At 66.3% G+C, this 226,727-nt stretch carries 212 protein-coding genes, 3 tRNA genes, 1 pseudogene and 1 riboswitch (1 of these 217 running past the window's edge); of the genes and pseudogenes, 100 read left to right on the forward strand and 116 right to left on the reverse strand.

Annotated features, from left to right (window positions below; genetic code table 11):
• Positions 1-220: 220 nt before the first annotated feature.
• Positions 221-297, forward strand: a tRNA-Met gene (locus tag EDE12_RS06200).
• Positions 298-772: 475 nt separating this feature from the next.
• Here EDE12_RS06200 and EDE12_RS06205 read toward each other — a convergent pair.
• The 6 genes from EDE12_RS06205 to sppA all read right to left on the reverse strand — a co-directional run bounded on the left by EDE12_RS06205 (position 773) and on the right by sppA (position 7,001).
• Positions 773-2,221, reverse strand: a complete 1,449-nt coding sequence (locus tag EDE12_RS06205) for a DUF1501 domain-containing protein (RefSeq protein ID WP_198029861.1) — start codon at positions 2,219-2,221, stop codon at positions 773-775.
• 38 nt (positions 2,222-2,259) lie between these two features.
• Positions 2,260-4,575 carry a DUF1549 and DUF1553 domain-containing protein gene (locus EDE12_RS06210; protein ID WP_026597802.1) on the reverse strand — a complete coding sequence of 772 codons (2,316 nt, stop codon included), beginning with the start codon at positions 4,573-4,575 and terminating at the stop codon, positions 2,260-2,262.
• Between the two features lie 574 nt (positions 4,576-5,149).
• Positions 5,150-5,225, reverse strand: a tRNA-Thr gene (locus tag EDE12_RS06215).
• Positions 5,226-5,308: 83 nt separating this feature from the next.
• Positions 5,309-5,659 (reverse strand): LapA family protein, encoded by a 351-nt coding sequence (locus tag EDE12_RS06220; protein ID WP_024878761.1) that lies wholly within the window; start codon positions 5,657-5,659, stop codon positions 5,309-5,311.
• 36 nt (positions 5,660-5,695) lie between these two features.
• On the reverse strand, positions 5,696-5,983 hold the full coding sequence (gene ihfB, locus EDE12_RS06225; protein WP_018264144.1) for an integration host factor subunit beta: 288 nt from the start codon (positions 5,981-5,983) through the stop codon (positions 5,696-5,698).
• 43 nt (positions 5,984-6,026) lie between these two features.
• Complete coding sequence (gene sppA, locus EDE12_RS06230) at positions 6,027-7,001, reverse strand: signal peptide peptidase SppA (protein WP_026597803.1); 975 nt, start codon at positions 6,999-7,001, stop codon at positions 6,027-6,029.
• Between the two features lie 185 nt (positions 7,002-7,186).
• Here sppA and EDE12_RS06235 point away from each other — a divergent pair, with 185 nt between their 5' ends.
• Positions 7,187-7,765 carry a hypothetical protein gene (locus EDE12_RS06235; protein WP_026597804.1) on the forward strand — a complete coding sequence of 193 codons (579 nt, stop codon included), beginning with the start codon at positions 7,187-7,189 and terminating at the stop codon, positions 7,763-7,765.
• 59 nt (positions 7,766-7,824) lie between these two features.
• Here EDE12_RS06235 and EDE12_RS06240 read toward each other — a convergent pair whose 3' ends face one another.
• Positions 7,825-8,667: a folate-binding protein YgfZ gene (locus tag EDE12_RS06240; protein WP_026597805.1), complete on the reverse strand. Its 843-nt coding sequence runs from the start codon at positions 8,665-8,667 to the stop codon at positions 7,825-7,827.
• Positions 8,668-8,850: 183 nt separating this feature from the next.
• Here EDE12_RS06240 and EDE12_RS06245 point away from each other — a divergent pair, with 183 nt between their 5' ends.
• Together EDE12_RS06245 and EDE12_RS06250 are read left to right on the forward strand one after the other, a co-directional pair.
• A complete protein-coding gene (locus EDE12_RS06245) occupies positions 8,851-10,176 on the forward strand; it encodes a dihydroorotase (protein ID WP_026597806.1) in 1,326 nt (441 codons plus the stop codon).
• Between the two features lie 30 nt (positions 10,177-10,206).
• Positions 10,207-10,839: an FMN-binding negative transcriptional regulator gene (locus EDE12_RS06250; protein WP_026597807.1), complete on the forward strand. Its 633-nt coding sequence runs from the start codon at positions 10,207-10,209 to the stop codon at positions 10,837-10,839.
• Positions 10,840-10,843: 4 nt separating this feature from the next.
• On the opposite strand, the gene EDE12_RS06255 is transcribed toward EDE12_RS06250, so the two are convergent.
• The gene (locus tag EDE12_RS06255; RefSeq protein WP_036290187.1) at positions 10,844-12,019 is read right to left on the reverse strand and encodes a lytic murein transglycosylase; all 1,176 of its coding nucleotides are present in this window, start codon (positions 12,017-12,019) and stop codon (positions 10,844-10,846) included.
• A gap of 166 nt (positions 12,020-12,185) precedes the next feature.
• Between EDE12_RS06255 and EDE12_RS06260 the strand changes: the two genes are divergently transcribed.
• Positions 12,186-12,659 carry a hypothetical protein gene (locus EDE12_RS06260; protein ID WP_026597809.1) on the forward strand — a complete coding sequence of 158 codons (474 nt, stop codon included), beginning with the start codon at positions 12,186-12,188 and terminating at the stop codon, positions 12,657-12,659.
• 215 nt (positions 12,660-12,874) lie between these two features.
• Here the strand turns inward: EDE12_RS06260 and dxs are convergent, their stop codons facing one another.
• Entirely contained in the window at positions 12,875-14,806 is a 1,932-nt protein-coding gene (gene dxs, locus EDE12_RS06265; protein WP_024878770.1) for a 1-deoxy-D-xylulose-5-phosphate synthase, read from the reverse strand.
• A 328-nt stretch (positions 14,807-15,134) separates the two neighbouring features.
• On the opposite strand from dxs, the gene EDE12_RS06270 reads away from it, so the two are divergent.
• Positions 15,135-16,397: a GNAT family N-acetyltransferase gene (locus EDE12_RS06270; protein WP_024878771.1), complete on the forward strand. Its 1,263-nt coding sequence runs from the start codon at positions 15,135-15,137 to the stop codon at positions 16,395-16,397.
• 18 nt (positions 16,398-16,415) lie between these two features.
• On the opposite strand, the gene EDE12_RS06275 is transcribed toward EDE12_RS06270, so the two are convergent.
• Positions 16,416-17,534 (reverse strand): M48 family metallopeptidase, encoded by a 1,119-nt coding sequence (locus EDE12_RS06275; RefSeq protein ID WP_024878772.1) that lies wholly within the window; start codon positions 17,532-17,534, stop codon positions 16,416-16,418.
• Position 17,535: 1 nt separating this feature from the next.
• Entirely contained in the window at positions 17,536-18,804 is a 1,269-nt protein-coding gene (locus EDE12_RS06280; protein ID WP_026597810.1) for a DUF898 family protein, read from the reverse strand.
• A gap of 150 nt (positions 18,805-18,954) precedes the next feature.
• Here EDE12_RS06280 and EDE12_RS06285 point away from each other — a divergent pair, with 150 nt between their 5' ends.
• Positions 18,955-19,647 carry an SDR family oxidoreductase gene (locus EDE12_RS06285; RefSeq protein ID WP_026597811.1) on the forward strand — a complete coding sequence of 231 codons (693 nt, stop codon included), beginning with the start codon at positions 18,955-18,957 and terminating at the stop codon, positions 19,645-19,647.
• A gap of 3 nt (positions 19,648-19,650) precedes the next feature.
• Here EDE12_RS06285 and EDE12_RS06290 read toward each other — a convergent pair whose 3' ends face one another.
• Positions 19,651-20,919: an alpha/beta hydrolase gene (locus tag EDE12_RS06290; protein ID WP_024878775.1), complete on the reverse strand. Its 1,269-nt coding sequence runs from the start codon at positions 20,917-20,919 to the stop codon at positions 19,651-19,653.
• 186 nt (positions 20,920-21,105) lie between these two features.
• Between EDE12_RS06290 and EDE12_RS06295 the strand changes: the two genes are divergently transcribed.
• Positions 21,106-23,427, forward strand: coding sequence for a transporter substrate-binding protein (locus tag EDE12_RS06295; protein WP_051592336.1), 2,322 nt, complete (start codon positions 21,106-21,108; stop codon positions 23,425-23,427).
• Between the two features lie 115 nt (positions 23,428-23,542).
• On the opposite strand, the gene EDE12_RS06300 is transcribed toward EDE12_RS06295, so the two are convergent.
• Positions 23,543-23,935 (reverse strand): HU family DNA-binding protein, encoded by a 393-nt coding sequence (locus EDE12_RS06300; protein WP_024878777.1) that lies wholly within the window; start codon positions 23,933-23,935, stop codon positions 23,543-23,545.
• A gap of 132 nt (positions 23,936-24,067) precedes the next feature.
• Entirely contained in the window at positions 24,068-24,607 is a 540-nt protein-coding gene (gene fae, locus EDE12_RS06305; RefSeq protein WP_024878778.1) for a formaldehyde-activating enzyme, read from the reverse strand.
• A gap of 146 nt (positions 24,608-24,753) precedes the next feature.
• On the opposite strand from fae, the gene EDE12_RS06310 reads away from it, so the two are divergent.
• From EDE12_RS06310 to EDE12_RS06320, 3 genes are all read left to right on the forward strand, one after another.
• Positions 24,754-26,142, forward strand: a complete 1,389-nt coding sequence (locus EDE12_RS06310; RefSeq protein WP_026597812.1) for a sorbosone dehydrogenase family protein — start codon at positions 24,754-24,756, stop codon at positions 26,140-26,142.
• Between the two features lie 488 nt (positions 26,143-26,630).
• Positions 26,631-28,724, forward strand: a complete 2,094-nt coding sequence (locus tag EDE12_RS06315) for a carbon starvation CstA family protein (RefSeq protein WP_026597813.1) — start codon at positions 26,631-26,633, stop codon at positions 28,722-28,724.
• Positions 28,690-28,917: a YbdD/YjiX family protein gene (locus EDE12_RS06320; protein ID WP_036290197.1), complete on the forward strand. Its 228-nt coding sequence runs from the start codon at positions 28,690-28,692 to the stop codon at positions 28,915-28,917. The genes EDE12_RS06315 and EDE12_RS06320 overlap by 35 nt, the downstream gene beginning before the upstream one ends.
• Before the next feature lie 36 nt (positions 28,918-28,953).
• Here EDE12_RS06320 and EDE12_RS06325 read toward each other — a convergent pair whose 3' ends face one another.
• On the reverse strand, positions 28,954-29,244 hold the full coding sequence (locus tag EDE12_RS06325) for a hypothetical protein (RefSeq protein WP_024878782.1): 291 nt from the start codon (positions 29,242-29,244) through the stop codon (positions 28,954-28,956).
• 218 nt (positions 29,245-29,462) lie between these two features.
• Between EDE12_RS06325 and EDE12_RS06330 the strand changes: the two genes are divergently transcribed.
• Positions 29,463-30,305 carry a uracil-DNA glycosylase gene (locus EDE12_RS06330; RefSeq protein WP_026597815.1) on the forward strand — a complete coding sequence of 281 codons (843 nt, stop codon included), beginning with the start codon at positions 29,463-29,465 and terminating at the stop codon, positions 30,303-30,305.
• Here the strand turns inward: EDE12_RS06330 and ispG are convergent, their stop codons facing one another.
• The 6 genes from ispG to EDE12_RS06360 form a co-directional block, all read right to left on the reverse strand.
• Positions 30,306-31,601, reverse strand: coding sequence for a flavodoxin-dependent (E)-4-hydroxy-3-methylbut-2-enyl-diphosphate synthase (gene ispG / locus EDE12_RS06335; protein ID WP_024878784.1), 1,296 nt, complete (start codon positions 31,599-31,601; stop codon positions 30,306-30,308).
• 190 nt (positions 31,602-31,791) lie between these two features.
• Positions 31,792-32,721: an SDR family NAD(P)-dependent oxidoreductase gene (locus EDE12_RS06340; RefSeq protein WP_051592337.1), complete on the reverse strand. Its 930-nt coding sequence runs from the start codon at positions 32,719-32,721 to the stop codon at positions 31,792-31,794.
• A complete protein-coding gene (locus EDE12_RS06345) occupies positions 32,718-33,458 on the reverse strand; it encodes an N-acetylmuramoyl-L-alanine amidase (RefSeq protein ID WP_026597816.1) in 741 nt (246 codons plus the stop codon). Before EDE12_RS06345 ends, EDE12_RS06340 begins: the two co-directional genes overlap by 4 nt.
• A gap of 54 nt (positions 33,459-33,512) precedes the next feature.
• Positions 33,513-36,041 carry a cation-translocating P-type ATPase gene (locus EDE12_RS06350; RefSeq protein WP_026597817.1) on the reverse strand — a complete coding sequence of 843 codons (2,529 nt, stop codon included), beginning with the start codon at positions 36,039-36,041 and terminating at the stop codon, positions 33,513-33,515.
• A gap of 123 nt (positions 36,042-36,164) precedes the next feature.
• Entirely contained in the window at positions 36,165-37,547 is a 1,383-nt protein-coding gene (locus EDE12_RS06355; RefSeq protein WP_036290341.1) for a M20/M25/M40 family metallo-hydrolase, read from the reverse strand.
• 266 nt (positions 37,548-37,813) lie between these two features.
• Positions 37,814-38,458 carry a DUF2268 domain-containing putative Zn-dependent protease gene (locus tag EDE12_RS06360; RefSeq protein ID WP_083967479.1) on the reverse strand — a complete coding sequence of 215 codons (645 nt, stop codon included), beginning with the start codon at positions 38,456-38,458 and terminating at the stop codon, positions 37,814-37,816.
• Between the two features lie 398 nt (positions 38,459-38,856).
• Here EDE12_RS06360 and EDE12_RS06365 point away from each other — a divergent pair, with 398 nt between their 5' ends.
• From EDE12_RS06365 to EDE12_RS06380, 4 genes are all read left to right on the forward strand, one after another.
• Positions 38,857-39,453 carry a LemA family protein gene (locus EDE12_RS06365; RefSeq protein WP_026597819.1) on the forward strand — a complete coding sequence of 199 codons (597 nt, stop codon included), beginning with the start codon at positions 38,857-38,859 and terminating at the stop codon, positions 39,451-39,453.
• A gap of 79 nt (positions 39,454-39,532) precedes the next feature.
• Positions 39,533-40,324, forward strand: a complete 792-nt coding sequence (locus EDE12_RS06370; protein WP_026597820.1) for a TPM domain-containing protein — start codon at positions 39,533-39,535, stop codon at positions 40,322-40,324.
• The gene (locus tag EDE12_RS06375; protein WP_024878792.1) at positions 40,324-40,929 is read left to right on the forward strand and encodes a TPM domain-containing protein; all 606 of its coding nucleotides are present in this window, start codon (positions 40,324-40,326) and stop codon (positions 40,927-40,929) included. Before EDE12_RS06370 ends, EDE12_RS06375 begins: the two co-directional genes overlap by 1 nt.
• A gap of 599 nt (positions 40,930-41,528) precedes the next feature.
• Positions 41,529-43,094, forward strand: a complete 1,566-nt coding sequence (locus EDE12_RS06380) for a L,D-transpeptidase family protein (RefSeq protein WP_245275702.1) — start codon at positions 41,529-41,531, stop codon at positions 43,092-43,094.
• Positions 43,095-43,179: 85 nt separating this feature from the next.
• On the opposite strand, the gene EDE12_RS06385 is transcribed toward EDE12_RS06380, so the two are convergent.
• The 3 genes from EDE12_RS06385 to EDE12_RS06395 are packed head-to-tail and all read right to left on the reverse strand — an operon-like array spanning position 43,180 to position 48,782.
• Entirely contained in the window at positions 43,180-44,508 is a 1,329-nt protein-coding gene (locus tag EDE12_RS06385) for a TolC family protein (RefSeq protein WP_024878794.1), read from the reverse strand.
• Positions 44,505-47,645, reverse strand: a complete 3,141-nt coding sequence (locus tag EDE12_RS06390; protein WP_024878795.1) for a CusA/CzcA family heavy metal efflux RND transporter — start codon at positions 47,643-47,645, stop codon at positions 44,505-44,507. The genes EDE12_RS06385 and EDE12_RS06390 overlap by 4 nt, the downstream gene beginning before the upstream one ends.
• A gap of 12 nt (positions 47,646-47,657) precedes the next feature.
• The gene (locus EDE12_RS06395; RefSeq protein WP_024878796.1) at positions 47,658-48,782 is read right to left on the reverse strand and encodes an efflux RND transporter periplasmic adaptor subunit; all 1,125 of its coding nucleotides are present in this window, start codon (positions 48,780-48,782) and stop codon (positions 47,658-47,660) included.
• Between the two features lie 132 nt (positions 48,783-48,914).
• Between EDE12_RS06395 and EDE12_RS06400 the strand changes: the two genes are divergently transcribed.
• The gene (locus EDE12_RS06400) at positions 48,915-49,577 is read left to right on the forward strand and encodes a response regulator transcription factor (protein ID WP_024878797.1); all 663 of its coding nucleotides are present in this window, start codon (positions 48,915-48,917) and stop codon (positions 49,575-49,577) included.
• Entirely contained in the window at positions 49,574-50,926 is a 1,353-nt protein-coding gene (locus EDE12_RS06405; protein WP_026597823.1) for an ATP-binding protein, read from the forward strand. The genes EDE12_RS06400 and EDE12_RS06405 overlap by 4 nt, the downstream gene beginning before the upstream one ends.
• 7 nt (positions 50,927-50,933) lie before the next feature.
• On the opposite strand, the gene EDE12_RS06410 is transcribed toward EDE12_RS06405, so the two are convergent.
• The 7 genes from EDE12_RS06410 to EDE12_RS06440 form a co-directional block, all read right to left on the reverse strand.
• Entirely contained in the window at positions 50,934-52,190 is a 1,257-nt protein-coding gene (locus tag EDE12_RS06410; RefSeq protein ID WP_026597824.1) for an Hsp70 family protein, read from the reverse strand.
• Between the two features lie 529 nt (positions 52,191-52,719).
• Positions 52,720-53,097: a 6-carboxytetrahydropterin synthase gene (locus EDE12_RS06415; protein WP_024878801.1), complete on the reverse strand. Its 378-nt coding sequence runs from the start codon at positions 53,095-53,097 to the stop codon at positions 52,720-52,722.
• The gene (gene queE / locus EDE12_RS06420) at positions 53,094-53,726 is read right to left on the reverse strand and encodes a 7-carboxy-7-deazaguanine synthase (RefSeq protein ID WP_024878802.1); all 633 of its coding nucleotides are present in this window, start codon (positions 53,724-53,726) and stop codon (positions 53,094-53,096) included. Before queE ends, EDE12_RS06415 begins: the two co-directional genes overlap by 4 nt.
• Positions 53,727-53,812: 86 nt before the next feature.
• Positions 53,813-54,007, reverse strand: a complete 195-nt coding sequence (locus EDE12_RS06425) for a hypothetical protein (RefSeq protein ID WP_024878803.1) — start codon at positions 54,005-54,007, stop codon at positions 53,813-53,815.
• 60 nt (positions 54,008-54,067) lie between these two features.
• Entirely contained in the window at positions 54,068-54,433 is a 366-nt protein-coding gene (locus EDE12_RS06430; protein ID WP_036290201.1) for a cytochrome c, read from the reverse strand.
• Positions 54,434-54,574: 141 nt separating this feature from the next.
• Entirely contained in the window at positions 54,575-56,053 is a 1,479-nt protein-coding gene (locus EDE12_RS06435; protein WP_026597825.1) for a HAMP domain-containing sensor histidine kinase, read from the reverse strand.
• The gene (locus EDE12_RS06440; RefSeq protein ID WP_051465375.1) at positions 56,050-56,793 is read right to left on the reverse strand and encodes a response regulator; all 744 of its coding nucleotides are present in this window, start codon (positions 56,791-56,793) and stop codon (positions 56,050-56,052) included. Before EDE12_RS06440 ends, EDE12_RS06435 begins: the two co-directional genes overlap by 4 nt.
• Positions 56,794-57,048: 255 nt before the next feature.
• Here EDE12_RS06440 and EDE12_RS06445 point away from each other — a divergent pair, with 255 nt between their 5' ends.
• Entirely contained in the window at positions 57,049-58,425 is a 1,377-nt protein-coding gene (locus EDE12_RS06445) for a glycosyltransferase family 1 protein (RefSeq protein WP_051592339.1), read from the forward strand.
• A 119-nt stretch (positions 58,426-58,544) separates the two neighbouring features.
• Positions 58,545-59,807, forward strand: coding sequence for an MFS transporter (locus EDE12_RS06450; RefSeq protein WP_084768403.1), 1,263 nt, complete (start codon positions 58,545-58,547; stop codon positions 59,805-59,807).
• 78 nt (positions 59,808-59,885) lie between these two features.
• Here the strand turns inward: EDE12_RS06450 and EDE12_RS06455 are convergent, their stop codons facing one another.
• The 4 genes from EDE12_RS06455 to EDE12_RS06470 form a co-directional block, all read right to left on the reverse strand.
• Entirely contained in the window at positions 59,886-60,812 is a 927-nt protein-coding gene (locus tag EDE12_RS06455) for a DUF6492 family protein (RefSeq protein ID WP_024878810.1), read from the reverse strand.
• Between the two features lie 94 nt (positions 60,813-60,906).
• Positions 60,907-62,196: an O-antigen ligase gene (locus tag EDE12_RS06460; protein ID WP_026597826.1), complete on the reverse strand. Its 1,290-nt coding sequence runs from the start codon at positions 62,194-62,196 to the stop codon at positions 60,907-60,909.
• Entirely contained in the window at positions 62,193-63,161 is a 969-nt protein-coding gene (locus EDE12_RS06465; RefSeq protein ID WP_051592341.1) for a glycosyltransferase family 2 protein, read from the reverse strand. The genes EDE12_RS06460 and EDE12_RS06465 overlap by 4 nt, the downstream gene beginning before the upstream one ends.
• Positions 63,158-64,957, reverse strand: coding sequence for a hypothetical protein (locus EDE12_RS06470; protein ID WP_026597828.1), 1,800 nt, complete (start codon positions 64,955-64,957; stop codon positions 63,158-63,160). Before EDE12_RS06470 ends, EDE12_RS06465 begins: the two co-directional genes overlap by 4 nt.
• 270 nt (positions 64,958-65,227) lie before the next feature.
• Here EDE12_RS06470 and EDE12_RS06475 point away from each other — a divergent pair, with 270 nt between their 5' ends.
• Positions 65,228-66,673, forward strand: a complete 1,446-nt coding sequence (locus tag EDE12_RS06475) for a polysaccharide biosynthesis C-terminal domain-containing protein (RefSeq protein WP_026597829.1) — start codon at positions 65,228-65,230, stop codon at positions 66,671-66,673.
• A 3-nt stretch (positions 66,674-66,676) separates the two neighbouring features.
• Here EDE12_RS06475 and EDE12_RS22080 read toward each other — a convergent pair whose 3' ends face one another.
• A complete protein-coding gene (locus tag EDE12_RS22080) occupies positions 66,677-67,045 on the reverse strand; it encodes a hypothetical protein (protein ID WP_198029862.1) in 369 nt (122 codons plus the stop codon).
• Between the two features lie 192 nt (positions 67,046-67,237).
• Positions 67,238-69,421: a TonB-dependent receptor gene (locus tag EDE12_RS06480; RefSeq protein WP_026597831.1), complete on the reverse strand. Its 2,184-nt coding sequence runs from the start codon at positions 69,419-69,421 to the stop codon at positions 67,238-67,240.
• Between the two features lie 202 nt (positions 69,422-69,623).
• On the opposite strand from EDE12_RS06480, the gene ykgO reads away from it, so the two are divergent.
• Entirely contained in the window at positions 69,624-69,749 is a 126-nt protein-coding gene (gene ykgO, locus EDE12_RS06485; protein ID WP_024878816.1) for a type B 50S ribosomal protein L36, read from the forward strand.
• 64 nt (positions 69,750-69,813) lie between these two features.
• On the opposite strand, the gene EDE12_RS06490 is transcribed toward ykgO, so the two are convergent.
• Positions 69,814-70,746 carry a histone deacetylase family protein gene (locus tag EDE12_RS06490; protein ID WP_024878817.1) on the reverse strand — a complete coding sequence of 311 codons (933 nt, stop codon included), beginning with the start codon at positions 70,744-70,746 and terminating at the stop codon, positions 69,814-69,816.
• A gap of 241 nt (positions 70,747-70,987) precedes the next feature.
• On the opposite strand from EDE12_RS06490, the gene EDE12_RS06495 reads away from it, so the two are divergent.
• Positions 70,988-71,602: a L,D-transpeptidase gene (locus tag EDE12_RS06495; RefSeq protein ID WP_024878818.1), complete on the forward strand. Its 615-nt coding sequence runs from the start codon at positions 70,988-70,990 to the stop codon at positions 71,600-71,602.
• A 47-nt stretch (positions 71,603-71,649) separates the two neighbouring features.
• Here EDE12_RS06495 and ribB read toward each other — a convergent pair whose 3' ends face one another.
• The 13 genes from ribB to EDE12_RS06560 all read right to left on the reverse strand — a co-directional run bounded on the left by ribB (position 71,650) and on the right by EDE12_RS06560 (position 85,420).
• Positions 71,650-72,729 carry a 3,4-dihydroxy-2-butanone-4-phosphate synthase gene (gene ribB / locus EDE12_RS06500; RefSeq protein WP_024878819.1) on the reverse strand — a complete coding sequence of 360 codons (1,080 nt, stop codon included), beginning with the start codon at positions 72,727-72,729 and terminating at the stop codon, positions 71,650-71,652.
• A gap of 275 nt (positions 72,730-73,004) precedes the next feature.
• On the reverse strand, positions 73,005-74,036 hold the full coding sequence (mmoC, locus tag EDE12_RS06505; RefSeq protein WP_026597832.1) for an aromatic/alkene monooxygenase hydroxylase FAD-binding subunit MmoC: 1,032 nt from the start codon (positions 74,034-74,036) through the stop codon (positions 73,005-73,007).
• Positions 74,037-74,052: 16 nt separating this feature from the next.
• Positions 74,053-74,388 (reverse strand): soluble methane monooxygenase-binding protein MmoD, encoded by a 336-nt coding sequence (mmoD, locus tag EDE12_RS06510; protein ID WP_024878821.1) that lies wholly within the window; start codon positions 74,386-74,388, stop codon positions 74,053-74,055.
• A gap of 79 nt (positions 74,389-74,467) precedes the next feature.
• Positions 74,468-74,977 carry an aromatic/alkene monooxygenase hydroxylase subunit gamma gene (gene mmoZ, locus EDE12_RS06515; protein ID WP_024878822.1) on the reverse strand — a complete coding sequence of 170 codons (510 nt, stop codon included), beginning with the start codon at positions 74,975-74,977 and terminating at the stop codon, positions 74,468-74,470.
• Between the two features lie 25 nt (positions 74,978-75,002).
• Positions 75,003-75,419, reverse strand: coding sequence for a methane monooxygenase regulator MmoB (gene mmoB / locus EDE12_RS06520; protein WP_024878823.1), 417 nt, complete (start codon positions 75,417-75,419; stop codon positions 75,003-75,005).
• Positions 75,420-75,432: 13 nt separating this feature from the next.
• Complete coding sequence (gene mmoY, locus EDE12_RS06525; RefSeq protein ID WP_024878824.1) at positions 75,433-76,620, reverse strand: aromatic/alkene monooxygenase hydroxylase subunit beta; 1,188 nt, start codon at positions 76,618-76,620, stop codon at positions 75,433-75,435.
• A 136-nt stretch (positions 76,621-76,756) separates the two neighbouring features.
• Positions 76,757-78,337, reverse strand: coding sequence for an aromatic/alkene monooxygenase hydroxylase subunit alpha (mmoX, locus tag EDE12_RS06530; RefSeq protein WP_024878825.1), 1,581 nt, complete (start codon positions 78,335-78,337; stop codon positions 76,757-76,759).
• A 362-nt stretch (positions 78,338-78,699) separates the two neighbouring features.
• Positions 78,700-80,382 carry a molecular chaperone GroEL gene (locus EDE12_RS06535; RefSeq protein WP_026597833.1) on the reverse strand — a complete coding sequence of 561 codons (1,683 nt, stop codon included), beginning with the start codon at positions 80,380-80,382 and terminating at the stop codon, positions 78,700-78,702.
• Positions 80,383-80,437: 55 nt separating this feature from the next.
• Positions 80,438-80,773 (reverse strand): hypothetical protein, encoded by a 336-nt coding sequence (locus EDE12_RS06540; protein ID WP_024878828.1) that lies wholly within the window; start codon positions 80,771-80,773, stop codon positions 80,438-80,440.
• A gap of 4 nt (positions 80,774-80,777) precedes the next feature.
• Positions 80,778-82,853: a sigma 54-interacting transcriptional regulator gene (locus tag EDE12_RS06545; RefSeq protein ID WP_245275703.1), complete on the reverse strand. Its 2,076-nt coding sequence runs from the start codon at positions 82,851-82,853 to the stop codon at positions 80,778-80,780.
• A gap of 143 nt (positions 82,854-82,996) precedes the next feature.
• Positions 82,997-83,539: a DUF1097 domain-containing protein gene (locus EDE12_RS06550; RefSeq protein WP_026597835.1), complete on the reverse strand. Its 543-nt coding sequence runs from the start codon at positions 83,537-83,539 to the stop codon at positions 82,997-82,999.
• A 107-nt stretch (positions 83,540-83,646) separates the two neighbouring features.
• A complete protein-coding gene (locus EDE12_RS06555; protein ID WP_024878831.1) occupies positions 83,647-83,988 on the reverse strand; it encodes a hypothetical protein in 342 nt (113 codons plus the stop codon).
• Between the two features lie 106 nt (positions 83,989-84,094).
• Positions 84,095-85,420 (reverse strand): SCO family protein, encoded by a 1,326-nt coding sequence (locus EDE12_RS06560; protein ID WP_051592342.1) that lies wholly within the window; start codon positions 85,418-85,420, stop codon positions 84,095-84,097.
• A 399-nt stretch (positions 85,421-85,819) separates the two neighbouring features.
• On the opposite strand from EDE12_RS06560, the gene EDE12_RS21775 reads away from it, so the two are divergent.
• Both EDE12_RS21775 and EDE12_RS06570 read left to right on the forward strand, forming a co-directional pair.
• Positions 85,820-86,275, forward strand: coding sequence for a copper chaperone PCu(A)C (locus EDE12_RS21775; protein WP_024878833.1), 456 nt, complete (start codon positions 85,820-85,822; stop codon positions 86,273-86,275).
• A 484-nt stretch (positions 86,276-86,759) separates the two neighbouring features.
• Complete coding sequence (locus EDE12_RS06570) at positions 86,760-90,848, forward strand: Pls/PosA family non-ribosomal peptide synthetase (protein ID WP_026597836.1); 4,089 nt, start codon at positions 86,760-86,762, stop codon at positions 90,846-90,848.
• 23 nt (positions 90,849-90,871) lie between these two features.
• Here the strand turns inward: EDE12_RS06570 and EDE12_RS06575 are convergent, their stop codons facing one another.
• From EDE12_RS06575 to EDE12_RS06590, 4 genes are read right to left on the reverse strand one after another with little or no spacing between them, the layout of a single operon-like run.
• A complete protein-coding gene (locus EDE12_RS06575) occupies positions 90,872-91,225 on the reverse strand; it encodes a cupin domain-containing protein (protein ID WP_198029863.1) in 354 nt (117 codons plus the stop codon).
• 13 nt (positions 91,226-91,238) lie between these two features.
• Positions 91,239-91,736 (reverse strand): DinB family protein, encoded by a 498-nt coding sequence (locus EDE12_RS06580; protein WP_026597838.1) that lies wholly within the window; start codon positions 91,734-91,736, stop codon positions 91,239-91,241.
• Positions 91,733-92,059: a type II toxin-antitoxin system RelE/ParE family toxin gene (locus EDE12_RS06585; RefSeq protein WP_026597839.1), complete on the reverse strand. Its 327-nt coding sequence runs from the start codon at positions 92,057-92,059 to the stop codon at positions 91,733-91,735. Before EDE12_RS06585 ends, EDE12_RS06580 begins: the two co-directional genes overlap by 4 nt.
• Positions 92,056-92,295, reverse strand: coding sequence for a ribbon-helix-helix protein, CopG family (locus tag EDE12_RS06590; RefSeq protein ID WP_026597840.1), 240 nt, complete (start codon positions 92,293-92,295; stop codon positions 92,056-92,058). The genes EDE12_RS06585 and EDE12_RS06590 overlap by 4 nt, the downstream gene beginning before the upstream one ends.
• 155 nt (positions 92,296-92,450) lie before the next feature.
• Here EDE12_RS06590 and aroC point away from each other — a divergent pair, with 155 nt between their 5' ends.
• The 3 genes from aroC (at position 92,451) to EDE12_RS06605 (ending at position 95,060) form a co-directional block, all read left to right on the forward strand.
• On the forward strand, positions 92,451-93,539 hold the full coding sequence (gene aroC / locus EDE12_RS06595) for a chorismate synthase (protein WP_026597841.1): 1,089 nt from the start codon (positions 92,451-92,453) through the stop codon (positions 93,537-93,539).
• A 3-nt stretch (positions 93,540-93,542) separates the two neighbouring features.
• A complete protein-coding gene (locus EDE12_RS06600; protein WP_026597842.1) occupies positions 93,543-94,583 on the forward strand; it encodes a histone deacetylase family protein in 1,041 nt (346 codons plus the stop codon).
• A gap of 165 nt (positions 94,584-94,748) precedes the next feature.
• A complete protein-coding gene (locus tag EDE12_RS06605) occupies positions 94,749-95,060 on the forward strand; it encodes a hypothetical protein (protein WP_026597843.1) in 312 nt (103 codons plus the stop codon).
• Between the two features lie 10 nt (positions 95,061-95,070).
• Here EDE12_RS06605 and EDE12_RS06610 read toward each other — a convergent pair whose 3' ends face one another.
• The 3 genes from EDE12_RS06610 to EDE12_RS06620 are packed head-to-tail and all read right to left on the reverse strand — an operon-like array spanning position 95,071 to position 98,785.
• Positions 95,071-95,823, reverse strand: coding sequence for a phosphodiester glycosidase family protein (locus tag EDE12_RS06610; protein WP_024878839.1), 753 nt, complete (start codon positions 95,821-95,823; stop codon positions 95,071-95,073).
• 38 nt (positions 95,824-95,861) lie between these two features.
• Positions 95,862-96,431: a GNAT family N-acetyltransferase gene (locus tag EDE12_RS06615; protein ID WP_026597844.1), complete on the reverse strand. Its 570-nt coding sequence runs from the start codon at positions 96,429-96,431 to the stop codon at positions 95,862-95,864.
• On the reverse strand, positions 96,428-98,785 hold the full coding sequence (locus EDE12_RS06620) for an Orn/Lys/Arg decarboxylase N-terminal domain-containing protein (RefSeq protein WP_026597845.1): 2,358 nt from the start codon (positions 98,783-98,785) through the stop codon (positions 96,428-96,430). The genes EDE12_RS06615 and EDE12_RS06620 overlap by 4 nt, the downstream gene beginning before the upstream one ends.
• Before the next feature lie 217 nt (positions 98,786-99,002).
• Between EDE12_RS06620 and EDE12_RS06625 the strand changes: the two genes are divergently transcribed.
• Positions 99,003-99,983 (forward strand): LLM class flavin-dependent oxidoreductase, encoded by a 981-nt coding sequence (locus EDE12_RS06625; RefSeq protein WP_026597846.1) that lies wholly within the window; start codon positions 99,003-99,005, stop codon positions 99,981-99,983.
• 16 nt (positions 99,984-99,999) lie between these two features.
• Here the strand turns inward: EDE12_RS06625 and EDE12_RS06630 are convergent, their stop codons facing one another.
• From EDE12_RS06630 to EDE12_RS06640, 3 genes are read right to left on the reverse strand one after another with little or no spacing between them, the layout of a single operon-like run.
• Positions 100,000-101,616, reverse strand: a complete 1,617-nt coding sequence (locus tag EDE12_RS06630; protein WP_245511928.1) for a response regulator — start codon at positions 101,614-101,616, stop codon at positions 100,000-100,002.
• Entirely contained in the window at positions 101,616-102,446 is an 831-nt protein-coding gene (locus EDE12_RS06635) for a CheR family methyltransferase (protein WP_026597848.1), read from the reverse strand. Before EDE12_RS06635 ends, EDE12_RS06630 begins: the two co-directional genes overlap by 1 nt.
• Positions 102,443-105,850, reverse strand: coding sequence for a response regulator (locus EDE12_RS06640; protein ID WP_024878845.1), 3,408 nt, complete (start codon positions 105,848-105,850; stop codon positions 102,443-102,445). Before EDE12_RS06640 ends, EDE12_RS06635 begins: the two co-directional genes overlap by 4 nt.
• A gap of 367 nt (positions 105,851-106,217) precedes the next feature.
• On the opposite strand from EDE12_RS06640, the gene EDE12_RS06645 reads away from it, so the two are divergent.
• From EDE12_RS06645 to EDE12_RS06675, 7 genes are read left to right on the forward strand one after another with little or no spacing between them, the layout of a single operon-like run.
• Positions 106,218-107,210: an AAA family ATPase gene (locus EDE12_RS06645; RefSeq protein ID WP_024878846.1), complete on the forward strand. Its 993-nt coding sequence runs from the start codon at positions 106,218-106,220 to the stop codon at positions 107,208-107,210.
• The gene (locus EDE12_RS06650) at positions 107,207-108,115 is read left to right on the forward strand and encodes a DUF58 domain-containing protein (RefSeq protein ID WP_024878847.1); all 909 of its coding nucleotides are present in this window, start codon (positions 107,207-107,209) and stop codon (positions 108,113-108,115) included. Before EDE12_RS06645 ends, EDE12_RS06650 begins: the two co-directional genes overlap by 4 nt.
• A complete protein-coding gene (locus EDE12_RS06655) occupies positions 108,108-108,557 on the forward strand; it encodes a DUF4381 family protein (RefSeq protein WP_026597850.1) in 450 nt (149 codons plus the stop codon). The genes EDE12_RS06650 and EDE12_RS06655 overlap by 8 nt, the downstream gene beginning before the upstream one ends.
• Positions 108,554-109,513, forward strand: a complete 960-nt coding sequence (locus tag EDE12_RS06660; RefSeq protein ID WP_026597851.1) for a VWA domain-containing protein — start codon at positions 108,554-108,556, stop codon at positions 109,511-109,513. Before EDE12_RS06655 ends, EDE12_RS06660 begins: the two co-directional genes overlap by 4 nt.
• Positions 109,510-110,421, forward strand: coding sequence for a vWA domain-containing protein (locus EDE12_RS06665; protein ID WP_026597852.1), 912 nt, complete (start codon positions 109,510-109,512; stop codon positions 110,419-110,421). Before EDE12_RS06660 ends, EDE12_RS06665 begins: the two co-directional genes overlap by 4 nt.
• Positions 110,418-111,293, forward strand: coding sequence for a tetratricopeptide repeat protein (locus EDE12_RS06670; RefSeq protein ID WP_026597853.1), 876 nt, complete (start codon positions 110,418-110,420; stop codon positions 111,291-111,293). Before EDE12_RS06665 ends, EDE12_RS06670 begins: the two co-directional genes overlap by 4 nt.
• Positions 111,293-112,510: a BatD family protein gene (locus EDE12_RS06675; protein WP_051592343.1), complete on the forward strand. Its 1,218-nt coding sequence runs from the start codon at positions 111,293-111,295 to the stop codon at positions 112,508-112,510. The genes EDE12_RS06670 and EDE12_RS06675 overlap by 1 nt, the downstream gene beginning before the upstream one ends.
• A gap of 23 nt (positions 112,511-112,533) precedes the next feature.
• On the opposite strand, the gene EDE12_RS06680 is transcribed toward EDE12_RS06675, so the two are convergent.
• From EDE12_RS06680 to EDE12_RS06690, 3 genes are read right to left on the reverse strand one after another with little or no spacing between them, the layout of a single operon-like run.
• Positions 112,534-112,857, reverse strand: coding sequence for a plastocyanin/azurin family copper-binding protein (locus tag EDE12_RS06680; protein ID WP_026597854.1), 324 nt, complete (start codon positions 112,855-112,857; stop codon positions 112,534-112,536).
• Positions 112,854-113,561: a DUF1345 domain-containing protein gene (locus EDE12_RS06685; protein WP_036290362.1), complete on the reverse strand. Its 708-nt coding sequence runs from the start codon at positions 113,559-113,561 to the stop codon at positions 112,854-112,856. Before EDE12_RS06685 ends, EDE12_RS06680 begins: the two co-directional genes overlap by 4 nt.
• Positions 113,562-113,569: 8 nt before the next feature.
• The gene (locus EDE12_RS06690) at positions 113,570-114,526 is read right to left on the reverse strand and encodes a polyprenyl synthetase family protein (protein WP_051592374.1); all 957 of its coding nucleotides are present in this window, start codon (positions 114,524-114,526) and stop codon (positions 113,570-113,572) included.
• Between the two features lie 121 nt (positions 114,527-114,647).
• Here EDE12_RS06690 and EDE12_RS06695 point away from each other — a divergent pair, with 121 nt between their 5' ends.
• The gene (locus EDE12_RS06695) at positions 114,648-115,730 is read left to right on the forward strand and encodes an alkene reductase (RefSeq protein WP_026597857.1); all 1,083 of its coding nucleotides are present in this window, start codon (positions 114,648-114,650) and stop codon (positions 115,728-115,730) included.
• Between the two features lie 46 nt (positions 115,731-115,776).
• Here EDE12_RS06695 and EDE12_RS06700 read toward each other — a convergent pair whose 3' ends face one another.
• From EDE12_RS06700 to EDE12_RS06715, 4 genes are all read right to left on the reverse strand, one after another.
• Positions 115,777-116,073: a hypothetical protein gene (locus EDE12_RS06700; RefSeq protein ID WP_134188016.1), complete on the reverse strand. Its 297-nt coding sequence runs from the start codon at positions 116,071-116,073 to the stop codon at positions 115,777-115,779.
• Between the two features lie 127 nt (positions 116,074-116,200).
• The gene (locus tag EDE12_RS06705) at positions 116,201-116,794 is read right to left on the reverse strand and encodes a hypothetical protein (RefSeq protein WP_198029864.1); all 594 of its coding nucleotides are present in this window, start codon (positions 116,792-116,794) and stop codon (positions 116,201-116,203) included.
• Complete coding sequence (locus tag EDE12_RS06710; RefSeq protein WP_026597860.1) at positions 116,791-117,363, reverse strand: DUF1214 domain-containing protein; 573 nt, start codon at positions 117,361-117,363, stop codon at positions 116,791-116,793. Before EDE12_RS06710 ends, EDE12_RS06705 begins: the two co-directional genes overlap by 4 nt.
• Positions 117,364-117,373: 10 nt before the next feature.
• Positions 117,374-119,566, reverse strand: a complete 2,193-nt coding sequence (locus EDE12_RS06715; RefSeq protein WP_024878860.1) for a PBP1A family penicillin-binding protein — start codon at positions 119,564-119,566, stop codon at positions 117,374-117,376.
• Positions 119,567-119,720: 154 nt separating this feature from the next.
• Between EDE12_RS06715 and EDE12_RS06720 the strand changes: the two genes are divergently transcribed.
• The 31 genes and pseudogenes from EDE12_RS06720 to EDE12_RS06860 all read left to right on the forward strand — a co-directional run bounded on the left by EDE12_RS06720 (position 119,721) and on the right by EDE12_RS06860 (position 142,808).
• Entirely contained in the window at positions 119,721-120,218 is a 498-nt protein-coding gene (locus EDE12_RS06720; RefSeq protein ID WP_024878861.1) for a YcgN family cysteine cluster protein, read from the forward strand.
• 121 nt (positions 120,219-120,339) lie between these two features.
• Positions 120,340-120,750, forward strand: coding sequence for a hypothetical protein (locus tag EDE12_RS06725; protein ID WP_024878862.1), 411 nt, complete (start codon positions 120,340-120,342; stop codon positions 120,748-120,750).
• Between the two features lie 65 nt (positions 120,751-120,815).
• Positions 120,816-121,358 (forward strand): hypothetical protein, encoded by a 543-nt coding sequence (locus EDE12_RS06730; RefSeq protein ID WP_084768405.1) that lies wholly within the window; start codon positions 120,816-120,818, stop codon positions 121,356-121,358.
• Positions 121,342-122,640, forward strand: a complete 1,299-nt coding sequence (locus EDE12_RS06735) for a terminase family protein (RefSeq protein ID WP_051465498.1) — start codon at positions 121,342-121,344, stop codon at positions 122,638-122,640. The genes EDE12_RS06730 and EDE12_RS06735 overlap by 17 nt, the downstream gene beginning before the upstream one ends.
• Before the next feature lie 45 nt (positions 122,641-122,685).
• Complete coding sequence (locus EDE12_RS06740; RefSeq protein ID WP_024878864.1) at positions 122,686-124,428, forward strand: phage portal protein; 1,743 nt, start codon at positions 122,686-122,688, stop codon at positions 124,426-124,428.
• A 138-nt stretch (positions 124,429-124,566) separates the two neighbouring features.
• Positions 124,567-124,722 (forward strand): hypothetical protein, encoded by a 156-nt coding sequence (locus EDE12_RS21780; protein ID WP_157096231.1) that lies wholly within the window; start codon positions 124,567-124,569, stop codon positions 124,720-124,722.
• 43 nt (positions 124,723-124,765) lie between these two features.
• Positions 124,766-125,224 (forward strand): RNase A-like domain-containing protein, encoded by a 459-nt coding sequence (locus tag EDE12_RS06745; protein ID WP_134188017.1) that lies wholly within the window; start codon positions 124,766-124,768, stop codon positions 125,222-125,224.
• A gap of 190 nt (positions 125,225-125,414) precedes the next feature.
• Positions 125,415-125,744 (forward strand): annotated as a pseudogene (locus tag EDE12_RS06750) (phage portal protein); the annotation flags it as partial.
• A 136-nt stretch (positions 125,745-125,880) separates the two neighbouring features.
• Positions 125,881-126,066 carry a hypothetical protein gene (locus tag EDE12_RS06755; protein ID WP_024878868.1) on the forward strand — a complete coding sequence of 62 codons (186 nt, stop codon included), beginning with the start codon at positions 125,881-125,883 and terminating at the stop codon, positions 126,064-126,066.
• Complete coding sequence (locus tag EDE12_RS21785) at positions 126,067-126,240, forward strand: hypothetical protein (protein WP_157198924.1); 174 nt, start codon at positions 126,067-126,069, stop codon at positions 126,238-126,240. It begins immediately after the preceding gene.
• Positions 126,240-126,857: an HK97 family phage prohead protease gene (locus tag EDE12_RS06760; RefSeq protein WP_024878869.1), complete on the forward strand. Its 618-nt coding sequence runs from the start codon at positions 126,240-126,242 to the stop codon at positions 126,855-126,857. Before EDE12_RS21785 ends, EDE12_RS06760 begins: the two co-directional genes overlap by 1 nt.
• Before the next feature lie 124 nt (positions 126,858-126,981).
• Positions 126,982-128,211, forward strand: a complete 1,230-nt coding sequence (locus tag EDE12_RS06765) for a phage major capsid protein (RefSeq protein ID WP_026597865.1) — start codon at positions 126,982-126,984, stop codon at positions 128,209-128,211.
• 85 nt (positions 128,212-128,296) lie between these two features.
• Positions 128,297-128,878 (forward strand): head-tail connector protein, encoded by a 582-nt coding sequence (locus EDE12_RS06770; RefSeq protein WP_026597866.1) that lies wholly within the window; start codon positions 128,297-128,299, stop codon positions 128,876-128,878.
• On the forward strand, positions 128,875-129,201 hold the full coding sequence (locus EDE12_RS06775; RefSeq protein ID WP_024878872.1) for a phage head closure protein: 327 nt from the start codon (positions 128,875-128,877) through the stop codon (positions 129,199-129,201). Before EDE12_RS06770 ends, EDE12_RS06775 begins: the two co-directional genes overlap by 4 nt.
• Positions 129,202-129,211: 10 nt before the next feature.
• On the forward strand, positions 129,212-129,622 hold the full coding sequence (locus EDE12_RS06780) for a DUF3168 domain-containing protein (protein ID WP_024878873.1): 411 nt from the start codon (positions 129,212-129,214) through the stop codon (positions 129,620-129,622).
• Positions 129,623-129,647: 25 nt separating this feature from the next.
• Positions 129,648-130,058: a phage major tail protein, TP901-1 family gene (locus EDE12_RS06785; protein ID WP_026597867.1), complete on the forward strand. Its 411-nt coding sequence runs from the start codon at positions 129,648-129,650 to the stop codon at positions 130,056-130,058.
• Positions 130,059-130,068: 10 nt separating this feature from the next.
• Entirely contained in the window at positions 130,069-130,419 is a 351-nt protein-coding gene (locus EDE12_RS06790) for a gene transfer agent family protein (protein WP_026597868.1), read from the forward strand.
• A complete protein-coding gene (locus EDE12_RS06795; RefSeq protein ID WP_256388643.1) occupies positions 130,416-130,619 on the forward strand; it encodes a rcc01693 family protein in 204 nt (67 codons plus the stop codon). Before EDE12_RS06790 ends, EDE12_RS06795 begins: the two co-directional genes overlap by 4 nt.
• The gene (locus tag EDE12_RS06800) at positions 130,616-131,203 is read left to right on the forward strand and encodes a phage tail tape measure protein (protein WP_026597869.1); all 588 of its coding nucleotides are present in this window, start codon (positions 130,616-130,618) and stop codon (positions 131,201-131,203) included. Before EDE12_RS06795 ends, EDE12_RS06800 begins: the two co-directional genes overlap by 4 nt.
• Positions 131,204-131,213: 10 nt before the next feature.
• Complete coding sequence (locus tag EDE12_RS06805) at positions 131,214-131,852, forward strand: DUF2460 domain-containing protein (RefSeq protein WP_026597870.1); 639 nt, start codon at positions 131,214-131,216, stop codon at positions 131,850-131,852.
• A gap of 15 nt (positions 131,853-131,867) precedes the next feature.
• Entirely contained in the window at positions 131,868-132,758 is an 891-nt protein-coding gene (locus EDE12_RS06810) for a DUF2163 domain-containing protein (RefSeq protein WP_026597871.1), read from the forward strand.
• Positions 132,755-133,192 (forward strand): NlpC/P60 family protein, encoded by a 438-nt coding sequence (locus EDE12_RS06815; protein ID WP_026597872.1) that lies wholly within the window; start codon positions 132,755-132,757, stop codon positions 133,190-133,192. Before EDE12_RS06810 ends, EDE12_RS06815 begins: the two co-directional genes overlap by 4 nt.
• A gap of 15 nt (positions 133,193-133,207) precedes the next feature.
• Positions 133,208-137,074, forward strand: a complete 3,867-nt coding sequence (locus tag EDE12_RS06820; protein ID WP_026597873.1) for a glycoside hydrolase/phage tail family protein — start codon at positions 133,208-133,210, stop codon at positions 137,072-137,074.
• A gap of 6 nt (positions 137,075-137,080) precedes the next feature.
• Positions 137,081-138,490 (forward strand): DUF2793 domain-containing protein, encoded by a 1,410-nt coding sequence (locus tag EDE12_RS06825; protein ID WP_051592344.1) that lies wholly within the window; start codon positions 137,081-137,083, stop codon positions 138,488-138,490.
• 16 nt (positions 138,491-138,506) lie between these two features.
• Positions 138,507-139,031, forward strand: a complete 525-nt coding sequence (locus EDE12_RS06830) for a DUF4376 domain-containing protein (RefSeq protein ID WP_166671831.1) — start codon at positions 138,507-138,509, stop codon at positions 139,029-139,031.
• A 41-nt stretch (positions 139,032-139,072) separates the two neighbouring features.
• Positions 139,073-139,531: a M15 family metallopeptidase gene (locus tag EDE12_RS06835; RefSeq protein ID WP_051592346.1), complete on the forward strand. Its 459-nt coding sequence runs from the start codon at positions 139,073-139,075 to the stop codon at positions 139,529-139,531.
• 59 nt (positions 139,532-139,590) lie between these two features.
• Positions 139,591-139,788 carry a hypothetical protein gene (locus EDE12_RS06840; RefSeq protein WP_026597875.1) on the forward strand — a complete coding sequence of 66 codons (198 nt, stop codon included), beginning with the start codon at positions 139,591-139,593 and terminating at the stop codon, positions 139,786-139,788.
• Between the two features lie 127 nt (positions 139,789-139,915).
• Positions 139,916-140,242 carry a PepSY domain-containing protein gene (locus EDE12_RS06845; RefSeq protein WP_036290211.1) on the forward strand — a complete coding sequence of 109 codons (327 nt, stop codon included), beginning with the start codon at positions 139,916-139,918 and terminating at the stop codon, positions 140,240-140,242.
• Between the two features lie 32 nt (positions 140,243-140,274).
• Positions 140,275-140,949, forward strand: coding sequence for a response regulator transcription factor (locus tag EDE12_RS06850; protein ID WP_024878886.1), 675 nt, complete (start codon positions 140,275-140,277; stop codon positions 140,947-140,949).
• Between the two features lie 7 nt (positions 140,950-140,956).
• Complete coding sequence (locus EDE12_RS06855) at positions 140,957-142,339, forward strand: sensor histidine kinase (protein ID WP_026597877.1); 1,383 nt, start codon at positions 140,957-140,959, stop codon at positions 142,337-142,339.
• 55 nt (positions 142,340-142,394) lie between these two features.
• Positions 142,395-142,808: a lipoprotein gene (locus tag EDE12_RS06860; protein WP_026597878.1), complete on the forward strand. Its 414-nt coding sequence runs from the start codon at positions 142,395-142,397 to the stop codon at positions 142,806-142,808.
• Positions 142,809-142,813: 5 nt separating this feature from the next.
• Here the strand turns inward: EDE12_RS06860 and EDE12_RS06865 are convergent, their stop codons facing one another.
• Positions 142,814-143,977: an acyl-CoA dehydrogenase family protein gene (locus EDE12_RS06865; protein WP_026597879.1), complete on the reverse strand. Its 1,164-nt coding sequence runs from the start codon at positions 143,975-143,977 to the stop codon at positions 142,814-142,816.
• A gap of 39 nt (positions 143,978-144,016) precedes the next feature.
• Positions 144,017-144,102 (reverse strand) — tRNA-Leu (locus EDE12_RS06870).
• A 143-nt stretch (positions 144,103-144,245) separates the two neighbouring features.
• Between EDE12_RS06870 and EDE12_RS06875 the strand changes: the two genes are divergently transcribed.
• Positions 144,246-146,183, forward strand: a complete 1,938-nt coding sequence (locus tag EDE12_RS06875) for a hypothetical protein (RefSeq protein WP_026597880.1) — start codon at positions 144,246-144,248, stop codon at positions 146,181-146,183.
• A 7-nt stretch (positions 146,184-146,190) separates the two neighbouring features.
• Here EDE12_RS06875 and gpt read toward each other — a convergent pair whose 3' ends face one another.
• Complete coding sequence (gene gpt / locus EDE12_RS06880) at positions 146,191-146,676, reverse strand: xanthine phosphoribosyltransferase (protein ID WP_018264318.1); 486 nt, start codon at positions 146,674-146,676, stop codon at positions 146,191-146,193.
• Positions 146,677-146,695: 19 nt separating this feature from the next.
• Complete coding sequence (locus EDE12_RS06885) at positions 146,696-147,448, reverse strand: molybdopterin-binding protein (RefSeq protein WP_026597881.1); 753 nt, start codon at positions 147,446-147,448, stop codon at positions 146,696-146,698.
• 162 nt (positions 147,449-147,610) lie between these two features.
• On the opposite strand from EDE12_RS06885, the gene map reads away from it, so the two are divergent.
• Together map and radC are read left to right on the forward strand one after the other, a co-directional pair.
• On the forward strand, positions 147,611-148,477 hold the full coding sequence (gene map, locus EDE12_RS06890; protein WP_024878892.1) for a type I methionyl aminopeptidase: 867 nt from the start codon (positions 147,611-147,613) through the stop codon (positions 148,475-148,477).
• Positions 148,474-149,214 (forward strand): DNA repair protein RadC, encoded by a 741-nt coding sequence (gene radC / locus EDE12_RS06895; RefSeq protein WP_024878893.1) that lies wholly within the window; start codon positions 148,474-148,476, stop codon positions 149,212-149,214. Before map ends, radC begins: the two co-directional genes overlap by 4 nt.
• Before the next feature lie 9 nt (positions 149,215-149,223).
• On the opposite strand, the gene cobO is transcribed toward radC, so the two are convergent.
• Positions 149,224-149,853 (reverse strand): cob(I)yrinic acid a,c-diamide adenosyltransferase, encoded by a 630-nt coding sequence (gene cobO / locus EDE12_RS06900; protein WP_024878894.1) that lies wholly within the window; start codon positions 149,851-149,853, stop codon positions 149,224-149,226.
• A 41-nt stretch (positions 149,854-149,894) separates the two neighbouring features.
• Positions 149,895-150,090, forward strand: a riboswitch (cobalamin riboswitch).
• Positions 150,091-150,120: 30 nt separating this feature from the next.
• Between cobO and EDE12_RS06905 the strand changes: the two genes are divergently transcribed.
• From EDE12_RS06905 to EDE12_RS06960, 12 genes are read left to right on the forward strand one after another with little or no spacing between them, the layout of a single operon-like run.
• Entirely contained in the window at positions 150,121-150,306 is a 186-nt protein-coding gene (locus EDE12_RS06905; protein ID WP_024878895.1) for a CbtB-domain containing protein, read from the forward strand.
• A 7-nt stretch (positions 150,307-150,313) separates the two neighbouring features.
• Positions 150,314-151,021 carry a CbtA family protein gene (locus EDE12_RS06910; RefSeq protein ID WP_026597882.1) on the forward strand — a complete coding sequence of 236 codons (708 nt, stop codon included), beginning with the start codon at positions 150,314-150,316 and terminating at the stop codon, positions 151,019-151,021.
• Positions 151,018-152,052, forward strand: coding sequence for a cobalamin biosynthesis protein CobW (gene cobW, locus EDE12_RS06915; RefSeq protein ID WP_026597883.1), 1,035 nt, complete (start codon positions 151,018-151,020; stop codon positions 152,050-152,052). The genes EDE12_RS06910 and cobW overlap by 4 nt, the downstream gene beginning before the upstream one ends.
• A gap of 9 nt (positions 152,053-152,061) precedes the next feature.
• Positions 152,062-155,385, forward strand: a complete 3,324-nt coding sequence (gene cobN, locus EDE12_RS06920) for a cobaltochelatase subunit CobN (RefSeq protein ID WP_134188018.1) — start codon at positions 152,062-152,064, stop codon at positions 155,383-155,385.
• Positions 155,382-156,668: a precorrin-3B synthase gene (cobG, locus tag EDE12_RS06925; protein WP_051592347.1), complete on the forward strand. Its 1,287-nt coding sequence runs from the start codon at positions 155,382-155,384 to the stop codon at positions 156,666-156,668. Before cobN ends, cobG begins: the two co-directional genes overlap by 4 nt.
• The gene (locus EDE12_RS06930; protein ID WP_024878900.1) at positions 156,668-157,300 is read left to right on the forward strand and encodes a precorrin-8X methylmutase; all 633 of its coding nucleotides are present in this window, start codon (positions 156,668-156,670) and stop codon (positions 157,298-157,300) included. Before cobG ends, EDE12_RS06930 begins: the two co-directional genes overlap by 1 nt.
• Positions 157,297-158,070, forward strand: coding sequence for a precorrin-2 C(20)-methyltransferase (locus EDE12_RS06935; protein WP_051592348.1), 774 nt, complete (start codon positions 157,297-157,299; stop codon positions 158,068-158,070). The genes EDE12_RS06930 and EDE12_RS06935 overlap by 4 nt, the downstream gene beginning before the upstream one ends.
• Entirely contained in the window at positions 158,067-158,834 is a 768-nt protein-coding gene (gene cobJ, locus EDE12_RS06940; RefSeq protein ID WP_026597885.1) for a precorrin-3B C(17)-methyltransferase, read from the forward strand. Before EDE12_RS06935 ends, cobJ begins: the two co-directional genes overlap by 4 nt.
• Positions 158,831-160,039, forward strand: a complete 1,209-nt coding sequence (locus EDE12_RS06945; RefSeq protein WP_026597886.1) for a bifunctional cobalt-precorrin-7 (C(5))-methyltransferase/cobalt-precorrin-6B (C(15))-methyltransferase — start codon at positions 158,831-158,833, stop codon at positions 160,037-160,039. Before cobJ ends, EDE12_RS06945 begins: the two co-directional genes overlap by 4 nt.
• Entirely contained in the window at positions 160,036-160,578 is a 543-nt protein-coding gene (locus EDE12_RS06950; RefSeq protein ID WP_245275704.1) for a cobalamin biosynthesis protein, read from the forward strand. Before EDE12_RS06945 ends, EDE12_RS06950 begins: the two co-directional genes overlap by 4 nt.
• On the forward strand, positions 160,575-161,342 hold the full coding sequence (cobM, locus tag EDE12_RS06955) for a precorrin-4 C(11)-methyltransferase (RefSeq protein ID WP_026597888.1): 768 nt from the start codon (positions 160,575-160,577) through the stop codon (positions 161,340-161,342). The genes EDE12_RS06950 and cobM overlap by 4 nt, the downstream gene beginning before the upstream one ends.
• The gene (locus tag EDE12_RS06960) at positions 161,339-162,664 is read left to right on the forward strand and encodes a cobyrinate a,c-diamide synthase (RefSeq protein ID WP_026597889.1); all 1,326 of its coding nucleotides are present in this window, start codon (positions 161,339-161,341) and stop codon (positions 162,662-162,664) included. Before cobM ends, EDE12_RS06960 begins: the two co-directional genes overlap by 4 nt.
• Positions 162,665-162,952: 288 nt before the next feature.
• Here the strand turns inward: EDE12_RS06960 and EDE12_RS06965 are convergent, their stop codons facing one another.
• Both EDE12_RS06965 and EDE12_RS06970 read right to left on the reverse strand, forming a co-directional pair.
• Complete coding sequence (locus EDE12_RS06965) at positions 162,953-164,494, reverse strand: murein L,D-transpeptidase family protein (RefSeq protein ID WP_026597890.1); 1,542 nt, start codon at positions 164,492-164,494, stop codon at positions 162,953-162,955.
• Positions 164,495-164,743: 249 nt separating this feature from the next.
• The gene (locus tag EDE12_RS06970) at positions 164,744-165,697 is read right to left on the reverse strand and encodes an acetyl-CoA carboxylase carboxyltransferase subunit alpha (RefSeq protein WP_024878908.1); all 954 of its coding nucleotides are present in this window, start codon (positions 165,695-165,697) and stop codon (positions 164,744-164,746) included.
• A 398-nt stretch (positions 165,698-166,095) separates the two neighbouring features.
• Between EDE12_RS06970 and EDE12_RS06975 the strand changes: the two genes are divergently transcribed.
• Both EDE12_RS06975 and EDE12_RS06980 read left to right on the forward strand, forming a co-directional pair.
• Positions 166,096-168,195: an ABC transporter ATP-binding protein/permease gene (locus EDE12_RS06975; protein WP_024878909.1), complete on the forward strand. Its 2,100-nt coding sequence runs from the start codon at positions 166,096-166,098 to the stop codon at positions 168,193-168,195.
• Positions 168,192-168,893 (forward strand): RlmE family RNA methyltransferase, encoded by a 702-nt coding sequence (locus tag EDE12_RS06980; protein ID WP_024878910.1) that lies wholly within the window; start codon positions 168,192-168,194, stop codon positions 168,891-168,893. Before EDE12_RS06975 ends, EDE12_RS06980 begins: the two co-directional genes overlap by 4 nt.
• Positions 168,894-169,007: 114 nt before the next feature.
• Here the strand turns inward: EDE12_RS06980 and EDE12_RS06985 are convergent, their stop codons facing one another.
• From EDE12_RS06985 to EDE12_RS06995, 3 genes are all read right to left on the reverse strand, one after another.
• The gene (locus tag EDE12_RS06985) at positions 169,008-170,426 is read right to left on the reverse strand and encodes an MDR family MFS transporter (RefSeq protein WP_024878911.1); all 1,419 of its coding nucleotides are present in this window, start codon (positions 170,424-170,426) and stop codon (positions 169,008-169,010) included.
• A 156-nt stretch (positions 170,427-170,582) separates the two neighbouring features.
• Positions 170,583-170,798, reverse strand: coding sequence for a hypothetical protein (locus EDE12_RS06990; RefSeq protein WP_134188019.1), 216 nt, complete (start codon positions 170,796-170,798; stop codon positions 170,583-170,585).
• A 139-nt stretch (positions 170,799-170,937) separates the two neighbouring features.
• Positions 170,938-172,263: an Nramp family divalent metal transporter gene (locus tag EDE12_RS06995; protein ID WP_024878913.1), complete on the reverse strand. Its 1,326-nt coding sequence runs from the start codon at positions 172,261-172,263 to the stop codon at positions 170,938-170,940.
• A gap of 475 nt (positions 172,264-172,738) precedes the next feature.
• Between EDE12_RS06995 and EDE12_RS07000 the strand changes: the two genes are divergently transcribed.
• Positions 172,739-173,620: a tetratricopeptide repeat protein gene (locus EDE12_RS07000; protein WP_024878914.1), complete on the forward strand. Its 882-nt coding sequence runs from the start codon at positions 172,739-172,741 to the stop codon at positions 173,618-173,620.
• A gap of 236 nt (positions 173,621-173,856) precedes the next feature.
• On the forward strand, positions 173,857-174,039 hold the full coding sequence (locus EDE12_RS07005; protein WP_024878915.1) for a hypothetical protein: 183 nt from the start codon (positions 173,857-173,859) through the stop codon (positions 174,037-174,039).
• 228 nt (positions 174,040-174,267) lie between these two features.
• Here the strand turns inward: EDE12_RS07005 and serA are convergent, their stop codons facing one another.
• The 7 genes from serA to gmd all read right to left on the reverse strand — a co-directional run bounded on the left by serA (position 174,268) and on the right by gmd (position 182,416).
• Positions 174,268-175,854 carry a phosphoglycerate dehydrogenase gene (gene serA / locus EDE12_RS07010; protein WP_026597892.1) on the reverse strand — a complete coding sequence of 529 codons (1,587 nt, stop codon included), beginning with the start codon at positions 175,852-175,854 and terminating at the stop codon, positions 174,268-174,270.
• 102 nt (positions 175,855-175,956) lie between these two features.
• Positions 175,957-177,129, reverse strand: a complete 1,173-nt coding sequence (locus EDE12_RS07015; RefSeq protein WP_026597893.1) for a phosphoserine transaminase — start codon at positions 177,127-177,129, stop codon at positions 175,957-175,959.
• Between the two features lie 194 nt (positions 177,130-177,323).
• On the reverse strand, positions 177,324-178,172 hold the full coding sequence (locus EDE12_RS07020) for an outer membrane beta-barrel protein (protein ID WP_024878918.1): 849 nt from the start codon (positions 178,170-178,172) through the stop codon (positions 177,324-177,326).
• A 137-nt stretch (positions 178,173-178,309) separates the two neighbouring features.
• Entirely contained in the window at positions 178,310-178,858 is a 549-nt protein-coding gene (locus EDE12_RS07025) for a hypothetical protein (protein ID WP_024878919.1), read from the reverse strand.
• A gap of 170 nt (positions 178,859-179,028) precedes the next feature.
• A complete protein-coding gene (locus EDE12_RS07030; RefSeq protein WP_245275705.1) occupies positions 179,029-180,438 on the reverse strand; it encodes a glycosyltransferase family 1 protein in 1,410 nt (469 codons plus the stop codon).
• Positions 180,435-181,430 (reverse strand): NAD-dependent epimerase/dehydratase family protein, encoded by a 996-nt coding sequence (locus tag EDE12_RS07035; RefSeq protein ID WP_026597895.1) that lies wholly within the window; start codon positions 181,428-181,430, stop codon positions 180,435-180,437. Before EDE12_RS07035 ends, EDE12_RS07030 begins: the two co-directional genes overlap by 4 nt.
• Entirely contained in the window at positions 181,427-182,416 is a 990-nt protein-coding gene (gene gmd / locus EDE12_RS07040) for a GDP-mannose 4,6-dehydratase (protein WP_026597896.1), read from the reverse strand. The genes EDE12_RS07035 and gmd overlap by 4 nt, the downstream gene beginning before the upstream one ends.
• A 245-nt stretch (positions 182,417-182,661) precedes the next feature.
• On the opposite strand from gmd, the gene EDE12_RS07045 reads away from it, so the two are divergent.
• Together EDE12_RS07045 and EDE12_RS07050 are read left to right on the forward strand one after the other, a co-directional pair.
• Positions 182,662-183,954, forward strand: a complete 1,293-nt coding sequence (locus tag EDE12_RS07045) for a glutamate-5-semialdehyde dehydrogenase (protein ID WP_026597897.1) — start codon at positions 182,662-182,664, stop codon at positions 183,952-183,954.
• A gap of 217 nt (positions 183,955-184,171) precedes the next feature.
• The gene (locus tag EDE12_RS07050; protein ID WP_036290214.1) at positions 184,172-184,807 is read left to right on the forward strand and encodes a nicotinate-nucleotide adenylyltransferase; all 636 of its coding nucleotides are present in this window, start codon (positions 184,172-184,174) and stop codon (positions 184,805-184,807) included.
• On the opposite strand, the gene EDE12_RS07055 is transcribed toward EDE12_RS07050, so the two are convergent.
• A complete protein-coding gene (locus EDE12_RS07055) occupies positions 184,760-185,023 on the reverse strand; it encodes a hypothetical protein (protein ID WP_026597898.1) in 264 nt (87 codons plus the stop codon). The genes EDE12_RS07050 and EDE12_RS07055 overlap by 48 nt on opposite strands.
• A gap of 183 nt (positions 185,024-185,206) precedes the next feature.
• On the opposite strand from EDE12_RS07055, the gene EDE12_RS07060 reads away from it, so the two are divergent.
• The gene (locus EDE12_RS07060) at positions 185,207-186,634 is read left to right on the forward strand and encodes a hypothetical protein (RefSeq protein ID WP_026597899.1); all 1,428 of its coding nucleotides are present in this window, start codon (positions 185,207-185,209) and stop codon (positions 186,632-186,634) included.
• Here the strand turns inward: EDE12_RS07060 and rimO are convergent.
• Positions 186,616-187,974, reverse strand: a complete 1,359-nt coding sequence (gene rimO / locus EDE12_RS07065; protein WP_026597900.1) for a 30S ribosomal protein S12 methylthiotransferase RimO — start codon at positions 187,972-187,974, stop codon at positions 186,616-186,618. The two genes, EDE12_RS07060 and rimO, sit on opposite strands and share 19 nt — an antisense overlap.
• A 211-nt stretch (positions 187,975-188,185) precedes the next feature.
• On the opposite strand from rimO, the gene EDE12_RS07070 reads away from it, so the two are divergent.
• Positions 188,186-189,163 carry a beta-ketoacyl-ACP synthase III gene (locus tag EDE12_RS07070; protein WP_024878928.1) on the forward strand — a complete coding sequence of 326 codons (978 nt, stop codon included), beginning with the start codon at positions 188,186-188,188 and terminating at the stop codon, positions 189,161-189,163.
• A 7-nt stretch (positions 189,164-189,170) separates the two neighbouring features.
• Here EDE12_RS07070 and EDE12_RS07075 read toward each other — a convergent pair whose 3' ends face one another.
• The 12 genes from EDE12_RS07075 to EDE12_RS07130 form a co-directional block, all read right to left on the reverse strand.
• Entirely contained in the window at positions 189,171-190,946 is a 1,776-nt protein-coding gene (locus EDE12_RS07075; RefSeq protein ID WP_026597901.1) for an FAD-dependent oxidoreductase, read from the reverse strand.
• A gap of 31 nt (positions 190,947-190,977) precedes the next feature.
• Complete coding sequence (locus EDE12_RS07080) at positions 190,978-191,265, reverse strand: hypothetical protein (RefSeq protein ID WP_134188020.1); 288 nt, start codon at positions 191,263-191,265, stop codon at positions 190,978-190,980.
• An 11-nt stretch (positions 191,266-191,276) separates the two neighbouring features.
• Entirely contained in the window at positions 191,277-193,700 is a 2,424-nt protein-coding gene (gene pheT / locus EDE12_RS07085; protein ID WP_026597902.1) for a phenylalanine--tRNA ligase subunit beta, read from the reverse strand.
• 26 nt (positions 193,701-193,726) lie between these two features.
• On the reverse strand, positions 193,727-193,996 hold the full coding sequence (locus EDE12_RS07090; RefSeq protein WP_051592349.1) for a DUF2442 domain-containing protein: 270 nt from the start codon (positions 193,994-193,996) through the stop codon (positions 193,727-193,729).
• Entirely contained in the window at positions 193,977-194,213 is a 237-nt protein-coding gene (locus EDE12_RS07095) for a DUF4160 domain-containing protein (RefSeq protein WP_026597904.1), read from the reverse strand. Before EDE12_RS07095 ends, EDE12_RS07090 begins: the two co-directional genes overlap by 20 nt.
• Positions 194,214-194,216: 3 nt before the next feature.
• Positions 194,217-195,299, reverse strand: a complete 1,083-nt coding sequence (pheS, locus tag EDE12_RS07100; protein WP_026597905.1) for a phenylalanine--tRNA ligase subunit alpha — start codon at positions 195,297-195,299, stop codon at positions 194,217-194,219.
• Between the two features lie 160 nt (positions 195,300-195,459).
• Positions 195,460-196,587 carry an alpha-amylase gene (locus tag EDE12_RS07105; RefSeq protein WP_026597906.1) on the reverse strand — a complete coding sequence of 376 codons (1,128 nt, stop codon included), beginning with the start codon at positions 196,585-196,587 and terminating at the stop codon, positions 195,460-195,462.
• Between the two features lie 319 nt (positions 196,588-196,906).
• Complete coding sequence (locus EDE12_RS07110) at positions 196,907-198,091, reverse strand: acetate/propionate family kinase (protein WP_036290219.1); 1,185 nt, start codon at positions 198,089-198,091, stop codon at positions 196,907-196,909.
• Entirely contained in the window at positions 198,088-199,044 is a 957-nt protein-coding gene (locus tag EDE12_RS07115) for a bifunctional enoyl-CoA hydratase/phosphate acetyltransferase (protein WP_026597908.1), read from the reverse strand. The genes EDE12_RS07110 and EDE12_RS07115 overlap by 4 nt, the downstream gene beginning before the upstream one ends.
• A gap of 34 nt (positions 199,045-199,078) precedes the next feature.
• On the reverse strand, positions 199,079-199,522 hold the full coding sequence (locus EDE12_RS07120; protein ID WP_024878936.1) for an ArsC/Spx/MgsR family protein: 444 nt from the start codon (positions 199,520-199,522) through the stop codon (positions 199,079-199,081).
• Between the two features lie 281 nt (positions 199,523-199,803).
• The gene (locus EDE12_RS07125) at positions 199,804-200,580 is read right to left on the reverse strand and encodes a SprT family zinc-dependent metalloprotease (RefSeq protein ID WP_024878937.1); all 777 of its coding nucleotides are present in this window, start codon (positions 200,578-200,580) and stop codon (positions 199,804-199,806) included.
• A gap of 118 nt (positions 200,581-200,698) precedes the next feature.
• Positions 200,699-201,325 (reverse strand): SCO family protein, encoded by a 627-nt coding sequence (locus tag EDE12_RS07130; protein ID WP_026597909.1) that lies wholly within the window; start codon positions 201,323-201,325, stop codon positions 200,699-200,701.
• Between the two features lie 329 nt (positions 201,326-201,654).
• On the opposite strand from EDE12_RS07130, the gene EDE12_RS07135 reads away from it, so the two are divergent.
• A complete protein-coding gene (locus EDE12_RS07135) occupies positions 201,655-203,202 on the forward strand; it encodes a helicase HerA-like domain-containing protein (protein WP_026597910.1) in 1,548 nt (515 codons plus the stop codon).
• Positions 203,203-203,268: 66 nt separating this feature from the next.
• Here the strand turns inward: EDE12_RS07135 and EDE12_RS07140 are convergent, their stop codons facing one another.
• The 3 genes from EDE12_RS07140 to EDE12_RS07150 are packed head-to-tail and all read right to left on the reverse strand — an operon-like array spanning position 203,269 to position 204,620.
• Positions 203,269-203,517, reverse strand: coding sequence for a type II toxin-antitoxin system prevent-host-death family antitoxin (locus tag EDE12_RS07140; protein WP_026597911.1), 249 nt, complete (start codon positions 203,515-203,517; stop codon positions 203,269-203,271).
• A 26-nt stretch (positions 203,518-203,543) separates the two neighbouring features.
• Positions 203,544-204,032, reverse strand: coding sequence for a hypothetical protein (locus tag EDE12_RS07145; protein WP_026597912.1), 489 nt, complete (start codon positions 204,030-204,032; stop codon positions 203,544-203,546).
• A 15-nt stretch (positions 204,033-204,047) separates the two neighbouring features.
• A complete protein-coding gene (locus EDE12_RS07150) occupies positions 204,048-204,620 on the reverse strand; it encodes an HNH endonuclease (protein WP_026597913.1) in 573 nt (190 codons plus the stop codon).
• 326 nt (positions 204,621-204,946) lie between these two features.
• Here EDE12_RS07150 and EDE12_RS07155 point away from each other — a divergent pair, with 326 nt between their 5' ends.
• Positions 204,947-206,446 (forward strand): exopolysaccharide biosynthesis polyprenyl glycosylphosphotransferase, encoded by a 1,500-nt coding sequence (locus EDE12_RS07155; RefSeq protein ID WP_026597914.1) that lies wholly within the window; start codon positions 204,947-204,949, stop codon positions 206,444-206,446.
• 136 nt (positions 206,447-206,582) lie between these two features.
• Here EDE12_RS07155 and EDE12_RS07160 read toward each other — a convergent pair whose 3' ends face one another.
• From EDE12_RS07160 to EDE12_RS07180, 5 genes are all read right to left on the reverse strand, one after another.
• Positions 206,583-206,888 (reverse strand): hypothetical protein, encoded by a 306-nt coding sequence (locus EDE12_RS07160; RefSeq protein ID WP_024878944.1) that lies wholly within the window; start codon positions 206,886-206,888, stop codon positions 206,583-206,585.
• 43 nt (positions 206,889-206,931) lie between these two features.
• Positions 206,932-210,705 (reverse strand): AAA family ATPase, encoded by a 3,774-nt coding sequence (locus EDE12_RS07165; protein ID WP_134188021.1) that lies wholly within the window; start codon positions 210,703-210,705, stop codon positions 206,932-206,934.
• The gene (locus EDE12_RS07170; protein WP_026597915.1) at positions 210,705-211,928 is read right to left on the reverse strand and encodes an exonuclease SbcCD subunit D C-terminal domain-containing protein; all 1,224 of its coding nucleotides are present in this window, start codon (positions 211,926-211,928) and stop codon (positions 210,705-210,707) included. Before EDE12_RS07170 ends, EDE12_RS07165 begins: the two co-directional genes overlap by 1 nt.
• A 63-nt stretch (positions 211,929-211,991) precedes the next feature.
• Entirely contained in the window at positions 211,992-212,444 is a 453-nt protein-coding gene (locus EDE12_RS07175) for a cupin domain-containing protein (protein WP_024878947.1), read from the reverse strand.
• 10 nt (positions 212,445-212,454) lie between these two features.
• Positions 212,455-214,170 (reverse strand): OFA family MFS transporter, encoded by a 1,716-nt coding sequence (locus tag EDE12_RS07180; RefSeq protein ID WP_026597916.1) that lies wholly within the window; start codon positions 214,168-214,170, stop codon positions 212,455-212,457.
• Between the two features lie 107 nt (positions 214,171-214,277).
• Between EDE12_RS07180 and EDE12_RS07185 the strand changes: the two genes are divergently transcribed.
• From EDE12_RS07185 to EDE12_RS07210, 6 genes are all read left to right on the forward strand, one after another.
• Positions 214,278-214,511 carry a hypothetical protein gene (locus tag EDE12_RS07185; protein ID WP_026597917.1) on the forward strand — a complete coding sequence of 78 codons (234 nt, stop codon included), beginning with the start codon at positions 214,278-214,280 and terminating at the stop codon, positions 214,509-214,511.
• 69 nt (positions 214,512-214,580) lie between these two features.
• A complete protein-coding gene (locus EDE12_RS07190) occupies positions 214,581-215,579 on the forward strand; it encodes an LLM class flavin-dependent oxidoreductase (protein ID WP_026597918.1) in 999 nt (332 codons plus the stop codon).
• Between the two features lie 119 nt (positions 215,580-215,698).
• Positions 215,699-216,352 carry a DUF433 domain-containing protein gene (locus EDE12_RS07195; protein WP_026597919.1) on the forward strand — a complete coding sequence of 218 codons (654 nt, stop codon included), beginning with the start codon at positions 215,699-215,701 and terminating at the stop codon, positions 216,350-216,352.
• The gene (locus EDE12_RS07200) at positions 216,349-216,747 is read left to right on the forward strand and encodes a DUF5615 family PIN-like protein (protein WP_134188022.1); all 399 of its coding nucleotides are present in this window, start codon (positions 216,349-216,351) and stop codon (positions 216,745-216,747) included. The genes EDE12_RS07195 and EDE12_RS07200 overlap by 4 nt, the downstream gene beginning before the upstream one ends.
• A gap of 160 nt (positions 216,748-216,907) precedes the next feature.
• Positions 216,908-217,612 carry a transcriptional repressor LexA gene (gene lexA / locus EDE12_RS07205; protein WP_018264383.1) on the forward strand — a complete coding sequence of 235 codons (705 nt, stop codon included), beginning with the start codon at positions 216,908-216,910 and terminating at the stop codon, positions 217,610-217,612.
• A 242-nt stretch (positions 217,613-217,854) separates the two neighbouring features.
• Positions 217,855-219,735: an AsmA family protein gene (locus EDE12_RS07210; protein ID WP_245275706.1), complete on the forward strand. Its 1,881-nt coding sequence runs from the start codon at positions 217,855-217,857 to the stop codon at positions 219,733-219,735.
• Positions 219,736-219,745: 10 nt separating this feature from the next.
• Here EDE12_RS07210 and EDE12_RS07215 read toward each other — a convergent pair whose 3' ends face one another.
• The 8 genes from EDE12_RS07215 to xth all read right to left on the reverse strand — a co-directional run bounded on the left by EDE12_RS07215 (position 219,746) and on the right by xth (position 225,567).
• Positions 219,746-220,273, reverse strand: a complete 528-nt coding sequence (locus EDE12_RS07215; RefSeq protein WP_036290227.1) for a GNAT family N-acetyltransferase — start codon at positions 220,271-220,273, stop codon at positions 219,746-219,748.
• The gene (locus EDE12_RS07220; protein ID WP_026597923.1) at positions 220,266-220,556 is read right to left on the reverse strand and encodes a DUF1778 domain-containing protein; all 291 of its coding nucleotides are present in this window, start codon (positions 220,554-220,556) and stop codon (positions 220,266-220,268) included. Before EDE12_RS07220 ends, EDE12_RS07215 begins: the two co-directional genes overlap by 8 nt.
• A 48-nt stretch (positions 220,557-220,604) precedes the next feature.
• On the reverse strand, positions 220,605-221,399 hold the full coding sequence (locus EDE12_RS07225) for an ABC transporter permease subunit (protein WP_026597924.1): 795 nt from the start codon (positions 221,397-221,399) through the stop codon (positions 220,605-220,607).
• Positions 221,396-222,313, reverse strand: coding sequence for an ABC transporter permease subunit (locus EDE12_RS07230; protein WP_084768364.1), 918 nt, complete (start codon positions 222,311-222,313; stop codon positions 221,396-221,398). The genes EDE12_RS07225 and EDE12_RS07230 overlap by 4 nt, the downstream gene beginning before the upstream one ends.
• Entirely contained in the window at positions 222,310-223,368 is a 1,059-nt protein-coding gene (locus EDE12_RS07235; protein WP_026597926.1) for an ABC transporter ATP-binding protein, read from the reverse strand. Before EDE12_RS07235 ends, EDE12_RS07230 begins: the two co-directional genes overlap by 4 nt.
• Before the next feature lie 15 nt (positions 223,369-223,383).
• The gene (locus EDE12_RS07240) at positions 223,384-224,094 is read right to left on the reverse strand and encodes a class I SAM-dependent methyltransferase (RefSeq protein ID WP_026597927.1); all 711 of its coding nucleotides are present in this window, start codon (positions 224,092-224,094) and stop codon (positions 223,384-223,386) included.
• Entirely contained in the window at positions 224,076-224,543 is a 468-nt protein-coding gene (locus EDE12_RS07245) for a DNA polymerase III subunit chi (protein ID WP_026597928.1), read from the reverse strand. Before EDE12_RS07245 ends, EDE12_RS07240 begins: the two co-directional genes overlap by 19 nt.
• 247 nt (positions 224,544-224,790) lie before the next feature.
• A complete protein-coding gene (gene xth, locus EDE12_RS07250; protein WP_026597929.1) occupies positions 224,791-225,567 on the reverse strand; it encodes an exodeoxyribonuclease III in 777 nt (258 codons plus the stop codon).
• Positions 225,568-225,689: 122 nt separating this feature from the next.
• Between xth and EDE12_RS07255 the strand changes: the two genes are divergently transcribed.
• Positions 225,690-226,307 (forward strand): HAD family phosphatase, encoded by a 618-nt coding sequence (locus EDE12_RS07255; protein ID WP_026597930.1) that lies wholly within the window; start codon positions 225,690-225,692, stop codon positions 226,305-226,307.
• A 9-nt stretch (positions 226,308-226,316) separates the two neighbouring features.
• On the opposite strand, the gene pyrF is transcribed toward EDE12_RS07255, so the two are convergent.
• Positions 226,317-226,727: the 3' portion of an orotidine-5'-phosphate decarboxylase gene (gene pyrF, locus EDE12_RS07260; protein WP_026597931.1), read on the reverse strand. 306 nt of this gene lie beyond the right edge of the window; only the last 411 of its 717 coding nucleotides appear in the window; the start codon falls outside the window, past its right edge; it ends in the stop codon at positions 226,317-226,319.

Genomic DNA, 226,727 nt, shown 5'->3' on the forward strand with positions numbered 1-226,727 from the left:
CATCCCGAACTCGGCCGTCAAACGCTTCAGCGCCAATGGTACTATGTCTCAAGACCTGGGAGAGTAGGTCGTCGCCAGGCCTGCAAAGGGCAAAAAGTTTCCTTATCTACGATGCGCGAATGGGGAGTAGCGAAGAGCGAGTAGACGGTTTCTATTCGCCTTTCGCTACTCCCCTTTCTCGTCTTCGAGCCCTCTCCCACAAGAGGGCCGTCGTCCTTGGCGCGGGGTGGAGCAGCCCGGTAGCTCGTCAGGCTCATAACCTGAAGGTCACAGGTTCAAATCCTGTCCCCGCAACCAAGAACTCCTAAATAAGCAAAGCTGAGCACGCCTTCCCGAGCGCGCCGCGGAATGCTGCGGCGCTCGTTGTGGCCATGAGGCGTCCTCCCTCTCGTCTGCCGGCGATCGCGTCCTTGCCCTCCTCATTCACTGTCCGAAGGGTTGCTGCGCTCGCGAGCACAGCAGCTTCGCCCTCGTCTTGTGCTTCAATGATAGGGGCCGCTGAAGGCGTGCCGCTGCGGGATGGCGCCGCAGGCACGAAGATAATGCTCAACCTCGGCCGAAGGGTCGGAAGGAATCGTGAGCATTTGCCTCGATGATTCGCCGAAACGCTGTTGTCGACGCCTGGGCGATCGAACGGGCCGCCGCCACAGACTTCCACGCGTTCCCCGTATCTCACGACTCGCGCCGTTCTTACGCGGGCCATTGACGCGGGAAACAATGACGCCCGCCCCTGGTTCTGGGGCGGGCGCATTTTTCCGTCGAAGGGCGATCGTCAGGCGAGGAGATCGCCGACCACCTTGCCATAGACCACCGTCGGACGCTCGGCGCGGCCGGCGCGCAGATAGACCGTTTTCAGATGATCGAGGCCGAGCAGCTGCAGCACGGTCGCATGCAGATCATAGGTGTCGACCGGATTCTCGACGGTCTTCAGGCCGATCTCATCGGTGGCGCCATAGGTGAGGCCGTGCTTCAAGCCGCCGCCCGCGAGCCACTGCGTATAGCCCCAGGGGTTATGATCGCGGCCGTCGCCGCTCTGGCCATAGGAGGTGCGGCCGAATTCCGACGTCCAAACGATCAGCGTCTCGTCCAGCAGCCCGCGCGACGCGAGATCGGCCAGCAGGCCGGCGATCGGCTTGTCGATCGCCCGGGTGTTGGCGCCGTGATTCTCCTCGAGCTTGCGATGCGCGTCCCAGTTCTTATTGTCGTCGCTGATGCCGTCGACGGAGCCAGAGACGACCTGGATGAAACGCACGCCGCGCTCGACCAGACGACGCGCGCGCAGCAGCGCCGTGCCGTAGTCCTTGGTGGCGTCATTATCGAGACCATAGAGCGCCTTGGTGGCCGCCGTCTCCTTGGAGAGATCGACGGCTTCCGGCGCCGAGGTCTCCATGCGATAGGCGAGCTCATAGGAGCGCGTGCGCGCCTGCAGCTCGGTGTCGGACGGCTGCTCGCCGGACTTGTGCTCATTGAGCTTGCGCAGCAGATCGAGATTGTCGCGCTGCTGAGCCGCGGCGATCAGCTCCGGCTTGTCGAGATTGAGGATCGGCGACGCGCCGGGACGGAAGGCCGTTCCCTGATAGACCGCCGGCAGGAAGCCGGAGCTCCAATTCACCGAGCCGCCGCGCGGCTCGCGCTTGCCGCTATAGAGCACGACATAGGGCGGCAGATCGGGATTGGCGGAGCCGAGCGCATAGGTGATCCAGGCGCCGAGCGACGGACGGCCGGGCGTGACGTCGCCGGTGTTGAGCTTCAGGATCGATATGTCATGCGTCGCGCCGACAGTGACGCTCGACTTGACGAAGGTGATCTTGTCGGCGTGCTGCGCGAGGTTGGGCAGCAGGTCCGAGAACCACGCGCCGCTCTGGCCATATTGCTTCCATGTGCGCTTGGAGGCGAAGAGCTTGCCGGCGCCGCCGGAGGTGGTGACCTGGAGCCCTTTCAGGAAGGACTCGGGAACCTCCTGGCCGGCGAGGCGCACCAGCTCGGGCTTATAGTCATAGAGATCGAGCGTGCTCGGCGCGCCGTCCATATGCAACCAGATTACCGATTTCACCTTGGGAGCGAAATGCGGAGCCTTCTTCGTCAGTGGATCGACGAAGGTCGCCGCCGCCTGGGCGAGCGGAACCGAGAACACGCCGCCGCCCGGCATGAAGCCGTTCAGCGCCACACCGCCGAGGCCATACCCGGCGTTGAACAGCCATTCTCGACGCGTCTTGCTCATGATGACGTTCCTTTTCTTCCAGATGATCGATGCGATTGTCAGAAGCGGTAGATGAACTCATTGGAATTCGCGACCGTATGCACGAGGTCGACGAAGGCGGACGCGCGGATCGGATTGGTCGTGCTCACGTCTTTTCCGGTCGGCACGGCGATCGAGAATTTGCCGTCGGAGGGCTTGGCTCCGATGAGCTTCTCATGCTCGTCGAGAAAGGCCTGGAGCAGCGATTTCTCGTATGCGTCGGGGCTGCGTGAGAACAGGATCTGATAGAGCCGTTCCAAGCGCGCGCCCTCGTCGGCGCCGGCCTCGCGAATGACGCGGCCGGCGAGCGCCTGCGACCATTGGAAGACGAGATCATTATTGACGAGCGTCAGCGCTTGCAGCGGCGTCGTGGTGACGTCGCGCTTGCTGTGCGCCTGCTGTGGATTGTTGAGGTCGAAGGTCTCGAGCAGCGGATAGGGAACGCTCCGCCGCGCGAAAATATAGAGGCTGCGCCGATTGATCTCGTGCGGATCATTGGACGCCTCCCAAGCCGGGCCGACATTGAGATTGGCCGGCAGCGGCGGATACACCGCCGGACCGCCGATCGCGCCCTCGAGACGGCCGGACGCCTGCAGGAAGGAATCGCGAATCTGCTCGGCGTCGAGCCGCTTGCGCGGGAAGACGGCGAGCAGCTTATTCTCCGGATCGACGGCGGCGACATCGTCACGATGCGCGGAAGATTGCCGATAGGCGCTCGACAAGAGAATCTCGCGGTGCAGCTTTTTGATGCTCCAGCCGCCGTCGACGAAGCTATTGGCGAGATAGTCGAGCAGCTCTGGATTGGTCGGCTTGTCGCCGGCCTTGCCGAAATCGCTGACCGTGCCGACGATGCCCTTGCCGAAATATTCGTTCCAGACGCGATTCACGAAAACGCGCGCGGTCAAGGGATTGCTCGGGCTGGTGAGCCAATTGGCGAGCGCCGTCCGGCGGCCGGAGGAGGCGGCCGTCGGCGTGATCGCAGGGGTCTCGCCATTGGCGAAAGCCTCGGGGAAGGCCGGCTGCACCTCGTCGAGCGGACGTTCGTGATTGCCGCCGAAGTAGACATAGGTGGGCGGAGAATCGGAATGTCCGAGCTCGGTCGCTGCGGTGAATGTGTCTGCGCCGCGCGTCGGCTTGAGCTTCTCGAATTTCTTCAGCTCTTCCGTCAGCTTTTGATATTCGGCCCATTTCGCCACCGCCTCGGGCGTATGGTCGGGGCTCTGCGCATCATTGGCGATGTCGCGCAGATAATTGGCCAGCGCCGGCTGATCGGTGACAACATCCGCCCGATAATTGACCCAACGGTCGAGCGCGTTCCACTCGGATTTCGGCTTGAAGATCGAGGCGCGCGCGTCGGGATTGTAGCGCTCCTTGTAGAAGCTGGAGGCCTTGTCGCGAATCTGCGCGATGATCGCCTTCTGCTTGTCCAGAATATCCTTGGCCGCAGTCTCGTATTTGGCGAGCGCCTTCTCATAGGCGATCTCCTGCTCGCCCTTGGCGGCGGGGATTTTTTCGTCGAAGGCCGTATTGGCGAAAAAGGCCTGCAGCGAGAAATAATCTTTCTGCGTGATCTTGTCGGACTTGTGATTGTGGCAGCGCGCGCAGCCGACCGTCGTGCCGAGGATCGCCGTTCCGATCGTGTCGGTGATGTCGGTCGTGATCTGATATTTGCGGCCGATGAGGTCGCGCGCATTGGGATTATCGGTGTAGCTCGCCAGGAAGCCGGTGGCGACCAGCGCTTTCTGATCGCCGGGCGCGATTTCGTCCGCGGCGATCTGCTCCTGAATGAAGCGCGAATAGGGCTTGTCCTCATTGAAGGACTGGACGACGTAATCGCGATAGCGGAAGAAATTGGGGCGCGTCACATCATTCTGAAAGCCCGCGCTATCCGCATAGCGCGCGAGGTCCAGCCAACGGCGCGCCTGCCGCTCGCCATAGCGCGGTGAGGCCAGCAGCTGATCGATGAGCTTCTCATAAGCGTCGGGCGAGGCGTCGTTGACGAAAGCGGCGACATCCTCTGGTTCGGGAATGAGGCCCGAGACGTCCAGCGTTGCGCGGCGAATGAAAGCCGTGCGGTCTGCGTCCTGCGACGGGGAGAGCTTCGCCGCTTCGATCTTCGCGAGAAGGAAAGAGTCGATCGGCGAGCGCACCCATGCTTTGCGTTCCACCTCCGGGATCGCCGGACGCTGCACTGGCTGATAGGCCCAGTGCGGACGCGACGCGCCGCTCGAACGCGCCGGACCCGCCGCAGGCGCGACATCCGCCGCGATGGCGATCGTCGCCGTGGACGCGCCGAGCATCAGCGCCAACAACACATGCTTCAGTGGTTTTTTCATTTCGTCACCCCCAACGGCAATTCGTCTCGGCGATGTGGTCCCGACAGACGCCTCGGACCAACGGCCGGCGAGGGGATCGAGCCCTCGATTGGCCGGATACATATTCCTACTAGGATGATATGTTTTTAACAAGCGCTGAATATCAAAAATGTGCAATTACGTGACTGTCAAAATAGCCTCGTCGATAAGCTCCTATAAAACCCACCGGAAAGCACGGGTGTCTTCTGTCTGCGGCCGATGCGTCGTCATCTCGATCGAGATGTGAGCGCGCTTCGGAGGCGATGTCATCCCTCTCGCTCGACAGCCGCCGGTGATGAGCTGCGCGCGTGATCGCCTGGAGCAGGATGCGGCAGAGAAAATCCTCCGATCTCGACCAGTGTGCGGCAGGCCGGGGACGCGCGACGACCACGGATTCGCGAATCACGCGATAATGACGGCGTCGATTCGACGGCGATCGCGACGATCTTCTCGATCAAGGGAGGTCCGCGACGCGCCTGAGCCGGCTATCACGGGGCTCTCGGGCCGGGACAGGTATTTTCGAGGGGATGGCGCGAGGCTCGAAGCCTGGAAATATTGGTGCCGCAAGAGGGATTCGAACCCCCGACCCCATCATTACGAATGATGTGCTCTACCAGCTGAGCTATTGCGGCATTCCCTGGACGGGCCGTGGCTCGTCCGAGGCGTTCCTCTTAGCGGCGCCGAATGGGTTTTTCAAGCGCCTCGGGCTTGTTCGTCAAAGGTCGTTGCGCGAAGAGCGGTTAGGGGCGGGCGAAAGGCTCGCCAGCGCCTGGCCGCGCAGCTGATCCGCCTCGGAACGGGCCTTTTTGGCGTCGGCGCGCGCGGCCTTGGCGGCGCGGCGATAGCGGCCATGCGCCACCCAGGACGACAGGCCGCCCGCCAGCACGCCCAGCGCGATCGCCGCCAGAACCACGAGATAGAGCGGCGCCTCGAAAGACGGCCCGCTCTCGCCCGCGCCCGGAAACGGGTCGAGGAAAATCTTCACCGGCCCGCGATTCGCCACCGCGAAATATAAGAACACCAGCGCCAGCGGAACAAAGACGAGAATGCGCAGAACCGATCTCATGTCACCTTCCTACTTCGTCCGCTGCCCTATCGAAGGTCAGCCGTGGGCGTCGTTCAGCCGCTCGCGCATTTCCTTGCCCGTCTTGAAGAAGGGCACGGATTTCTCCTCCACCGAGACTTGCTCGCCGGTGCGCGGATTGCGACCCGTTCGGGCCTCTCGCCGTTTCACGGAAAAGGCGCCGAAGCCGCGCAGCTCGACCCGGTCGCCGCGCGCGAGCGCCAGTGTGATCTCGTCGAGAATCGTGCTGACGATCGTCTCGACGTCGCGCTGATAGAGATGTCCATTGCGGGCGGCAATTCTTTGGATGAGTTCGGATTTGATCATGCGACGTTCCAGTTCTACCGACGTGACCGCATCGATCGGAGCCTCAATCGGGCATGGGAGCGTGCCAAATCGCAACCATACCGTCAAGCAGCCCCTGCTGCGCGAGAAGGCCGGCGCGCTCCAGCGCGTCGGCGAAGGCCGAAAGTCCCAGCGTCCGCGACATGGGCGCCATCGAATCGACGAGGCCGAGCTTTTCCAGCGTGCTCTTTTCTTTCCAGTCGCGCACCGGCAGCTTCTTGGCGACGCCCTTATTGGCTTCCAGCCATTCGATCGCCTCGCGCTCGCCGCCGAGCTTGTCGATGAGCTTCAGCGGCAGGCTCTGGCGGCCGGTGAAGACGCGGCCGTCCGAGACCTTGGCGAGCTCCTCGTCGGTGAGCTTGCGGCGGTCCTTCACCAGCTGCTTGAACCAGTCGTAGGAATCGGTGACGAGCGCGGCGATGGCCTCGCGCGCGGCGTCGCTGGTCGGCTCCAGCCCATTGGGCGCGGCCTTCAGCGGGGAGGATTTCACCTCCTCCACCTTCACGCCCACCGTGTCGAGCAGGCGCGAGACATTGGGGAATTGGAACAGCACGCCGATCGAGCCGACGATCGAATTGCCTTGCGCGAAAATCTCGTCGGAGGCGATGGCGGCGATATAGGCGCCGGAGGCGGCGAGCGTCCCGACGACGGCGACCATGGGCTTTTTCTCGGCGAGGCGGCGCAGCTCGTCATGGAGCTTCTCGGAGCCGGTCGTGGTGCCGCCGGGGCTGTCGATATTCAGCAGCACGGCGCTCGCATGTGATTCGCCGATCGATTTGATGAGATCGAGCGTCGCCTTGTCGCCAGTGATGAGGCCGCTGATCGACAGGCGGGCGATATGGGGCGACAGCTTGGCGGCCGGGCTCGGCCCGCCCTCGCCGAATCGCGCAAAGGCCGCGAGGCCGGCGAGGGCGACGGCGATCACGGCCAGAACGCGCCAATAGCCGAGCTTGCGGCGAAGGCGGCGACGATCGATCAGATATTCATTGGGAAGCGACATGCCGGGGCTCGGGCTCGACAGAAAGGGGCGCGACGGGCGCGAGACTAGCCTGTTTCGCGCCGCGAGGGAATCGCCGGGAGGGAAACGGCCGCGCGCATTCGCACGGCTCTATCGTTCGAATTGCAAAATCGCATAAAAAATTGCAGTTTCTCCGCAGATCGGAAGCCTCGGGGAGCATAGGGAAATTGGTCTCGCCTCGCCTTTGTTCGCGTCTCGCTGTCGTGCTCGCCCTCGCCGGCGCCGCTTTTTCCGCCCCTGCGGCGAAGGCGGCCGGCTGGCATTATTATGATCCCGAGTGCCCCGTGGCGCTCGGCGACGGCAAGGCGATGAAATTCGTCGCCATGCAGCCCAAGAAGAACATAGATCGCGTCTGCGACGTGCTTCCCGACACCGGCGCGACGGTGATCGCGCTGGACGCGCCGGACGCCGAGCTGCGCGAGATGAATTGGGATATTCGGGTCGTTCGGGATGTCGAAGGCGATGGCGAGCCGGCCGAGAGCGACACTGTGCTGCGCGTGCCATTGCAGAAGTTTCGCAATGGCATGGTCAATTTCGACGTCAATATTCAGACGGCGGGCAAATATGCGCTCTACGCCCGGCTGTCGAGCGACGATGGCGCGAAGGCGTTCGTCGGCCGCCACCATTTCACCGTGGGGCTGATCGACAATACGGAATTCTATGCCTACGTCTTTTTCGGCCTGCTGGTGGCGGGCGTCGGCGGACGTTTCGGCTATGTCGCGATGAAGAAGAGGCAGGCCGCCTGACGGCGGCGGGCGCTTCTACCTCTCCCTGGAGGGGAGGGTGGATGCGCCCCTGTCGCCTCTCAGCCTTCCACCACGGTGAATTCCAGCGGCACGCCATTGGCGAGCGGCGTGGAGCCGCCGGCCTTGGCGTCGGCCAGCCGGTCGAGACGGATCAGCGCCAGACCTTCGCCGCCCACGGCCGAGCCGGTGACGCCGATTTCCACCTCGCCGGCCTTGATCGTCGTGCCCGGCGCCGGGGCCGCGCCCTCGGCGTGGAAAGTCGCGACGCGCTTCCGCACCGGGCCGCGATGCTTCATGCGCGAGACCACCTCCTGGCCGAGGAAGCAGCCTTTCTTGAAATCGACGCCGGCGAGGCGATCCATATTCGCCTCATGCGGGAAGGCGTCGCCATAGACGAAATCGAGGCCGCCCTCGGGCGCGGCGGCGGCGATGCGCTTGGCGTCATAGGCGTCGCGCGGCGCGGTGGCGAGCGTTCCGGCGATCTCGCGCGTGACGAGGCCGCGCCAGCCGAGGCTTTCCGCGCGGGGGTCCGCCGCGAGGGCGATGGCGTCGATCGCCGGCTTGGCGGTCGCCTCCGGGAAGGCGACGCTGGCGTAATCGGCGCTGCGGTCGGTGATCGTCACGGCGGCGCGCAGCTTGTAGAATTTCAGACGGTCGAGCAGCGTCTCCACCATATTGGACGCGCAATCGAGCAGCAGCACGAGCCCTTCCTCGCCGACGCGGGCGAAGATGAAGAAATCGACGATGATCTTGCCCTGCGGCGTGAGCAGCGCCGCAAAGCGCAGCTCGCCCGCCTCGATGGTCTTCACATTCTGCGTGAGAATGCCGTGCAAATATTTGGCGGCGTCGGGGCCTGCGACCTCGACGACGCCTCGATCCGAGAGAAGTGTGGCGCTGGTCATTGTCCGATGTGCTCCAAATGAGGTCGGCGAACCGACAGGCTGCTCTCGCCGCCAAGCTCTTCTCCCAGCGCGGAGCGGGTTCCGGCCCGCGCCAATCTGCGCTAGATCGTCTCGAGAGGGCGACGCCCCGTTCGCGTCGAAATTTCCACAGTCCGGGCGACACCTGCAAGCGAGGCGCCAGCCATGCCCAAGACCTATGACATGATTCTCGCCGGCGGGACGCTCGTCAATCAGGATGGCGTCGCTCCGCGCGACGTCGGGCTGCGCGACGGCAAGATCGCCGAGATCGGCGATCTTTCGCAAGCCTCCGCCGGCGAGCGGATCGATTGCGCGGGCCTTCACATATTGCCGGGCGTCATCGACACGCAGGTGCATTTTCGCGAGCCCGGCCCCACCCATAAGGAAGATTTGGAGACCGGAACGCGCGCCGCCGTCCTCGGCGGCGTCGTGGCGGTTTTCGAAATGCCCAACACCAAGCCGCTGACCACCGGCGCCGCCGAGCTCGCGGACAAGGTGGCGCGCGCCTCGGGCCGCGCCCATTGCGATTTCGCCTTTTGGGTCGGCGGCACGCATGAGAATGCGAAGGATATCCCCGAGCTCGAGCGCCTGCCCGGCGCGGCGGGCATAAAAGTGTTCATGGGCTCGTCCACCGGCTCCCTGCTGGTCGCCGACGACGCCGGCGTCGGCGAGATTCTCTCCAAGACGCGCCGCCGCGCCGCTTTCCACAGCGAGGACGAATATCGCCTGGAGGAGCGCAAGCCGCTGCGCATTCCGGGCGATCCGACCTCGCATCCGGTCTGGCGCGACGAGATCACCGCGCTGCGTTCCACCGAGCGGCTGCTGCGCATCGCCCGTGAGAAGGGCGCGCTGGTGCATGTGCTGCATATATCGACGGCCGAGGAGATCGAATTTCTCGCCAGTCACAAGGATATCGCCAGCGTCGAGGCGACGCCGCATCATCTCACCCTCGATGCGCAAGACTATTTGCGGCTCGGCACGCTGGTGCAGATGAATCCGCCGGTGCGTGACGCGCGCCATCGCGAGGGGATTTGGCGGGGCGTGACGCAGGGGATCGTCGATGTGCTCGGCTCCGACCATGCGCCGCATACGCTCGAGGAGAAGGCCAAGCCCTATCCAGAGAGTCCGTCCGGCATGACCGGTGTGCAGACTCTGGTGCCGACGATGCTGGACCATGTGAACGCCGGCCGGCTCACTCTGCAGCGCTTCGTGGACCTCACCAGCGCCGGGCCGGCGCGGCTGTTCGGCCTCGCCGGCAAAGGCCGCGTCGCCGTGGGCTATGACGCCGATCTGACCGTCGTCGATCTGAAGCGCCGCGAGACCATCCGCAATGACTGGATCGCCTCGCGCTGCGGCTGGACGCCCTATGACGGCGTGGAGGTCACGGGCTGGCCGGTGGGCGCGATCATTCGCGGCGCGCGGGTGATGTGGGAGGGCGAGCTGGTCTCGCCCTCGCGCGGCGCGCCGATACGGTTTCAGCAGGCGTTGTGACTGGCGGCAGTTCTTTGTCGAGAACGTGAAATGTATCTGCCAGACCTATTCCACGAGCAGCATTTCGAGACGATCGCCGCCCTTATCGACGCGCATCCGCTCGGCGCGCTCACGCGGATCGTGAATGGCGTGATCGTCGCCGATCACATTCCGTTTCTCTTCGACGCTGAGGCCAATGTGCTGCGCGCGCATGTCGCGCGCGCCAATCCGCTGTGGCGGGATTTCGATCCCGCCAGCGAGGCGCTGGCGATCTTCACCGGCCTCGACCATTATGTGACGCCCTCCTGGTATGCGACGAAGCGCGAGACCGGAAAGGTCGTGCCGACATGGAATTACGAGGCGGTCCATGTCTATGGCCGCCTGCGCGCGATCGAGGATGCGAATTGGATTCGCGCTTTGCTGCGCGATTTGACGGCGCGTCACGAATCGGCGCGGCCCGCGCCCTGGGCGCTCGAGGATGCGCCGGATGCTTTTATCGATGCGATCATGACAGCGATCGTCGGGATAGAGCTGTCGATCACGCGCATAGAGGCGAAGCGCAAGCTCAGCCAGAATCGCAACGCCGCCGATCGCGCCGGCGTGGTCGCTGGGCTCGAGGCGGAGGGCGGCGAGGCCGCCGGGCGAATGGCGAAGGCGATAGAGGCGCTGGATCGGAAGGCCTGAGGCTTCAGCGTCCCCGCAGCGCGTCCAGCGTCTTCTTGCCCGCCCGGCCATCCGCCTTCAGCCCCGCGCGGCCCTGGAAGTCGGCGATGGCTTCCTTCGTCTTGGTTCCGATCACGCCGTCCGGCTCGCCCACGGCATAGCCCTGGCGGTTGAGCAGCGCCTGCATCTCGCGGCGCTCGGCGCGGGAGAGGCCCGGATCGTCGGTCGGCCAGGGCGCTTGAATGCCCGGTCGCCCGCGCAGCTGGTCCGACAGCACGGCGATCGCCAGCGCGTAAGATTCGGCGGCGTTGTAGGAATAGATGGCGTCGAAATTGTGCGTCACCAGAAAGGCCGGGCCGTTGCGGCCGGCGGGCAGCAGCAGAGCCGCTTGGCCTTCGCCCAATCCGCCGCCGTCGAGCCGCGTGATCCCGCGCGACGCCCAGGCCGACATTGGCTGCCTTGTCGTGCGGCCGGAGGGACCGCTATAGCCCGAAGGCACATTCACCTCGAAGCCCCAGCGCAGACCCGGCCGCCAGCCGGCCTTGCGCAGGAAATTCGCCGTGCTGCCGAGCGAATCGGCTGCCGAGCTGGCGATGTTGCGCCGACCGTCGCCGTCGAGATCGACCGCCGTGGAGAGGAAGGTGGAGGGCATGAATTGCGTATGGCCGAAGGCGCCGGCCCAGGAGCCGTTGAACTCCTCCGGCGCAATGTCGCCGCTCTGCAAAATCTTCAGCGCGGCGATGAACTCGCCTTTGAAATAGTCGTTGCGGCGCGGCGCCTCGCAGACGAGCGTCGCCAGCGATTGCACCACGCTGCGCTTGCCGAAATTCTTGCCGAAATCCGATTCGACGCCCCAGACCGCGACCACCGTCGCCGGATCGACGCCGTAACGCTGCTCCGCCGCATGCAGGGCGGAGGCGTGGCGCTGCATCATGGCGCGGCCTTCCTCGACGCGCTCCTCATCGACGAGGCCTGCGATATAATCCCAGATCGGCGTCTTGAACTCGGGCTGCTTGTCCATGAAGCTCGGCGCGTCATTGGGCTCGAGCCCATTGGTCGCGCTGTCGATGACGCGCTGCGAGACGCCGGCGCCGGCCGCCGCATGGCGCAGGCCGGCGAGGCAGGAGGCGAAATCGGCCCGCGCTGGCGCGGCGCAGAGGAGAAGGGCGATGACCGCCGGGAGCTTATGCGTGATCTTCATGATCGGATGCTAGGAACCTATGGTTACTGCTTCGTTGCCGCGATCGTCCGTTTCGGTTCATTTCGGCGCGGAGATCGGCTAATTTGAGGCCCAAGCCCGCGGGGAGACGGGCGGCGACAGCGCCCGGCCCGAATTCGGCGCGACACCAGACAAAAAGAGGAACCCCATGCTTTCGAGACTGCTCGCGCTGACGCTCGCCATCGCGCCGCTCACCATCGACCACGCCGCCGCCATCTGCTGGTTCGGCTGTCCCGATCCGACCGAAGCCAATGCGCGGCAGATTTTCGACAATCTGCTGAAGCAGCGCTTCGACAAGCCCGGAAAAATCCTCTCCTTCAAGCAGACGATGACCGAGCGTCTGGAGATGCATGCGACCGGCGAGAAGGGATTCGAGCTGTTCTTCAACGCCTCGGTGCAGTTTCCCGACGGCGCCAATCTCGAATGCAAGCCGGATGACGCCGGCAAGTTTCCGGAGGGCTGCTCGCCGAGCAAGCATTATGTGACCGCGCCGCGCAATAGCGATCCCAAGGGCAAGCAATATATCGCCCCCGGCGAGACGATCGTTTTCGATGAGGAATATCGCTTCTACGCCGACGGCGACGGCTGGAAGGGTCCCGACGGCGTGGTCTACAAGCAGTAGAAAAAGTGCGGAAATCTCCTTCTCCCACTCGTGGGAGAAGGTGGCCCCGCGATGCGGGGTCGGATGAGGGCGCGTCCAGAAGGGGCGGAGGACTTCATCGACTCTGATTGCGACGAGATTTCAGGCGTCCTGATGGACCCTCATCCGACCCGGCTTCGCCGGGCCACCTTCTCCCGCGCGCGGGAGAAGGACGTCGCGCCGTCAGATTCGGCGGATCACGCGATCAGCGCGCGGGCGGCGCCGCGCTCGTCGCCGAGCGCCTCCAGGGCCTTGGCCACTATGGCGCGGGCGTCGAGGCCGGCGCGGGCGAGCATCACGTCCTGCTTGTCATGGTCGATATAGAGATCGGGCAGGATCATAGAGCGGAATTTGAACGTCCCGCGCGCGCCGTCCAGCGCGCCATGCTCCGACAGGACTTGGAACGCCTGCGAGCCGAAGCCGCCGATCGAGCCTTCCTCGATCGTGATGAGGACCTCGTGATTGGCCGCGAGGCGCAGCAGCAGATCGCGGTCGATCGGCTTGGCGAAGCGGGCGTCCGCGACCGTTGTCGAAATGCCGCGGCCGGTCAGCTCCTTGGCCGCCGTCAGCGCATCGGCGAGCCGCGTGCCGAGCGAGAGGATCGCCACTTTCGAGCCTTCGCGGATCACGCGGCCGCGGCCGATCTCCAGTACCTCGCCACGCTGAGGCAGCTCGACGCCGACGCCCTCGCCGCGCGGATAGCGGAAAGCGATCGGGCCTTCGTCGAAGGCGGCGGAGGTCGCCACCATATGGACCAGCTCGGCCTCGTCCGAAGGCGACATGATCACCATGCCGGGCAGGCAGGCGAGATAGGCGATGTCGAAAGCGCCCGCGTGAGTGGGGCCGTCGGCGCCGACGAGGCCGGCGCGGTCGATTGCGAAACGCACCGGCAGATGCTGGATCGCGACATCATGCACAAGCTGGTCGTAGCCGCGCTGCAAGAAGGTGGAATAGAGCGCGCAGAAGGGCTTATAGCCCTCGCAGGCGAGGCCGGCGGCGAAGGTCACGGCATGCTGCTCGGCGATGGCCACGTCGAACATTCGGTCCGGGAAGGCCTTCTCGAACAGGTCGAGGCCGGTGCCGGCCGGCATTGCGGCAGTGATGGCGACGATCTTGTCGTCGCGCTCGGCCTCCGCCACCAGGGTCTTGGCGAAGACGCTGGTGTAGGAGGGCGCGTTGGCCTTGGGCTTGTCCTGCGCGCCGGTCAGCACGTCGAAACGATTGACGCCGTGATAGCGGTCCGCCGCGGCCTCGGCCGGGCCATAGCCCTTGCCCTTTTGGGTAACGACATGAACCAGCACCGGGCCGTCGTCCTTGTCGCGCACATTGGTCAGCACAGGCAGGAGATGCTCGAGATTATGTCCGTCGATCGGCCCGACGTAATAGAAGCCGAGCTCCTCGAACATCGTCCCGCCGCCGGTGATGAAGCTGCGGGAGAATTCCTCCGCCTTGCGCGCTTTCTCATAGAGGAAATGCGGCAGATGGCGGGCGAGCTGCTTGGCCGTCTCGCGCAAGGTGCGGAAGGCGCCGCCGGAAACGAGCCGGGCGAGATAGGCCGACATGGCGCCGGTCGGCGGCGCGATCGACATGTCATTGTCGTTGAGAATGACGATGAGGCGGGAGTCGAGCGCGCCGGCGTTGTTCATCGCCTCATAGGCCATGCCCGCCGAAATGGCGCTGTCGCCGATCACCGCGACGACGTGATTGGCGCCGCCGGAGAGATCGCGCGCCACCGCCATGCCGAGGCCGGCCGAGATAGAGGTGGAGGAATGGCCGGCGCCAAAGGCGTCGTATTCGCTCTCGGCGCGCTTGGTGAAGCCGGCGAGCCCCTTGCCCTGGCGCAGCGTGCGAATGCGCTCGCGGCGGCCGGTCAGAATCTTGTGCGGATAGGTCTGATGGCCGACGTCCCAGACGATCTTGTCGTTCGGCGTATCGAAGACGTAATGCAGCGCGACGGTGAGCTCGACGACGCCGAGCCCGGCGCCCAAATGCCCGCCGGTGACGGAAACCGCGTCTATGGTCTCGCGGCGCAATTCATCGGCCAGCTGGCGGAGCTGGCCGGGCTGCAGCTTGCGCAGATCCTGCGGCGTTTCGATCCGGTCGAGAAGGGGGGTCTTCGAAGTCGTCAAAGCGCCTACTCTGGTCTGGACGGGCCGAGGGACTCGACCGCAGGTGATCTCATATAGCGGGTCCGCCACATCCGGCAAATGCCGGACCTCGGCAGTGTCACTCTGGCACGGGAGGAAGCGCGCGCGCAACCACGCAGCAGCACGGTCTCTCTTCCGATCCCTTTGTTCCCCAAATATTTATCTCTCATGTGACAAATTTCCCACAGGCTCGGAGCGGCGGCGACCCGCTTCGGTGGCCTCGCTCTTGAAACGTCCGGCGCAGTCGACGTGATTCGTCTCGCAATGGCGTCGGACCTGGGCGAAACTGACAAGCGACGAGGGGCGAATCATGGCCACCACGCCATTTTGGATCAATAGGACGGCGTTTCTGGGCAGCCTTCCCGGCCCTTCGAGAGCCTCCGAGCAGAGCGCGGCTCGCCGCGAAGGCGTCATGACGAACGGTTCGCTGGAGACGGAGGCGCTCGGAGTCGAGCGGATGAGCGAGCATGTTCGCGATTGGGCCGAGCTCGTGTCGCGCGCCATCGAGCCCAATGGGTTTTTGGAGCCCGGCTTCGCGCTGCCGGCGGCGCGGCATTTTCCGGCGAAATCGCGTCCGGTCTTCGTCACCGTGTGGCGGCAGGCGGGCGCGCAGGGGGGCGCGCGGCGGCTGGTCGCGCTGTTTCCCATCGTCGCGCCCGGCTTCTCGCTCGGCGCGGCGACGGCGCGCGGCTGGCTGCACAAGCAGGCCGCGCTGGCGACCCCGCTGCTCGATCGCGAATGCGCGGAGGAGGCGGCCGCCGCCATTCTCGACTGGTTCGCCGGCAGCCGCTTCGGCGCGGGCGCAGTGCTCATTCCCAAGACGCCGATGAGCGGGCCGGTCTTCGCCGCCTTCACCCGCGCCGCGCGCGCCACCGGGCGCGACTGGCGCGTGCTCGATCGGCATGAGCGCGCCGCTCTGCTCGCCGGAGGCGATCCGGAGGAGGTGTGGACGCGCACCTCCTCGCGCAAGGCGCTGAGCGAGATGCGCCGCCGCCGCCGTCGGCTGGAGGAGGCCGGCGAGCTGAAGCGCGTCATCTATTCGACGCCGGCCGACATTCCCCGCGCAACGGAGGATTTTCTCGCGCTCGAGGCCAGCGGCTGGAAGGCCGAGCGCGGCGCGCTGCTCGGCCATCCCTCGCTCGCCACTTTCGTGCGCAGCGCGACCCGTCTGCTGGCGCGCGAGGGCAAGATTCGCATTCACAGCCTCGAGCTCGCCGGCAAGCCGATCGCCATGGGCGTCGTCATCGAGAGCGGCGCGCGCTCCTATTTCTGGAAGATCGCCTATGACGAGAGCCTGCGCGCCCAGGCGCCCGGCGTGCAGCTCGTCTACGCCATCACCGAGACGCAATCGGAGCGCGCCGATATGGCGATCACCGATTCTTGCGCCATCCCTGGCCATTATATGATCGAGCGCTGCTGGCCCGATCGTCTCGTCGTCTGCGATCTGATGGTGCAGGCGAAGACCGACGGCGTCACGCAATTCGCCGAGGCGCACGCCAAGGAAGTCTGGCGGCGGCGTCTGCGCGAGGCGGCGAAGACGCTCTATCACCGCGTGCTGAACCGCAAGCGGTGAGCGGCCGCGCGCCGTGTCTCACGGCGTGATCGCGTCTTTCGTCTCGCTCGCCTCTTGCTTGCAGATCGCCTTCAGCGCCGCCCAATTCTCGGCGTCGAGCAGCGGCGGCCCGCGCTCGCCTTTGTCGGCGGCGGCGAGCGCCGCGAGGCGATCGGCGGTCAGCGGATGATCGTGCAGCAGGCCGAAGGCGCCATTCTCCGAGCCGGAGATGCGCGTCAGCAGATTGCCGAGCGGCTTGGCCGGGCGTCCGAGCCGCGCCATCAGATCGGCGGCGAAGGAGTCGGCCTGCGCCTCCGCCTCGCGCGAATGGGCGGCGCCGATCAGCGCCTTGCTGGCGAAGACCAGCGCGCCGGCGCCGGTCATATCGCCGAACAGCAGGCCGATGAGATAGGAGGTTCCGCCCGTGGTGATGAGCTTGCGCATGGAGTCGCGATGTTTGAGATGGCCGATCTCATGGGCGACGACGCCGGCGACCTCGTCCGGCGTCTCCGCGCGGGTCAGCAATCCCGAGAACACATAGATCTTGCCGCCGGGCAACGCGAGCGCATTGGGAATGGCGGATCGCAGCACTTCTATGCGCGCTGGCTCCTCCAGCGCGGCGGCCGATTGCAGCCGCTCGGACAATCGCGTGAGCGCCCCGGCGCCTTTCGCGCCGCCGCAGGGCTCGGCGGAAAAGATGCTGCGCAATTGCGCCTCCGCCGCCTCGCCGATCCGCCGCTCGAAGGAATAAGGCACGAGCGGCGCGATGCGATCGGCCGCGAATGGAATGCCGAACCAGATCAGCGCGACGAAGCTCGTCGTCGCGGCCAGCGACCAATAGACGATCGCGCGATTTGCGCCGGGGCGCGTCTTGCCGCTGAGAAAGGGGCAGCGCGCGATGATCTCATCGTGGAGGCGCGGATCGTGCAATTCCAGCCGCGCCAGCTCGCCCGCCGCCGTCTCGCGCCGCAGGGCGAAGATCGGCGAGTCGATGCGGCGAATATCGTCATAGGGCCAGGACGCGAGCGTCGCGCCATTCTGGACGATCTCCAACGTCGCGCCGAAGCGCAGCGCGACGCGCCGCTTGCGGCTGCTCCAGCCGTCGAAGAATATGACGGCCTCGTCGTCCAGGGCTTCCGGCTGCGGCTCCGCGCTCATGTCAGAAGCCGACGATGTCGAGACTATCGGCGAAACCCTCGCCGATCGCGCTCGGCGCGACGCTGGCGCGCGTCGCGACATCCTCGGCGGCCTCGAGGCCGTGAACGCGCACGGAGCTCGCCACGATCTTCCAGACGCGCTGCGTGAGAAAGATGCGCGAGGCGACGCCGATCGCGAGAAAGGTCGCGACATAGACGCCGATCCAGGCGGTCATTGTCCCAATGGGAATATGCGGCGCCGCTCCCGGGGCGACGGCGCCCTGAAAGCCGGTGATCCTGGCCGCCACGATCGCGAGAACGATTGCGACGAGGGTCACGCCGACGACGATGGCGAACAGAGCGTAGTAATTCGTCAGCAGCTTTGTCGTCTCGAGCTTGCTCTCGAGGCGAATTCCGCCGAGGCGCAGCCCGCCGAGCCACCAACGCCATTGCGCGCCTTTGAAGGCGGCGTAGAGCGACGGATACAGGAGAAAGGCGACGATGACGCCGAGGGTGACGAGCAGCCCCGTCGCATTGGAATTGTTCACCATGGTGCGGCCGCTTCCATCGCCCGCGGACACGCCGGCGTGCTGGGACGAGCGGGCGAGGAGGTAGAGGAGAATCGGATAGGCCAGCGAGACCGTCCAGATCCACCAGCCGCGCTTGAAGAAATCGCCGCCGCGGCCGACGAAGTCGCCCTCCAGCGCGCCATAATAGGTGTGGCGCATCTTATAGCGCTCGAGCGCCGCCTCTGCCCAGGGCAGGGCGAGGCCGAGCGTGAGCGCGATCAGTAGTCCCCAGCCGATGGCGCGGAACATATAGGCGAGGCCGGAGCCACCCATGCCGAAACGCAGGCCGCGCCAGCCGCTGCGGTTGAGCCGATAGCGCCGCGCGCGATAGATGGCGAACTGGCCGAAGGCTACGAAGAACAGGCCCAGCGGCAGCGAGGCGAAAGCCTTTTGCCGCTCCGCCTCGAAGCCGACGACGATATAGGCGATATAGACGGGCGCGAGAATGGCGAGCGCGAAGAAGAAGCCGAACAAAAGCTCGCGCGCCGTGCCGACATATTCCAGCGCATCGCCGCCGATGACCGTGCTCGACCAGAGATAGCGGCGCATATTTGTGGCGAGCCAGAAGCGATAGAAGCCCGCCGTCACCAGCTCCAGCAGCGCGCCGCGCGTGACCAGGCGGCGAAATGCGCCATTGTCGCCGGTAAAGAGGACCGGGACCGGCGCCGCCTCAGTAGGAGAGCGTGCGGCGACGTGATCGTCCGCGAAGGAAATGTCGCTCATGACGCGATCCGCCTTTCGCAATGTTTTCGTTATGTAACCGCCCTACAGTATAAGCTGGATGAGGCGACGGCAAGCTTCGATCGGGGCCGATGCGCGTTATATTCGCATGTCGGCGATATTCCCATGTTGGGATGAGGAGAGGAGCGGCCGATGGCGGAGCATTGGTTTATTTCGGGCGCCAATAGGGGCATTGGCCATGGGCTGGCGACGCTGCTCGCCGCCCGCGGCGACGATGTCGACGCTTCCGTGCGCAGCGACGAGGCGCGCGAGCGGCTGCAGCATGATGTGGCGCGTCATCGCGCGCGCTTTGCGATCCAAGTCTTCGACCAGCGTGACGAGGCGGGGATTCGCGCCGCCGCGCGCGAGTTGGCGGAGCCGCTCGATGTGCTCGTCTGCAACGCCGGCGCCTATGGGCCGCAGACGCAATCGACATTGGACATGGATTTTCCTGGCGCGCTCGATCTCTTCGACATCAACACGCTGGGGCCGCTGCGGCTCGTTCAGGCCGTTCTGCCGCTGATGCTGAGCGCCGACAATCCGCGCATCGCGCTGATGTCGAGCGGGCTCGGCTCCATGGCGATGGAGGGCTCCACCAACATCGCCTATCGCGCCGCCAAAGCGGCGCTGAACAAGATCGCCCAAGGTCTCGCCCATGATCTGAAGCGCGAGAAGGTCACGGTCGTCGCGCTCAGTCCCGGCTGGGTGCGCACCGATATGGGCGGGAAGAACGCCGATCTCTCCGTCGAGGAGAGCGCGGGCGGAATCATAAGGACGCTCGATGCGCTGACCAGTGCGGATACGGGCCGCTTCCTCGATTATCGCGGCCTCGACGTTCCTTGGTAGCTGTCAATGCAGCGGGCGTGAGACGACATCGGCTCCGGCGGAGGCGGTGTCGCTCATCTGCTCGCCGAGACGCTGCAGCTGATCGCCGAGATTTTCGCGGGTGCGCGGATCGATGACGGCGAAGGGCGTCGAGACCGCGACGCTCGCCGCCGTCCCCACGGTCGAGGCTGCGCCGGTCGCCACCTGGCCCAGGCGCTCGCCCACGCCATTCTGATTGTCGGCGAGCGTCTGGCCCTCCGCCAGCCGCGCGCCGATGGAGCGCACGATCTCCGGCGATTGCGCGAATGTGCCATGGCCGAGCGGGTCGGCGGATTTCACTGTCGAGAGATCGACGACCTTGAAGCGCCGCTCCTCCAGAGCGTCCTTGAACGGCTCGCGCTCGGGATCGATGCCGCCGAGCCGCACCTTGTCGCCCCACACGCGGCGGGAAGCGGCCAGCGCCTCATCCTCGCGCGAGACGAAGAGCGTGAAGATGGCGCGACGCTCGTCGATCTCGGCGATCTGCCGCGAGAACACGTCGTAATCGACGTCGGGCGCGGCCAGCATCACATTTTTGATCTTGGATGGGAGGCCGCGGTCGCGGATCGCCATTTGGCGCAGCGCTTCCAGCGTCACCCAATTGCCCATGGAATGCGCCAGTATCGAGATCTCGCCGACGGACGGGTCCTTGGCGAGCATATGCAGCACATGCTCCAGCGCGTCGCGCGAATAGCTCGCGCTCTCATGGTCATAGCCATAGTCGAGCAGCTTGCCGCGCGAGGGCCAGGTGAACAGCACCGGCAGCGCGCTCGTGCCGGAATCATGGACGATCTGCGCGAGGCGATAGACCGCCTCGGCGAATAGCGTGTTGAAGCCGTGGACGAAGACCAGAGCTTGACGCTTGGGCGTCTTGACGATGCGCGCGTCGAAGCGGCGCGCCGCCTCCTGCTGGCCGAGCAGATCGGCGCGGAGGGTGACGAATTCGCGGGAGGGGTCGCCCGGCAAAGAGTCGGGCCATTGCACCTCGCCGATCTGGCGCGCGCCGTCCGGCGGAATGGAGATGGCGATATCGGCGAAGGCGAGGCCTTTGCCACGCTCGCCGGTGAAGAGATCTCCCGGCTCTGCGCCGCGATCGCTGCGCGTGGTGGCGACCAGCAATTCGACGCGGCTCGTCCCCGCCGTTTGCGGCTGCGGGGTCAGCACGCCATGGGGGCGCCCGCCGCAGCCGCCCGTCGCGAGGGCGAGGCAGAGGGCGAACGACGGAAGACGAACGCGTTTCGAAAAGCGGCTCATTCGGCAAAGCTCCCGATCCCACCCGGGAATAAACCGCCGGCCGAGGCGAGTCACGCGCTTCCATTCCCCATCCGAGGAGCGGCGGCGACGATCGATCGGGAAAGATAGGACATCGAAAGGTGTTGGTAACCGTTGTGTAGCGAGATTACGTGCAAATTTTCAAACTCATAGCGAAGTGTGCGATCCATGGCGGACAGCTCGGCCGGGAAACTTCCTTGCGCCTATCTCCTCGCGGCGACTCTCGCCGCTTGCTTCACACCCCTGGTCCTCGGCTGGGCCGGCGGCGATCCGCTGCTCTGCTGGGCCGCGGCGGCGCTCGCCGCTTTCGCGGCGGCGAGCGCGATCGAGCGCCGCCTCTCGGCGCAGATCGCAGGCTTGGAGAAAATCGCCGCGGGTGATCGCTACGCGCCTTTTCCGCCCGCGAGCGGACGTTCGGCGGCGCGGCTCCGCGGCGTCGCGGAGGAGCTGCGTCGCGCTTTGATCGCCGCCGACGCTTTCGCCGTCGCCGAGCGCAGCCGCGCGGCGGAGCAGTCGATTCGCGAGGCCGGCCGAGCCTTCTTCCTGCGGCGGCTGAGCCAAATCGCGGAGGCGACGGAAGATGCGCTCACCGTCGCCGACGCCGGCGTGCGGTCGGCGGCGGGCGACTGCGCCGCCTGCAATGGCGATATGCTCCGCCGCCGTCTCTCCGATGCGGCCGTCGCCGCCGCCACTGCGGCGGAAGATGTCGACGGACTGGCGCTGGCGGCGCGGGACGCCATCATCGGCCTCGTCGCGCGCTCCTCGCTCCAGGTGACGGCGGCGCGCCGGGCGGCCGATCGCAGCGCCGCCGATCTCACGCGCGCGGAAGAAATCGTGCGCGGTCTCGCCGCCGCCGCCGGCCGCATCGGCGCAGTGAGCAAGCTCATCCAGTCGATCGCCGGCCAGACCTCGCTGCTCGCGCTCAATGCGACCATAGAGGCGGCGCGCGCCGGCGAGAGCGGGCGCGGCTTCGCCGTGGTGGCGAGCGAGGTGAAAACGCTCGCCAATCAAACCTCGCGCGCGGCCGCCGAAATCGAGACGCAGATCGACTCCATACGTTTCGCGGTGGAGGAGACGGTCGGCGCCATCGCCGAAGTGTCGACGAGCGTCGAGGCGGTCGCCGGCGTCAATCGCGACCTCGCCGACACTCTGAGCCGGGAGGCGGCCGATCTCGAAGGCATAGGAGCGCGTGCGTCCCTCGTCGCCCGCGGCGTTGGCGAGCCGCTGCCGGATGTCGGCGGCGCCGTCGCGCAGGCGCATTCCGCCGGCCGCTCGGCGCTCGCCGCTGCCGAGACGCTGCTCGACAGCTCGAAGAGCCTCGTTTGCGCTGTCGATCGCTATTTCGCCGATCTCGACAATGGCGCGATCCGCATCGGAATATTGCATTCGCTCTCCGGCACGATGACGAGCAGCGAGCGGCCGCTGCAGGAGCTGCTGACGATGCTGGTCGAGCGCTGCAATGCGCAGGGCGGCCTCCTCGGACGCCCGCTCGAGGCGGTGATCCTCGATCCGCGCTCCGATCCCGCCCTCTACGCCGAGCAGGCGCGCCTTCTCTTGGAGGAGCGCGGCGTCGCGGCGATCTTCGGCTGCTGGACCTCCGCCTCGCGCAAAGCCGTGCTTCCGGTGGTCGAAAAGGCCAAGGGCCTGCTCTTCTATCCGAGCCAATATGAGGGCGAGGAGCGTTCGCCCAATATCGTCTACTCTGGCGGCACGCCGAGCCAGACGGCGATCCCCGCCGTGGACTTTCTGAAAGGCCTCGGCGCGCGGCGCTTTCTGCTCATCGGCAATGACGACGTCTATCCGCGCGTCACCAACGTCATTCTGCGCGCCTATCTCGCCGCGCATGGCGCGGATGCGTCCGATATCGCCGAAATCTATGCGCCGTCCGGCCTCGAGGATTGGCGCGCCATCGCCAGAGACGCGCGTCGCTTCGCCGCCCGGTCCGGCGCGGCGATCGTCTCGACGGTGAGCGGCGACGCCAATCTGCGCTTTTTCGGCGCGCTCGGCGATGTCGCCTTCGCGCCGACCTTGTCGCTGTCGATCGGCGAGGCGGAGCTGCCGGCGCTCGCTCATTGCGATATCGACGGGCTCTATGTCGCCTGGAATTACCTCCAGGCGATCGACCGCCCGGAGAATCACCGCTTCGTCGAGCAATGGCGGCGCTATAAGAACGCGCCCGACGCCACGACCAATGACGCGATGGAGGCGAGCTATCTCGGCTTCGAGCTATGGCGCGCGGCGGTCGCCGCTGCGGGCTCCGTCGATGTCGCGGCGGTGCGCCGCGCGCTGCCGCTGCATGCGCTCCGCGCGCCGAGCGGCTTCTCCCTGAGGCTGGACGCCGAGACGCAGCATCTGCACAAGCCGGCTTTCATCGGCCGGGTCGCGCGCGGAGGCATCGCTCCGGTCTTCGTCGGGGATGGGCTGATCGCGCCGCAGCCCTGGAGCCCTTGGCTCACCAAGAACCGCGCCGGAAAGGCGCGCGCCGCGTGACCGCGCGAGATCGCGCGCCGCCGGAAAACGAAACGAGCCCGAAGGCTCGCGGTGCGAGGCCGTAGCCTCGGACCGCGAGCCTTCGGGCTCGCTCTAAGAAGCCCTCGAGGAAAGATCAGGGCGTGGCGGCCGTCTTCAGCTTGGAGAGGGCGCGGATTTTCACGCGCACGCTCGCCGGCTTGGCGGCGGCCTTGACCATCTCGCCCGTGGCGGGATTGCGCACCAGAGTGCCGGCCTTGCGCGCCGGAACCTTGCGCAGCGACACTTTCAGCAGGCCGGGCAGGGTGAACTCGCCGACGCCGCGCGGATGCACGGAGCCGAGGAACACCTCCTCGAGCGTGGCGTAGACCGCAGCGGCGGTCTTGCGCGGAAGCTCGTTCTGCTCGGCGAGCAGATTGATCAGAGCGGACTTGGTCAGGCTCTCCTTCACAGGACGAACCGCAGCGGCTTCGGGCTTCTTGGCCTTCTTGGCCACCGCCGCAGGCTTCTCGCTCTTCGCCTTGGCCATCGCAAATCTCCCTCGAACCGAAAAGAGACGCGTCGCATCGGACGCGCCATGTGAGGATTCGTTTGCTAACGCTTCGAGAAGTGATTCGCAATCGGCGCGATGCTCGATTTTTGCAATGCCGGCTGCGCAAAATCACTCGTCGAACACGCCCTCCAGCGCATAATGCGTCACCGTCTTGCGGTTGGCGATGAGCTCGTCGATCGTCGGCTCGCCCTTCAAAGCGCGGGAAATCGCCAGCTTCGTCGCCTCGTAATTGGTGCGATAGAGATCGCGCCGATCGAGATTGGGATCGGTGGCGCAACGCGGATCGAGCCAGATCATGATGATCATGACCAGATCATTCACCTGATCTTTCGGAATGATTCCTTCCGAAACCGCATCGACGATGGCGTCGCCGGTCGCCGCCTGCACGACGCCGCCGAGCAGCTCGACGTAATCATTGGAGCGCACCGTCATCTTGGTCGTCATCATGGTGGCGGGGCGCACCTGCTGATTGAGATCGCGAATGACGAACATGCGCGGATGGCCCGCGACCTGTCCCGTCATGGAGGCGAAAGCCGTCCCCACCGGGCCTTTCACGCTGCCGATCATGACTTCGGGCATGGCGTCGGTATATTGCCCGTCCGCCGCCAGAACCGTCGCTTCGCCCGTGGCCAGCCAGATCTCGCTCATATGGTTTTTCCTTCTCTTTCGTCGGAGGCGGTCGAATAGCACCGGCAGTCCGCCGCAGGAAGGGGCGCGCGTCGACGCCTTTAATTCTATCTTCTAAATGTGATTATCGCGCGCTAGACTGCGGCTCTGTTTCGAGAGAGGCCGCAATGAAGAGTTTCGCCCCGTCACTTCTCCTCGCCGGCGCTGTCGCCGGCCTCGCCTTCGCCGGTCACGTCTTTGCGCAATCGGAGGCGGCGCGCCGCCTCGTCGGTCCCGCCGCCTTCAGCGATTGGCGACAGGACGCGCCGGGAAGCTGGCGCAAGATCACCGTGCAGGATTTGCCCGCGCCGCTGGCCAGCGAGCCGACCGCCGCGCGCTCGCAAGTGGTCGCGCGGCCTGACGGCGCCGCGCCCAAGACGCTCGCGGGCTTTTCGGCGGAGATATTCGCCTCCGGCCTCCAAGGCCCGCGCGTCATTCGCCATGCGCCCAATGGCGATATTTTCGTCACCGAGAGCGTCGGCGGCCGGCTCCGCGTCTTTCGTCTCCAGGATGGGAAGATCGCGCCGGCCTCGTCCCATGTCTTCGCCTCGGAACTCGAGCGTCCCTATGGGATAGCCTTCTATCCGCCGGGGCCGGAGCCGCGCTTCGTCTATGTCGGCACGCCGACGAAAGTGCTGCGCTTCCCTTATAAGAACGGCGATCTCGCCGCCTCCGGCCCCGCCGAGACGATCGCGACCCTGCCCGGCGCCGATGGCGGCCATTGGACGCGCGATCTCGTCTTCTCGCGCGACGGCAAGACGCTCTATGTGTCCGTCGGCTCCAAGACCAATGTCGCCGAAGGCCATCCGCGCCCTTCCGCGCAGGAGGTCGCGCAGCTCGAGGCGGCGCATGGGCAGGGCGCGAGCGCCGGCGCCGAATTCGAGCGCGCGACAGTGCTCGCCATAGACCCGGAAGGTAAGAGCCGGCGCAATGTCGCCAATGGGCTGCGCAATTGCTCCGGCCTGCAATTGCGGCCGGGGACCGACGATCTGTGGTGCGTCGTCAATGAGCGCGACATGCTCGGCGACGATCTGCCGCCCGATTACGCCACGCGCGTGAAGGAGGGAGCCTTCTACGGCTGGCCCTGGCACTACATCGGCGCGCATGAGGACCCCCGCCACGCCGGCGAGCGTCCCGATCTCTCGAGCAAGATCACCGTTCCCGATGTGCTGTTCCAGCCGCATTCGGCCCCGCTCGGCATCGCCTTCTACGACGGCGGCCAGTTCCCGGCGGAGTATAAGGGCGACGCTTTCGTCGCTCTGCACGGCTCCTGGAACCGCGCCAAGCGCACCGGCTACAAGATCGTGCGCCTCTCTTTCAAGGATGGCGTCCCGACCGGCGAGTATCAGGATTTTCTCACCGGCTTCGTCGTGGACGACACGCGCGTCTGGGGCCGCCCCGTCGATGTCGCCGTGGCGCGCGACGGCTCGCTGCTGGTGAGCGAGGACGGCAATGGGACGATCTGGCGCGTGTCCTATAGCGGCGCGGCCGCGCCTGTGCAGACCTCGGGAAATTGAGCCCCGAGAAGGCCGCGCCCGTTTCGACGCGTTGTCAGTGCTGGGCGCGTTCCTTGTGCTGGGGCTGGGCGCGCGCCCGCGCTTCCGCGGGCATGCTGGTCCGATCGATGTAACCGGGCTGGTATTCGCCGCACCAATCCTCCGCAGTCACGAGGGGCCATGCCGTGTCCATGGTTCCCTCATGGCCGCGCATGGGCAGTGGGGCGTTGCGGCGGCATTGGTTGTCCGGCTGGCGCCAAAAACGACAATCTCCGCAGTGCATAAGCGCGTCTCCTGTGCAGAATTCGTCGCCCGAGCCATTCAATCTGCGGACCTTCAAAAGGTTCCAAACGAGCGGCGTGTCCCGATGACGCGTCCCGCCGCCGAGAGAGGGCGGCGCGCGACCCTCGCGGCTGGACGCGGCGGGCGCCTTTGGCCTATTTCATGGGAAAAATGCCGGGTGACGATCTCGTCCCCAGGCTTTTCCTGGAAACGCCGAGGCTCGCGCTATGTCCCTCCCACTCGTCACGCCGGGCCGCAAGCTCGGCTCCATCGCCCTTTGGACCGCAATCGTCGCGCTCGGCGTTTTCTCGCTCTTCACTCTGGCGATGGCGCGGGGCGAGACCGTCAACGCAATGTGGCTGGTGGCGGCGGCGATCTGCGTCTATCTCGTCGCATATCGCTTCTATTCGCTGTTCATCGCGGAGCGCGCGCTCGGCCTCGATCCGCAGCGCAAGACGCCGGCGCATCGCCACAATGACGGGCTCGATTATGTGCCGACCGACAAATATGTGCTGTTCGGCCATCATTTCGCGGCCATAGCCGGGGCGGGGCCGCTGGTCGGCCCGGTGCTGGCGGCGCAAATGGGCTATCTGCCCGGCACGCTCTGGCTGCTCACCGGCGTCGTCTTCGCCGGCGCGGTGCAGGATTTCGTCGTGCTGTTCATCTCGACGCGGCGCGACGGGCGCTCGCTCGGAGATCTCATCAAGACGGAGCTCGGCCCGGCCGCCGGAATCGTCGCCATGGTCGGCATTCTCACCATCATGGTCATATTGCTCGCCGTGCTGGCGCTCATCGTCGTCAAGGCGCTGGCGGACAGCCCCTGGGGCTTCTTCACGGTCTTCGCCACTCTGCCCATCGCCGTGCTGATGGGCGTCTATGGCCGCTATTTGCGTCCCGGCCGTATTTTCGAAATGTCGGTGATCGGCTTCGTCCTGCTGATCGGCTCCATTGCGCTCGGCCGCACTGTCGCCGAGACGCCGGCGCTCGCCGCGCTCTTCACCTTCAAAGGCGAGGCGCTCGCCTTCATGCTCATCGGCTATGGTTTCGTCGCCTCTGTGCTGCCGGTGTGGTTCCTGCTCGCGCCGCGCGACTATCTCTCCACCTTTCTGAAGATCGGCACCATCGCCTCGCTCGCGCTCGGCATTTTCTATGTGGCGCCCGAGCTGAAAATGCCGGCGGTCAGCCGCTTCATCGACGGAACCGGCCCGGTCTTCGCGGGCAGCGTCTTTCCCTTCCTGTTCATCACCCTCGCCTGCGGCGCCATCTCGGGCTTTCACGCCCTCGTCTCCTCCGGCACCACGCCCAAGATGATCGGCGACGAGGCGCAGATCCGCTTCATCGGCTATGGCGCGATGCTGATGGAGTCTTTTGTGGCCATAATGGCGCTGGTCGCCGCCACCGTGCTCGATCCGGGCGTCTATTTCGCCATGAACAGCGCGCCCGCCGTCATCGGCTCCACGGTCGACACGGCGGCGCAGACCATCTCGTCCTGGGGCTTCGTCATCACGCCGGAGGCGCTGAGCCAGGCGGCGGCCGAGGTCGGCGAGAAGACGGTGCTCTCGCGCGCGGGCGGCGCGCCGACGCTCGCCGTCGGCATGGCGAAAATCCTGTCGGGGGCGATCGGCGGCTCCTCGATGACCGCCTTCTGGTATCATTTCGCCATTCTGTTCGAGGCGCTGTTCATCCTCACCACTGTGGACGCCGGCACGCGGGTCGCGCGCTTCATGATTCAGGATCTCGTCGGAACCTTCTGGCCGCGCTTCAAGCATACGCGCGCCTGGATTCCCAATTTCGGCGCAACGGGGCTCGCCGTCGCCGGCTGGGGCTGGTTCCTCTATCAGGGCGTCATCGATCCTCTCGGCGGCATCAACACGCTCTGGCCCATGTTCGGCATCGCCAATCAAATGCTGGCGGCCATAGCGCTCACGCTCTGCACAGTGGTGCTGTTCCGCATGAAGCGGGAGCGTTACGCCTTCATCGCAGCGGCGCCGGCGGCCTGGCTCTATATCTGCACGCTGACGGCGGGCGCGGAGAAGATTTTCCATCCCGATCCGAAGATCGGCTTCCTCGCCCATGCGTCGCGCTATTCGGCCGCGGCGGCGGAGGGCAGACTGCTCGCGCCGGCCAAGACCGCCGCCGAGATGAGCCGCATCATCTTCAACGATTATGTGAATACGACGCTCTGCGCCATCTTCATCGCGCTCGTATTGTCGATGCTGTTCTTCGGCCTGCGGGCGATCGGCGAGGCGCGGCGCGCGACCAGCGTCACCACCAGGGAGACGAGCGATGAGCTGCACGATCTGCGGATTGCCCGCGCTTGATCTCGCCAAGCTCGGGCGGAAGCTGCGCGACGGCGCGCGGCTGATGATCGGGCAGGGGGATTATGAGGCCTATCTCGCGCATCGGCGCGCCAATCATCCGGACGAGCCGACGATGACGCACGAGGAGTTCTTCCTCGAGCGTCAGGCCAGCCGTTTCGGCGAAGGCGGCCGGCGCGCGATGCGCTGCTGCTAGAGTGTTTTTCGGTTCGGATCGAGTCGCGGAAAGATTTCAGCACTCGGCCCGGCCGAGCGCCCGAAAAGTGAGCAGCGCGGCGGCTTCCGAAGTGTTCAGCGCATAGGCCATATAGAGAAATCCGAGACGCGTGATCCGCGTCTCGCGGATTTTTTCGACCAGCTCCGCCGTCTCGACGGGCGCGAGCGAGGCGAACTCTTGCAGTATATCTTCCGCCGCATGGCGGAATCTCTCGCGCTCGCTGAGCGTAGCTCCATCCCAAAGTTTCGGATTGGACCCGAATTTCGCGAACAGCGATTTCGCGACGGTTTCGATCAGGTCGATCATGTGAGTTCTCTATGTGAACAGTGATTTTTGAACGCTGTTTCCACCCTCGGCACATTCTTGATTTTGTTCCAGCCTATTGCGGAGCCGCTGCGTCGCGAAGCTCGATAATCTACGCATTCGCGCGCGGGGAGGGGCGAGACGCGCAGCCCCGCCTCGGGGGCGCGCCTCACGTCTCGCGCGCCTTCACCTTTTCGCGCTTCTGCTCTAAGCTCGCGGCCATGTCCGCTGACGCCGATCTTTCCTTGGAGACGGGGCTCGCCGCGCTCGTCGATTGGTATGTGTCGATCGGCGTCGACATAGCGATCGACGAGACGCCGCATGACCGTTTCGCCGAGAGCGCCGCGCCGCCGCCGGCCCGCGCCGTCGCGCCTCCGTCCATAGTCGCGCCCACACCCGCGCCCGCGCGTCGGGCCGAGCCGCCGGCGCGGGAGACTCGCTCCCTGCGCTCCGCCGCTCCCGTCTCTACCGAGGAGGCCGCCCGCGCCGCCCGCGACGCTGCGGGCGCGGCGCGGACGATCGAGGAATTGCAGGAGCGGCTCGCGGGTTTCGACGGCTGCGCGCTGAAGGCGACGGCCGGGCATTTTCTCTTCTCGGCCGGCGCGCCCAGCGCGCCTCTCATGGTTCTGGATTTCTCGCCCGGCGAGGAGGAGGAGCGCGGCGGCGCGGCTTTCGTCGGGCCGGAGGCGCGGCTGCTCGACAATATGCTGCGCGCGATTCGGCGTGACCGCTCCAGCGCCTATCTCGCCTATGCGACCCCTTGGCGTCCGCCCGGCGCGCGCGAGCTCAGCCCCGTGGAGATTGCGGCGCTGCTGCCCTTCCTGCGCCGCCATGTGGAGCTGGCCGCCCCGCGCGCTCTGCTGATCCTCGGCGATTTCGCCGCCCGCGCCGCGCTCGGCTCGCCGGATGTCGCGCGCTATCGCAACGCTTGGTTCGATTATGATTGCGGCGTCGGGACTGTGCGCGCGCTGCTCGCGCCATCGCTCGCCAGCCTGCTCAGGACGCCGGCGATGAAGCGCCGCGCCTGGCGCGATCTGCGCGCGGTGGCGGCGGCGCTCGGCTGATTATTCCGCCGCTTCGCCCTTGTCGGCGCCGCCGAAACGGCCGGCGACATAATCCTCGACGATGCGGGTGAATTCTTCCGCTATGCCCTCGCCGCGCAAGGTCATCGCCTTCTTGCCGTCGATGAAGACCGGCGCCGTCGGCGCCTCGCCCGTGCCGGGAAGTGAAATGCCGATGTCGGCGTGCTTGGACTCGCCCGGCCCGTTGACGATGCAGCCCATCACCGCGACATTCAGCGTCTCGACGCCCGGATAATCCTGCCGCCAGACGGCCATTCGGTCGCGAATATGCGACTGAATATCGCGCGCCAGCTCCTGAAACACGGTGGAGGTGGTGCGGCCGCAGCCGGGGCAGGCGGCGACCAGCGGCACGAAGGTGCGAAAGCCCATCGTCTGCAAAATCTCTTGCGCGACGCGCACCTCATTGGCGCGGTCGCCGCCGGGCTCCGGCGTCAGCGACACGCGGATCGTGTCGCCAATGCCGTCCTGCAGCAGCACGCCCAGCGCCGCCGCCGAGGCGACGACGCCCTTGGAGCCCATGCCCGCCTCGGTGAGGCCGAGATGCAGCGCATAATCGCTGCGCAGCGCCAGCATGCGATAGACGGCGATGAGGTCCTGCACGGCGGAGACCTTGGCCGAGATGACGATCTTGTCGCGCGAGAGGCCGATCTCCTCGGCGCGCTCGGCGGAGATCAGCGCCGAGCGGGCCAGCGCCTCGCGCGTCACCGCGCGCATGTCGAGCGGCGCAGCGGAATTGGCGTTGATGTCCATCAAATGGGTCAGCAGCTCCTGGTCGAGCGAGCCCCAATTGGCGCCGATGCGCACCGCCTTGCCATGCTTTATGGCCAGCTCGACGATCGCGCCGAATTGCCGGTCTTTCTTCTCCTTGAAGCCGACATTGCCGGGATTGATGCGATATTTTTCGAGCGCTTCGCCGCAGGCCGGATGATCGGCGAGCAGCTTGTGGCCGATGTAATGGAAATCGCCGATCAGCGGGACGTCGATATTCTTCTGCGCGAGACGATCGCGAATATGCGGCACGGCGGCGGCGGCCTCGTCGCGATCGACGGTGATGCGCACCAGCTCCGAGCCGGCGCGGACCAGCGATTCGATCTGCGCGACCGTGGAGTCGACATCGGCCGTGTCGGTATTGGTCATGGACTGGACGACGATTGGGGCGCCGCCGCCGATCGTCACCGCGCGCGGCCCCCGGCCGATCGTCACCGCCGCCGTCCTATGGCGCGGCGCCGGCTCGGCGGAGATGGGGTCGGGAAGGCGGGTCTCGATTTCGTCGGTCATCGTCGGTCTTGTCCCCTCGATGGGATTTGGCCCTTGGTGGGCCGGAACGCGTCTCGCGTCAAGCTGGCGGCAAAGCGATAGGTCGGCAGCCGACTCCTCGTGGGAGCGGGAGCTTCCACCTCCCCCTGGAGGGGGGAGGTCGAGCGCCGCAGGCGCTCGGGAGGGTGTGACGCGCCGAGTCTCGCGAGCTTCACCCCACCCCGTCCGGCTTCGCCGGCCGACCCTCCCCCTGAAGGGGAGGGTGGAACGCCTCGGCCGGCGGCAGCAGCCCCATGCGCTTGGCGAGGATGCGGTCCACCAGCCGCGCCGGCAGCAGGCGCGGCAGCAGCCAATCCAATAGATAGTTCGGCACGACGCGAATGCGCGCCGGGGGCCGCTTCTCGGTCAGCGCGCGCAGCACGGCGGTGGCGACGCGCTCCGGCGGCGGCCCGAGCCGGCCCTTCTCCACCGCCCATTTCTGCAGCCTGCGGGCGGAGGGGCCGTAGACGGTGGAATCATAGCGGCCGAAATCGGCGCTCTCCGCCTTGTCCCATATGGGCGTGGCGATCACGCCCGGCTCTATGACCACCACATCGACGCCGAAAATCATCAGCTCGCGCCGCAGCGCGTCGGAGGCGCCTTCGAGCGCATGTTTGGAGGCCGCATAGGCGCCGAGAAAGGGCGAGGCGAAGCTGCCCGCCACCGAGCTCATATTCACGATGCGGCCGGGCGGGCCGCGGCGCTTTTCCGGGCGCGCGCCGAGCAATGGCGCGAAAGCCTGGGTGACGGCGATCTGGCCGATCACATTGATCTCGAGCTGAAGGCGGACCTCCTCTATCGGCTGATAGAGAAGCGGCGCCGGAAACGCCGCGCCGGCGTTGTTCACGAGCCCGGCGAGGCTCGCGCCCTCGAGCCGCCACTCGGTCTCCCGCGCCGCCTGCGCCACTGCGGCGGCGTCGGTCACGTCGAAGAGGAGCGGAGTGAAGCTCGCCGCGCCGAAGCGCGCTCGCAGCCGCGCGCTGTCGGCCGGGTTGCGCACGCTGCCGAAGACATGGAAGCCCTGCGCCGTCAGCGCCTCCACCAGCGCATAGCCTATGCCGGTGGAGACGCCGGTGACGACGACGAATTTTTTCTCGCTCATGCGCCCGCTCCCGCTAGCGCATGCAAGGTCGCTATGGTGGAGGAATCGGCGCGGCCGTCGACCAGGGCGGGGCGGAAATGCCGCTGAAAGGCGGCGACCACGCCGGCGCAGGCTTGGTCGTAATCGCCGGTGACGTCGATCTTATAGCCGTAATCGGCCAGCGCCTGCTGCAATCGCCTCACCGCGTCGCCGCGCGCGCCGGTCTCCAGCGCAGCGCCGCCTGTGATGGCGGCGGGCTCGACATAATGGCCGACGCCCAGCTCGGCCAGCGTCTTCCAGGGGAAGAACTCGCCGGGGTCGATCTTGCGGCCGATGGCGATGTCCGAATGGGCGAGCACGCGCCGCGGCGCTATGCCCTGCCGCGCGCAAATATCGCGGCACAGCGCCGCCACCGCCTCGATCTGGCGGTCCGGGAAGGGGCGCGGATCGTCATGGCCGGGATGGACGATCTCTATGCCGATGGAGGCGGAGTTCAGATCGGTCTCGCCGGCCCAAAAGCTGCTGCCGGCGTGCCAGGCGCGGCGCGCCTCCGGCACGAGCTGCAGAATGGTCCCGTCCTCATCAATGAAATAATGCGAGGAGACTTGGCTCTCGACGCTGGTGAGCAGCGCCAGGGCCGAGGCCGCCGTCGGCATGCCGGTGTAATGCAGGATCAGCGCGGAGATGGGCGTCAGCCGCTCATTGTGATTGGGCGAGGGACGGAAATCGGCGGCGTGCGGCGTGTCGGGTGAGGGCATTGCGATTCCGGTGAGCTGCCGCTTCTCTGAGAGAAGCTGCGTCGGCCGCGAGGATCATCGTCCTCGGCGTCTGCGAACGGCCTTGTATACTCCCGACCAGCCGCCGGCGACCAGCGCCGTCGCGACGACATAGGCGAGCGCCTTCGGTTCCGGCGTCGCGAAGCGGAACAGCTCCGCCGCCGCAGGAAGATAGACGATCAGCGCGAGCGCGAGCGTCGTGATCGTCGCTATGATCCAGAAGGCGACGCGCCGCTTGTCGAAAAGAGCGGTTCCCGGTCCGGCGGCGGAGGCGAAGGCCATGGACAGATTGCCGATGACGAGGCCGACGAAGACCAGCGCGCGCGTCTCCCCTTCGCTCTCGCCGGCCCGCATCGAGACGAAATAGACGCAGAGCAGCGCCGCGAGCAGAACCGCGCCGTCGAGAAAGCCGGCGCCGATCTGGCGCAGGCCGAACAAAGGCTCGGCGGGAGAGCGCGGCGGCTCCTCCATCATATGGCGTTCGGCTGGCTCGCCCTCGAAGACGAGCGCGCAAATCGGATCGATGATGAGCTCCAGCGCCACCACATGTACGGGATAGAACACAGGCGGCAGCAGGAACAAAATGGGCGTGAGCGCGAGGCCCGCGATGGGCACATGGATCGCCGTCACGAAGATCAGCGCCTTGCGCAGATTGGCGAAGATGCGCCGCCCGCTGCGCACGCCCGCGACGATGGAGGCGAAACGATCGTCGAGCAGCACGATCGAAGCCGCCTCGCGCGCGACATCGGTTCCGCGCTGGCCCATGGCGACGCCGACATGCGCCGCGCGCAGAGCCGGGCCGTCGTTGACGCCGTCGCCGGTCATGGCCACGATATGGCCGTTGCGTTTGAATGCCTCCACCAGAGCGAGCTTCTGCTCCGGGCGGATGCGCGCGAAGACGCGCGTGGTCTCGACGGCTTCATCCAGCGCGGCGTCGTTCAAGGCGGCGATCTCGGCGCCGCTCAGCGCGCCGGCCTGCGCCTCTATTCCGGCCTGACGCGCTATGGCGAGCGCCGTCGCCGGATAATCGCCGGTGATCATCACCACATGAATTCCGGCGCGCGCCGCCAGCGCGACGGCTTCGGGGACATCCTCGCGCAGCGGGTCGAGAAAGCCGACGAGCCCGTCGAGCGCGAAAACGCCCGAGCCGGGGGCGTCCTCGCGCGGCAATGGCCCTTGATGTGTGGCGACGGCGAGAACGCGCAGCCCATGCGCCGCCATTGTCGCGACCTCGGCGGTCAGAAGGCGCAGCGCGTCGGCGTCCAGGCGGCAGAGGCCGGCGATCGCCTCCGGCGCGCCTTTGGCGAAGGAGGCGAGGCCTTCGTCGGCTGCGCGCCATGTCTGCACGAAGGCGAGCGTCTCCGGCCGCAGCGGAAAGCTGCGCGTGATCGCCGCGCTCGCGGGCGGATCGCTGGCGAGGCGATGCAAAGCGCGATCCATCGGATCGGAGGGATCGGCGGCGCTGGCGCGCAAAGCGGCGTCCAGCAATGGCGCGATCTCGTCGGGCATTGCGGCTTCGCCCGGCCGCCACATGTCCGCGCCGCGCAGGAAAAACGCCGCCTCCATGCGGTTTTGCGTCAGCGTGCCGGTCTTGTCGACGCAGAGCACGTCCGTCGCGCCCAGCGTCTCGATGACGGCCGAGCGGCGCGCCAGCACATTGCGCCGCGCCAGACGATAGGAGCCGAGCGCCAGAAACACCGCCAGCACCATGGGGAATTCTTCCGGCGTCAGCGATATGGCGAGTGTGATTCCCGTCAGCCCCGCTTGAATCCAGTCGCCGAAGGCGAGGCCATAGGCGAGCGCCACGAGAAGGCAGAAGCCTATGCCCAGCGCGCCGAAGATCGCGACGACGCGGCCGGTGCTCTTTTGCAGCGGCGTCTCCTCCGGCTCGATCGATTCGAGCGAGCGGCCGATGCGGCCGAGCCGCGTCGCGCGTCCGGTGCGCGTCGCCAGCATCGCGCCTTGTCCGAGCGTCACCAGCGTGCCGGCGAAGAGAAAGGGCGCCTCCTCGCCGGGCTCGGGATCGACCAGCGGGTCCACCAGCGTCGCGGGCGCTTTCCAGACCGGCGCCGATTCGCCGGTCAGCGCCGATTCGTCCACTGAGAGGACGTCGCCGCGCAGCAGCGCGCCATCGGCCGGCGCGCGCTCGCCCTCGCCGACGAGCACAATGTCGCCGGGGACGATCTCGCGCGCCGGAATGCGCTGCTCGCCTTCGGCGCGCAGCACGCGGGCGCTGGGCGCCGCGAGGCTGCGCAGAGCCGCGAGCGCATTCTCGTTGCGCGTCTCCTGCGCCACCACCAGACCGATGGAGAGAAAGGCGCCCGCTGTGAGCAGCAGGCCTTCATGAATATCGCCGAGCGCGAGATAGAGCAGCGCCGCGACGATGAGCAGCGCGAACATGGGCTCGCGCAATGCGGCGAAAGCGATCAGCAGCCAGGAGCGGCGCGCGGGCTGCTCCAGCTCATTGGGGCCGAAATGCGCGAGGCGCGCCGTCGCCTCGCGCTCCGACAGCGGCGCGAAATCGCTCGCCGGCCGGGGCTCTGGTCGTGATGCGCGGAGCCCCATTCGATCCCCCTCCCTTTCATCGGGGCGTCATCGCGAGGAGCGCAGCGACGAAGCGATCCAGGGGCCGCCCTACGGCTGAAGGATCGCTTCGCGTCGCTCGCGATGACGGCCCGTCGCCGGATGTCACGCCGCCAGAGCGGCGAGGACGCGGACCCAGGAGCGGGAGCCCTTCTTGAAAGAACTATAGGCGTATTTTTCGTTTGGAGAATGAATGCGGTCGTCCTCGAGCGCAAAGCCGATCATCAGCGTGTCCATGCCGAGATCGCGCTTGAAGGCGCCGACGATCGGGATGGAGCCGCCGCAGCCGACCAGCGCCGCCTCCTTGTCCCATTCCTCCTGCAAGGCCCGCCGCGCCCGCGTGAGCGCCTCCGAGCCGAAGGGCAATTGCAAGGCGCGCGAGGCGCCATGGGGAACGAATTCCGCGCGCACGTCCACGGGCAGGCGCTCGCGCACGAAGGCGCGGAATGAACTCAGCACCTTCTCCGGGTCTTGCGTCCCGACGAGGCGGAAGGAGATTTTCGCGCTCGCCTGCGCCGGCAGCACGGTCTTGGCGCCCGGCCCGGTATAGCCGCCGATGATTCCATTCACGTCGCAGGTCGGGCGCGACCACACTTGCTCGATGACGCTGCGGCCGCGCTCGCCGGCCGGGCGCGCGACGCCGACGCTCTTTAAAAACGCCGTCTCGTCGAACTCCAGCCCGCGCCATTGCGCGGCGATCTCCTCGGGCAGCTCGGCGACGCCGTCGTAAAAGCCCGGCAGCGTGACGCGGCCTTCGGCGTCATGGAGATCGCCGATGATCTTGGCGAGCACATGGATCGGATTGATGACCGGCCCGCCGAATATGCCCGAATGCAGATCGCGATCGGAGGCTTTGAGGATCACCTCCTCCTGCGCCAGGCCGCGCAGCATTGTGGTGATGGCGGGCGTTTTGGCGTTCCACATGCCGGTATCGCAGACGAGCGCCAGCGCCGGCTCGGACAGCTCCTCGCGATTGGCGGCGAAGAAATCCGGCAGGGAGGGGGAGCCGGTCTCCTCCTCGCCCTCGAAGAGGAAAGTAATATGGCAGGGGAGGCCGCCATTGCGCTGAAAGGCGCGGCAGGCCTCGAGGAAGGTCATCAGCTGGCCCTTGTCGTCCGAGGCGCCGCGGGCGACGATCTCCTCGCCCTTGTCCCCTTGCACGAGCCGCGGATCGAAAGGATCGCTGATCCAGAGCTCGAGCGGGTCCGGCGGCTGCACGTCATAATGGCCATAGAACAGCACATGCGGCGCGTCCGGCCGCTTGGCCTTGGCGTGGCCGACGACGATCGGATGCCCGGGCGTGTCGCGCACGCTCGCCTCATAGCCGAGCTCGCGCAACTGGCCGGCGAGCCAGTCGGCGGCGCGGCGGCATTCGGAAGCGAAGGCCGGATCGGTGGAGACCGATTTGATGCGCAGAAAATCGAAGAGGCGATCCGTGGCCGCGGGCAGATCGGCGTCCAAGGATTGGAGAACGGTTTCCGTCGACATGAAAGGGGCTCCGCTGCGGGTCGCGCGCATTTTCGGGGCGCGCGCGAGTCGCGATGAAAACTGCAAGCTGGTCTCGAAGCTAGTGCGAATGGAGCGTCATGAAAAGAGCGGCGGCTGCTCGGCTGGATTCATCGCTTCCGTAGGCGACGGCTTGGATCGAAATGCCCCGCGGTGCGCCACAGCATTAGGAGCGGATTTCATCGGGAAGAGCTGGTCGCTGCGTCGGACCGACATGCGAGCCGGACTGTGGCGACTCCCGATTCCTGTCAGATTTTCGTCAGGCTGTCGAAAAACGCTCGCGCCTCCGCTTTGGCCAAATTTGAAGCCTTGCGGTCCACCCGCTCCTCCATGAACCGGGAGACGAGTTGAAAGCCCAGTGAATATCCAAGCCACCGAGGCAATTCGCCAACACCGAAAAACCAACCACTGTGGCTATAATCTTTGCGGTCCCAATCTCGCGCCGCAAAGGGAACATGACGGCGGATTTCTCGGATATCGAGTTGTTCCCATGGTTCAGGCGCGCCAGCCCAGACTTCTCGAGCGAAATGGCCCGCCAGACCCTCTGATACCAATGCTTCCCCCAATGATGACCCGTAACCTGGTCCCTCCCAGCGAGCCGCATGATGAAGCTCATGGGCGAACATTCGCTCAAATGATCCTTCTGAGTTTGCAGAAAGGGCAGGATTATCAGGATCAACAGTGATGAAGATCACTCCCGGCCCCGGCGAATACCCGAGAATTCCTTTCTCGGGAATGACCTGCTTTCCCGTCTGCACAATAACATCGATGGGGCCAATCGGCATAAGGGCGACAGCCCTATCGTGGCTCTCTTTTAGAGAAGCCGTAAGCCAATTGCGAAGGTTTGTAAGTGCGCCGCGGGCATCAAGGAAATGGAGATTCAGTGATGACATGCTTCCGTCCTCAGCCGAGGGGATTATTCGGCCGCAATATCGGCTTCGACTATGCTCCGGAAGCGCACAACGGCGAGCGCCCGGTTTGAGGGCCGGGTGGTCTCCGTCAGCCCAAGATCTACACAGATGCGCTCGAGCGAAAAAGGACCACAGAGCGACGAAGGTCACGATAGACTATGTGAATTTTCATGCAAGGCTTCATAGCGAAGGCCCTGAATTCCCGTGGCTCCGTTCGAGCGCTAGAGAAGGTCCCATAAGGGTCATCAAGCCGAAACCCAAACCGACCCACCACTCGTCCCCTTCCGGCGCCGCCCGCACTTCCCAAGCCCTCATGTGCAGCCTAAGTAATGGGCGCGCTCCGTTCGGTGGGGCGGATGCCGTCATGAGGAGACTTTCGGATGAATTTTTCCTTCCGCTGGCCGTCTCTGCTGGCCGCTCTCTTCCTCGCTCTCTCGCTATCGGGTTGCGGCTACAACACGATTCCGACGCAGGAGGAGGAAGCCAAGGCCAAATGGGCCGAGGTGGAGGCGCAATATCAGCGCCGCGCCGATCTCATCCCCAATCTCGTCGCCACCGTGCAGGGCTACGCCAAGCATGAGAAGGACGTGCTCATCGCGGTGACGGAGGCGCGCGCTCACGCCTCGCAGGCCAAGGTCGATGTCTCGCAGCTCACCGATCCGGAAAAATTGAAGCAGTTCCAGGAGGCGCAGGCGCAGCTCTCCGGCGCGCTGGGGCGTCTGCTCGCCGTCAGCGAGGCCTATCCGGATTTGAAATCCAACACCAACTTCCTGGCCTTGCAATCGCAGCTCGAGGGCACTGAGAACCGCATCAATGTGGCGCGGCGCGATTACATTCAGGCGGCGCGGGAGTTCAACACTTCGTTGCGCACCTTCCCGACGCTGCTCTGGGCCAAGACCGTCTTCGCCGGAACCAAGCCGCTCGCCGAATTCACCGCCAACGCCGGCGCGGAGCAGGCGCCCACGGTGAAGTTCTAGAATCGTTTTTCACGGGAGATCGCCGCTGATGCCGTCGCTTCCTTCGTGGCCTTCGCGTCGCCGCGGCTTTTTCGCCACGATGCGAGGGACACGAAGCCTCGCTCTGCTGGTCTTTCTCCTCCTGCCGGCTCTCGCTTTCGCGGCGTTCGATTTTCCCGCGCTCACCGGCCGCGTCGTCGACGACGCCCATATTATTCCGCCGGCCGCGCGGCAGGCGGTCGAGACGAAATCGAAAGAGCTGGAGGAGAAGTCCGGCATTCAGCTCGTCGTCGCCACAGTGCCGTCGCTGCAGGACACGGATATAGAGACTTTCGCCAATGGCCTGTTCCGCTTCTGGAAGCTCGGCGAGGCGAAGGTCAATAATGGCGTGCTGTTCCTCATCGCGCCCAATGAGCGCAAGATGCGCATAGAGGTCGGCTATGGGCTCGAGGGGACGCTCACCGACGCGCTCTCCAAGGTCATCATCGCGACAGCGGTGACGCCCAAGTTCAAGACCGGCGATTTCGGCGCCGGAATCGAGCGCGGCGTCGATGGAATCGTCGAGGTGCTGAGCGGTGATTCCGCCGAATGGGAGAAGCGCGTGAAAGTGCGCGCCGAGCATTCCGAGCCGGGCTTCGACGAGATCGTGCCCTTCATCATCTTCCTGCTCTTCATGTTCGTCTTCTTCTCCATGCTCGCCAACGCCCGCGGCGGCGGGCGGCGCATCTATCGCGGCGGGCGCGGGCCGATCATCTATTTCCCGCCGTCGAACGACAGCTGGTCCGGCGGCTCCTCTTGGGGCGGCGGCGGCTCCTCTTGGGGCGATGGCGGCGGCGGATTTTCAGGCGGCGGCGGCTCGTCGGGCGGCGGCGGCGCCTCGGGGGATTGGTGATGCCGATTTCAGATGCGGATAAAGAGCGCATAGCGGAGGCGATCGCCGCCGCAGAGCGGCGCACGGCGGGGGAGATCGTCTGCGTCTTGGCGCGCCGCTCCTCCGATTACGCCTATGTGCCGCCGTTGCTGGCGGCGCTCATCGCGCTCATCGCGCCCTGGCCGCTGGTCTTCTTCACCGAGCTCGGCGTGCGGCTCATTCTGGCCATTCAGATTCTCGTCTTCATCGGCGCGGCGCTGCTGTTCTCGCTGCCGCCCTTGCGGCTCGCGCTGACGCCGCGCTTCGTCAAGCGCGAGCGCGCCCATCGCGCGGCGATCGAGCAATTTTTCACGCGCGGCGTTTCGGCGACCAGGGATCGCACCGGCGTGCTGATCTTCGTCTCGCTCGGCGAGCGTTATGCGCGCATCGTCGCGGATGAGGGGATAGCGGCGAAAATTCCTCAGGAGGATTGGCGCGCGGCGCTCGATCTCCTGCTCGCGCGCGTGCGCGAGGGGCGCGTCGCCGATGGTTTCGTCGATGCGATCGGCGAATGCGCGCGGCTCTTGTCGAAACATGTGCCGCCCGGCGGCCATGAGGAGCTGCCGGACAGGATCTACGTGATTTGAAAAATCCCGGAGACGCCGGGGGGCGCTCCGGGAAGTCGCGCGAGGAGAAGGCTCTCAGCCGATCAGCCGGGTGAGCTGGTGAAGGACGACGATGAAGAAGGCGAGCGCGCCGACGATGCCGGCGACGGCTTTGAAGAGCTCCGCATTGCTGTGCATGACGATTCTCCCTCAGTGCAATTTTTTTTTGTGACGACGACGTAGCGCATCGTCGTGGAGAAAATTGCGCCGCGCTTTCATCGCCGACAATTGCGCGCGCCTGCGGCAGAATGGCGCGAAGCGCTCGAGCAAATTGAATTTGCGGCGGAAAGCGCGGCGGCTACAAAAGGTCGCGCCCAGCTAATTGCGAGACGGGCGCGCGATAGCCGCAACTCGACTCCGTCGCCGCCGCGTCGTTAATGGAACGGCAATCTTTGTGGCGGCGGGGCGCGGAAGCTTATTCCAAGCATTAACCCGTTTACGTTAATATACGTAAAGCGCGAGTCGAGAGCGGCGCGCGTGAGCATTGGTGAGCGGATCGTGCGCGTGAAAGCGTGGCGCCGCCCGGTGGCGTGAGGCAGAAGAGCATGGTGTTCCGCGGCAGTTTCGCGCGTGCGTCCGTTTTGGCGTTCGCAGTCGGGCTCGGTTCGTCCTCCGGCGCCGCCGCCGAGCCGCGCGCGCCTTTCCGCGCGCCGCTCACCGTCGCGCCGCCGCCGCTGGTGCGGCAGCTCGAGGTCTCCTGGCTGCGCATGGAAGAGCCGCCGGCCGACATCTTCGCGCCGCCGACGACATCGGCGCTGCTTCCTATCGTCAACTCCACTGCGCTCGCCGTGCTTCCCGTCGTTGGCGGCTTCGATGTCGCCGAGGCGCTGCTCAGCGAGGAGCAGCGGGCTTTCGCGCTCGCGCTCGACTCATGGGCCGGCGCCGCACGCGGACTAGAGCAGCGCGCGCGTCGCAAGGCGGTCGCCGCCTTTTATGCGCAGCGCGCCTATAAGCCGCTGTGGCGCGAGGGCGGCGCCTGGCGCGCCTCGGCGCCCGCCGCGATAGAGCGGCTGAGCCGCGCGCGCGACGATGGTCTCGATCTGCGCGGCCTGGCCTATCCTTCCGAGACGAAGCTCGGCGGCGATGCGGATGAGCTCGCATTGTCGGAGGCCGTCGTCGCCTATGCGGCTCAGGCCTCCGGCGGGCGCATCGATCCGCGGCGTCTGTCGCGTCTCATCGGCGCGCATCCCGCTCTGCCGGACACCGGCGCCGTGATCGCGACGATCGCCGCCGCAGGATCGCGCGCGGGCGATTTGCTGCAAGACTATAATCCGCCGCATGAAGGCTATCGCGCGCTGCGGGGAAAGCTCGTGGAGCTGCGCAGCGCCGGCCTGCCGGAGCTCGACAGGCGTTTCGCCGAGGCCGCGCATTCGGTCGCGCATGACGCGGCCCCGGGCCGCGAGGCGCCGAGCGCGCCGCCGCGCCGCTCCAATGCGCAGGTGGAGGCGGAGATCATCGCCAATATGGAGCGCTGGCGCTGGCTGCCGCGCGAGCTCGGCGAGAGCCGCATAGAGGTGAACATCCCCGATTTCGAGCTGGCTCTCGTCCGCGACGGACATGTCACGCATCGCGCCCGCGTCATCGTGGGCAAGGAGGGCACGCCGACGCCGCTGTTCTCCGACAAAATGCAGTTCATCATCGTCAATCCCTATTGGAACGTGCCGCCGTCGATTCTGACGAAAGAGATGCTGCCCAAATTCGGCGGCGACCTCGGCGCCATCGCCGCGCGCGGCTTTGAGGTGATCACCCGCAAGGGGCAGACTTTCGTGCGGCAGAAGCCGGGCGAATCCAACGCGCTCGGGCGCATCAAATTCATGTTCCCGAACGACTTCTCCGTCTATCTGCACGACACGCCCAATCATGCGCTGTTCGCTTCGGCGCATCGCGCTCTGAGCCATGGCTGCGTTCGCGTGGATCAGCCCTTCCGCCTCGCCGAGGCGGTGCTGGGGCCGGGCAGCGGCTGGCCGGAGGAGCGCGTGCGCAAGCTCATCGGCGGCAATGAGCGCTACATAAATCTCGCACGGCCGCTGCCGATCCACATCGAATATTTCACGGCTTTCGTGGACGAGTCGGGACGCCTGCAATTGCGCGGCGATCTCTACGGCTATTCCGCCAAGGTGCGTCAGGCGCTGGGGCTCGAGGGGTAAGCGGTTTTATGGGTTGCGAGCCTGAAGGCTCGCGGTCCGAAGCGTTTCCCTGAACCGCGAGCCTTCAGGCTCGCCTTCCTTGCCTTCACAGAGTCGGCGCGTAGCCGAAGGCTTGATTCAAGCGTGACAATGCGACGCCGAGATCGATGGCCGCGCTCGCCCGCGCGCGCTGCGCGTCGAGCTGCAATTGGCGCACGCGATAGAGATCGAAAGCGTTGATCTCGCCGAGCCGGAAGGAGCGCCGCGCGAGATCGAACTGCTCGCTGGCGACCGAAAGGCGCTTGGCCGAGAGGCCGTCCGCGCGTCGCGCTGCGGCGACGGCGGCGCGGGCGGCGTTGATCTCCGCGGCGACGAACCTCTGCGCGCGGCCGAATTCGGCGTTGGCGCGATCGAATTCCGCCTGCGCCTCGGCGATGCGCGGAATATTGCGGCCGGGCGTCGGCAGCGGAATGCGAAAGCGCACGCCGACAGTATTATTGTTGGAGCGGATCGGATCTTCGGTGGCGGGCTCCGTGCCTTGCTCATTGCGGCCGAAGATGGCGATCTCCGGATTGTCGATGAAGCCCGTCTCGATCAGTCGCATCTGCGCCTGCGCCTTGGCGAGCGCGGCGATCGGCGCGCGCAGCGCGGGATGATCCTCCGGCGGGCGCGCCGGCAATGGCGCCTCCAGCGTTCCATCCGGCGTGGAGCCGTCGGTCAGCACCTCATAGGCGGCGCGCGCGGCCTTGGCGGCGGCGTCGGTCTGCGCGACTTCCGTCTCGGCGGCGAGCGTCTCATTGCGCGCGAGCAATTCGTCCTGCGCGGCGTTTTCGCCCAGCTCGACGCGCCGCTTCATGTCATTGCCGATATCGCGCGCCGTCGCCAGACGATCGCGCGCGATGGCTGCGTCTTTCGCCGTGCGCTGCGCCGTCCACCAGGCGTCGCGCACCAGCGCCGCGACATCGAGCCGGCGCAGCGCCAGACGCTCGACGATCTCGGCGACGCCGGCGGTGACATTGAGCTCATAGGCCTCGCGTTCGCCCGGCAGCCAGATCGGCATGCCGATCTCGAGCTCGGATTCGCGATAGCCCTGCACATTGCCTTTGACGCGCTCCTGCCGCGAGCCGCCGAAATAGGGCGAGCCGGGCGTGAAGGAATTGGCCTGGGCGTAGCGTGAGGCCACGGCGCGGCGTTGCGCTTCCAGCGCGGCGCTCTGCGCATCTATGCCGATCGCCTGATCGAGATGACGCGTGAGCACGAGGCCGAAGGGCTTGCCCGGCGGCTTCTGCTTTGGTTTCTGCTTCGCCTTCGCTTCTATGCCCGGCGGCAGCGGCGAGACGGTGAGCTTGGGCTGCGTCTGCGCGGCCGCGCTCGCGGCGAGGAGAAGGACGAGCGTGGTCGAAAGAAGCGGAGGAATGCAGCGCATGGTTTTCATCGACGCTGAATCCGCCAGCGGGAGTCCGGCGCCGTGGTCGTGGCGGGCTGCGTCGCGGCGCGCTTGCGCAGCAGACGCTTGAAGTCGAAGCGATCGTAGAGAATGGGCAAGAGCAGCAGCGTGAGCGCGGTGGCGGTGACGAGGCCGCCGATGACGACGATGGCGAGCGGCCGTTGGATTTCCGCGCCCGGACCCTTGGCGAAGAGGAAGGGCGCGAGGCCGAGCGCGGCGATGGTTGCGGTGAGCAGCACCGGGCGCATGCGGCGCCGGGCGCCTTCGCGCACCGCGTCATGCACGGCGCGGCCCTCGGCGACCAGCTTGTTGATATAGGAGATCAGCACGACGCCATTGAGCACGGCGATGCCGATGAGCGCGATGAAGCCGACGGAAGCGGGCACGGAGAGGAACTCGCCGGAGAGCCAAAGGCCGATGACGCCGCCGATCGCCGCGAAAGGCACGTTGCAGAAGACCAGCGCCGCCTGCGACATGGAGCCGAAGGTGAGATAGAGCAGCAGGAAGATGAGCCCCAGCGCCAGCGGCACGACGATGGCGAGCCGCGCCGAGGCGCGCTGCTGATTCTCGAACTGCCCGCCCCAGACCAGCTCATAGCCCGGCGGCGTATGCACCTCCTTGGCGACTGCGGCCTTGGCCTCGTCGACGAAGCCGACGAGATCGCGTCCCGTGACATTGGAGAGCACGGTGGCGTAGCGCCGCGCCTCCTCGCGAATGACCTGTATAGGGCCGTTCTCTGCGCGTATGTCGGCGAGCTGCGACAATTCCACCACCTTGCCGTCGCCGGAAACAACCGGCACGCGTGCGAAATCCACCGGCGAGCGGCGCGACACAGGGTCGCCGCGAATGACCAGCGGCGTGCGCACCGGGCCTTCGAGCACGAGGCCGACCTGCGTGCCGTCCACCCATACGCGCAATCCGTCCTGAATTTCGCTGGCGTTGAGGCCGAGGCGACCGGCGGCCAGGCGATCGATGCGCGCGGTGAGATAGCGCATCCCGTCATTCTGTAGCGCGAAGACGTCGCGGGAGCCGTCGATCTTGCGCAATGTTCCGGCGATCTCGCGCGCGAGGCGGTTCAATTCGTCTATGTCGTCGCCGAAGACTTTCACCACCACATCGCCGCGCGCGCCGATGATCATCTCCTGCACGCGCATGTCGATCGGCTGCGAGAAGGCGTAGGAAATGCCGGGGAAGCTGTCGAGCACCTGGCGCATCTCGCCGAGCAGCCAGGCCATGTTCGGCTCGCGCCATTTGTCCATCGGCGCGAGCGTCAGGAACATGTCGGTCTCATTGAGGCCGACGGGGTCGATGCCGAGCTCGTCGGCGCCGGCTCGCGCCATCACGCCCTTGATCTCCGGCACGCGCGCCATCAGCGCGCGCTCTATGCGCATATCGGTCTCGGCGGTCATGTCGACGCTGATGGTCGGATGCTTGCGCACGGTGATGACGGGCGTGCCCTCGTCCATCACCGGCATGAAGGTCTGGCCGATGTGGTTGGAGGCGAGCAGCGCCAGAGCGAGGCCGATGGTCACGGCCGCGCCGACGACCATGGGCCGGCGCAGCGCACGCTCCAGCAGCGGATCGTAGAAGGCGGAGATTTTGCGCACCAGCCAGGGCTCGTCGCTGCCGCCGGCGCGCAGCAGAGTGGCGGCGAGCGCCGGCACCACTGTGAGCGAGAGTATGAGCGCCGAGCCCATGGCGAAGGCGATGGTGAGCGCGACCGGCGCGAACAGCCGCCCCTCGAGCCCCTCGAGCGAGAGCAGCGGCAAAAAGACGGTGATGATGATGACCGCGCCGGAAACGAGCGGGCCGGCGACCTCGCGCGTCGACTCATAGGTGATGCGGACGCGGTCTTGCAGGTCGGCCTTTTCCATCCCGGCGAGGCGATGCTCGACATTCTCGACGACGACGACGGCGCAATCGACCAATATCCCGATGGCGATGGCGAGGCCGCCGAGCGACATAATGTTGGCCGAGAGCCCATAGAGCCGCATGATCGCGAAAGTGGAGAGCGCGGCGAGCGGCAGGATCAGCGAGACGACCAGCGCCGCGCGCAGATTGCCGAGGAAAAGGAACAGCAGAATGACGACGAGGACGATGGCCTCGATCAGCACCTTCTGCACCGTCCACACGGCTTTGGAGATGAGCTCGCTGCGATCGTAGAAGATATCGACCTTCACGCCTTCCGGCAGGCGCGGCTTCAGCTCCTCGAGCTTGGCCTTGACGCCGGAGACGACCGTGCTGGCGTCGGCGCCGCGAAGGCCCAGCACCAGCGCCCATACGGCCTCGTCCTCGCCATTGCGCGTGGTGACGCCATTGCGGGCCAGCGCGCCATTGCGCACCTCCGCCACATCGCCGACGCGCACGATTCCGGTCGACCGCGCGGCGACGACCACCGAGCGTATGTCGTCGAGCGTGCGCAGCCGTCCCTCGGCGCGCACCAGCAGCGCCTCCTCGCCATCGCGCACGCGGCCGGCGCCGTCGTTGCGGTTGTTCTCCTCGAGCGCGTCCTTCAGCATCTTCACGGTGATGCCGCGCGCCGCCATGGCGGAGGGCGAAGGCGCGACCTCGAAAGTGCGCACGAAGCCGCCGAGCACATTGACGTCGGCGACGCCGAGCAGGCCGCGCAATGCGGGGCGAATGGTCCAATCGACGAGGCTGCGCTGCTCTGTCGGCGTGAGGCCGCCGCCGACGAGGGTGAACATCAGCATTTCGGCGAGCGGGGTGACAATGGGCGCGAGCCCGCCCGAGGCGCCCGCCGGCAGCTGATCGGCGACCGAGGCGAGGCGCTCGTTCACTTGCGTGCGCGCCCAGAAAATATCCGTGCCCTCGCCGAACTCGAAAGTGAGCAGCGCCACGGAATAGCGCGTCGTCGAGCGCATGCGCACGAGATTGGGAATGCCGCGCGCGGCGATCTCGATCGGCGCGGTGACGCGGTTCTCCAGCTCCTCCGGCGTCAGGCCGGGCGCGCGCATGGAGACCAGCACCTGCACCGGCGCGACGTCCGGAAAAGCGTCGATCGGCAGCTTGGAATAGGCGTGCGCGCCCCAGGCGGCGAGAGCGATCGCCGCGAGAAAGACCAGGAGCCGCTGGCCCAGCGCCGCTTGGATGAGTTTATCGAGCATGTCGCGTTTCGCTCACTTAGCGCTCGGGTCTTTCGCCGCAAGCTCGGCGAGCAGCGTCAGCATGCCTCGCGTGGCCACCTGATCGGCGACGGCGAGCGGTCCTTGGATCGACGCATATTGCGGCGTCTCCGAGACGAGATTGACCGGCACGGCGCGGAAACCATCCGCAGAGCGCAGAAATACCCAGTCTTTGTCGCGGAAATGGACCACGGCGTCGGCCGGCACGCGCCAGAGCGTCCCGCCGGTTCCTTTGATGCGCAGAATAGCCTGCACCGCCTGTCCGGGGCGAACCGGCGATTTGCCGGGCGAGAATTCCGCGACCGCGGTGATGGATTGCGTCGCCGGATCGGCGGTCCGGCCGATGCGGATCAGCTTTCCCTCGACGCCATGGCTCGGCAGCACGACCTTATCCGTGCGGTCGAGCCCGGCGGCGCGGCCGATGGGAACTTGCAGATTGACCCAAATGGGATCGAGCCGCGCGATGGTGACGAGCGGCGCCGAGGCCATCAGGCGATCGCCGACCGTCGCATGCCGCGCCAGAATGACGCCGGACATGGGCGCGCGCACGGTGAGCGCCGCGCCCATCTTGCGCTCCTTGCGCAGCGATTCGATCGCCTGCTCGCTCATGCCGTCCAGCGCCAGCAATTGGCCGCGCTCGTCCAGCACGGAGCGCGCCTGCGCGGCTTCCGCGCGCGTGACCAGAAGGCGGCGCTCGGCGATGATGCGCTCTTTGTGCAGCTGCTCGTCGCGGCGCAGCTTCTCACTGGCGAGCGCGGCGTCGGCGGCGGCCTGCAGAAAGGCGCGCTGCGCCTCGATCAGCTCGGAGCTTTTGAGGGTCGCGATCGGATCGCCGGCTTTCACCTCCTCGTCCGGCGAGACCAGCAGAGTCTCGACGAGGCCGGCGGCGGGCGTCGCCACCATGCGCAATTGCTGCGGCGGAACCGTCACTGTTCCGGGAACGACGAGCTCGTCGGAGCCGGAGCTTTTCTCCACCGGCTTCGTTTCTATGCCGGCGGCTTGAATGTCCTGCTCGCGAAGCGGGATGGAGACCTCGTCGGCGGCGCGGGCCACGCTCGCGAGGAGCGCGCCGGCCATTCCGACGATGACGGCAAGATGCTGAAACTTTTGTATGTTCATTCCGCCTGGAACCGGTCTTTGCGTCGGCGCGCAATTTCGCTTATCGAAGCTGACGAAAAGCTGACGAGCTCGAACTCGACGCTGACGCGACGATCGAAGTTCGAGCGGAGCATAGCACCGCAGCCCCTGCTCATGCGAATTTTGCTGGTGGAAGACGACGAGCGCATTTCCCGCGACGTAGCGAAAGCTCTGCGCGCGGCGGGCTATGTCGTGGATATCGTGGCCAATGGCGAGGAGGCTTGGTTTCTCGGCGATACGGAAAATTTCGCCGCCGTCATTCTCGATCTCGGCCTGCCGGGGCTCGACGGGCTCGCCGTGCTGGAGCGCTGGCGCGAGCAGGGCCGCCGCATGCCGGTCCTGGCCTTGAGCGCGCGCGGCTCCTGGAGCGAGCGCGTCGCCGGCATAGACGCAGGCGCCGATGATTATCTGCCCAAGCCTTTCCAGCCGGAGGAATTGCTGGCGCGGCTGCGCTCCGTCATTCGCCGCTCGGCCGGCCACGCCTCCTCGGTGACGCGCAATGGCGCGCTCTCGCTCGACGAGCGCAGCATGACCATCAAGATCGACGACGCCGCGGTCGAGCTGACGGCGATTGAATATCGTCTCGTCGCCTATCTTCTGCATCGGCGCGGGCAGGTGGTTCCGCAATCGGACCTCGCCGAGCATGTCTATGGCCATGACCAGCAGAGCTCCAACGCCGTGGAAGTGCTGATCGGCCGCGTGCGCAAGAAGCTCGGCGCGCAGGCGATCGAGACCAAGCGCGGCTTCGGCTATCTGATGCCCGATCTCGACCGATGAGAACGCGCTCGCTGCGCCTGCGGCTGTTTCTCTTCGGAGCCGCCGCCATCGCCGGCGCGCTGGCGCTCGCCGGCTTCGTGCTGGTGCTGCTGTTCGAGCATCATGTCGAGCGCACGATGGACGACGACATAGAGACCTATGTCCGTCAGCTCGTCTCCGATCTCGCGGTCGATTCCGATGGACGTCTGCGCGTCATCACCGCGACGCCGGACCCGCGTTTCGCGCGCTTTCGCTCGGGCTTCTATTGGCAGGTGGCGGGCGGCGACAGCCGCGATGTCGAGCGCTCCGCCTCGCTCGGCGAGGAGGCGCTGGAAATCTCCGGCCGCTGCGAGAGCGGCGAGCGCATCGCCTATCATCGTCTGCGCGGGCCTTGGGGCAATGCGCTGCTCGGCGGCGAGCGTTGCGTCGCGCTCGGCGGGGCGGCGGCGTCGCGCCTGCGCGTGCTGGTGGCGCTCGATCTCTCCGGCGTCGCCCGCGCGCGGGACGCTTTTGCGGCGGAGCTGTTCGCCGCGCTCCTTCTCATCGCGATCGGCCTTGCCTTCGCCACCTGGATTCAGGTCGGGCTCGGCCTCGCGCCGCTCGCGGGGCTCGGCGTTGCGGTGAGCGAGATCGCCAAGGGGCGTCGGCGCCGGCTCGATTCGCCGGCGCCGCCGGAGGTGTGGCCGCTCATCGACGAGGTGAACGGATTGCTCGACGAGCGCGACAAGGAAATAGAGCGGGCGCGCAATCGCGCCGCCGATCTCGCCCATGGCTTGAAGACGCCGCTCACCGCGCTCGCCGCCGACGCCCGGCTCTTGCGCGAGAAGGGCGAGACCGAGATCGCTCGCTCGCTCGATCGCATCGGCGACGCCATGCATCGCCATGTCGCGCGCGAGCTGGCGCGGGCGCGCAGCCGCGGCGTCGCGCGCGGCGGCGAGCCGACGCCGGTCGCCGAAGTGGTGGACGCGCTGGCGCGCACGCTCGCCTCGGCGGGGACCGAGGCGCGTTTCGAAATGCGCATCGCGCCCAAGGCGCGCATCGCCGTCGATCGCGTCGATCTGATGGAGATTCTCGGCAATCTGATGGAGAACGCGGCCCGCCACGCGCGCGAGCGCATTCGCATCTCTTTCGGGGGCGGGCTTTTTATCGTCGAGGATGACGGGCCGGGACTGCCGGAGGGCAGCGAGGCGCTGATCCGCCGTCGCGGCGGTCGTCTCGACGAGACCGGCGGCGCCGGCCTCGGTCTCGCCATCGTGCAGGACGTTCTCGACGCCTATGGCGCCGATATGCGCTTCTCGCGCTCGGCGCTCGGCGGGCTGCGCGTGGAGGTGGATTTATCCGGCGCCGCCGAATTTCCTGTGGCGGGTTGAGCGTGGCTCAGCCGAATTTCAATCCCGAATCGATCGTCAGCCCGACGCCGACGCTGGCGAATTTGTCGCCGCGCACGATCTTGGCCTGCGGCGTATGCACGAGACAGGCGCGCTCGATCGCCGGAATGAACGTGCTGCCGCCGGTGAAGAACACCGTATCGACTTCCGCGGCCTTTATGCCTGCCGCTTTCAGGCAGCGCGCGACGCAATCGGTGAGCTTGCGGCATTCATTGGCGATGGTCTCCTCGAACAGCGCGCGCGACGTCTCTATCAGCAGCGCCTCGTCCAGATAGGCGAGGTCGATCGCCGCGGTCGCCGCCTCGGAGAGGATGATCTTCGCCTCCTCCACATCGCCCGCGACGCGATGGCCGGCGCGATCGTCTATGGCCTTGATGAATCGCTCGACCTTCTCCGGCTCGGCGGCGATGGCGCGCAACTGCTTCAGCTCCTCGAGGCTCTTGTTATTATAGAGGAAGGCGATGCGATGCCATTGCGCGAGATCGTGGAAATAGCCATTGGGCAGATCGAGCTCGGGACGTTTCCTCTGCCGCGTCTGATAGCCGAACAAGGGCATGACCTGCTTGAGGCTCAGCCGATAGTCGAGATCGGTGCCGCCGACATGGACGCCGGCATTGGCGAGAATATCGTCCTTGCGGTCGATCTTGCGCCGATTCTTCGGCGAGACCTTCACAATGGAGAAATCGGAGGTGCCGCCGCCAATGTCGGCGATCAGCGCGATCTCCTCCCGCTCGATGCGCCGCTCGTAATCGAGCGCGGCGGCGATCGGCTCATATTGGAAGAGCACGTCCTTGAAGCCCTGCGCGCGGGCGGCCGCGGCGAGCTGCTCCTGCGCGGTGCGATCGGCGGCTTCGTCATCGTCGACGAAGAAGACCGGGCGGCCGAGCACGGCGTTCTCGATCGGCGCTCCGGCGTTCAGCTCGGTCTTGTCCTTCAAATGGCGCAGAAAGCTGCCCAATATCGCCGTGAAGGCGACGCGCTTGCCGCCGGCGGCGGTGGTTTCGTGAATGAGCGAGCCGCCCAAAATGCTCTTGATGGCGCGAAACAGCCGGCCGTTCTCGCGGTCGATATAGAGCGAGATGGCGGAGCGGCCGAAGCCGAGCTTGCCGCCATAGGCGGGGTAGAAAATCGCGCTCGGCAGCGAGACGCTGTCGCCCTCGAGCGGCACGAGCCTCGGCTCGCCCTCGGCCATATAGCCGACGGAGGAGTTGGAGGTTCCAAAATCGATCCCGCAAGCGAGGCTCACGCGATTGTCTCCTTTATAGTCGCCGCGCCAGCGCAGAGCGAAAAACGCGCCGCCGCGCCGACGAAGGTCGGTCGGATGACGGAGCTATGGGGGTTGTCGGCTTTGAGGCGCGGCCGCGGGGAGGGCTGCCGTCCAAATCTGGCGCGGAAACTGCAATTTTTCGCGCGGATTTGCAAATGGGCGGGGCGAGATCCGATCCCCCGGCGTCTTGGCCGGGCTTGTCCCGGCCACCCACGCCAGGACGCCGCGGCGGCTTGAAAATTCGGCGTGACGCGGAAGCAGCTGCCAGGGACGAATCCGTCGATGGCAGGCGCTTTCATTTGGCTTTGTCAACCGCTTGGCGTGGATGGCCGGGACAAGCCCGGCCAAGACGGCTGCACCGTTTCGCGATGCATGAATCCGATAGTCCTCGAAGGGGGGGCGCGCGAATGCGCTCGGGAGGGGGTGACGCCCCGAGTCTTTGCCGTTGCACCCCACCCCGGACCGCTTCGCGATCGGACCCTCCCCCTGAAGGGAAGGGTGGGCGCCCTCACTGCTTCTTCAGCACGCAGCCTTCATTGCAGGTGTCGCGGAAAATGCCGACCTCGTGGATCGCCGGCAGCGAGGGCTCGAGGTCCTTCCATATATAGACGCAGAGATTTTCGAGCGTCGGCTTGCCGAGGCCTTCCAGCTCATTGAGGAAGGAATGGTCCAGACGCTCGCGCAGCTGCTGCAGCCGCGCGCCGAGCTTGCCGAGATCCATGACCCATTCGTCGCCGTCCTGGCGCGGGCCGCGCAAAGTCACCCGCACGCGGAAGGAATGCCCGTGCAGATTGCGGTATTTCCCGCCGGTCGGGTGGTCCGGATCGTAGAGGGCGTGCGCCGCCTCGAAGCAGAACTCCCGATAGACTTCGAACAGAACCGTCATTTCACCCCGATGGCCTTATGCGTCTGATGCGAGAACCGCCAGCGCGGATGCGCGAGGCAATAGTCGATCGCCGCTTTCGTATTGCGCAAACTCTCCGGCCCGTCCATGGGCTGGAGCAGGAAATGGTCGAAGGCGAGCCCTTCGAACAGCTCCGGCTCGGCGCCTTTTTGCGGATAGACGAGCTTGAGCTCGTCGCCCCTGGTCTGGACCAGCGGCGCGCCCGCCTTGGGGCTGACGCAGATCCAGTCGACCGCTGGCGGGACGGGAATCGTCCCATTGGTCTCGATCGCGATCTCGAAACCCTCGGCGTGGAGCGCATCGAGCAGCGCGGGGTCGATTTGCAACATCGGCTCGCCGCCGGTCAAGACGACGAAACGCCGCTCGCGGTTTTCGCCCCAGAGACTCGCCAAATGGGCGGCGAGAGCCTCGGCATCTACGAATTTGCCGCCATTCTCGCCATCGACGCCGACGAAATCCGTGTCGCAGAAGCGGCAGTCGGCGGCGTTCCGGTCGGCCTCGCGGCCGCTCCAGAGGTTGCAGCCGGCAAAACGGCAGAAGACGGCGGCCCGCCCGGAATGGCGGCCCTCCCCCTGCAGCGTCTTGAAGGCTTCCTTGACCGCATAGGCCATGGTTTCGGGTCCCGTGGAGCGATCGGGACTGATTAGGGCCTCGCGCGGCGGGGGTCCAGCGGGGCGAAATTTTTCAAGCGTCGGGATCAGAGGGCGAAGCGCTTCACCTCGTCGGCGTCGATGGCTCCGCCTTCCGCCTCGGCCGCGGCCAGTTCGGCGCGCAGCTCGGATAGCTTGATGCGATCGACGGCGTAACGGATCGCCTCTTCCGCGCTCGCGAAGCGGCCGGCCGCCAGCGCGGCTTCCACCTGGGCGGCGTCGGGAGTCAATTCGACCTTCATGAGCGGCTCCGGCCGAGGATCATGGCGCAGAGCCTATCATGGAAGGCGCGCTCTGTCGCTTCACCCGTTCTTCGGCCGCTCATAGCGGTCTATGCCCGGCTCGGGCGCGCGCGGGCGTGGGTCGAGGCTGCGGATATAGGAGACGATATCGTCGATCTCCCGCCGCGACAGATGCATGTCCGGCATTTTGGGATGCGGATCGACGAGGAAATTGGCCAGAGCCTTTGCGTCTGTCCGGCGCTGGGCGACGTCGGCGAACGAGGGCGCGTCGGCGTTGGCGGTCTTTTGGGCGCTGGTCACCACATGGCAGGCGGAGCACCAGCGCTCGGCGATGCGCTTGCCATGGGCGGCGTCGGCGGCGTCGGCCGGCGCGCAAAAAACCGCGAGCAGGGCCAGCGACGGAAAGAGGTGGCGCGAGAGTTTCATGCGGGGCTCCTCCTCGGCTCGTCGCGAGAGCGGGCGCGTCGCCCGACTCGCAGAAGAACCATGAGACCACGAATCCGCGCCGCCGAGAATCGCGGGTCGCGCCGAGGGGCCGCGACCAGACAGCGCAGGCGCAGGCGCCGATCAGGCCGCCCCGGCCTCGGCTTTCTCGGCCGGCCGCAGCGTCACCCTGGCGACGAGGCCATGCGGCTCGCGATCGAGCAGCCGCAGGGAGCCGCCGGCCTCCTCGACCAGGGCGCGCACGATGGAGAGACCGAGGCCGAAGCCGGCGTGCTCGTTGAGATTGCGCCCTGGCCGGCCGCGCACGAAGGGCTCGACGACCTCGGCCTTTTCCGCGTCGGGAATGCCCGGACCATCGTCGGAGACGTCGATCTGGACGCCGTCATCGGCGGCGCGCGCGACGGCGATCACGACGCGCCGTCCATGGGTGACGGCGTTCTCGACGAGATTGGCGAAGACGCGTTGCAGATCGACGAGCGAGCCGATCACCATGCGCCGCCCGTCGCCCTCATAGGCGACCTCATGGCCGAGATCGGCGAATTGATCGGCCACCGTTTGCAGAACGCTGTCGAGATCGACGATCTCCTGCGTATGGCGATAGCGCTCCTCGCGCAGGAAGAGGAGGTTTTTGTAGAGCATCGAATCCATGAGATCGACGTCATGCAGCATTTTGGCGCGCAAGGTCTCGTCGTCGATGAATTCGGCGCGCAGCCGCATGCGGGTGATGATGGTGCGCAGATCATGGCTGATCGCCGCCAAAACGCGCGAGCGCGCCGCGATCATCGAATAGATGCGCGCCTGCATGCGGTTGAGCGAGCGCGTGAGGTCGCGCACCTCCTGCGGGCCTTTTTCCACCAGCAGCTCGCTCTCGCCCGACTCGCTCGGGAATTTCTCGGCCCGGCGGGCGAGCTCGACGAGCGGCGCGACGACGGCGCTCGACGTCCAAAGCGTCAATATGGCGGCGCAGATGAGGAAGAAGAACGCCGAGCCCAGCCATATGCCCATGGGGGGCGGCAGATCGGGCGTGGACGTCGGACCGCCCTGCGGCTGCGGAGGCGGCGGGCCTCCCGGCTGCGCGCGTGAAAAATCGCCCGGCGGCGGTCCGCGCGGGCCGCCGTCGCCGAAATTCTCCCGTCGCGATTCGCGCGAAATCGGGGTGAGCGTCAGATAGCCGCCCTTGCGTAGCGCTATGGCGAGGCGACGGCCGTCGGGCGCGATCCCGAAGATCTCCGCGTCGGGCCACAGCCGCCCGCGCAGCGAAATCGGCGACGGATCGCTGCGGGCGGCCTGCGCCGCGGGCGGACGCTCGGCCGTGAGGCTCGGTCGCATTCCGTGGGAGAAATCGTCGAAAACGGCGAGGAGCCGCTCGCGGTCGGCGACGGTCGCGAGATCGAAGGCCCAGGCGAGCGCGGCGGCCGTCTCTACGGAAGCGACATGCGATCGCGGCGGCGCCCGTTCCTCGCGAGCGCCGCCGCGCTCATCGTGGAAGAAATGCACCGCGATCGTCACGCAGGCGTGAAACAGCACGATGGAGGCGAGCACCAGAATGGCGATCTGCCCGGCGAGATGATCGGGCCGCAGCGCGCGCCAAAATCGTCTCACGCGCGCACCACCTGCGGCGTGAACAAATAGCCTTCCGAGCGGATGGTCTGAATATAGCGCGGGTTCTTCGGGTCGCTCTCCATCTTCTGCCGCAGCCGGCTGATGAGCACGTCTATGCTGCGCTGGAAGGGACCGGCGGTCGGACCATGCGTCAGATCGATGAGCTGGTCGCGCGTCAGCACGCGATTGGGCCGCTCGCACAGCGCATAGAGCAGATCGAATTCGGCGCTGGTGAGCGCCACCTTGGTGCCCGCGGGCGTCGTCACCTGATGCGCCATTATGTCGACGCGCCAACCCTCGAAGAGATAATAGCGCGAGCTCGTCTCGTCGCGGCTGGCGAAGGCGGCGCGCGCGCGGCGCAGCACGGAGCGGATGCGCGCGAGCAACTCCCGCGGGTTGAAGGGCTTCACCAGATAATCGTCGGCGCCCATCTCGAGCCCGAGAATGCGGTCGACATCCTCGCCCTGCGCGGTGACGATGACGATCGGCAGATTGCGGTCGGCGCGCAGCCGGCGGCAGATGGAGAGGCCGTTCTCGCCCGGCAGATTGAGATCGAGGATCACGAGATCGAACTCGCGCTTGGCGAGCGCCGTGTCCATCGTCGCGCCATCGGCGACGACGGCGACGTCGATCTGATGGGTCTGCAGATAGCGAGAGATCAATTCGCCGATTTCGGCGTCGTCCTCGACAAGGAGGATCGCGTCTGTCTTCGTCACGTCGAGCGCACCAGCGGGAATCATGCGGCGGCGTTTCCGTCGCGGAGTCGAGACCTATCCCGTCAATGTGTCTCGATCGTTTCCAGGTCGACGAGATTGCGGACGCGAGCAAGGCGTTTTTTCGCCCTTTTCGAGACGCCGCGCGCCTCCGTTCGGACACCCGCCGCGAAAAACCGGAAAAACTGCGGAAAAGCCGGCGCGCGACAGTGTGGATCGCGCCGCGCCCCTGCTGCGTCTTCCATGCGGGGCGCCGGCGAGCGTGGAGTCGAGGAGGGTCGAATGGATCAGGCGTCTCGCATCGCCGCTTATCTGGCGAGGGAAGCTCTCGAGGATTTTCGAGACCGCACGACCTATGAGCTCGATCCGGTGAGCCGCTTTCTCTATGTCAGAGCCAAGGAGTTCTATTGGACGCTCACGCGGCTCGCAGGCCTCGCGCATCTGCATGACGGCGCGTATCGGCGCCCTGCGCGGAGAGCGGAGCCGAGAGCCCCTCTCACGGATTTCGCCGCGCCGATGAAACGGCCGCGCGTGCTCGTCGATATGACGGCGACGCACCGCTACGGGCTCGAGACGGGCATACAGCGCGTGGTGCGGGAGATCGCGCGCTGGGCGGTCGCCAGCGGCGCCGGCCTTCCCGTCGTCATAGAGGAGGGACGGCTCGTCTCCTATTACAGCCATGCCGCTCTGCCGCCGCAGGTGGAGATCGCGCCGGGTGACAAGCTTCTGATGCTCGACGCGAGCTTTCACGACGTCGACGAATATGCGCCGATCATGCGCCGCGTCTCGGCCGAGGGCGGGCAGAACGTGCTCGGCCTCTATGATCTCATTCCGCTGCTTTATCCGGGCGCGATCAGCCCGGGACTCTATCTCGATTTTCGGCGCTGGTTCGACACGATGGTTCCGAGCTGCGACGCGATCGTCTGCATCTCGCAGAGCACGGCGCAATCGCTCGTCGGCTATTTGCGCGCCCATTCCTATCCCGCGGATGCGCTGCGGCGCGTCGGCTGGTGGCGGCTCGGCGCGGATTTCGCCGCGACGGAGGCCGCGCCCGGCCGCAAGGCGGCGTCCATTGCGGCGACCCGTGCGCCGCTCTTTCTGAGCGTCGGCACGCTGGAGCCGCGCAAAGCCTATCCAATCGCGCTCGAAGCCTTCGAGCGGCTGTGGCGCTCTGGAGTCGATGCGCGCTATGTCATCGTCGGCCGCGTCGGCTGGCAGGGGCGGATGCTCGCGCGCCGCATTCGCGACCATGAGGAATATGGCCGGCGGCTCTTCTGGCTCGATGACGCCGACGACGCCTCTCTGCGTCATCTCTACGCGCAGGCGCATGGGCTGGTCTCGGCCTCGATCGCGGAAGGCTTCGGACTGCCGCTGGCGGAGGCGGCCTTTCACGGGCTCCCGGTCATCGCCAGCGACATTCCCGCGCATCGCGAGATCGCCGACCAAGGCGCGACCTTCTTCCCGCCGCTCGACGCGGCTGCGCTCTCCATGCGGCTTCGCGAGGCGCTGATGCGGAACTGGTCGACGCAGAACCACGAGGCGCGGATCGTCACCTGGCGCGAGTCGACGCAGGAGCTGTTGGGCATGATCCGCGCCGACGCCTTTCAATGGCGCTTCGAGCGCGGCGGCTTCCGCGCCGATGCGCGGATTTGCGTCTGAGCCGGCGCCGGCCCATAGTCTCTCGCGACGTGTCGTGAGAGGCGAGGGCGGTTTTGCCGGAGACGAGCGAGGGGCCGACGGGGGGCGAAGACGAGAGCCTCGCCGGGGCCGCGCGCCGACTGAAGGCGATCATCATCGGCTCGCTCGGCAATCTCGTCGAATGGTATGATTTCTACGTCTATTCCGCTTTCTCGCTCTATTTCGCCAATTCCTTCTTTCCGGGCGACGATCCGGTCGCGCAAATGCTGTCGAGCGCCGGCGTCTTCGCCCTCGGCTTCTTCATGCGGCCGATCGGCGGCGCATTGTTCGGCGAGATCGGCGATCGTTTCGGGCGCCGGCGCGCGCTGACGCTATCCGTTCTCTTGATGTGCCTCGGCTCGCTCATCGTCGCCGCCACGCCCGGCTATGCGACCATAGGCGCGGCGGCGCCGGCGCTGCTCCTCTTCGCGCGGCTGCTGCAAGGCCTCAGCCTCGGCGGTGAATATGGGTCGTCGGCCACTTATCTCTGCGAGATGGCCGCCTCGCGCCATCGCGGATTCTATTCGAGCTTTCAATATGTCACGCTCATCGGCGGGCAGCTGACGGCGCTGCTGGTGCTGCTCGTCCTGCAAAATCTCGTCTTCACGCCGGAGGAATTGCGCGCCTATGGCTGGCGCATTCCTTTCGCGATCGGCGCAGGGCTGGCGCTGTTCGCGCTGCTCATGCGGCGCGATCTCGAGGAGACGCAGGCGTTCACTTCCGAGGCGTCGCCGCGGCGCCGCAGTTCCTTGCGCGCGCTCGCCTCTTATCCGCGCGAGGCGGCGACCGTGGTCGGGCTGACCATGGGCGGCACGCTCGCCTTCTATGTCTACACCACCTACATTCAGAAATTCCTGAAGCTTTCTGCAGGTTTGAGCGATGCGCAGACGACGTGGATCAGCGCCGGCTCGCTCGTCTTCGCCATGGCGCTGCAGCCGGCCTATGGCGCTTTGTCCGATCGCGTGGGACGGCGTCCGCTGCTCATCGCCTTCGGCATGCTGGGGACGCTCTTCACTGTGCCGCTGATGACGGCGATCCAGACCGCGCGCAATCCATGGACGGCCTTCGCGCTGGTGCTGGCGGGTTGGCTCATCGTCGGCGCCTATACGTCGATCAATGCGCTGGTGAAGGCGGAGCTGTTTCCGGCCTCGGTGCGGGTGACGGGCGTCGCCGTGCCTTATGCGATCGCGGTCTCGCTGTTCGGCGGCACGGCCGAATATGTCGCGCTCTGGTTCAAGAGCGAGGGGCGCGAGAGCTGGTTTTATTATTATATCAGCGCGGCGATCTTCTGCTCGCTGATCGTCTATGCGCTGATGCCGGAGACGCGCTCCGCCTCGCGTATCGACGCGGAGCGCGCCCGCTGACAATCTCCTTCTCCCCGCCTTGCGGGGAGAAGGAAGGCGGCGGAGGCTGCGCGAAGCGATAATCCGACCGATCGCCTATCAGGCGGCGGCGCCGCCGGCGAGTCGCGGCGCGAAGGGCGAAGCGGCCGCGGGAAGGGCGAGGCCGGCCGCCTCTCGAATGGCCTGCACAGGCGTGCGCGAGAAGGATTCGACGCAGAGCGCGATCTTCGATGTCGAGGCGCCGTCGAGCAGTGTGGCGAGGCCGGCGCGATCGAGCGGCTCCTCGTCCCAATAGGCGACGGCGAGGCTCTGCGGCACGATCTCATGCGCCGCCATCAGCCGCGGCGAATGGCGCACGAACTGCCCATAGAGCAGATATTCGGAGAAGGCGCGCGTGCGGCACAGCGCCAAGAACCAATCGACGCCGGTGGCGTCCTCGATCGCGCGCGTCATCGCGCGCACGGCGTCCTTGTCCCAGACGATGAGATTGCCGATGTGATCGTCGGCCGGAAAGCTGCTCGGCGGCAGGCCCAGAAGCCGGTCGCCATTGGCGATCCATTTGGCGTGCAGCGGCGCATCGGCGGAGATCGCCCCGCGCGCGATATAGAGCGGCGAGCGGGCGCCGCCGGCATAGGCGCCGATATCGAAACGGCGGATGATCACATTGTCGGAATCGACGATGCAGAAGCGCTGTTCCGGCAATTGCAGCACGGCGGCGATCTTCAGCATCTGCTGAATGTGCCAGCCATGCACAGGCCGCGAGCGGAAGGACCACCACACGCGTCGCCCGTTGCGCATCAGAAAGGGCGGCACCAGCCGCAGCCAGCGCGGCAGAAAGCGCGAGCAGGGCAGGATAACGCGGCGCGGGCCGGCGAATTCCGCGAACAGCTCCATATCGTCGTCATTGACGATGACATAGTGCCGCTCATAGCCGGTGAGGCGGCGGTCGATGCTCTCGCAGAGCAGAGCGAAGCGCTCGCGGTCGGCGCGATGGGTGGGCGTGATGAGCGCGATCGGTCGTTCCATAGGCATTCCCCCGATGACATTGGAGCAGGCCACCGCCGTGCCAAATTGGGACAGTCGTCCGGTTTCTCGCATGAGGACGCAAAGCCCGGGCCGGTCAGCCGCGAATCTTGAATTCGGCGAGAAAGCGAATGCCGAAGAGGGCGAAGAGCATGCCGATCCAGCCAGGATTGGCGCGATCGAACAGAAAGCTCTCGAGCGAGTTGAGATAGAGGCTGAACATCCAAATCTGCAGGAAAAGCAATGACACCGCCGGCTCGTCGCCGCGCGCGCAGACGCGACGAACGTCGCGCGCCGGCTGCACGATCAGCGCCGCGAAGGCGAAGGCCAGTCCCGGCAGGCCCATGGCCAGCACTGTGTCGAGATAGCCATTATGGGCATGGGCCGCGTTGCCGGCCCAGATCGTCGTGTCCTCGCCGCCGAAGCGCAGCGCCGCAGTGGCCCAGAATCCGCCGAGCCCATGTCCGAAGATCGGCGTCTCGCCGGCCTTGGGAATGGCGAAGGTCCAAATATCGGTGCGGCCGGTGAAGGAGGCGTCGAGCGGCAGCGCCGCGGCGATCGCGCCGAGCTGCGGGAAGAGAATGGAGCCTATGCCGAAGAAATTCAGCAGCGCCAGCGGCGAGAAGACGATGATCGACCACAGGACCACATTGCGCGTGCGCTCGGCGAGCAGCGAGAGCAAGATCGTCGTGATGCAGATCGCGGTCGAGCTCTTGCCGCCCGAGCAGAGCACGAAGACGAGCGAGAGGACGAAGATCGCCCAGCCCTCGGCCGTGCGGCCGGCGCGCAGCACGAAAATGCCGATGAAGGTCAGCATGGAGAAAACGGCGCTGGCGACATTCTTATGGCCGAACACGCCGCGCCAATCGCCGGCGAGCTGCGGCTCGCCGATGTCGGTCGCCTGATGGATCGTGTAATGCGGCAGGAAGACGAGGCCGAAATAGGAGAGGCCGACGATGATGAGCGCGACGATGCTCAATAGCTTGGCGAGATCGTCGCGGCCGCGCGGCAATAGGAAGAGCGAGAGGCAGCAGGTCCCGACGCAGCCGAACATCACCACGCGCTTCAGCGAGTTGGATATCTCGTGTGAGGTGACGAGCGTCACGCCGATCCAGCCGGCCAGCGCGATATTGGTGGGCGTGGCGAGCGCGGCGAGCGCCGGCCGATCGGTCCGCCAAATATAGAAGAAGGACGCCGCCGCCATCAGGCCGAAGGCGGCGTAGAGCTGAAAGTCGCGGCCTTCCGCCAGCTCCAGCGTCTCGGGCGAAGCGAGATCGGCGAAAGGCGAGAAGGTGATCCAGCCGACGAGCAGAATGGCGCAGAACAGGATTCCGCGGCCGTCGATCTCATCCAGCCCCCCGGCCGAGGAGGCGCTCATATCCGTCATGAGGAATAGCGATAGGGCTGCGGCATCGCGCCGACCGAGGCCAGCAGCCGGCCGACGGCAATGCCGATCGGATGCGTGGCGGCGAGCGGATGCTTGGAGTCTCGCAGCATGCGCAGCGCGCGTTGCAGCGAGACCGGGCCGAGCGCGAAATTCTTGGCGATGAGCAGCAGGCGCTGACGCAGGCTGTGCGCCGCGAGCCGATCGATGCTGTAATTGATCGCGCCCGTGGCGAGGCTACGGCGCAGCACCCAGCCGAGCGCGAGCCGGCCCGGCGTCACCTGCTCATAGATCTGCGCCTCCTGGCGCCAGAAGAAGGTGAAGCCGGCGCGGCGGCAGCGCGTGAAGAATTCCGTGTCGCCGCCGCCGAGAAAATTGAATCTCGTATCGAGCGTTGGCTCGGCGAGCCCGTCGAATACCTCGCGCCGCAGCAGGCAATTGCCGGTGCCATAGATGATCGGCACCGGGCCGGTCTCGCCGAAGGCGGGCCAGAACACCGGATGATCGCGGTAGGCGGGCTTCGCCTCCTCCGGGAAGATGGGCGTCACCGGGCCGCCGACGATATCGGCGCCCTGGCGCGCGCTGGCGACCATCTCCTCCAGCCATTGCGGCTCGGCGCGCTCGTCATCGTCGATCATCAAGAAATATTTGGCCGCGGGATAGCGCTCCCGCGCGAGGCGAAAGGCCGCGTTGATCGCATGGACATTGCCTTGGCGCGGCTCCACCGCGGCGAGACCGGAGAGGCGGCCGTCGCGAAAGAAGGATTGCGCCACATCGAGGCCGACTGGCGCGGCCGCGTCATTGTCCACGACGACGACGGCGAAGGCGACTTGCGTCGTCTGCGCTTCGATCGACTCCAGCGTCGTCCGAAGCATTTCGGGACGGCGGAAGGTCGGAATGCAGACGACTGCCTCGACGTGAGAGGCGTCGCCGATTGATTCGAGGAGAGGTCGAGAAATTTGTGTCATTCCAGATTCGTCATCAGGGTGAAGGCGCCGAGCGTCGCCATGGTCAGAGCGCTCGCCATCGCTCTGTGATTGTCGCGGCCGGGATCCGCGTCGCGGGCGGCCGCCTGGAGAAAAAAACTCATCTTCTCCAGCAGCGCCTCTCGCGAGAGCGCGGAAGAGAGCGCGTGATCGGCGCCGTCGATGACGTCGATCTCGACATTGGGGAGATGTCTCAGGAAACGCGCGTCCGGCCCGAAGCAGACGTCCATCACCTCTCTGCCGACGTCATGGTCGCCATGCAGCATGAGGATGCGAACGCCGCGCGCCGCCAGCTTCGAGAAATTGGCTCGCGCCTCGCGCGCCTTGCCATGCGCGAGGCCGAGGCGTTGCGCGAGCGCTCCAGCCAGGGCCGAAGCCTTGCGGCGGAGCAGAGCGGAAGCGATATCGACGAGCTTGCCGAGCGACACCTCGCCATTGGCGACGCGCGCCCAAGCGCGGGCGCTCATCGCCTTGCTGACGTATGTGTGTGTCGCCGCAAAGCCCATCTCGAGCAGCTTCTCGCGCTCTTCGTCCTCGACCTTGCCGAAGACCTGGAGATTGGCGAGCGCGAGGGTCTTCACGCGCGCATCGGCGAGGGCGGCGTAGAGCGCGAGCGCCGCGCCGCTGCACACGCCATAGAGCGTCACATTCTCGAGCCCGCGCATTTCGAGAAAGTCCAGCGCGGCCGAGACATCCTCCGCGCGCGCCGCGTCATAGAGAGCGGCGCGCGGCCCGTTTTCGACGACGGCGGAATCGCCTATGCCGAGCGTGTCCATGCGCAGCGAGGCGAAGCCGAGACGCGTCAGAGCGCGGGCGAAATCGACAGTGGAGCGGCCGCAGCCGATATGGTGATTGGCGCCGGTGTCGAGCATCAGCACGGTCATCTTGGGCTTGCCGCGCGGCAGGCACAGCACGCCGGCGAGCTGTCGATGCTCGCCGAACACGACGCCCCGCTCGATGAAATGCTCTGTGGCGAGCGCGCCTTGCGGCGGCCGAGCGGTCAGCGCCGCGCCAGCGCCCTCGCTGGCGAAGGCGACGACGGCGTCGAGATCCTCGAGCGGCGGCGGCGCCGGCATGGGCGCCGGCGTCAGCGCGCGATAGTCGAGCAGCGCGCGCGTCTCGACAGCGGCGCCGAGCGATTGGAGCCGCTGCAGATAGTCCGGCGCCGGCTTCGTCGCCGGATCGTGCAGCACCAGCACGCGCTGGGCCGGCGCTGCCTCGAGCCGCGTCAGATCGATGCGCTTCACCGCCGCCGCCATGGGCTGGTTGATTGTGAATCCTTCGAGATGAATATCGTCGCCGCTCGTCGCCGCGGCGATGCTCGCCTCCGGCGTCGCGCCGCTCGCCGCCAGAACGCGCGCCATCATCTTGAGCTCGCGCAGATAGGAGGAGCCCTTCACCACGGGCGCGATCTGCGCCAGGCGCTCGACGCCGCCGACCTCGGCCGCGAGCGTCGCGCCGAGACGCAGGCCGACCAGCGCCACCTCGCGCACGCCGATCACCTCGCGCATCCAGCGCACAGCTAAGCGAATCTGCTCGCGCCAGGCGTCGACGATCGCCGGATCGGCAGGATCGCCGAGGGAATCGCCCTCGCCCGGATAATCGAAGCGCAGAGTGGGGAGGCCCGCCGCCGCCAGACGATCGGCGAGCACACGCCAGGACTGATGCGCGCAGAGACCTTCATAGCCGATGGAGGCGCACATGACGACGCCGCGGTCGCCGTCCGCGTGATGCAGCCAGCCGAAGCTCTCGCCGATCGTCACCGGAGTGGAATTCATATCCTCGACTCGCTCACGCTCACGCATAATCACACCACGCTCAGTTTAAGGCTTTGTTCCGGGGGCCGCGATCTCTTCTCGAGCTCAGGCTTTCGACTCGGTTTCAAATCGGCGCAAAAAACGCCAGCCCGCCGTAAAGAAGAAGAAACCATGCCAGCGCGCATCCCGCCGCCCGCTGGCATGAATCTTCGAGATTTTTGCACGCCGGCCGAATGTGCGTCCCAGAATGGCGCAGCGGCTCCCCGCTAAAGGACAAGGACAGCAGCGCCCATGCTCGCCAGGCAGACCGTCGTCTATTTCGCGGCCAATGTGTTCTCCGCAATCTTCGGCCTGCTCAACACGATCGTGTTCACGCGCGTCTTCGCCGTCGCGGCCTATGGCGATTATCTGCTGGGCTTCGCCTTCGCCACGCTTCTCGCCACTCTGCTCTCGAGCGCGTTGAAGCTCGCCATATTGCGCGAGCAGGCGAAGGGCGACGGCGCCGATATTCGCGGCGCGATCCTCGCCGCAATGGCGTTGCTCGCGCCGGCCGCTCCCTTGTTCTTTTTCGTGGCGCGGATGACGGGCCTCGCCGCGCCGGTCTCGGCGGCCGCCGTTATGCTGGCCTTCGCCGTCACTCTCTATGAGACGAGCCAGGAATCGCTGCGCGCGGCGCAGAAGGCGGTCGATTATCTGCGCGGCACGGTCTATCGCGCGCTGCTGGTCTCAGCGCTCGGCGTCGCTGTCGCTTTCGCGAGCGCCAGCGGAGCGGCGCTGCTGGTCTCATCTTCCATTGCGCTGGTCGCGGCGACGGCGCTGTTCTGGCGCGCTTCCTGGGGCGACGCCCGGCCGAAGCTCGATCGCGCGCGCCTCGTCGAGATGGCCAAGGCCGGCCTGCCTTTCACCTTCTCCATGTCGCTGATGGCGCTGGCGAGCGTCGCCGATCGCTTTCTGCTCGCCGAGCTTTCCGGCATTGCCGACGCCGGCCGGTACGGCGCCAGCGTCGATCTCGTGCGGCAGGCGCTCATCATTCCGGCGATCAGCGTTTCTACCGCCTTCGTCCCCATGGCCGTGCGGCTGCTGGCCGAGCGTGGCGAGGCGGAGGCGCGTCGCCATCTCGAGAAATCAATGGAGCTGCTGCTCGCCGTGGCGCTGCCGGCCTGCGTCGGCTTCGCGCTCGTCTCGCCGCAGATCGCCGATCTCGTGCTCGGGCCAGAGTTTCGCGAGACCGGGAGCTGGGCCATGCCCATTCTGGCGATGGCGGTGGTGTTCCAGATTCTGACGCAGCAATATCTGCATACGAGCTTTCTGCTCTCCAACCGCAACAGCTTCTATCTGATCAATACGGGCTCGATCCTCGCCTTCAATCTCATCGTCTCGGCGCTGCTGATCTATCGCTTCGGCCTCGCCGGCGCGGTGTGGGGGCGGCTCGCAGCCGAAATCTTCGGCTGCGCGCAAGCCTATGCGCTGAGCCGCGCCGCTTTCGCCATGCCGCTGCCGTTCGGCCGGCTCGCGCTCGTCGGCGCTGCGACGGCGGTGATGGCGGCCACAGTCCACATGCTTTCGGCGAAGGTCTCGGCGCTGCCGCCGGCGCTCGCGCTCATCCTATTGGTGGGCGCTGGCGTCGCCGCCTATGCGCCGATCGCTCTCGCCTTCGATCTCGCGGAAGCGCGCGCGCTCATCGGCGGCGTGGCGCGGCGCCTCGGCGCGCGCGCCTGTCGAAGCGAAGCCGCTTAGCCCTCACCAATTATAATAGGGGCGGGCGCAGACATTCACCCAGCCGCCACGGCGCGGCGACCATCGATAGCAACGGCTATAGCTGCTGCGGCCGCTGTAGTAGTGCGGTTGTCCCCAGCCGCCCCCGCCGCCATGAGCCCAGCCTCCTCCGCCATGGCCCCCGCCGCCGTGGCCCCAGCCACCGCCGCCGTGTCCAAAGCCGCCTCCACCGTGTCCGCCCCCTCCTCCGCCATGTCCAAAGCCGCCGCCGCCATGTCCTCCTCCGCCTCCGCCGTGTCCGTTGAAGCCATGCGCGGCGTCTGAAAAGAGAAGAGCCGGGCTCGCCGCGAGCGCCATCGTCGTCGCCAGAGCGAGAATGTTCCGCTTGTTCATGGCTGTCTCCTTTCGCTCGGGCATTCGCTTTCGTCGACGCCGAGGTCCGAGCGAGCGCAAGAGTGAAGAGACGGCTTACAGTAGGAAGGCCGTATCGGCTGGGAAGAAGGAAAGCGAAAAATTTGTCCGCGAGGTCGCGCAGCTCTCGCCTCCGCGCCGAGACCTCGCGAGCAGAGCTCGAGAGAGCGCCGGCTAGAACACGAAATTCGCGAACAGCCGCACATTGGCGCCGGGCATCGGAACCTCGTCCTTCTTATAGGAGACGCTGTTGCGTATGTCGGCGTTCAGAAGATTGTCGCCGACGATTCCGACGCTCATCTCGCGCGCGGGGAACTCGCCCTTGGGCAGCGTGACCCTATAGCTGATCTCGGCTTTCAGCAGATTATAGCCCTTGGTCGGCGTCTCGGCGATCGTCGCTACGTTGTTTTGCGCGAAAGCGTGCAGATAGCTGACGCGCGCCAGCCAATTGGAGTCGCGCCAGAAAACGCCGCCGCCCGCGCGCACGGGCGGAATGCGCGGCACATTCGTCCCATCCGAGAATGTCGCGCGCACCACATCGAATTTATTTTCGACGCCGAGGATTCCGCCGGCGATCTGCAGCGCGTCCCATTGGCTCTGGAATTCGCCGCCGCGGAAATTGGCGTCGCGCTGCGAATAGAGCGCCTGATTGAGAGGGCCGCCGGCGCCGGCCGGCGAGCAGCTGTCGAAATCATCCGCGCAAGTCTCGCCGGAGAGGCGGCGATAGATGAAGCCGTCGAAATGCGTGTAGAAAAACGTTGCCTCGAAGCGGAAAGGCCCTTTGGCGCGGCGCAGGCCGACCTCCACCGTGTTCGCCGCTTCTATTCCGAGCAGCGGATTGCCGATGTCGAAAGTTCCCGTCGCGTCATGGACGCCGTGCGAGAACAATTCCGGCCCCCGCGGCGCGCGCTCGACATGCTGCGCCGTCACGCTCCCGACTGTGTCGAAAGGCAGATCGTGCAGCAGGCCGACGGCGATGCTCTTGGGCGTGAAATGCCGATCATATTGGAAGGAGGTCGTCGGATCGAGGAAGAGATCGGGCGTCTGGCCCGTGGTCTCGACGCTCTCGATGCGGCCGGCGACCTGCAGGCGCAGCGCTTGGGTGAGCTGGAATTCGTTGAACAGATAGAAGGCGATGCTGTGCGAGTCGGTGGGATCGAACAGATTGCCGCCGGCGCCGGGCGCGGTGAGCCGCTGATGCGCGCCCTGCACGCCGAATGCGGTGGTGAGCTTGGCGAAGCGCAGATCGAAGGGCGCGAGCTGCGCCTCGATCCGCGCCTCCTGCTCCTGATTGGTGAAGGTCTGCTGTATGCCCTCGGCGCCGCCCTCGAGACCGATTTCGTGATGATTGTAATCGCTCGCGCCGGCCCAGAGGCGAATGGCCTCGATGAAGGAGGCGGGCGGCCGATATTCGCCTTTCACCGCCACTTTCGTCTGCCGCAGCTGGATGCGCGTGCGGCTCTCCGTCGAATCCATGCCGGGGATGCGATAGACGCTCTCGAATTGCGTGACCGAGGCGCCGAAAAAGCCGCGATCGAAGATGTAGGAGCCGCCGGCCGACCAGCCGCCGGAGCGCATGAAGGAATTGGGCTGGCGTCCGAAGACCAGCGGCGCCGGATCGGTCGGCGCGAGATAAGGGTAGGAGGGAATTGCGTAATTGCTCGTGCGGCGGCCGTGGGCGTCGGCGTGCAGAGCAAAATTGCCCTGGCCGACGTCGACCAGCGCCGCCTGTTCCAGCCCGGCGTCGACCGTCGAGACCGCGCTGCGCGTCTCCAGCCGCGTGCAGGGGCCGGGGAGAGTCTCGTCGCCGCGGCAGGGCAGGGCCTCGGGAATGCGGTTGTTGGTGGCGTTGACGACGCCGCCGATCGCCTGCGAGCCCCAGCGTAATGTGGCCGGGCCGCGCACCACCTCGACGCGATCGGCGCCGAGCGGATCGAGCGGCACGCCATGATCCTCGCCGAGCTCGGAGACGCCGCTGGAGCCGAGGCCGTTCTCTTGAATGCGGACGCGATGCGCGTCGAGGCCGCGCACGATCGGCCGGCTGGCGGCGCCGGGCGCGAAGCTGGAGCCGGTGATGCCCGGCTTGTCGAAGAGGAGATCGCCGAGCGTCGCGCCGCCGGAGCGGCGAATCTCGTCCGAATCGACGACCGTCACAGTGGCGAATTGATCCGCGACTATGGGGAGAACGCCTCGCGTCTCTGGCGCGGCGGGCTGCGCCGTCGTCGGCGCGCGCCGAATCGGGCTCGGCGCGGCGATGTCGATCTCGGGAAGCGTCTCCTGCGCGCCCGCCGGGCCGGAGCCGAGCGCCGCCAAGAGAATTCCGCCCGATAGAGTGAGGCGGATAGAAGAGTTTTCCATGTATCTCGTCCCCGAGAGCATATGTTATAACATAACGTCGATAATGCGCCGGGAGCTCGGCCATTGTCAATCTGCTGCGCTGCGGCGCGCGACGAATAGGCGCGGAGGGCTTGATCGCGGAGCCGAAATCGGGCATAGGCTGCGCCCACGAGGCGCTGGGCGGTGATCCCGGCTACATGTAATTTTGCCCGGGGATCGACCGATGAAAGTCCGCAATTCGCTGAAGTCTCTACGTGCGCGTCACCGCGACAACCAGCTCGTGCGCCGCAAAGGCCGCGTCTATGTCATCAATAAGGTGCAGAAGCGCTTCAAGGCCCGCCAGGGCTGACGAACCGCCCGCTTCGCCCTGAATTTACCGACGCGTCGCCCTCGAGCGGCGCGTTTTTCGTTTCTCAGGCGCCCATCAGCGCCAGAATATGCGCCGCCGCCGAGCGGCCGAGCGCCGTGAGGTCGTAGCCGCCCTCGAGCAGAGAGACGACGCGCCCATCGGCGCTACGTAGCGAGGCGTCGATGATGCGCTTGGTCGCCTCGCTATAGTCGCGCTCGGTAAAGCGCAGGCCGCCGAGCGGATCGTCCCTGTGGCCGTCGAAGCCGGCCGAGATCAGCACCAGATCGGGCGCGAAATCTTTGAGCCGCGGCAGGATGCGCGTCGTCAGCGCCTCGACGAAATCATCGCCCGTCGCCCCCGCGAAGAGCGGGGCGTTGACGATCTGGTCGAACTCGCCGGTCTCGCTCGTCGCCCCCGTGCCGGGATAATAAGGCGCCTGATGGGTGGAGCAGAACAGAACCTGCCGATCCGCCCAGAACACTTCCTGCGTCCCATTGCCGTGATGAACGTCGAAATCGACGATGGCGACGCGCTCCGCGGCATGGGCGGCGATCGCATGGCGCGCGGCGATGGCGACATTGTTGAAAATGCAGAAGCCCATGGGCGTGGTCGGCCCGGCGTGATGGCCGGGCGGGCGCACGCAGACGAAGGCGCTGTCCGCCGCCCCTTTCATCACTTCGTCCACGGCCGCAGTCGCGCCGCCGGCCGCATGAAACGCCGCCTCGAGCGAATCGGGACACATCAGCGTGTCGGGATCGAGCGCGACGAGCCCCTCGCGCGGCGCGGCTTTCTCGATCGCGCGCAAATGGCTCTCGGGATGGACGCGCAGCAGGGCCGCGCGCTGGGCGGCGGGCGCCGAGACGCGGATGAGATGCTGGAACCGCTCGGCCTCGAGCTCGCGCTCTATGGCGCGCAGCCGCTCGGGCTGCTCGGGATGGCCCGCGCCCATATTATGCGCGAGGCCGCTCTCATGTGTGAAGAACAGGGTCCTCGTCATGGCCAGCCGCTCTCGACTCTCGCTAAAGAAGTCGCCTTGCCAAAGAAGTCGGCGCCCTTGTAGCACGCCGCCGCGCCGGGAGGGCGCCGGAAAAATTCTCAAAAAAGCGCATCGGACCGTCCGCCGCCGTTGCGTTGCGGCAACAGGTCGGGAATTATTGCGAACCGATGTTTCCGTTCAGTAAGTTTATGGTAAGCAAATTCCTAAATAGATGCTTCGGGCGTTGAGAAAGGGCGCGTTCATGGATTCGAGGCAGGGTTTCGTCGCGGTCGTTCTCGCTGTCTCGCTCGCTGGCTGTAACGCCGCGTTCGGGCCGCGCTTGCCAGATCCGCAGCTCAGCGGACGCGACGCACAATTCATGGCTCTGGTGCCCACGGCGGATGTCGGCGCGGCCTATGAGCGATATCTCGTGGACTTCAAGACGAGCGAGGCGCCGGGGTCCATCGTCGTCGATACGAAGAATAAATTCCTCTATCTCGTGGAGGCGAACGGCAAGGCGATCCGCTATGGCGTCGCCACCGGGCAGGAAGCCTATGGCTGGACCGGCCGCGCTGTGATCGGCGGCATGCAGGAATGGCCGCGCTGGATTCCGCCCAAGGACATGCTGGAGCGTTGGCCGCATCTGCAGCCGACGGCGGACGCCGGCGGCCTGCCCGGCGGCCCGGACAATCCGCTCGGCGCCCGCGCTCTCTATCTCTTCGAGAATGGCAAGGACACGCTCTACCGCATTCACGGCACCAATGAGCCGGAGAAGATCGGCCAGAGCGTCTCCTCCGGCTGCATCCGCATGCGCGACATAGACGCGATCGACCTCTACAGCCGCGTCAAGGTCGGCGCGAATGTCGTGGTGATCTGAGGGCTTTCTTCTCCCTCTCCCCGCGAGTGGGGAGAGGGGTTTTTCCGTCAGTCCAGCGGCTCCACCGCCACGATCTCTATGCCGAAGCCCGAGAGGCCCACATAGGTGCGCGGCTTGGGCTTAGAGGTGCGCAAGCGGATCGAGGTGACGCCCAGATCCTTCAAAATCTGCGCGCCGAGGCCGACGTCCAGCCATTGCGCCGTGCGCGCCTCCTCCGAGCTGCTGTCCGAGACGACCGGATTGACCGGAACGCCGGCGGCGCCGTCGCGCAGATAGACCAGCACGCCGCGTCCTTCCGCCGCGAAACGCTCCATGGTGCGGCGGATCGCATCCGCGCCGCCGAACACGTCGGCGATGATATCGGCGCGATGCAGCCGCGCCGGCACGCCTTTGCCGTCGCCGATCTGCCCGACGACGAAGGCGAAATGCTGCACCGGATCGAAGGCGCTGACATAGGCGTAGCAGGTGGCCTCGCCGGCGAAGGTTTTGACCGGAAAGCTGGCGACGCGCTCCACCAGCTTCTCGCGCGCCTGGCGATGGGCGATGAGATCGGCGGTGGAGATCATCTTCAGCCCATGGGCCGCGGCGAAATCGACGATCTGCTTGCCGGCCATCACCGTGCCGTCGTCATTGGCGAGCTCGCAAATGACGCCCACCGGCGGCAGGCCGGCGAGACGGCAGAGATCGACGGCCGCCTCCGTATGGCCGGAGCGCATCAGCACGCCGCCGTCCTTGGCGATGAGCGGGAAGACATGGCCGGGCCGCACGAAATCATGCGGGCCGCGATTGCCATTGGCGAGCGCGCGCACCGTATTGCAGCGCTGCTCGGCGGAAATGCCGGTGGTGAGCCCCTCGCGCGCGTCCACGCTGACGGTGAAGGCGGTGCCGAGCGGCGCGTCATTGGCGGCGACCATGGGCGCGAGATGCAGCCGCCGCGCCTCCTCCAGCGTCAGCGGCGCGCAGACGATGCCGCAGCAATGGCGGATGATGAAGGCCATTTTTTCAGGCGTGCAGAGCGAGGCGGCGATGATGAGGTCGCCCTCGTTCTCGCGGTCGTCGTCATCGGTTACGACGACGATCTCGCCGCGCCCGATCGCCTCTATGGCCTCGGTGACGGAATGGGACAAGACGGGCTCCGCTGTTCCCGGCGCATTGGGCCGGCGCGGCTGTTCTACTCCCGCGCCCCAGCGGATTCAAACTTTAGCGCGCTTTCCGATCGAACGGAATCGTTCGATCGATCAGAATTCGCGCCCAACGAGAGAAGCCAGAGCGCTATCCGATCCAATTGGATCGGATAGCGCTCTGGCGAGCGCGAACAAAAAACTGCCCGAGTCGCCCCGGGCAGAAAAGTCGGGAGCCCCGCCCGGCGAGCGCGGCCGAGCGAAGATCGTTCGGCGGCGGCTCAGCCGCTCGCCAGGAATTTCTCGAGGTAGACCTGCTCCTTGGGCACGCCCGCCGTCGCCGCGGCGTCGAAGGCCGCCTCGATCATGCCGGGCGGGCCGCACAGATAAATGTCCGGCTTGCCGCGCAGCTTCTCGAGCTCGGCGCGCATGAGATCGATGACCGTTCCCTTGGCGACGCCATTCGCCTCGCTCGCATTGACGACCGCGACCTGCACATCGAGGCTGGGCATGGCGTTCTGCAGCGCCTTCAGCTCCTCGACATAGAAGAGCTCCTCATAATTGGTGACGCCGAAGAACAAGGTCGCCGGTTGCTGGTCGCTCTCCTTCTTCAGCTGCCGGATCATCGACAGCACCGGCGACAGTCCCGTGCCGCCGGCGACGAAGAAGCGCGGCCGCTCGCTCTTGTGCAGCATGAAGGAGCCCGCCGGTCCGCGCAGCGCGACGCGCAGGCCGACCTTGGCCTGCGTCTGCAGGAATTTCGAGAAGGCGCCGTCCGGCAGCAGGCGAATGAAGAATTCGAGCCGACCATCTTCCGCGACCGAAGCCATGGAATAGGAGCGGCGCGTGTGCGTGCCCGGAATTTCTATGTCGACGAATTGCCCGGGCGCAAAGTTCAGCGCGATCGGCGCCGCGCCATCGGCGGTCAAAGGCTGCAGCACGAGCCGCACGACATTTGACGACACGCGATCGCATTCGACGATCTCGGCCAGCCAATTGGTCTGGATCGCCTCGAAGGAGATGCGATCATAGGTGTAAGGCACGATCAGATGCAGATCGCTGCGCGGGAAGGTGCGGCACAAAAGAACCTTGCCGTCCTCCTCCTCGTCCGGCGGCAGCGCCTGCACCTTGACGTCGATGAGCTCGTAATCGCCATCCGTGCAATCGGCCTTACAGGTCGCGCAGCCGCCGGCGCGGCAGGAAGAAAGAAGAATCACGCTTTGACGAAGCCCTGCCGAAATGACGTCCTCGCTCGGTCCGCATTCGAAGGAGCAGGTTTCTCCGTCCTCTGTCTCGATGACGATCTGATACATACGTCTTCCGCCCTTGCTACTCTGGCTGCGCCAGCTCGTTTTTCGTTGTCTCGTTGCGATCATCGATCGGGATCGGCGTGCCGAGCGACTGCAGCAGACGCTTGATCTCCGCGCTATTGTCGCCGGGCCGCGCCGCCGCCTCGTCCTGCCGCTGGAAGAAGCGGAGCACATGGGAGACCGCCTCACGCGCCGAATCCAACGACAGCGAGCAGCCTTCCTGGACGAACTCGCCGTCGCGCAAAATCTCCCAGCGCCACATGTAATCGAGGTCCATCGTATAGGCGGCGTAGCGTGAATCTGCGTGAATCAGAATCCGCTGCTCTTCCGCCGCTTGTTCCGCGCACTGCGCCATGGCCTTCTCTCCATTGTCGCGAAGGCGTTCGGGCGGAGGGCCGCCCGAACGTTCGATCTCTGCTTTGTGAAGGAAGCCGTCAGGCCTGCAGATGCAGGACCTTGACGCCGCGCTCCTTGCGCAGACCCTCGAGAGGAGTCGCGTAATAGTCGGTGTTGCGCAGCTCCATGAGAATGGTGCCGAGCGCCGCATCGGTGCGCAGGAACACATTCACCGGCAGAACCGGCGGCTTGTAGAGCTGGCGGAACTCGACATGAATGCGCTCCGCCGCATATTTGCTCTCGGCGGCCTTCATCTTGGCGATCCAGGTCGCTTCCACCGCAGCGGCGTCCTCGCCGGTCGTCGCCTTGGTGACGAGATCCGCGACGGAGAGCTTCTCGGTCTTGAGCACCGAGAGACGCTCCTCGATCTTGCGCTCGATATATTGATAATCGACGTCGAGATCGTAGCTCTTGCGGAACGGCGAGGAATTGGCGACGCGGAAGTCCTGAATGAACTTCGTCGCCTGGTCCACACTGTTCAGCTTGGCGATCTTTCCTTCCCACTCGGTGCGAGTGGAGTTCTCGTGGATCGGTTCTCTCTTCGCCATTGTGGCAATCCTTATCGTCAGCCGATCAAATATCGGTCAGGGCGCGATCGAGGCCCATGAGCTCCGAGGTGATGGTGAATTTCGTGCCGAGCGTGTAGGCGCGGCCGACGGTCGACGACACATTGATGAGAAGGTCGTAGACCGAGAATGGCTTGCCGAGCAGATCGGCGGCTTCGGCGGCGTCGATCTCGATCGCGCCATCGGCCTTGATCCACCAGAAGCCCGCCTTGTCCTCGACGACGATCGACGGATTCTTCGCCTTGCCGCCTTTGAGGATGATATCCTCGATGATGGCGTCGATCTCGTCGCTCTTCATCAGCACCAGAACCACGGCGTTGGACTCGTGGACGACCTGATTCTCCTCGGCGAAGAACTCGTCCGCGAAGGCCTTGCCGGACTTCTGCATGATGCCGGCGTTGTAATTGTTATGTGCGCTGGACATAGGTGCGTTTCCTTTAGTTCTTGTAGCCGGCGAGAACGGCGTCGACCTTCTGGTCCACGTCGATCTTGAAGCCGATCTTGTCGGCGTAATCGACCTTCCAATCGCCGAAGACGCGCTGCAGCGCTTCCGAGACGCCCGCGCGATCCGTCGCGCCCGCGACCTTCTCGACCTTGGCGTAGATGCCGACGAAATCCTTCAGCGCCGTGACGGAACGCGCGAGATAATGCTCGGTCCAGGCGTTGAGGAAGGTGCGGTTATGCGCGCCGAACTCCGGATCATTCGCCAGGCTGTAGACGAAGAGATCTTCGATCGCTCCGCGCGTGATCTGGAAATAGGTCTGCGACTGCGCCGTGAAGAAGGGCGTCAGCGTGTCGCCATAGACCGTCGCCAGTCGCTGGAAGAACTCGCGACGGGCGAACTGGCCGAAGGTCGCGTCATAGACGGCGTGACCCGCCCAGAGGATCTCGTTCCAATCCTGAATGCCCTGCCAGATCTCTTCCACCGCGCCGCGCGCGCCGGCGTAGATCGGATCGGTGGTCCAGATCTTCTTCGGCACGTCCGTCGAAGCGTCGAAGCCGGGCACGAGCTTGGCGATGAACAGACGCTCCATCTGGATCATCTGCGCATTGTCCACCTTGTCGAGAGCCGCGAAGATGGCCGACTGGCGGATCGTGTCCGAGAGCGAGTCGCGGCCGACCGACGAATGGGCGTTGAACAGGCCATATTCGTTGTAGAGCAGCGCGCCGTAATATTTGTTGAGGATCTCATCGCGCCAATAAGCGTCGACGGTGCGGATCGAGCCCTCGGAAGAATAAGCCGCCAGGAAGCGCTGCGTGTAGCGCGCCTCTTCCGACTTGTCCTTCACATAAGGAGCGTGCCAGCGACGGGCCGGATCGCGATGGCGATACCAGTCGGTCGTGCGCAGCTCGGTGCTCTCATTGCCCCAGGACGGACGGCCGCCGTGGAACTTCTGAGTCCAATCGCCCCAATCGAGGCCGCCGGCGATCCAGTCAGGATTGGGCTGCGCATAGCAGGACAGCTGCTCATATTCCGACAGGCGCTTCCAGCGCGGCTGGATGAAGTAGTGATATTTGCGCTGCGTGTCGAGCGCGTGATCCGGAATCGCGGCGGCGATGATCGCGGCGCGTTCCGGGTCGGTGAGACCTCGCTTCGTAACCTGAGAGCTCTGAGGCTGTGACATTTCAGACGTCCTCCACCTAAGGGATTTTTCGTGGTTCGTGCTTGTCGACGGACGCACGTCGCCCGCCGAGGACCCGGCGCGCGCGAAGCGCGCCGGGAGCCCGTTACAATTCGACGCGAGAGGCGCCGATTGCAGATCAGAATTTGGCGAGCGGATCGGGGAAGACGCAGCCCGCGCGCTTGATGTCCTCGAGCGTCCAGAGGTTGTCGCCGCGCACGTGAGGCTGGGCGATCAGCGTCTTGCCGTCGGAGCGAACGCCATGACCCTCGGCGATCACCTCGGACAATTCGCGGCCCTCATACTGCTCGAAGATGCTGTGGCACTCGTAGCGCTCCGGCTCCGACAGCCACATACGCTCACCCCAATCATCCGTGAGCGAATGCTTCTTGCCGTTGTACTCGTGCACGCGCAGCGAGCCGGAGCCCTTGGCGAGCGACGGAATGAACGGCACCTGCGAGACGCGGTCGATGTAGACGTCGTGACCGTTCTGCAGCAGCCAGGCGTAGGGGATGAACCCGCTCTTGGGATCCTCGTAGCCGAGCTTCTTCCACTCATTGTAGATCTTGCCGTAGTGATCGGCCCAACCCGGGTAGTTCGCCTCGAACCACTCCTGATCCTCCTCGTCCGGCAGAGCCAGACGCGCGAAGCCGAGCGGCCACAGCGCGTAAGCAGCGAGGGCGAGATCGTGATGGGCCCAATAGGCGTCCGTCTTGGCGTCGCGCAGCGAGCGGGGGCTCTCCACGCCATACTTGCCGAGGCGACCGATCCAGATTCCACCCCAATCCTCGTAGACCCAACGGTTCCAGGTCTTCACCCACGGCTCGACCTTGAACTTGGAGCCATACTCGAACAGATAGCCGAGAGCAGGCGTGAAATACTTCTGCTGCGTCCAGAAGGCGTTGTTCAGATCGGTGTTGAGATATTTCGCCGCCGCCGGATCATTGGCGATGGACACCACCGTCTGATAGCCGTTCGCCATATGGCGCAGCTCGTCGGTCTCCACCGACAGGAAGACCGTCGGCGTGATCTCGTCGCCATTGGCCGAGGCCCATTCGGTGACGGCGACGATCAGCGGATTGGTGAAGCAGGCTTCGCCGACCAGCTGCAGATTGACCGAGCATTCCACGGCGTCGCCGGAGATGAAGCCGTCGGCGAAGACGCGCTTCATGCCCTTCCACAGCGGGCCGATCGCGCGGGTGCGACGGGCGTCATTGTGGCCGGCCGGATCGTGATAATGCTTGGAGTAATAGTGGTTGATGAAAGCGCACTGATGCGTGTGACGAATTTCGTCGAGCACCTGAGCGAGATAGCCGTTCTTCTGCTCGGCGGCGGTGGCGCTGTCCCACAGCATGGCCGAAGCGGCGATGGCGTTATACTCGCCGACCTCGAGGAAGTTCGAGATCACCTTCATGGTCTCGCCCCAGCGGGGATGCACCTTGTTGCCGGCGCCGAGACGGGTCAGACCATCGAGCAGAGTGCCGAACTGGCGCTCGTCCTTGGCCGCCTCCATGCGGGCGTATTCCTTGGCGATGACCTTGAACTGCTCCTTGGTCTGGTTCGCCATGTGATATTTGGTGGCGTATTTGGTGCGGTTTTCCTTGAAGTCCCAGTTGAAGCTCTGCAGCCACTTGTGAACCTCCTGCGGCTCGACGCCGACCGGAGCGCGGTTGACCTTCAGAGCATCGGTCGCCGCTTTTGTCGCGAGACTGATCGCCATGCTTTTCCTCCTCACAGACTTTTTGTTTCTCGGATTCGCCGCCTTATTGACGGTCGACAAATCCGAATGTGTGCGCCGCTTTCCAAACTTTCGAAGTGGAAAATGTCGATGTCGTCGGCAATTCATCTATTGCGAAAGCGACGACATTTATTGTTATGGCAAGCCCTGTGCCACTGATGGTGATTTTGCTGAATCGTAGCGTTTGCAAGGGATTCGAAAGGATCGTGAAAGTCATATGACGTGAGCGCGGCGATATTCGAAGGCGTCGCTCGATACAGCTGTCAAATTAGCATACGCACGAATTTCATCGCCTGTTTCGATCGCCGCGATCGTTAAAGAGATCGCGGCGATCGAGCGCGCATTCAGGCGCGCGGATCTTCGCGCGTTTCGGCTGCGCGGCGCGCATCGAATCCGAATGTCGGATCGCTCACCGGAATATGAGTCACAGCGCATTCCACCGTCATCAGCGACGCCGCTGTCGCGACTGCATTGCGCAATGCGAGACGCGTGACGCGCACGGGATCGATGACGCCTGCGGCGAAGAGATCGCCGCAGGCGCCGCTGCGCATATCCATTCCCCAGAAATCATCATTGGATCGCCGCAGCTCGAACAAGAATTCATCGGCGTCGACGCCGGCGTTCGCCGCTATGCGCCTGATCGGCTCGTCGAGCGCCGCGCGCACGATGGCGACGCCGTGGCTCTGATCGAGATTTTCACCACGCAGCTCTGCGAGAGCGGCGCGCGCGCGATAGAGCCCGACGCCGCCGCCGGCGACGACGCCATCGCTTTGCGCGGCGCGCGCGGAATTGAGCGCGTTCTCGATTCTCTGCATGCGCTCCTTGATGAGAACGTCGGACAAGCCGCCGGCGCGTATCGTCGCCATCCTGCCCGACAAGGCTTTTATGCGCGTCTGCAGATTTTCCAGCTCATGACGCTTGCCGCTCGGCGAGCCTTTGGAGGCGTCGCCTTCGACGATCCAATCGGCCTGACGTTTCGCCGAGGCGAGACGATCGGCGATGACGTTCGGATCGCCTTCGCCGCCGATGACGAGCGTGTCGTCCTCGCGCACGACGACGCGTCGCGCGCGGCCGAGATGCTCCATCGTGACATTGGAAATATCTTCGCCGAAGGCTTCCATGATCGCGCGGCCGCCGGTGATCGCGGCGAGATCGAGAAGATATTCATAGCGGCTGTCGCCATAGCCCGGCCCCTTCACGGCGATGGAGCAGAGATTCTTGCGAATGTGATTGAGCAAGAGTCCGGGAAGCGCTTCCTCCATTATGTTTTCGGCGACGACGAGCAGGCTGCCGCCGCTTCGACGCACCAGCTCCAGCGCAGGCACCAGCTCGGAAAATTCGTTGATGACGCGATCATAGACGAGAATGTAAGGGTTCTCGAGCTCGGCGACTTTGCGCGCGCTGTCGGTCATGAAATAGGGCGAGCGATAGCCCTGTTCCCAACGCATGCCTTCGACGGATTCGATGTCGTCGGCGACGCCATGGCCGAGCTCGACATCGACGACGCCGCCTTCGCCCGCGAGCGCTAGCGCCTGCGCGACGATCGCGCCTATGCCTTCATCGCCGCCGGCGGCGAGCGTCGCGACATGGGCGAGCGAACGCTGGTCGTTGCAACGCCGCGCGCGGCGCAGGAGATCGGCCTCGACAGCGCGCGCGGCGCGCTCCATGCCAAGGGTAATGTCACGCGGATTCATGCCGGCGGCGAGCGCTTTGCGCGTTTCGGCGGCGACGCGGCGCGTCAGCACGACAGAGGTCGTCGTTCCATCGCCGGCCTCTTTGGCGACAGTCGTCGCCATTTGACGCACGAGATTTATGCCGACGCTCTCCGTGCGTCCGGCGGCTTCCACCGCTTGCGCCACAGTGGCGCCGTCCTTGGTCGCGACCGGCGGCAGGCCGGAGGCGCGATGCTCGATGACGACATTGCGGCCGCAGGGGCCGAGCGTCACGCCGACAGCGTCGGCGAGAAAGTCGACTCCATCGAGCAGGCGCTTGCGAACGGGGTCGCCGAAGCGAATATTTCTGGCCACGACTCTGATCCTCCACTGGTGCGGCGCTCCGCCGCGGCGCCGCGCGCGTTTCCTTTTATTTTTTGTTCGGCTTGTCGAAAACCGTTATGTCTATGTCCTCGCGCCCGGCGTTGAGCGTCATGGCGCTGCGTCCCGCCGCCACGCGGCGCGCGCGATTGCGCTCGATGCGTATCCACACGGAGATCAAGCGGCGATCGTCGAAATCGAGCGTGCGCCGTATTTCCTCTATGTCGACAGGCTCGAACTCACGGCGCAGATAGGCTTGCAGCTCCTGCGCGCGCTCGTCGCCGACGACCTCCTGCAGACGCTCGGCCTCCTGCTCGAGCTCGCGCATGGAAGCGTCGAGCGCGCGCGCCGTTTCTTCTAAAAATGCGCGATCTTCCGGTTTCATCGCGTCACCTCTTGCAGACGATTCGCCGATCGCTTCGCAGGCCGTAGCGCGCCATCTTGTGGTAGAGCGTCGCTCTCGTGATGCCGAGGCTGCGCGCGGCTTTGGCGATATTGCCCTTTGCGGAGGCGAGCGCGTGCCGCACGGCGCGCGCCTCCCAATCGGAGAGGTCGAATCCCGCCTCGCTTTCGACGGCTTCGTCGATGATCGCGGCGGGCGGCGGCGCGCCGCCGACGTTGCGATTGTCGAAGTCGAGCTCTTGAATGAAGTCGATCGGAAGATCGTCGATCTCTATGAGCGGTCCCTTGGCGACGGCGATGCTGGAGCGCAGCACATTGCGCGCCTCGCGTATGTTTCCGGGCCATGGATGCTTGAAGAAAATGCGCCACACCTCATCGCAGAAGCGCAGCTCCTCGGGGGCGGCCAGCGCCTCGCGCTCGAGACGGAACAGCTGCGCCAATAGCCCGAGCCGATCGGGCCGCTCGCGCAGTGGCGGCAGCCACAGCTGCACGCCATTGAGCCGATAATAGAGATCGCGACGAAACGTCCCCTTCTGCACCATCTCCTGCAGGCTGCGATTGGTGGCGGCGACGACGCGCACATCGACGCGGATCGGCTTGCTGGAGCCGATCGGCACCACCTCGCTCGAATCGAGCACGCGCAGCAGCGTCGCTTGCAGATCGGCGGCCATGTCGCCGATCTCGTCGAGGAACAATATGCCCTTGTCCGCCTCGACGAATTTGCCGGCCTTGCCCTTGGCGCGCGCGCCGGTGAAGCTGCCGCCCTCATAGCCGAACAATTCGCTCTCGATCAGCTCGCGCGGAATGGCGGCGCAATTTATGGCGACGAGCGGGCGCTCCTTGCGCGGACCGCCGGCGTGCAGGCGGCGCACGAGATGATCCTTGCCGACGCCGGACTCGCCGGTGATGAGGATCGGGATATTGCGCTCCTGCAAGCCGGAGGCTTTGCGCAGCGCCGCCTCCAGCACATTGTCGCTCCAATCGGCGCGTGCCTCGGGCGTGCGCGGCGCGGCGTCGGCGCGGTCGGGCGCGCGGCGCGGCGACGTCGAATAGCTTTCTCGCTTGGGACAGCGATGCGCTTCGGCGAAGACCGAAAATTGGTTGCGCGGATCGTTGAGGGGAATGAGACATGCGCTCTCATGCGCCGCGACCAGCGCGGGAGGATCGACGCCGAGCGCAGTCGCCGCGCGCTGGCCGATGAGCGCGGAATGGTCGGAGCGAAGCGTCTCGACGCCGGCGCGATCGACGCCGTGAATAATTCCGTCGGCGCCGATGAAGATGCGGCCCTCGTCGGCGAAGCGCGGCTCCGCATCGCGGGTCGCGCGCAGGCGCAGCAGATAGCCGTCGGAGGCGATGCGGTCGAAGAGGCTCGCCTCCAGCAGAAGGCGGGCGATCTCGAGAAAGCCGAGGGCGAGCTTGGCGGCGTCGCGACGGTCGGAGACCATGCCGAGGATCGCGCAGAGGCTGCCGTCGGGCGCCGTGATGGGGCAGCCGGCGGTGGCGAAGCGATGCAGCGCGCCGTTGAAATGCTCCTTGCCGTCGAAGGCGATCGGCGTGCGCAAGAGGCTCGCCGTGCCGACGCCGTTATTGCCGAGGCTGGCCTCGCTCCAATCGGCGCCGATGCGCGCCATTTGCGCGGCGCCGGACGTTATGCGGGAGCCCGAGTCGAGCAGCTGCACGAGGGCGCCGGCGGGATCGGCGAGCAGCAGCGCGACATTGGTCTCGTCGAGCAGCGCGCGCAGCTCGTAGACGAGCGCCGAAAGCCGGCCGGCGACGCCGCCGACCGAATTGCGCCAAGCGTCGAGCTCCGTCGCGTCGCGATCGTCGCGGCGTTGGCGCGGGGCGAATTCTGCGCCGGGGGGCAAAGCGTGGTCGTCCACGCAGCGCGCCCAGGCCTCGGCGACCTGTGGGCGCACCCAATCGGCGCCGGCGGGGGCTTGCCCCGTCTGCTTCATCCAATCCCAGGCGACGCCGGGACGGTCGACTCCATAGAAGCCGGTCTCCTCGGCGCTGCGCATCTCTATGACAGAGGCGGCGGCATGGCCGAGCAAGGGGGATCTCATCGCCATATCGCTCAAAAGCGATCCTCCCGAATTTTTTTGCGTGTCAGGGCATGGCGCGTCGTGCCGACGTGTCCGCTCATGCGAGGGCGCTCGCTCGCGCTGCGCGCGGGCGAGCATTCGACGTCGCGCTTCTGGCGGCGTGGTCAGCCGCGCGCGGCGGAGGGCGCTTTCTGGCCGGGCAGAGGCAGCTTCGACAGCGCTTCGGCGAGCTGCTCCGCCGCATAGCCGAGGATCGCGCCGGCGATCAGCGACAGGGCCGCCAGCAGAGCGGGATTGGTCGGAGCGAGCGCGGCGAGCTCGTCGGCGCGCGTCGTCGCCAGCAGCGTCGCATAGGCGGCGAGCGAGACGGGCCATTCGGCGAGCGCCGGCAGCTTGGCGGAGAGCACGAGAGCAACGAGCGTGACCGCCACAGCGATCGCCGTCCATGCCGGGGCGCCGATCGCCTCGCCATAGGGAAGATGGTTGGCGGCGAGAAGCGCCACAGCGGCGAGAGCGACGCCGAGCAGATTATACGGGACCGATTTTTTCAGCCCTTCGAGCTTGCCGCCCAAATGCGCGTAGCCGGCCCAGCCGATGAGCGCGGCGAAGAGCTGCGCGCCATAGGGAGCGGCGGGACCGAGAGCCAGAAAAGCGGCGATACCGCCGAGAGCGCCGACGCTCACGGCCCTGAAATATGCGATGCTCATGACAATAGCCTCCAGCTGCGCGCGCGATCGTATGATCGGCGCAGTTCGCGTGAATCCCTCGACGGCGCTTTGCCGCCATCGATCTTCAAAAAGGAGAGTGGGGGAGTTCAGGCGAGAGGCGCTGGAGGCGCGCGTGGAAACAGAGGCCGCAGCTCGGGCGCGGCGGCGACCGCGTCGATGACATAGATCGGCGCCGGCGTGTCGGAAGATATTTCGAGCGGGAGGATAACGACGAGGACGATCTCGCGCTCGACATCTATCGCCGAGCTGCAATGAAGAATGCAGCAAGGGCCGATATGATGATTCTCGCTCGGAGCGGTATCGCTTTTGGCTGCGTCGGCCTTGAAGGACGCGCAGACCACGCCGGAGGATTGCGCGCTATTGGCGGTCGCTCCCGAGGCGAAGCCGACGCCGACGGTCTGCAGTAGGAACAGCAGCGCTGCGACCATGCCGAGGGTCGCTCGCTCGACTCTGGAATGTGTCCGGCCCGGGATTTTCAAGGCAAAGTGCTCTGCAGCGTTCGGAACGCGAAGGTACGAGCGGCGCAGGAAAGCGTCAAGCGACGCTCCTTGTCGCGCATGCGGCATGTTGTCGCGAGCCTCGCGCAAGCTTTCGTTCACGCTGAATGATGCGGCGGGAGCGGCCGCGCCGCTGCGGAGCGCTTTGGCGGCGAATGAAATCTTTCAGCGTTTTCGCGGCTTCGTCGCCACGTTCGGTGAAGGAGGCGACGCTGGACATGAGGCCGTCGCGATCGATGAGATAGACGAGCGTCGTGTGATCGATCGTGTAATCGCCGCCCTCCAGCGGCGCCTTGCGGCGATAGACGCGAAACGCCTGCGCCGCGCGGTCTGTCTCCTCCGGTCCGCCGCGCAAGGCGGTGATGCGTCGCGGGAAGGAGGAGACGAAATCAGCGAGAGTCTCGCGTGTGTCGCGTTCGGGATCGAGCGTCGCGAAGAGAATGTCGAAGCCGGCGCCGGAAGGGTCCGCCTCATTGGCCGCGCGCGCGACCTCGAGCATGGTGGTCGGGCAGACTTCTGGACATCGCGTGAAGCCGAAGAAAATGGCGTAGGGCCGTCCGAGCAACGTCTTTTCATCGACGATATCGCCATTGGTCGCGGTGAGACGGAAGGACGGCGCATAGGCGCGCGCCGGGGCTTCGTTGCGATGCGGGGCGACGCGCGGCGCCGCGGCGCTCGCGAGAACGATGACGGCTGCCGTCGCGATCCACCATCGCCGCGAGCGCAGAGCGGCGGGAATGCGCCTTTCGCCGCCCGGCGCGGCGCGGACGCTCGCCGGGCGGCTGGGACGAGCGGAGCTCTCGGGCGGGATGGAGACCGAGACGCCGCTCGAGCGGCGCGAGCCGCGTCGGCGAATGAAACGACGAAAGCGCGCCGCGAGCCGCATGCCGGCGCCGGGCGCGCGGCGCAGCGCCTCTGCGAATGTGGTGCGGATGCGCGGCTCGACCGCCATGCCGCGCAGGCCGGCGGCGAGGCTCTCGACGGCGCTCTCCTTTTCCGCCGGCGTCGAATGACGCCCGATCTCGAGCCGGCGTCCCGCCGTGGTGATCTCGACATGCGTGCAGCGACGCGCGCGATCGAGGCGCCGCTCTATGACCAGCTCCTCCGCTTTGATGCGTCGCTGATCGACGAGCCGGCCGCGACTGTAATGCGCGACGCGGACGACGCCATTCTCGATCGTCACGCGCTCGATGATCTCGCCGCGCTCGGCCGGCGCGCTTCCGAGGACGAGGCGGCAAAAAGCCGCGAGGCCGTTCGCCGCGTCGATCGCGAGCCGAGCGAGCCTGTGCGGCGCAACGACGGTCGTCGCGGCTTCGACGTCGGGAGAGGCGGATCGCGGCGTCATCGGCGCGTTCTTCGTCACGCAAGGCGCTCCATCTCGCGGCTGCGGGCGCCGCGTCGTCTTATCGAAAACAGCAATTGCGCATATAGGTCAACGTGAAGGCGAATGTTGCGCATGCGACCGGACGTCGCGTGCAGAAAGTGAACGGACATGCGTTCGATCGTGATCGTCGCGATGCGCGCGAAATCGATACGACTGTGCAGCGGTCATTTCGCGGATTCGCGCGCAGACTCGCCGCGCGCGCGTATTTCGCGCTATGTGTGTCGGCTCTGGTGTCTCTCGCAGCGCTGGCGCAAAAGTTGCGCACGGGGCGCCGAGGGGCAAGTTCAACGATCGGCTCGAGACATGATCATCGGCTCGCCGCGGCGGCGCGACCTTTCGACCTCCAAGCGATTCCGGACGTTCAAGCGATTCCGGACGTTGCGGAGGCATTGCGCTCTATGGGCGCTCTCGCTTCCGCTGGCTCTTTTCGCGACGGCCACGCTCGCGGCGCCGGCCGCGGCCGCGATAGAGGTGGAGCGCGCCTGGTGCGCGACGCCGCCCAAAGGGGTGAAGATCGGCGCCTGCTATCTGGCCTTGCGCAACGAGGGCAAGACGGAGGACCGGCTGCTGGGCGTGGAGGCGGACGCCGCCGCTCGCGTCGAGATGCATGTGACGAAGATCGCCGATGGCGTCGGGCGCATGCGCCCGCTCGCGGACGGCGTCGCTCTGCCGGCCGAGTCGGTCGTCGATTTCCACGAGAAGGGCTATCACCTTATGCTGGTGGATCTGCGCGGTCCGCTCGCGGAAGGCGAGACCGTGCGCGGCACGCTGCGTTTCGAGCGCGCCGGCGCGCAGCCCGTCCTCTTTCATGTCGAGCGGCCGGGCGCGCCTTGATTTCGCCGGGGCGGCGTAGGATTGCGACGCACCGTCCGACGGAGGCCGGGATGGTCGAATCGCGAGGCGCCCCTATTTCCACTCATGGTGAGGATCGCGGGGCGAAGACCCGGCGGAGGCGGCCGGCCGAAGCGGCCGGCTTTGCCGCGCCCAGTCCCTGCGCTGATCGAGGCCGCCGGTTTGCTCGAGAGCCGTCTGCATGGAAATTGATGAAAATCGAAGTTTTCGCCGTCGTGGCGCGCGGAGGAGGGGCTCGGCCCATTTCTCGCCGAGACGTAAATGGCTGTTCGCCGAGGCGATCTCTTATTGTAACCAGTCCGTCATGAATATGACGCAGAAAGGCCCGTCGTTCGCTCGGCCGGTCTTTTCGGCAACAAATTCCCTCCCATAGTGGGTTCATCCCGCATTCAGCCTGGATGCGGGATAGGATCGTCCTTCGCTCTCATGCTAGATGAGCGCGGATTTCCCGCGGATATGTCACGCGATGAATGAGTTGAACCCCAGTTTCGCCAATAGCGCGCCCCTCGACGGCGCGCCGATCGCCGAGGAAGCGGCCCGGACCGGGGCCGTGCTGCGCGGTCCGGCCATGCCGCATCTGCAGCGCGATGAGCTGCTCTGCGAGATTTTCGCCGCCCGCGTCGTCGCCAGCCCCAATGCGCTGGCCATGGCGACCTTGGAGCGGCGCTTCACCTATCGAGAGGTCGATGCGGAAGCCGCGGCCATCGCCTGTGGCCTCGCAGCGCGCGAGATCGGGCCGGGCGACGTCGTCGGCCTGTGGGGCGCGCGTGGGCCGGAGCTGCTGATCGCGCAGATCGCCATCGCCAAGACGGGCGCCGCCTGGCTGCCCTTCGACGCCGACGCTCCGGTCGACCGCATCGCCGTCTGCCTCGCCGACGCCGGCGCCAAGGCGCTCCTGACCTCCGCCGCTTTCGCCGGCAAGGCCGCCCCCGTGGTTTCGGTGGAGACGCTGATCGACGCCGAGATCGCGGTCGCGGGGGGCGTCTGCCCCGATCCGCGCGCCCTCGGCGCTACCGGCGATCATCCGGCCTATCTCATCTACACCTCCGGCTCGACGGGAACGCCCAAGGGCATTGTCGTCACCGCGCGCAACATCTGCCATTATCTGCGCTCGGCCAATGAGATCTACCGAATCTCGGCCTCCGATGTGGTGTTCCAGGGCGCTTCCGTCGCCTTCGACCTCTCCATGGAGGAAATCTGGATTCCCTATCTCGCCGGCGCGTCGCTCTTCGTCGCCACGCCGCAGATCATCGGCGAGACCGAGGCGCTGCCCGATATTCTGGAGGAAGCCGGCGTCACCGTGCTCGACACTGTGCCGACGCTGCTCGCCGCCATGCCGCGCGACGTTGCGACGCTCAAGACCATCGTGCTCGGCGGCGAGGCCTGCCCGCCTTCGGTGGCGGCGCGCTGGGCGCGCATCGGCCGCACCATCTTCAACAGCTATGGTCCCACCGAGGCGACGGTCGTCGCCACCGTCTCCGAGGTCTGGCCCGATGAGACGGTGACGATCGGCAAGCCGATCCCCAATTACAGCTGCTATGTCGTCGATGAAAATCTGTCGCTGCTGCCGCCGGGCGCGGAGGGCGAGCTGCTCATCGGCGGCCCGGGCGTCGCCCAAGGGTATCTGCGCCGCGACGAGCTGACCGCCGAGAAGTTCATCGCCAATCCTTTCCCCTCGGACGGCTCCGATCCGATCCTCTATCGCTCCGGCGACGCCGTGATTCTGGACGAGAATGGCGATCTGCATTTTCGCGGCCGCATCGACGATCAGGTGAAGATCAGAGGCTTCCGCGTCGAGCTGGGCGAGATCGAATCCGCGCTCTCGCGCCTCGACCATATACGTCAGGCGGCCGTCGTTCTGCGCAATGAGAATGGGCTGGACGAGCTCGTCGCCTTTCTTGTCGGCGCGACGGCCGTGTCGCCGGACCCGCGCGACCTGCGCGCCAAGCTGCGCGAGTTTCTGCCTTCCTATATGGTTCCGGGCCGGTTCGAGGTCGTGACCTCGCTGCCGCGGCTCTCCTCCGGCAAGGTGGACCGCAAGGCGCTGAAGCGGGCGCCGCTGACCGCCCCGCTGATCGACACAGAGGCGCAGGAGGAGCCGCGCACTCAGACCGAGGCCGCGCTGCTCGACGCCGCCAAGCGCGTGCTGCCGCCCGGCGCCATTCCCTTCGACGCGGATTTCTTCACCGATCTCGGCGGCCATTCGCTGCTCGCCGCGCGTTTCGTTTCCGTGGTGCGCGAGACGGCGCATCTCGCCTCGATCACGCTGCAGGACCTCTATTCCGAGCGCAATCTTCGCGCCCTCGCCGCGCATCTCGACGGCAAGGCGGCGCTCGCCGGGCCGCCGCGTGATCTTTCCTTCACGCCGCCGCCGCTGCTGCGGCGCTTCCTCTGCGGCCTCGCCCAGGCCGCGGCGCTGCCCTTCATCCTCGCCTTCGTCACCTCGCAGTGGCTCGGCGTCTTCGTCTCCTATCAGCTGCTCACCTCGCCGGACGCGAATATCCTCGAGGAGGTGGCGGCGCTGCTCGGCGTCTATATGTGCGTCAACATCGCCACTGTGGCGGTGTCGATCCTCGGCAAATGGCTGGTCATCGGCCGCACCAAGCCGGGGCGCTACCCGCTATGGGGCGTCTATTATTATCGCTGGTGGCTGGCGCAGCGGCTCATGGGCCTCACCCACGCCAAATGGTTCCAGTGCTCGCCCTTGATGCGCCTCTATCTTTCCGCGCTCGGCGCCAAGATCGGCGAGGACGCCATCATCGGCGAATTGGACGTCGGCGCGATCGATCTCGTCAGCATTGGCGATGGCGCGAGCCTCGGCTCCAAGCTGAAGCTCGCCAACGCCCGCGTCGTCGGCAATGAGCTGATCATCGGGACGATCGACATTGGCGCCGACGCCTATGTCGGCACTTCCTGCGTCATCGAGGAGAATGTCGTCATCGGCGAGGGCGGCGCGCTCGAGGATTTGACCTCGGTTCCCGCCGGCTCGCATATCGGCGCCTATGAGATTTGGGACGGCTCGCCGGCGCGCTACAAGGGCGATGTCGACGCCCGCACGCTCGATCCGCAATCGACGGCCTCGACGCCGCAACGGCTCGCCATGGGCTTCATGTTCACGGTCCTGGTGCTGGCGCTGCCGCCGCTCGGCCTGCTGCCGATCTTCCCGGCCTTTTGGGTGTTCGACCGTTTCGACAATTGGCTCGGCATAACGGATGTCGATCACGCCCTCTATCTCGCCGCCATCCCGCTCTTCGCCTGGCCGACGGCTTTCGTGCTGGTGCTCGTCACCGTGGCCTTCATCGTGGCCTTCCGCTGGATCGTGCTGCCGCGCGTCTCGGAGGGGACCTATTCGGTGTGGTCGGGCTTCTATCTGCGCAAATGGGCGGTGGCGCTCGCCACCGAGGTGACGCTGGAGACGCTCTCCTCGCTGTTCGCAACCCTTTATATGCGCACATGGTACCGCCTGATGGGCGCGAAGATCGGCAAGGATTCGGAGATTTCGACCAATCTCTCCGGCCGCTACGATCTCGTCGAGATCGGCGAGAAGTGCTTCATCGCCGATGAGGTGGTGCTCGGCGACGAGGATATGCGCCGCGGCTGGATGTATCTGAAAAAGGTGAAGACCGGCGCGCGCGTCTTCGTCGGCAATGACGCCGTGGTGCCGCCGGGCTCCGAAATTCCCAGTGGCGCGCTGATCGGCATCAAATCCAAGCCGCCGGCCAATAGCGAGCTCTCCGAGGGCGACACCTGGTTCGGCTCGCCGCCGATGAAGCTGCCGGTGCGCCAGACCTTCGACGGCGGCGGCGCCGCCTGGACCTATCAGCCGCCCTTCTGGAAGAAAGCGGCGCGCGCGGTCTATGAGGCGATCAACGTCTCGCTGCCGACCATGCTGTTCATCACTTTCGGCACATGGGCGGTGGAGAGCTTCGGCCAAAAGCTCATCGACGGCGATTATTGGTCGGTGTTCTGGCTGTTCGTGCTCTCCTCGACGCTGATCTCGCTGGGCATGACGCTCGTCGTGGTGGCGGTGAAATGGCTGACCATGGGGCGCTACGAGCCGCAGGTGAAGCCCATGTGGTCCTTCTGGGCCATGCGCACCGAGGCCTGCGCCGTGCTCTATTGGGGCCTCGCCGGCAAAATATTGCTCGAGCATTTGCGCGGCACGCCCTTCCTGCCCTGGATGCTGCGCCTGTTCGGCTCGAAATTCGGCAAGGGCGTGTTCATGGACATGACCGACATCACCGAATTCGACTGCGTGAGCGTCGGCGATTATGCGGCGCTCAATCAGGTCGCGGCGCTGCAGACGCATCTCTATGAGGACCGGGTGATGAAGGTCGGCCGCGTCGAGATCGGCCGCGGCGTGACCGTCGGCGCCGGCTCCACCGTGCTCTACGACACCCATGTCGGCGATTTCGCGCGGCTCGGCCCGCTCACCGTGGTGATGAAGGGCGAGAAAATCCCGGCGCATTCCGAATGGATCGGCGCGCCGGCCGAGCCGGCCGCGACGGCGCAAGTCGCGGTCGCGCCCGAGCGCGCGGCCAGCAAAGCGGCGTGAAGCGGGGCGCGGGCTCTCGCGCCTCAATCCACGGCTTCGATCCTGTCGCCGCGCGTCGAGGGATGTGCGATCACCAGAAATTCCGCATCCTCGTCGCCGTCGTTGCGGACCCGATGCGCCGCTCCCGGCGCGATCTCGACGCCTTTTCCTGCCGTTACGACGCAGCAGACGCCGGCGATCTCGAAACTGAGAGCGCCCCGCAAAACGAAGAAAAATTGACGCGCCTTCTCATGTACGTGGCGCGTCTCGGCCCGGCCCGCCGGCATAAGCTCGAGAATGACGCCGAGATCGCGCCGATCGACGAAGCGCCAGCCTTCGCAATCGCCGCCCCACAGATAATGCTCGACGTCCTCCTTGCCGACGACGCTCATTTGCATTCGCCCTCCCGCCTCACGACATGAAGATCAGATCGGTGTCCTGCGGCCGCGCGCCGGCCGCGGTCAGCATCGCATGGACCTGTCCGCGATGATGGGTCTGATGGTTGAAGAGATGGACGATGACGAGCTTGCGCGGCTTGACGATATCCATCTGCTTGGCGCCCGAATACCAGGAGAAATCGCCTTCGAGCGCCGCTTCGTCGAAGGCGTCCGCAAAGGCGATCAGCCGCGCGTCCATCGCCGCGCGCTCCGACTTCATGACCGCCCAATCGGCGCGAAAGGAGGCGGAGTCGGCGATCGATACATTCGGGTTCGGGTCGCCGGCGAGGCGGCTCATCCACATGGCGTCCGCCCAAAGCAGATGGCTCAGCGTGCCATGGATCGATTTGAAGAAGGCGCCGCGATCGGCGCGGCGCGCTTCGTCGGACAGCGTATCGGCCGCCACATAGAGGCTCTCATTCTGCCAGGCGTTATAGCGCGCCATTTTCTGCGCGAAGGCGGGGGTGATCATTCGGTCGGATCCTTGTCGTCGTTCGGCTCTGGCCCGGGCTCGAATTCCCCAGGCCAGAGACGCGCGCCGTGGAATATTGCGAGAATTTCCACCGCCTCGGCGCGCACCCTATATGGCGCCAGAAATGGCGTCCCGGCGATCGCCAACTCCCTGGTTTGCGGAACGCGGCCCGGCCGTCCGAGGTGAGGCTGCTGTGCGAGCGCATCGACGCGCTCCCAAATCCGAGCAATGAGCTTCGCGGCGGCGGCGGGATTGTCGCGCGAAACATAGTCGCCGATCTGCTCGAGATCGCGAAGCGCCGGCCTCGTCCAGCGCACCTTCATGACGACGAGAGGAACTTCCTTCGCACCCGCGCCACTTCCTCGTCCGAGGCGAAATCGCCGCTGTCGGCGGCGGCGAGGCCTTCTATGATCTTTTCTAGCAGTCGAGCGTCGGACGCCACGAAATCTTCGACTGCGCGGGCGACGATCTCGCCACGAGAGCGCGAGGTCTTGCGCGCCATCTCGTCCAGAGCCGCGAGCGTCTGCTCGTCGAGCCGGACGGTGACTGAAGCGGTCATGAGAGCCAAGTCCTGACTGCGCTATATTCTCTGTGCAGAGACTAGACGAAAGAGTCGTTCGCTTCAACGCTCCGCCGCTCGGCGCGCTCATTCATTTGACCCCGCGGCGGCCGGCGCCTACAACCGGCCCTCGGTAAAAATGTGATCGGCGCTCCATGTCCCACAACAGCTTCGGCCATCTCTTCCGCATCACCACTTTCGGCGAGAGCCATGGGCCGGCGCTCGGCGTCGTCGTCGATGGCTGTCCGCCGGGGCTGGAGCTGACCGAGGCCGAGATTCAGGTCTTTCTCGACAAGCGCAAGCCCGGCCAGTCGCGCTTCACCACGCAACGGCAGGAGGCCGATGCGGTGAAGATTCTCTCCGGCGTCTTCGCCGATTCCGCCGGCCGCCAAGTGACGACCGGCACGCCGATCGCGCTGCTGATCGAGAACACCGACCAGCGCTCCAAGGATTATGGCGATATCGCCGAGAAATACCGCCCCGGCCACGCCGATTACGCCTATGACGCGAAATATGGAATTCGTGACTATCGCGGCGGCGGGCGCTCCTCGGCGCGCGAGACGGCCGCCCGCGTCGCCGCCGGCGCCGTGGCGCGCAAAGTGCTCGCCGGCGTCACCATACGCGGCGCCCTGGTGCAGATCGGCCCGCATAAAATCGACCGCGCCCGCTTCGATTGGGCGGAGGTGGAGAACAACCAGCTGTTTTGCCCCGATGCGGAGACCGCGAAGCTCTGGGCCGATTATCTCGACGGCGTACGCAAATCTGGGTCATCCATCGGCGCGGTCATAGAGGTCGTAGCCGAAGGCGTCCCGGTCGGCTGGGGCGCGCCCATCTATGGCAAGCTCGACTCCGATCTCGCTTCGGCCTTCATGTCGATCAATGCGGTCAAGGGAGTCGAGATCGGCGCCGGCTTCGCCGCGGCCGAGCTCTCCGGCGAGGCCAATGCCGATGAGATGCGCGCCGGCCCGGACGGCAAGCCCGAGTTTCTTACCAATCAGGCCGGCGGCGTGCTCGGCGGCATATCGACCGGCCAGCCGATCGTCGCGCGTTTCGCGGTGAAGCCGACCTCCTCGATCCTGACGCCGCGCCGCACCATCGACCGCAACGGCCAGGAGACAGAGATCGTCACCAAGGGCCGCCACGACCCTTGCGTCGGCATACGCGCCGTGCCGGTGGGCGAGGCGATGATGGCGATTGTCTTGGCTGACCATTTCCTGCGGCACAGGGGGCAGGTGGGCGGGTAGCCGATGGTCGGACGAGCGCCGGCGTCATCCACTTTCACCCGTCGGCAGACGCTTGCGCTAGCGGCAGGGCTGGCGCTTTCGCCCGATTTCGTTGCGGCGGGCGAAAGTGCCGAGCCGACGACCCTCCTCGTCACTCACGCATCCGGCGTCGCGCATGAGGTCGGCGCAGGCCGTCCCGATCAGCCGCAGCGTCTGCGGGCCATCGCCTCCGCCCTGAATAGCGACGCCTTCGCCGCGCTGCGCCGCGCCGAGGCGCCGCAAGCCTCGCGCGAGGCGATCCTCGCCGTTCATGCGCCCTCTCTGCTCGAGCGTCTCGAGAAAGCCGCGCCGCAAAGCGGGCTCGCGACTCTCGGTCCCGATATCGTCATGAGCCCCGGCTCGCTCGAGGCCGGGCTGCACGCCGCCGGCGCCGCGAGCTTCGCCGTTGACGAGGTGATGCGCAAGGCCGCTCGCAACGCTTTCGTCGCTATGCGCCCGCCCGGCCATCATGCGACGCGCGAGGCCGCAATGGGCTTCTGCTTCTTCAACAACGCCGCCATCGCGGCGCGTCACGCCATCGCCGCCCATGGCGCCGAGCGCGTCGCCATCGTCGATTTCGACGTGCATCACGGCAATGGATTGCAGGAGATTTTCTGGTCGGACAGACACATCCTCTATTGCTCCTCGCATCAATCGCCGCACTATCCCTTCACCGGCGCCGCGAGCGAGCGCGGCGCGCATGACAACATCGTCAACGCTCCGCTCGCCAAAGGCTCCGGCGGCGAGCAATTCTCGCAGGCTTGGACGCAGGCGATTCTCCCGCGCCTCGACGATTTTGCGCCGGACATCCTCCTCATTTGCGCCGGTTTCGACGGGCATTTGCACGATCCTCTCGGCGGGTTGCGCCTGCAAAAACAGGACTTCGCCGAGCTTACGCTGCGCCTCGCAGAGATCGCCGCGCGCCGCTGTGACGGGCGCATCGTCTCATTGCTCGAGGGCGGCTATCGGCCGGACGACCTCGCCGCCTGCGTCGCCGCTCATGTCGGCGCGCTGATGGGGGCGTGAGGCGTCCCTGAGCGTTTCCAACCGAAGTGGACGCCGGTTCGGCGTTGGAAACGCGTCGAAACAAGAGCCCGCCCGGCGCGTGCGCGGGCGCACATCAATGACGATCTCGATCATGGCATCTCTCCATCAGAGACGTCGTGCAACAATTGGTGATGGGAGAAAACAATGGAATTCGGCAGGAGCGAATGGATCCAGGCCCGCGCGCAAATGATCGGCAAGCGCGCGCTCATCGGCCTCACCCGCGTGACGCCCCATGGCAAGGTGCTGCGTCAGATGTTCGGCACGATCGCCGCGATCGACGGAACCGGCGTCGATATAGAGCTCGAGGGCAAGGACGCCGGCCGCAAGGTCCGCCTGCCGCCGGACCTCGGCCGTTTCCGCATCGCCGGCCCCGGCGATTATCTGCTGTGGGAGACGGGCGAGATTCTCGCGGACCCGGATTTCGTCGGCGCCTTCACCGTCAACGAAGCGGCGTGAGCGGCGCGCGTCAGCGCGCCCGTTCGACGACGCCGACGATCGGCCCCATGGGGCGGAAGCGATCGTGCCGCGACAGCGTCGGCGCATAGAGCGCCGAGATCGAGCCGTCGAGGAAGAGCGCGTCCGGACATTTCAAACGCTCGCGAAAGAGAGTCGCGAAAGCGTGAAATGTCACTGGCTGGTTGGAGATTGCGAAAGCGACGATATGGCCGTCGCGCACGCCGACTCCATTGCGTATCTTCATCGACGTGCCGGTGTCGTGAATGCGCGGATTGACGCGGCCGCCGAGGACGAGCATCGGCCCCGATTGCGTCGCATAGGCGGGATGCTGCCGCTCTTTCAGAAAGCGCTGCGTCTCGGTGACGCCGGCGCGCGCGCCCTCCACCCAGAAAATTCCATTGGGCTTCATATGGAAATTGCCGGCGCCCGAATGGGTGTTGGCGCTTTTCTCCATATGGCCGCCTTCGACATAGAGCCCGATCGGCAGGCGCCGCTCGTCATACATTCCTGCGTTCATCGCGAAGAGGAGCTTTTCGCCCTTCTGCGCGAGCGCGGCGTCGAGCGCCGAGAAGGAGCCATAGACCTCGCCTTTCGCATCGGCGAGGAAGAGGCGAATGGAATCGCCGCGCGTGTCGAAGACGCAGATGGTGTAGCTCGCGCCCGCATCCTCCACATCCTGGCAAGGATTGCGCGCCGCCGCGGTCGCGGGCGAGACGAAGAAGAGCAAGAGGGCGAAGGGCAGGAGGCGGCGAAGCGGAATCATGCGCCGATCATAGCATGACCGCCGCGCCGCCCGCAGCGTCAGCTGCGCGCATCGGGCGGCGTCGCCGCGCCGGGGCCGAGCGAGCGCTGCAAGATCACCGAATCTGTCCAACGGCCGAATTTAAATCCGACGCCGGAAAGATATCCGGCTTGCCGAAAGCCGATCGCCTCATGCAGCTTCAGCGACGCCTCATTGGAGGCGTCGACATAGCCGATCATTTGCCGAAATCCCGCCGCCGCGCAGGAATCCACCAGCGCTTGCAGCAGCAGCCGGCCGACGCCGCGATGCAGATGGCGCGGATCGACATAGATCGAATGCTTGACGACGTAGCGATAGGCCGGACGCTTGCGAAACGGCACGACATAGGCGTAGCCGAGGACGGCGCGCTCATGCTCGGCGACGAGATGCGGCAGCCGATGATTGCCCATATTCTTGCGCCGGCGCTTCAAATCCTCCTTCTGCGGCGGCTCGTAGAGCGGCGCCTCGGATGGATCGAGCCCTTTGCGCACATGCTGGAGATAGATCGCCAGCATGGCGTCGACATCCTCGTCGCGCGAGGGGCGGACGAGGATCGTCGCGCGTTCGGCGCTCGCTTCGATCATGCTCATTCCTGCACCACATAAGTGTAGAGCCGCATCTTCGCCTCGCCGTTCCACTGCTTGTAGAGTCCCTGGATCTCATAATCGAAGCCGGGGAAGAGATTGGCGCTGCGTTCGAACATGCGCAAATAGTCGAGCATGGGCCGCGCCTTCGTGTCGAGCCGCTCGCCCGGAACGATCGTCGCGATGCCCGGCGGATAGATGACGAAGAGCGTCGTCGCTATGCGGCCCTCTATCTCGTCGATCGGCAGGAAATCCACGTCATTGCGCACGAGGCGCAGATATGCCTCGCGCGGCGTCATCGCCATCTCGGGCAGATGCTCCTGCCGGAATTGCGCCTGCTGCAGCGAGCTGGCGTTCGCCTCCTTGAAGAAGCGATGCATGTCGCCGCAAAGATCGCGCAGCCGCACGCCCCTGTAGCGCGCGGAGCGGCGCGCGACAAATTCGGGGATCACATCCTGCAGCAGCGCATTGTCGTCATGCAGGCGCTTGAAAGCGACGAGCGAGGAGACGAGCGTTCCCGCCTTGCTCGATTCGACGCCCGGCGTCAGCAGAAACAGCAGCGAGTTGAGATCGTTCTTCTCCGGCACGATGCGGTTCTCGCGCAAATATTGCGCGACGATCGGCGCCGGGATTCCATGATCGGCATAGGCGCCGGTCTCGCGATCGAAGCCCGGCGTCAGCAGAGTGAGCTTGGCCGGATCGGTGATCGCGAAGCCCGGCGCCATATTGGAGAATCCATGCCAGCGCGCATCCGGCGCCAGCGCCCAGAAGTCGGGATTGCGCGCGAGCTGATCGGTGGAGACGCTCTCCCAGGGAACGCGATGCGCGCCGGATTCGCGCGCGGCGTCTGGAATGGAGACCCAATCGGGCGCGAAAGGATCGAAGAACCAGCGCCGCGCCGGGTCTTGCTCCTTGGCCTCGAACTCGCGCCGCACCGCGCGCAGCTTCTTGCGCAGCTCTATGCCGAGCCGGATGGTGTCGTCCCACAAAAGCTCGCCGGAGCGGCCCTTCATCATCTGCGCGCCGACATCCAAAGAGGCGAACAGCGGATAGAAGGGCGAGGTGGAGGCGTGCTGCATGAAGCCTTCATTGAAGCGGCGATGTTCCACGCGCCGCCGCTGGCCCTTTATATGGCGATCGCGCACATGGATTTGCGAGGCCTGCGAGAAGCTGGCGAGCTGCTTATGCGTCGATTGCGTCGCGACGATTCCGGGCGAGGCCTCGGTGAGATTCTTCAGCCCCATCGCATAGCGTCGCTCATAGAGCGGATGAAATTTCATGAAGCCGGCCCAGGCTTCGTCGAAGAGAATGTAATCGCACAAATGGCCGATCTTGCTGACGATCCATTCGGCGTTATGGATGGTGCCGTCATAAGTGCATTGCTCGATGATGGCGGCGCGGAAAGGCCGCTCCTTGCGCCAAGCGTCCTTGTCCTTCACCAGCGGATTGGCGCGAATGCGCTCGCGCAATTTCTCCTCGTCGAAGGCCTCGTGATCGATCGGCCCGATGAGGCCATGGGCGTTGCGCGTCGTCGGCAGAAAGATCGGCACGCCGCCGCCGAGCAGCAAGGCGCCGTGATGCGCGGCCTTGTGATTATTGCGATCGAACAGCACGAGATCGCCCTCGGCGACCAGATTGGTGAGCACGACCTTGTTGGAGGAGGATGTGCCGTTGAGCACGAAATAGGTCTTCTCGGCGCCGAAGATTTCCGCCGCCGCCTTTTGCGCGGCGAGCGCCGGCCCTTCATGCGTCAACAGATCGCCGAGCTCGACGACGGAATTGTCGAGATCGTCGCGGAACACGGCCTCGCCCAAATGCTCCATGAAGATGCGGCCGATCGGGCTGCGGCTATAAAAAATGCCGCCATTATGGCCGGGGCAGGTCCATAGCTGATTGCCTTCCTCGGCGTAATCGACCAGCGCGCCGAAGAAGGGCGTCTTCAGCGTCTCCGCATATTGCTTCAGGCGCGAGACGAGATTTTTGGCGATGAATTCCGGCGTCTCCTCGGCGAGGAAGACATAGCCGTCGATGAAGTCCAGCACCTCGACCGGAATATCCTCGAAGCGCTTGCGACGAATGAGCAGCACGATCGGCATTTCGAGGCCGCGCTTGCGCATGAGATCGATGAGCGAGGCGGTCTTGCCCTCGAGGCCTTTCTTGCCCCAATCGACGACGAGGCAGCCGATGGCGGCGTCGGTCTGCACGACGATCTCGGCGTCCTCCACGCGGCGCGCGCGCACGACCTGAAAGCCCATGCTCTCGATCGCGGCGATGATCTGATTGACGCGCAGCCCCTCGAGGTCATCGGCCTCGAAATTGGGAGCGGAGAAGAGGAATGTGAAGCGACGGGAGAAGTCCATTCGAATCGGCCTGTGGCGCTGACGAGGAAGAGGAGGAGCCCCGCACTCACAGCCTTGTTCGATGACACAATCGTGACAGCGCTTTGCGGCGCCGCAGAGCAGGCCTCCGCTTCGGCTGGAAACGCCGCGGAATTGCGCATCCGCCGCTTGCCGCCGGCGTGACCGGGGCCTAAGCTATATAACAAACCTATATAGCGTGCCAGAAGGAGCTTCGGCCATGCGCATCGGCGTGTTCTGCACCTATGAAAACCCTGTTCGCGACTATAAGGCCTGCTTCGACGCGCAGACGCGTCTCGTGCGCCGCGCGGAGGAGGTCGGCTTCGAGGAGGCCTGGGTCGCCGAGCATCATTTCGACGATGACGCCGTCAGCCCATCCATATTGACGCTGCTCTCCTATCTCGCAGGCGTCACCTCGCGCGTGCGGCTCGGCTCGGCGGCGGTGCTGCTCGCTTTCCGCAATCCGATCCAGGTGGCGGAGGATGTCGCGACCATCGACGTTCTCTCCAATGGCCGTTTCGATTTCGGCGTCGCCAAGGGCGGTCCCTTTCCGGCGCAGAACAAGCATTTTCACGCGGCGAAGGAGGAGTCGCGCGACATGACTCTCGAGGCGCTCGAGCTGATCGAGCGTCTGCTCTATGAGGATCGCGTCACTTTCTCCGGCGCGCATTTTCATGTCGATGATCTCGCGCTCTACCCCAAGCCCTTGCAAAAGCCGATTCCGACCTGGATCGCCACATCGACGCCGTCAGCGATCGAATATGCGGCGCGCAAGGGCTTCGGCCTAATGGCGGCCTCGCTTGTGCCGATCGCCAAGATCGAGCAGGCGGCCGCCGCCTATCGCGCGACGGGGCCAGCCGCCGATCCGCGTCTTGCTCTGGCGCGCTTCTATTATGCCGCCGAGACGCGTGAGAAGGCGCTGGCGGAGGCGCTGCCCTTCATCGCGCGTTTCGCCGATCGCATGCGCGGCATTTTTCTCGCGCAAAATGCGCCGGCCTCTTTCGATCCGGAGGAGATCGTCGAGCGCTCGCTCATCGGAAGCTATGAGGAGCTCGCTGAGAATATCGTCGGCATTCATCGGCGGCTCGGCGTGGGCTCGCTGCTGCTGAAGCCGGCGACGACGAACGAGGCTCTCGCGCTTGCGAGCCTCGATGACTTCGCGGCGAAGATTCGCCCGCGCATAGAGGCCGCGCTCGCCTGAGCGGAGCGCGCTCGGCTCAGGGCGCGGCGTTCTCGGCGAGCAATCTCTGTATCGTCTCCAGCAGCCGCTCGACGTCGGCCGGCTTGCCGAGCTGCGCGCTGTTTTGCAGCGGGATGCGGACGGCGTCCTCATCCGCTGTGGCGCCGCTCAGGACGAGCGCCGGAAGGTCGCGATTGAGCAGCTCGCGCAGGCGCCGCACGACGAGCGGCCCCACCACGCCATTGGGCAGATGATAATCGATGATCACCATGTCCGGCCGGGCGCGGTCGCCGACGACGATCTTGGTCGCGGCGTCGCCGTCTGCGGCGGCCAGCACCTCATGGCCCTCTGTCGTCAGCAGCAGCTCGAGCGAGTCGAGCACATCGGCGTCGTCGTCGACGACGAGAATGACGCCTCTGCGCGACGGCCGCGCGCCGACGCCGAAGAGCGCGTCGCCGCAGCGTAGCGGTTCCGATCGCCCGTCGTCGCCGCGCGAATCGTGGAGCGGCGCCTCGATCGCGCAGCGACGCGGCAGCCGAATGTGAAAGCATGTGCCGCGCGAATCATCCGATTCGAATTCGATCGCGCCGCCATGCGCCAGCACGATCTGCCGACAGATGAACAGGCCGAGGCCGAGGCCACGCATGCGGTCGCTGCTGGCGAAGGGTTCGAACAGCGCGTCGCGCAGCGCGCTCGGCACGCCGCGTCCGCCATTGCAGACGTGGATCACGACAAAGTCCGCCGCGCCGCCGTCGATCCGCAGCGAGACCGGCGCGCCGGGCGGGCTGTGCTCGACGGCGTTGCCGAGGAGATTGGAGAGAAGCTGCAGAATGCGGTCGACATCCCAGGCGCCGTCCATGTCGCCGTCGAAATCGAGCCGCAGGGCGCGCCCGCGTCCGCTGAACTCATCGGCGATCTGCTCGACGACGCGCCGGAAATTCGCCGCGGCGGGACGGATGGCGAGGCCGCCGCCCATTCTGATGCGCGTCAGATCGAGAATCTGCTCGATCATCCGCGCCATGCGCTGGCCGCTCTGGCGAATGAGCTGCAGCGCCTTGCGCAGATCGTCGTCCTGCGCAACGCTCAGCGAGCGCTCGGCGGAGGTGAGTATGCTCTGCAGCGGATTGCGCAGATCATGCCCGAGAATGCCGACGAACATCTCGCGCATGCGTTCCACTTGCAGAAGCTGCTGGCGCTGCCGCTCCAGCGTCACGAAGACGTCGACCTTGCTGCGCAGCACCTGCTCGTCGATCGGCTTGAACAGATAGTCGACGGCGCCGACCTCATATCCCTTGAACATGCGCGAGACGTCCGGCGAATGCGCGGTGACGAAGACGATCGGCACATAGCGCGTCTTCTCCACGCCGCGCATCAGCGTCGCCAGCTCGAATCCGTCCATCTCCGGCATGTTCACATCGACGATGGCGAGCGCGATGCTGCGATCGAGGAGAATGTCGAGCGCGGTGCGGCCCGATTGCGCGGTGACGATGTCGAACGCGTCGCAACGCAGCAGCGCCTCCATCGCGATCAGATTCTCCGCGAAATCATCGACGATGAGAACGACCGGGAGCTTGGACGTGCGGCCCGAGTCGAAATCGGGCGTCGACGACCGCCGACGCCCGGACGGGTTCGAGGAGTTTTCGATCGCTCTCATCATTTCACCCGATAGATGTGCTCGTCAGCCGAAAGAATCTCTAGAGAAGACGCATGACGTGAGAAGGCGAGCGATTCATTCGGCCCGAGGCCGATGAAGCCGCGCGCGCAGAGCGACTCGCGAAACAGGCCGATCGCGCGATCCTGCAGCGTTCGGTCGAAATAGATGAGCACGTTCCTGCACGAGATGAGGTGCATTTCGGCGAAGGCGGCGTCGGTCGCGAGGCTGTGGTCGCAGAACAGGATGCGCTGCTTCAGAAAGGGCGCGATGGTCGCATAGGCGCCGCGCGCGACGAAATAGTCGGAGAGCGCCGCGCGTCCGCCGGAGCCGTGGTAATTCTCGGCGAAACCGCCCATGCGGAAGAGCTCATAGGCGCCGGCCTGCGCGATCGCCATGCTCTCCTTGTCTATGTCGGTCGCATAGACGAGCGAGCGCTCGAGCAGCCCTTCCTCGTGCAGGAGAATGGCGATGGAATAGGCCTCCTCGCCGGTTCCGCAGCCCGCCACCCAGAAGCGCAGCGAAGGATAGGTGGCGAGATGCGGCGCGACCGTCTCGCGCAGCCCGCGGAAATAGCAAGGATCGCGGAAGAGATCGCTCACCTGTATGGTGAGATGGCGCAACGCTTCCGTGAAAGCGCCCCTGTCGTGGACGATGCGGTCGAGAAGATCGGTGATCGTCGCGCATCGCAGCGCGATCTGAGCGCGGGCGACGCTGCGGCGCAGAGAGGAGCGCGCATAGCCGCGAAAATCATGCTGATAGAGCCGGAATATGGCCTCCAGCAGGAGGTCCAGCTCGATCTCGGCTTTCTCATCGGAGTCGAGAAGGATCATTTCGGCATCCATACGCGGATCAGCGACAAGAGCTTCTCGACGTCGATCGGCTTGGAGATATAATCATTGGCGCCGGCCGAAAGACATTGCGCGCGATCGTCGGGCATGGCCTTGGCGGTGAGCGCGATGATCGGCAGAGCGGCCTTGTCCTCGCGCTCGCGGATCGCGCGCATGGCGGCGAGCCCGTCCATCTCCGGCATCATCAGATCCATCAGCACCAGATCGATCGTCGGATCGCGATCGATGCGCTCCAGCGCTTCTTTGCCATTGCGGGCGATCTGCACCGTCATGCCTTCACGCTCGAGCACGGCCGTCAGCGAGAATATATTGCGCACATCGTCCTCGACCAGCAGCACGTGGCGGCCGTCGAGAACGCTGTCGCGGCTGCGCGCGATCTCGAGCATATGCTGCTGCTCGGGCGACAGCTTCGATTCCGCCTGATGCAGGAAAAGAGTGGTCTCCTCTATGAGCCGCTCCGGCGAGCGCGCGCCTTTGATGATGATGGATTTCGACAGGCGCCGAAGCTTCTGCTCCTCGTCCATGCTGAGCGAGCGCGCGGTGTAGATGATCACCGGCGGCGCGACGCGCGTCTCGTCGCGGCTCATGCGCTCCAGAAACTCGAAGCCGCTGACGCCGGGCAGCATGAGGTCGAGAACCACGCAGTCGAAGGGGCGCGCGTCGATCTCGCGCGAGGCGTCCTCGGCCGTCGCGACCGCGACGATCTCCACGCCGGCGGAAGACAAGAGCTCCATGAGAGCGGTGCGCTGCACGCCCTCGTCCTCGACGATCAGGATCGACTTGTCGCGATCGAGCCGGTCCTCCAGCAGGCGGAAGGCGGAGACGAGCTGCTCGCGCTTGGCCGGCTTCAATATGTATCCGACGGCGCCCATCTCGCGCGCCACTTTCTGATAATCATGCATCGAGACCACATGGATCGGCGCATGGCGGACCGCGGGGTCGCGCTTCAGCAGCTCGAGCACGGTGAGGCCCGACTGGTCCGGCAGGCCGATGTCGAGCAGCACGGCTTGCGGACGGAAGCGTCGCGCCAGCGTCAGCGCGTCGCCGGCCGAGCCTGCGACGATGCATTTGAAGCCGAGCTCACGCGCGAGATCGCGCAATATTTCTGCAAAGGCGGGATCATCCTCGACGATCAGCGCCACGCGGCGTGAATCCGTGATCTCGTCGCGATCGTCCGATATCGGCGCCGGCGCGGGCGCCACAGGCGACGGCGGCGGCTCCTCGCGTCGCACGGCGAGAGCCGCCGCGCCATCGGCGCGCAGCGGCAGCAGCAGGGAGAATGTGCTGCCCTGTCCCGGCGTGCTGCGCACGCTGAGCGCGCCGCCCAGCAGCTCGGCGAACTCGCGTGAGATGGAGAGGCCGAGGCCGGCGCCGCCGAACTTGCGGTTGATGCCGCCATTGGCTTGGCGAAATACCTGGAAGATCGTCTCCTGCTGATCGACCGCTATGCCGATCCCCGTGTCCTCGACGACGAAGGCGACGCGCTGCGCGCTCTCGCGCCGCACGATGAGGCGCACGCCGCCGCGCTCGGTGAACTTCACGGCGTTGGCAAGAAGATTGGAGAGAATCTGCTGCAGGCGCTGGCGATCGGTTTCGATCATGTCCGGCGCGCCGGGCTCGACGGAGATGGAGAATTGCAGCCGCCGCTCGGCCGCGAGCGGCTCGAAGCGCCGCTCGAGATCGGCGAGCAATGTCGAGATCGCCGTCGTCTCCATGTCGAGCTCGATCTTGCCGGCCTCTATCTTGGAGAGATCGAGAATATCATTGATGAGCACCAGCAGATCATTGCCGGCGGAATAGATGCTCTGCGCATATTTGATCTGCTCGGGCGCGAGATTGCCGTCGCGATTGTCGACGAGCAGCTTGGCGAGAATGAGCGAGCTGTTGAGCGGCGTGCGCAGCTCATGCGACATATTAGCGAGAAATTCGGATTTGTAGCGGCTGGCGCGCTCCAGCTCCACGGCCTTCTGCCGCAAGGCGGATTCTGTCGCCAGCAGATTCTCCTTCTGCAGCTCCAACGCCCGCGTGTGCTCTTCGAGCGTGTCGTTGACCTGACGCAGTTCCTCCTGCTGCGCGGTGAGCTCCTCGCCTTGCGCGCGCGATTCCTCCAGCAATTGCTCTATGCGGCCGCGCGCCTCGGCGGAGCTGATCGCCTGTCCGACGCCGCTCGAGACGAAGTCGAGAATAGCGAGACGCTTCTCGCAAAAAGGCTTGATCGCGCCGAGCTCGATGACGCCGCGCGTCTCCCCTTCGTGCAGCAGCGGAAAGATCAGCAGATGGCGGGGCGGCGTCTGCCCGAGCCCCCAATGAATGGCGAGGCCGTCCTCTGGAATGTCGGTCACGACGATGCGTCGCTTGTCCAGCGCGACTTGGCCCACCAGCCCCTCGCCGAGCCGCCAATGCTCGCGCATGCCGGAGGCGCCGGCATAGGCTCCGGCGAGCCGCAGCGTCGCGCCGCCATCCTCGGCGACATATTGCGCGCCGACCTGCGCGCTCAATGCGCGGCACAGCAGAGCGAGCACGCGCTGCGCCAGCTCGCGCATCGTCGGATTGCCGCTCATCGCCTGGGACAGCGCGGTCTCCTGCTCGGCGAGCCACATTTGCCGGTCATTGCGCTCGGCGGCCTCCCGCAGCGCGCGCGTCATCGCCTGCAGCGATTTGCCGAGCTGATCCTTGTCGCTGCGCGGCGAAGGCTGCGCGGAATAATCGCCGCCGGCGATCGTCTCCATCTCGCGGGCGACTCCGCGCAGGCTGTCGACGAGATCATTGAGCGATAGGCCGAGAATGTCGCTGGGGCCGGCGAGATCGATATGGCGCTCGAGATCGCCCTCCGTCACCGCGCGCATGACGCTGGCGACATGATGCAGGCGCTCGCGATGATCCTCGAGATTTTGCGCGGTGAGCGCGCCATAGGTGTCGACGACGACGGCCGAGTCGAAGGCGATGAGCTTGCGCACGGAGAGAGCGGCGGTCGCACGCGCGCGCAGCCGCTCGTCGTTCTCGATCGCGCGGCGCAGCCAGGCGGAGACGAATTCCATGGCCAAAAGATAGATGAGCAGGCCGAGCTCGATGCGCGCATGCGTGCGTCCGATGACGCGTCGGCGCTCCACATAGGCGTCATCGACATTGGCGGCGAGAAAATCGGTCCAATATTCGTTTTGCTGCGCCTTCACGCGCTGCAGCATGCGCGGGTCGGCGAAGAAGCGCGCGAAATCCGAGAAGCCGCGGAGCCAGGCGTAGAAGTCCTCGATCAGCTCCGGCACGCGCGCGGAGAGCGTCTCGCCGACGAAGCGGATATCCGCGAATGTGGACTCGTCGAGCCCATGCGAGGCGCGCAGCGAGTCGTGATCCACGAGGAAGGCGGCGCTGGTCTCGCCCGGCGACATCAGCGTTCCCCTCGCGTGAAGGCGCCGGCCGAGGCGCGCCAGAGTCTTTCGAGATCGTCGCGCATCGGCAGTGTCCGCATAGGGTTGATAAAGAGTTAATGTCTCAAATGAATCGGCCGAGCGAGCGCCGAGGCCGCCGCGCGGGAACGATTGGTATAAACGTGACGTGGCGCCGTCAATAGGCCGGCGAGGCGCGTCTTTCCCCGGCGGAGAACGGGCCGACCGCGCATCATAGAATGAATTCTATGACATTTCGGGAAAAATGCCCGATTTTTTTAGACGATTGTCCCTCGACAGCGCGAGCCGCAGAGGCGAAAGTTCAGCGCCGCCGCGTGATCGCCGGTATTGGACCAATCGCATGAACCCGATGGAACCGCTTCGCTTTCTCTCCCCCGACCGCGCCTTCGATGTGGGCGCGCGGCTCGGCGAGATCAGGACATTCTTGCAGGAGCGCCTCATCGGCGCCGATGCGCTGGTCGAGCGCCTGCTGATCGGCCTCGTCGCCGATGGCCATGTGCTGCTCGAGGGCGCGCCGGGCCTCGCCAAGACGCGCGCGGTCAAGCTGCTCGCCAGCGCCTCCAATCTCACCTTCGCGCGCATTCAATGCACGCCCGATCTCATGCCCGCGGACATCACCGGCACGTCGATCTGGCGTCAGGACAAGAGCGTCTTTGAATTTTCCGCGGGGCCGATCTTTCATTCGCTGCTGCTCGTCGATGAGATCAATCGCGCGCCGCCCAAGGTGCAATCGGCGCTGCTCGAGGCCATGGCCGAGCGTCAGGCGACAATCGCCGGCGCGACCCACGCGCTGCCCGACCCTTTCATGACCGTGGCGACGCAGAACCCGATAGAGCATGAAGGCACGTTTCCGCTGCCGGAGGCGCAGCTCGATCGCTTCATGCTGCATGTCGAGCTGGCGCTGCCGGACGCGGCCACCGAGCGGCTCATTCTCGATCTCGTCGAGCGCGAGGATCAGGGCGCGGCCGTCGCGCCGCCCGAGGCGCTGCAGCCGGAGGAGATCGCCGGCGCGCGCCAGGCGGCGCGATCGGTCTTTCTCTCCGCCGCAATCAAGGATTATATCGTGCGGCTCGTCACCGCGCCGCGCGACGCGAGCATTGCGCCGGAGCTGGCGGCGAAGATCGCGCATCCGTCCTCGCCGCGCGGCACATTGGCGCTCGCTGCGGGCGCCAAGGCGCGCGCCTTTCTCGATGGGCGCGATTATGTCGCGCCGCAGGATGTGACCGAGCTCGCCGTCGATGTCCTCTCGCATCGCACGATTCTCGGCTGGCGCGCGCTCGCCGAGGGCGAGACTCCGCGCGGCGTCATTCGCGCCTATCTCGATGCGGTTCCGCCTGCATGAGCGCGGCGGAAGCGCCTGTCCTCGGCGTCGATCTCGATGTCGACTCCTTGATGCGTCTGCGGCTGCTTTCGACGCGCAGCAGCGCGCGCAGAGCCGCTGCGACTGCGCCGCTCGGCGGCGTGGCGCGGCGTCGGCGCGGGCGCGGCGCCGAGACCTATGACGTCCGCCCTTGGTCGGACGGCGACGATATGCGCAGCCTCGATCGCAATGTCACCGCCCGCACCGGCGCGCCGCATGTGCGCACCTTTCACGACGAGCGCGAGCGCTCCGTGCTTTTTGTCGTCGATTTTCGCACGCCCATGCTGTTCGGCACGCGCCGCGCCTTTCGTTCGGTCGCGGCGGCGGAGGCCGCGGTCGCCTCCGCCTGGCGCGTCATCGACTCGCAGGGCCGCGTCGGCCTCGCGGCGATCGGCTCGGCGGGCGCGCGCTGCTTCGGCTGGGCTGTGGGCGCGCGCAGCTTTCCGCCTCTGCTCGTCGCGCTCGCCGAAGCGCATCGCTCCGCTCTCGCGGAAAGCGCCGAAACAGCCGAGCCGCCGCTCGCAGCCGCGCTCGAGGAGATGGAGAGCGTCGGCGGAACATCGGCGCTCACTCTCGCCAGCGCGCTGGATTCGCCGGGCGAAGCTTTCGACGTAATTGCAACGCGCATCGCGCGTCGGCGCGACCTCTCCGTGCTGCTCGTCGCCGATCGTTTCGAGCTGGCGCCTTCGCCGGGTCTCTATCCGTTTCGCACGCGCGTGGAAGACGGCTTGCTACGCATCGCGCATGGAGCGCGGACTGCGCCCGACGAGCGGCTGGCGCGCTTGCGCCGGCTCGGCGCGCGCACGCTCGAGATCGACGCCGGCCTCGATGCGGAGACGATCGCGCGCCTGCTCGAGCGCTTGGATATGGAGCGGTTCGATGGCTGATCCTTCTGAGCTGCTCCAGCAATTGCGGCCGCTGCGCGCGCCGCCGCCGGATGGAACGGCGGAGGTTCTGCTCATGGCGCTCGTCGGTTGCGGCGCCGGCGCTTTGTTGACGCTCGCCGTCTTGTTCTGGCGCGCGCGCCGCCGTCCTCTGCGTCGCGCCGCGCTTTCCGCGCTGGCGTCGGCGCGCGCGTTGCCGGCGACGGAACGGCTCGCGGCGCAGGCGAGAATGCTGCGCGATCTCGTCGGCGCGCTCGACGGCGGCGTCGCGCATTCGCATGGCGAATCCTGGCTGACGCGGCTCGATGCGATTTTCGCGACGACTTTGTTCAGCGAAGGCGAGGGCCGCGCTTTCGGCGATGCGCTCTATCGCCCGCGCGCCGATGATCCGAGCGAGACGCTCGATCGTTCATTGCAAAAGCTGCTGTCGAGGCTCGATCGATGAACGGCCTCGAATTGGCGACGCCTCTCGCGCTCGCGCTCTTGCCCGCGCCCTTGCTGCTGCGCTTGTTGCGCGGGCGCGCGGCGGGCGGCGGATTGCCATTGCCGGAGACCATTCGTCATCGGCTCGGCGCCGGCGCCGCATCGGGCGGCCTGCGTCTTTCCTGGCGGGCCATCGCTTCCGCGCTCGCCTGGATCGGACTCGTGATCGCGCTCGCGGGGCCGCGCGTCGCCGGCGCCGTCGCGGCGCTGCCGGCGACCGGGCGCGACATCATGCTGGCGCTCGATCTCTCCGGCAGCATGACGAAGACGGATTTCGAGATCGACGGCGTCGCCGCCAGCCGTCTCGCCGTGCTGAAACATTTCGGCGCGGAGCTGATCCGCCGTCGCTCCGGCGATCGCATCGGCCTCGTCGTCTTCGCCGAGACGGCTTTCGCCGCGGCGCCGTTGAGCTTCGATCTGCGCGCGGCGAGCGCGACGCTCGAGGAAATGGAGATCGGCCTCGTCGGCCGCTCCACCGCGATCGGCGAAGGGCTCGGCCTCGCGGTGAAGCGTCTTTCGGATTCCACCGCGCCGTCGCGTCTCGTGATACTGCTCTCCGACGGCGCCAATAACGCCGGCGTCAGCGAGCCCAGCGCCGTCGCCGAGCTGGCGCGCGACATGGGCGTGAAAATCTTCACCATCGGCCTCGGCGTGAATGACACGGTCGCCAATCCCGACGATACGGATGCGGTGGATTTCGTCGCGCTTCAGCACATAGCGGAGATCGGCGGCGGCGTGGCGTTTCGTGCACGCACGGGCGCCGAGCTCGACGCTGCGACGCGCGCGATAGAGTCGCTGATCGCCGGGCCGGCGCCGGCTCCGCCGACGATCATCTATCGTGAGCTGTGGATTTATCCGGGCGCGCTCGCTTTCTTGGCGGCGGCGGCGCTCGCGCTCTCGACCAGAGAAAGACGATGATCGAGCTCGGCGATTTCGCTCTGCTGCGACCGCTCTGGCTGCTGGTTCCGCCAGCGCTGGCGCTGGTAGTCTTGGCGACGCGGCGGCGCGATGCGCTCGGCGATTGGCGCCGCATCGTCGATCCGGCTCTGCTCGCTGTCATGCTGCGCCGAAGCGCGAGCGTCGGCGCCGCCCGCAGTGACGGGCCGCTGTTTTTCAGCGTCGCGCTCATCGCTCTCGCGCTCTGCGGGCCGGCGATGAAAATGCGCGGCGCCGAACAGTTTCGCAATCTCGACGCCACATTGATCCTGCTGGACGTCTCGCGCGCCGAGCGCTTGCCTCGAACCATCGCGGCGGCGCAATTTCTGCTCGAGCGCTCGGGCGCGCGGCAGATCGGGCTGGCGCTCTACGCCGGCGACGCCTATCTCGCGAGCCCACTGACGGATGATGCGAAATCGCTCGAATCTCTGCTCTTCGCCATAGACGAGAGAACGGTGCCCGATGGCGGAACGAGGCCCGATCGCGCGCTCGCCTTCGCTCGCCGCCTGCTGCGCGAGGCGGATATCGCAGAGGCGGATATCGCCATTATCTCCGATGGCGATGGGCTCGATCCGCGCGCCGAGCGGCTCGCGGCTTCTCTCGCGCGCGAAGGGCGCAGGGTGCATAGTGTCTTCGTCTCGGCGCGCGCCGGCGCGGATGCGCTCGAGCCCGCGCGCCGCGCCGCTATGACGGCGCTCGCAGCCGCCGGAGGCGGGCGCGCCGGCGACGCCGCCGATCCTCGCGAGATCGCGCGCGAGATAGAAATGCGCGGCGTCGCTCATATTGCAGAAGGCGAGCTGCGCGCGCTCGAATGGCGCGACTATGGTCGCTTTATCCTGCTGCTCGCGGCGGCGGCGCTGCTGCTCGCGCTGCGGGGGAGGGGCGCATGATCCCGCATCATCGCACGAGGGGCGAGCCTGGAGGCGCGCGGTCCATTGCGCGCCTCGGGCCGCGCGCCTTCAGGCTCGCTCTCTTCTTCCTCTCTCTCGCGCTCGTGAGCGCTCTATCGACTCTCGGAACGCAGCTCGGCGGACGCGCATTGCTGGCGCTCGGCCTGCCATCCCTTGCGGCGCAAGTCTTCGCCGATCCCGTCTGGAAAGGCGCCGCCTTCTATTCGGCCGGGCGCTGGGAGGAGGCCGCCGCCGCTTTCGCGCGCGATAGCGACAGCCTCTATGATCTCGGCAATGCGCTGGCGCTCGCCGGTCGTTACCGGGAGGCGGTCGCCGCCTATGATCGCACGCTGCGCGCTGATCCGGACGATGAGGACGCGGCCTATAATAAAACTCTGCTGCTCGGTCTGCTCGAGCGCGAGAGCGCCGGCGGCGACGCCAAGGCCAATTCGGCCGCGACTGGCCAGCAGCGCGCGCTCGGCAGTCTCGACGATGACAAAGGCGGCGGCGGGGAGGGCGCGGCGGGCGAGCGCGAGACGAGCTCGCGGCCGGGCGACCGCGGCGGCGCCAAAGCCTCCAAGCAGGGCAAGGGCCAGGAGGAGACGAAGGAGAGCGGCGCCGGCGCGACTGGCGCGGTCGGAGCCTCGGAAGGCGCGGGCCGCACCGGCGGCCAGAGGATCGACGTCGCGGCTCTGCTGCATGAGCGCGATCGCCGCGTGCGCCGGCGCCTCGAGGCGCGCTCCATTCGTGCGAGCGCCGATTGGCTGCAGAGCCTCGACGACGATCCCGGCCGTTTCTTGAAGCTGCGCATCGCCGCTGAGAAGGCGCGCCGTTTGCGCGCCGGCGGCGGCGCGCTGGAGGAGGATGATTGATGCCGCGCCGGCTCACGCTTCTTCTGTTCTTATTGCTGCAGCCTCTCGCGCAGGCGCTGGCGCAGGAGGAGCCGCCCTTCGGCCGCGTCGAGCTCCGCGTCGAAGCGCCATCCGAGACGCCCTATGTCGGCGAGCCGCTGCGGTTGGTGATCCGTTCCGCCATACGCGGCCGCGTGCTGCTGGATCATATCATCCAGCCTTCGCTGCTCGATTTCGATTGGCAGCAATTCGGCGTCGACTCCTCCAGCGAGGAGATGATCGACGGCTTTTGGACGCCGGTGGTCGAGCGTGTGCTGATGATCTATCCGCTGCGCGCCGGGCGGCTCACCATTCCGCCCTTCAAGCGCCGCATCGCCTATCGCATCGACGAGAGCGGCAGGGTGGAGGCGGAATATGTTTCCGCGCCTCTCCAGATAGAGGCGCGCGCCCGCGACGGGCTGGTCCCGCCGGGCGAGAGCTTTCTGCCGGCGAGAAGCCTGCGCATCACGGACGCCTGGGACATAGAGCCGGACAGGATTCCCTTCGGCGAGACGGCGCGGCGCACCGTCACTGTGGAGGCCGAGGGCGTCACCGCCGATCGCCTGCCGCCGCTGCCCAATTTCCGCGCGCCGGGAATCATCACTTTCGCCGCGCCAGTGGAGCGGCAGACGATCGTGACCGATCAGGGGCCGATCGCCCATGCGGTCTATCGCTGGAGCGTGCGGCCCGTGTCGGCGGTCGCGGCCTATGCGCCTGCGATCCGCATCGCCTGGTTCGATGTCGCGACGCGGCGCATGCGCGAGGCGATTGCGCCCGAGCGGCGCATCGCTTTCGGCGACGCGCCGCGTGAGCGCTCGGCCGCGAAGCTGCGCGAGAGTCCGGGCCTGTCGGCGCCGCAGCCGATGATCGCCGCGCTGGCGAGCTTCGTCGCGACGGCCGCTCTCATCTGTCTCGTCGCCGCCATGCGGGGACGGATCGGCGTGCGGCGGCCGGCTGCGCTCGCGGCGTTGAGACGAGCCGCTCGCATGGCGGACGCCGTCGCCTTTCGCCATGCCGCGCGCCGCTTGGCGGAGGCCGATCCAAAAGCATGGGCGAGGGTTGTCGCGCGCGAGGACATTGGCCCTGCGCTGGCCGTGTTGGACGCTGCGCTCTATGGGCCGAGGCCGGCGGCCGCCCCGGCGCTCGCGCCGCTGGCGCGCGCCATCGCCGCCGCATGGGCGCCGAGCGGCGCTGGATAGCGGACAGAATATGGAAACCGCCCTCACGGAACGACGGTGATCGTCCCGCTCATATGAGAATGCAGCCCGCAGCGAAAGGACACCTCGCCCAGACGGGTCAGCGTGACGTCGAAGCTCTCGTCCTCATCGACATGCTCGGGCGAATGGAAGATTTCTTCCTTGCCCATCGCGCCGATGATGGAATGCGGGGCCTGATCGTGGTTGACGAAAACGACGGTCTCGCCCGCTCGCACGGTGATATGGACCGGCGCGAAGGCGAAATTCTCGATGCGCACCTCGGCCGCGAGGCCGGGACCGAGCCAGAGCGATATTGCGAGAAGCGAGGCCCAGAAAGCGCGCAGTCTCATACGAAGCCCGCGGCGATATTGACGGTGAGCGCCAAAATCGCGGTGTTGAAGAAAAAGGCCAGCACGCCTTGCACCAGCGCTGCCGCGCGCATCGTCGTGGAGGCGGTGGAGACGTCCGCCGTCTGCGAGGCGACGCCGATCACATAGGCGAAATAGAGAAAATCCATATAGCCGGGCTGCTGCGCGCCCGGAAAGATCAGCCCTCCGCGCAGCTCCGCGGGGCGATCCGGCGTAGTGGCGCGCTCGAAATAATATTCATGCGCATAATGCAGCGCGAAGGTGAGATGCACGAACAGCCAGGAGAGCACGACGGTGAGCACGGCGAGGGAAATATGCGCATGCTTGGAAAATCCCTCGAGATTTTTGACCGGCCCGAGCTCGGCGACGATCGCGCCGATAGAGGCGCAGGCGGTGGCGATGGTCATCACCAGAATGACGAGCCGGCCTTCGTCCTGAAATTGCGCGCGGCGCCGTATGGAGCTCGGCGTCGAGCGCGCCATCATCTCCGCCGAGAGGAGGAGATAGAGCGTCGCGAAGACGTCCCAGCCGACCAGCGCGCGCGTGACCTCGCGCCAGCTCGCGGGCAGCAACAGGCCGACCGCCGCGCCGGCGAGCAGGCAGAAGAACAGCCGCGCGCGCGCCCTGGCGATGCGCCACAGCAGCGGGCGCCGATGGCGCGCGTGAGTCTCTGCGGCGTGGCTCATCGGCTCGCTCAATTGCTGCGCAGCGCGACGAAGCGCGCGGCCTGCGCGAGCACGCCCGTCGCCGCGCCGAGCCCCGTCTCGGCGAGCGCCGCTACGGCCGCCTCGACCAGCGCGTCGCGCCGCTCGCGCGCCTTGTCCATGCCGAGCAGGCCGATCAATGTGGCCTTGTTGCGCTCCGCGTCCTTGCCGGCGCGCTTGCCGAGCGCCGCCTCGTCGCCCTCGGCGTCCAAAATATCGTCGGCGATCTGGAAAGCGGCGCCGAGCGCGTCGCCATAGCGGCCGAGCGCCGCCGCCACAGGAGCCGAGGCCCCGCCGAGAATGGCGCCGAAATCGACCGAGATGCGCAAGAGCGCGCCGGTCTTCATGGCCTGGAGGCGGAGCGTCTCCTCCTGGGAGAGCGGGCTGGTCGCCTTTTCGGCCTCGAGGTCCAAGGCCTGGCCGCCGACCATGCCGCCGAGCCCGGAAGCGCGGGCCAGCGCCAGCACCAGACGGGCGCGGATTTGCGCATCCGCATGGGTCGCCGGATCGGCCAGAACGTCGAAAGCATAGGTCAGCAGCCCGTCGCCGGCGAGAATGGCGGTGGCTTCGTCGAAGGCCTTGTGGGCGGTGGGGCGGCCGCGGCGCAGATCGTCGTCGTCCATGGCGGGGAGATCGTCATGGGCGAGCGAATAGCAATGGATCATTTCGATCGCCGCGGCGGCGCGCCGCGCGCTCTCGCCCTCGACGCCGAAGAGGCGGGCGGATTCGAGCGCCAGAAACGGCCGCAGCCGCTTGCCGCCGCCCAGCGCCACATAGCGCATCGCCTCCAGCAGCCGCGCCGGCCGGGCGATTTCGCTCGAAAGCGGCTCCGCGCCGAGGAGACCCGCGAGCGTGGCCTCGGTCGCGCTCGCCGCCTCGTCGAGGCGGCGGCGGAAAACGTCGTCGATGGTCTTGGCTGCGTTGGTCTTGGCTGCGTCGCCGGTCATGGGACCCTTTCCCGAGAAAATCATTCCATCTGGCTCGGACCTAACAAATTTGCGATCAATCCCCAAGTGGCGAGGGGAAGAGGCCGCGCAGGGGGCGCGGCGCGAGAGGAAATCCGAAAATATGACCGTTTCTTTGTTCGAACCCTTTCGGCTGGGTGATTTTACGCTCGCCAATCGCATCGTCATGGCGCCGCTGACGCGCCGTCGCGCCACCCATGGGACCAACGCCGCCAATGCGCTGATGGCCGAGCATTATCGCCAGCGCGCCTCGGCGGGCCTCATCATCGCCGAGGCCTCGCAGATTTCCCAGCAGGGGCAGGGCTACGCCTATACGCCGGGGATTTATTCGCCCGAGCAGGTCGCCGGCTGGCGTGAGGTGACGGAGGCCGTGCATGCGGCGGGCGGGCATATCGTCCTGCAGCTCTGGCACGTCGGGCGCGTTTCGCATGTCTCGCTGCAGCCCGGCGGCGGCGCGCCGGTCGCGCCTTCCGCCATCGCCACGACGAAGCAGGTGGCGATCGAGACCGGCGCCGCCGATTGCTCCGCGCCGCGGGCGCTGGAGCTCGGTGAAATTCCGGGGCTGATCGCCGATTATCGCAAGGCCGCGCGCAATGCGAAAGAGGCGGGCTTCGATGGCGTCGAGGTGCATTGCGCCAATGGCTATCTCATCGACGAGTTCTTGCGCGACGGCTCCAACAAGCGTGAGGACGCCTATGGCGGCGCGCCGCAAAATCGCGCGCGCTTCGGCCTCGAGGTCGTGGACGCCGTGCTGCAGGAATGGGACGCGTCGCGCGTCGGCGTGCGCATATCGCCGGTGAGCCCGGTGTATGATATGTCGGACAGCGATCCGCAGAGCGTCTTCGGCTATTTCGTCGAGAGGCTGGCGGAGAAGAAGCTCGGCTTTCTTCATGTCATAGAAGGCGCGACGCAAGGCCCGCGCGATGTCGCGCCTTTCGATTATCTCGCTTTGCGGAAGAGCTTTCCCGGCGCCTATATCGCCAATAACGCCTATACTTTGGAACTCGCGCAGGAGACGCTCGCGAGCGGGCGCGCCGATCTCATCGCCTTCGGCCGGCCCTTCATCTCCAATCCCGATCTCGTCGAGCGCCTGCGTCGGCGCGCGCCGCTCGCCGATGTCGATTTCGAGACAGTCTATGGAGCGGGCGCGAGAGGCTATACGGATTATCCGACGCTGACGGCGTGAGCCGGCCGGGCTCGTTTCTCTTTACGGGAAACGAGCCCGCTGAGCGTTATTCCGCCTTGGGCGCAGCGTCCGGCGCATGGCCGTCATGGCTGCTCTCATGTCCGCCATCATGGCCCGCGCCATGGCCCTGATGCATGGATTTCATATGATCCATCATCATCTGATCATGCATCTGATGCATTTGACGCATCTCTTGCATCATCTTGCAGCAGCCGCCCCCATGGCCGTCGCCGTGCTCCTCCTGCGGAGCGGCGGGCTTGGTCTCGACATTGGTCTCGGCGAGCGCCGGCGCGATCGTCGCCGCCAGAAGAGCGGCCGCCAGTGTGGGAATGATATTTTTCATCGCATCGCCCTCGCTATTGCCGGCATCTTTATAGGAAGTGGTCGCCGGCAGGGTCGATCGCAATGCGGCGACATGTCCTATTTGTCGCGTATTTCTCCAAAAGCGAGCCTCTCGGCCCGCCGGCGAATCAGCTTTCTGGCTCGGCGACAGTCTCGCAGGAGACAGAACGCAGGCGCTGCTCGGCGCGATCGCGATCGCTCGCGCGCTTGGCCAGCGAGCGCAGCAGCACGAAGCCGCGCATCGAAGGCGCCGTCACATGCACTTGGCTCGGCGGTGCTTCCTCATCCTCGCCCTCGACGGCTTCTATTTGGCGCGCATCGCCGATCAGAACGTCGATCTTGCCCTTGATCGCCGAGCGATCCGTGGCGGAATGAAAGATGCGGCCCGTTCGCGCGTGAAAGGAGAGCGCGAGCAGATCCTCCAGATCGGCGTCGGCGCGCACGCGCATCAGACCTTTGGAGAGATCGAAGAGGCAGACGCCTTCGACGAAAGCCGAATCCTCGAAAGGCGTGACCTCGGCGCCGGGCGCGGCGCGCGGCAGCAGAGCGACGCCATTGGTCGTCGTCTCGGCGTTCTGCGCGGCGGCGAGCAGGCGCGCATAGGCGTTGCGCGGCGCCACGTCCGGCATCAGCAGCACGGAGACGATGTGAACGGAGCCCGCGACGCAGACGGTCGCGAGCGCCCAGGGCAGCCAGTCGAGATAGTCGCGAGAAATCTTCATGCGCAATGGAGCTTCACGATCTTCGGAAAGGTCTGAGGGTCGGGCGCCGATTCGAGGTCGAGCGGCGTGTCATAGAGGCGCAGCGCCAGCACGAAAGGCTCTTTCGACACCGGCAGCCAATTGCCGGGCCGCGCCTGCGCGCCAATGTCGATCTCGAAGGCGCCGCCCTCGCGCCGCGCAATCTCGCTCGAGGTGAAAGCGTGGCGATCGGCGGGATTGTCGATGAGCCGGCCGGCGACGCTGGTCGCGCCGAGCGTCCAGAAGCGCGCCGCGGGAGTGGTGTCGAAGACGCGATAGTCGCAGCGTCCATCGAGCGGCGCCCCGCTCGAATCCGCATGGGCGAAAAAGGCGAGGCCCTGATCGCGCCCGAGCGGCGCCTCGCCCGAGCGCGCCAGCACAGCGCGCGCATAAGGGTCGATCTCCGCGCCGCCATGGCGCGGCCAGGCGGTCCAAGGTCCGACATGCAGCGCGCCGAAGCCGCGGCCGAGCCCGAGCGAGACGGCGGTCATCGCAAAGCCCAGCAGCAGGCCCGCGATCATCACGACGAAAGCCCTCAGATAATTGGTCATGCGAAATCCGTCAGCGCCGATCGGCGCGCTTGTCGGTGGAACGCGTCTGCGGCTGCGAGCCGGCGGCGGGGCGCTCGGGACCGTCGAGCTTCATCTTCGACTCGATTTGTCCGAGCGCCTCCAAGGCGCCGCGCGAGAGCGCCGCGGGACGCGCCGGCGCGCCGAGCTCCAGCGTCTTGGGCTGAGCGGCGGCCGCCGCCGCGAGCGTGGCGGGCGTGGCGAGTCCGCGGATCGGCTTGATGGCGATTCCTTGATGCGCATAGGCCATGATGTCGTGCCATGTCTTCGCCGGCAAGGTGCCGCCGGTCATATTGGACATGCCCTCATTGTCGTCGTTTCCATACCACACGCAGCCGCCCATATTGCCGGTATAGCCGCAGAACCACGCGTCCTTATAGCCATTGGTGGTGCCGGTCTTGCCGATGACGTCGATTCCGGGGCCGAGATTGGCGCGCCCGCCCGTGCCTTCGTCGATCACGCGCTTCATCATCGTGTCGAGCTCGGCGACCTTCTCGAAAGGCACGACCTGCTCTTGCGGCGGCGCGTCGCGATCATGCTGATAGAGAATATCGCCGCGGCTGTTGCGCACCTCCGTGGCCGCATAGGGCGTCGTCTTTTTGCCGCCATTGGCGAAAGCGGCGTAGCCGGCCGCATGCTCGAGCAGGATGACGTCGCTCTGCCCGACGGGCAGAGAGGGCGTGTCCTCGAGCGGCGTGGTGATGCCGAGCTTGCGGCAAGTGTCGATGATCTTGGCGCGGCCCGCATGAGAATCGCCATTGCCGATGGCGATCGACAATTGAATGGCGATTGTGTTGAGCGATTTGGCGAGCGCCAGTGACAGCGGCAGCGAGCCGGCGTAGCCGCCGCTATAATTATGGACGCAATAATTGCCGATGCAGGTGGGACGATCCGTCACCACCGTCGTCGGCTTGAACTTATTGCTCATCAGCGCGGTGAGATAGACATAGGGCTTGAAGGACGAACCCGGCTGGCGCGCCGCCTCCGTCGCGCGATTGAACTGGCTCGCGCCATAATCGCGCCCGCCGACCAGCGCGCGCACGGCGCCGTCGAGATCCATGAAGGCCGAGGCGCTCTGCTTCGCATGATAGGAGCGCCCGCTCTCGCGGAGATTTTCCTCCACCACCTCGTCGGCGCGCTTCTGCACATTGGGATCGAGCGCGGTGCGAATGACGAGCACGCGATCGTCGCCGAACTTGCCCGCCTCGGCGAGGCGCTGCGCCTCCTTGAAGGCGAAGTCGAGATACCAATCCGGGCTCTGGTCGCGCTTGCGCTCAACCGGCGTCGCAGGATTGCGCTGCGCGGCGACGATCTGGCTCTGCGTCATGAAGCCGGCGTCGACGAGATTGTCGAGCACGTCATTGGCGCGCGCGCGCGCTGCGGGGAGATTTACGTGCGGGGCGTATTTGGTCGGCGCCTTGAACAGGCCGGCGAGCATGGCGGCCTCCGACAGCGAGACGTCGCGCACCGATTTGCCGAAATAGAATTCCGCCGCCGCCTGAATGCCGAAGGCGCCGCCGCCCATATAGACGCGGTCGAGATAGAGCTTCAGTATCTCCTGCTTGGTGAGACGCTCCTCGAGCCAGAGCGCGAGAAAGGCCTCGTTGATCTTGCGCGTGAGAGTGCGCTCATTGGAGAGGAAGACGTTTTTGGCGAGCTGCTGCGTGATGGAGGAGCCGCCCTGCACCACGCCGGAGGATCGCGCATTCACCGTGAGCGCGCGTCCCGTGCCGATGATGTCTATGCCGAAATGCTCGTAGAAGCGTCGATCCTCGGTCGCCAGCACAGCCTTGATGACGTAATCTGGATATTGATCGAGCGGCACGGCGTCGTCATGCTTGATGCCGCGCTGTCCGGCGACGGCGCCATAGCGATCCAGAAAAGTGATCGAGAGGTCCTGCTTCTTCAGCCAATCGTCGCTGGTCATGCGCATGGCGGAGACCGACAGCGCGAGCGCGACCAGACCGCCGCCGAGCGCCAGCGTCAGCGACTCGCAGCCGATCTCCACCGCGACCCGTCGCAGGCCGCGCACCTGGAATCGGTTCATGAAGGCCGAGAAATTCTCATAGGCCTCGCGCGCGCCGCGGCTCGAGTCGAAGAGGCTCGAGTCGATATAGGCGTCGAGCGCCAGCAGAAGCCTTGCAGCCCGCTTGTATAAGCGCGAGGATCGAATAGGTTCGAGCAATTGCGCCGCTCCCTTGGCCCAACCGGGCGATTATGCGAACCAGGAGGCGGATGATAGCACTCCTCGAGCCGCCTTGACGATGGCCGGCCCGCAGGATCGCCGGCAGGATGAATAAAGCGCGCGCTGCGCCAAGGACGAGGGCCGAAGACAGAGCATGGCGAGGAATGGCGAAAAAGAAGCGGGCGAACCGTTCTGGATGAGGCCCTTGAGCGAATTGACGCGGACGCAATGGGAAAAGCTCTGCGACGGCTGCGGACGCTGCTGCCTGGTCAAGCTCGAGGACGAAGATAGTGGGGAAATCTATCATACGAGCGTCGGCTGCGACCTTTTGGACGGCGACACCGGGCGCTGCCGCGACTATGCCGGCCGCCAGACCAAGGTGCCCGACTGCGTGCGCCTGACCGTGAAGGCGCTCGCCGGCATCGCCTGGCTGCCGCCGACCTGCGCCTATCGCCTGCGCGCGGAAGACAAGCCGCTGCCGGACTGGCACCCGCTGCTGACCGGCGACCCGGCCAGCGTCCATACGGCCGGGGTCTCCGTGCGCGGCCGCGTGGCGGCTCATGAGCAGGAGGTGGAGACCGACGATCTCCCCAATTTCATCGTGCTATGGCCCAAGCGCTGGCCGCGGCGCAAGAAGGGGCGGGCGGCGTGAGGCGGGGTTGTGATTTTATTCCTTGACAGCGGGACGCTGGTCCTATAGACAAGTCCCATGCTCCAGAATTGCGCTTGGGGCGAGGGGCGGCGGCCCCCTGCCTCTCGGAGAGAGCTTCGAGATGGATTTCGCGATCAAAACGGAGATCGCCGATGCTCGCGCCGAGACCTTCGTCTTCACCGCTCAGAAGACGATGTACGGCGGCAAGACGATCGCCGTCGGCGACAGAGTGTTTCTTTTCGCGAGCGAGAATGAAGGCGGCCGCGGGCTTGTCGCGCGCGGAGTCGTCGTCTCCGCGGAGCCTGTCGCAAAGAAGGCCGGGGGCGAGCGGCAGACGCCCCGGGTGAACGTCGCGATAAGACGCGACGCGCTCGCGAAGCGTCCGCTCGGCCGCTCCGAGCTGAAGGCCTTCGACGACTGGACCGACGGCCGGCCGCAGACTGAGCTCAACTTCAAATTCTATCGCCAGGCGACCAATAAGATCGTCGGCGTCTCGAATGAAACCGCGGCGTTTCTCGATCGCTTTTTCTGAGCGCGCGCTGCGGATCGCGAGCCCTCGCGCTCGTCTCTTCCGAGAATCTCACGAAAGGCCGATGCATGGCGTCAAAGTCCGACGCGCTTTCGCGCGACATCGTCACGCAGGCGAAGCTGCTCTATGACGCGGGAGTCACGCCGCTCGCCGAGGTGCGCGCCATGCTCGGCATGAGCGAGCGCGCTTTCCACAGTTTTCGCGAAAACGAGGGATGGCCGATGCGGCCGTCGCCGATCAAGCGCAAGAGCGTGGAAGAGCCATCCATGGCGACGCGGCGGAGCGCGCCGACGGAGAAAGACTCGGGCAGCCTCATCGCGCGGCTCGAAGAGGCGGTGGAGCGCGAATTTGTCCGCGCCGAAGCGGCGCTCGCGACATGCGGCGCAAAGGCGGCGCCGAAGACGATGGAGACGAGCGCGCGCGTGCTTGCGAGCCTTGTGCGCAGCCTCGCGGAGTTGAAGCGCATGAATCGCGACGCCGCCGTGGCGCGAGAGGAGGACGGGCGTGTCCGAGACGCTTTCGACGACGAGCCTCCCCGCCAATTGGCCGAGCTCCGCGAGGAGCTTGCTCGCCGGCTCGAGCGCATGTGCGGCGATGGGCCGCCTGAATGAGCTGATCGACGGATTTTCCGCGCGCGAGCTGGAAACGCTGCTCGCGGATTGGGAGTTTTGCGCGCGCGAGGATCAATGGCCGCCCTTGCTCGCGCGCAATGGCGAGCCATGGCGCGTGTGGCTGATATTGGGCGGGCGCGGCGCCGGCAAGACGCGCGCCGGCGCCGAATGGGTGCGCGCCGTCGCGCGCGGCCGGCCGCAATTTTCGACGCGGCCCTTGTCGCCGATCGCGCTCGTCGGCGAGAGCGCCGCGCATGTGCGCGATGTGATGATCGAAGGCGTCTCCGGAATTCTCGCCATACATCCGCGCAGCGAGCGGCCCTTGTGGGAGCCGTCGCGCAAGCGCCTCACATTCGACAATGGCGTGGTCGCGCAGGCTTTCTCGGCGGAAGATCCCGAGAGCCTGCGCGGCCCGCAATTTTCCGCCGCCTGGTGCGACGAGCTGGCGAAATGGCGCTATGCGCAGGAGAGCTGGGATATGCTCCAATTCGGGCTGCGCTTGGGCGACTGGCCGCGCCAGATCGTCACCACCACGCCGCGCTCCATTCCGCTTCTGAAGCGCCTGATGAGCGAGCGCGGCGTCGTGACGACGCGCGCGACGACGCGGCAGAATGCGACGCATCTCGCGCCATCCTTTCTCGAGAGCGTCGTCGCGCAATATGCCGGCACGAGATTGGGGCGTCAGGAGCTCGACGGCGAGATCGTCGAGGAGCGCGCCGACGCGCTCTGGACTCGCAATATGTTGGAGGCGGCGCGCATTGTCGAGGCGCCGCCGATGGAACGCATCGTCGTCGCCATCGATCCGCCTGCGTCATCCGGCCAGCGCGCCGATCGATGCGGAATCGTCGCGGCGGGAGCAGCGAATGGAATCGTCTTCGTGCTGCAGGATGCGACGCTCGCCGCCGCGCGGCCGGCGCAATGGGCGCGCGCCGGCGTCGCGCTCTATCACAGGCTCGAGGCCGATGCGCTGATCGCCGAGGTGAACCAGGGCGGCGAGATGGTGCGCGCCGTCATTCACGAGGCCGACCCGAGCGTGGCCGTGAGAGAAGTCCGCGCGACACGCGGCAAATATTTGCGCGCGGCGCCGGTCGCGCAGCTCTATGAGCAAGGGCGCATCCGCCATGTCGGCGCCTTTCCGGCGCTCGAGGACGAGATGTGCGATTTCGCCACCGACGGCTTGTCGTCGGGGAGAAGTCCCGATCGTCTCGACGCGCTGGTGTGGGCCGTTCACGCGCTAGCGTTGGCGCCGCGCGCGCGCGAGCCGCGCATGCGACGATTGTGAGGCGACTCGGCAGCTCACTACTCACTCGATTCAAACGGACGTCTCATGCCCTCATTTCTCTCCCGTCTCCTCGGCGCGCGCGCGCCGGAGCGCAAATCCTCGCGCGCCATGCTTTCGCTGCATTCCATGGCCGCGCCGCAATGGACAGCGCGCAACAATGTTGCGCTCACACGGGCCGGCTATGAGCGCAACGCCGTCTGCTATCGCGCTGTGCGCATGGTGGCGGAAGGCGCCGCCTCCGTGCCCTGGCTCGCTTATGAAGGTCGCGTCGAAAATCCGGAACATCCCCTGCTGCGATTGATCGAGCGGCCCAATCCGAGCGATACGAGCGTCTCCTTCCTCGAGGCGCTCGTCTCCAATCTTCTGCTCTATGGCGACGCCTATGTGGAAGGCGCCTTCGTCGATGGATTGCTGCGCGAGGCCTATTGCCTGCGGCCCGATCGCATGAGCGTCGTCGCGGGACGCAATGGCTGGCCGACCGCCTATGTCTATTCCGTGGCCGGAGACAGCGTGCGCTATGACATTCAGGGTCGCGGCATAGAACCGATTCTGCACATTCGTCTCTTCAATCCGCTCGATGATATCTATGGCTTCGCGCCGCTCGCCGCCGCGCAGACGGCGCTCGACACGCATAACGCCGCGAGCTTCTGGAACAAGGCGCTGCTCGACAATAGCGCGCGGCCTTCCGGCGCGCTCGTCTATGCCGGGCCCGAGGGCGGACATCTGACGGATGAGCAGTTCGAGCGGCTGAAGCAGGAGTTGGAGGAGAATTTCTCCGGCGCCTTCAACGCCGGACGTCCGCTGCTGCTGGAAGGCGGGCTCGATTGGAAGGCGCTGTCGCTCTCGCCCAAGGACATGGATTTTTCCGAGACGAAAGCCTCCGCTGCACGGGAGATCGCGCTCGCCTTCGGCGTGCCGCCGCTGCTGATCGGCCTACCTGGCGACAACACATTCCGCAATTATGAGGAGGCCAATCGCGCCTTCTGGCGCCAGACGATCATTCCGCTCGTGCAGCGCTTGCAGAAGGCGTTTCATGCCTGGGCGCAGCCGGGCTTCGCGCCTTTCCGCTTCGACTATGACGCAGATCGCATCGACGCTCTGGCCAAAGAGCGCGCGCTCGAATGGAGCCGCATCGGAAGCGCCGCTTTCCTCACTGTCGACGAGCAGCGCGAGGCGGCTGGCTACGGCCCGATGGGAAAGCGCGTGAAATATTCGGCGGATCAGCCTCGCGTCAACGCCGGATCGCCGGACGGCGGGCAGTGGACGAGTGGCGACGGTAGCGGCGGCGGCGATCTCGCGCAAGTGGCGCTGAACACGATCGCTGGTGTCGTGAGCGATGTCGGCGCTACACTGGTCGGCGAGGGCGAAGGCTATTTCGTCGACTTGCTGGGTGAGAAGGAGCGAGGGGGCCATGCGATCGACTACCATGTCGGAAAGTCAGACGAGTTCTTGCTAAATCGAGTATTGACGGAACGTTATTCAGGACTTTTTGTCGATATGGGTCTTCAGGCTGCGGGATCGTTTCCTTCGTTGGCGGCGGCGAACAAACTCGTCAACGCGACGCTATCGGCTAATCGTGCTATTGTCGAAGCAGTGGCAAAGGGATTGCTTGGAGGAACCGATATGACCAGCTTTTTCGGTTCTCCGACCGGTAAGGAAGCGTTTGCAAACAGCGGCCGTTCCGCTCCATATATACGAGAGACAAACGGAGTTTTGGTGCTCATTCGACATGACGACGCCTCCCCTAATGGCTTCACGGTGGTCACCGCCTATCCGATAAACGACTAAATGAGAAAGAGACGGCATATGAACCTCCCTGAGGCGTTCGCGAGCTACAGTCGCCTTTTCCATCAGGATCTTCTCAAGATTTATCCTTCTTTGGATGACGCGGTTCGACAGGCCCCGAATTTCCTTACGAGAGATCAGGTGGAATCGTTGAAGACCTATCTCGACGAGCTCACGAGCGGACGCTATTCGAACGCCGAATTGCAAGAAATTTGGAACAGCTCGAAGGCGCAATTATATATCTCTGGAGGCAGCATGATCGAATTCTTTCGTAAGGCGCGCGCCTATTTGAATTGACCGACCGGCCGCGCGTCGCCGCCGGATCGCCCGAGGGCAGGCAGTGGACGAGCGGGGATGGGAGCAGCGGCGGCGATTTCGTCCGGGTCGCGCTGAGCACGATCGCCTGAGCGATGTGGGCGGGCTCGTCACGCAGGTCGGCGATTTTATCGATCTGCGGGACGAGGAAGCGAACGGCGGACACGCCATCAGCGAGCATGTCGGCAAGAGCGATGAGTATTTGATACGACGCGTTCAAAGCGAGCGCTTCGAGAGGGGGCCATTCAGCACGACGCCGCTTGTCGGGTCGTTTCCTTCGTTGGAAGCAGCGCAGAAGCCGGTCAATTCGGCGATCGTCCACCAACAAGACACCGTCGAACTTGTCGCACGCGTCGTCACTGAGCGCAAGCGCGTCAATGCCGAATTCAATTCACCGACGGGTAAGGAAGCCTTTGTCGCGAGCGCTCGAGGACAGCCTGATATTCGTGATAAATGGTGGGTCGCCGTGGTCTTGTGGCATTAGCATATCTCGATGTTGAGTAGGAATTATAGCGACGAGCAGCTGGTCGCAAATTGGAACCAGACTCTCGGCGGCGGCTTTGGCATTTCCAGTGGCAATGAAGGCGACGCGGAGGCGTTTCTTGGCCTCATACGCGCCGCGCTCGAGGCCTCGCTCGCTTCGCAGAAGAACACGTAGGCCGCGCTCGTCTATGCCGCGGCCGGAGGGCGGACATCTCACCGGTGAGCAATTCGAACGTCTGAAGCAGGAGTTGGAGGAGAGTTTCTCCGGCGCCTTCGACGCCGGCCGTCCGCTGCTGCTGGAAGGCGGGCTCGATTGCAAGGCGCTGTCGTTCTCGCCCAAAGACATGGATTTTTCCGAGACGAAAGCCTCCGCCGCGCGGGAGATCGCGCTCGCCTTCGACGTGCCGCCGCTGCTGATCGGGCTGCCGGGCGACAACACATTCCGCAATTACGAGGACGCCAATCACGCCTTCTGGCGCCGGACGATCATTCCGCTCGTGCAGCGCATGCAGAAGGCGTTTCCACGGGCTCGCCGGTGGGCGGGCGGCGGATGAGCCGCCACCTCGCGTAGCTCGTGATCAGCGGCATCGAACGAAGTCAGCCGCGACGACCGCTCGTCAGAACGGCCGGCGTTTTCTCGCGTCTGAAAGGGGCCCCATGTCCGAGATCGTCACCTCCATTATCGAGCGCGGCGATCTCGCCCATCTCGCGCTCTTTCTCTGGGCGAGCGCCGCCACTGCTTTCGCGTTGCGCGCTCTGCGTGAGCTCGGCCGCTCCATGCGGCGGCTCGACGCTTTCGTGCGCGAGCTCGCGCGCTTCAACCGCCGCTATGGGAGCGAATGAATGAGTCTAGCCGCATTGCCTCTCCGCATAATGAAGCGTCGCACGCCGCGCAAGCCGCCGCGCCTCGAGCCCGACATCGTGTTCAAGACTTTTGTGCGCGCATTGCAGCGCCTTCGCGAGCCGCCGCGCGGCGGCGGTCCTGCCGCGATCGGCGCGACGCGGGAGAAAGCCTGATGGCGCGAGCGCTGACGCGAGACATTCACATAGAGAGCCCTCCGTTGGAGACGAAGCGCGCGCCGTTTCCCGCGGCGATCGGCGCCGACGGAACATTCGAAGGCTATGCGAGCCTCTTCAACGTGCGCGACACTTGCGGCGATATCGTCGAGCGCGGCGCCTTCGCCGCGAGCTTGCAGCGACGCGGCGCCGCGAGCGTCAAAATGCTGTGGCAGCATCGCGCCGAGGAGCCGATCGGCGTGTGGGCGCAGATCGCCGAGGACGAGCGCGGATTGAAAGTGCGTGGGCGGCTCGATCTTTCGGTCGCGCGTGCGCGGGAGGCGCTGTCGTTGCTCCGCGCAGGCGCGCTCGACGGCCTGTCGATCGGCTTTCGCACGCTTCGCGCCGCGAGCGATCCTAAGACTGGCGTCCGGCGATTGCTCGAGCTCGATCTCATCGAGATTTCGATCGTCACCTTTCCTGCGTTGCCGCAGGCGCGCATCGCCGTGATTCCCGCTTTGACGATCGCGCCGCGTCACGCGGCGGCTCAGCTCGGCCAGAAGCTCGCGCGGCTTCGCATGCAGCTCGCCGCGACACGATTCGAGGCGACGCTCCAGCAGCTCTCTGCCTCCCGGTGACGCACGCTCGCGGCTAGCGCCGCGCGCGAAGACGATCTTCCCAGTTCACCTGGCCTCCGAACGCCCGCGCATTCCGCGCGGCGCTTTCGTGCGCCGTCATGTCGAAAGAAAGAGGTTGCCGGCAATGTCGTTTCTCGAAACCAGGACCCTCTCCGGCGAGGAAGCGCTCGCCGATCTTCACCGCGCCTTCACGGCGTTCAAGGATACGAATGAAGAGCGCCTCGCGCAGATCGAGACGCGCATGGGCGTCGACGCGCTCACCGAGGAGAAGCTGCAGCGCATCGACCGCGCCATCGACGAAACGAAGCGCCGCGTCGACCGTGTCGCGCTCGATCTCGCGCGGCCGCGACTTTCGTCCGCGCCGAACGACGATGCGCCTACGCGCGAGCACAAATCGGCGTTTTCGCTCTATATGCGCAGCGGCGAATCCGCCGGGCTGAAGGCGCTCGAATCCAAGGCGCTGTCCGCCGGCTCCGGCCCGGACGGCGGATATCTCGTGCCCACGCCCGCGGAGCAGGAGATATTGCGTCGCCTGGCGCATTTGTCGCCCATTCGCGCCATCGCCAGCGTGCGTGAAATCTCCACGCATTCTTTGCGCAAAGCCTATTCGACACAAGGACCGGCCGCCGGATGGGCAGCAGAAACCGATCCGCGAACGCAAACCAGCAGCCAGCAGATCGTCGATCTCAATTTTCCGGCGATGGAGCTCTACGCCATGCCGGCGGCGACGCAAACCTTGCTCGACGATTCCGCGATCGACGTCGAGCAATGGATCGCCGAGGAGGTGCAGACCGTCTTCGCCGAGCAGGAAGGCGCGGCCTTTGTGAGCGGCAATGGAACCGACAAACCCAAAGGATTCCTCGCCTATACGACGGTCGCGGACGCCAGCTGGAGCTGGGGTAATATCGGCTATGTCGCGACCGGCGTCGCCGGCGGATTTGCGGTGAGCAATCCTTCTGACGCTCTGTTCAATCTCGTCTATGCGCTGCGCGCCGGCTATCGGCAGAACGGCAGATTCGTGCTCAATCGGCAGACGCAATCCGCCATCCGCAAATTCAAATCGACCACTGGCGAATATTTGTGGACGCCGCCCGCGAGTCTCGATCAGCCGGCGTCTCTGCTGAATTTCCCCGTGGTGGAAGCGGAGGATATGCCCAATATGGGCGCCGATAGTCTCTCCGTCGCTTTCGGCGATTTCGCGCGCGGCTATCTCGTGGTCGATCGGCTCGGCGTGCGCGTTCTGCGTGATCCCTATTCCGCAAAGCCTTATGTGCTCTTCTACACGACCAAGCGCGTCGGTGGCGGCGTTCAGGATTTCGAGGCGATCAAGCTGCTGAAATTCGGCGTCGCATGATGTGACTAGCGTCAAACGCGAGCGGCGCGCGACTGCGCCGCTCGCAACGGCGAGTTCGCACGTCATTCACAGATGGACAGACCGAATGATCCCGAATCTTCTGACAGCGCCGGCGCTGGAGCCCGTCTCGGTCGATGAGGCGAAGGCCTGGCTCCGGCTCGATTCTAGCGATGAGGATCCGTTACTGGCCGCTTTGATCGTCTCCGCGCGCCTGACGCTCGAATCCTACACCCGCCGCTTCTTCGTCACGCAGAGCTGGCGCATGCGGCTCGACGCCTGGCCCGCGCAGACATTGCGACGCGGAACGCTCGCCATTCCTTTCTCCCCGTTTCGTAGCCTTTCGGCCATCCGTGTCTATGACTCTGCCGATGTCGCTCAGACCCTCGCGAGCGCGGCCTACCGCGCGGCTCCCACGCGCGACGCCGGACGTGTCGCTTTTATCTGGTCGCCGCCCGAGCCGGGCCGCGCATGCGACGGAATCGAGATCGATCTCGTCACCGGATATGGCGACAGCGCCACCGACACGCCGGAGCCACTGCGCCGCGCCATGCTGGCGCTGGTTGCGCATTGGCATGAAAATCGTGGCGATGTGGACGACGCCGGGGCGCCATTGCCGACAATCGCGGTGGCTTTGGCGAAGCCCTTTCGGCGCGAGCGATTGACATGAACGCGCCGAAGATCGGCGAGATGCGCCTGCGCATGAGCCTCGAGGCGCCCGTGGACACGCCGGACGACAGCGGCGCGATGACCAGAGGCTATGTCGGGCGCGGCGATATTTGGGTGAAGCTCACGCCGCTTTCCGCGGAAGCGCGCTTCATCGAGGAGCGGCAGGAGCTGGCGATCCATTGGATCGCGCAAGCGCGATGGCGGGCCGATGTGACCAGCGAAATGCGCCTCGTCGATGGCGCGCGTAGCCTGCGCATCACTTCCGCCTCTGACCCGGACGGACGGCGCCGCTTTCTGTTCTGCCATTGTGAGGAAATCGCATGAGGCGCCACAAATGACGGTTTCGCCGATCATAGCTCTGCGCAAAGCGATACGCGCGCGTCTCTCGGCGGATTCCGCCCTCGTCGCCGCGCTCGGCGCCGCGAAAATCTATGACGAGGCGCCGCGCGGCGCTGCGGCGCCTTACGTGCTGCTGTCCGAGGCGAAGCTGCGCGACTGGTCCACTTCGGACAGCGGCGGCGCCGAGCAGCTCCTCACGATCACGGTCGTATCGATCGAACGTGGGACCGCCGAAGCGTTGACTCTCGGCGACAGGATCGTCGCGCTTCTCGACGAGGCGCCGCTCGGTCTCGAGGGGCATGTCCTCATCGATCTGCGCCATCAAGGCAGCGAGACGCGACGCGAGCAGAATGGCCGCTTCGCCCGCGTCGATCTGCGCTTTCGCGCGACGACGGAAGCGCAATGACGACTGCAAATTCAGGAGCCTTCACATGTCAGCGCAAAAAGGAAAAGACCTGCTGCTGAAGCTCGACGATGGGAGCGGAAGCTTCGTTTCTGTCGCGGGCTTGCGCACGCGGCGTCTGTCGCTCAGCGCCGAGACCGTCGATGTCACCGACGCCGAATCTGCAGGTCGTTGGCGCGAATTGCTCGACGGCGCCGGCGTGAAGCGCGCGAGCCTCGCGGGATCCGGAATATTCAAGGATCAGGCGTCGGATGCGCTCATTCGCCAGCTCTTCTTCGACGGCTTGCTGCGTGAATGGCGGATCATGGTTCCGTCGTTCGGAGTAATTGCCGGCGTGTTCCAAATCACCAGCCTCGATTATCGCGGCGAGCACAATGCCGAGATGACGTTCGACATAGCGCTCGAATCGGCGAGCGCGGTTTCGTTCACACCGGGGTGAGGCGATCGTCATGGCCAATCATAAGCGGGGAGAAATTCAGGCGACGCTCGACGGCGAGAGCTATCGGCTCTGTCTCACGCTCGGCGCGCTCGCCGAGCTCGAGAGCGCGCATGGCGTGAGCGATCTCGTCGCGCTCGCCGAGCGCTTCGAAGGACGGCGCCTATCGGCGCGCGATCTGATCTGCATTATCGGATGTGGATTGCGCGGCGGCGGATATGAAAAGAATGACGATGAGGTCGCGCGCATGACCGTCGCGGGAGGGCTCGGCGATTATGTGAAGATCGCTGCCGATCTTCTGGCGGCGACCTTCGGCTCGGGCGACAGCGCAAACCCTCCGCCGCCGCGGAGCGCGAGCGGGTGAGGCCGCAGCCCTTCCCATGGGCGCGGGCGATGGCCTTCGGCCTCGGCGTTCTTCGTCTTTCGCCACGCGATTTCTGGTCGATGACGCCACGCGAATTGGCCTGCGCCGCGGAAGGTCTCTACGGCCGCGCCACGAGAGCGCCATCACGCGACGCTCTAGCGGCATTGATGCGCGCATTTCCCGACGGAGACCAAAAGTGAGTGATTCGTCAACGAGCGATAGCGCTGCGCAATCATCGATCGATCTGTCCTTTCAGGCGCTCGATCTGAAGTCCACGAAAACGCAGCTGCAGGACATCAACTCGGTCGCCGCTTCGGCGACGAAGACACTATCGAGCGGGCTCGCCAGCGCGGCGGTGAATGGAAGGAGCTTCGATACCACTCTCGCCTCCATCGCGCGCTCGCTCGCCAAGCTCGGCGTCAATGCTGGCGCGCAGGCTTTGACACAGGGCGCGACGAGCGGATTGAGCGCGCTGATCTCCGGCGCATTGGGCGGCGGCGGCGTTTCCGTGGCGCCGTTCGCCGATGGCGGCGTCGTCGCGAGCCCCACATTCTTCGGCGCGAATGGCGCGGTGGGTCTGATGGGCGAGCGCGGCGCGGAGGCGATCATGCCGCTCGCGCGCGGGCCGGATGGTCGGCTCGGCGTGGCGATGCAGGGCGCTGGCGATCCAGTGGCGGTGACAGTCAATATCGCAGCGCAGGATGTCGACAGCTTTCGGCGCTCGGAAGGGCAGATTGCTGCGGCGCTGGCGCGGGCGGTCGCGCGCGGCCGGCGAAATCTTTGAGGAGTGCGCGATGGTCGATTTTCACGAGACGCGCTTTCCGCTCGATGTGTCGCTGAATGGACGGGGCGGCCCGGAGCGGCGGACGGATATCGTCACGCTCGGCTCCAATCGTGAGGCGCGCAACGCGCGATGGGCGAATTCCCGTCGTCGCTATGAGGCGGGCTATGGCGTCAAATCGCTCGCGCAGCTCGCCGCTGTCATAGAATTTTTCGAGGAGCGACGCGGGCGGCTGTTCGGCTTTCGTTGGCGCGACCGCGCGGATTTTTCTTCTGCGCATACCGGCTCGATTTCGCCGCTCGACCAGATCCTCGGGGCAGGCGATGGCGCGCAGGCGCAATTTCAGCTGCAAAAGACCTATGGCGCGGGCTTCGCGCCCTATGCGCGAACTATAGCGAAGCCTGTGATGGAAAGCGTGCGGATAGCGATCGGCGGAACCGAGAAGACGCGAGGCGTGGACTTCGATGTCGATGCGTCGAGCGGTGTCGTCACCTTGTCGCCTTCGGCTGTTCCAGCGATCGGCGCCGTGGTGACGGCAGGATTTCTGTTCGATGTGCCTGCTCGCTTCGACACGGATTATCTCGAGATCGACGTCTCTTCTTTCGAGGCCGGCGCCATCCCGAAGATCCCGATCATCGAGATCATCCTTTGATAAGGAGGAAAGGCAATGCGTTCGCCTTCGTCGGCCATGCGGCAATCTCTCGACGCTTCGGCGTCGACCTTGTGCAATTGCTGGCGTCTCTCTCGCAAGGATGGCGCGGTAATGGGATTCACCGATCATGATCGTGATCTCGTGTTCGGTGGCGTGACCTATCGCGCCGCCACGGGGCTCGCCGCCACGCAGATCGATGGAAGCGTCGGACTGGCGGTCGGTAGCGGCGAGGTGATCGGCGCATTGCAGTCGGACGGGCTCGGCGAGAGTGATCTCGCCAATGGGCGCTATGACGGCGCTGGCGTCGAGATATGGCTCGTCGATTGGCGCAATGTGGATAATCGCCTGCTCATCGACGCCATGACGATCGGCGAGGTCACGCGCAGCGAGTTCGCGTTTCGGGCGGAATTGCGCTCGCTCGCGCATCTCTTCGGTGAGACGCGCGGCGACAGCTATCAGCGGGGCTGCTCCGCCGATCTCGGCGATGCGCGTTGCAAGGTCGATCTCTCCGCCTCCTCCTTTCACACGACGGGCGTCGTGCTCGCGGTGACGCCGAACACGATCGTCGTGGCGCTCGCGGAGGATTTCGACGATGATTTTTTTACCGGGGGCTCCTTGATCGTCACCAGCGGCGCCGATGCTGGCGTTCGCGTCGCCGTCAAATCACATCGAAGCTCCGACGGGAATGTGAGACTTGGGCTGTGGTCGCGGCTCGCGGGCGGGATCGTTTCGGGCGATGGCGTCACGCTCGTCGTCGGCTGCGATAAGAGCGCGGCGAGCTGCCGATCGAAATTCTCCAATATCGTCAATTTCAGAGGCTTTCCGCATATGCCCGGCAATGATCTCGTCATTTCCTATCCGAGCTCCCTCGCGCCGACGATGGACGGCGGGAGCTTTTTTCGATGAGCGGGATCGCGCGCGCGGCGATCGTCGCGCAGGCGCGGCTCTGGATCGGCACGCCCTATCGACATCAGGCGTCGCTCATTCATGTCGGATGCGATTGTCTCGGTCTCGTGCGTGGCGTGTGGCGCGCGGTGGTGGGGCCGGAGCCGGAAACGGCGCCGCCCTATTCGCCGGATTGGGCAGAGGCCCTCGGCGAGGAGACTTTGGCGCTCGCCGCGCATCGGCATTTCGCCGTCGTCGAGATGAATTCGTTTCGCGCGGGCGATGTGCTTTTGTTTCGCTTCCGCGATCACTCGCCAGCCAAGCATCTCGGCATTGCGACCAGCGCGACGCATATGGTGCATGCGCATGGCGGCGTCTGTGTGGCCGAGGCGCCGATCGGCTTGTGGCGCAAGAAATTGGCGGGCGCATTCGGCTTTCCCGGCGTGATGAATTGAAGCTTCGAGGGCGAGATGGCGACTCTCTTGTTGCAGACCGCGGGCGCAGCGATCGCGCCGGTCGGCTCGGTCATCGGCAATGTCCTTGGCGCTGTGGGCGGCGCCCTCGTCGATGCGGCGCTGCAGCCGCGCGCTGGGACGCGCTATGAGGTAGGGCCGCGGCTGAAGGCGATGGACGGCGTCGCGTCGACGGAGGGAGCAGCGATTCCGCGCGTCTATGGACGCGCCCGCATCGGCGGCCAGATGATCTGGGCGACGCGCTTCCTCGAGCAGACGAATGTGGCGCTGGACAGCGGATCGAGCAACCGCGGCAAGGGCGGCGGCGGAACGTCGCAGACGGTGAGCGTCTCCTATTCCTATTATGCGAATTTTGCGATCGGCCTGTGCGAGGGGCCGATCGCCTTCGTGCGACGCATATTCGCGGACGGCAATGAGCTCGACATGACGAGCCTTCCAATTCGCATCTACAAGGGCGATGAGGAGCAGCTTCCCGACGCGCTGATCGTCGCAAAGGAGGGCGCGGAGAATGCGCCGGCCTATCGCGGGCTGGCCTATGTCGTGTTCGAGCAATTGGCGCTCGCGCCATTCGGCAATCGCATTCCGCAATTCACCTTCGAGGTGACGCGGCCGGTGGCGGGGCTCGGCGCGAAGATTCGGGCCGTCGATATTATTCCAGGCGCGACGGAGGCGGGCTATCAGCCGTCGCTCCAGTTGAACTTCTTTTCGCCGGGCGAAACCAGCGCGGAGAACCGCCATCAGCTCACGGCGGCGAGCGACTGGACGGCTTCGATCGACGCATTGCAGGCGCTCTGTCCGAATCTCGAGAGCGTGGCGCTGGTCGTCGCTTGGTTCGGCGATGATCTGCGCGCGGGTCATTGCACTATTGCGCCGCGCGTCGATGCGACATTCAAGACGATCGGCGAGTTCGACTATGTCTATGGCCCATTCCGGCCCGCGGATTGGTCGGTCGCGGGGCTGATGCGCGCAACGGCGCGGCTGGTCTCGCAGATCGACGGAAGGGCGGCCTTCGGCGGGACGCCGAGCGACGCATCGGTGCGCGCGGCTATCGCGGATCTGCGGGCGCGCGGTCTTGCTGTCGTGTTCTACCCATTTGTGATGATGGATGTGCCGCCGGACAATGCGCTGCCCGATCCGCGCAACGGCGAGATTGGGCAGCCCGCCTTTCCCTGGCGCGGGCGCATCACCTGCGATCCTGCGCCAGGACGCGGGGACACGGTGGATGGAACTAGCGCAGCGGCGACGCAAGTCGCGGCGTTCTTCGCGCAATATCGCGCCTTCATTCTGCATTATGCGGGATTGTGCGAGGAGGCGGGCGGGGTCGACGCTTTTCTCATCGGCTCAGAGCTCGTGGCGCTCACGCGCATTCGTTCGGCTCCGGGCGTCTATCCGGCTGTCGCGGCGCTCGTCACTCTCGCGGATGATGTGAAGGGTGTCCTTCGCAGTGGAACCAAGGTCGGCTACTCCGCCGATTGGACGGAATATGGCGCGCATGTTCCGACAGCGGGCGAGCTACGCTTTCCGCTCGACGCCCTGTGGGGAGCGTCGTCGATCGATTTCATCGGGATCGACGTGTATTGGCCGCTTTCCGATTGGCGCGACGGCGTAGATCATCTCGATGCGCAGAGCGCTGCGAATGTCTATGACCTCGATTATCTGACGTCGCGCGTCGGATCTGGCGAAGGATTCGATTGGTTCTATGCGAGCGACGCGGATCGGTTGACGCAGACGCGCGCGCCGATCGAAGATTCGCTCGGCAAGGCCTGGGTCTACCGCGTGAAGGACCTTCTCGGCTGGTGGGCGAATGCGCATCACGAGCGCGTCGATGGCGTGGAGCTCGGCGCATCGACGGCGTGGACGCCACAGAGCAAGCCGATCTGGATCGTCGAAACGGGTTGTCCTGCAGTCGATCGCGGCGCCAATGCGCCCAATGTGTTCGCCGACGCGCATTCCTCGGAGGGCGGCCTCCCCTATTTCTCGCGTGGCGGACGCGATGATCTGATGCAGGCGCGCTTTCTCGAGGCCATTTTTGGCTATTTCGATCCGACGGTCGCGGGCGGCGACTCGCGCAATCCAGTGTCGACGGCCTATGGCGGCCGCATGGTCGATGTGGCGCGCATTCATGTTTGGTGCTGGGATGCGCGGCCGTTCCCGGCCTTTCCCGGCTGTTCGGATGTCTGGGCCGACTCGGCCAATTGGGAGACTGGGCATTGGCTCAATGGGCGGCTCGAGGGCGCGCCGCTCGATCGGCTCGTCGCGACGCTGGCTTCGACGATCGCGACGAATGATCTCGTTGTCGCGCGCCCGGCGATCGAGGGTTTCGTCGACGGTTATGTGCTCGACAGCGCAATGTCGCCGCGCGAAGCGATCGATCCGCTCGCGTCGCTGTTCGGCTTCGACGCTGTGGTGTCCGGCGGCGCGTTGCGCTTCGTCTCGCGTGGAAGGAAGAGCGTGGTCGAGATCGGCGACGACGATCTCGTTCCGCGCAAGGACGGGACGCTCATCGAGCGGCGGCGTGCGCAGGAGAGCGAGCTTCCGCATGAGATCGCTCTGTCCTTCGGAGATTCGGAATTCGATTATCGCACGGGCCGCGTGCTGTCGCGTCGGCTCGAGGGCTATTCCTCGCGGCGCAGCGAAGCGGAGACGGCGGTGATGATCGCACGCTCCAATGCGCAGCGTTTGGTCGATGTGTGGCTGCAGGATATTTGGGCGGGACGCGAGACGGCGCGATTTTCTGTGCGGCCGGGCCTTGCGACCTTAGAAGCCGGCGATGCGGTCTCATTGGCGCGCGCGGCCGATCGCAAATGGCAGATCACGCAGATCACAGACGGCGCCGCGCGCGAGATAGAGGCGCGCGCGGTCGATGCGAGCGTCTATGACGTTTGCGTGCGCTCCGTCGGCTGGCGCGCCTTGGCGTCTCCCGGCGTGATCGGCCCGCCGCGCGTGGTCGTTCTCGACCTTGCGATCGCGAAGCCTGGCGAGACCGCATTGTCGCATGTCGCCGCTTTCGCCGATCCCTGGCCGGGGCCGTTGGCCATCCGCCGGAAGCTCGGCGCGTCGTTCGAGTCGGTGGGGTTGATCGAGAAGCGGGCGATCATCGGCGAGACTTTGGATGCGCTCGCTCCAGGACCGCTCGGACGTTTCGATCGCGGCGCCAGCGTGACGGTGAAGCTCGCTTCGGGCGCGCTGGCCTCTGTGGATGACGGAAGCGCTTTTGCGCTGCGCTCTTCAATAGCGATCCGCGGCGACGGCGGCGCTTGGGAGGTCTTTGTTTTCACGCGCGCCGAGCTCGTCGCGACGTGCACATATCGTTTGTCGCGGCTGCTGCGTGGGATCGGCGGAGAGGATGCGCTGGCGTCTCGCAGCGTTGCGGCGGGAGCGACGGTCGTGCTGCTCGACGATGCGATCGTTCCGCTCGCGGTCGATGTCGCGGAGATCGATTCGGCGCGGGTCTATCGCATCGGTCCGGCGGATCGTGATTATGACGATCCGACCTATGTCGAGCTGGAGGTCGCGGCGACGCGCAAGTCGCTGCTTCCCTATTCGCCGACACATGCGCATGCGCGGCGCACAGCGGATGGCGTCGTCATCTCCTTCATGCGGCGCGGGCGTATCGACGCGGATTCCTGGGAGCCTGTCGATATTCCGCTCGGCGAGGCGAGCGAAGCCTATGACATCGTCATCGCGCTTCCTGGCGGCGCCGCGTGCGTCCTGAGCGTGGCGAGCGCTTCGGCGCTCTATTCGGCGAGCGACGAGCTCGCCGATTTCGGGGCGCCGCAGACGAGCCTGTCGATGCAGATATTTCAAATCAGCGCCCGCGCCGGACGCGGCTTTCCGCTCGTCGCGACGCTGCCCATCGAGTGAGATTCCATGACAGATACGATTCATTTGGCTCTGCCCTGCATCGATGCGGCGCAGGCGCAGAAGCATGTTACGCATAATGAGGCGCTGCAGCTGCTCGACGCGCTGACGCAGCTTTCCGTGATCGATCGGCGCGCCTCGCCGCCTGTTTCTGCCACCGATGGCGATCGTTATCTCGTCATCGCCACGGCGGCGGGCGCCTTCGCCGGCAAGGAGCAGAAGGTCGCCGTGTATCTCAGCGGCGCTTGGGCGTTTCTCGCGCCGAAGGCGGGTTGGCTCGCCTATGTGGAAGCCGAGCAGCTCATGCTGCTCTATAGCGGCTCCGCGTGGATCGATGCGGGGCTCGCGCTGCACGAGCTCGAGAATCTGTCGCTGCTCGGCATAGGGACGTCGGCGGAAGCCGCCAATGCGTTTTCGGTGAAGGCGAGCGCGGCGCTGTTCGCCGCGCGGACAGTCGCGGAGGGCGGGGCCGGCGATTTTCGCGTCAAGCTCGGGAAGGAGACCGCCGCCAATACGGCGTCGCAGCTCTATCAATCCAATTGGTCCGGCCGCGCCGAGACGGGACTAATCGGCGACGATAATTTCCATGTGAAGGTCTCCGCCGACGGGACGACATGGCGCGAGGCGCTGATCGTCGATCGCTCGACGGGTCGCGTCGCTTTTCCGAGTGGCATGGGCGACGGCGCTTCGGTCGCGTTTCGCAATCACTTGCGCAATGCGGCTTTTGCGGTCAATCAGCGCGCCGTGTCGGGAACAGTGTCGCTCGCGGCCGGGCAATATGGCCATGACGGCGTGAAGGCGGGTTCCTCCGGCGCGACCTACACATTCGCGACGAGCGGACTCGATACGACGCTCTCCATTTCGGCCGGCTCCTTGATCCTGCCGATCGAGGCGCAGCTGATCGAGGGCGGGGACTATGCGTTGGCGCATGACGGAACCGCGCAAGCGCGTGTCTGGCAGGGGACGGGCTATGCGGGCTCCGGCTCTTATGCGGCGGCGTCACGAAGCGCTCCGCTTCTCGTCTCGGGTCTGACGGCGAATGCGCAGACCAATGTCGAGTTCTCCAGCGGCGCGATCCTGCGGCCGCAATTCGAGCCCGGCGTCTACGCGACGAGCTTCGAGCGGCGGCCGCCGGGCGTGGAGCTGTCGATGTGCCAGCGCTATTTTCAATCCTTGCTGGTGTCGCATCTCTTCACCGCGAGTGCGGGCACGCAATTCGGCGGCACGGTGATGACGCTGGCGGCGACGATGTTCGGAGCGCCGACCTTGTCGGCGCTGTCCGGCGGCGTGCAGACCAATGTTCTGGTCGATGGCGTCAATTCGATGGGCAAGGCGGCTGTCAGATATTTCATGGCGTCCACTGCTGCGGGATCGGTCGAAGCCTATGATCGCGCATTCACGGCGTCGGCGGAAATTTGAGACGGAGATTTGCGACATGGCCTATTCGATCATTTGCGATTTCGCGGGCGAGCCGCTGCCGGACATTGTGCGGCGGGACGCAGATGGCGCGCTCGTTCCGACCGATGCGCAGACCTCCGACAGTCTGGCCTATCGTGATTGGCTCGGCGTCGGAAATGCGCCGACGCCTCTGCCGATTCCAACTCTCGCGGAGGCGAAGCGCAATCGGCTCGCCGCTCTCGCCGAGCGTCGATGGCGCGCCGAGATCGCGGGAGCCTCGGTGAATGGCTTGAGCCTACCGACGGATGAGAAGACGCAGGCCAAGCTCACCGCCGCTGTCGTGGCCAGCGTGCTCGACAATAATTATGCGGTGAATTGGAAGCTGGCGGATGGCGCGTTCGTCGCATTCGACCATGCGACCTTGATCGCCGTCGCGCAGGGCGTGCGCACGCATGTGCAGAGCTGCTTCGATCGCGAGGCGCAGCTCGTCGCCGCCATCGTCGCCGCGCAGGACAGCGCAGCGCTCGAGGCGATCGACATAGAGTCGGCCTGGCCGGCCTGACGCCGCGCGGCGCGTTTTTTCTCGAGTGAAAGGACTTGAATATGGCTGATATGAAAGCGCCGGCGCGCTCAGCGCCGTGCGCCGGCTTTGCGTTGGGCGAAGCCTGCGAGACGAAGCTCGCCGGCGTGCATCCCGATCTCGTGCGCGTGGTGCGCGGCGCGGCGGCGCGCTGCGAGCAGAGATTCGTGGTCTTCGAAGGCGTGCGGACCATCGCGCGCGAGCGCACGCTCATCGCGCGCGGAGCATCGGCGCTGAAGAATCCCTTCCGCTGCAGGCATGTGCCGACGCAGGACCCGCAGCATGGGCTCGTCGGACATGCCGTCGATCTCGTTCCGCTCATCGATGGGCGTCCGCAATGGTCGTGGCCGCATATCTATCCGATCGCGCGCGCGATGAAGGCGGCCGCGCAGGCCGAGCATGTGACGATCGAATGGGGCGGCGATTGGCGCACGCTGAGGGACGGTCCGCATTATCAGCTGCCCTTCGCCCTCTATCCGTGATCGCAGCGCATCGATATCCGCGCCGGGCGGTCTCCCGGCGAAACGAAAGGATGACGACTATGGGTCTTTCGCTTTCTTCCGCTTACGCTTGGCTCCGCTCGCGAGTCGTGGAGCCTTCGACCTGGGCCGGGACCGGCGTGGTGGCCGCGATCGTGCATTCGGTCGCGCCCGGCGCGCTGGGCGACGGCGTGCTGGCGACGGGGGCGGCGCTCGGCGGGCTGATCGCGATCGTCGCGCCCGAAAAAGCGTCGGATTGACGGGTGGGCGGCGTCGGAGAGGTTCGACGCCGCCCCGCTCACTCCGTTTCGGGCGTTCACATTCGTTTGTGGCGTTCACTTGGCGTTCAGCAGGCGCATCGCATAGATTTTGTGGGGAAAAGCGAGAATGCGTCGGATCGTGTCGAAAATTTTGGCGTTCATCGTCGCCGCGCCGCAGGCCGCATCTGCGATGGCCGCGGATCGGCCGGCGCTGCAATGCCTGCCGATCGCCGAGACCCGCCAGCTCATCTCGGATCGGCGGCTCGGCGATCCTTTCGCCCTGATGCAGGCCGCGAGCGTCGCCGCCCATGCCGAGCCGATCAATGCGCGGCTCTGCCGCGAGCAAGAGGAGCTCGTCTATGAGATCAGCCTGCTGCGCCGTGACGGGCGGGTGGTGCGGATTTATCTCGACGCGGCGACCGGCCAGCCCCATGCTGGCCATAAAGAACATTAAAAGACGATTCGTCTGGGTGACGGAGGCGGGGCTTGCGGCTTCTGGTCGTGGAGGATGACAAGGACTTGAACCGGCAGCTCGTCTCTGCGCTGGAGCAGGCGGGCTATGCGGTCGATCGCGCCTTCGATGGCGAGGAGGGGCATTTTCTCGGCGACACCGAGCCCTATGACGCTGTCGTGCTCGACATCGGCCTGCCGAAAAAGGACGGCGTGACCGTGCTCGAGGAGTGGCGCGCCGCCGGGCGGATCATGCCCGTGCTGATCCTGACCGCGCGCGACCGATGGAGCGACAAGGTGCAGGGCTTCGACGCCGGCGCCGATGATTATGTGGCCAAGCCCTTCCATATGGAAGAGTTGCTCGCGCGGCTGCGCGCGCTGCTACGCCGCGCCGCCGGCCATGCGACCAGCGAGATCGTCTGCGGCCCGGTGCGGCTCGACACCAAGGCGGGACGCGTCGTCGTCGATGGCGCGGCGGTAAAGCTCACCTCGCATGAATATCGGCTGCTCGCCTATCTGATGCATCATTCCGGGCGCGTCGTGTCGCGTAGCGAGATCGTCGAGCATCTCTACGATCAGGACTTCGACCGCGACTCAAACACGATCGAGGTCTTCGTCGGTCGGCTGCGCAAGAAGCTCGGCGTCGATCTCATCCAGACGGTGCGCGGGCTCGGCTATATGGCGGCGCCGCCCGAGCCGGCGAAGCGCTGAAGACGGGATGCGGCGGCTCGGCTTTCCGGGGCGATCGATCGCGGCGCGGCTGTTCTTCGCCGCCGCGGCGCTCAGCTCCATCGTGCTGATGATCGCCGGCCTCGCCCTCACCGAATATTATCGCCGCACGGCGGAAGATGTGTTCGAGCAACGGCTCGGCGTTTATCTGCGCGCCATCGTCGCCGATGTTTCCGAATCGGGAGAGGATGGGCGCAGCGGGCCGGGGCAGCTCGGCGATCCGCAATTCGAGCTGGCGCGCTCCGGCTGGTATTGGCAGATCACCCGTCTCGACGATGAGGCGCATGAGATAAAAGCCTCGCGCTCGCTCTTCGCCGCGAAATTGCCGAAGCTCTCCGATCTACATGTGCCGGCGGAGACCGGGGGCGTCAGGCGCGGCGTCGCGCTGGGGCCGGACGGGCGCTGGCTGCGCATCGTCGAGCGCGTCATCGATGTCGGAGATATCGGCGTCTATCTCGTGCAAGTGGCGGCGACGACGGAGGAGACGGAGAATCAGATCGCGCGCTTTCGCTGGTCGCTCGTCGTCGCCTTCTCGCTGCTCGCCATTGCGCTGGCGCTCGCCACCGCGGTCCAGGTGAGCGTCGGCCTGCGGCCTTTGAAGCTGCTGCAAAGGGAATTGTCGCTCATTCGCCGCGGCGAGCGCGGACGCATAGAAAGCGCCTATCCGACCGAGGTAGCGCCGCTCGCCGAGGAGCTCAATCTGATGATCTCCGCCAATCGCGACATTGTGGAGCGCTCGCGCACGCAGGTCGGCAATCTCGCCCATGCGTTGAAGACGCCGCTCAGCGTCATCGTCAATGAGGCGGACGCCGCGCCCTCGCCGCTCGCCGCCAAGGTGGGCGAGCAGGCGACGCTGATGCGCGATCAGATCTCCTTCTATCTCGAGCGCGCGCGGGCGGCGGCGCGCGCCGGCGCCATAGGCGCGACGACGGAGGTCGCGCCCGTTGTCGCGGCGCTGCTGCGCACTTTCGGCAAAATCTACGGCGAGCGCGGCGTGGCCTTCTCTGGCGAGGCGGCGGCGGAGCTGCGCTTTCTCGGCGAGCGGCAGGATCTCGAGGAGATCGTCGGCAATCTGCTCGACAATGCGGGCAAATGGGCGGCGAGCGAGGTGCGATTGTCCGTGGCGCTGGAGAATGCCGAGGCCGGGCGCAGCCGGCTCGTTTTCACCATCGACGATGATGGTCCGGGTCTCGCGGCGGAGTTTCGCGCGCAGGCGACGCGGCGCGGCCAGCGCCTCGACGAGACTCGGCCGGGGACAGGGCTCGGCCTTTCCATCGTCGCGCATCTCACCGCCGATTACGGCGGCGCGCTCGCGCTCGACGACAGTCCGCTCGGCGGGCTCCGGGCGCAGGCGCGATTGCCGGGCCTTTGACAGAGTGAGGGCCTTCCGGCAAGAGGAGAGCCGATTGCGCCAGCGGAGAGAAGTCATGTCGAGACAGGCGAATTCGGCGATCGTCAGAATCGCGGCGGCCGTGGGCCTGTGCTGCGTCGCGCTCGCCGTCTCGGGCTGCAATTCTACCGAATCTGCCGCTCCGGCCGCGGCCGTCGTCGTCGCGCCCGAACCTCCCGCGCCGGGCGTCATCGGCGCCGCCATCGGCCGCGAGCTGGACGCCGCCGATCGCGTGACCGCTGTGGCCGCGCAACAGGAGGCGGTCGCCTCCGGTCAGCGCAAGAGCTGGCGCGGAACCCGTGGCGCTTATGGCTTCATCGAGCCGGGGCCGGAAGCGGCTTTGGGCGGCTGCCGGGATTATACGCATAAGATTTTCATCGACGGCCGGCCGCAGCAGGCCAAGGGCCAGGCCTGCAAGAAGCCGGACGGCGCTTGGCGCGTGACGAGCTGAGCCGCTCAGGAATAGAAGGACGGCGTCGGATAGGCGTCGTTCAGCACGAAATCGCCGATCTCCTTCAGCTTGTGATCGATGGGATCGTGCAGCGTATGCGTGCGGGCGTTGCGCCAGAAGCGATCGAGCCGCAAGCGCGCATGTGTGGCGCGCGCCCCCATGATCTCGAAAATGCGGGAGCCGATGTCGAGCGCGGCGCGCGCGCTCACGGTTTTGGCCGTGGCGATCTCTATCGCAATGGCGCCGCGCTGCTGCGGCGTGATGGCGTCGCCCTTCTCCCAGCTGCTCTGAAAAGCGCGCGCGGCGCGATCGAGCAGGACTTCGGCGGCGGCGGCCTGCGTCCATATTTCGCCGGTCGTGTGGAGAATGAACGGATCGGCGCCGATGCGCGCGGCGCCCTCGCTCGGCAGGCCGCGCACATAGGCCTTGGCCTCGTCCAGCGCGCCGCGCGCGAGGCCCGCGAAAATAGCGGTGAGCAGAAGCTGCACGAGGCATGGCCGCAGCGCCGCGAACGGCGAGCCCATGGGGCCGGGCGAGACCAGCAGCTCGTCCTCGCTTATTTCGACGCGCTCGAAGGAAACCGCGCCGCTGTCGGTCTGGCGCTGGCCCATATTGTCCCAATCGTCGTGAATGCGGACGCCTGCGCGCTTCGTCGGAATGGCGGCGATCTTCAGCCTGTCCTGCTCGTCGAGGGCGGAGACGATCAGCATGTCGGAGTCGCTGGCGCCGGAGCAGAAGGTCTTGGCGCCGTCGAGCCGCAAAACTCCGCCGTCGCGGCAAAGGCGCAGGCGCGGGTCCTTGGGATTGACCGCATTGCCCCAGAAGCAGCGCTCGCGCAGCGTCTTCTCCATCAGCGCGCGGGCCTGCTCTGGCGTGCCGAAGATTTGCGGCGTGACCACCATCAGATGGTGAAAGGCGAAGAGATGGGCGAGCGCGCTGTCGACCGCCGACACTCGCCGCACGGCCTGCGCGATCTCGATCCAATCGGCGCCGGCGCCGCCGAGCGCGCGGGGAATGGCGAGGCCGAGCAGGCCGCTCGCGCGAATGAGATCGCGCTCGCGTTTCGCCGTGCCGCCTTCCGCGTCTCGTCGCGCCGCTGTGGCCGCGAGCTCGGCGAGCAGCGGCTCGAGCGCAGGATCGCTTGGAAAGCTCGCATCGAGCGCGGACATGAGGAACAGCCTCCTCGGGGGATAGATAGCGGCGGCGCTTGGTGCGGACGGCGGGGATCGAACCCGCATGGGCATGGCCCGAGGGATTTTAAGTCCCTTGCGTCTACCGGTTCCGCCACGTCCGCGATTCGCGCAGTGATAGCGCAGCGCGCAGGCCGCGGCAAACAGAGACCTCAACCTCGGGTTAACCATGAGGACGATAAGCCTTTGTGGTCCGCCCCGGGGAGCCGCCACGCGCTTCTTCGGGCGCAAAGCGCCGGGGAGTCGATTGCTCAGCTCGACCGATCAAGCCTTCCGCCGCGACATCGACGCGCGGCCGTCGCGAATCGCCCTCGGCGCAATCGGGCCGCTCGCCGCTTGTGCGGCGATCTTCCTGCTGCTGCGGCCCTATTACGGGCTCGAGCATGACGCGGTGATCTATATGGGCCGCGGCCTCGCCGATCTCGATCCGCAGGGCGTCGGCCGCGACATCATGTTCCGCTACGACGGCCAATCGAAATTCAGCGTCTTCTCGCGGCTGGTCGATCTGCTCATTCCCGTTCTCGGCCTCGCCGCGGCGGCCAAGGCGCTCGCTTTGACGGGCTGCGGGCTCTGGTTCGCGGCGCTGGCGGCGCTCGCCTCGCGCCTCGCGGGAGGGGCGGCTCTCTTAGCGCTGCTGCTGCTCGTGGCCGCTTTCGACAGCTCCTATGGGGGATTCGGCGTCTTTCATTTCGCCGAACCTTTCGCGACGCCGCGGCCTTTCGCCGAGGCTTTCGTTCTCGCCGCTCTCGCGGCGCTGCTCGCCGAGCGGCGATGGGTTGCGATCCTCTTTCTGCTGGCGGCGGCGGCCTTTCACCCGATCATCGCCGCGCCGGGCTTTCTGGTCGCGCTGCTCTATGAAGGGATGAGAGATCGCCGCATTCTCATCGCCGCGCTCCTCGGCGGGGCAGGGGCGCTGGTCGCGGCGCTCGCTGGCGCGCCGTTGCTCGGGCGGCTGACCGCGCGCATCGATCCGCAATGGGCGGCGATCATCTCCGTGCGCAGCGATTATATTTTCCTCTCCGACTGGCCGGCGAGCACATGGATCGTAATGCTGCGGCAGGCGTGCACGCTGCTGCTGGCCGCGAGCCTTTCGCCGCCTCCCGTGCGGCGTCTTCTCTTTTGCGTGATCGGCGCGGTCGGCCTCGGACTTTCGGCGAGCTTTCTGCTCGGCGATGTGCTGATGCGCGAGCTGGCGGCGCAGGCGCAGGGCTGGCGCGCGCTCTGGCTCGCCGCCGCTTTCGCGCCGCTGGCGCTCGGCCTCGCCGCGCCGGCGTTGTGGCGGGACGGCGTTCAGGGACGCATCGCGCTCGCGCTTCTCGTGACGAGCTGGATTTTGCGCGCGGCGCCGGAGAGCGCCTTTCTCGCGCTCATTGCGGCGCTCGCCTGGTGGGGCCGCGAGCGCTGGCGCCATATTCCGCTCGGCTTGCTGGAGCGCGCGCTCTCTGCGCTCTGCGGCCTCTGCGCGGTCATCGTGCTCGGCGCGGCGCTGTGGTTCGCGCGGGAATATGTCCGCGTCGCGCCGAGCGAGGATTCGATCCTGCCCTCAGTGCTGCGCGCCGGTGAGCCGGCCTTCGTCCCGCTGCTGTTCCTGGCGCTCGCCATTCTGATCGCCGCATGGCGGCCGCGTCCATTCCTCGCCGCGGGCGTGGCCGCTCTCGCCGCGCCGCTGGCGGCCTATTGCTGGATAAATGAGCCATTTCCGCTGCGCTCGGCCGACGTCCATCCGCCGGAGCTGGAGGCGATGGTCGCGCCGCGCGAGGGCGAGGTTCTCTGGGTCAATGACAAGCTCGCGCCTTGGGTGTGGCTCGGCCGCGCCAATTGGGCCTCGCGCGTGCAGGGCGCGGGCGTCGTCTTCTCGCGGCCGCTGGCGCTGGAATGGCGCGAGCGCATGGGACTTTTGCGCGATCTCGGTTGGGTGGCCGATAGCGCGCTGAAGCCGCGCACCGATGATGTGATCGATTTTCCGCCCTTCACGCGCGCCTCGCTCGAGCGCCTCTGCGCCCGCCCGGACGCCCCGGCCTATGTTGTCGGGGCGGTCGAATCGCCGGGCGCGCTCGCCGAGGGTCTGGAGCCGCGCTTCTGGCGCGGTCCGCCGCGCTTCTCGCTGCATCTTGCCGGCGGGGCGCCGCATTGGACGCCGATCGAGCATTACGCCATCTTCGATTGCGCGGTCTATCGGCCATAGGCGGCCGTCAGGACGATCCTCTGGCGATCGGCGCCTGAAAGCTGAGACCGGTGTCCCAGGGGAAAAAAATCCAAGTGTCCTGCGAGACCTCGGTGACGAAAGTGTCGACCAGCGGCCGGCCCTGCGGCTTGGCGTAAACCGTGGCGAAATGCGCCTTGGGCAGCAGGGCGCGCACGACCTTCGCCGTCGCGCCGGTGTCGACGAGATCGTCGACGATCAGCACCTCCTCGCTCGGCAGGGTGAGGATCGTCTCGGAGAGTGGCTTCAGCACGCGGACCTCGCCGCGCTGGGTCTCCTCCTGATAGCTGGCGACGCCGATCGTATCGATGACGCGAATTCCGAGCTCGCGCGCGACGACGCCGGCCGGCACCAGCCCGCCCCGCGTCACCGCGACAATGGCGGAGAAGCCGCCCACCGCCGAAAGCCGCCAGGCGAGCGCGCGCGCATCGCGGTGGAAAGCGTCCCAGGATACCGGAAAGGCTTTGTCTTCCATTTGTGGTGACCTTCTCGCCTCAGAGCGGGGTTCCATTGGCGGTGAGCTCGACGATCAGCTTGCGCACTTTCTGCGTCGCCGCCTCCAGCTCGGCGCCGTCGCGGCTCCGCAGCACGATCTGATTGCGCACGCCGGCGCTGGAGAAGGAGGGATAGGAGCCGACAGTCACCCGCTCATGCTCCTTGGCGATGCGCTCGAGATCGGCCGCGTAGCGTCCTTCTGGAATATTATGGGCGTCGACGGTCGCGACCTGCACCTTCACGCCTTTGGCGATGCGTCCCGCCGCGGCGTCCAGCATGGCCTGCATGATGATCGGCACGCCGGCCATGACGATGACATTGCCGATCATGAAGCCCGGCGCCTTGGAGATGGCGTTCTCTATGAGATCCGCGCCTCGAGGAATGCGGGCCATGCGTCGGCGGGCGGGATTGAGGTCCTGCGGGGCGATGCGCTCCAGCAGCATGGCGATAGCGCGCTCGTCCTCGCCGATCGGCACGCCGAAGGCCTTGGCCACGGCGTCGGCGGTGATGTCGTCATGGGTGGGGCCGATGCCGCCCGTGGTGAAGACATAGCCGTAGCGGGACCGAAGCGCATTCAGCGCGGCGACGATCTCCTCTTCTATATCGGGCACGACGCGCACCTCGCGCAGGTCCACCCCCAATTCGCCCAGATATTTGGCGATATAATTGGTGTTGAGGTCCTGCGTGCGGCCGGAGAGGATCTCGTCTCCGATCACGAGCACGGCGGCCGTAACGATCTCTTCGCGCTCCATCGGGCCGCTCCTCGAGGTCAGTCTCGCCCAAAGTCTATGCCACCGGCGCCGCCGAGGCCAGCCTCCGAGCCGACTCCCAGCGGCGTCGCGCGCATCTTGCTTTGCGGCGTCAATTTCTTAATTTATAAGCTGAAGCCGGCGACGACCAACAGAGAGTTCAGCATGACATTCGTCGAGTCCCACCTCGCGGGCTCGGGCCGCAAGAGCGGCCAGATCAAGCTTCACGGCCCCGAGGACTTCGAGGGCATGCGTCTCGCCGGCCGGGTGACGGCCGAGGCGCTGGACATGCTCGTCCCGCATGTGAAGCCCGGCGTCACCACCAAGGAGCTGGACGATCTCGTCTTCGACTTCGCCATAGCCAACGGCGCCTATCCGGCCCCGCTCGATTATCGCGGCTACCGCAAATCAATCTGCACCTCGATCAACCATGTGGTCTGCCACGGCATTCCGGACGACAAGCCCCTGCGCGACGGCGATATCGTCAATGTCGACGTGACCTTCATCATCGACGGCTGGCATGGCGACGCCAGCCGCATGTTCGCCGTGGGCGAGGTGCCGCGCCGCGCCCAGCGGCTCATCGACGTGACCTATGAGAGCCTGATGCGCGGCATATCCGTGGTGAAGCCGGGCGCCACCACTGGCGACATAGGCGCGGCGATCCAGCGTTTCGCCGAGGCCGAGCGCTGCTCCGTGGTGCGCGATTTCTGCGGCCATGGGCTCGGCCGGCTGTTCCACGACGAGCCGAATATTCTGCATTACGGCGTCGCCGGGCAGGGCGTGGAGCTCAGACCCGGCATGTTCTTCACCATAGAGCCGATGATCAATCTCGGCCGGCCGCAGGTGAAGATTCTCGGCGACGGCTGGACCGCCGTCACCCGCGACCGCTCGCTCTCGGCTCAGTTCGAGCATTCGCTCGGCGTGACCGAGACGGGGGTGGAAATCTTCACCGCCTCGCCCGCCGGGCTCGACAATCCCAATGGCGCCTCGTCCAGTGGAGCCTCGCCGGACGCGGCCGCCGGCGCCGAATGAGCGAGACGCGCGTCCCTCGGCGCCGACCGGCCGGCGACAAGCCCGCCGACGGTCTGCGCGAGGAGGCGCCGCATTTTCATGGCCATAGGCAGAGGCTGCGCGACCGTTTTCTGGAGGCGGGGGAGGCCGCGCTCGCCGATTACGAGCTTTTGGAGCTGGTGCTTTATCGCGCCATTCCACGGCGCGACGTCAAGCCTCTGGCCAAGGCGCTGATCGCGCGATTCGGCTCTTTCTCCGAGGTGGCGGCGGCGCGGCCGGAGCGGCTGCGCGAGATCGAAGGGCTCGGCGAGGCGGCGATCTGCGAGCTGAAGCTGATGGAGGCGACGGCAAGACGCCTCGCGCGCAGCAATCTGCAGAAGCGGACCGTGCTCGGCTCCTTCGTCGATGTGATCGACTATTGCCGCACGGCCATGGCCTATGCCGAGCGCGAGGAGTTCCGCATTCTCTTCCTCGACAAGCGCAACGCCTTGATCGCCGATGAGGTTCAGGGCGTCGGCACGGTGGATCACACGCCCGTCTATCCGCGCGAGGTGGTGCGGCGGGCGCTGGAATTGGGCGCTTCCGCGCTGATATTGGCGCATAATCACCCGTCCGGCGATCCGACCCCCTCCACCGCCGACATTCGCATGACGCTGGACATCATCGCCATAGCGCAGCCTTTCGGCATCGCCGTGCATGACCATCTGATCGTCGGGCGGAACGGACATTCGAGCCTGAAAGGGCTGAAATTCATTTGAGGCGCCGCCTCAAAACTCGATTCCGGCCTGCGCCTTCACCCCGGCCTGGAAGTGATGCTTGACCATTGTCATCTCGGTGACGAGATCGGCCGCCGCGATCAGCTCCGGCTTGGCGTTGCGGCCGGTGACGACGATGTGGAGATCGGCGCGCCGCGCCGTCAGCGTCGCGATCACCTCGTCGAGCGGCAGATGCTCATAGCGGAGCGCGATCGACAATTCGTCGAGCACGAGCAGCCGAATCGACTTTGAGGCCATCAGCTCCTTCGCCTTCTCCCAGGCGCGCCGAGCCGCCGCCTCGTCGCGGGCGCGGTCCTGCGTCTCCCAGGTGAAGCCCTCGCCGAGCGTGTGCCAGGCGAGCAGCCCGTCCTCGCCGCCGAGCTTCTCGAGAATGCGGCGCTCGCCCGTGTCCCAGGCGCCCTTGCCGAATTGCACGACGCCCACCGCGAGCCCATGCCCCATCGCCCGCAGAGCGAGGCCGAAGGCCGCGGTAGACTTGCCCTTGCCGGGGCCGGTATGGACCATCAGCAGGCCCTTTTCGGCGATGCTCTTGCCGGCGACCTCGGCGTCCTGCACGGCCTTGCGCTTCTCCATCTTCTCGCGATGGCGGCGGGCGGCGTCTTCTTCCGCGAATTCCGACATGATCAGCGCCTCCTCGCCGTTTGACGGCTCCTTCTCTCCGTCATATGACTGTTCGCGACGGTCCTCCGCAAGGAGGCGAAGAGGGAATGCGGTATGGGGTTCGCCCCTGATCCGCGGCTGCCCCCGCAACTGTGAGCGGCGAGCGCGAGCCCGTGTGGCCACTGGGTGAAAGCCCGGGAAGGCGGCGAGCGCAGCGACCCGCGAGCCAGGAGACCTGCCGTCCAGCGAAACCACGAATGCCGCCGGTGGGGCGGCGAGGAGCCGAGAATGACCACGAAGACCCTTTCCGCCGACGCGATCGTCTCCGCCAGCCGCCTCGAGATCCTGCGCGCCGCGCTGGTCGTCTTCACGCTCGGCGCCGGGCTCGTCTATCTCGCCGGCTTCTCCTACGCGAGCGTCGCGCATAACGCCGCGCATGATTCGCGCCATTCGCTCGGCTTCCCTTGCCATTGACGCAGCGGTGATCCAGCGACTCCTCGCGGTCGGCCTTTTGGCCGGCCTTCTCGCGGGGCTCGCGGTCGCGGCCCTGCAGAATGTCACCACGACTCCGCTGATCCTCGCCGCCGAGGTCTACGAGACCGCGGCCGAGCAGGCCCATGCCGGAGTCGAGGCGCATCAGCACGAGCACGCCGCCGAGCCGGTTTGGGAGCCCGCACCCGGTCTCCAGCGCACAGCGGCGACCAGCGTCGCCACCAGCGTCACCTCGGTGGGCTACGCTTTCGTGCTGCTCGCCTTGATGCTGCTCTCCGGCGAGACGATCGAGCCCAAGCGCGCCGCGCTCTGGGGGGCCTGCGCCTTCGCCTCCACCGGCCTTGCGACCAGCCTCGGCCTCGCGCCGGAGCTGCCGGGCAGCGCCGCCGGCGATCTCGCCGCGCGCCAATTCTGGTGGATCGGCACGGCGGCTGCAACCGGCGCCGGGCTCTTCGCCGTGCTGCGCGTCGAGCGCCCGCTCGTCAAAGCGCTGGGCGTCGCGCTCATTATCGCGCCGCATCTCATCGGCGCGCCGCAGCCGCCGGCGCCCGAGAGCACCGCGCCGGCCGAGCTGGCCGCGCGTTTCGCCGCCGCTTCTCTCGCCATTCACGCGATCACCTGGATTCTGGTCGGCGCGGCCGTCGGCTTCGTCTGGCGCCGTCTCCCGACAAAGACCAGCACGGAGGCTGCGGCGTGAGCACATTCGCCAAAATCCCCGCGACCATCGTCACCGGCTTTCTCGGCGCCGGCAAGACGACGCTGATCCGCCATATCCTCGAGACGGCGCGCGGCCGCCGCCTCGCCCTCGTCATCAACGAGTTCGGCGATGTCGGCGTCGATGGCGATATTCTTCGCGCCTGCGGCGTGGAGAATTGTCCTGAGGAGAATATCGTCGAGCTGGCCAATGGGTGCCTCTGCTGCACCGTGGCCGATGATTTCGCGCCGGCGATCGAGGCGCTGCTCGCGCATCCGAACCGGCCGGAGCACATTATCATCGAGACCTCCGGCCTCGCTCTGCCCAAGCCTCTGGTCAAAGCCTTCGAATGGCCGACGATCCGCCCGCATCTCACCGTCGATGGCGTCATCGCCGTGGTGGATGGCCCGGCGGTCGCGGCGGGCCGCTTCGCCGACGATCTCGACGCCATCGCGAAGGAGCGCGCCGAGACCCTCGCGATCGACCACGACAATCCGCTCGAGGAAGTCTTCGAGGATCAGCTGCTCTGCGCGGATCTGATCGTGCTCAACAAGACCGATCTGCTGAGCGCGGAAGAGGAAGCGCAAGTCACGGAGCAAATCCGCGCCACTGCGCCGCGCGCGGTAAAGCTGCTGCGCGCCAGCGAGGGCAGGCTCGATCCCGCCATTCTGCTCGGCCTCGGCGCCGCGGCGGAGGACGATCTCGCCAATCGCCCCTCTCACCATGATACGGAAGGGGGCCACGATCACGACGATTTCGAGAGCTTCATCGTCGAGATCGCCGCCGCGCGCGACCCGGCCGAGCTGATCGAGCGCTTGGCTCGCGTCGCCGAGGCGCATGACGTTCTTCGCATGAAAGGTTTCGTCGAGATCGCCGGCAAGCCGATGCGCCTATTGGTGCAGGGCGTCGGCGCGCGCTTTCGTCATCAGTTCGACCGCCCCTGGCGCGCCGATGAGAATCGCGCGAGCCGCCTCGTCGTCATCGGCGAGAAGGGTCTCGATCGCGCGGGCGTGACGGCCATGCTGACGAGCTGAGGACGCGCAATGCATCTGCTCGCGCGCGATCTCCACGGCCTCGACGATAATGAGGCGGCGGTCGACCTCGGGCAGACTCCCGCGCAGATCGTCTTCCTCTCCTTCTCCGACGCCGAGCTTTCCCTCCTCGCCGAGCTGCATGAGCAGAACGCCGCGCCGCCATCGCTGCGCTGCGCTTCCCTCGCCAGATTGAAGCATCCCTATTCGGTCGATCTCTATATCGACAAGGTCGCCCGCCATGCGCGGCTCGTCGTCGTGCGCCTGCTCGGCGGCAAGGATTATTGGGCCTATGGCGTCGATGAGCTCGCGACCGCAGCGCGCATGCGCGGCTTCGCGCTGGCCATCGTTCCGGGCGACATGCACAGCGATGAAAGGCTGGAGCGCGCCTCCACGCTTTCTTCCGATGCGCTCGCGCGCATCTGGTCTTTCTTCCGCGACGGCGGCCCGGATAATCTGCGTTCCTTCCTCGGCTACGCCGCGACTCTCGCAGGAACGCCCACGCATTGGCTTGAGAGCGCGCCCGCGCCGCTCGCCGGCCGCTGCGAGCAAGCCTGCCGCACCGCCCTTGGCGCTAACCCTCCCCCTCATGCTGAGGATGAGGGAGCCTCCGGCCAATCGAGCGGCGCACAGGCGGCATCGGCTCCGCGCGCGCTCGTCACCTTCTATCGCTCTGCCTGGCTCGCCGGCGATTTCGCGCCGATCGTCGCGCTCGCCGATGCGCTGCATAAGCGCGGCTTCGCTGTCGAAGCCTATTTCGTCGCCAGCCTCAAGGACGCCGCTTGCGAGACGCTGCTCGCGCAGACGATTGCAGAATTCCGTCCCGATGTGATTCTCAACGCCACCGCCTTCTCCGCGCGCACGGAGGGCGGCTCGGTGCTCGATCGCGCCGACGCGCCTGTTCTCCAAATCGCGCTCGCCACTTCGACGCGCGAAGCCTGGGAGAACTCCAAGCGCGGCGCCAATGGCGCCGATCTCGCGATGAATGTCGTGCTGCCCGAGGTGGACGGCCGCATCTTCGCCGGCGCAGTCTCCTTCAAGGCGCAGACGCGCGCACGCGCCGCCAGCGAGTTCGACGAGATTCGCCATTCACCCGAGCCTTCGCAGATAGATCATGTCGCGGCGCTCGCGCAGAATTGGGCGCGCCTGCGCCGGCTCGGACATAGCGAGAAGCGCCTCGCGCTGGTGCTCTCCGATTATCCGGCGCGACGCGGACGCGGCGGCTACGCCATAGGCCTCGACACGCCGCGAAGCGTGATCGCAATAGGCGATCTGCTGCGCGACGCGGATTACGAAATCGGGTCACTTTATCGTGACGGCGATCTCGTCATGCGCGCGCTGGAGGAAGCCGCGCATTACGTCGAGCTGCCGCTCGCCGAATATCAGCGCCTCTTCGCCACGCTGGCGGACGACTTCACGCGGCAAGTCCTCGCCGCCTGGGGTGCGCCAGAAGAAGATCCGGCGCTCGCGAAAGGCGCCTTTCGCTTTTCCTGCATAGAGATCGGCAAGCTCGTCATCGCATTGCAGCCGGATCGCGGAAGCAGAGTGGAACGTCGCGAGACCTATCACGACGCCGAGCTCGCGCCGCGCCATGCCTATATCGCCTTCTATCTGTGGCTGCGTCACAGTCGAAGCATAGACGCGCTGATCCATCTCGGCACGCATGGCACGCTGGAATGGCTGCCCGGCAAATCGGCGATGCTCGGCCCGTCTTGCGCGCCGCAGGTTTTGCTCGGCGCCACGCCGCTCGTCTATCCGTTCATCGTCAATGATCCGGGCGAGGCCGCGCAAGCCAAGCGTCGCGCGAGCGCGGTGACGATCGGCCATATGACACCGCCGCTCGTCGAAGCGGGACTCGCCGCCGAGGCGGAGGAGATAGAGAGCCTGCTCGACGAATATGCGAGCGCCGCGACTCTCGATCCGCGCCGCGCCAAGCTGGTGGCGGAAACAATTCTCGATGTCGCCGAACGCAGCGGCCTCGCGCAGGAATGCGAGGTCACGCGCGACACGGATCGCGCCGAGGCGCTGGCGCGGCTCGACGCTTGGCTCTGCGATGTGAAGGAAATGCGCATCGGCGATGGGCTGCACATATTCGGCGATGGGCCATGCGGCGCGGCCGAAGCGAGCGGCTTGCTGCGCGCGCTCGCAGGCCGTTTCGTCGAGCCCGGCCCGGCCGGCGCCCCCTCGCGCGGACGCGCCGACGTTGTGCCGACAGGCCGCAATCTCTTCTGCATCGATCCGCGCCATGTTCCGACGCGCACCGCCCATGATATCGGCGTCCGCGCGGCGCGCGAGGTGATGATGCGTCATGCGCAAGAGCATGGCGAATGGCCGCGCAATATCGTGCTCGATCTCTGGGGCAGCGCGACCATCCGCACCGGCGGCGAGGATTTCGCGCAAGCGCTGGCGCTGATGGGCGTCGCGCCTTCGTGGGACAACGCCAGCGCGCGCGTCTGCGGCTTCGAGATTCTGCCGCTCGCGAGCCGCGATTTTCCGCGCGTGGACGTCACGCTGCATATATCGGGGCTCTTTCGCGACATGTTCCCCGGCCTCATCGCGCTCTTCCACGACGCTGTCGCGGCCGTCGCCGCGCTCGATGAGGACGACGAGTCCAATCCGCTCGCCGCCGCCCGCCGCGACGGCCGCTCGCTCGCGCGCGTCTTCGGCGCCGCGCAGGGAAGCTATGGCCTCGGCCTTTCCGAGGCCATTGCTCGCGGCGACACGCGCGATGCATTGGGCCAGGCTTTTCTCGCGGCCGGCGGCCATGCCGTCTCGCGCAATGGCGAGAGCGCGCCGGCGCGCGAGGCTTTCGGCGAGCGCGTCGGCTCTGCCGATGCTCTGCTGCATGTGCAGGATATGGCGGAGACGGATGTGCTCACCGGCGCCGCCTTCGCGGAATTCGAAGGCGGATTTTCCGCGGCCAACGCCGCGCTCGGAGGCTCCGCGCAGATCACGCATATCGATGCGACGCGCCCCGCAGCATTGAAGCTGCGCTCGCTCGAGCAAGAGATCGCGCGCGTCATTCGCGGTCGCGCGGCCAATCCGCGCTGGCTCGAGGGGCAGATGCGCCACGGCCATCGCGGCGCGGCGGAAATCGCCGAGACGCTCGACAATCTCTTCGCTTTCGCCGCGACGACGCCGCATGTCCGCGATGCGCAATGGGATCTCGTCTTCGATTCCACTCTCGGCGCGCCGAACGTTCGCGATTTTCTGCTCGCCGCCAATCCGCGCGCGGCGGCAGCTATTCGCGACATGTTCCAGCGCGCCATCGCGCGCGGCTTCTGGCGCACGCGGCGCAACAGCGTCGCCGCAGCGCTCGAAGGGCTTTCGCTATGACCGCCGCGCCAAAAATCCAAGGCTGGTGTCCCGGCGCGCTGCGGCCGATGCAGAGCGGCGACGGCCTTCTTTTGCGCGCGAAAACGACGCATCCGCGTCTTTCGGCGCAGCGGGCGCACGAGATCGCATCGATCGCGCGGGATTGCGGCAATGGCCTCATCGATCTCTCGCAGCGTGCGCAATTGCAATTGCGCGGCGTGAGCGAAGCGAAGCTCGAGCAGGCGCAACGCCGCCTCGCCGCGCTCGGCCTGCTCGCCGAAGACGCGGCGACAGAGAGCCTGCTCAACTTCCTCGTCTCGCCTTTCGCTGACGCGCAGGCGAGCGCCCTCGTCGCAAGTCTCGCGCAATCGCTCGTGAAGGACGCTTCTCTGCTGGCGCTTCCTGGAAAGTTCGGCTTTCTCGTCGATGATGGCGGCGCGCTCGGCCTTTCCGCCTCGACAATGGATATTCGCATCGAGGCGCATGGCGATGATGTCGCCATTATCGCCGATGGCGCGCGCGCGCATGCTTTTCTCGCGACGCCGGAAACGGCGTGCGATGTGGCGTTGGCGCTGGCGCGCGCCTTTCTCGACTTGCGCGCGGGCCGCGAATTCGAATTGCGTCGCATGCGCAATGTCGTCGCTACCTTCGGCCTCGAGGCGCTGGCCGAAGCGGCGGCTCTCACGCCGACGCCGTATGAATCGCTCTGTCGCGCCGCCTCCGCCGTAGAGATTTTCGGAGCGCTGCTGTCTCGTGACGGCGGCGCAAAAGAAGAGAGGGCCTTCGCCGGCATAGGCGCGCCCTCTGGACGATGGCGCGCGGATGATCTCGATGCGCTCGCGGCGCTGGCCGAAGTCCATGGCCTGAACGAATTGCGCCTCACGCCCTGGCGCGCGCTGCTGCTGCCCTGCGCCGATCTCGAGGCGGCGCAATATATCATCGAGGTCGCGGCTTGCCGCGGCTTCGTCATTGCGGCGGATGATCCGCGCCTCGCCGTCATCGCCTGTCCCGGCGCGCCGGAATGCCCACAGGCGCAAGCGCCGACGCGCGATCTCGCCGAAATTCTCGCCCCTCTCGCGGCGCGGCTTGCGTCCGAGGGCGTGACGCTGCACATATCGGGCTGCGCCAAGGGCTGCGCCTCTCCCGCTGCGGCAAAGGTCGCGCTGGTGGCGACGCCGCGAGGATTCGATCTCATCGACAATGGACGCGCGAGCGATGCGCCGACATTGCATGGCCTCGGCGTGAACGAGATAGAAGACGCAATGAGCGCGCGCATCATGCGCGCCACAAGCAGGGAGCCATAATGTCCGGCGCATTGACCTACATACGCGACGGCGCCGCGATCTACGACCGCTCCTTCGCCATTATTCGCGCAGAGGCGCGGCTCGAGCGTTTCTCGCGCGAGGAGGAGCGCGTCGCCGTGCGCATAATCCATGCTTGCGGAATGGTGGAGATCGCCGACGATATCGTCTTTTCGCCCGACTTCGCGGAGGCGGCGAGCGCCGCGCTGCGCAATGGCGCGCCCATTTTCTGCGACGCCAATATGGTCGCTCACGGCGTCACCCGCGCGCGCCTTCCCGCGAATAATGAGGTGATCTGCACCCTCGCCGATCCGCGCACGCGCGCGCTCGCCGAAGACATGAAGACGACGCGCAGCGCAGCGGCGATGGAGCTGTGGCGGGAGAAGCTCTCTGGCGCCGTCGTCGCCATCGGCAATGCGCCGACCTCGTTGTTCCGACTACTGGAGATGCTCGACGAAGGCGTAGCCCCGCCCGCTGCGATCATCGCAATGCCGGTCGGCTTCGTCGGCGCGGCGGAATCCAAAGAGGCCGCGCTCGCCGACGGGCGCGTTCCGACGGCGATCGTGCGCGGACGCAAGGGCGGCAGCGCCATGGCCGCCGCGGCGATCAACGCGCTGGCGAGCGAGAAAGAATGAATATCGTCGATCCGAATCTGCGCGCCGACGATGGCGCGCGCGTTTCGCTGGGCGCGCTGCTCGGGGTCGGCCTCGGCCCCGGCGATCCCGAGCTGATGACGCTGAAAGCCGCGCGTCTGGTGAGCGAAGCGAAAATCGTCGCCTATTTTTCCAAGCGCGGAAAGCCGAGCCATGCGCGCGCCATCGCCGCGCGCTTCATCGCGAAGGATTGCGAGGAGATCGCTCTCGCCTATCCGCTGACGACAGAGATTCCTTTCGATCACCCCGACTATGTGGCGGCGCTCGCGTCTTTCTATGAGGAGAGCGCGGAGCGCCTCGCCTTGCATCTTTTGCTCGGCCGTGATGTCGCGCTGCTCTGCGAGGGCGATCCGATGCTCTACGGCTCCTTCATGCATTTGCAGACGCGCTTGTCGCCGCGCTTTCGCGTGGAGGTCTGCGCGGGCGTCTCCGGCATGTCGGGCTGCTTTGCTTCGGCGCGCCAGCCGATGACATGGGGCGACGATGTGCTGACCGTCATTCCCGCGACTCTGCCGCGCGAAATTCTCGCACAGCGCCTCGCCGCGACAGACGCCGCCGTGGTGATGAAGCTCGGCGGCAATCTCGGCAAGCTGCGCCGCGCCCTCGAGGATGCGAGACTCATCGATCGCGCCATCTATGTCGAGCGTGGCACGATGGCGGAGGAGAAGATCATGCGCCTCACCGAAAAGCGCGACGATGACGCGCCTTATTTCGCGATGGTGCTCGTGCCCGGCGCCGGGCGGCGGCCGTGACGGAGGCGAAGCGCAGCGGTAGGCTCTTCGTCATCGGCCTCGGTCCGGGCGATGCGCGTTTTCTCACGGCGGAAGCGCAGCAGGCGTTGAGCGTCGCGCAATATGTCATCGGCTATGCGCCCTATGTCGCGCGCGTTCCCGTCACGCCCGGCCAGACGCGCCTTTCGAGCGACAATCGCGTCGAGATCGCGCGCGCGGAAGACGCGCTGCGCCTCGCCGCGAGCGGAAGCGACGTGGCTGTCGTGTCGGGCGGCGATCCCGGCATTTTCGCAATGGCGGCGGCGGTGCTGGAGGCGATCGACAATGGCGAGCCGGCGTGGCGCGAATTGGACATAGAAATTCTGCCGGGAATTTCCGCCATGCAGGCGGCGGCGGCGCGGCTCGGCGCGCCGCTCGGCCATGATTTCTGCGTGATCTCGCTCTCCGACAATCTCAAGCCCTGGGAGACGATCGCAAATCGTCTCGAGCTGGCGGCGCGCGCCGATTTCGTCATGGCTTTTTACAATCCCGCCTCGCGCGCGCGGCCGCAGCGCATTCACGATACATTCGCGCTGCTGCGCCGCGTTTTGCCGGAAGATCGCATCGTGGTCTTCGCGAAATCGGTCGGCCGCGCAGAAGAGAGCATCGCCATTACAACTTTGGGCGAGGCCGATCCGAGCGTCGTCGACATGTCGACATTGGTGCTCATTGGCGCGAGCGGCACCAAGCTCGTCTCGCGCGAGAATGCGCGGCCCTTCGTCTATACGTCGCGGAAGGCGATATGAGCGCGGTGCGCTGGCTTTCGCTCATCGGCATAGGCGAGGATGGCCTCGCAGCGCTGACGCCGGCCGCGCGCGCGCTCATCGCCGACGCTTCGCTCATCATCGGCGGCGCTCGGCATCTCCAGCTGATCGGCCCACAGAGAGCGGAGACGCTCCTCTGGCCTTCGCCGATCTCCGCGGCGATGGAGACGATCCTCGCGCATCGCGGCGCGCCGACCGTGGTGCTGGCGAGCGGCGATCCTTTCTTCTTCGGCGTCGGCGATATGATCGCGCGCAATGTGGCGGTGGAGGAGATTTTCTGCCTTCCCGCGCCGTCCTCCTTTTCTCTCGCCGCCGCTCGGCTGAAGTGGAGCCAGCAGGATTGCGCAACGCTGTCGCTGCATGGCCGCGCCTTCGAGCGCGTGACGCCGCATCTGCAGCCTTCGCGCCGATTGCTCATTCTGTCATGGGACGAGACGACGCCCGCGCGCCTCGCGGCGCATCTGACTGCGCTCGGCATGGGGGAGTCGCACATCCATGTGCTCGAGCATATGGGCGGCGCCGAGGAGCGCATTCGCAGCGCGCGCGCGGAGGCGTTTTCGCTCACCGACATTGCGCCGCTCAACACGATCGGCGTCGAAGTGATCGCAGGACCTGGCGCGCGCATTCTGCCGCTGACGCCGGGCCTGCCGGATGATTGGTTCGAGCATGACGGGCAGATCACCAAGCGCGACATTCGCGCTGTGACGATCGCCGCGCTCGCGCCGCGGCGTGGCGAATGCTTGTGGGACATAGGCGCGGGCTCCGGCTCCATCGGCATCGAATGGATGCTCGCCGATCCCGCAAATCGCGCCATTGCGATCGAGCGGAATGCGACGCGCGTTGCGCGCATCGCGCGCAATGCGGCTACGCTCGGCGTTCCCGATCTCGCAATCGTCGAAGGCGCGGCGCCGCGAGCGCTCGCGGGATTGCCGACGCCGGATGTGATCTTCATCGGCGGAGGCGGGGAAGCGGAGATCATAGAGGCGGCGTGGAATGCGCTGCCCTTGCGCGGACGCATCGTCGCCAATGCGGTGACGATCGAGACGCAGGCGCTGCTGATCGACGCTTTTGCGCGCATGGGCGGCGAGCTGGTGAGCATTGCGATCGCGAAAGCGCGCCCGATCGGCTCCTATCACGCGCTGGAGCCGGCGTTGCCCGCGCTGCAATGGCGCGCGGTGAAGAGTTGAGCGGGCGCTACGCGATCGGCATAGGCGCGCGCAGCGGCGTGGATGCGCGAGAGGCGGTCGCGCTGGTTTGGAAAGCTTGCGAAATTTATGTGCGCGATCCTTCTCCCGCTCGCGGGAGAAGGTGGGCCTCGCGTGAGCGAGGGTCGGATGAGGGCTCGCCGTCGCGCCGGCGTCTCGGCGCGGACCCTCATCCGACCTCGCTTCGCGAGGCCACCTTCTCCCACGAGTGGGAGAAGGAGTGGGGCGGCGAGATTGCGCTTTTCACCATCGAGTCGAAGCGCGGCGAGAAAGGACTTCATGACGCGGCGCGACTGCTGAATCTGCCGCTGGTCTTTCTTCCGCTCGATACGCTGCTCGCGCGCAAGGGCGAGCTTCTCACCCGCTCGCCGCGCGTGGAGGCGCTCACCGGCGTCGGCAGCGTGGCGGAGGCGGCAGCGCTGGTCGGGGCAGGGGCGGGGAGCCGTCTGCTCGGGCCGCGCCTCGCCAGCGCCGGCCTCACCTGCGCGATCGCGCGAAATGCGCTAGAGGAAGCGCCATGACCATATATTTCATCGGCGCCGGTCCGGGCGCAGCCGATCTGCTGACTCTGCGCGGCCGCGACCTTCTCGCGCGCTGCCCGGTCTGCCTCTATGCCGGCTCGCTGGTCGCGCCGGAAATCCTCGCCCATTGCCCGCCGGACGCGCGCATCGTCGACACGGCGCCGCTGTCGCTCGACGCGATTATCGCGGAGATGCAGAAGGCGACGGCGGTCGGGCAAGATGTCGCGCGGCTGCATTCGGGCGATCTCTCCATTTGGAGCGCCGTGGGCGAGCAGACGCGGCGGCTCGACGCGCTCGGGATCGCTTACACGATCACGCCGGGCGTGCCGGCCTTCGCCGCCGCCAGCGCCGCGCTGAGGCGCGAGCTGACCTTGCCGGAAGTGGCGCAATCGGTGGTGCTGACGCGCACCTCGGGCCGCGCCTCGGCCATGCCGGAGACGGAGACTTTGGCCGCCTTCGCCGCCGCGCGCGCGACAATGGCCATTCATCTCTCCATCCATGCGCTGGAGCGCGTCGTCGCCGAGCTCACGCCCTTTTATGGCGCGGACTGTCCCATAGCGCTGGTCTATCGCGCCTCCTGGCCCGATGAGCGCATCGTGCGGGGCACGCTCGCGACCATTGAAGCGCTAGCCGGCGAAGCGCCGATGGAGCGCACCGCGCTCATACTCGTCGGCGAGGCGCTGGCGGCGGAGGATTTCCGCGAGAGCGCGCTCTATGACGCGGGCTATGACCGCCGCTTCCGGCCCACGGGAGCCGGACGCTGACCGCGCCCGGAATTCTGATCGCCGCCGTTCGCTCCGGCGCGGGCAAGACCACTGTGACGCTGGGGCTGATGCGAGCGCTGGCGCGGCGCGGCCTGCGGGTGTCCGGTGTTAAATGCGGGCCGGATTACATCGATCCCGCCTTTCACGCCGCCGCGACCGGGCGCGCGAGCTTCAATCTCGACTCCTGGACGATGGAGGCCGAGTTGCTCGCGCAGCTGGCGCTGCGCGCCGGCGAGGACGCCGATCTCATCGTCGCGGAAGGGGCGATGGGGCTTTTCGACGGCGCTCCCGGTGCGCCGGCGCAGACGGGCGCCTCGGCGGATATCGCCGCCCATCTCGGCTGGCCCGTGCTGCTGGTGATGGATGTCTCGGGACAGGCGCAGAGCGCGGCGGCCATTGCGCGTGGCGTCGCGCTGCATGACGCGCGGGTGAGGCTCGCCGGCGTGCTGCTCAATCGCACCGGCTCGGAGCGCCATCGCAAGCTCGCGCAGGAGGCGATCGAGGCGGTCGGCATAAAAGTGTTCGGCGCGCTGCCGCGCGATTCCGGCGTCGCTCTGCCCGAGCGTCATTTGGGTCTGGTGCAGGCCGGCGAGACGAGAGGGCTCGAAGCTCTGCTCGATCGGCTTGCCGAGCGCATAGAGGCCCATGTCGATCTCGACGCCTTGCTCGCGGCCGCGGGTGGCGGTCTCGCCGATCTCGCGCCCGGTCCTCTCGAGGTTCCGCACCCGCCGGGAGGACGTGTCGCTGTCGCGCAGGACGAGGCTTTCTCTTTCTTCTATCCGCATCTCGCCCGCGCCTGGCGCGAGGCGGGCGCGCAGATCGCTTTCTTCTCGCCGCTCGCCGATCAGGCCCCGCCGGAGGATTGCGACGCCTGCTGGCTGCCGGGCGGCTATCCAGAGCTTCATGCGGGCCGGCTCGCGGCGGCGCGGAATTTTCTCGGCGGGCTTCGCCGTTTCGCTGCGACGCGTGCGGTCCATGGGGAGTGCGGCGGCTATATGACGCTCGGGCGGACGCTGACCGACGCCGCCGGCGAGGCTCATGAGATGGCCGGCCTGCTCGATCTGGCGACGAGTTTTGCGCAGCGCAAACTTCATTTGGGCTATAGGCGCGCAAGACTCCTCGGCGATTGCGCGCTGGGCGTGGCGGGCGACGAGCTCGCCGGACACGAATTCCACTACGCGACGATCGTGAGCGAGAAGGGCCAGCCCTTTGCGATGGTTACAGACGCCTATTCGCAGGAGCAGAGGCCGGCGGGGCTGCGGGCGGGGCAGGTGACGGGAAGCTTCTTCCACGCAATGACGAAAAAAAAGGGCCGCCGGTAACGCCAGCGGCCCAAGTCAAGGGAGGAAACGCCCAAGGAGGGCTACGGAGCGAGAGAAGTTCTCGCTGCGTCGCACTGTTGTATTGCTGCGGCGCACAAGTGTCAAGCGCCTTTTTGGAAGCCCGCCACAATGTCGCATCACGACAGAGTTTTCGGCGGAAGTTCCGGCGCGGGGCCGCAGCGATACAGCAACGCTCGGGGCGCCTTTTTCCGATCAATGCAGGCAAAATTGCGACGATCCGCCCTCGGGCGGATCGTTTGAGCAAAAAACTTGTGAGTTGCTCGTAAATCAGGGGCGAGCAGAGACCGGCGGCAGCGCCGGAACGCCGGCAGTGGCCGAAGCGACCTTGGCGTGGCGTTCGGCTCCGAGCGAGGCTTGCGGCTTTTTGGCCGGATCGGCGCGATGCGACGGCGCTGACGCGGGGGCCTGCGAGGCGGCGGCCTGGCCTGCTGCGGTCTTCGTCACGGCAGGCTTCGGGGCCGTGGCCTTGGCGGTCGCCGGCTTGGCCGCGGATTTGGCGACCTCCGACTTTTCGCTCTTGGGGCTCTCGCCGGCCTTGGCGTTTTCGAGCTTGGCGGCCTCCGATTTGGCGGGCTCGGCTTTGGCGACGGCGGGCTCGCTCGGGGCGGGCTCCTTGCGGAAGCCGAGCAATCCGCCGATCGAATCCGTCGCCCCGGCGAAGGCTCCGAGCTTGGCCGGCTCGGCCGGGGCGGGGGCTTCCGCGGCCTTCGCCACAGGGGCCTGCTCCGCAGCCGCGGCCGCGACCTTGATCTCCGTCTCTTTCTTGGCCTTGGCGGCGAGCCTCGTCGCGCTAATGGCCAGCACGGGAGAACGCGACTTGCCGCCGCTGCTCTTCTCCTCGAGGGCGATCTCGAGCGGCGCGACCAGCGTCTCGGGCCGGCTCACCTCGGCGACACGTGCGTAGAAATCGGGGTGCTGGCCGCCGTCCTGATAGACGACGCGCACCGGCCTGACGCCAGCCGCCGCCAGCTCGGCCACTTTGGCGTCGTCCACGGCGGCTTTCTGCGCGACCTGCGTCTCTATCTCTGCATTGCGGCGCAGCGGCGGGCAGGCGGCGCCGGCGTCGAGCGGCTGGCCATTGGCCGAGGTCGCGTCGAAGACATAGCGCCGATTGCAGACGCCGACGCTCGGCTCCTTGCCGGCGACCTCGAAATGGTCGGAGCCTTCCTTCAGCTGCTTCCAAAAGCCGATATTGGGATCGAGCCTGTGCTTGGCCAGATTCTCCGCCGTCATCTTGAACGGATAGGACTGCATCTGGATCGAGCGCTGGCCATTGTTGAAGGAGGTGCGCAGGATCGCATAGATCTCGGCGATCTGCCGATCGGTCATGGAGAAGCAGCCGGCGGAAGAGCAGGCGCCATGCACCATGATGGAGCCGCCGCTATGGCCGTAGGCGCGGTCATAGGCGTTGGGATAGCCGACGTTGAAGGAGAGATAATAGGCGGAGTTCGGATTCATCTGCCCGGGGGTGATGGAATAGAACCCCTCCGGCGCCTGGCGGTCGCCCTCGCGAACCTTCGGCCCGAGCTGGCCGGACCAGCGGCACATGGGGAAGGTCTTGAGATAGGCGTAGCGCCCGTCGGGCCGCTGCTTCCAGATTTGGAACTCGGCCTCTTTCTTATAGGAGCGGATGAGCGTCGGCGATTCCTTGGTGACGCCGGCCTGCTCCATCAGCGCCAAAGTCTCGGGCGGAATGGGCGACAGCGCGCGCTGCGAGCCGGAGCCGAGATCATTGCAGGCGGAGAGCGCGAGCGTCGCGCCGACGAGACCCCAGGGGGCGAGCCGCCCGACGTTTCGGAAGAGATTCATTCTCGCCCCGCTTCTCGTGATCCGCGCGCGAAGGCGCGAATCACGCGCAGTCACGCTAGCATGACAATAGACGTCGAATTACCAACGTCGTTCTAACGCAAGAGGAAGAATAAGGCCAGAGCGTGGCTGTCGCCGCCGGCAAGAGGGCGGCGATCGTCTATGAGGTTAACGATTGGTTGACGCCGGGAGACCAGAGCGGGTCAGCGCTTCGAGGCCGCCGAATGCTGAAAGGCGCCGAATCTCGTCTGCTCAGACCTTGCGGCCGACAGAGAGAAAGCGCTCGGCGCGGGCGTCGACGATTTGCGCGCGGGAGAGATTGGCGAGGCCAGCCAGCGCATCGTCTATGCCCTCGCCGACGGCGGCGACGGCCGTCTCCGGATCGCGATGGGCGCCGCCCGGCGGCTCGGCGACGATGACGTCGATAATGCCGAACTTCAGCAGGTCCTGGGCGGTGATCTTCATGCTGGTGGCGGCGTCCTGCGCCTTGGACGAGTCGCGCCACAGAATGGAGGCGGAGGCCTCCGGCGAGGCGACCGTATAGACGGAATGCTCCAGCATCAGCACCTTGTTGCAGCTGGCGATGGCGATGGCGCCGCCGGAGCCGCCTTCCCCCACCACCACGGCGACATTGGGCACGCCCAGCGACAGCGAGACGTCGATGGAGCGGGCGATCGCCTCCGCCTGTCCGCGCTGCTCGGCGTCAATGCCGGGAAAAGCGCCGAAAGTGTCCACGAGCGAGATGACCGGCAGGCCGAATCGGTCGGCCAGCTCCATGAGCCGGGCCGCCTTGCGATAGCCCTCCGGCCGCGCCATGCCGAAATTATGCTCGAGCCGGCTCTCCGTATCGGAGCCCTTCTCCTGGCCGATGAGGCAGACCGGCTCGCCGCGAAAACGGGCGAAGCCGCCGACGATGGCGGAGTCCTCGCCGAACAGGCGATCGCCGGCCAGCGGGGTGAATTCATTGAACAAAAGCCGCACATAGTCGGAGAAATGCGGCCGCTGCGCATGGCGTGCGACCTGGATTTTCTGCGTCGGCGTGAGGCTGGCGTAGAGATCGGCCAGGGCCTTGTGCGCCTTGGCTTCGAGCTTGGCGAGCTCGTCGGAGATCGACACGCCGTCGCCCTTGGACGCCAGCGCGCGGAGTTCCTCCACCTTGGTCTCCAATTCGGCGACGGGCTTTTCGAAGTCGAGATAGGAGCGCATGAGGCGAACGACACGGGATTGCGGCTGGAAAGCCTAGCGAAGCGGCGCGGAAACTGGCCGTAACGGCGCGGGAAGTCAAGAACGCGCCCCTTTTCCTTCCTCGCTAGACGCGAAAACGCCGAATTTTTTCCTCGCCGCCCGAAAGCCGGCAATATCTTCTCCGCCAGCAAGGCGGGAGCGGCTGCCGTCTCCTCGCATCGGCGCAGCTCCAGCAAAATCCTTTCGCGGCGCAGGCGCGCGGCGCGGCGCGACGATTTGCCCTTTCGCCTGAAAGCGCGCTATCGCAGGGAGAAAGCGGCGCGCCGAGCCCAGCGCCACGCCAGTGGCGCAATCTCGAGATTACTGCGCCCGAATGCGACGCCCGCGCGAATGCGGCGCGACCAATGAGAGGACAGGACATGCAGGGACTCGGAGCGGCCGTCGCCGTCTTCGCGGCGCTAACGCTCGCAGCGGGCGCTCACCTCGGCGACGCCAATCTCTTCCTCCTCGCCGCCACGGCCGGGCTCTGCGCCTTCACCACCTGGCGCAGCGCCGCCATCTCGAGCTTTCTGAAGATATTCGTCTCCATCTTCTCGGTCGAGACGATCGTCTTCGGCGTCGCGCGGCTGCTCGCGGAGGAGAGCCTGTGGCCCGCCGCGCTCGCCGATTATGCGCTGCCCGAGAGCCTGCCGCTCACCGTCGCCGTCTTCTCGATCTCGGTCTTCGCCGTCTCGCATATTCCCGTCGTGCGCGAGATGACGCGCATCGCCGATCTCTATTTCGACAGCAGCGACCGCGGCGAGGGGAATGTCCTCGGGCTCTTTCGATTCGGCGCGCGGGAGCGCAGCATCGCCGTCGCGATGATCGTGCTGCTGGTGCTCATCAATCAGGCGCAGGTCGGCGTCAATGTGCGCCTGTCCTTTTTCAATCGCGACTTCTTCAACGCGATCCAGGAGAAGAACGCCGACGCGTTCTGGAGCCTGCTGCTCTATGTCTTCACGCCCTGGGCCTTCACCTACATCATCAGCGCGGTGATCGAATTTGTCGTGCAATCGCTGATGATCATTCGCTGGCGGCGCTGGCTCACCGAGCATTACGTCTCCCGCTGGCTCGGCGATCACACGCATTATCGAATGGCGCTCGCCGGCAGTCAGACCGACAATCCGGACCAGCGCATCGCCGAGGACGTGAACCGCTTCATCGACGGCGGCACCGACGGCTATGGCATCTACTCCTATACGATCCTGCTGATCCAGACGCTGAGCTCGCTCGTCTCCTTCTCCATCGTCCTTTGGGGGCTCTCCGGCAATTACGCCTTCCCGGGCACCGATATTTTCATTCCCGGCTTCCTGTTCTGGGTGGCGCTGCTCTATGCGGCGGTCGGCACGGTGGTGACGCATCTTCTCGGCCGCACGCTGTCGGGCCTGTACTTCGAGCGCCAGCATCGCGAGGCGGACTTCCGCTTCTCGCTGGCGCGCTTGCGCGAATATAGCGAGCAGGTCGCGCTGCTCTCCGGCGAGACGGCCGAGCGATCCTCGCTGGTGAGCCGTTTCACGGCGATCATCGTCAACTATCTGCGCATCGTCACGACGCGCAAGAAGATGATCAGCTTCACGGCGACCTACGGGCAATTGTCGCCGATCATTCCCTATCTGCTCACAGCGCCCTTCTATTTCGCCGGCAAGATCAATCTCGGCGTGATGACGCAGACGTCCGGCGCCTTCGACAAGGTGCAGGATGCGCTGACCTTCTTCGTCACCTACTACACCTCGCTCGCCAATTTCAAAGCGGTGCTGGACCGTCTCGCCTCCTTCGACGAGGCGATCGAGCGCGCGGCGACGATGGGCGCCGCGGCGCCGAAGATCGAGCACGGCGCTTCGCCCGAGATCGCGGTCCATGATCTCGCTTTGTCGCTGCCCGACGGGCGGCGCATCGTCGAGGCGCGCGATCTCGTGTTCCGGCCGGCCGAATCGACGCTGCTGACCGGCCCCTCGGGATCGGGAAAATCGACTCTGTTCCGCGGCATCGCCGGCATTTGGCCCTATGGCGAGGGCCGCGTGCGCACGCCGGACGACGCCAAGCTGCTGCTGCTGCCGCAAAAGCCCTACATCCCCATCGGCACTCTAGCCGAGGCCATCGCCTATCCGAGCGCGCCTGACGCCTTCTCCCGCCGCGCGGTCGAGGAGGCGCTCGACGCTGCGCGGCTCGGACCGTTCAAATATCGGCTGGACGAGGAGGATTCCTGGTCGCAGCGCCTCTCCGGCGGCGAGCAGCAGCGCGTCGCCGTTGCGCGGGCCTTGCTGGCCGAGCCTGATTGGCTGTTCCTCGACGAGGCGACCTCTGCGCTCGACGAGAAGCTCGAGGGAGAAATCTACGCCATGCTGCGCGAGCGCCTGCCCAATACGACGATCATCTCCATCGGCCATCGCTCGAGCCTGCTCGCCTTCCACCAGCGCCATATCGCGATGGAGCAGGAAGCCGACGGAACCTTCGCGCCCCGGGAAGCGGTGCTCGCATGACGAAATCCGGCGCAGGGGGGCGGGAAGGCGGCCGCTCGCTGAAGGAACGCGTGAAGACGGCGAGGAGGCGCTCGCTATCCTCGACGCTCTGGCTCGAACGTCAGCTCAATGATCCCTTTGTCGCGCAGGCCAAGCGCGACGGCTATCGCTCGCGCGCCGCCTATAAGCTGCTCGAGATCGACGACCGCCACAAGCTTCTCACGCCCGGAAAGCGCATCGTCGATCTCGGCGCCGCGCCCGGCGGCTGGTCGCAGATCGCCGCCACGCGCGTGAAATCCGCCGATGGCAAGAGCAAGGGCAAGGTCGTCGCCATCGACCTGCTCGAGATGGAGCCCATCGCCGGCGTCGAATTCACTGTGATGGACTTCAACGACGAGTCCGCGCCCGAGCTGATAAAGGCCATGCTCGGCGGCGGCGCCGATGGCGTCATGTCCGATATGGCGGCCAACGCCACCGGCCATAAGCAGACGGATCATCTGAAAATCGTGGCGCTCGCCGAGCTCGCCGCGGATTTCGCCAAGGAAGTGCTGGCGCCGGGCGGCTTTTTCGTCGCCAAAGTGCTGCAGGGCGGCACGGAGCATCAATTGCTCGCGGCGCTGAAGCGCGACTTCGCGCAGGTGCGCCATCTGAAGCCGGCCGCGAGCCGCCCCGATTCGGCCGAGCTCTATGTGCTCGCCACTGGATTTCGCGGCGGCTGAAATCAAACGTTTCTAGAGTGTTTTCGAGCGAAGCGGGAACCGGTTCGCGTGAAGAAAACATGACCGAACAAGGAGACCTAGAGTCATTCCGGTTCAATCTGAACCGGAATGACTCTAGGCCGATCCGTCGGCCTCGATCGGCTGCTCGATCGATTTCTTGCCGGTCAGCCCTTCTCCCGCCGTGGGCGCGAGCCTGCGGAAAATGAGGACGGAGGAGGCCGAGACCGCCGCCACCACCAGAAAAGCCGCGTCGAAATCCGTGAGTCGCAGCGCGCCGCCCCCTTGCAGCGCGCGCGCCGTCTCGAGGGTCGCGGCGCCGAGCGAGACGCCGGCCGACAGGGCCAATTGCTGCCCGGCCGAAGCGAAGCTCGTCGCCCGGCTCATCGCCTGCGGCTCTATATCCGCATAGCCGATCGCATTCAGCGCCGTGAATTGCAGCGAGCGGAAAAAGCCGCCGACGAGCAGCAGGCTCATGATGATCCAATGCGGCGTTTCCGGCGAGAACAGCGCGTTGAAGCAGAAGAAGCCCGCCGAAATCAGCGCATTCACGACGAGCACGCGACGAAATCCGAAGCGGTTCAGAATGGGCTGCGCCGTCGTCTTCATCGCCATGGCGCCGATGGCGGCGATGAAGGTCAGCGAGCCCGATTGAAAGGCCGTGAGGCCGAAGCCGGTCTGCAGCATCAGCGGCAGCAGGAATGGCGAGGCGCCGAGGCCCATGCGAAACAGAAAGCCTCCGACGATGGAGGCGCGGAAGGTCGGCACGCGCAGCAGATCGAGATCGATGATCGGATGCGGCGCCCGCCGCGCATGGCGCACATAGAGGAGGAGCGCGATCGCCCCCGCGGCGACCAGCCCCGCCGCGGCCGGCGCCGGAACAATGCGCTGGCCGAGCGCGCCGAGCCCGAAGACGAGGCTCGACAGGCCGAATCCCGAGAGCGCAAAGCCGCGCATATCGAGCGGCGGAACGCTCTCCTCGCGCAGATCGGGAATGTAGCGCGTGACGAGAGCGACGCCGAGAAGGCCGATCGGCACATTGATCCAGAAGATATAGCGCCAATGAAAATAAGTGGCGATGAAGCCGCCGAGCGGCGGCCCCACCACCGGGCCGATCAGCGCCGGAATGGTGAGATAGGCGAGCGCGCGCACCAGATCGTGACGCGGCGCGACGCGCAGCAGCACCAGCCGGCCGACCGGCACCATCATCGCCCCGCCGAGCCCCTGGACCACGCGCGCGCCCACCACGCCGGCGAGCGAGGCGGAGAAGCCGCAGAGAACAGAGCCCAAGGTGAAGACGACGATCGCCGCGCGAAACACGCGCCGCGCGCCATAGCGGTCGGCGACCCAGCCGGAGAGCGGAATGAAGACGGCGAGCGAGAGAAGATAGGAGGTGAGCGCGAGCTTCAGAGCGATGGGGTCTTCGCGCAGATCGGCGGCCATTGCGGGCAGGGCGGTCGCCAGCACGGTTCCGTCGAGATTCTCCATGAACAGCGCGGTCGCGATAATGAGTGGCGTGGCGGCGAAGGAAGGCAACGGACCCCTTGTCTTTCGAGCGGATCGGCGCGGCGCGGCCGCGGCCGGAGCCCTTCTTATGCTCCTATTCGCGAAATCCCGCCATTGGCGGGCGAGGCCTCCGAGACGTCCGCCCCGTCGCCGAGCGCGCGGCTTCGGCGACGAGGCGCGCTCTGCTCAGCTGCTCTGCTCTGGCGCCTTCCAGCTCGCCTCGCGCCAGCTCTGATCGAGGCCCCAGCGCCAATGATGATGGTGACGCCAATGGTGATGGTGGTGATGGTGATGGCGCCAGTGATGGTGGTGATGATGCCGATGGTGGCCGCGGGCGGAGGCCGCGCCGGGCAGCATCAGCGCGCCGATGAGGGCCGCCGCATAAACCATAGGTCGAAACATGCCGTTCTCTTCCCTTCTGGCGAGGCGGCCCCCCAGCGCCGCCTCGGCTGGGAAGGAACGTCGACCGCGAAAGGATCGTTCCCGCGCGCGTTGGGACGAAGCCCGCTCGCGGCGCAGCATGGTGAAGGGACGGTAAAAATCAGCCGGCGACCGCGTCGAAGATCAGCTTGCCGTTGAGCGCGATGATGGCCACGGCGATGACGGCGGCGACGATGGTGGCGCGGCGCGGCGCCGCGAGCTCGCCCATCAGCTTGCGAGAGGCGGTGAACCAGACGAGCGGCACGACGGCGAAGGGCAGAGTGAAGCTCAGCACCACCTGGCTCAGCACGAGCAGCCGGCCGGTCGCCGCCTCCCCGGCGATCAGCGTCACGCCGACGGCTGGGACAATGGCGATGAGCCGCGTCACCAGACGGCGAATGGTGGGCTTCATGCGCAGCTCGAGGAAGCCCTCCATCACGATCTGTCCGGCGAGCGTCGCCGTCACCGTGGAGTTGAGCCCGCAGGCGATGAGGGCGATGGCGAAGAGCTTGGCGGCGATCGGCGCGCCGAGGAGGGGGGCGATCAGCGTGTAGGCCTGTCCGAGCTCGGCGACCTCGGTATGGCCGGAGGCGTGGAACACCGACGCCGCCAGCACGAGAATAGAGCCGTTGATGACGAGCGCGAAGAGCAGAGCCAGCGAGCTGTCGAAAATGGCGAAGTCGATCGCCTCGCGTCGATCGGCCGAGCCGGCGCCGACGTCGCGCGTCTGCACGATATAAGAGTGCAGGAAGAGATTATGCGGCATCACCGTCGCGCCGAGAATGCCGAGGCCGATATAGAGCATCTCGGGATTTTCGATCAGCGCGCGGCTGGGGACGAGGCCGGCGGCGACCTCGTGGAGATCGGGCCGCGCCAGCAGCAGCTGCCCGCCGAAGGCCAGCGCGATGATTCCGAGCATTGCGACGACGAAGAGCTCGATCTTGCGGAAGCCGAGGCGCTCGAAGGCGAGCACGAGGAAAGTGTCGAGCAAAGTGACGACGACGCCGAAGGCGAGCGGCAGGCCGAACAGCAATTGCAGGCCTATGGCCGTGCCGATGACCTCGGCGAGATCGGTCGCCAATATTCCGGCCTCGGCCAAGAGCCAGAGCCCCACCGAGGCCGAGCGCGGAAACTGCCGACGGCAGGCGCTGGCGAGATCGAGGCCGGTGGCGAGGCCGAGCCGCGCCGTCAGCGATTGCAGCACGATCGCCATGAGGCTAGACAGAACGGCGACGAAGAGCAGGGCCGTGCCGAATTTGGAGCCGCCGGCGAGAGCCGTCGCCCAATTGCCGGGGTCCATATAGCCGGTGGCGACGAGATAGCCCGGCCCCAGGAAGATGAAGAGGCGGCGAAAGCCGGCGGTCTCGCGCGGCACGCGCACAGAGCCGCGCATGTCGCCGCGCATCGCGCCGAGCGTGGCGGGAACTTCGGGCGAGACGACGTGCATACGGCGACCTTTGTTGCGCCCGCCAGAAGGGGGGCCACTCGGGACGATATAGGCCCCTCCCGCCGCATGCGCCAGCAGGCTCGAGGTCGGCTTTTCACGCTCGCCATCGCTGCGCGCCGAAGGCGATGCGACGGACCGGGTCGTTTCTATGTCGCAATGCGTAGCCGGATGCGTCGAGTCGGCGCCGAGCCTGCGGCGAAACGCTAAAATTTGTGACCTTGTTGCAACAGTCGCCGAGATAGTTTTCCGCGAGCCGGGCAAAGAGCCACATGCCCCTTTTCAGCCATAAACGCTGCGCTAATCTCGGCTCGTCACAAGGTCATCGAGGACAAGGGAGACGCCTTCCGCGCCGGCTCGTCGCGGGAGAAGGGTCTTTACGTTCTCAAAGCCTGTCGTCGATTTCGGCGGTGACGATGGCGGTGTTGGTGCGCGGCGTTTTCGAGACGTCGGCGGCGTTGCGAAAGTCAGATCCTCGATGATCGTGTTTCTCCAGGCGATTGCGTCGACGGTGGGGCCGCGCGGGCGTCGTGGGACGCTGCTTCTGGCGCTCGGCTGCGCGACGGTCGGCTCTCTCGCGGCAGGTCGCGCCGCCGCCTTCGACGCGTCGGAGCCGCGCTCCATCGCCGCCGCCACCCAGCCATTGACCATGTTCAAGGACCCGCGCGCCGCTCTCGCCGCCGGGCTCGAGAGCTATCACGCCGGCAACACCAAGAAATCGGTGGAGGCGCTGCGTTACGCCGCCGACGGCGGCGAGTCGCTGGCGCAATGGAAGCTCGGCCGCATGTATGCCGACGGCGACGGCGTCGCCCGCGACGACGCGAAGGCCTATTCCTATTTCGCCAAGCTCGTCGATCATTTCGCCGACGACGAGCCGAGCCCGCGCGAGCGGCTGATGGCGGCCGGCGCCTTCGTGGCCGTCGGCGTCTATTATCTCGAGGGGATCGCCGCCGCGAAGATCATGCCGGACGCCGGCCGCGCTTTCGATCTCTTCCGCTACGCCGCGACCTATTTCGGCAACGCCGACGCTCAATATAATCTCGCGCGCATGTATCTCGACGGCAATGGCGTCTCCAAGGATGCGCGCCAGGCCGCCAATTGGCTCGATCTCGCCGCGCGCAAGGGCCATGCGCCGTCGCAGGCGCTGCTCGGCCATCTGATGTTCAACGGCGAGGCCGGCGGTCCGCCGCAGCGCGCCCGCGGGCTGATGTATCTCACTCTGGCGCGCGAGGCGGCCGGCGATCGGCCGACCGATCAATGGATCGTCGAGCTGCATTCCCGCGCGCTGGCGCGGGCGAGCGAGCTGGACCGCAAGTCCGCTGTCGCCATGCTCGAATATTATCTGACGCGCCGGGACTAAAGCCCCTTATCTCGAGCCGAGAAACACGAGGCGATCGCGGAGCCGTCAGGCCCCGGGATCGCCTTTTTGCGTCGCGCTCACGCTTCCTTTTCCCCGGCCTGACTAATTTTGTCGCGCGCGCACATGCCGCATTGTGTCTCGAAAAGAGTTGGTGTAGGCTGACGCCGATGCGACGCTTTGTCGCGCATCAAGTGCAAAAAAACAAAATAAAGCACCAACATTCGGAGGATCGTCACATGTCAACAATCGGACACAGCAGCGCTGAGATCGGCAAAACCGTTCTGTGGATGGTCGGCATCGTTGCCTTCGTCATCATCGCGCTGACGAAGGTTCCGGACTGGATTTCGCCGGCCGGCACCAACGGCACGGGCAATGGCAGCGACCCGGGCGTCGGCCGCACCGTGAAGATGATTCAGTAATAACGACGATCCTTCGCCTTTCGTCTGCGGCTTCGCCGACCCCTTTCGCGGAGCCCACGGCATGGCGTTGATCGCCGACTGTTAAAAGTCGCCACTCGATCCGCCTCCTCCGCCCCATTGTCGCGACAAAGGGGCGGAGTGAGGGGGACGAGGAGGCGCCGGGGAGAAAGATCTCCCCGCCCGCGAGCGCGCCGCCTGCGGCCTCGCCGATCCCCCTCGAATTGCAGCTCAAAATTGGAGCGCAGACGCGAAGCGCACGCCGGGAAGCGCTGCGATTTCGCGTATCGTCTCGCGCGGCGCGGGCTCATCGATCGCGACAATGGCCACGGCGCAGCCGCCGGGCCGATCGCGCCCCAGCGCGCAAGTGGCTATGTTCACGCCGGCCGCGCCGAGCAGCCCGGCGAATCGCCCGATGAAGCCGGGCCTGTCGGCATTCGAGACGAAGATCATCCGCTCGGAAAATTCCGATTCCACGCGCACGCCATCGGCGACGACGATTCGCGGCCGCCCGTCATGGAACAGCGAGCCTGCGAGCGTCCGCTCTCCGTCGCGCGTCTTCACCGATATTGCGATCAGCGAATCATAATCGCTCTCGCCGGAGCGCGTCGCCTCATCGACTGTGATCGCGCGCTCCTTGGCGATGGCGAGCGCCGAGACGAGATTGACCTCGGCCAGCGCCGGCCGCAGCACGCCGGCGACGACGGCCGCCGTCATCGCCGCCAAATTGCGTTGCGCCGCCGCGCCCTCATAGGCGACGGAGATGCGCTCGATCGGCGATTCCGTCGCCTGACCGAGGAAGGAGCCGAGCTTTTCGGCGAGATCGACGAAAGGCGCGAGTCGGGGCGCCTCCTCGGCGCCGATCGAGGGAAAGTTGACCGCGTTCACAATCGCGCCGCGAGTCAAAAAATCCGACATTTGCTCGGCGATCTGCACGGCGACCTTCTCCTGCGCCTCGATCGTCGAAGCGCCGAGATGCGGCGTGCAGACCACATTCGGGCGTAAGAACAGCGGATTTTCGCGCGCCGGCTCGGTCTCGAACACATCGAGCGCGGCGCCGGCGACATGGCCCTCGTCCAGCGCGGCGACCAGCGCCGCCTCGTCGAGCAGCCCGCCGCGCGCGCAATTGACGATGCGCACGCCGCGCTTGGTCTTCTTCAACGATTGCGCATTCAGCAGATCGCGCGTCTTGGCGGTGAGCGGCGTGTGCAGCGTGATGAAATCGGCGCGCGCCAGCAGCTGTTCGAGATCGACCGGCTCGACGCCCAACTTTATGGCGCGCTCCTCGGTGAGGAAGGGATCATAGGCGATGACGCGCATGGAAAAGCCGGCCGCGCGCGTCGCGACATTGGCGCCGACATTGCCGCAGCCGATGACGCCGAGCGTCTTGCCGGCGAGCTCGACGCCCATGAATTTGCTCTTCTCCCATTTGCCGGCGCGGGTGGAGGCGTCGGCGGCGGGAATCTGACGGGCGAGCGCCAGCATCAGCGCCATCGTATGCTCGGCCGTGGTGATGGAATTGCCGAAGGGCGTGTTCATCACGATCACGCCGCGCGCCGTCGCTGCGGCCACATCGACATTGTCCACGCCGACGCCGGCGCGGCCGACGACCTTCAGCCGCTCGGCCCGCGCGAGCAGCGCTTTGTCGACTTGCGTCGTCGAGCGAAGGGCGAGTCCATCATAGGCGCCGATGGCGGCGGCGAGCTTGCTCGGCTCCTTGCCGAGCTCTGGCCGATAGTCGGCCTCGATCTCGCGGGAGCGGAAAAGCTCGAGAGCGGCAGGCGACAGCGCGTCGGAGACGAGCACGCGTTTGGGCATGAAGGGCCTCCCTCGGGCCGAGCCCGAGATTTCGCCCCCTTCGGCGCCGCGCTCGCGCGGCGGCCGTCCCTTTCCCCTAGATCGTGACGAGCGGCCTTCGTCTCAAGCCGCTTTGGCCGATTGCGCCGCCGCCTCGGCATAGGCCCAGTCGATCCATTGCGTCAGCGCGGCCACGTCGCTGGCCTCCACCGTGGCGCCGCACCAGATGCGCAGGCCGGGCGGGGCGTCGCGATAGGCGCCGAAGTCGAAGCCCGCGCCTTCTTTTTCGACGAGGCCGACGATGCGCGCGGCGAGCGTCGATTGCTCGGCGCGCGGCAGGGCGGCGACGGCGGGATCGGCGAAGACGAGGCAGACGCCGGTGTTGGAGCGCGTCGCCGGATCCTGGGCGAGATGGGTGAACCAGGGCGTTTTCTCGACCCAGTCATGCACCACTTTGGCGTTGGCGTTGGCGCGCGCGAAAAGCGCGTCGAGCCCGCCGATCGATTTGGCCCATTTCAGCGTATCGAGATAATCCTCGACGCAGAGCATGGAGGGCGTGTTGATCGTGTCGCCCTCGAAAATGCTCTCCACGAGCTTGCCGTTCTTGGTGAGGCGGAAAATCTTCGGCAGCGGCCAAGCGGGCGTATAGCTCTCGAGCCGCTCCACGGCGCGCGGCGAGAGGATGAGCATGCCATGGGCCGCCTCGCCGCCCATCACCTTCTGCCAGGAGTAGGTGACGACATCGAGCTTGTCGAATTCGAGCGGCTGCGCGAAGGCGGCCGAGGTCGCGTCGCAGATGGTCAGGCCCTTGCGGTCGGCGGGGATGAAATCCGCGTTCTGCACGCGCACGCCGGCGGTGGTGCCGTTCCAGGCGAAGACGAAATCATTGTCGAAGTTTATCTTCGACAGGTCGGGCAATTCGCCGAAGGGGGCGACGAAGCTGCGGGCGGCGCCCGGCTTCAGCTGCTCGATGATGTCCGTGACCCAATCCGCGCTGAAGCTCTCCCAGGCGGCGACATCGACGCCGCGCGCGCCGATCATCGACCACAGCGCCATTTCGACGGCGCCGGTGTCCGAGGCGGGGACGATGGCGATGCGATGGCTCGCCGGCACGCGCAGCACCTCGCGCGTCAGATCGATGGCTTCCTTCAGCTTCGCCTTGCCGGCCGGGGAGCGATGCGAGCGGCCGAGAGCCGCGCCCGCGAGCGCGTCCAGCGTCCAGCCGGGACGCTTGGAGCAAGGACCTGAAGAGAAACGCGGATCGGCCGGCTTCACGCCGGGCTTTTGGATGGGCATTTTTGTGCTGCCTCCCCGGGGCATGGATTTTCGGAGCCTGCGCTACGCGCAACACGTCTTCGCGTCAAGTCGGGCGCGAGCTGGGGCGGGGCGGGGGATAGCCGGTCGAGCGCGGCGGGGAGCTTTTCGCGAAGGGAGGGCCGCCGCCGGGAGGGGCCAGTCGTGGGGGCCGGTTGCGGCGGCGGCGGCGATCCTCAGTCGATCAGATAGCGGAAGCCGAGCCGTACCTGCTGAATGTCGAGCTTGCGGGTATGGCTGACGCCGAGCGCGTCCTTGCCCGAGATCGAGCCCAGATTGAGATAGCGATAGCCGATGTCGACAGACCAATGATCGGTGATGTCATAGGCGAAGCCGCCCATGAAGGCATAAGCGAATTTCAGATAGGTGTTGGAGTAGCTGCGGTCCCAATTGGCCATATAGGTGCCGAGCGTGTAGGGGTCGGTCCAGGTCGTTCCGGCATAGGGAACGAGATTGCCCATGTACCATTGCACCTGGGCCTTCTGGAACAGCACATCGACGCCGGCGCCGGCCCCGATATAGGGCGTTAGTCCGCCCCATGTGCCGAGATCGATATAGACATTGCCGAGGAAGACCGAAGCGGTTCCGCGGCTCTGCGAATAGGGGAAACAGTCGGTGGCGATGGCGATGGAGTCGGTGTAGGGGCCGCCGGCTGGCGTGCCCACCGCGCCGGTCTGGCAGGGCGTCGAGACATAGGAGGCGCCCGACCGGCTGTAGAGCGGCTGATAATCGGCGGTGACGTCGGTGCGCAGCCAGCTATTGTAGCGATAGCCGAAGCCGATGCCGGCCGACCAATTGTTGACGAAATTATTGGCCGTCACCGCGCCGTCTATATTCAGCACGGGCGTGCGCGCCGCGGCGATGTCGCCGCGCAAATACCAGCCGGTTCCCAGCTCGACGGGCTGGTACTCCTGCTCGGGCGGTGAGAAGAAAGGCATATCCGCGGCGACGGCGGAGCCGGCGGACAAAAGGCCCAGAGCCGCCACGAACAGCCCCGCCCCGGCGCAGGAACCGGAAAATCTCATTGGTTCATCCTCGCTACGCGCCGGGCGGCCTGAATCGGGCCGCGACGCGGGTGATGAACGATGAGTAAGTGATTATGCTTAATTGTTACTTAATGAGCGCCGCCGCGGGCCTGTCGCCACGGCGGCGCTCCAGCCTGTCAAATGAGATTGAAGAGGCGCGTCAGCAGCGGCGACAGGATCAGCAGAATGAAGCCGAGATAGATCGCGCCCAGCGCGAAGGCCGGAATGAAGCGCATCCCGGCGTGACGATAGATCCACAGGAATACGGTGAACTTCCACAGCACCAGCGGAAACAGCACGAAGCCGACGAGCTTCAGGGCCGGCATCGGCGGCGGAAATATCTGCGCCACTGCGAGCGTCAGCACGAAGGATACGAGGCCGATGACCGCGCCCGTGGAGGTGAGGGCGATCAGCGTCTGCTGAAAGCGCTCGCGCGTTCCGGTCAGCAGCAGCGCGCCGAAGGTCAACGCGGCCAGCAGGGCGGCGCTCACCAGGCCGTAGGCGACCGAGGGAGGAATTTCGGCGCTCACCAATTGGCCGCCCACCTCGGTCAGAAAATAGGCGGCGATGCTGATCCACAGCGCCTGCCGCGAGTCGGGCAGCGGAGCCGGCCCGGCCTCGAGCTTGATGAGATCGAGGAGCGCCTTGGGCGTCGGCGGCAGGCTGATGGACGGCGAGATCGACATTTGACGGCCTATCGGGTTGGAGCCTCGTCGGCGGAAGGTCGCGACCTGCGCCCCCGCTTTGCACAAAAGCGGCGAAGCCTGCGGTTCGAGAGAGCCGCAGGCGCCGCCGCCGCAGCCGCGTCTCTATCATGCTTTTCGGCGCGGCGGAACAATGGCCGTACGGGCGGGGCTCAGGGCAAAGAGCGCGTCCAGTCTTCGGTCGCGATCACCTGCGCGACGCGATGCGCCGCCTCCGCCCAGCTTACGCGGCTGACGGCGGAGGGATCGCCCGTCGCCCTTCCGTCGAGCAGCTCCCGAATGCGCTCGGCGAGAGCGGCCGGATCATTGACGCGGAAATAGAGGGCGCCGGCGCCGCCGACCTCGCGGAACACGGGAATGTCGCTGCAGATCACTGGCCGGCCGCGACGCGCGGCCTCGGCGATCGGCAGGCCGAAGCCCTCCGCATAGGAAGGAACGAGCGCCGCCGCGCTTTTGTCGTAGAGAAAGGCGAGCTCGGCGTCGCCGATATCGTCGAACCAGAAGAGGCGTCGCCCGAATTCGGCATGGCCGCGGATCTCGGCGGCGATCGCCTCCTCGAACCAGCCGCGCCGTCCGACGAAAACCAGCCGCGCAGCGCGACCCTCGCGCCACAGCGCCTCGAAAGCTTTCAGCGCGACGCGATGGCCTTTGCGCGGCTCCACAGTGCCGACGCTCAGAAACATGGCGCCGCCGGCTGCTGCGGCGGCGATCTGCGGCCGCGGCGCGGCCGGCGCGCCATCGGCGATATCCGAGCCGCAATGGAACCAGCCGATCGAAAGGCCGGGGCGGTGCGGCAGTCCCGTCTCTTCCACGAAATCCGCCAGCTCCTCGGCGACCGTGCGCGAGATGGCGAGAAAGGCGTCGCTCTCGATGAGCGCACGGCGCAGCCATGCCTCGTAGCGGGGCGGCGTCACCTCATGGCAGGCGTGCGGATAGAGGACGGGGATGAGATCGAAAATGCAGGTGACGATCTCGCCGCCGCCGGCGCGAATGCGAGAGAAGACAGGCTGAAACTCCTCGAAAGCGTTCCAGCTGTCCGAGAGCATGAAGAAGCGGTCGCCCGGCTCTATCTCTATTTCGCGATCCTGGCCGGCAGTTCCGCCGATGAGCGCGGCGACGAAGGCCTCGCAGGTAAAGAGGCGGCCGCCCTCGCAGCGCACGGCGATCACGGGAATGGGAAGCGCCGGATCGCGATAGAGCCCCTGCGTGATCTTCTTGACGACGCGCTGTATGCCGGTGCCGGCGTCCCGCCGCGCCGTCGCGGTCACATCGACCAGCAGCCGTCGCGGCTTTTGCGTCTCGCCCTGAGCGGCGGGCTCCATGGCGGCGGACTCGACCGCGGGCGCCGCGGTCTCGCGTGAGAATATTCGCAGCAGCGGCGTCGCCGCATCGACGAGCGCCGCCTCGAAACGGCGCAACGGCCGGAAGATCAGCCAGGCGGCGGAATACACGTTTTTCTCGCGCTCATGGACGAGATGCAGAAGCTCGGCGCGCAGAAAATCGAGCTGATGCTCGAGCAGGCGATTGCGTTCCTCGAGACGCCGCTCGCGTTCGCTGGTCATTTCGTCGCTTCTACGGCCGCGCGCCAATGATCGAGCAGATCGACGAGCGTCTCGTCGATCGTTCTGCGCGGGCTCCAGCCGGTCGCCGCGCGCATCTTGCCGGCGGCGCATCTGGCGATCGGAATATCGGCCGGCCGCAGCCTATCGGGATCGACCACGATCTCGAAATCGCGGCGCGCCAGCGCGCGCATCTTTTCGACCAGGGACGCGAGCGGGCGCGTCTCGCCCGAGGCGATGTCGAAGACATTGCGTGCGGGAAGATCGGGCGCAACGGCGATGAGCCGCAGATAGGCGTCGACGACGTCGCGCACGTCCAGAAAATCGCGCTGCACGGATAGATCGCCGACCGAGAGGCGCGGCTCGGCGCGTCCCCTCTCGATCTCGACGATCTGCGCGGCGAAGGAGGCGACGGCGAAACGCTTGTCCTGCCCCGGGCCGATATGGCTGAAGGGGCGCGCCACGATGAGCCGCGCCGTCTGCGGCAGAACATCCGCCAGCATCGACTCCGCCGCCAGCTTGGAGCGGGCGTAGACGCTGAGCGGCCGCGGGATCATATCCTCATGCGCAGGGCCCTCGACGAGGCTCGCGCCATAGACATCGGCGGTGGAGGCAAAGAGCAGGACGGCCGCAGGCGCGTGGCGCGCGAGCGCCGAGGCGAGATTGAACGCGCCGTCGAAATTGACGCGCCAAGTCTCTTCCGCCGCCAGAAAGGATTGCGCGGCCGAGGCTTGCGCGGCGAGATGAATGACGAGATCGGGCCGCGCCTGCGCGATGGCGGCGTCGACCGCCTCGGCGTCGAGCAGATCGAAGGCGATCGGGGTCCAGCGCTGATCGGGCGCCGGCTCGCCCGGCCGAGCCAGCGATAGGCGATGCGCCGCGGGATAGGCGCGCGCCAGCGCCTCCAGCACATAGCGTCCGACGAAGCCGGAGCCGCCGGTCACCAATATGCGTTCGTAGCGGGCCGTGGTCGTGGACGCGGCTTCCACGCTCATCGTGTCGCCGATTCGTGGCCCAGCCGCTCGAGATCGGCGTCGACCATCTCGCGGATGAGCTGGTCGAGCGAGGTCTCGGGCGCCCAGCCCAGCGCCTTGCGCGCCTTGCTGGAATCGCCGAGCAGAATATCGACCTCCGCCGGGCGGTAGAATTTCGGATCGATCACCACATGCGCCTCCATGTCGAGGCCGGCATGGGCGAAAGCGATGCGGCACATGTCGCGCACTGTGGTGGTGACGCCCGTCGCCACCACATAATCGTCCGGCGTCTCCTGCTGCAGCATCAGCCACATGGCCCGCACATAATCGCGCGCATGGCCCCAGTCGCGCTTGGCGTCTATGTTGCCGAGGCGAAGCTCCTTGGCGAGGCCGAGCTTTATGCGCGCTACGCTGTCGGTCACCTTGCGGGTGACGAATTCTATGCCGCGCAGCGGGCTCTCATGGTTGAAGAGAATGCCCGAGGAGGCGTGCATGCCGAAGCTCTCGCGGTAATTGACCGTGATCCAATGGCCATAGAGCTTGGCGACGGCGTAAGGCGAGCGCGGATAGAAGGGCGTCTTCTCGCTCTGCATCGGCTCCTGAATGAGGCCGTACATCTCGGAGGAGGAGGCCTGGTAGAAGCGCGCGCCGGGGGCGCCGAGCCGCAGCGCCTCGAGCACATTGGCGACGGCGACGGCGGTGATGTTGGCGGTGAGAATGGGCTGGCGCCAGGAGGAGGCGACGAAGGATTGCGCGGCGAGATTGTAGACCTCGTCCGGCTTCACCTCCTGGACGATGCGCAGCAGGCTGGAGAGATCGCCGAGATCGCCGTCGAGCAGCTGCACGTCATTGGCGACGCCGAGCCAGCGCAGGCGATGGTCCTCGACGCCGCGATGCGAGGAGCGGCGGATCACGCCATAGACTTCATACCCCTTGCCGAGCAGAAGCTGTGCGAGATAGGCCCCATCCTGTCCGGTAATGCCCGTCAGCAGCGCGCGTTTCGTCATGCGAAGAACCTCATAGCGGCCGGCTCCGCGCGCCCGGGAACGTCGCATCGCCTGCGTTTTGGACGCGGCGTCGGGCGGGCGCCGGCGAATCGGCCCGTGGAAATGAGCCGTGGCGACGAGCGCTCGCGTCTTACAAAAGGGCTAGCCCGAAGGCAAGTCTCGCGGCCGGCGGCGTCTCGCGACGCTCCCCTTCAGGGACGCGTCGATTCGTGATAGCGCAAGCGAGCGGCGAAAGAGGCGAAGAAATGGCGCAGGCGGAAGCATTGGCGACGGACGAGCAAGAGTTGGGCGCGCTGATGGCCGATATCGGCGCCGGCGCCCGGCGGGCGGCGCGGGCGGTCGCTCTGGCGCCGGCGAAGACCAAGAATGCGGCTCTGCATGCGGCCGCGGCGGAGCTGCGCCGACGCATGCCGGAGCTGCTCGCCGCCAATGCGCTCGATGTCGCGGAGGCGAAAGCGCGCGGCACGGTCGCCTCTTATCTCGATCGGCTGACGCTCGATCCCGCGCGCGTCGAGGCGATGGCGCGCGGCCTCGAGGAGATCGCCGAGCTGGCCGATCCCGTCGGCCGGCTGCTGGCTTCCTTCGAGCGCCCCAATGGCCTCCTCATCGAGCGTGTGGCGACGCCGCTCGGCGTCATCGGGGTGATTTACGAGAGCCGGCCCAATGTCACCGCCGACGCCGGCGGCCTCTGCCTCAAGGCCGGCAATGCCGCCATTCTGCGCGGCGGCTCGGAGAGCCTGCGCTCCTCGCGCGCGATTCACGCCTGTCTCGTCGCCGGCCTCGTCGCCGCCGGCCTGCCGGAAGCGGCGATCTCGTTGGTCCCCATCGCCGATCGCGCCGCCGTCGGCGCCATGCTGGCCGGGCTGGACGGCAATGTCGACGTCATCGTGCCGCGCGGCGGCAAGAGCCTCGTCGCGCGTGTGCAGCATGAGGCGCGCGTGCCGGTCTTCGCGCATCTCGAGGGCATTGTTCATGTCTTCGTCCACGCGCAAGCCGATCTCGACATGGCGAAACGCATCTTGCTGAACGCCAAGCTCCGTCGCACCGGAATTTGCGGCGCCGCCGAGACGCTGCTGGTCGATCGCGCCTGCGCGGCCACGCATCTTTCGCCGCTTGTGAAGATGCTGCTCGACGCCGGCTGCGAGGTGCGCGGCGACGACGCGACGCAGGATGTCGACGCGCGCGTGCTGCCGGCGAGCGAGGAGGATTGGCGCGCCGAATATCTCGACGCCATTATCGCCGTCCGCGTCGTCGATGGGCTGGAGGCGGCGATCGCCCATATAGAGACCTACGGCTCGCATCACACAGATTGCATCATCACGCAGAATGAGGATGTGGCGCGGCGCTTCATGGCGGAGGTGGATTCGGCGATCGTGCTGCACAACGCCTCGACGCAATTCGCCGATGGCGGCGAATTCGGCTTCGGCGCCGAGATCGGCATAGCGACGGGAAGGATGCATGCGCGCGGACCGGTGGGCGTCGAGCAGCTCACCTCGTTCAAATATCGCGTCCACGGCGCCGGGCAGGTGCGGGGATGAAGGCGCGGAATCGTCGTGCGCGCTCCCTTCTCCCACTTGTGGGAGAAGGTGGCCCGACGCAGTCGGGTCGGATGAGGGTCGCCGAGGTTTTCCGCATGCGAGCCGAGTTGGTCCCAAAGAATGCTGTGGCCGCGAGGACCCTCATCCGACCTCGCTTCGCGAGGCCACCTTCTCCCACAAGTGGGAGAAGGAAGCGCGAACTTTCGAAGATCGCGCGATGATCCATTTGCCGCCTCATGCGCCGGGGATGCGCATCGGCCTCTTCGGCGGCTCTTTCGATCCGCCGCATGAAGGCCATGCCCATGTCTCGCAGGTGGCGTTGCAGAGGCTGGCGCTCGGTCGCCTCTGGTGGCTGGTGACGCCCGGCAATCCGCTGAAGGAGACCGCCGGCCTGCCGTCCCTGGAGCAGCGCATCGCCGCGGCGCAGAATATCGCTCGCGATCCGCGCATCGTCGTCACGGGGCTCGAGGCGGAGATCGGCGCGCGTTATACGGCGGACACGCTGCGTTTCCTGCATCGGCGCTGTCCGGGCGTGCGTTTCGTCTGGATCATGGGCGCGGATAATCTGCTGCAATTCCACCGCTGGCGCGATTGGCAGGAGATCGCGCGCACGACGCCGATCGCCATCGTCGATCGGCCGGGCGCGACATTTCGCGCCGCCTCGGCCAAAGCGGCGCAGCGTTTTGCGTCCGCGCGTCTGCCGGAAAGCGCGGCGGCGCTGCTCGCCGACATGCCGCCGCCCGCTTTCGTCTATCTGCATGCGCCGCGCGTGGCGCAGTCCTCCACCGCGCTGCGCAGCGCGAGATTATTTGCCGGCGCTGCGGCGCTGCCACCAGAGCAGAGCGGCCCCTAGGCCGATCATCGGCACCACGACCAGCACATAAGTCCAGACCGTGCCTTCGTCATAAGGGTGACTGTCGTAATAGCCGAACTCGACCGCCTGCTGATACGGATTGCGGAAGAAGAAGGTGACGAACACCCACAATGCGAGGATGACCGCCGTGAAGAACATCAGCTGACGGCTCGCCAGCAGACGCGGAATGCGGTCCTTCGGGGGCTCTTCGGTCATCGGGCGGCTCCTCGTCTCTTGTCGTCTCATGGGCGCGTCTGCCTTCGTTCTGCGAAAGCGCGCGCCATACGGCCAATAGTCATATCATCATATCGCGACCGATCGAGTCCCTTAAGACGATGTGAACCCGGCTGTGGCACGACAATAGAATTGATCGCTCGGGGGACAGCCATGTCCGGCGTAATGATTTCAGTTTCCGAATTTTTCGACGGCGCCGCCGGATCGCTGATCTGGCTGGTCTGCGCTTTCGCCGCCTGGGGGCTCATGTTCCACGCGCCATTGGGCCGGCGCGTCTTCCGGCATCGCGTCTCGATCGCGGCGCCGCCGGACAAAGTCTGGTCCGCCATGCTGCTCGAACCCTCGCCGCCCGGCGGCTGGGCGGGCGTGCTGCAAATCGAGGCGCAGCAATTCGTCGACGGGCCGCTGCTTCGGCACGAGGCCGTGGTCCGCTATCCGCATCAGCCGGGTCCGGCTAAAACCTTGCTGTCGCGCGTCGTTCGTCTCGAGCCGGCGAAGCGGCTCGAATCCGAGGCCGAATCGCTCGATGGCGTCGCCTTCGCGCCGAGGGACAAGGCGCGCGCCGTCCTCGCTCTGGCGGAAGAGGACGGCGCGACGCGGCTGGAGCAAGAAATCCACACGACGGTCAAAGGACTCTACGGCCATATAGCGACCGGGCGGTTCTATGACCGATATCTCGATCACTTGCGCGCGCATTGCGAGGGCTCGACGCCGCCGGCGCCGCGATCGCTGGTGCCGCGATCGACGGCGGTCTGTCTCGGCGTGGCGGCCGTCGTCGCGAGCGCGGTCACGATCGGCTGGAACGCCTCGGCGCCGATCTGGCTCATGGTCGGCGTCGCCGTCTGCCTGGAGCTCACGATCCTGATTCACGAGTTCGGCCATTATCTGGCGATGCGCGCCTTCGGCCATCGTGATGCGAGCGTCGTGCTGATCCCCTTCTTCGGCGGAGCGACGCTCGGCGCGCGCCCCATGGCGAGCCGCTACGAAGCGGCGATGGTCGCGCTGGCCGGCCCGGGATTTTCCGCGCTGTTCGTGTTGGTGGCGGCGCCGTTCGCGGCTCGGGGCCTCGATCTGCTGCGGATGGACGTCGGTCGGCTCGACGCCTCTCTCGATCTCGCGGGACCCGTGGCCTGCCTCGTCGTTCTCGTCGTTCTCGTCCTGATGATTCCATTGAATCTCGTCAATCTCGCGCCCTTGGGCATGTTCGACGGAGGCAAGCTGGTCGGCGCCGTCGTCCATGGCCGCGCCCAGCGCGCGGCGTTGACCGCCGCAATGGCCGCGGCGCTCGGCTATTCCACATTGCAGTGGGGCACGGCCGGCGAGTTCGGAAATATGGCGGCCTTGCTCGTCGCCATGTGGGTCTATCAATCGGTGGCGCGTCGGGCGCCCGAGCCGCGACAGGAGCCGATGACCCGCTGGCAAGCGGCGACGACGCTGGCGGCGCTCGCCGTGACCATCGCGGTCTATGCCGAGGCGTCCAGAGCGCTGCTGCCCGATTTCGCGATGGCGTTGAGGTCAGGAATGGATGCGGCGGACGGCGACCGGACGGCCTCCTCTCGCGAGGAGAGCGAGAGTCACACCGCCGCGCCATAGAGGTCATAGGCGTCGGCGCGGTCGATCTTCACCGTTACGATGTCGCCGGCGCGCAGCGGACGGCGCGAGGAGATGTGCACCGTTCCGTCGATCTGCGGCGCGTCCGCCTTGCTGCGTCCACGCGCGAGGCTGGTCGCGCCGCCGCCCGGCTCGTCCACCAGAACCTGCAGCCTCTTGCCGATCTTGCGCTTCAGCAGGCGGGCGCTGACCTTCTGCTGGCGCTCCATGAAGCGCTTCCAGCGCTGGTCCTTTACCTCGGCCGGGACCGCGTCGAGCGGCAGATCATTGGCGGGCGCGCCGGCCACGGGCTCGTAGCGGAAGGCGCCGGCGCGGTCGATCTCCGCCTCCTCCAGCCAATCGAGCAGATAGGAAAAATCCTCCTCCGTCTCGCCGGGGAAGCCGACGATGAAGGTGGAGCGCAGCGCGAGATCGGGGCAGATGCGCCGCCACGCTTTTATGCGCTCCAGCGTCTTCTCCTCATTGGCGGGGCGCTTCATCGCCTTCAGCACCGAAGGGGCGGCGTGCTGAAAGGGAATGTCGAGATAGGGCAGGATATTGCCCTGCGCCATCAGCTCGACGACCTCGTCCACATGCGGATAGGGATAGACATAATGCAGCCGCACCCAGGCCCCGAGCGAGCCCAGCTCGCGTGTGAGATCGAGGAAACGCGCGCGCACGCTGCGGTCGCCCCATGCGCTCTCGGAATAGCGCAGATCGCGGCCATAGGCGCTGGTGTCCTGCGAGATGACGAGCAGCTCCTTGACGCCCGCCTTCACCAGCCGCTCGGCCTCGCGCAGCACCTCGCCCGCAGGCCGCGAGGCCAGCGAGCCGCGCAAATGCGGAATGATGCAGAAGGAGCAGCTGTTGTCGCAGCCTTCCGAGATTTTGAGATAGGCGTAATGGCGCGGCGTGAGCTTGACGCCCTGCTCGGGCACGAGATCGAGAAACGGGTCATGGCTCGGCGCGGCAGCGGCGTGGACGGCCTCGACCACGCTCTCATAGGCCTGCGGGCCGGTGATCGCCAAAACGTCGGGGAAGCGCTCGGTGATCGCCTGCGGCTCGGCGCCCATGCAGCCGGTGACGACGACCTTGCCATTCTCCTTCAGCGCCGCGCCGATCGCCTCCAGCGACTCGGCCTTGGCGCTGTCCAGAAAGCCGCAGGTGTTCACCACGACGACATCGGCCCCCGCATGGGTGCGCGAAAGCTCATAGCCTTCGGCGCGCAGGCGCGTGAGAATGCGCTCGCTGTCGACGAGCGCCTTGGGGCAGCCGAGCGAGACGAAGGAGACGCGCGGCGCCTCTTTGGCGGGCGCGGGCGGGTCGGAGGGGACGTTCTGCATGGGCGAAGGCTTGCCATGGCGCGCGCGCCGTGGCAATCGCCCCCGGCGCGGATCGAAACGTGAACTCGGCCGAACTCGAGCTGGGCCAATCTCGAGCTAGGCTTGGGGATTAACGAATTTTAAGGTTCGCGCCTCGCCGATCCCTGCTAGGCATGAGGTTTCCCCAGCGGCGCACGTCCGCCCGGGGTCAGAAGGAAGAGGCTGCACGCCGTTGCTCAGAACCGTCATACTCGGAACCGGATCCTACGCCCCCGCGAAGGTTCTGACCAACGCCGACCTCGAGAAAATGGTCGCGACCAATGGCGCCTGGATCGTCAGCCGCACCGGGATCGAGGAGCGGCGCATTGCCGCGCCGGGCGAATCCACCTCCGATATGGCCGCCGCCGCGGCGAAAAACGCGCTGGAGCTCGCCGGCGTCGATCCGCGCGAGCTGGACCTCATCATCGTCGCCACCGTGACCGGCGACGCTCAGACGCCCGCCTGCGCCGCCTTTCTGCAGGCCAAGATCGGGGCCGAGAACGCTTTCGCCTTCGATGTCTCGGCCGCCTGCGCCGGCTCGCTCTATGCGCTCTCCATCGCCGATCAGTTCATCAAGACTGGCAAGGTCCGCCGGGCCCTGGTCGTCGGGGCGGAGACGCTGAGCCGCGTCGTCGATTGGACCAATCGCGAGACCTGCGTGCTGTTCGGCGACGCCGCCGGCGCCATGGTGCTGGGGCCGGGCGAAGAGGAGGGCCGCGGCCTGCTCTCCACCAGCCTGCGCACCGACGGGACCATGACCGGCATTCTCGGCATTCCGCGCGCCTATGATCCGCGTCAGGACGGGCCGACGCCGGGGGAGGCGCATAAGATCAAAATGCGCGGCCGCGAGGTCTATAAGGTCGCGCTGCGCCTATTGCCGGAGATCGTGACCGAGGCGCTGGCCATGGCCGGCCTCGAGGCGAAGGATGTGGATCACGTCATCGCGCATCAGGCCAACGCCCGCATCATAGAGGCGTCGCTGGCGCAGCTCGGCGTGCCGCTCGAGAAATGCTGGATGAATATTTCCCGCTTCGGCAACACCTCGAGCGCCTCCATGCCGATCACGCTGGACGAGGCCAATCGCGCCGGCCGGCTGAAGAAAGGCGATGTGATCGCCATGATGGCGATCGGCGCCGGAATGACCTGGGGCGGCGCCGTGCTGCGCTGGTGAGGCGCTTTCAGCGTGGGGCCGTCTCCAGCGCTTGCAGCGCGGCGCGGCGGCCGGAGCCGATCGCGCTCTCGATAGATGGGGCGCCTTCGACATGCTGGCCCGCGAAAACGATCGGCCCCAAAGGCGCGCAGGCGATGCGTCGCGGCGCCTGCGCGCGGTCGAGCTTTCCGCTCGCGTCTCGCGTCGCGCCGAAGAGGAAATTCGGCGGCGGCCGCAACATGCTGTGCCCCCAGCGATAGAGGAAGAGCGCGCGAACGTCGCGATCGAAATCGAAATCCGCGCCGCGCATCAGCCGTGACAGATCGGCGCGGAGCGAGTCTTCGTAATCGGAAAAGGGTGTGTGCATCAGCTTCATGCGCGCTTCGGCGAGAGCGTCGAGCGGCGCGTCGCAGCCGCCATAGAAGGTGAGCGTCGTTTGCCGCTGCGGATCGGCGCGCGTGTCGCTCATCCAATCGGCGACGATGTAATTGACGAAATGCCGGCCGCCCCACCAGCTCTGACTGTAACCGAGCCCGAGCTGCGCCAAGGGCGCCGCGTGGCGCAACACCACATTGGCGGTGACGAGCGGCGCCGCATGGAATTGCGTCCAGGCCGCTTTGCGCGCGGCGTCGGAAAGATGCGCGACGAGATGGCGCGCGCTCTGCGCCGGCGCGGCGAGGATGGTCCGCTCGCCGAAGATTCGATGAAAGCGGCCATCCTGGAAATAGACGACGTTCGCGCCACGCGCCGTCACCTCGATCCGTAGCGCCGTGGCGTTGGTTTCGAAATGCGGCGGAGTCTCGCTCTGCGCCAGTCGGCGCGAAATGCGCCGCGCGATTTCCGACGTTCCGCCCGGATAGGTGAAGACCGAGCCGCGGGTCAGCTCGCTCGACAAGAATGTGATGGCGCTGTGAGCGTTCACCTGCGCTGCTGTTCCGCCGAAAGCGGTCAGCGTATAGGCGGTGAAAAAGCGCGAGACGATCGCGTCGCAGCCGAGCGTCGTCTCGAGATGCTGCGCGAGGCTGACGCTCGAGAGATCGTCGAGCGCGGGATCGCTCTCATCGGCCGGATCGGCGAGGCCTTTTTCGCCGAGCGCGCGGATCGCCGCGAAAGCGCGGGCGAAATCTTCGCGAAGGCGCGTGTCATAGGGGAGATGCGCGGCGCCGCGCTCGAATGTGTCTATGTTCCAGCCGCGCGCGCCGCCGAGGCCGGGCGCGAATTCGTCGAAATAGAAGCTGCTCTCCGGGCCGGGGACGCTCTGCGCCAGCCAATCGACGTCGATCGCGCGGTAGAATTGCCTCAGCCAATCGGCGGAAGGCGCGGTTCCATAGGCGCCGGCGGTGGAGGCCGGGCTGGGGAGGGGCGGGGCGTCGTCACGGGCGGCGTTGCCGCCGAGGACAGGCGCCGCCTCGAGGATCAGCAGGCGCGCCCGCGGGCGCTCGCGCAGCAGGTGATGCGCGGCGGAAAGGCCAGAAATGCCGCCGCCGATGACGATGAAGTCGAAGCTTCCGTTCGCATCGAGAACGGGAAAAGTTCCGGCGCTCTCGTCGCATCCCGGCGCGAGCGAGACGGAGCCTTTCTCGAATGTCAGGCGACCGTCGCGCAGCCAATGCGAGACGGCGAAGACGGATGGAAGATTGCCGCCGCGCAGAGCGCGCGGATCGAGGCCGATCGGCCCGTCGCAGGTCCCGCCCGCGAATGCGCGCGCCGGAACGCTGCGCGAGACAGCGCCGCCCGCGGCGATCAGCAGGCCATTGAGAAAATCGCGGCGCGCTATGCCGTCGGGGAAGGGCGCTCGAGCCATTGGTCTCGCTCCTCCCTCGCCGGCGGCGGCGTCAGCGGCCGCCGGGCGTGAACATCATGCGCAGGCGCCCGCGGTGGCCGCGCTCGGCGAAAGCGCCGGGGCGCTTGACGCTATGCGGGACCTGCTCCTCCGGCGCGAAGGAGAGCGCGGAATGGCTGTTGCGCGCATGGGCCGCCGGGCCGAAGGAGGCGAGGCACCGATTATAGGCGTCCGCCGCCTGTATCTGCTCGCAATCGCCTATGTTGCGCGGTTCGGCCGCCGCGGCGCCGGCGGCGAGGCAAGAACCGGCGAGGCAAGCAATGAAGACGAAGCGAATCATGCGAAGCATCGTCATCCTCTGAGTTGGGCGCCCGTTTTCTTGCCCGCCTCTGTGACAATTTTGTGGGCGAGCGCCTCGATCTCCACATCGGTGAGCGTTTTGTCGCGGGGCTGCAGCCGCACGGCGACGCCGACCGATTTCTTGCCCTCCGGCACGCCAGGCCCTTCATAGATATCGAAGACGCTGACATCGGTGATGAGCGCGCGATCGGCGCCCTGCACGGCGCGAATGAGATCGCCGGCCGGCTGGTCGCGATCCAGCAGAAAGGCGAAGTCGCGCGAGACCGGCTGGAGATCGGAGAGCTCCAATTTCACCTTGGCCTTGGTGGGCTTGGCCTTGGGCGCCGGAAGCGCGTCGAGAATAATCTCGAAAGCGGCGATCGGCCCCTCGACGTCGAGCGCCTGCAGCACGCGCGGGTGCAATTCGCCGAAATGGCCGATGACCGCCTTGGGGCCGAATTGCAGCGTTGCCGAGCGGCCCGGATGGAGCCAGGAAGGCCCGCCGGCGACGATCTGCAAGCCGCCGGTGGCGACGCCGAGCGTCTGCAGCAGCGCGAGGGCGTCGGCCTTCACATCGAAGACGCCGACCGCGCGCTCCTTGCCCGACCAATGGCGGCCAGCGCCCGAGGGCAGAGCGAAGCCGCGGCGCAGGCCCGTGGCGGCGATCTTCTGGCCCTTCTCATCCTCGCCGAGGAAGATTTGCCCGACCTCGAAAAGCGCGACATCGGGAAAGCCGCGCGCGGCGTTGCGGCCGGCGGCGGTGACGAGGCCGGGCAGCAGGCTCGGTCGCATGTCGGAGAGCTCGGCGGCGATCGGATTGGCGAGGGCGAGGCGATTGTCGTCGCTGCTTCCGAAAGCCTGCGCCTGCTCCTTGGAGACGAAGGACCAGGTGACGGCCTCGACGAGCCCACGCGCGGCGAGCGCGCGCCGCGCCGCGCGCGTGCGCTTCTGAAGCAGAGTGAGAACCGGCTCGGTCACGCCGGCGTTGCGCGGCAGCGGCGCGGCGGCGATGGTGTCGAAGCCGGCGATGCGGGCGATCTCCTCGACGAGATCGGCCTTGCCTTCAATGTCCGGGCGCCAGCTGGGGACGCCCACCAGCGCGTCCTCGCCCGCCGCTTCGACCGTGAAGCCGAGGCGCGTGAGTATGGCGGTCGATTCGTCTTTCGAGACGTTGAGGCCGGTGAGGCGCTTCGTCTCGCTCCAGGGGAAGCGCAGCTGGCGCGTCGGCGTTTCCGCCGAGCCGCAAATGGCGACATCCGAAGCCTCGCCGCCGCAGAATTCCAGCACCAGTTTCGTCGCCAGCTCGAGGCCGGGCAGAGCGAAGGCCGGATCGACGCCGCGCTCGAAACGATAGCGGGCGTCGGTGGAGATGCCGAGCTTGCGCCCCGTATGGGCGATATTGGCCGGATCCCACAGCGCGGTCTCGATCAGCACGTCCGTCGTGTCGTCGGAGCAGCCGGAATGCTCGCCGCCCATGACGCCGGCGAGAGATTCGGGGCCTTTGTCATCGGCGATGACGACCATGTCGGAATCGAGCGGATAGGTCTTGCCGTCGAGCGCGAGCAGCTCCTCGCCGGCGCGGGCGCGGCGCACCACGAGATCGCCGGCCACCTTCTTCGCGTCGAAGACATGCAGCGGACGCGCGCGGTCGAAGGTCAGATAATTGGTGATATCGACGAGCGCATTGATCGGGCGCAGGCCGATGGCGCGCAGGCGATCCTGCAACCAGGCCGGGCTCGGGCCATTCTTCACGCCGCGCACCAGACGCAGCGCGAAGAGCGGCGCGAGATGCTCGTCCGCATCCACGAAATCGAGCGTGACGCGCTGCGGAATGGCGAAGCCGCCCTCGAGCGTCTCGACCGCCGGCGTCTTCAGCGTTCCGAGGCCCGCGGCGGCGAGATCGCGCGCAATGCCGTAAATGCCGGCGGCGTCGGAGCGGTTGGGCGTAAGATTGATCTCTATGACCGGATCGTCGAGCCCTGCCCATTGCGCGTAGACCGCGCCGATGGGGGCGTCCTCTGGCAGCTCGATGATGCCGTCGTGATCGTTGGAGAGTTCCAGCTCGGCGGCCGAGCACAGCATGCCGAGCGATTCGACGCCGCGAATGACGCCCTTGCCGAGCGTGATCTTCTTGGCGGGAATATAGGTTCCGGGCGCCGAGAAGACGGTCTTCAATCCCGTGCGCGCATTGGGCGCGCCGCAGACCACCTGCACCGGCGCGCCTTCGCCCGTATCGACCATGCAGACCCGCAGGCGATCGGCGTTGGGATGAGGCTTGGCCTCGATCACATGCGCGATGCGGAAATCCTTCAGCTGCGCGGCGGGATCGTGCAGATGCTCGACCTCGAGGCCGATGCGCGTCAGAGTTTCGACGACCTCCTCGAGCGAGGCGCTCGTCTCGAGATGGTCTTTCAGCCAGGAGAGTGTGAGTTTCATGCGTCCAGCTTTCGAAAGCTTTCTGTCTATTGAATCGGCGGCGTCGCGCCCGGCGCTTTTTGACCGCGCAGCATGCTGGCGACGCTGATGTCTTCGTCGATCTGCGGCCAATGCATTCCCATCGGCATGAATTCGACGACATTGCGCGCCGAAGGCGAAGCGCTCGCGAGGCGGGGATACCACCATAGAGGCGTGCGCAACTCGCGGCCGTCGGCGAGCGTCACATTCAAGAAGCCGTCGTCGCAATGCGCGGCGATCGGGCGGCTATCCTCGATGTCAATTTGCAAAATAGTCATGCCACGCCTCCAGAAAGATATCGCGCTCCTCGCGCGTCTTTCGGATGATCTCGTTCAACTCCTTGGCGGAGTAACCGAGATTGATCGCGAGATTGAGGTCGTTCAGCCAGATTTTCGCTTCCTTGCCGTCCTTGACTACATGGATATGAGGCGGCTCCCATCCATCCGCCGAGTAGAAGAAGAAGCGATAGCCTCGCCATCGCAGCAGGGACGGCATGCCTCACCCGCTCAAGCCCCCCGCCAGCGTCGGGAAATCCAGCGGCCGGAATCCATAATGCGTCAGCCAGCGCGCGTCGGCCTCGAAGAAGGCGCGCAGATCCGACATGCCGTATTTCAGCATGGTGAGACGATCTATGCCGACGCCGAAGGCGAAGCCCTGATATTTGTCCGGATCGAGCCCGCAATTGCGCAGCACATTGGGATGCACCATGCCGCAGCCCAATATCTCCATCCAATCCTCGCCCTCGCCGAAGCGAATGTCGCCGTCCTTGCGGCGGCATTGTACATCCACTTCCGCGGAGGGCTCGGTGAAGGGGAAGAAGGAGGGGCGAAAGCGCATCTTCACCGATTTCACCTCGAAGAAGGCCTTCAGAAACTCCTCCAGCACCCATTTCAAATGGCCCATATGGGTCGTCTCGTCGATGACGAGCCCCTCGACCTGATGAAACATGGGCGTATGCGTCTGATCGCTGTCGCAGCGATAGGTGCGGCCGGGGCAGATCACGCGGATCGGCGGCGCCTTGGTGAGCATGGTGCGCACCTGCACCGGGCTCGTATGCGTGCGCAGCAGCTTGCGCTTGCCGTCGGCGCCCGGCGGAAAGAAGAAAGTGTCGTACATCTCCCGCGCCGGATGCCATTCGGGGAAGTTCAGCTTGGTGAAGTTGTAATCGTCGCTTTCAATGTCCGGCCCTTCGGCGACGGAAAAGCCCATATCGGCGAAGATCGCCGTCAGCTCGTCCATCACTTGCGAGATCGGATGAATGCGGCCGAGCTCCTGGCCGCTCTCCTGCACCGGCAGCGTCACATCCACCGTCTCGGCGGAAAGGCGCTTCTCCAGCGCTTGCGTCTGCAGGACGTCGCGACGCGCGGCGATCGCCTCCTGCGCTTTGTCCTTCAGCGCATTGATCTTGGCGCCTTCGGTCTTGCGGTCCTCCGGCGACATTTTGCCGAGCGTCGCCAGCAGCGCCGAAATGCTTCCCTTCTTGCCCAGCGCGCCGACGCGCACGGCCTCGAGCGCGGCCTCGTCGGCCGCCGCCGCGATCGCCGCCAGAGTCTCGGTCTCCAGTTCCGCTATATCCGTCATCGTCCCGCCACGGCTTTTGATTTTCTGGGGCGGGTTGTGCCACGCTCGGCAGGCGATGTCGAGAACGCGGGCGGGGCGCCGTCCCCCGCCGCTCTATCCCTCAGAGTCGAGCCCGCATGTTCTTTTCCGAAGGCCGCTTCGCACTTTTCGGGGACATGCTCTAGATTTTCCAGCGCAGCGCCATGCCGGCCTGCCAATTTTTGGAGAGCTGCGGCCCCTCGAGGCTCTGATAGACGGGGATGCCCGCCTCCAGCGCGATGGTGAGCGCTTCCTGACCGATGAGGCCGCCGCCGATGGTCGCGCCGCCCCATAGCTCCACGCGCTGGCCGCCGTAGAAATTGGGATTGGCCGCCTGCGCCTTGCCGCGGATCATCGGATCGAGTCCGCGAATCTCGCCCTGCGTCGTCGCGTTGACGCGGAAAGTGGTGGTGAGGCCCTTTATCCAGCTATAGCCGGCCCAGCCGTTGAACTCGTGCAGATCGCCGTAGAGATAGCCTTCCGGATTGGCGGCGAGCGGAAAGCGGCCGCGATAGGAGAGGCCCCAGGACCATTTGTCGATATGGCCGGCGTAGACAATTCCGGGCATGATGTCGAAAGTGCCGGCGCCGGGCTGCAATGCGTAGAAGGCGCGGCTCGTCGCATAGCTGCCGTCCGGCAGCAGCAGGCGGAATGTGTTGTGGGTGCTTCCGGTCGGGAAGCTCATGCCCAGATTGAGCTGAATGCGATGTATCGGGTCCTGATAGACGCGATAGATCGTCGAGGCGGTGAAATCGGTGAGGCCGTCGGTTCCCGTATGGCTGAGCCCGAGTCGGTTGAGACTCGTCGGCCCTTGGAATGTCAGCATGTCGAGATTGCGCTCGATCATGCCGCCGGTGACGACGACGGACAGGTAATTCGTGATTCCATAAGCGAGCGCCAGCGTTTGTGAGGCGACGGAGACATTCTGCGGCACCAGCCGGAGCTTCAGCGTCGGATGGCCGAACCAGGGCGTCGTCGCCGCCACTTCTTCCGACGAGACTCGCCGCGTTCCTTTCAGCGTATGCGAGAGATTGGCGAATTGCGGAATGATGGAGACGACGAGCTTGCCGGCGGCCGGCATATCGGCGCCGAAGACGCCGAGAGGCGCGGGCGGCGGCGGAGCGGCGACATCGGGCGCGGGAGCGGCGACGAGCTTGGCGGGGGCGTCCGCTGCTGCGGCCTCTCCGACGCAGACGCCGAGCAGCGCGGCGGCGATGGCCAAGGTCTTCGCGCTCACGAAGATCGGGCGCGGCGGAGCGCTTCGTTTCATTCTCATCATTTTTGTGTCTGCCCCTCGTCGGCGTCGCGCTCCGTCGGGGCGCGACGGACAAAAAAAGCCGCCGTCCAACGATCGCGCTTTGGGCGCGACTCGATCGGAACAGCGGCGTTGCTGATCTTGGCCCCTCTTTGGGCCACGCCGAGGCTCACGCCACGGCGGGAGACTACTCGCAATCTGGGCGCCAGACCAGCGCCGCGAGCCTCATCTCGACAATTCAGCTATTTGTGAAAAGCGGCTCAGCGGCGGCGCGAAAATACGCCTGCAAATCATGCGACCGGCGCCGAATTGCTGTGCGATTTTCTGCGTTTCGTCAGCCGCGAAGCAGCGCCCGCGCGGCCTCGGCGATCACCGCTTCCTCATTGGTGGGAAGCACGAGGGCCTCGATGCGGCTCGACGGCGCGCTGATGATCTGCGCATTCGCCGCATTCGCCTCATCGTCGAGGGCGAGGCCGAGAAAACCGAGATAGGCGCCGATGCGCGCGCGCATGGACGGCGAATTCTCGCCGACGCCGGCCGTGAAGACGAGACGGTCGAGCCCGTTCAGCGCGCTCGCCAGCGAGCCGATCTCGCGTGCGGCGCGATAGGCGAAGAGCGCCATCGCCTCCTCCGCCGCGGGGGAAGCGCTCGCCTCGAGCGCGCGCAGATCGTCGCTGATCGCGGAGACGCCGAGCAGGCCAGATCGCTCATAGAGCAGCGCATGGACTTGCTTGGGAGAAAAGCCCTCCTGCATCACGAGATGCAGCAGCAGGCCGGGATCGATCGCGCCGCTGCGCGTGCCCATCATCAGCCCGTCGAGCGCCGTGAATCCCATTGTGGTGGCGACGCTCTCGAGATCGCGCATGGCGCAGAGGCTCGCGCCATGGCCGAGATGCGCGACGATCGTGCGGCCCGGCGCGCGCTCGAGGCGGCGCAGCTCTTCCGCGATGAATTGATAGGAGAGGCCGTGAAAACCGTAGCGCAGCACGCCGCGCTCGGCGAATTCGCGCGGCAGCGGAAACAGCTGCGCCAGGCGCGGCTGCGTGCGGTGAAAGGCCGTGTCGAAACAGGCGATCTGCGGCAGGCTCGGCGCGCTGTCGAGCAGGCTGCGGATCGGCGCGAGATTATGTGGCTGATGGCTCGGCGCGAGCGGCGAGAGCGCCTCCAGCTGCCGCAAAATGTCCGGCGTCACCAGGACGGGGCGGTCGAATTCCGCGCCGCCATGGACGATCCTATGCCCAACGGCGGCGAGGGGAAGCTCCGCCAGCCGCTCGCCGATCGCCGAGATGAGCCAGCGCGCCGCGCCTTCATGGTCTATGTCCGGCGCGGGGCCGGGGCCGGCGGAGAGCGCCGCCGCGACCTCGCCTTTGACAGAAAAGCGCGCCGGCTGGTCTTTCTCCTTTATGGCGGTGACGCCGCCGCGGCAAAGAGGCGCGAGCGTCGCCGCATCATAGAGCGCGAATTTGAGGCTCGAGGAGCCGGCGTTGAGCGCCAATAGGACTTTCGCCGCAGCGCTCACACACCCTCCACCACGCGATGGGCGAAGAGCTGCGCCAGCGCGCAGGAGACGATGCGGGCGCGCACGCCATCGGCGCGGCTCGTCAGCACGATGGGCGCGCGGGCGCCGAGCACGATGCCGGCGTCCTCGGCGTCGGCGAGATAGACGAGCTGCTTGGCGAGAATATTGCCGGCCTCGAGATCGGGGACGAGGAGAATGTCGGCATAGCCGGCGACGCTCGAGACTATGCCTTTCGCCTTCGCCGCCTCCGGCGAGATGGCGTTGTCGAAGGCGAGAGGTCCGTCCACATCGGCGCCGGTGATCTGGCCGCGATCGGCCATTTTGCACAGCGCCGCCGCCTCTATCGTCGAGGGGATCTTGGCGTCGACCGTCTCCACGGCGGAAAGAACAGCGAGCTTGGGGCGTTCTATGCCGAGCGCATGCGCGAGGTCTATGGCGTTCTGCGCAATGTCGCGCTTCTCTGCGAGCGTGGGGGCGATGTTGATCGCCGCGTCGGTGACGAGCAGAGGCTTGCAGTAATTGGGCACGTCGAGAACGAAGACATGGCTGACGCGCCGCTCAGTGCGCAGGCCCGTTCCCTCGCGCACCACGGCCCCCATCAGCTCATCGGTGTGGAGCGAGCCTTTCATCAGCGCCTCGAGCTCGCCGCGCCGCACCAGCTCGACGGCGGCGTCGGCGGCGGCGTGGCTATGGGGCGCGTCGATGATCTCGACGCCCTCGAGCGAGAGATTGGCCGCGGCGGCTGCGGCCATGATTTTGGCGCGCGGCCCGACCAGAACGGGAGTGATGAGCCCCTGATCGCGTGCGGCGAGCGCGCCTTGCACGGAAACCGCGTCGCAAGGATGCACCACGCCGATGCGAATGGGCCGCATCGCGCGGCAACGCTCGAGCAGCGACTCGAAATACAAGCCGCAAGGCGCGCCGGAGCCCGCGACATCGCGCCGGAACAGCATCAGACCTCCTTGTGACCTTCGCTCGCTCCCGCGATCAGTCGGCGGGCGCGGCTCCGGCCTCGCTTTCGGCGCGTAGCGCCGCCGCTTCGGTCCGCACGCAGGTGTCGCTCACCCGCTTCTCGGTCGGCTGCAGCCCGATCCAGGCGCCGATCCGCTCAGGATCGAAGCCCGCCTCGCAGCGGCCGCCGACCTTGATGAGCGGCCTGCGGATCAATATCGGATCGATGATCATCATGACCAGCGCCGCCTGCGGCGTGACGGTCTCTATGTCGATCTCGCCGGATTTGACGCGCGGCGCAGCGAGATTGAACCATTCGCGCACCGGCGTCTCGCCGAAATAAGGCCGCAGGCTGGAGACGCTCCAAGGCTCGGCGAGCAGATTGCGCACCTGCAGCGCATGGCCGGAGGAGAGCAGCAGAGCCTTTTGACGCGCATTTCCGGCGCAGCCGGGTTTCTCGTAGAAGATAACGTCGGCCATACGTCACCTCGATGAGCGAATACCGAAGAAGGAGCTTTGTCTCTTTCATAGCGCATTTTTGTGCGCCGCGGAACGGCCGTGATTCGTTCGGGAGGAGAATTTTAACGAATCAGAAACCATTGGCGGTGAAGCGCCGATGACCGCGCGTCTTTACTTAGAAGGGCATGACGCGCCGATGACAGCGCGTCTCGCGAAGGGGCGGGCCGCGCGTTTCATAAAGAGGCATGCCGCGCCGATGACGGCGCGGTCGTTTCATAAAGAGGAAGGTGAGAAGGCCGCGTCTATTCGGTCGCGCCGAATTTATGCAAATGCGCGCCATGCGTGGAGAGCCAGCCCTCGGCGCGATCCGTCTCCGCGCAGAGGCGCCGCGTCAGCGCCCAGAATCGATCCGAATGATCGAGATATTCGAGATGGGCGACCTCATGCGCGGCGAGATAGTCGAGCACGAAAGCGGGCGCCATGATGAGCCGCCAGGAGAAATTCAGCGAGCCCGACGCCGAGCAGGAGCCCCAGCGGCTCACCGTGTCGCGCAATCCGACGCTGCGCGCGGGCAGGCCGAGCGCGCGCGTGTGGCGCTCCACCGCCGCCTCGAGATCGTGGCGCGCCTCGCGCTTCAGAAAATCGACGATGCGGCGATGCACATGCTCCTCGCGGCCGGCGACGCAGAGGTCGAAACCGTCGCAGAGCGCCGTGTCGAGAGCAAAACGCGTCTCCGCCCACACGGTCCCGCGCGCGCTGGGGCGATGCGCGATGGAATGATCGACGCCGCGCAGCGGCACGACGGCGCCGTCGCGAAAGGGAATCGTGTCCGGCAGCCGGTTGAGCCGCGCGGCGATCCAGGCGGCGTGACGCTCGGTGAACTCGCGCGCCTCGCGTAAGGAGGCGCGCGCGGGCATTGTGAGCACGGCGTCGCGCGCAGCGAAGCGCACGCGCAGCGTGAAGCGTCGCGCGCTGCGCAGACGGCGCAGCGAGACGGTGAGCGTCTCGCCCGCATGTGTGAGTGTCAGGGCGGTGGAGCCCGCGGCTTTCGCGAGCCCGTCGCGTCGAAGACGAAGCATGATTCGATGCTAACGCAAAGCCGCGCCGAGTCGCGACAGGGAAGTTCGCGACTTACGCAAAAAAATGTCGACTGTGTCGTTTCTGCGTCTCTGCGTCTTCGCGTCTCGGCGTCTCGCGTCACAGAAAGCGTTCGAGATCGCGCGCGGCGTCGGCGGGCTTGCGTCCGACATTGAAGGAGCTGACGAAGCGGCCGTTCTTGTCCATCAGATAGACGACGGTCGTGTGGTCGACCGCATAGTCCTCGCCGCTTTCCGCAGCCTTCTTCGAATAGATGCGATATTCCTTCAGCATCGGATCGAGCTGCGCGCGCTCGCCGGAGACGCCGACGATGCGCGGATCGAAATTGGAGAGATAGTCCTTGAGCACGGCGGGCGTGTCGCGCTCCGGATCGACGGTCACGAATAATGCGCCGGCATTGGCCTTCGGCCCCAGCGCGCGCAGCACCTCGGAAATCTCGAACAGAGTGGTGTGGCAGATGTCCGGGCAATGCGTGTAGCCGAAGAAGACGAGGAAGGGCCTGCCGAGAAAGTCCTTCTCGGTGACTGTCTGGCCATTGTGCGCGACGAGCTGGAACGGCCCGCCGATGGCGGAGGCGGGCGGCGGCGGCGGCTTGAGGCTGGTGAACGCCACCAATGCGGCGAAGGCCGCAAGGAAGACTCCGCCGATCGCGAAGAGAGGCAGCTTGGGAAGGTCGCGGCCCTTGGCGCGACCCTTTTGCGAACTCTTGGCGTAGCTCTTGGACATGCGTTTCTTCCCGAAGATATGGCGTCGTTTCTCGTTATCGCCGCGGCCGAGGGGATCGCGGCGTATCGCGATCATCGGCGGCTCTGAAGAGCTGCTGGGCCGGGCGGCGGCGATCTCGCGTGACGCTCCTCTCTATGCGCGGAACTTAGCCTGCGGAGGGGCGTTCGCCAAGCGTCACAGCAGAGCGTCACAGCAGAGCGTCGCCGCGGAGCGAGGCCGTCGCCGCGGCGCCGCGCCGCAGCACGCCCTACGAAATCGCCCGCGGAGGCGACGGCTGGATATATAATGACGGCTGCATCGATTCTCCCATTGAGCGCAGGCGCGAGAACATGACTGACGATCCGAACGCCAGCCCCGGAAAAATCCTCGTCGGCGCGAGCTCTGACGGCGTTTATAGTTACCTCACCCTTTCCGTCGGCAATCGTCACGGCCTCATCGCCGGCGCGACCGGCGGCGGCAAGACGGTGACGCTGCAAAAGCTCGCCGAAGGCTTCTCCAATGCGGGGACCGCCGTTTTTCTCGCCGATGTGAAAGGCGATCTCGCCGGCTTGTCGCAGCCGGGCGAGATGCGCCAGGCTTTCGTCGATCGTTCGCTCGAGATCGGCCTCGCCTATGCGGTGGACCGTTTCCCCGTCGTGTTCTGGGATGTGTTCGGCGAGCAGGGGCATCCGGTGCGCGCCACCATTTCCGAAATGGGGCCGCTGCTGCTCGCGCGCCTGCTCGAGCTCAATGATGTTCAAGAGGGCGTGCTCAATGTGACGTTCCGCGTCGCCGACGAGCAGGGCCTCTTGCTGCTGGACCTCAAGGATCTGCGCGCCGCGCTCACCTATGTCGCCGACAATGCGGGCTCTTTGAAGACAAAATACGGCAATGTCGCGCCCGCGACTGTCGGGGCCATTCAGCGCCAGCTGCTGGTGCTGGAGACTCAAGGGGCCGAGAAATTCTTCGGCGAGCCGGCGCTCGATATTTCCGATTTTCTGCGCGTCGATCGCGACGGCCGCGGCGTCATCAACATACTCGCCGCCGATAAGCTGATGCGCTCGCCGCGGCTCTACGCCACCTTCCTGCTGTGGCTCTTGTCGGAGCTGTTCGAGCAGCTGCCGGAGGTCGGCGATCTCGCGCAGCCCAAGCTCGTCTTCTTCTTCGACGAGGCGCATCTTCTCTTCGACGACGCGCCCAAGGCGCTGCTGACGGCGATCGAGCAAGTGGTGCGGCTCATCCGCTCCAAGGGCGTCGGCGTTTATTTCGTCACGCAAAATCCGCTGGATGTGCCGGACAGCGTGCTCGGCCAGCTCGGCAATCGCGTGCAGCATGCGCTGCGCGCATTCACCCCGCGCGACCAGAAAGCCGTGCGCGCGGCGGCGGAGACCTTCCGCCAAAATCCCGCCTTCGACACGGCGGAGGCGATCATGCAGCTCTCCGTCGGCGAGGCGCTTGTCTCCATGCTCGACGCCAAGGGCAAGCCGGAGATCGTTGATCGCGTGCTGATCGCGCCGCCCGCCGCGCGCGTCGGGCCGATCACCGCCGAGGAGCGCGCGAATGTGCTGGCGGAGAGCACGCTGCGCGGCAAATACGACACGTCCATCGATCGCGAATCGGCCTTTGAAATATTGCAGAAGCGCGCCGAGGACCATTTGAGCGCGGCCGGCGCCGGCCCCGCCCGGCCCGAGGCGCAGACGACGCAGGCGAGCGCCGGCGGCGGCCTCATCGGCAAGCTCGGCGGCGTGGTCGGGGGATTGTTCAAGCGCGAGAATCCAAAGCGCATGTCCACCGGCGAGCTGGCTGTGCGCTCGGCCGTGCAATCGGCGGCGCGCTCCATCGGCACGCAGATCGCGAAGGAAGTTTTGCGCGGCGTGCTGGGCGGGATATCGCGCTGAGCGCGCAATATTGCCGCTCTCAGTCGATGGAAGGCGTCGGGGCGCGACGACGGCGGATATGTATCGTCAAAGCTCGACGTCTCGCGACGGTCGGGTGTTGCGTTGCAATCCGCTGCTCGGGAAGGTTTTCAAATAGGCGACGAGGCTCGGTCGCTCGCGCTCTATCGCCGCGCGGGCGATCTCGACCGCCTCGATCGAGACGAGAGCCGCCACCGGCTCGCCGTGACGCGTGATCGTCACGAACTCCCCGCGCATGGCGCGATCGACGAGATCGGAGAAGCTCGCCTTCGCGTCTTTCAGATCGATGGTCGGCATGGAATGACCCGGCTGATGGTCAGCTATCAGCCGCGCATCTCGCGGCCGCGCATCTCTCTGTCGCGCGCGTCCCGCCCGCGCATGGCGATCAGCCAATAGATCGTCCCCGTCAAAGCCCCGGCGAGGAAGAACAGCAGCGCGAAGCGCCCTTCGGCCGGACTCGCCTCGACGATGCGGCCGCTCCCACGCGCGGCGCGGAGAACCGTCGGCGCGGCGGCGGCGAGCAGCGCTGTCGCCCCGGCATACCAGGTATAGGCGCGCGCCCCGGCGATCTCGCCGATGAGCGCCACAATGGCGAGCGGAGCTGCGCAGCCGGCGATTCCCATGGCCCACAGCACATAGCCGAAGGCCGCCGCCACATCATCGGGCTCGGCCCAGAACAGCGCGCCCATAGCCAGGGACGAGCCGGCCTCGCGGGTCGCGGGGTCGGTGAGCGCGGCGATCGGCAGGAAGATCATGCCCGCGCCGGCGGCGAGCACAAAGGCGAAAGAGACGACGAGAAGACGACGCAGCATGTGGCTCGATTGTGATCAGGGCTCCAGCACCGAATCCCAATAGAGATAATCGAGCCAGCTGTCGTGGAGATAATTGGGCGGGAACAGCCGCCCATTGCGGTGGAGATCGGCGACGCTCGGCTGAAAGGGCGGCTGGGCCGGCAACATATGCGCCTCATGCGGCAGCCGGTCGGCCTTGCGCAGATTGCAGGCCGAGCAGGCGGCGACGACATTTTCCCAGGTGGTGGCGCCGCCCTTGGAGCGGGGGATCACGTGATCGAAGGTGAGATCGTCCTGCCGTCCGCAATATTGGCAGGTGAAGCGGTCGCGAAGAAATACATTGAATCGGGTGAAGGCGGGATGGCGGGCGGGCTTTACATAGGCTTTGAGCGAAACGACAGAGGGCAATCTTATTTCGAAACTCGGACTTTTGACCGTCTTGTCATATTCCGAGACGATGTTGACCCTGTCGAGGAAGACCGCCTTTATCGCGTCCTGCCACCCCCATAGGGACAGCGGATAGTAGCTCAGCGGCCGATAGTCGGCGTTGAGAACCAACGCAGGACACGCCTGCGGCGAAACATTTGACTGGCGAAAGTGAACGGTCACCTCGGCCCTCTTTCCGCGAATCGTTCGGACGCCCTCCAGCCCCCGAGCCGCGGCCATAGTCTATAGGCAGGATGACGCCATTGTGAAGGCTTCTCTCGGCGCCGCGGCGCCGCAGCCGCGCGATTTCGCCCTGAAATATGGTAAATATTTTATTTATCAATGAGTTGGGCGCGGTCTTCGCTTTCGCCTCCCCGCCGCTCGCTCCGATTCGCCGCTTTTTCGCCGCTCTGCGGGCAGGCGGCTTGCAGCTTCCGACCCGAAAGCCGGCCAAAACGGGGGAATTGCTCCATTACGGCACGGCGGCAGTATCGGGTTGGAGACGAGCCGTGTCGAGTATCGCCGATCTTCCCTTTTCGTCGCTCCGCAAGGACGACGCTCGCGTCAAAGCTGGAAACGACAGCGCAGCATTGCGCAGCGGCTGGTCGCGCGCCATGCCGAGCCCGAATGCGGCGCTGATGCGCGCCTCCTTCTCGGTGATCGCGGCGCTGATCGATGTGGCGGTCATTCTCGCCACGGCCATCGCCTGCGAGACGCTGTATCATTATTTCGCCTATGGCTATGACGGCTCGACGCTTCCCAATCTGCGGCTGTGCATGTTCGCGGCGATCCTCTTCGTGCTCTCGAACGTCATGCGGCACGAATATGCGATCAAGAATTATCTGACGCTGGACGGCCATGGCTGGCGCGGCGCGGTGCTGTGGAGCGTCGCTTTCGTCTGCGCCTTGACCTTCGGCTTTCTCGCCAAGGCGACGGAGGAATCCTCGCGCGGCGCCTTCGTGCTCTTCTATGCGACGGGCTTTCTCTCCGTCTATGCGGCGCGCGCGGCGCTGGTCGGCGTGGTTCGGCGCAGCGCCGAGCGTGGCGGAGCCTCGGCGCGTCGCGTGTTTCTCGTCGGCTTCGAGAGCGACATCGACGAGTTCATGCGCCGCTATCAGCCTTGGGAGAGCGGCATGAATGTCGTCGCCGCCGTGGCGCTGCGCGACCGCGCCGACGCCATGCAGGACGATCTCGCTCTGGCGCAGGCCTCCGCCCGCATGCTGCTGCCCGACGATGTATTCATTCTGGCGCCCTGGAGCCGCACCGACGTCATCGACGATTGCGTGACTGCCTTCCTGCGCGTCCCGGCGTCGATTCATCTCGGGCCGGAGCGCGTGCTCGACCGTTTCGTCGATGCGCATATCAACAAGATCGGCTCGATCGCCAGCCTCAATCTCAGCGGCCGCCGCGCCGACTCGCTCGAGATCATCGCCAAGCGGCTCTTCGATATCGTCTTCTCGTCGCTCGGCCTCATCGCTCTGTCGCCGCTGCTGCTCGCCGTCGCGGCGGCGATCAAGCTCGACAGCAAAGGCCCGGCGCTGTTCTTCCAGCGCCGCCACGGCTTTAATCGCGAGCCCTTCCGCATCGCCAAATTCCGCTCCATGACGACGATGGAGGACGGCCGCGAGATCACCCAGGCGACAGCCGGCGACAAGCGCGTGACGCGCGTCGGCCGCTTCATCCGCCGCTACAATATCGACGAGCTGCCGCAGCTCATCAATGTGCTGCGCGGCGAGATGTCGCTCGTCGGCCCGCGCCCGCATGCGCTGGCGCATGACCAGATCTTCGAGCGCAAGATCGCCCTCTATGCGCGCCGCCACAATGTGAAGCCCGGCATCACCGGCTGGGCGCAGGTGAACGGGCTGCGCGGCGAGATCGACTCGCCGGAGAAGATCCGCCTGCGCGTCGAGCATGATCTCTATTACATCGACCATTGGTCGCTGCCGCTCGACGTGTGGATCATCTTCATGACGATCTTCTCGCGCAAGGCCTATCGCAACGCGCTGTGAGGCCATTTCCAAGTGATTGCTTCGCTCGAAGAAGCGATGATCGCCGTGGCCGTCATTGCGAGCGAAGCGAAGCAATCCAGAGCCGTGAGGCGGCAGAAAAAAAACGTATGACACGGCCGTCCCGGCGCGCGTCAATTCAGTCGATCGCTTGCTCTCCGATGGTCAAGGCGGCGAGAATGCCGAGGGAGACGACAGGAAACGCCAGCAAAAAGCCGAGCAGAAGCGAATCGGCGTGAGCAATTTTGGCGAGGCGGATCGAGCAGGCGGCGAACACCGAGTAGACAATCACGAAGGGTATCAGGATTTGCGGGTAGGTCGATTCGTTCGGCAGTCCGATGAAACGAAACAGTGTCGCGACCAGTGTCGCCATCCAGATCAGGATCGGGAAGGCGAACACTGTTCCGACAGAGAGTCCGAGCAAGAATCCGATGAAGAACCGCATTTGATATTCCCATTTTCGAACGACCGTCGGAGGCGCCGCGTCATCATGTCGGTTGCAGCGCAGCGATCCATCCTCCTCGCGCCTCTATGCGCACCGCGCTGCGGCCGCCGCCGCGTTTCTCGACCCTTATCTGCACAGGAATGCGCTGACGCAGCGACTCGACATGGCTGATGACGCCGACCTTGCGGCCCTGCCCATGCAGCCTCTCCAGCGCGTCCATGGCGACGTCGAGCGTTCCTTGATCCAGCGTGCCGAAGCCCTCGTCGATGAACAGCGTGTCGACGAAGGAGCCGCGCCCCTCGAGGCTGCATAGGCCGAGCGCCAGCGCGAGCGACGCCAAAAAGCGCTCGCCGCCGGAGAGCGAGCGCGTCGAGCGGCGCTCGTCGCAAAGATCGCGATCGACGATCTGCAGACCGAGATCGGCCGTGTCGCTGGCGGAGCGCTCCAGCCGATAGCGCGTCGTCAGCGTCGCCAGATTGCGATTGGCGAGCACGACGAGATGCTCCAGCGTCACGCTCTGCGCGAAGCGGCGGAACTTGTCGCCGCTCGCCGAGCCGATGGCGGCGTCGACCTCGGCCCAGCTCTTATGCGTCGCCTCCGCTGCGGCGATCTCGCCGGCCAGCGTCTGCGCGCGACCATGCGCGAGATCATCGGCGGCGAGCCGCTCGCCGATCTCGCCGAGCCGCCGCGCCAGCGCTTCCAATTTCGCCTCCGCCGCGGCGCGGCGCGTGTCCGCAATTGCGACATCCTGCTCCGGGCGTCCGGCGGCGAGCGCATCGGCGAGATCGCGCCCGCGCGCTTCTTTTTCCGTGCGTGCGGCGGCGAGCGCTGCGTCCGCCGTCGCCAGCCGCGCGCGCAATTCGGCTCGCTCCTGTGGCGAGACGGCGAGCAGGGTGAGCGCCGCCGCTTCGTCGATTTGCGCGATGGTCAGAGCGTCGGCGAAATTCCGCGCATCCGTCTCGCTCCGCGCGCGCGCTTCTGCGAGCGCCTCGCCGGCATGGGCGAGATCGCGCTCGGCGCCCGTGCGGCGCGCCTCGGTCTCGGCGCTGTCGCGCGTGGCGGATTCGAGCGCCTGCTGCGCGAGGAGACGCGCGTCATTGCAGCGTGTGCGATGGATCGCCGTCGGCTCGCCGCCGAGCAATTCGCCGCGTTGCGCGCGACGCTCGGCGAGGACGCTGGCGCGCTCGCTCTGCTGAAACTTCGCCGCCGCCGCCGCCTCGGCGCGCGCGCGCGCCTCTATGCGCAGGCCGGCGAGATTTTGCGTCAGCTCCTCGAGGCTGCGCGCCATATGCGCGGCGCTCTCCTGCGCATTGCGAAAATCCTCGCCTTTCGTCCTCAGTCGCAGCATCGCGCCCGCAGCATCGCGATCGAGATCGCCGAGCGAAAGATCGCAGAGCGGCAGAAAGGGCGCGAGCGCGCGATCCACGGCGCTCAGACTCTCCGTCGCGGCGGCGCGGGTCTCGCCGATGCGCGCCGTCTCTTCACGCGCGGCGGCGATGTGCGCGACAATTTCGTCGCGCCTTTGCCGGCGCTCGTCGATCGCGGCGGCGAGACGATCATGCGCGAGACGTAGCGCATCCATATCGGCGCGCAGCGCCCGCGCGCTCTTCAGCCGCTCGTCGAGCGCATTGCTCTCGCGCTCGAGGCTTTCCGCGAGGCGCGCGAGCAATGCGCTATCCTCGATCGAGGTCGGCGCCGGCGCATCCGCGGGCCAGCGCGCGCGCGCTTCATCGTAATCTCTCGCGGCCTCGTCGCTTTCGGCGAGCGCCTCGTCGCGTCGGCGCGTGGCGTCGGCGGCGCGCTCCTGCGCTGCGGAGAGGCGGCCGCTCGCCGCGGCGATCGCGCGCTCGGCTTCCACCATCTCGCGGCGCAGCGCGTCGCGTCGCGCGCGCAGCTCGGCGATCAGCGCATCGGCGGCCTCGCTCTCATGCGCATGGGGATGCGCGCGCGCGCCGCAGACCGGGCAGGGCGCGCCATCGACGAGGCTCGCGCGTAGCGCCAAAGCCTGCTTGGAGACGGCGGCGTCGGCGATCTCGCCCAGCCGCTCCACCTCGCCGCGCTTCGCCTCGCAAAGCTCGCGCGCGTCGCTCGCATCGCGCAGCGCGCGCGTCTCGCTTTCCTGCACGACATTCGCGCCCTCGAGATCGAGCATGGCGCGGCGCCATAGGTCTCGCGCCTTCGCATGGCGGCGCATTTGCGTCTCGATCTGCGCGGCGAGACGCGCGAGCGCGTCCAGCGCGCGGCGGCGCTCGCTCGCCTCGTCTTCCTTCAGCTGCGCGAGCGCGGCGCTGCGCGTCTCTATCCGTTCCGCCAGAGTGGCGCGCTCGGCTTTCGCCTCGCGATCCGCGCCATCGAGCGTCTCCATCTCGCGCGTCGCGGCGTCGATCTCCGCGCCGAGCGTTTTCGCGCGCGTTGCATCGCGGGCGAGCGACTTCGCCGCCTCGCCTCGACGTCCAAGCCATTCGCCGATTTCGCTCCAGCGCGTGAGCAGCGGCTCTGCTGTGGCGAGACGCTCCAGCGCGGCGCGCACCGTCTCGGCTCCTGCTCGCGCGGTCGCGACTTGCGCGATCAGCGCGGTCTCTTCGTCGGCTTTCTGCTGCGCGATGCGCGCGGCCTCATGCGCGATTTTTTCGGCTTGCATCGCCTCTCGCTCCGCCGCGAGGATTTCGGCGTCGAGATGTTCGGCCGCCGACCATAGCGGGCCGAAGTGTTTGAATTCGGTTTCCGCCGCCTCCAAACGCGCGCGCTTTTGCGCTTCTCTCTCGCGCCCCTCCTCGAGCGCGGCCTGCGCTTTCGCTGCGGCTTCGCGCGCGGCGATCTCGCTGATCGTCGCACGCGCGAGATTTTGCGTCGCCGCCTCGCGCGCGGCGAGGGGCGCGCGCAGCGGCTCGGCGAGATCGAGTGTCTTCGCCCGCTCGCGCGTTTCCGCCAAGGATTCCTGCGCGGCGAGCGCCGACTGCTCGCGGGTTTCCGCCTCGGCGAGGCGCGTCTCCATTTGCGTGATCGCCGCATGGCGCTGCAGCAGAGCGGCGGCTTCGTCGCGCTCGCGCGCAGCCTCGGCGCGGGCGGCGGCGGAGGTGTCGCGCTCGTTCTCCAGCGCGGCGCGCGCTTCCGCCGGCAGCAGGCCGATCTCGTCGCGGCGGCGGCGCAGACGATCCAGCGCCTCCAGCGCAGCCTTGGTGCGCAGATAGACGCGCTTGGAAATCTCCGCATAGACGGAGGCGCCGGTGATCTTCTCGAGCAGATCGGCGCGCTCTTTCGAATCGGCGCGCAGAAAAGCGTCGAAATCGCCTTGCGCCAGCAGCACTGTGCGGCGGAACTGCTCGAAGGTGAGATCGGTGAGCTCTATGACTTTGGCGCGCACGGGCTCGACGCCCGAGGCCACCGCCGCGACGACCGCGCCTTCCGCATCCAGACGATGCAGCGCACGGCTGCGCTGCTGCAGATTGCCTGTCGCTCGCCCGCGAGCGCGCGCAATGTCGCAGCGGGCGCGATAGCGCTCGCCGTCGCGGCCGAGGAAATCCACCTCGGCGAAGCCGCGCCCCGCGCCGCGGCGCAGAATGGAGCGCGGATCTGCGGCGCTCACCGTCTGGCCGCTGGGGTCGGGAACGCTCTCGTTGACGCCCTGCGCGGCGACGCGCGGAAAAGCGTCATAGAGCGCGAGGCAGAGCGCATCGAGAATCGTCGATTTGCCGGCGCCCGTCTCGCCCGTGATGGCGAAGAGGCCGGCGCTGCGCAGAGGCTCCTTCTCGAAATCGATCTCGAAACGCTCGGCGAGGCTCGCGAGATTTTCGCCCCGGATCGCGAGAATGCGCACTATTCCTCCATCGCGGCGGAATGGAACAGAGTGAGATGCTCCGCCGTCGGCTCGGCTTTATGGGTGAGCGCGAAGGCCTCGCGGAACAGCTCGACCGGCTGGCGTTCCGAAAGGCGCAGAGCGGCGGGCGCCGGCGCCTCTGTTTCCGCGCGCTGCGGGCGCTCGACGGTGAGCGAGGCGAGGCGGATCGGAAATTTCTCCGCTATCGCGTCGATCTCGGCGTCCAGGCCGACGATCGGCCCTTCGGCGGCGATGGTGAGGTGAATAAACGGCTTCTCATCCGCTGGCGTCGCGGGATCGAGGGCGAGCGCGGCGAAAGCGGATTCGACATCGTTCCGCGCCATGCCGCCGCGCGGCGGAATGCGCAGGCAAAGAGTCGGACGCGGCAGCGGGACATGCTCGACCGTCGTCGCCGCGCCCGCGATCGTGACGATCGACACGCCGTGACGATAGTCGATCTCGGTCTTGGACAGCGGAAACAGCGAGCCGGAATAACGGATGCTCTCGCGCCCGATCGCTTGCGGCCGATGCAAATGGCCGAGCGCGACATAGGCGACATCCGGCGGAAACACGTCCGGCGGAACGGCGTGCTCGCCGCCGACGAGAATGCGGCGCTCGGCGCCTTCCGATTCCAGGCCGCCGGCGACATGCAAATGGCCGGTGACGATGAGCGGCGCCGCGCCGATGCGCGCCCGCGCCGCGGCGATCAGCTCGCCATAGAGCGCGCGCACGGAGCGCATCACCGGCGAGCCCTCGCTCTCGCCCTCCACAATCGGCAGATCGGCGGCGCGCGGATAGGGCACGGCGAGAAGATGCGCCTCGACCGCGCCGCCGGCGCCGCGCAGAGGTACGAGATGGACGTCGGCGTCGATCTCGCCGTCCCTGCGCGCGATCGTGCCGACGCCGGCGACATTGACGAGATCGAACAGGGCGCGTGGCGCTTCTATGCGGCCGGCTGGATCGTGATTGCCGGCGAGAAGGACGATGGTCGCGGCGGGCAGGGCGGCGCGTAAGTCCTTCAGCGTGTCGTAGAGGAGCTTCTGCGCCTCGGCGGACGGGTTGAGGCTGTCGAATATGTCGCCGGCGACGATCACCGCATCGACGCGGCGCTCGGCGGCGATGGCGACCAGCGCGCGCAGGACCTTGCGATGCTCCGCCTCGCGCGGCCAGCCTTGCAGCTGCGCGCCGAGATGCCAATCGGCCGTATGGAGGAGGGTGAGCAGCGTCTTGTCCTTCGCGTCTTCGTGGCTCGATCTACCATGAAGACGCGGAAGACAAGAAGGCGATCAGCGCTGTGGAGCGGGCTTTGGCCACAGGCTGGCGCCGGAAGGGCCGACGCCAGTCTCGAGCAATAGGACCTCACCGTCCTTCGCCCAGCCGAAATGAACCGTCTCCGCCGGCACGACGATGGAATCGCCGGGGCCGAGGAGGCGCAGCGATTTCTCGTCGAGCTCGCCGCCGACGCCGGCGTAGAAGCGCCCGGAGATCACCGTCACCAGGCGCGCATCGGGATGCGTATGCGGCAGCGATTTCGCGCCGGCCGCATATTTCACCGAGAGCGCATAGAGCGCGCCCGGCTGCGTCGCCGTGCCGCTGACCGGCGCGGCGCTGACGCCTGAAAAGATCGGCACGGGCGCATATTTCAATTCGCTCTGCAGCATGGCCGGCGGCGGGCCGTCGGCCAGCGCCGCGCCGGCGAAGAACGCCAGCGCGAAGCCGAGAAGATTGCGCGCGCGCATGAGGCCTCCGTCAGTGGAAGAGGACGAAGGTCTTCTGCAGCGTGATCGACACGCCCCAGGCGAGCGGAACGCCGACGGCGGCCCAGGCGGCGAAGAGCAGAATGCGCGAATTGCCATTCTGCGCGGCGGCGGCGCGGCGCGCCTCGGCCGCAGCGGCTTCCGCAGCCTGTCCTTCCTCGACATAATCCTCGAAATCGGCGTGCGGCTCTCTTTCTTCCTGCGCGATGGCGGCGACGCTGGTCTTCTTTTCCGCGGCGACCTCCTCATCGGTCATGAACAGCTTCTCGGCGACCGGCCGCACCGAGAGATCGCAGATGAGGCCGAGAATGAGCAGGCCGGCGAGAATATACATGGTCTGATTATAGACCGCGTCACGCGCGACGCCGTGGTCGAGCTGATAGTCGCGCAGATAATTGACGAGCACCGGACCGAGCACGCCCGCCGTCGACCAGGCGGTGAGCAGACGGCCGTGAATCGCGCCCACATAATGCGTGCCGAAAATATCGGCGAGATAGGCGGGAATAGTGGCGAAGCCGCCGCCATACATGGACAGGATCACGCAGAAGAACAGCACGAAGAGCACGATATTGCCCTGCTGCGCGGCCCAGGGCGCGGCCGAATAGAGAATAATGCCGAGGATGAAGAAGACGGCGTAGGTGGTCTTGCGGCCGAGCTTGTCGGACCATGTCGCCCAGGCGAGGCGGCCGCCGATGTTGCAGAGGCTGAGCAGGCCGGTGAAGCCTGCGGCGATGGCGGCGATCTTCGCCTTTTGCGCCGCGTCGAGCTCGGAAAAGCCAATGTCGAGGCCGATGAGCTTGCCGCCGAACACTTCCTGCAGCATGGGAGAGGCCATGCCGAGCACGCCGATGCCGGCGCTGACATTGAGCATCAGCACCGCCCATAGCAGCCAGAATTGCGGAGTCTTCCAGGCGACGTTCAGATGTACGTGGCGGCTCGTCACCATCTTGTTGGCGGCCGTCGTGGACGGCGCCCAGCCCTCCGGCTTCCAGCCGTCGCGCGGCACGCGATAGCCGAGCGAGCCGCCCACCATGAAGACGAAATAGATCGCCGCCATGGTGACGAAAGTCTGCCACACGCCGACCGAGCCGGGCGTCGCGTAAAAGGACATCAGCCTGTCGGCGAGCGGCGCGCCGATCATCGCGCCGCCGCCGAAGCCCATGATCGCCATGCCGGTCGCCATGCCGCGCCGGTCCGGGAACCATTTGATGAGCGTCGAGACCGGCGAAATATAGCCGAGCCCGAGGCCGATGCCGCCGATGACGCCGGAGCCGAGCCACAGCATCCATATTTGATGCAGATAGACGCCGGCCGCCGAGATCAGCAGGCCGCCGCACCAGCATACCGACGCCGCCAGGCCCGCCTTGCGCGGACCGGCCGTCTCCAGCCAATGGCCGAACACCGCCGCCGAGGAGCCGAGAAAGACGAAGAACAGCGTGAAGGTCCAGCCGAGCATGCTGATCTTCCAATCGCAGCTCGTGGCGAAGACGCTGGCGAAAAAGCCCATATCCGCGGGGCAGGCCTTCGGCTCGGCGCCGCCGATGACGCGCGACAGCGGCAGCCAGAACACGCTGAATCCATAGGCCATGCCGATGCACAAATGCACGGCGAGAGCCGCCGGCGGCACCAGCCAACGGTTGAAGCCGGGCGCTGCGATGGAGCGCTCCCGGCTGAAAAATTGCCGGGATGGCATAGCGGCTACCGACATGAAATCCTCCGAAAATCGAGCCGCGTTTCCTCTGCGGCGTCGTGAGCGGTCCCCCGAACGCCGCCCCCGCGGCGCCCGCTTTTTCGCGATGAGCGCCCTCGCGGCGCGTGCTGGTTTTCGACAATGCCGAGCGTTGCGACTTTTTCAACTCTTTCTATCGGAAAATCGTCACAGCGCCGATGATCGATCAATATGTTTTTCTCGTCGCTTTATTTGATTTCTCTATTATGACGCCTATCCGCCGGATTGGACGAGAGCTTTCTATCGGCCGACCGAAATTCGCACGCGACGCCAATGTTTTTGCGCTTGCGGGCGGGCTTTTGCGTCCATATTCTGTATGACAATATGTAACTGCCGTATATAGCCAAGGCGCGCATGGGAGCGGCGGCGCGCATCTCGAGGCCCTCGCCATGCGGTTCGGCGTCTTCTCCACTTACGAAAACCCGCAGCAGGATTTCGCGCGCTGCTTCGAGACGCAGACGCGCCTGGTGCGCCACGCCGAGGCGCTCGGCTTCGAGGAGGCCTGGGTCGCCGAGCATCATTTCGAGCCGGACGCCGCCTGTCCCTCCATTCTCACGCTTCTCTCCTATCTCGCGGGCGTGACGACCACGATAAGGCTCGGCTCGGCCGCGGTGCTGCTCGCCTTCCGCAACCCGATTCAGGTGGCGGAGGATGTCGCCACCATCGACCTTCTCTCCAAGGGCCGGTTCGATTTTGGCGTGGCGCGCGGCGGACCTTTCGAATTGCAGAATCGCCATTTCGGCGCCGGCAAGGATTCGACGCGGGAGATGACTCTGGAGGCGCTCGGCCTCGTCAACCGCCTGCTCTATGAGGACAAGGTGACTTTCACCGGCGCGCATTACGAGGCCAATGGCCTCAGCCTCACGCCGCGCCCGCTGCAAAAGCCCATCCCCACCTATCTCGCCACCACCACGCCGGGGGCGATTCGCTACGCCGCGCGCAATGGCCATGGCGTGATGGCCGGCCCGCCTTTCCCCATAGAGCAGATCAAGGAGACCTTGCGCATTTATCGCGAGGCCGCGGGGCCGGAGGGCGATCCGCGCTTCACCATGGCGCGCTTTTATTTCGCTGCGCCGCGCCGCGAGCAGGCGCTGGCCGAGGCTGTTCCCTTCCTCTCCCGCTTCGCCGAGCGCATGCGCGGCAATTTCGCCCGCCAGGACGGCGCGGCGCCGGCCTCGCTGACCGAGGAAGGGCTGCTGCAACGCTCGCTGATCGGCGATTTCGACGAAGTGGCGGAGAAGATCGCCGCCTATCGCGAGGAGACCGACGCGCGGGCGATATTGCTGAAGCCGATCTCCCGCGACCCAGAGAAAAATTTGCGCTCGCTCGAGGATTTCGCGCGCCATGTGCGGCCGATGCTGGGGGTGGAGGCGGCGGCGGCGCAGTAGAGGGGGCGATTGAGTTCCGCTCTCATAACCGTTGCGTTCCAGCGGCTATCGGCGCCTGTCATGGTTCGGCCATCGAATTTCTATCTTTTGCGGCCTATTTAAACGCGGTAGGGTGCTTTATGGCTCACAATCCGCCTAATGAGATCGTTTCGGCCTTTACGGAGGAGCAGGCGTCCCGTCTTACCGGGATTACTGTGAATCAGCTCCGTTATTGGGACAAGACGCGACTGTTTTGCCCACAGTTTGCCGCCACGGATCGTCGTGCGCCGTTCAGTCGCGTCTATTCGTTTCAGGATATCGCCGCCTTAAGAGTGTTGAATGTGCTGACGAAGCAGTATTCTGTGTCGGTGCAGCATATTCGCGAAGTGGCAAAAAGGCTGTGCTCCATGGACAATGGAGCATGGGCTCGAACGACTCTGTATGTTCTCAAGCGGAAAGTGAATTTTGTAGACCCAGCCGATGGGAAGCAAAAAGAGATCGTCAGCGGACAATATGCGATAGGGATACCGCTTGAAAAAGTGGTCTCGGATACCAAGCGCGACGTGCAGCAAATGTCTGAACGCTCCTCTTCGATGATAGGGACGGTGGAGACGCATCGGCACGTCGTTAGTAATTCTCCCGTAATCGCTGGGACGCGAGTTCCTGTGAAAGCGATCAAGAGCTTTGCCGACGCTGGATACACTGTCGAGCAGATTCGATCTGAATATCCGACGCTTACGAGAGAAGACATAGAAGCCGCTATTTCTTACAAGTCGAAAAACAAGGCCGCGTGACAGAGAAGATTCGCCTACGTTTGTTCCTCGATGAATGCGTGCCGGACAGCGTCGGGCGCGTCTTTTCCGATGCGGGACACCACGTAATCTATCTTCGAGACGCCGGCGCGCGAGGGTCGCCAGACCCGCTTGTTTGCACATTGGCCGAAGCAAACGAGGCGATCCTCGTGAGCCTCGACGGCGATATGAAGCAGCTCGCGAAAGAAAATGGGATCAGTAAAAGGCGATTTATAAATCTGAGCCTTATCAAATTTTCGTGTGAAACCGTGAAGGCTGCGCAGCGCGCTGCAGACGCGATGTCGGTGATCGAGCACGAGTGGCGCCGAAGCCGAGACCGCGAAGGAAGGCGTGTTTTCGTCGAGATTTATCCGGGAACGATCTCGATCAAGCGTTGAATTGGGCTCAGCGCTCGACCAATTGGGTATTCGCGTCACCGCCCTTGCAGAACGCACCGAGAACGCTTATCCTCCCGTTCATGATTTGTTTATGAACCCGCGCCATCATGGCCGGGTTCGGACGTGGCGCGACGCGGGCGGGCGGCGCCGGGGGGCTTCCATGCTGACCAAGAAACAGAGCGATCTGCTGCGCTTCATCCATGAGCGCCTGAAGGAGACCGGCGTGCCGCCCTCCTTCGACGAGATGAAGGACGCGCTCGATCTGCGCTCCAAATCCGGCATTCACAGGCTCATTCTCGCGCTCGAGGAGCGCGGCTTCATCCGCCGACTGCCCAATCGCGCCCGCGCGCTCGAGGTGCTGCGCCTGCCCGAATCGGCGACGCCTCGCGTCGCCGCGCGCGGCGGCAAATTCTCGCCCTCGGTCATTGAGGGCGCGCTCGGCCGCGTGCGCCCCGTCCCGGCCGGCGAGCCGGAGTCCGATCAGCAGGTGGCGATTCCGGTCATGGGCCGCATCGCCGCCGGCACGCCCATTTCCGCTCTGCAGAATCGCAGCCACACCATCAGCCTGCCGCCGGATATGCTCGGCGGCGGCGAGCATTTCGCGCTCGAGGTGCGCGGCGATTCGATGATCGAGGCCGGCATTCTCGACGGCGACGTCGTCGTGGTGAAGAAGCAGGACAGCGCCGACACCGGCGATATCGTCGTCGCCCTCATCGACGAGGAGGAGGCGACATTGAAGCGCCTGCGCAAGCGCGGCGCCTCCATAGCGCTGGAGGCCGCCAATCCGGCCTATGAGACGCGCATTTTCGGGCCGGATCGCGTCCGCATCCAGGGGCGTCTGGTCAGCCTTCTGCGCAAATACTGAGAGCCTCGCGCCGCCACGATCTCGCCGCCCTTTGCCGCCATGGTCCGGCCTCGCGCGCTTTTGGCGCGCGGGCCTTTTCGCGTAGCGGCAGAGCGATAAAGGCATGTTGCTCTCGTCTCGCGCCCTCGCCGAGGGCGCGCGCTGTGTCGCCAGCGGCCCGCGGCCGCCCGCTTCTTTTCTACATGGACGATGGAATGTCGCACTCGACCGGCCCGCTGCGCGAAATCGAAGGATCCAAGCCCTTGGGCCAAAGCCGCCGCCTGCCTTTCCCGCGCCTCTCGCGCCGCTGGCTGATCGCTCTCGGCGCCGTCGCCGCAGTGGCGCTCGGCGCGGCGCTCGCGCCTTGGACCTTCTCGACCAATGCGCTGCTCGAGGAGATTTCGGGCCAGCTCAACGCCTCCTCCGGGCTGTTCATCGCCGCCAAAGGCCGCTCGACCTTCTCGCTGCTGCCGCGCCCGCACATCACCATAGACAGCATCGCCTTCGCCGATCCCAATGCGGCGCTGACTATCGAGGCCGAGAGGCTGCACGGCAATGTGCTGCTGCTGCCGCTGCTCGCCGGCCGTTTGGAAATCGCCGATATCGAGCTCATCCGCCCCGCCATAGAGGTCGATCTCGATCGCAAGCCGATGAGCACGGCCGGCGCGGCCGTGCGCGCCGCGGCGGCGCGGCCCTCGACGCCGGCGGCCGAGAAGGCCGATCGCGCCCGGCTCGGCGGCGTCTCCATCGTCTCCGGCGTCGCAAGGCTCAAATATTCGGGCGGCGAGGAAACGCTGCAGGACATTGACGCGACGCTCGATTGGCGCACCGTCGGCTCGCCGGCGACGCTCGACGCCGCTTTCTCCTGGGGCGGCGAGCGGCCGCGCGCCATGCTCTGGGTGCTGAAGCCCGGCGCGCTGCTGCGCGGCGAGCAGACGCCGGTCACTGTGCGGCTCGATTCGGACAGCGTCCGTCTGGAGGCGGAAGGCTTCGGCCAGATCGGCGCCAAGCCGCGCTATATGGGGCGCCTCACCGCCTCCTCGCCCTCGCTGCGCCATGCGCTCGGCCTCGCCAAGGTGAGCGCGCCGCTGCCCGGCGCCTTCGAGAATGTGCAGCTCTCCGCCAAGGCCAGCGTCGGCCTGCGCGATTTTCAGCTCACCGATGTGAAGCTCTCGGCCGACGACAATGAGTTCGAGGGCACATTCGCGCTGCGCCACGAGGGCGACAAGCCCATCGTCCATGCGACTCTCGCCAGCAATTTCGTGTCGCTGAAGCCGATGATCGCCGATCTGCCGCCGCTCTCCGGCGCCGACGGCCAATGGAGCCGCGACGCTTTCACCCTGCCGAATATTCAGGACGCCGATGTCGATCTACGACTTTCGGCGACGCGCGCCCGCATATTGCGGCTGAATCTCGAGGACGCCGCTCTATCGCTGCTGCTGCGCGGCGGAAGGCTCGAGCTCTCGCTCGCCGAGGCGCAGGCCTATAAGGGGACGGTGAAGGGCCGCGCCACTTTCGCCGCCAATGCGGCGGGCGCGCTGGAGTTTCACGGCAATGCGCAGCTGACCGGGGTCGACGCCGGCGCGCTCGCCTGGGACCTCGCCGCACGGCCCGATCTCGGCGGCGCGCTGGACGCCAATTTCACGCTCGACGCCACTGGCGACAGCGTCGCGCAGATCACGCGCGATCTCGACGGCCGCGCCAGCCTCACGCTGAGCGAGGGCGAGGTCGGCGGCATAGATCTCGAGCGCGCGCTGCGCCGCGTCGACAAGCGGCCTTTGTCGAGCGCGATGGATATTCGCTCCGGCCATTCGCTGGTGGATCGCGCCAGCGCGACCATCAAGATCGTCAAAGGAACCGCGAATATAGAGGACGGCCAGGCGCATGGGCCGGGCTTCGCGCTGGCCTTCGCCGGCCAGACGCGCATTCCCGAGCGCAGCCTCGCGATGAAGGCGCAGGCCAATGAGGCCGACGCCGCCGGCAAGCCGCGCGAGAAGGGCGTGCAGATCGGCTTCGATCTCTCCGGCGCCTGGGACGATCCCGTCTTCGCGCCGGACGCCGCCGCGCTGATCAAGCGCTCGGGCGCGGCCGCGCCGCTGCTGCCGCGCGTCGAGCCGGAAGCGGGCGCGGCGAAGGAGCGGTGAGGCTTTTCCCCTAGCCCGCTTCTTTTCCGATCACCCGTTCGAGCTTCACGAGATCGAGCGCCAGCGTCGGCGTTTCCACGGGCAGCCGCATGAAGCCATGATGGCGGTAGAAGGCCTCCGCCGTCGGCGAGATCGCGTGCACGACGAGGAGGCGGGCGGCTACTTCGCGCGCGGCGCGCAGCGAGCGTGAAACCGCGTCGTGAAGCAGGGCTCTGCCTATGCCGCGTCCCTGCCAGCCCGCCTCTATGGCGAGGCGCCCGAGGATCACCGAAGGAATATGTCGCGGCATGTTTCGCCGCATGGAGCCGAGCGCTTCCCGGTCGAGAATTTGGCCCATGCTCAGCGCGTAGAAGCCGACGACCTGTTGCGAGCCAGTGGCGCAGAGCACATAGGTTTTGCTCGCGCCAGCCTCCATATTGGCGAGGGCGCGCCTGTGCAGCCATTCGTCCAGAACCGTTTCGCCGCAGCGAAAATCTGTGAGCTCATGGCTCTCGCTCAGTGGCGCGGGCGGCTCGAGAGACGCTCGCGTTTCAGCCATTCCGCCAAGGGGCTCTGCTCGCGGCGAGCCGCTTCATGCCCGCCTCTTCCTCGCCGGAAGCCGGCGTATCCATCCAATCGAGAATTTTTCGAAAGGCCCGTCGGTCCGCCACGATCGTCGTCTGATCGAGCAGGACATTCTTGGCCGCGCTCAAGGCGGAGGCGAGCATGAATTGCGAGCGATTGGTTCCCGTCAATTCGGCCGCCTGGTCGATGAGCGAGCGGTCCTGCTCGCGGGCGCGCAGGTGAATATTGACTTCGGCGAGCGGCGGCGAGGGTTTCATGCGCTCGAAGATGGCGTTGTGTGTTTACAATGTCAACATCCGCGCGCCTTACCCCGCCCCGCCGCCCTTGGCGCGCCCGCGCGTGAGCAGCGCCGAAAGGCCGAGCGCGACGGCGACCAAGCCGAGCAGCAGGGTCGAGATGGCGTTGACCTCCGGCGAGACGCCGAGCCGCACTTGCGAATAGATGCGCATCGGCAAGGTGGTGGCGCCGGGGCCGGTGGTGAAGCTGGCGATCACGAGATCGTCGAGCGAGATGATGAAGGCGAGGAGATAGGCGCTGACGACGGAGGGCGCGATCAGCGGCAGGGTGACGAGCGCGAAGGCGCGGACCGGCGTCGCGCCGAGATCCATCGCCGCTTCCTCGAGCGTGCGGTCGCAGCCTTTCAGCGCGGCGTGGATCATCACAGTGGCGAAGCACATTGTGAAGGAGGCGTGCGCGAGCACGAGGGTGAGAAAGCCGCGCTCGACGCCGAAAGCGACGAAAACCAGCAGCAGGCCGAGGCCGAGCACCACTTCCGGCATCACCAGCGGCGCATAGATGGAGCCCGCGAAGAGCGTGCGCGAGCGGAAGCCGCCGAAACGCGCCAGCGCCAGCGCCGCCAGCAATCCGTTGAGCGTCGCGATGAGCGCGGAGAGCGCCGCGGCGGAGAGGCTGATCTGTGCCGCGCGCAACATTTGCTCGTCATGGAGGAGGGCGGCGTACCATTTGGTGGAGAAGCCGCCCCACACTGTCACCAGCCGCGAGGCGTTGAAGCTCATCGTCGCCAATATGACGATCGGCCCATAGAGAAAGCCGAAGCCGAGAAGGAGCGCGGCGAGGCGCAGAAGACGCGCGCCGCTCATCGCGCACCCTCGCGCAATTGCGCGCGCTCATAGAGAAGAATGGGGACGAGCAGCAGAGCGAGCAGCGCCACAGCTGCGGCGGAGGCCGCCGGCCAATCGCGATTGGCGAAGAAATCATTCCATAATGTGCGGCCGATCATCAGCGTGTCGGAGCCGCCGAGCAGATCGGGAATGACGAATTCGCCGACCGAGGGAATGAAGACGAGCAGCGCGCCGGCGACGATGCCGCGGCGCGACAGCGGCAAAGTGACATGCAGAAAGACTTGGAACGGCGTCGCGCCGAGATCGGCGGCGGCCTCGCGTAGCGAAGCGTCTTGCCTCTCGATCGCCGCATAGAGCGGCAGCAGCATGAAGGGCAGATAGGAATAGACGATGCCGACGACCACCGCGCCGCTGGTCGCGAACATGGGCAGAGGCGCGTCGATAACGCCGAGCGCCATCAATGCATGATTGATGATCCCCTCGTCCTTCAGCAGCGTGATCCAGGCGTAGACGCGGATCAGAAAGCTCGTCCAAAAGGGCGCGACAGCGAAGCCGATGAGCACGGGGCGCAAGCGGCGCGGCGCGCGCGCTATGGCGAGCGCGAAAGGATAGGCGATGAGAAGGCAGATCAGCGTCGCGCCGCCCGCGATGGTCAAAGAGGAGAGATAGGAATCGAGATAGAGCGTGTCCTCGGCGAGGCCGCGATAGGCGTCGAGGCCGAGCTGCGAGAGCTTCTCGAAAAAGCCGGCGAGGCCGGCGCCATCGAAGACGGGCTCATAGGGCGGGCGCGTCTGCGCCGGATGCGACAGCGAGATTTTGACGATCAGCGCGAAAGGCGCGAGGAAGAACAGCGCGATCCAGGCGTAGGGCGCGGCGATGACCAGCATCTCGCCGCGCGTGAGCCTGCGTCTTTTGCCGCCCTCCGGCATCATTCGCTCGCGAAAATGCGCCCGGCTTCGGGCGCGATGGAGATGCGCGCCGCATCGCCGACGCAAAAAGGCGCGCCGCTATCGGCGCCGCGCGAGACGCGCAAAGTTTCGCCGCCGGGGAGGCGCAGGCGAAAATGCGTCGTCTCGCCGCGAAAGGCGACGTCTTCCACCACGCCGTCCAAGCCTGGGTTTTCTTGCGTCGTTGGCGCGATGGCGATGCGCTCCGGCCGCACGGCGAGCACGGCTTTCGCGCCTTGTAAGAGACCGCCGCCTTCCGCCGGCAGACGGCCGAAGGCGCCGACGAAAGCGCCGTTCTCGATATGGCCCTCGAGGAAATTCATCTGGCCGATGAAGCCGGCGACGAAGCGCGTCGCGGGGCGCTCATAGACCTCTGTCGGCGCGCCGATCTGCTCTATGCGGCCGGCGCGCATCACGGCGATGCGATCGGCCATCACCAGCGCCTCGTCTTGATCATGCGTGACGACGACGAAGCTCGTCTTCAGCCGGCGCTGGATTTCCTTGATCTGAAATTGCGTCTCCTCGCGCAATTGCCGATCGAGCGCGCCCAAGGGCTCGTCGAGCAGCAGCAGCCGCGGGCCGGGCGCGAGGGCTCTCGCGAGCGCCACGCGCTGGCGCTGGCCGCCGGAGAGAAGGTCGGGCCGGCGCGCCTCGACGCCCTCGAGCCGCACGATTTGCAGCAGCTCGGCGACGCGGGCGGCGATCTCCGCTCTGCCCTTGCCCTGGCGGCGCAGGCCGAAGGCTATATTGTCGAAGACGGAGAGATGCGGAAACAGCGCGTAAGATTGGAACATGAGATTGACCGGCCGGCGATGCGGCGGCGCGCCGCTCATATCGGCGCCGCCGATCTCGATGCGGCCGGCGTCCAAGGTCTCGAAGCCGGCGACGAGGCGCATCAGCGTGGTCTTGCCGCAGCCCGACGGGCCGAGCAGCGCGAAAAACTCGCCCGCGCCCACCTCGAGCGAAACGTCCTCGAGCGCCGCGATCGCGCCGAAGCGCTTGGACGCGCCTTTGATCGAGAGTAGCGGCGCGTCGGTCATTTCGCTCCCGTCCCGTCAGCCGTCCCGGCGGAAGGCCGCGCGCCAATGGCGGACCATGGCGTTCGTCGCGGAAATATCCTCGAGCGTCTCGCAACGCAAGCCGCCCACGGCGAGCGCTTCGATGCGGCTCGGCGGCAGCGGCCAGGGCGGGCCGGAGGCCTCCTGGCCCTCATCGCGGGCGCGGGCGATGACGAGCAGCAGCCCGCCCGGCGCGATGAGGCCGGAGAGCGCCTGCGCCGCTGCATCCAGCAGCGTGTCGGGCAGGGCTTGCAGCGTGTAGCATTCATGGACGAGATCGAAGCCTCCGCGCCATTCTTCCGGCGTAGCGAAGAGATCGGCGACGCGATAATCGACGGCGCTCTGTGGAAAGCGGCGCTTCGCCCAGGCGACGGCGTCCTCGACGAGGTCGAAGGCGGTCACGCGCGCGCCGGCGTCGGCGAGCGCCTCGGCGTTGTCGCCGAGACCGCAGCCGATATCGAGCGCGCGCAACCCGTCGAGGCGCCGGGTCGCGAGCCAGTCGGCGAGCAGCGGATGCGGCGCGAGATGCGCCCATGGCACACCGGCGGCGTCGCCCTCGGCGAGGCGATAGACGGCCTCGAACCAATCCTTGCGCTGCGGATCGGCCTCGACGCCGCCGGGCCTCTTATGCGGGTCGATCTCGTCGAGACGGGCTCGCGCAGCGGCGCGGCGCGCGAAAAACTCCTCGGTCACGCCTGCTTCTCCCATTTGCCTTCCTCGCTCTGGCGCCAATAGGAGAGCGTGTGGCCGTCCGTCTTCAGCTGCCGCCATTGCGCGCGCGCGGCCAGCACCGCCGCGTCGTCATTGCCGTCGAACATGAGTATGGCGCGGTCTTCCGGCGCGCTCGCAGGGTTTGCGAGCACGGGAGACAGCTCCGCATTTTCCACGAAGAAGCGGACATGGGCGCGATTGGGATTGTCCCGGCCGATGGTGAGGAAGATCGGCTGCGTCTCGGGATCGTCGTCCTTGGCCGAGCCATGCGGCAGAAAACCATCCCCCGCATAGGACCAGAGCAGATCGTCGAGCGCCTCCAGCCGCCGCGCGCTGGTCGCCTGCACCACGACGCGCCAGTCGCGCGCCAGCGATAGCTCGAGCAGCTTGGGCAGAGCGCTCTCCAGCGGGAGGCGCTGGAGATGATAGAACCAGACATCGGTCATGGCGTGAGCTTCCATGCTTCGCGCGTGATCATGGGCGTCACGCGAGCGAGCATACAATCGGCTGCGCCCCCACCTCCCCCTCGAGGGGGGAGGTCGAGCGCCGCAGGCGCTCGGGTGGGGGTGACCTCCCGAATCTCGGGGACACCCCACCCCGTCCGGCTAAGCCGGCCGACCCTCCCCCTCGAGGGGAGGGTGGAGCGCCTCCTTCGGCGATCATGCCTCCGGTCGCGAGCGATGACGGCGCCGGTCATTCCAGCTCGCATCTGATCGGCACATGGTCGGAGGGCTTGGCGCCGGCGCGCAGCTCCTTGTCGATGGTCACGCTCTGCAAGCGGTCGGCGGCTTGCGGCGAGAGCAGAAGATGGTCGATGCGAATGCCATTGTTCTTCTGCCAGGCGCCGGCCTGATAATCCCAGAATGTGTAGAGGCCGGTGGCGTCGGTCGAGGCGCGGAAAGCCTCCGTATAGCCGAGGTTCAGCAGCTCCTGGAATTTGGCGCGCGTCTGCGGCAGGAACAGCGCGTCGCCGGCCCAGGCTTTGGGGTCATGGACGTCGCCGGCCGCGGGAATGACATTGTAGTCGCCGGCCAGAACCACCGGCTCCTCGAGCGCCAGAAGGCTCGCCGCATGGGCGATGAGGCAGTCCATGAAGGCGAGCTTATATGGGTATTTCTCGGTGTCCGGCGGATTGCCATTGGGCAGATAGATGCTGGCGACGCGCAGGGCGCCATGATCGGTGGAGACCACCGCCTCTATGTAGCGGGCCTGCGGATCATGCTCGAATTTGGGCAGGCCGCGCACCACCTCTATCGGCGTCTTGGAGAGAATGGCGACGCCGTTGAAGGTCTTCTGCCCATGCGTCTCGACATTATAGCCGAGGTCCTCGATCTCGGCGCGCGGGAAGGCCTTGTCCTCGCATTTGATCTCTTGCAGGCACAGCACGTCCGGCGCGACCTCGCGCAGATAGGCGGTGAGCGGCTCCAGCCGCTGGCGGACGGAATTGACGTTCCAAGTGGCGATGCGCAAGGCGGGCTCCCGGTCATGGACCGGACCTCGTCATAGCGCGCGCGCCGCCGGAATGAAACGTTCCGCTCCAATTGTCGTCACAGGCCGAGGCTATATGCTCGCCTCGAGCCTGGAGCCCCCGAATGTTCGTGAAATCTCGCGTCACCACCGTCGTCTTCGATGTCGGCAATGTGCTGGTCGATTGGAATCCCCGCTATCTCTATCGCAAGCTCTTCGACGATTCGCAGGCGATGGAGCGCTTCCTTGGCGAGGTCTGCACCTCGGATTGGAATCTGGAATTGGATCGCGGGCGGCCCTTCGCCGAGGCGGTGGCCGAGCGCGTCGCGCTCTATCCCGATCTCGCCGATCTCATTCGCGCCTATGACACGCGCTGGAGCGAGATGATCACCGGCCCCATCGCCGGCACGGTGGCGCTGCTGGAGCGGCTCGCCGCGCGCGGGACGCCGCTCTATGGGCTCACCAATTTCTCGGATGAGAAATATTGCGAGACCTATGAGCGCTTCGCCTTTTTCCAGCGCTTCGCGGGCGTCGTCGTTTCCGGCCGGGTGGGGCTGCTGAAGCCCGACGCCGCCATCTATCGGCTGCTGCTCGAGAGCTACGGGCTCGATCCGGCCGCCTGCATTTTCATCGATGATTCGGCGGCGAATGTGGAAGGCGCCCGCGCCGTGGGAATGCATGCGACGCGCTTCGAGAGTCCGGAGCAGGTCGAGCGCGATTTGCGGGAGCTGGCGCTGCTGTGAAGGGCGCGCTCAGCCGCCCATAGCGGCGGAGATTTCCGCAACGATCATGTCCGCGGCGGCGCGTGGGGCGGGCGCCTGCGTCACCGGCCGGCCGACGACGAGATGATCCGCCCCGGCGGCGATGGCCTCGCCCGGCGTCATCACGCGTTTCTGATCGCCGAGCGCGGCGCCGGCGGGGCGCACGCCCGGCGTCACCAGCGCCATTTTCGGCCCGACGAGCGCGCGAATCGGCGCCACTTCCTGCGGCGACAGGATCAGCCCGTCGATTCCCGCGTCCTTCGCCTGAATCGCGCGGCGCGAAACCAGCTCGGCGACGCCGATGGAATAGCCGGCCTCAGCGAGATCGGAATCGTCATAGGAGGTCATCACCGTGACGGCGAGCAGCCGCAGGCCGCGGTCGCCTGCGCCCTGGCGGGCGGC

The organism is Methylosinus sp. sav-2, from assembly GCF_004366495.1.
GTDB lineage: Bacteria > Pseudomonadota > Alphaproteobacteria > Rhizobiales > Beijerinckiaceae > Methylosinus.

Coding starts and splice junctions, on each gene's coding strand:
- EDE12_RS06385 (WP_024878794.1), bottom strand. CDS start 44,508: ATGAAAACCATGCGCTGCATTCCTCCGCTTCTTTCGACCACGCTCGTC.
- EDE12_RS06555 (WP_024878831.1), bottom strand. CDS start 83,988: ATGGTCGCAGCGCTGCTGTTCCTACTGCAGACCGTCGGCGTCGGCTTC.
- EDE12_RS06325 (WP_024878782.1), bottom strand. CDS start 29,244: ATGATCGACCTGATCGAAACCGTCGCGAAATCGCTGTTCGCGAAATTC.
- cobN (WP_134188018.1), top strand. CDS start 152,062: ATGCATCTGCTCGCGCGCGATCTCCACGGCCTCGACGATAATGAGGCG.
- EDE12_RS06330 (WP_026597815.1), top strand. CDS start 29,463: ATGTCCGCTGACGCCGATCTTTCCTTGGAGACGGGGCTCGCCGCGCTC.
- EDE12_RS07060 (WP_026597899.1), top strand. CDS start 185,207: ATGATTTCAGTTTCCGAATTTTTCGACGGCGCCGCCGGATCGCTGATC.
- EDE12_RS06695 (WP_026597857.1), top strand. CDS start 114,648: ATGACCGTTTCTTTGTTCGAACCCTTTCGGCTGGGTGATTTTACGCTC.
- EDE12_RS06830 (WP_166671831.1), top strand. CDS start 138,507: ATGGCCTATTCGATCATTTGCGATTTCGCGGGCGAGCCGCTGCCGGAC.
- EDE12_RS07115 (WP_026597908.1), bottom strand. CDS start 199,044: ATGCTGTTCCGGCGCGATGTCGCGGGCTCCGGCGCGCCTTGCGGCTTG.
- EDE12_RS06725 (WP_024878862.1), top strand. CDS start 120,340: ATGGATTTCGCGATCAAAACGGAGATCGCCGATGCTCGCGCCGAGACC.
- EDE12_RS06780 (WP_024878873.1), top strand. CDS start 129,212: ATGACGGTTTCGCCGATCATAGCTCTGCGCAAAGCGATACGCGCGCGT.
- fae (WP_024878778.1), bottom strand. CDS start 24,607: ATGAGCGAGATCTGGCTGGCCACGGGCGAAGCGACGGTTCTGGCGGCG.
- EDE12_RS07075 (WP_026597901.1), bottom strand. CDS start 190,946: ATGGCTCGAGCGCCCTTCCCCGACGGCATAGCGCGCCGCGATTTTCTC.
- EDE12_RS06615 (WP_026597844.1), bottom strand. CDS start 96,431: ATGAGCATGATCGAAGCGAGCGCCGAACGCGCGACGATCCTCGTCCGC.
- EDE12_RS07175 (WP_024878947.1), bottom strand. CDS start 212,444: ATGCGCGCGCGCAATCTTCTCGGCTTCGCGCTGGCGTTCTTCGCCGGC.
- EDE12_RS06645 (WP_024878846.1), top strand. CDS start 106,218: ATGGAACCGCTTCGCTTTCTCTCCCCCGACCGCGCCTTCGATGTGGGC.
- EDE12_RS07215 (WP_036290227.1), bottom strand. CDS start 220,273: ATGGCTGAAACGCGAGCGTCTCTCGAGCCGCCCGCGCCACTGAGCGAG.
- EDE12_RS06440 (WP_051465375.1), bottom strand. CDS start 56,793: ATGATTCCCGCTGGTGCGCTCGACGTGACGAAGACAGACGCGATCCTC.
- EDE12_RS06395 (WP_024878796.1), bottom strand. CDS start 48,782: ATGAACATACAAAAGTTTCAGCATCTTGCCGTCATCGTCGGAATGGCC.
- EDE12_RS06465 (WP_051592341.1), bottom strand. CDS start 63,161: ATGACACAAATTTCTCGACCTCTCCTCGAATCAATCGGCGACGCCTCT.
- EDE12_RS06945 (WP_026597886.1), top strand. CDS start 158,831: ATGAGCGCGGTGCGCTGGCTTTCGCTCATCGGCATAGGCGAGGATGGC.
- EDE12_RS22080 (WP_198029862.1), bottom strand. CDS start 67,045: ATGAACAAGCGGAACATTCTCGCTCTGGCGACGACGATGGCGCTCGCG.
- serA (WP_026597892.1), bottom strand. CDS start 175,854: ATGCCCAAACGCGTGCTCGTCTCCGACGCGCTGTCGCCTGCCGCTCTC.
- EDE12_RS06425 (WP_024878803.1), bottom strand. CDS start 54,007: ATGAAGGTCGAATTGACTCCCGACGCCGCCCAGGTGGAAGCCGCGCTG.
- EDE12_RS07240 (WP_026597927.1), bottom strand. CDS start 224,094: ATGGGAGAAGCAGGCGTGACCGAGGAGTTTTTCGCGCGCCGCGCCGCT.
- EDE12_RS06610 (WP_024878839.1), bottom strand. CDS start 95,823: ATGATTCCGCTTCGCCGCCTCCTGCCCTTCGCCCTCTTGCTCTTCTTC.
- EDE12_RS06345 (WP_026597816.1), bottom strand. CDS start 33,458: ATGCCCTCACCCGACACGCCGCACGCCGCCGATTTCCGTCCCTCGCCC.
- EDE12_RS06685 (WP_036290362.1), bottom strand. CDS start 113,561: ATGAGCCACGCCGCAGAGACTCACGCGCGCCATCGGCGCCCGCTGCTG.
- EDE12_RS06660 (WP_026597851.1), top strand. CDS start 108,554: ATGAACGGCCTCGAATTGGCGACGCCTCTCGCGCTCGCGCTCTTGCCC.
- EDE12_RS07080 (WP_134188020.1), bottom strand. CDS start 191,265: ATGATTCGCTTCGTCTTCATTGCTTGCCTCGCCGGTTCTTGCCTCGCC.
- EDE12_RS06390 (WP_024878795.1), bottom strand. CDS start 47,645: ATGCTCGATAAACTCATCCAAGCGGCGCTGGGCCAGCGGCTCCTGGTC.
- map (WP_024878892.1), top strand. CDS start 147,611: ATGACATTCGTCGAGTCCCACCTCGCGGGCTCGGGCCGCAAGAGCGGC.
- pheT (WP_026597902.1), bottom strand. CDS start 193,700: ATGAAACTCACACTCTCCTGGCTGAAAGACCATCTCGAGACGAGCGCC.
- EDE12_RS06650 (WP_024878847.1), top strand. CDS start 107,207: ATGAGCGCGGCGGAAGCGCCTGTCCTCGGCGTCGATCTCGATGTCGAC.
- EDE12_RS06550 (WP_026597835.1), bottom strand. CDS start 83,539: ATGAGCATCGCATATTTCAGGGCCGTGAGCGTCGGCGCTCTCGGCGGT.
- EDE12_RS06625 (WP_026597846.1), top strand. CDS start 99,003: ATGCGCATCGGCGTGTTCTGCACCTATGAAAACCCTGTTCGCGACTAT.
- EDE12_RS06310 (WP_026597812.1), top strand. CDS start 24,754: ATGAAGAGTTTCGCCCCGTCACTTCTCCTCGCCGGCGCTGTCGCCGGC.
- EDE12_RS06885 (WP_026597881.1), bottom strand. CDS start 147,448: ATGGAGCGCGAAGAGATCGTTACGGCCGCCGTGCTCGTGATCGGAGAC.
- EDE12_RS06405 (WP_026597823.1), top strand. CDS start 49,574: ATGAGAACGCGCTCGCTGCGCCTGCGGCTGTTTCTCTTCGGAGCCGCC.
- ihfB (WP_018264144.1), bottom strand. CDS start 5,983: ATGATCAAATCCGAACTCATCCAAAGAATTGCCGCCCGCAATGGACAT.
- mmoD (WP_024878821.1), bottom strand. CDS start 74,388: ATGGCGCAGTGCGCGGAACAAGCGGCGGAAGAGCAGCGGATTCTGATT.
- EDE12_RS06775 (WP_024878872.1), top strand. CDS start 128,875: ATGAACGCGCCGAAGATCGGCGAGATGCGCCTGCGCATGAGCCTCGAG.
- EDE12_RS06670 (WP_026597853.1), top strand. CDS start 110,418: ATGATCCCGCATCATCGCACGAGGGGCGAGCCTGGAGGCGCGCGGTCC.
- EDE12_RS06995 (WP_024878913.1), bottom strand. CDS start 172,263: ATGCACGTCGTCTCGCCCGAAGTTCCCGCCACGCTCGGCGCGATGCGC.
- EDE12_RS06975 (WP_024878909.1), top strand. CDS start 166,096: ATGCAGGGACTCGGAGCGGCCGTCGCCGTCTTCGCGGCGCTAACGCTC.
- EDE12_RS07245 (WP_026597928.1), bottom strand. CDS start 224,543: ATGACCGATGTCTGGTTCTATCATCTCCAGCGCCTCCCGCTGGAGAGC.
- EDE12_RS06540 (WP_024878828.1), bottom strand. CDS start 80,773: ATGAAACCGGAAGATCGCGCATTTTTAGAAGAAACGGCGCGCGCGCTC.
- cobG (WP_051592347.1), top strand. CDS start 155,382: ATGACCGCCGCGCCAAAAATCCAAGGCTGGTGTCCCGGCGCGCTGCGG.
- EDE12_RS06415 (WP_024878801.1), bottom strand. CDS start 53,097: ATGACGGTTCTGTTCGAAGTCTATCGGGAGTTCTGCTTCGAGGCGGCG.
- EDE12_RS06455 (WP_024878810.1), bottom strand. CDS start 60,812: ATGGAACGACCGATCGCGCTCATCACGCCCACCCATCGCGCCGACCGC.
- EDE12_RS06905 (WP_024878895.1), top strand. CDS start 150,121: ATGACCACGAAGACCCTTTCCGCCGACGCGATCGTCTCCGCCAGCCGC.
- EDE12_RS07095 (WP_026597904.1), bottom strand. CDS start 194,213: ATGCCGTCCCTGCTGCGATGGCGAGGCTATCGCTTCTTCTTCTACTCG.
- EDE12_RS07030 (WP_245275705.1), bottom strand. CDS start 180,438: ATGACCAGCGAACGCGAGCGGCGTCTCGAGGAACGCAATCGCCTGCTC.
- mmoB (WP_024878823.1), bottom strand. CDS start 75,419: ATGTCCAGCGCACATAACAATTACAACGCCGGCATCATGCAGAAGTCC.
- EDE12_RS06735 (WP_051465498.1), top strand. CDS start 121,342: ATGGGCCGCCTGAATGAGCTGATCGACGGATTTTCCGCGCGCGAGCTG.
- EDE12_RS06545 (WP_245275703.1), bottom strand. CDS start 82,853: ATGAGATCCCCCTTGCTCGGCCATGCCGCCGCCTCTGTCATAGAGATG.
- EDE12_RS06220 (WP_024878761.1), bottom strand. CDS start 5,659: ATGAGATCGGTTCTGCGCATTCTCGTCTTTGTTCCGCTGGCGCTGGTG.
- mmoC (WP_026597832.1), bottom strand. CDS start 74,036: ATGTATCAGATCGTCATCGAGACAGAGGACGGAGAAACCTGCTCCTTC.
- EDE12_RS06620 (WP_026597845.1), bottom strand. CDS start 98,785: ATGGACTTCTCCCGTCGCTTCACATTCCTCTTCTCCGCTCCCAATTTC.
- EDE12_RS06205 (WP_198029861.1), bottom strand. CDS start 2,221: ATGAGCAAGACGCGTCGAGAATGGCTGTTCAACGCCGGGTATGGCCTC.
- EDE12_RS06280 (WP_026597810.1), bottom strand. CDS start 18,804: ATGAGCGACATTTCCTTCGCGGACGATCACGTCGCCGCACGCTCTCCT.
- EDE12_RS06700 (WP_134188016.1), bottom strand. CDS start 116,073: ATGAAAAATATCATTCCCACACTGGCGGCCGCTCTTCTGGCGGCGACG.
- EDE12_RS07015 (WP_026597893.1), bottom strand. CDS start 177,129: ATGCCCATCCAAAAGCCCGGCGTGAAGCCGGCCGATCCGCGTTTCTCT.
- mmoZ (WP_024878822.1), bottom strand. CDS start 74,977: ATGGCGAAGAGAGAACCGATCCACGAGAACTCCACTCGCACCGAGTGG.
- EDE12_RS06250 (WP_026597807.1), top strand. CDS start 10,207: ATGTATCTGCCAGACCTATTCCACGAGCAGCATTTCGAGACGATCGCC.
- EDE12_RS06285 (WP_026597811.1), top strand. CDS start 18,955: ATGGCGGAGCATTGGTTTATTTCGGGCGCCAATAGGGGCATTGGCCAT.
- EDE12_RS06480 (WP_026597831.1), bottom strand. CDS start 69,421: ATGGAAAACTCTTCTATCCGCCTCACTCTATCGGGCGGAATTCTCTTG.
- EDE12_RS06295 (WP_051592336.1), top strand. CDS start 21,106: ATGGCGGACAGCTCGGCCGGGAAACTTCCTTGCGCCTATCTCCTCGCG.
- EDE12_RS06935 (WP_051592348.1), top strand. CDS start 157,297: ATGAATATCGTCGATCCGAATCTGCGCGCCGACGATGGCGCGCGCGTT.
- EDE12_RS21785 (WP_157198924.1), top strand. CDS start 126,067: ATGAGTCTAGCCGCATTGCCTCTCCGCATAATGAAGCGTCGCACGCCG.
- EDE12_RS07190 (WP_026597918.1), top strand. CDS start 214,581: ATGCGGTTCGGCGTCTTCTCCACTTACGAAAACCCGCAGCAGGATTTC.
- EDE12_RS06275 (WP_024878772.1), bottom strand. CDS start 17,534: ATGAGCGCGGAGCCGCAGCCGGAAGCCCTGGACGACGAGGCCGTCATA.
- EDE12_RS06255 (WP_036290187.1), bottom strand. CDS start 12,019: ATGAAGATCACGCATAAGCTCCCGGCGGTCATCGCCCTTCTCCTCTGC.
- EDE12_RS06260 (WP_026597809.1), top strand. CDS start 12,186: ATGCTTTCGAGACTGCTCGCGCTGACGCTCGCCATCGCGCCGCTCACC.
- EDE12_RS06365 (WP_026597819.1), top strand. CDS start 38,857: ATGAATTTTTCCTTCCGCTGGCCGTCTCTGCTGGCCGCTCTCTTCCTC.
- EDE12_RS07235 (WP_026597926.1), bottom strand. CDS start 223,368: ATGACCGACGCGCCGCTACTCTCGATCAAAGGCGCGTCCAAGCGCTTC.
- aroC (WP_026597841.1), top strand. CDS start 92,451: ATGTCCCACAACAGCTTCGGCCATCTCTTCCGCATCACCACTTTCGGC.
- EDE12_RS06990 (WP_134188019.1), bottom strand. CDS start 170,798: ATGTTTCGACCTATGGTTTATGCGGCGGCCCTCATCGGCGCGCTGATG.
- EDE12_RS06835 (WP_051592346.1), top strand. CDS start 139,073: ATGGCTGATATGAAAGCGCCGGCGCGCTCAGCGCCGTGCGCCGGCTTT.
- EDE12_RS06290 (WP_024878775.1), bottom strand. CDS start 20,919: ATGAGCCGCTTTTCGAAACGCGTTCGTCTTCCGTCGTTCGCCCTCTGC.
- EDE12_RS07225 (WP_026597924.1), bottom strand. CDS start 221,399: ATGAGCGGCGCGCGTCTTCTGCGCCTCGCCGCGCTCCTTCTCGGCTTC.
- EDE12_RS06490 (WP_024878817.1), bottom strand. CDS start 70,746: ATGACGAGGACCCTGTTCTTCACACATGAGAGCGGCCTCGCGCATAAT.
- EDE12_RS07020 (WP_024878918.1), bottom strand. CDS start 178,172: ATGAGATTTTCCGGTTCCTGCGCCGGGGCGGGGCTGTTCGTGGCGGCT.
- EDE12_RS06855 (WP_026597877.1), top strand. CDS start 140,957: ATGCGGCGGCTCGGCTTTCCGGGGCGATCGATCGCGGCGCGGCTGTTC.
- EDE12_RS06860 (WP_026597878.1), top strand. CDS start 142,395: ATGTCGAGACAGGCGAATTCGGCGATCGTCAGAATCGCGGCGGCCGTG.
- EDE12_RS07145 (WP_026597912.1), bottom strand. CDS start 204,032: ATGCTGCGTCGTCTTCTCGTCGTCTCTTTCGCCTTTGTGCTCGCCGCC.
- EDE12_RS07160 (WP_024878944.1), bottom strand. CDS start 206,888: ATGCGGTTCTTCATCGGATTCTTGCTCGGACTCTCTGTCGGAACAGTG.
- EDE12_RS06965 (WP_026597890.1), bottom strand. CDS start 164,494: ATGAATCTCTTCCGAAACGTCGGGCGGCTCGCCCCCTGGGGTCTCGTC.
- sppA (WP_026597803.1), bottom strand. CDS start 7,001: ATGTCGCTTCCCAATGAATATCTGATCGATCGTCGCCGCCTTCGCCGC.
- EDE12_RS06640 (WP_024878845.1), bottom strand. CDS start 105,850: ATGTCGCCGGGCGAGACCAGCGCCGCCTTCCTCGTGGATCACGACTCG.
- EDE12_RS06340 (WP_051592337.1), bottom strand. CDS start 32,721: ATGAGCGAGAAAAAATTCGTCGTCGTCACCGGCGTCTCCACCGGCATA.
- cobM (WP_026597888.1), top strand. CDS start 160,575: ATGACCATATATTTCATCGGCGCCGGTCCGGGCGCAGCCGATCTGCTG.
- EDE12_RS06210 (WP_026597802.1), bottom strand. CDS start 4,575: ATGAAAAAACCACTGAAGCATGTGTTGTTGGCGCTGATGCTCGGCGCG.
- EDE12_RS06720 (WP_024878861.1), top strand. CDS start 119,721: ATGGCGAGGAATGGCGAAAAAGAAGCGGGCGAACCGTTCTGGATGAGG.
- EDE12_RS07130 (WP_026597909.1), bottom strand. CDS start 201,325: ATGTCCAAGAGCTACGCCAAGAGTTCGCAAAAGGGTCGCGCCAAGGGC.
- EDE12_RS06375 (WP_024878792.1), top strand. CDS start 40,324: ATGCCGATTTCAGATGCGGATAAAGAGCGCATAGCGGAGGCGATCGCC.
- gpt (WP_018264318.1), bottom strand. CDS start 146,676: ATGGAAGACAAAGCCTTTCCGGTATCCTGGGACGCTTTCCACCGCGAT.
- EDE12_RS07230 (WP_084768364.1), bottom strand. CDS start 222,313: ATGATGCCGGAGGGCGGCAAAAGACGCAGGCTCACGCGCGGCGAGATG.
- EDE12_RS06710 (WP_026597860.1), bottom strand. CDS start 117,363: ATGACCAATTATCTGAGGGCTTTCGTCGTGATGATCGCGGGCCTGCTG.
- EDE12_RS07050 (WP_036290214.1), top strand. CDS start 184,172: ATGATCCATTTGCCGCCTCATGCGCCGGGGATGCGCATCGGCCTCTTC.
- EDE12_RS06655 (WP_026597850.1), top strand. CDS start 108,108: ATGGCTGATCCTTCTGAGCTGCTCCAGCAATTGCGGCCGCTGCGCGCG.
- EDE12_RS06460 (WP_026597826.1), bottom strand. CDS start 62,196: ATGACGGATATGAGCGCCTCCTCGGCCGGGGGGCTGGATGAGATCGAC.
- EDE12_RS06240 (WP_026597805.1), bottom strand. CDS start 8,667: ATGACCAGCGCCACACTTCTCTCGGATCGAGGCGTCGTCGAGGTCGCA.
- EDE12_RS06495 (WP_024878818.1), top strand. CDS start 70,988: ATGGATTCGAGGCAGGGTTTCGTCGCGGTCGTTCTCGCTGTCTCGCTC.
- EDE12_RS06360 (WP_083967479.1), bottom strand. CDS start 38,458: ATGTCATCACTGAATCTCCATTTCCTTGATGCCCGCGGCGCACTTACA.
- EDE12_RS06705 (WP_198029864.1), bottom strand. CDS start 116,794: ATGAAGATTTCTCGCGACTATCTCGACTGGCTGCCCTGGGCGCTCGCG.
- EDE12_RS06845 (WP_036290211.1), top strand. CDS start 139,916: ATGCGTCGGATCGTGTCGAAAATTTTGGCGTTCATCGTCGCCGCGCCG.
- EDE12_RS06320 (WP_036290197.1), top strand. CDS start 28,690: ATGAGCTGCACGATCTGCGGATTGCCCGCGCTTGATCTCGCCAAGCTC.
- EDE12_RS06740 (WP_024878864.1), top strand. CDS start 122,686: ATGCCCTCATTTCTCTCCCGTCTCCTCGGCGCGCGCGCGCCGGAGCGC.
- EDE12_RS07035 (WP_026597895.1), bottom strand. CDS start 181,430: ATGAGCGTGGAAGCCGCGTCCACGACCACGGCCCGCTACGAACGCATA.
- mmoX (WP_024878825.1), bottom strand. CDS start 78,337: ATGGCGATCAGTCTCGCGACAAAAGCGGCGACCGATGCTCTGAAGGTC.
- EDE12_RS07180 (WP_026597916.1), bottom strand. CDS start 214,170: ATGTCGGTAGCCGCTATGCCATCCCGGCAATTTTTCAGCCGGGAGCGC.
- EDE12_RS06315 (WP_026597813.1), top strand. CDS start 26,631: ATGTCCCTCCCACTCGTCACGCCGGGCCGCAAGCTCGGCTCCATCGCC.
- EDE12_RS07120 (WP_024878936.1), bottom strand. CDS start 199,522: ATGGCCGACGTTATCTTCTACGAGAAACCCGGCTGCGCCGGAAATGCG.
- EDE12_RS06825 (WP_051592344.1), top strand. CDS start 137,081: ATGACAGATACGATTCATTTGGCTCTGCCCTGCATCGATGCGGCGCAG.
- EDE12_RS06790 (WP_026597868.1), top strand. CDS start 130,069: ATGGCCAATCATAAGCGGGGAGAAATTCAGGCGACGCTCGACGGCGAG.
- EDE12_RS06430 (WP_036290201.1), bottom strand. CDS start 54,433: ATGAAACTCTCGCGCCACCTCTTTCCGTCGCTGGCCCTGCTCGCGGTT.
- ykgO (WP_024878816.1), top strand. CDS start 69,624: ATGAAAGTCCGCAATTCGCTGAAGTCTCTACGTGCGCGTCACCGCGAC.
- EDE12_RS07140 (WP_026597911.1), bottom strand. CDS start 203,517: ATGCCGACCATCGATCTGAAAGACGCGAAGGCGAGCTTCTCCGATCTC.
- EDE12_RS06570 (WP_026597836.1), top strand. CDS start 86,760: ATGAATGAGTTGAACCCCAGTTTCGCCAATAGCGCGCCCCTCGACGGC.
- EDE12_RS06820 (WP_026597873.1), top strand. CDS start 133,208: ATGGCGACTCTCTTGTTGCAGACCGCGGGCGCAGCGATCGCGCCGGTC.
- EDE12_RS06665 (WP_026597852.1), top strand. CDS start 109,510: ATGATCGAGCTCGGCGATTTCGCTCTGCTGCGACCGCTCTGGCTGCTG.
- pheS (WP_026597905.1), bottom strand. CDS start 195,299: ATGACGGATATAGCGGAACTGGAGACCGAGACTCTGGCGGCGATCGCG.
- queE (WP_024878802.1), bottom strand. CDS start 53,726: ATGGCCTATGCGGTCAAGGAAGCCTTCAAGACGCTGCAGGGGGAGGGC.
- EDE12_RS07000 (WP_024878914.1), top strand. CDS start 172,739: ATGATCGTGTTTCTCCAGGCGATTGCGTCGACGGTGGGGCCGCGCGGG.
- EDE12_RS06350 (WP_026597817.1), bottom strand. CDS start 36,041: ATGGGGCTCCGCGCATCACGACCAGAGCCCCGGCCGGCGAGCGATTTC.
- EDE12_RS06370 (WP_026597820.1), top strand. CDS start 39,533: ATGCGAGGGACACGAAGCCTCGCTCTGCTGGTCTTTCTCCTCCTGCCG.
- EDE12_RS06445 (WP_051592339.1), top strand. CDS start 57,049: ATGGATCAGGCGTCTCGCATCGCCGCTTATCTGGCGAGGGAAGCTCTC.
- EDE12_RS06765 (WP_026597865.1), top strand. CDS start 126,982: ATGTCGTTTCTCGAAACCAGGACCCTCTCCGGCGAGGAAGCGCTCGCC.
- EDE12_RS06760 (WP_024878869.1), top strand. CDS start 126,240: ATGGCGCGAGCGCTGACGCGAGACATTCACATAGAGAGCCCTCCGTTG.
- rimO (WP_026597900.1), bottom strand. CDS start 187,974: ATGCAGAACGTCCCCTCCGACCCGCCCGCGCCCGCCAAAGAGGCGCCG.
- EDE12_RS07025 (WP_024878919.1), bottom strand. CDS start 178,858: ATGTCGATCTCGCCGTCCATCAGCCTGCCGCCGACGCCCAAGGCGCTC.
- EDE12_RS07255 (WP_026597930.1), top strand. CDS start 225,690: ATGTTCGTGAAATCTCGCGTCACCACCGTCGTCTTCGATGTCGGCAAT.
- EDE12_RS06980 (WP_024878910.1), top strand. CDS start 168,192: ATGACGAAATCCGGCGCAGGGGGGCGGGAAGGCGGCCGCTCGCTGAAG.
- EDE12_RS06675 (WP_051592343.1), top strand. CDS start 111,293: ATGCCGCGCCGGCTCACGCTTCTTCTGTTCTTATTGCTGCAGCCTCTC.
- EDE12_RS06680 (WP_026597854.1), bottom strand. CDS start 112,857: ATGAGACTGCGCGCTTTCTGGGCCTCGCTTCTCGCAATATCGCTCTGG.
- EDE12_RS06840 (WP_026597875.1), top strand. CDS start 139,591: ATGGGTCTTTCGCTTTCTTCCGCTTACGCTTGGCTCCGCTCGCGAGTC.
- mmoY (WP_024878824.1), bottom strand. CDS start 76,620: ATGTCACAGCCTCAGAGCTCTCAGGTTACGAAGCGAGGTCTCACCGAC.
- gmd (WP_026597896.1), bottom strand. CDS start 182,416: ATGACGAAACGCGCGCTGCTGACGGGCATTACCGGACAGGATGGGGCC.
- EDE12_RS06475 (WP_026597829.1), top strand. CDS start 65,228: ATGCTCGCCAGGCAGACCGTCGTCTATTTCGCGGCCAATGTGTTCTCC.
- EDE12_RS06400 (WP_024878797.1), top strand. CDS start 48,915: ATGCGAATTTTGCTGGTGGAAGACGACGAGCGCATTTCCCGCGACGTA.
- EDE12_RS07005 (WP_024878915.1), top strand. CDS start 173,857: ATGTCAACAATCGGACACAGCAGCGCTGAGATCGGCAAAACCGTTCTG.
- EDE12_RS06630 (WP_245511928.1), bottom strand. CDS start 101,616: ATGAGAGCGATCGAAAACTCCTCGAACCCGTCCGGGCGTCGGCGGTCG.
- EDE12_RS06805 (WP_026597870.1), top strand. CDS start 131,214: ATGGTCGATTTTCACGAGACGCGCTTTCCGCTCGATGTGTCGCTGAAT.
- radC (WP_024878893.1), top strand. CDS start 148,474: ATGAGCGAGACGCGCGTCCCTCGGCGCCGACCGGCCGGCGACAAGCCC.
- EDE12_RS06590 (WP_026597840.1), bottom strand. CDS start 92,295: ATGACCGCTTCAGTCACCGTCCGGCTCGACGAGCAGACGCTCGCGGCT.
- EDE12_RS06585 (WP_026597839.1), bottom strand. CDS start 92,059: ATGAAGGTGCGCTGGACGAGGCCGGCGCTTCGCGATCTCGAGCAGATC.
- EDE12_RS07195 (WP_026597919.1), top strand. CDS start 215,699: ATGGCTCACAATCCGCCTAATGAGATCGTTTCGGCCTTTACGGAGGAG.
- EDE12_RS06755 (WP_024878868.1), top strand. CDS start 125,881: ATGTCCGAGATCGTCACCTCCATTATCGAGCGCGGCGATCTCGCCCAT.
- lexA (WP_018264383.1), top strand. CDS start 216,908: ATGCTGACCAAGAAACAGAGCGATCTGCTGCGCTTCATCCATGAGCGC.
- EDE12_RS06270 (WP_024878771.1), top strand. CDS start 15,135: ATGGCCACCACGCCATTTTGGATCAATAGGACGGCGTTTCTGGGCAGC.
- EDE12_RS07045 (WP_026597897.1), top strand. CDS start 182,662: ATGGCGCAGGCGGAAGCATTGGCGACGGACGAGCAAGAGTTGGGCGCG.
- EDE12_RS06300 (WP_024878777.1), bottom strand. CDS start 23,935: ATGGCCAAGGCGAAGAGCGAGAAGCCTGCGGCGGTGGCCAAGAAGGCC.
- EDE12_RS06690 (WP_051592374.1), bottom strand. CDS start 114,526: ATGACCGGCGACGCAGCCAAGACCAACGCAGCCAAGACCATCGACGAC.
- EDE12_RS07125 (WP_024878937.1), bottom strand. CDS start 200,580: ATGCTTCGTCTTCGACGCGACGGGCTCGCGAAAGCCGCGGGCTCCACC.
- EDE12_RS07055 (WP_026597898.1), bottom strand. CDS start 185,023: ATGACCGAAGAGCCCCCGAAGGACCGCATTCCGCGTCTGCTGGCGAGC.
- EDE12_RS06930 (WP_024878900.1), top strand. CDS start 156,668: ATGTCCGGCGCATTGACCTACATACGCGACGGCGCCGCGATCTACGAC.
- EDE12_RS06635 (WP_026597848.1), bottom strand. CDS start 102,446: ATGATCCTTCTCGACTCCGATGAGAAAGCCGAGATCGAGCTGGACCTC.
- EDE12_RS06970 (WP_024878908.1), bottom strand. CDS start 165,697: ATGCGCTCCTATCTCGACTTCGAAAAGCCCGTCGCCGAATTGGAGACC.
- EDE12_RS06815 (WP_026597872.1), top strand. CDS start 132,755: ATGAGCGGGATCGCGCGCGCGGCGATCGTCGCGCAGGCGCGGCTCTGG.
- EDE12_RS06865 (WP_026597879.1), bottom strand. CDS start 143,977: ATGTCCGCGCTCGATGCGAGCTTTCCAAGCGATCCTGCGCTCGAGCCG.
- EDE12_RS06810 (WP_026597871.1), top strand. CDS start 131,868: ATGCGTTCGCCTTCGTCGGCCATGCGGCAATCTCTCGACGCTTCGGCG.
- EDE12_RS07105 (WP_026597906.1), bottom strand. CDS start 196,587: ATGAAACGAAGCGCTCCGCCGCGCCCGATCTTCGTGAGCGCGAAGACC.
- EDE12_RS06575 (WP_198029863.1), bottom strand. CDS start 91,225: ATGCAAATGAGCGTCGTCGGCAAGGAGGACGTCGAGCATTATCTGTGG.
- ispG (WP_024878784.1), bottom strand. CDS start 31,601: ATGACCGACGAAATCGAGACCCGCCTTCCCGACCCCATCTCCGCCGAG.
- EDE12_RS06770 (WP_026597866.1), top strand. CDS start 128,297: ATGATCCCGAATCTTCTGACAGCGCCGGCGCTGGAGCCCGTCTCGGTC.
- EDE12_RS06600 (WP_026597842.1), top strand. CDS start 93,543: ATGGTCGGACGAGCGCCGGCGTCATCCACTTTCACCCGTCGGCAGACG.
- EDE12_RS06580 (WP_026597838.1), bottom strand. CDS start 91,736: ATGATCACCCCCGCCTTCGCGCAGAAAATGGCGCGCTATAACGCCTGG.
- cobO (WP_024878894.1), bottom strand. CDS start 149,853: ATGTCGGAATTCGCGGAAGAAGACGCCGCCCGCCGCCATCGCGAGAAG.
- EDE12_RS07135 (WP_026597910.1), top strand. CDS start 201,655: ATGACTGACGATCCGAACGCCAGCCCCGGAAAAATCCTCGTCGGCGCG.
- EDE12_RS06245 (WP_026597806.1), top strand. CDS start 8,851: ATGCCCAAGACCTATGACATGATTCTCGCCGGCGGGACGCTCGTCAAT.
- EDE12_RS06355 (WP_036290341.1), bottom strand. CDS start 37,547: ATGTCGACGGAAACCGTTCTCCAATCCTTGGACGCCGATCTGCCCGCG.
- EDE12_RS06470 (WP_026597828.1), bottom strand. CDS start 64,957: ATGAATTCCACTCCGGTGACGATCGGCGAGAGCTTCGGCTGGCTGCAT.
- EDE12_RS06730 (WP_084768405.1), top strand. CDS start 120,816: ATGGCGTCAAAGTCCGACGCGCTTTCGCGCGACATCGTCACGCAGGCG.
- EDE12_RS06605 (WP_026597843.1), top strand. CDS start 94,749: ATGGAATTCGGCAGGAGCGAATGGATCCAGGCCCGCGCGCAAATGATC.
- EDE12_RS06785 (WP_026597867.1), top strand. CDS start 129,648: ATGTCAGCGCAAAAAGGAAAAGACCTGCTGCTGAAGCTCGACGATGGG.
- EDE12_RS07220 (WP_026597923.1), bottom strand. CDS start 220,556: ATGAAACCCTCGCCGCCGCTCGCCGAAGTCAATATTCACCTGCGCGCC.
- EDE12_RS07090 (WP_051592349.1), bottom strand. CDS start 193,996: ATGACTATTTTGCAAATTGACATCGAGGATAGCCGCCCGATCGCCGCG.